Annotated in this window: 188 protein-coding genes, 1 tRNA gene, 2 pseudogenes and 1 riboswitch (1 of these 192 cut by a window edge); of the genes and pseudogenes, 102 read left to right on the forward strand and 89 right to left on the reverse strand. The window is 71.1% G+C overall.

The features are described 5' to 3' along the window. The 16 genes from ACFW48_RS20575 to ACFW48_RS20650 all read left to right on the forward strand — a co-directional run. Window positions 1-11,003 carry the 3' portion of an amino acid adenylation domain-containing protein gene (locus tag ACFW48_RS20575; RefSeq protein ID WP_386316560.1) on the forward strand. The gene continues 1,105 nt to the left of window position 1, outside the view, so only the last 11,003 of its 12,108 coding nucleotides appear in the window; its start codon lies beyond the left edge, outside the window; the stop codon is at window positions 11,001-11,003. A gap of 95 nt (window positions 11,004-11,098) precedes the next feature. Continuing rightward, complete coding sequence (locus ACFW48_RS20580; protein WP_386316562.1) at window positions 11,099-12,406, forward strand: hypothetical protein; 1,308 nt, start codon at window positions 11,099-11,101, stop codon at window positions 12,404-12,406. Window positions 12,407-12,418: 12 nt separating this feature from the next. Beyond that, complete coding sequence (locus ACFW48_RS20585) at window positions 12,419-13,843, forward strand: MFS transporter (RefSeq protein ID WP_386316564.1); 1,425 nt, start codon at window positions 12,419-12,421, stop codon at window positions 13,841-13,843. A 52-nt stretch (window positions 13,844-13,895) separates the two neighbouring features. Further along, window positions 13,896-15,104, forward strand: coding sequence for an acetyl-CoA C-acetyltransferase (locus ACFW48_RS20590; protein WP_386316566.1), 1,209 nt, complete (start codon window positions 13,896-13,898; stop codon window positions 15,102-15,104). Next, complete coding sequence (locus tag ACFW48_RS20595; RefSeq protein WP_386316568.1) at window positions 15,101-15,952, forward strand: hypothetical protein; 852 nt, start codon at window positions 15,101-15,103, stop codon at window positions 15,950-15,952. The genes ACFW48_RS20590 and ACFW48_RS20595 overlap by 4 nt, the downstream gene beginning before the upstream one ends. A 385-nt stretch (window positions 15,953-16,337) precedes the next feature. Further along, window positions 16,338-16,475: a hypothetical protein gene (locus tag ACFW48_RS20600; RefSeq protein ID WP_386316570.1), complete on the forward strand. Its 138-nt coding sequence runs from the start codon at window positions 16,338-16,340 to the stop codon at window positions 16,473-16,475. A 157-nt stretch (window positions 16,476-16,632) separates the two neighbouring features. Continuing rightward, a complete protein-coding gene (locus tag ACFW48_RS20605) occupies window positions 16,633-17,448 on the forward strand; it encodes an SOS response-associated peptidase (RefSeq protein ID WP_386316572.1) in 816 nt (271 codons plus the stop codon). A gap of 70 nt (window positions 17,449-17,518) precedes the next feature. Then, window positions 17,519-18,145, forward strand: a complete 627-nt coding sequence (locus tag ACFW48_RS20610; RefSeq protein WP_386316853.1) for an alpha/beta family hydrolase — start codon at window positions 17,519-17,521, stop codon at window positions 18,143-18,145. A 257-nt stretch (window positions 18,146-18,402) separates the two neighbouring features. Further along, on the forward strand, window positions 18,403-19,086 hold the full coding sequence (gene sigR / locus ACFW48_RS20615) for an RNA polymerase sigma factor SigR (RefSeq protein ID WP_003973756.1): 684 nt from the start codon (window positions 18,403-18,405) through the stop codon (window positions 19,084-19,086). Next, window positions 19,083-19,394: a mycothiol system anti-sigma-R factor gene (gene rsrA / locus ACFW48_RS20620; RefSeq protein ID WP_386316574.1), complete on the forward strand. Its 312-nt coding sequence runs from the start codon at window positions 19,083-19,085 to the stop codon at window positions 19,392-19,394. Before sigR ends, rsrA begins: the two co-directional genes overlap by 4 nt. 139 nt (window positions 19,395-19,533) lie before the next feature. Continuing rightward, the gene (locus ACFW48_RS20625; RefSeq protein WP_386316576.1) at window positions 19,534-20,859 is read left to right on the forward strand and encodes an HD-GYP domain-containing protein; all 1,326 of its coding nucleotides are present in this window, start codon (window positions 19,534-19,536) and stop codon (window positions 20,857-20,859) included. Window positions 20,860-21,213: 354 nt separating this feature from the next. Next, window positions 21,214-22,440 (forward strand): HD-GYP domain-containing protein, encoded by a 1,227-nt coding sequence (locus tag ACFW48_RS20630; protein ID WP_386316578.1) that lies wholly within the window; start codon window positions 21,214-21,216, stop codon window positions 22,438-22,440. 114 nt (window positions 22,441-22,554) lie between these two features. Further along, entirely contained in the window at window positions 22,555-23,535 is a 981-nt protein-coding gene (locus ACFW48_RS20635) for a hypothetical protein (RefSeq protein WP_055417933.1), read from the forward strand. Window positions 23,536-23,639: 104 nt separating this feature from the next. Next, complete coding sequence (gene def / locus ACFW48_RS20640; RefSeq protein ID WP_386316580.1) at window positions 23,640-24,290, forward strand: peptide deformylase; 651 nt, start codon at window positions 23,640-23,642, stop codon at window positions 24,288-24,290. Between the two features lie 249 nt (window positions 24,291-24,539). Continuing rightward, window positions 24,540-25,631 carry an epi-isozizaene synthase gene (gene cyc1 / locus ACFW48_RS20645; protein WP_386316582.1) on the forward strand — a complete coding sequence of 364 codons (1,092 nt, stop codon included), beginning with the start codon at window positions 24,540-24,542 and terminating at the stop codon, window positions 25,629-25,631. Beyond that, on the forward strand, window positions 25,628-27,004 hold the full coding sequence (locus ACFW48_RS20650) for a cytochrome P450 (RefSeq protein ID WP_386316584.1): 1,377 nt from the start codon (window positions 25,628-25,630) through the stop codon (window positions 27,002-27,004). Before cyc1 ends, ACFW48_RS20650 begins: the two co-directional genes overlap by 4 nt. Before the next feature lie 27 nt (window positions 27,005-27,031). On the opposite strand, the gene ACFW48_RS20655 is transcribed toward ACFW48_RS20650, so the two are convergent. After that, complete coding sequence (locus ACFW48_RS20655; protein ID WP_386316586.1) at window positions 27,032-28,000, reverse strand: GlxA family transcriptional regulator; 969 nt, start codon at window positions 27,998-28,000, stop codon at window positions 27,032-27,034. 92 nt (window positions 28,001-28,092) lie between these two features. Here ACFW48_RS20655 and ACFW48_RS20660 point away from each other — a divergent pair, with 92 nt between their 5' ends. Beyond that, complete coding sequence (locus tag ACFW48_RS20660; RefSeq protein WP_386316587.1) at window positions 28,093-28,347, forward strand: hypothetical protein; 255 nt, start codon at window positions 28,093-28,095, stop codon at window positions 28,345-28,347. On the opposite strand, the gene ACFW48_RS20665 is transcribed toward ACFW48_RS20660, so the two are convergent. The 6 genes and pseudogenes from ACFW48_RS20665 to ACFW48_RS20690 all read right to left on the reverse strand — a co-directional run bounded on the left by ACFW48_RS20665 (window position 28,260) and on the right by ACFW48_RS20690 (window position 35,562). After that, a complete protein-coding gene (locus ACFW48_RS20665; protein ID WP_386316589.1) occupies window positions 28,260-29,279 on the reverse strand; it encodes a ribonucleotide-diphosphate reductase subunit beta in 1,020 nt (339 codons plus the stop codon). The two genes, ACFW48_RS20660 and ACFW48_RS20665, sit on opposite strands and share 88 nt — an antisense overlap. Further along, on the reverse strand, window positions 29,279-31,666 hold the full coding sequence (locus tag ACFW48_RS20670) for a ribonucleoside-diphosphate reductase subunit alpha (RefSeq protein ID WP_386316591.1): 2,388 nt from the start codon (window positions 31,664-31,666) through the stop codon (window positions 29,279-29,281). The genes ACFW48_RS20665 and ACFW48_RS20670 overlap by 1 nt, the downstream gene beginning before the upstream one ends. 125 nt (window positions 31,667-31,791) lie before the next feature. Further along, window positions 31,792-31,953, reverse strand: a riboswitch (cobalamin riboswitch). Window positions 31,954-32,010: 57 nt separating this feature from the next. Next, window positions 32,011-32,445 (reverse strand): annotated as a pseudogene (locus ACFW48_RS20675) (GNAT family N-acetyltransferase); the annotation flags it as partial. A 329-nt stretch (window positions 32,446-32,774) separates the two neighbouring features. Further along, a complete protein-coding gene (gene mctP, locus ACFW48_RS20680; protein ID WP_386316593.1) occupies window positions 32,775-34,385 on the reverse strand; it encodes a monocarboxylate uptake permease MctP in 1,611 nt (536 codons plus the stop codon). Beyond that, the gene (locus ACFW48_RS20685; RefSeq protein ID WP_310871293.1) at window positions 34,382-34,639 is read right to left on the reverse strand and encodes a DUF3311 domain-containing protein; all 258 of its coding nucleotides are present in this window, start codon (window positions 34,637-34,639) and stop codon (window positions 34,382-34,384) included. The genes mctP and ACFW48_RS20685 overlap by 4 nt, the downstream gene beginning before the upstream one ends. 158 nt (window positions 34,640-34,797) lie before the next feature. Beyond that, window positions 34,798-35,562 (reverse strand): GntR family transcriptional regulator, encoded by a 765-nt coding sequence (locus tag ACFW48_RS20690; RefSeq protein WP_053136900.1) that lies wholly within the window; start codon window positions 35,560-35,562, stop codon window positions 34,798-34,800. Window positions 35,563-36,015: 453 nt separating this feature from the next. Between ACFW48_RS20690 and ACFW48_RS20695 the strand changes: the two genes are divergently transcribed. The 4 genes from ACFW48_RS20695 (at window position 36,016) to ACFW48_RS20710 (ending at window position 40,714) form a co-directional block, all read left to right on the forward strand. After that, a complete protein-coding gene (locus ACFW48_RS20695; RefSeq protein ID WP_386316596.1) occupies window positions 36,016-37,293 on the forward strand; it encodes an extracellular solute-binding protein in 1,278 nt (425 codons plus the stop codon). Between the two features lie 108 nt (window positions 37,294-37,401). Continuing rightward, window positions 37,402-38,388, forward strand: coding sequence for a carbohydrate ABC transporter permease (locus ACFW48_RS20700; RefSeq protein WP_386316598.1), 987 nt, complete (start codon window positions 37,402-37,404; stop codon window positions 38,386-38,388). Beyond that, entirely contained in the window at window positions 38,385-39,215 is an 831-nt protein-coding gene (locus ACFW48_RS20705) for a carbohydrate ABC transporter permease (protein ID WP_386316600.1), read from the forward strand. Before ACFW48_RS20700 ends, ACFW48_RS20705 begins: the two co-directional genes overlap by 4 nt. Window positions 39,216-39,223: 8 nt before the next feature. Further along, window positions 39,224-40,714 carry a glycoside hydrolase family 3 protein gene (locus tag ACFW48_RS20710; RefSeq protein WP_386316602.1) on the forward strand — a complete coding sequence of 497 codons (1,491 nt, stop codon included), beginning with the start codon at window positions 39,224-39,226 and terminating at the stop codon, window positions 40,712-40,714. Between the two features lie 284 nt (window positions 40,715-40,998). Here the strand turns inward: ACFW48_RS20710 and nagB are convergent, their stop codons facing one another. Both nagB and ACFW48_RS20720 read right to left on the reverse strand, forming a co-directional pair. Next, on the reverse strand, window positions 40,999-41,784 hold the full coding sequence (gene nagB, locus ACFW48_RS20715; protein WP_310871288.1) for a glucosamine-6-phosphate deaminase: 786 nt from the start codon (window positions 41,782-41,784) through the stop codon (window positions 40,999-41,001). A 132-nt stretch (window positions 41,785-41,916) separates the two neighbouring features. Beyond that, window positions 41,917-42,678 carry an SDR family oxidoreductase gene (locus ACFW48_RS20720; protein ID WP_386316604.1) on the reverse strand — a complete coding sequence of 254 codons (762 nt, stop codon included), beginning with the start codon at window positions 42,676-42,678 and terminating at the stop codon, window positions 41,917-41,919. Between the two features lie 97 nt (window positions 42,679-42,775). Here ACFW48_RS20720 and ACFW48_RS20725 point away from each other — a divergent pair, with 97 nt between their 5' ends. Further along, window positions 42,776-43,423 carry a TetR/AcrR family transcriptional regulator gene (locus ACFW48_RS20725; RefSeq protein ID WP_386316606.1) on the forward strand — a complete coding sequence of 216 codons (648 nt, stop codon included), beginning with the start codon at window positions 42,776-42,778 and terminating at the stop codon, window positions 43,421-43,423. A gap of 428 nt (window positions 43,424-43,851) precedes the next feature. Next, window positions 43,852-45,327, forward strand: a complete 1,476-nt coding sequence (locus ACFW48_RS20730; RefSeq protein ID WP_375921683.1) for a sensor histidine kinase — start codon at window positions 43,852-43,854, stop codon at window positions 45,325-45,327. 208 nt (window positions 45,328-45,535) lie between these two features. Here ACFW48_RS20730 and ACFW48_RS20735 read toward each other — a convergent pair whose 3' ends face one another. Then, window positions 45,536-45,793: a WhiB family transcriptional regulator gene (locus tag ACFW48_RS20735; protein WP_003973730.1), complete on the reverse strand. Its 258-nt coding sequence runs from the start codon at window positions 45,791-45,793 to the stop codon at window positions 45,536-45,538. Between the two features lie 321 nt (window positions 45,794-46,114). Then, entirely contained in the window at window positions 46,115-47,083 is a 969-nt protein-coding gene (locus tag ACFW48_RS20740) for a diacylglycerol/lipid kinase family protein (RefSeq protein WP_386316608.1), read from the reverse strand. Window positions 47,084-47,211: 128 nt separating this feature from the next. Between ACFW48_RS20740 and ACFW48_RS20745 the strand changes: the two genes are divergently transcribed. After that, on the forward strand, window positions 47,212-47,658 hold the full coding sequence (locus ACFW48_RS20745; protein ID WP_386316610.1) for a hypothetical protein: 447 nt from the start codon (window positions 47,212-47,214) through the stop codon (window positions 47,656-47,658). Window positions 47,659-47,730: 72 nt separating this feature from the next. Here ACFW48_RS20745 and ACFW48_RS20750 read toward each other — a convergent pair whose 3' ends face one another. The 3 genes from ACFW48_RS20750 to ACFW48_RS20760 all read right to left on the reverse strand — a co-directional run bounded on the left by ACFW48_RS20750 (window position 47,731) and on the right by ACFW48_RS20760 (window position 49,737). Continuing rightward, the gene (locus ACFW48_RS20750) at window positions 47,731-48,816 is read right to left on the reverse strand and encodes an RNA polymerase sigma factor SigF (RefSeq protein WP_386316611.1); all 1,086 of its coding nucleotides are present in this window, start codon (window positions 48,814-48,816) and stop codon (window positions 47,731-47,733) included. Then, window positions 48,813-49,226 carry an anti-sigma regulatory factor gene (locus ACFW48_RS20755; protein WP_003973726.1) on the reverse strand — a complete coding sequence of 138 codons (414 nt, stop codon included), beginning with the start codon at window positions 49,224-49,226 and terminating at the stop codon, window positions 48,813-48,815. The genes ACFW48_RS20750 and ACFW48_RS20755 overlap by 4 nt, the downstream gene beginning before the upstream one ends. Window positions 49,227-49,476: 250 nt before the next feature. Next, a complete protein-coding gene (locus tag ACFW48_RS20760) occupies window positions 49,477-49,737 on the reverse strand; it encodes a UBP-type zinc finger domain-containing protein (protein WP_210960524.1) in 261 nt (86 codons plus the stop codon). A 61-nt stretch (window positions 49,738-49,798) separates the two neighbouring features. Between ACFW48_RS20760 and ACFW48_RS20765 the strand changes: the two genes are divergently transcribed. Continuing rightward, window positions 49,799-51,391 carry a Na+/H+ antiporter gene (locus tag ACFW48_RS20765; protein ID WP_386316614.1) on the forward strand — a complete coding sequence of 531 codons (1,593 nt, stop codon included), beginning with the start codon at window positions 49,799-49,801 and terminating at the stop codon, window positions 51,389-51,391. A gap of 256 nt (window positions 51,392-51,647) precedes the next feature. Here ACFW48_RS20765 and ACFW48_RS20770 read toward each other — a convergent pair whose 3' ends face one another. Both ACFW48_RS20770 and ACFW48_RS20775 read right to left on the reverse strand, forming a co-directional pair. Continuing rightward, window positions 51,648-52,556, reverse strand: coding sequence for a 1-aminocyclopropane-1-carboxylate deaminase/D-cysteine desulfhydrase (locus tag ACFW48_RS20770; protein WP_386316615.1), 909 nt, complete (start codon window positions 52,554-52,556; stop codon window positions 51,648-51,650). Window positions 52,557-52,590: 34 nt separating this feature from the next. After that, window positions 52,591-53,169 carry an N-acetylmuramoyl-L-alanine amidase gene (locus ACFW48_RS20775; RefSeq protein ID WP_386316855.1) on the reverse strand — a complete coding sequence of 193 codons (579 nt, stop codon included), beginning with the start codon at window positions 53,167-53,169 and terminating at the stop codon, window positions 52,591-52,593. A gap of 327 nt (window positions 53,170-53,496) precedes the next feature. On the opposite strand from ACFW48_RS20775, the gene ACFW48_RS20780 reads away from it, so the two are divergent. The 4 genes from ACFW48_RS20780 to ACFW48_RS20795 all read left to right on the forward strand — a co-directional run bounded on the left by ACFW48_RS20780 (window position 53,497) and on the right by ACFW48_RS20795 (window position 57,774). Continuing rightward, window positions 53,497-54,903 (forward strand): family 2B encapsulin nanocompartment shell protein, encoded by a 1,407-nt coding sequence (locus tag ACFW48_RS20780; RefSeq protein ID WP_386316617.1) that lies wholly within the window; start codon window positions 53,497-53,499, stop codon window positions 54,901-54,903. 87 nt (window positions 54,904-54,990) lie between these two features. Further along, window positions 54,991-56,151 (forward strand): family 2 encapsulin nanocompartment cargo protein polyprenyl transferase, encoded by a 1,161-nt coding sequence (locus ACFW48_RS20785; protein WP_386316619.1) that lies wholly within the window; start codon window positions 54,991-54,993, stop codon window positions 56,149-56,151. A gap of 311 nt (window positions 56,152-56,462) precedes the next feature. Continuing rightward, a complete protein-coding gene (locus ACFW48_RS20790) occupies window positions 56,463-57,098 on the forward strand; it encodes a GNAT family N-acetyltransferase (RefSeq protein ID WP_386316622.1) in 636 nt (211 codons plus the stop codon). A 91-nt stretch (window positions 57,099-57,189) separates the two neighbouring features. Further along, window positions 57,190-57,774: a dihydrofolate reductase family protein gene (locus ACFW48_RS20795; protein ID WP_386316623.1), complete on the forward strand. Its 585-nt coding sequence runs from the start codon at window positions 57,190-57,192 to the stop codon at window positions 57,772-57,774. Between the two features lie 182 nt (window positions 57,775-57,956). Here the strand turns inward: ACFW48_RS20795 and sodN are convergent, their stop codons facing one another. Then, window positions 57,957-58,352, reverse strand: a complete 396-nt coding sequence (sodN, locus tag ACFW48_RS20800; RefSeq protein WP_064729779.1) for a superoxide dismutase, Ni — start codon at window positions 58,350-58,352, stop codon at window positions 57,957-57,959. Window positions 58,353-58,497: 145 nt separating this feature from the next. Here sodN and sodX point away from each other — a divergent pair, with 145 nt between their 5' ends. Beyond that, a complete protein-coding gene (sodX, locus tag ACFW48_RS20805; RefSeq protein ID WP_386316625.1) occupies window positions 58,498-58,935 on the forward strand; it encodes a nickel-type superoxide dismutase maturation protease in 438 nt (145 codons plus the stop codon). Here the strand turns inward: sodX and ACFW48_RS20810 are convergent. Then, complete coding sequence (locus ACFW48_RS20810) at window positions 58,839-59,468, reverse strand: CGNR zinc finger domain-containing protein (RefSeq protein ID WP_386316627.1); 630 nt, start codon at window positions 59,466-59,468, stop codon at window positions 58,839-58,841. The two genes, sodX and ACFW48_RS20810, sit on opposite strands and share 97 nt — an antisense overlap. A 99-nt stretch (window positions 59,469-59,567) precedes the next feature. Between ACFW48_RS20810 and ACFW48_RS20815 the strand changes: the two genes are divergently transcribed. Continuing rightward, entirely contained in the window at window positions 59,568-60,347 is a 780-nt protein-coding gene (locus ACFW48_RS20815; RefSeq protein ID WP_386316629.1) for a class I SAM-dependent methyltransferase, read from the forward strand. Between the two features lie 73 nt (window positions 60,348-60,420). Here the strand turns inward: ACFW48_RS20815 and ACFW48_RS20820 are convergent, their stop codons facing one another. From ACFW48_RS20820 to ACFW48_RS20830, 3 genes are read right to left on the reverse strand one after another with little or no spacing between them, the layout of a single operon-like run. Beyond that, entirely contained in the window at window positions 60,421-61,182 is a 762-nt protein-coding gene (locus ACFW48_RS20820) for an amino acid ABC transporter ATP-binding protein (RefSeq protein WP_386316630.1), read from the reverse strand. Further along, the gene (locus tag ACFW48_RS20825) at window positions 61,179-62,129 is read right to left on the reverse strand and encodes an amino acid ABC transporter permease (RefSeq protein ID WP_386316631.1); all 951 of its coding nucleotides are present in this window, start codon (window positions 62,127-62,129) and stop codon (window positions 61,179-61,181) included. Before ACFW48_RS20825 ends, ACFW48_RS20820 begins: the two co-directional genes overlap by 4 nt. A gap of 30 nt (window positions 62,130-62,159) precedes the next feature. Next, window positions 62,160-63,290, reverse strand: a complete 1,131-nt coding sequence (locus ACFW48_RS20830; RefSeq protein WP_386316632.1) for an ABC transporter substrate-binding protein — start codon at window positions 63,288-63,290, stop codon at window positions 62,160-62,162. A 473-nt stretch (window positions 63,291-63,763) separates the two neighbouring features. On the opposite strand from ACFW48_RS20830, the gene ACFW48_RS20835 reads away from it, so the two are divergent. The 4 genes from ACFW48_RS20835 to ACFW48_RS20850 all read left to right on the forward strand — a co-directional run bounded on the left by ACFW48_RS20835 (window position 63,764) and on the right by ACFW48_RS20850 (window position 67,068). Further along, entirely contained in the window at window positions 63,764-64,993 is a 1,230-nt protein-coding gene (locus ACFW48_RS20835) for an NADP-dependent malic enzyme (protein WP_386316634.1), read from the forward strand. Between the two features lie 253 nt (window positions 64,994-65,246). Then, window positions 65,247-66,212 carry a zinc-binding dehydrogenase gene (locus ACFW48_RS20840; protein WP_310871270.1) on the forward strand — a complete coding sequence of 322 codons (966 nt, stop codon included), beginning with the start codon at window positions 65,247-65,249 and terminating at the stop codon, window positions 66,210-66,212. 80 nt (window positions 66,213-66,292) lie between these two features. After that, window positions 66,293-66,502, forward strand: a complete 210-nt coding sequence (locus tag ACFW48_RS20845) for a helix-turn-helix domain-containing protein (protein WP_077796561.1) — start codon at window positions 66,293-66,295, stop codon at window positions 66,500-66,502. Continuing rightward, entirely contained in the window at window positions 66,502-67,068 is a 567-nt protein-coding gene (locus ACFW48_RS20850; protein WP_386316636.1) for a Clp protease N-terminal domain-containing protein, read from the forward strand. Before ACFW48_RS20845 ends, ACFW48_RS20850 begins: the two co-directional genes overlap by 1 nt. Window positions 67,069-67,131: 63 nt before the next feature. Here ACFW48_RS20850 and ACFW48_RS20855 read toward each other — a convergent pair whose 3' ends face one another. Then, window positions 67,132-68,199, reverse strand: a complete 1,068-nt coding sequence (locus ACFW48_RS20855) for a helix-turn-helix transcriptional regulator (RefSeq protein ID WP_386316638.1) — start codon at window positions 68,197-68,199, stop codon at window positions 67,132-67,134. 1 nt (window position 68,200) lies between these two features. After that, the gene (locus ACFW48_RS20860) at window positions 68,201-69,151 is read right to left on the reverse strand and encodes a DUF4097 domain-containing protein (RefSeq protein WP_386316640.1); all 951 of its coding nucleotides are present in this window, start codon (window positions 69,149-69,151) and stop codon (window positions 68,201-68,203) included. A 136-nt stretch (window positions 69,152-69,287) separates the two neighbouring features. Between ACFW48_RS20860 and ACFW48_RS20865 the strand changes: the two genes are divergently transcribed. After that, window positions 69,288-70,097 carry a hypothetical protein gene (locus tag ACFW48_RS20865; protein WP_386316642.1) on the forward strand — a complete coding sequence of 270 codons (810 nt, stop codon included), beginning with the start codon at window positions 69,288-69,290 and terminating at the stop codon, window positions 70,095-70,097. A 36-nt stretch (window positions 70,098-70,133) separates the two neighbouring features. Here the strand turns inward: ACFW48_RS20865 and ACFW48_RS20870 are convergent, their stop codons facing one another. The 5 genes from ACFW48_RS20870 to ACFW48_RS20890 all read right to left on the reverse strand — a co-directional run bounded on the left by ACFW48_RS20870 (window position 70,134) and on the right by ACFW48_RS20890 (window position 77,293). Further along, window positions 70,134-70,319: a DUF6104 family protein gene (locus ACFW48_RS20870; RefSeq protein ID WP_010061466.1), complete on the reverse strand. Its 186-nt coding sequence runs from the start codon at window positions 70,317-70,319 to the stop codon at window positions 70,134-70,136. A 165-nt stretch (window positions 70,320-70,484) separates the two neighbouring features. Next, a complete protein-coding gene (locus tag ACFW48_RS20875; RefSeq protein ID WP_386316644.1) occupies window positions 70,485-74,327 on the reverse strand; it encodes a multifunctional oxoglutarate decarboxylase/oxoglutarate dehydrogenase thiamine pyrophosphate-binding subunit/dihydrolipoyllysine-residue succinyltransferase subunit in 3,843 nt (1,280 codons plus the stop codon). A 292-nt stretch (window positions 74,328-74,619) separates the two neighbouring features. After that, window positions 74,620-75,744: an ATP-binding protein gene (locus ACFW48_RS20880; protein ID WP_337303921.1), complete on the reverse strand. Its 1,125-nt coding sequence runs from the start codon at window positions 75,742-75,744 to the stop codon at window positions 74,620-74,622. Further along, entirely contained in the window at window positions 75,741-76,481 is a 741-nt protein-coding gene (locus ACFW48_RS20885) for a response regulator transcription factor (RefSeq protein WP_386316645.1), read from the reverse strand. Before ACFW48_RS20885 ends, ACFW48_RS20880 begins: the two co-directional genes overlap by 4 nt. Before the next feature lie 113 nt (window positions 76,482-76,594). Continuing rightward, complete coding sequence (locus tag ACFW48_RS20890; protein WP_386316647.1) at window positions 76,595-77,293, reverse strand: spermidine synthase; 699 nt, start codon at window positions 77,291-77,293, stop codon at window positions 76,595-76,597. 189 nt (window positions 77,294-77,482) lie between these two features. On the opposite strand from ACFW48_RS20890, the gene lon reads away from it, so the two are divergent. Next, entirely contained in the window at window positions 77,483-79,909 is a 2,427-nt protein-coding gene (gene lon / locus ACFW48_RS20895) for an endopeptidase La (RefSeq protein ID WP_386316648.1), read from the forward strand. A gap of 68 nt (window positions 79,910-79,977) precedes the next feature. Here lon and ACFW48_RS20900 read toward each other — a convergent pair whose 3' ends face one another. Continuing rightward, window positions 79,978-80,805, reverse strand: coding sequence for a lysozyme (locus tag ACFW48_RS20900; RefSeq protein WP_386316650.1), 828 nt, complete (start codon window positions 80,803-80,805; stop codon window positions 79,978-79,980). A gap of 239 nt (window positions 80,806-81,044) precedes the next feature. On the opposite strand from ACFW48_RS20900, the gene ACFW48_RS20905 reads away from it, so the two are divergent. Continuing rightward, window positions 81,045-81,539 (forward strand): MarR family winged helix-turn-helix transcriptional regulator, encoded by a 495-nt coding sequence (locus ACFW48_RS20905; protein ID WP_386316652.1) that lies wholly within the window; start codon window positions 81,045-81,047, stop codon window positions 81,537-81,539. Window positions 81,540-81,557: 18 nt separating this feature from the next. Here the strand turns inward: ACFW48_RS20905 and ACFW48_RS20910 are convergent, their stop codons facing one another. Next, window positions 81,558-82,349, reverse strand: coding sequence for a protein phosphatase 2C domain-containing protein (locus ACFW48_RS20910; RefSeq protein ID WP_386316654.1), 792 nt, complete (start codon window positions 82,347-82,349; stop codon window positions 81,558-81,560). Window positions 82,350-82,789: 440 nt separating this feature from the next. On the opposite strand from ACFW48_RS20910, the gene ACFW48_RS20915 reads away from it, so the two are divergent. From ACFW48_RS20915 to ACFW48_RS20935, 5 genes are read left to right on the forward strand one after another with little or no spacing between them, the layout of a single operon-like run. Next, window positions 82,790-85,798: a nitrate- and nitrite sensing domain-containing protein gene (locus ACFW48_RS20915; RefSeq protein WP_386316656.1), complete on the forward strand. Its 3,009-nt coding sequence runs from the start codon at window positions 82,790-82,792 to the stop codon at window positions 85,796-85,798. After that, on the forward strand, window positions 85,795-86,304 hold the full coding sequence (locus tag ACFW48_RS20920; protein ID WP_386316658.1) for a roadblock/LC7 domain-containing protein: 510 nt from the start codon (window positions 85,795-85,797) through the stop codon (window positions 86,302-86,304). Before ACFW48_RS20915 ends, ACFW48_RS20920 begins: the two co-directional genes overlap by 4 nt. Next, window positions 86,301-86,741 (forward strand): DUF742 domain-containing protein, encoded by a 441-nt coding sequence (locus ACFW48_RS20925; protein WP_121749177.1) that lies wholly within the window; start codon window positions 86,301-86,303, stop codon window positions 86,739-86,741. The genes ACFW48_RS20920 and ACFW48_RS20925 overlap by 4 nt, the downstream gene beginning before the upstream one ends. Beyond that, the gene (locus ACFW48_RS20930) at window positions 86,722-87,363 is read left to right on the forward strand and encodes an ATP/GTP-binding protein (RefSeq protein WP_386316660.1); all 642 of its coding nucleotides are present in this window, start codon (window positions 86,722-86,724) and stop codon (window positions 87,361-87,363) included. Before ACFW48_RS20925 ends, ACFW48_RS20930 begins: the two co-directional genes overlap by 20 nt. A 15-nt stretch (window positions 87,364-87,378) precedes the next feature. Continuing rightward, the gene (locus ACFW48_RS20935; protein WP_386316662.1) at window positions 87,379-88,641 is read left to right on the forward strand and encodes a styrene monooxygenase/indole monooxygenase family protein; all 1,263 of its coding nucleotides are present in this window, start codon (window positions 87,379-87,381) and stop codon (window positions 88,639-88,641) included. Here the strand turns inward: ACFW48_RS20935 and ACFW48_RS20940 are convergent. The 4 genes from ACFW48_RS20940 to ACFW48_RS20955 form a co-directional block, all read right to left on the reverse strand. After that, window positions 88,605-89,762, reverse strand: coding sequence for an NlpC/P60 family protein (locus ACFW48_RS20940; RefSeq protein ID WP_386316663.1), 1,158 nt, complete (start codon window positions 89,760-89,762; stop codon window positions 88,605-88,607). The two genes, ACFW48_RS20935 and ACFW48_RS20940, sit on opposite strands and share 37 nt — an antisense overlap. 103 nt (window positions 89,763-89,865) lie before the next feature. Next, window positions 89,866-90,189: a hypothetical protein gene (locus ACFW48_RS20945; protein ID WP_386316665.1), complete on the reverse strand. Its 324-nt coding sequence runs from the start codon at window positions 90,187-90,189 to the stop codon at window positions 89,866-89,868. A gap of 31 nt (window positions 90,190-90,220) precedes the next feature. Continuing rightward, window positions 90,221-90,874: a TetR/AcrR family transcriptional regulator gene (locus ACFW48_RS20950; RefSeq protein WP_386316667.1), complete on the reverse strand. Its 654-nt coding sequence runs from the start codon at window positions 90,872-90,874 to the stop codon at window positions 90,221-90,223. A 62-nt stretch (window positions 90,875-90,936) separates the two neighbouring features. Next, complete coding sequence (locus ACFW48_RS20955; protein WP_386316669.1) at window positions 90,937-91,875, reverse strand: diiron oxygenase; 939 nt, start codon at window positions 91,873-91,875, stop codon at window positions 90,937-90,939. 236 nt (window positions 91,876-92,111) lie between these two features. Here ACFW48_RS20955 and ACFW48_RS20960 point away from each other — a divergent pair, with 236 nt between their 5' ends. Then, the gene (locus ACFW48_RS20960; protein ID WP_386316856.1) at window positions 92,112-92,741 is read left to right on the forward strand and encodes a Uma2 family endonuclease; all 630 of its coding nucleotides are present in this window, start codon (window positions 92,112-92,114) and stop codon (window positions 92,739-92,741) included. Here ACFW48_RS20960 and ACFW48_RS20965 read toward each other — a convergent pair. The 7 genes from ACFW48_RS20965 to ACFW48_RS20995 all read right to left on the reverse strand — a co-directional run bounded on the left by ACFW48_RS20965 (window position 92,695) and on the right by ACFW48_RS20995 (window position 99,384). Next, entirely contained in the window at window positions 92,695-93,210 is a 516-nt protein-coding gene (locus tag ACFW48_RS20965; RefSeq protein ID WP_386316670.1) for a DUF3291 domain-containing protein, read from the reverse strand. The two genes, ACFW48_RS20960 and ACFW48_RS20965, sit on opposite strands and share 47 nt — an antisense overlap. A gap of 45 nt (window positions 93,211-93,255) precedes the next feature. Next, the gene (locus tag ACFW48_RS20970; RefSeq protein WP_386316672.1) at window positions 93,256-94,713 is read right to left on the reverse strand and encodes a penicillin-binding transpeptidase domain-containing protein; all 1,458 of its coding nucleotides are present in this window, start codon (window positions 94,711-94,713) and stop codon (window positions 93,256-93,258) included. Window positions 94,714-94,729: 16 nt separating this feature from the next. Further along, on the reverse strand, window positions 94,730-96,121 hold the full coding sequence (locus tag ACFW48_RS20975; protein ID WP_386316674.1) for an FtsW/RodA/SpoVE family cell cycle protein: 1,392 nt from the start codon (window positions 96,119-96,121) through the stop codon (window positions 94,730-94,732). A 43-nt stretch (window positions 96,122-96,164) separates the two neighbouring features. Next, window positions 96,165-96,632 carry an SH3 domain-containing protein gene (locus ACFW48_RS20980; RefSeq protein WP_386316676.1) on the reverse strand — a complete coding sequence of 156 codons (468 nt, stop codon included), beginning with the start codon at window positions 96,630-96,632 and terminating at the stop codon, window positions 96,165-96,167. A gap of 119 nt (window positions 96,633-96,751) precedes the next feature. Beyond that, the gene (locus ACFW48_RS20985) at window positions 96,752-97,996 is read right to left on the reverse strand and encodes an ATP-binding protein (protein ID WP_386316678.1); all 1,245 of its coding nucleotides are present in this window, start codon (window positions 97,994-97,996) and stop codon (window positions 96,752-96,754) included. Continuing rightward, on the reverse strand, window positions 97,993-98,769 hold the full coding sequence (locus ACFW48_RS20990) for a hypothetical protein (protein WP_386316680.1): 777 nt from the start codon (window positions 98,767-98,769) through the stop codon (window positions 97,993-97,995). The genes ACFW48_RS20985 and ACFW48_RS20990 overlap by 4 nt, the downstream gene beginning before the upstream one ends. A 108-nt stretch (window positions 98,770-98,877) precedes the next feature. Then, a complete protein-coding gene (locus ACFW48_RS20995; protein ID WP_386316681.1) occupies window positions 98,878-99,384 on the reverse strand; it encodes a dual specificity protein phosphatase family protein in 507 nt (168 codons plus the stop codon). A 108-nt stretch (window positions 99,385-99,492) separates the two neighbouring features. On the opposite strand from ACFW48_RS20995, the gene ACFW48_RS21000 reads away from it, so the two are divergent. After that, entirely contained in the window at window positions 99,493-100,296 is an 804-nt protein-coding gene (locus ACFW48_RS21000) for a nuclease-related domain-containing protein (protein ID WP_386316683.1), read from the forward strand. Between the two features lie 34 nt (window positions 100,297-100,330). Here the strand turns inward: ACFW48_RS21000 and ligD are convergent, their stop codons facing one another. Beyond that, window positions 100,331-101,212: a non-homologous end-joining DNA ligase gene (ligD, locus tag ACFW48_RS21005; RefSeq protein WP_386316685.1), complete on the reverse strand. Its 882-nt coding sequence runs from the start codon at window positions 101,210-101,212 to the stop codon at window positions 100,331-100,333. Window positions 101,213-101,306: 94 nt separating this feature from the next. Between ligD and ACFW48_RS21010 the strand changes: the two genes are divergently transcribed. Next, window positions 101,307-102,428 (forward strand): Ku protein, encoded by a 1,122-nt coding sequence (locus tag ACFW48_RS21010; protein WP_386316687.1) that lies wholly within the window; start codon window positions 101,307-101,309, stop codon window positions 102,426-102,428. Window positions 102,429-102,461: 33 nt separating this feature from the next. Here the strand turns inward: ACFW48_RS21010 and ACFW48_RS21015 are convergent, their stop codons facing one another. Together ACFW48_RS21015 and ACFW48_RS21020 are read right to left on the reverse strand one after the other, a co-directional pair. Continuing rightward, complete coding sequence (locus tag ACFW48_RS21015; RefSeq protein ID WP_386316689.1) at window positions 102,462-103,025, reverse strand: hypothetical protein; 564 nt, start codon at window positions 103,023-103,025, stop codon at window positions 102,462-102,464. Between the two features lie 244 nt (window positions 103,026-103,269). Further along, window positions 103,270-103,806, reverse strand: a complete 537-nt coding sequence (locus ACFW48_RS21020) for a nitroreductase family deazaflavin-dependent oxidoreductase (RefSeq protein WP_386316691.1) — start codon at window positions 103,804-103,806, stop codon at window positions 103,270-103,272. 183 nt (window positions 103,807-103,989) lie between these two features. On the opposite strand from ACFW48_RS21020, the gene ACFW48_RS21025 reads away from it, so the two are divergent. Further along, window positions 103,990-104,526, forward strand: coding sequence for a MarR family winged helix-turn-helix transcriptional regulator (locus ACFW48_RS21025; RefSeq protein WP_386316693.1), 537 nt, complete (start codon window positions 103,990-103,992; stop codon window positions 104,524-104,526). Window positions 104,527-104,538: 12 nt separating this feature from the next. On the opposite strand, the gene ACFW48_RS21030 is transcribed toward ACFW48_RS21025, so the two are convergent. The 10 genes from ACFW48_RS21030 to ACFW48_RS21075 form a co-directional block, all read right to left on the reverse strand. Further along, the gene (locus ACFW48_RS21030; protein WP_386316695.1) at window positions 104,539-105,285 is read right to left on the reverse strand and encodes a DUF4142 domain-containing protein; all 747 of its coding nucleotides are present in this window, start codon (window positions 105,283-105,285) and stop codon (window positions 104,539-104,541) included. A 136-nt stretch (window positions 105,286-105,421) separates the two neighbouring features. Beyond that, window positions 105,422-105,856: a PPOX class F420-dependent oxidoreductase gene (locus ACFW48_RS21035; RefSeq protein WP_386316697.1), complete on the reverse strand. Its 435-nt coding sequence runs from the start codon at window positions 105,854-105,856 to the stop codon at window positions 105,422-105,424. 125 nt (window positions 105,857-105,981) lie between these two features. Beyond that, the gene (locus ACFW48_RS21040; protein WP_386316699.1) at window positions 105,982-106,914 is read right to left on the reverse strand and encodes a DUF3152 domain-containing protein; all 933 of its coding nucleotides are present in this window, start codon (window positions 106,912-106,914) and stop codon (window positions 105,982-105,984) included. A gap of 265 nt (window positions 106,915-107,179) precedes the next feature. Further along, entirely contained in the window at window positions 107,180-107,515 is a 336-nt protein-coding gene (locus tag ACFW48_RS21045; RefSeq protein ID WP_386316701.1) for a TcmI family type II polyketide cyclase, read from the reverse strand. Between the two features lie 88 nt (window positions 107,516-107,603). Next, complete coding sequence (locus ACFW48_RS21050; RefSeq protein WP_386316702.1) at window positions 107,604-108,083, reverse strand: SRPBCC family protein; 480 nt, start codon at window positions 108,081-108,083, stop codon at window positions 107,604-107,606. A gap of 1 nt (window position 108,084) precedes the next feature. Continuing rightward, window positions 108,085-108,354 carry an acyl carrier protein gene (locus ACFW48_RS21055; RefSeq protein WP_386316704.1) on the reverse strand — a complete coding sequence of 90 codons (270 nt, stop codon included), beginning with the start codon at window positions 108,352-108,354 and terminating at the stop codon, window positions 108,085-108,087. A gap of 74 nt (window positions 108,355-108,428) precedes the next feature. Then, complete coding sequence (locus ACFW48_RS21060; RefSeq protein WP_386316706.1) at window positions 108,429-109,712, reverse strand: ketosynthase chain-length factor; 1,284 nt, start codon at window positions 109,710-109,712, stop codon at window positions 108,429-108,431. Continuing rightward, a complete protein-coding gene (locus ACFW48_RS21065) occupies window positions 109,709-110,980 on the reverse strand; it encodes a beta-ketoacyl-[acyl-carrier-protein] synthase family protein (RefSeq protein ID WP_386316708.1) in 1,272 nt (423 codons plus the stop codon). Before ACFW48_RS21065 ends, ACFW48_RS21060 begins: the two co-directional genes overlap by 4 nt. Continuing rightward, window positions 110,977-111,444, reverse strand: coding sequence for a cupin domain-containing protein (locus tag ACFW48_RS21070; protein WP_386316710.1), 468 nt, complete (start codon window positions 111,442-111,444; stop codon window positions 110,977-110,979). Before ACFW48_RS21070 ends, ACFW48_RS21065 begins: the two co-directional genes overlap by 4 nt. Before the next feature lie 141 nt (window positions 111,445-111,585). Next, entirely contained in the window at window positions 111,586-112,827 is a 1,242-nt protein-coding gene (locus ACFW48_RS21075) for a SchA/CurD-like domain-containing protein (RefSeq protein ID WP_386316712.1), read from the reverse strand. Between the two features lie 265 nt (window positions 112,828-113,092). Between ACFW48_RS21075 and ACFW48_RS21080 the strand changes: the two genes are divergently transcribed. Together ACFW48_RS21080 and ACFW48_RS21085 are read left to right on the forward strand one after the other, a co-directional pair. Next, complete coding sequence (locus ACFW48_RS21080; protein WP_386316714.1) at window positions 113,093-114,988, forward strand: FAD-dependent oxidoreductase; 1,896 nt, start codon at window positions 113,093-113,095, stop codon at window positions 114,986-114,988. A gap of 123 nt (window positions 114,989-115,111) precedes the next feature. Further along, window positions 115,112-115,951, forward strand: coding sequence for a patatin-like phospholipase family protein (locus tag ACFW48_RS21085; RefSeq protein WP_386316716.1), 840 nt, complete (start codon window positions 115,112-115,114; stop codon window positions 115,949-115,951). Window positions 115,952-116,068: 117 nt separating this feature from the next. Here the strand turns inward: ACFW48_RS21085 and ACFW48_RS21090 are convergent. Continuing rightward, window positions 116,069-116,140, reverse strand: a tRNA-Arg gene (locus tag ACFW48_RS21090). Window positions 116,141-116,283: 143 nt separating this feature from the next. On the opposite strand from ACFW48_RS21090, the gene ACFW48_RS21095 reads away from it, so the two are divergent. The 26 genes from ACFW48_RS21095 to ACFW48_RS21220 all read left to right on the forward strand — a co-directional run bounded on the left by ACFW48_RS21095 (window position 116,284) and on the right by ACFW48_RS21220 (window position 144,507). Then, entirely contained in the window at window positions 116,284-116,811 is a 528-nt protein-coding gene (locus tag ACFW48_RS21095; RefSeq protein WP_386316717.1) for a response regulator, read from the forward strand. A gap of 151 nt (window positions 116,812-116,962) precedes the next feature. Then, window positions 116,963-118,036 carry an ArgS-related anticodon-binding protein NrtL gene (nrtL, locus tag ACFW48_RS21100; RefSeq protein ID WP_386316718.1) on the forward strand — a complete coding sequence of 358 codons (1,074 nt, stop codon included), beginning with the start codon at window positions 116,963-116,965 and terminating at the stop codon, window positions 118,034-118,036. An 18-nt stretch (window positions 118,037-118,054) separates the two neighbouring features. Beyond that, complete coding sequence (lysA, locus tag ACFW48_RS21105) at window positions 118,055-119,446, forward strand: diaminopimelate decarboxylase (protein WP_386316720.1); 1,392 nt, start codon at window positions 118,055-118,057, stop codon at window positions 119,444-119,446. Window positions 119,447-119,616: 170 nt separating this feature from the next. After that, window positions 119,617-120,906, forward strand: coding sequence for a homoserine dehydrogenase (locus ACFW48_RS21110; RefSeq protein WP_386316858.1), 1,290 nt, complete (start codon window positions 119,617-119,619; stop codon window positions 120,904-120,906). Between the two features lie 6 nt (window positions 120,907-120,912). After that, window positions 120,913-121,971, forward strand: coding sequence for a threonine synthase (gene thrC, locus ACFW48_RS21115; RefSeq protein ID WP_121749205.1), 1,059 nt, complete (start codon window positions 120,913-120,915; stop codon window positions 121,969-121,971). Between the two features lie 282 nt (window positions 121,972-122,253). Then, window positions 122,254-123,183, forward strand: a complete 930-nt coding sequence (gene thrB, locus ACFW48_RS21120) for a homoserine kinase (RefSeq protein ID WP_210960461.1) — start codon at window positions 122,254-122,256, stop codon at window positions 123,181-123,183. 419 nt (window positions 123,184-123,602) lie between these two features. Beyond that, entirely contained in the window at window positions 123,603-125,711 is a 2,109-nt protein-coding gene (gene rho / locus ACFW48_RS21125; protein WP_386316723.1) for a transcription termination factor Rho, read from the forward strand. A 207-nt stretch (window positions 125,712-125,918) separates the two neighbouring features. Beyond that, a complete protein-coding gene (locus ACFW48_RS21130; RefSeq protein ID WP_386316725.1) occupies window positions 125,919-127,703 on the forward strand; it encodes a trypsin-like serine protease in 1,785 nt (594 codons plus the stop codon). A gap of 343 nt (window positions 127,704-128,046) precedes the next feature. Beyond that, on the forward strand, window positions 128,047-129,195 hold the full coding sequence (locus tag ACFW48_RS21135; RefSeq protein WP_386316727.1) for an LCP family protein: 1,149 nt from the start codon (window positions 128,047-128,049) through the stop codon (window positions 129,193-129,195). 124 nt (window positions 129,196-129,319) lie between these two features. Then, window positions 129,320-129,544 carry a 50S ribosomal protein L31 gene (gene rpmE, locus ACFW48_RS21140; protein WP_003973638.1) on the forward strand — a complete coding sequence of 75 codons (225 nt, stop codon included), beginning with the start codon at window positions 129,320-129,322 and terminating at the stop codon, window positions 129,542-129,544. A gap of 108 nt (window positions 129,545-129,652) precedes the next feature. Further along, the gene (gene prfA / locus ACFW48_RS21145; RefSeq protein WP_386316729.1) at window positions 129,653-130,729 is read left to right on the forward strand and encodes a peptide chain release factor 1; all 1,077 of its coding nucleotides are present in this window, start codon (window positions 129,653-129,655) and stop codon (window positions 130,727-130,729) included. Between the two features lie 102 nt (window positions 130,730-130,831). Continuing rightward, window positions 130,832-131,671, forward strand: coding sequence for a peptide chain release factor N(5)-glutamine methyltransferase (prmC, locus tag ACFW48_RS21150; protein WP_386316731.1), 840 nt, complete (start codon window positions 130,832-130,834; stop codon window positions 131,669-131,671). A gap of 49 nt (window positions 131,672-131,720) precedes the next feature. Next, complete coding sequence (locus ACFW48_RS21155; RefSeq protein WP_386316733.1) at window positions 131,721-132,368, forward strand: L-threonylcarbamoyladenylate synthase; 648 nt, start codon at window positions 131,721-131,723, stop codon at window positions 132,366-132,368. Then, window positions 132,365-133,045, forward strand: coding sequence for a protein-tyrosine-phosphatase (locus ACFW48_RS21160; protein WP_210960457.1), 681 nt, complete (start codon window positions 132,365-132,367; stop codon window positions 133,043-133,045). Before ACFW48_RS21155 ends, ACFW48_RS21160 begins: the two co-directional genes overlap by 4 nt. Before the next feature lie 81 nt (window positions 133,046-133,126). Beyond that, window positions 133,127-134,383: a serine hydroxymethyltransferase gene (gene glyA / locus ACFW48_RS21165; protein WP_386316735.1), complete on the forward strand. Its 1,257-nt coding sequence runs from the start codon at window positions 133,127-133,129 to the stop codon at window positions 134,381-134,383. Window positions 134,384-134,513: 130 nt separating this feature from the next. Continuing rightward, complete coding sequence (locus ACFW48_RS21170; RefSeq protein ID WP_386316737.1) at window positions 134,514-135,812, forward strand: MraY family glycosyltransferase; 1,299 nt, start codon at window positions 134,514-134,516, stop codon at window positions 135,810-135,812. A gap of 290 nt (window positions 135,813-136,102) precedes the next feature. Further along, entirely contained in the window at window positions 136,103-136,537 is a 435-nt protein-coding gene (locus ACFW48_RS21175; protein WP_386316739.1) for a hypothetical protein, read from the forward strand. A gap of 210 nt (window positions 136,538-136,747) precedes the next feature. Then, on the forward strand, window positions 136,748-137,587 hold the full coding sequence (gene atpB / locus ACFW48_RS21180) for a F0F1 ATP synthase subunit A (RefSeq protein ID WP_375914501.1): 840 nt from the start codon (window positions 136,748-136,750) through the stop codon (window positions 137,585-137,587). A 75-nt stretch (window positions 137,588-137,662) separates the two neighbouring features. Further along, a complete protein-coding gene (gene atpE, locus ACFW48_RS21185) occupies window positions 137,663-137,887 on the forward strand; it encodes an ATP synthase F0 subunit C (protein WP_030545783.1) in 225 nt (74 codons plus the stop codon). A 42-nt stretch (window positions 137,888-137,929) separates the two neighbouring features. Further along, window positions 137,930-138,490 carry a F0F1 ATP synthase subunit B gene (locus tag ACFW48_RS21190; RefSeq protein ID WP_375914505.1) on the forward strand — a complete coding sequence of 187 codons (561 nt, stop codon included), beginning with the start codon at window positions 137,930-137,932 and terminating at the stop codon, window positions 138,488-138,490. Further along, the gene (locus ACFW48_RS21195) at window positions 138,487-139,302 is read left to right on the forward strand and encodes a F0F1 ATP synthase subunit delta (protein WP_386316742.1); all 816 of its coding nucleotides are present in this window, start codon (window positions 138,487-138,489) and stop codon (window positions 139,300-139,302) included. The genes ACFW48_RS21190 and ACFW48_RS21195 overlap by 4 nt, the downstream gene beginning before the upstream one ends. Before the next feature lie 159 nt (window positions 139,303-139,461). Next, a complete protein-coding gene (gene atpA / locus ACFW48_RS21200; protein ID WP_310871213.1) occupies window positions 139,462-141,051 on the forward strand; it encodes a F0F1 ATP synthase subunit alpha in 1,590 nt (529 codons plus the stop codon). 21 nt (window positions 141,052-141,072) lie between these two features. Continuing rightward, the gene (locus tag ACFW48_RS21205; protein ID WP_386316744.1) at window positions 141,073-141,990 is read left to right on the forward strand and encodes a F0F1 ATP synthase subunit gamma; all 918 of its coding nucleotides are present in this window, start codon (window positions 141,073-141,075) and stop codon (window positions 141,988-141,990) included. Beyond that, on the forward strand, window positions 141,990-143,426 hold the full coding sequence (gene atpD / locus ACFW48_RS21210; RefSeq protein WP_345629843.1) for a F0F1 ATP synthase subunit beta: 1,437 nt from the start codon (window positions 141,990-141,992) through the stop codon (window positions 143,424-143,426). Before ACFW48_RS21205 ends, atpD begins: the two co-directional genes overlap by 1 nt. 130 nt (window positions 143,427-143,556) lie before the next feature. Next, complete coding sequence (locus ACFW48_RS21215; protein WP_064729863.1) at window positions 143,557-143,931, forward strand: F0F1 ATP synthase subunit epsilon; 375 nt, start codon at window positions 143,557-143,559, stop codon at window positions 143,929-143,931. Between the two features lie 129 nt (window positions 143,932-144,060). After that, window positions 144,061-144,507: a DUF2550 domain-containing protein gene (locus ACFW48_RS21220; protein WP_386316747.1), complete on the forward strand. Its 447-nt coding sequence runs from the start codon at window positions 144,061-144,063 to the stop codon at window positions 144,505-144,507. Window positions 144,508-144,525: 18 nt separating this feature from the next. On the opposite strand, the gene ACFW48_RS21225 is transcribed toward ACFW48_RS21220, so the two are convergent. From ACFW48_RS21225 to ACFW48_RS21235, 3 genes are all read right to left on the reverse strand, one after another. Further along, window positions 144,526-146,352, reverse strand: a complete 1,827-nt coding sequence (locus ACFW48_RS21225; RefSeq protein ID WP_386316749.1) for a glycosyl hydrolase family 18 protein — start codon at window positions 146,350-146,352, stop codon at window positions 144,526-144,528. A gap of 134 nt (window positions 146,353-146,486) precedes the next feature. After that, a complete protein-coding gene (locus ACFW48_RS21230; protein ID WP_386316750.1) occupies window positions 146,487-147,128 on the reverse strand; it encodes a response regulator in 642 nt (213 codons plus the stop codon). Then, complete coding sequence (locus ACFW48_RS21235) at window positions 147,125-148,321, reverse strand: sensor histidine kinase (protein WP_386316752.1); 1,197 nt, start codon at window positions 148,319-148,321, stop codon at window positions 147,125-147,127. The genes ACFW48_RS21230 and ACFW48_RS21235 overlap by 4 nt, the downstream gene beginning before the upstream one ends. Window positions 148,322-148,473: 152 nt before the next feature. Between ACFW48_RS21235 and ACFW48_RS21240 the strand changes: the two genes are divergently transcribed. Further along, window positions 148,474-149,064 (forward strand): hypothetical protein, encoded by a 591-nt coding sequence (locus ACFW48_RS21240; protein WP_386316754.1) that lies wholly within the window; start codon window positions 148,474-148,476, stop codon window positions 149,062-149,064. Continuing rightward, window positions 149,061-149,258 carry a DUF5708 family protein gene (locus ACFW48_RS21245; protein WP_386316756.1) on the forward strand — a complete coding sequence of 66 codons (198 nt, stop codon included), beginning with the start codon at window positions 149,061-149,063 and terminating at the stop codon, window positions 149,256-149,258. Before ACFW48_RS21240 ends, ACFW48_RS21245 begins: the two co-directional genes overlap by 4 nt. On the opposite strand, the gene ACFW48_RS21250 is transcribed toward ACFW48_RS21245, so the two are convergent. The 3 genes from ACFW48_RS21250 to ACFW48_RS21260 are packed head-to-tail and all read right to left on the reverse strand — an operon-like array spanning window position 149,255 to window position 151,401. After that, window positions 149,255-149,827, reverse strand: a complete 573-nt coding sequence (locus ACFW48_RS21250) for a cob(I)yrinic acid a,c-diamide adenosyltransferase (RefSeq protein ID WP_386316758.1) — start codon at window positions 149,825-149,827, stop codon at window positions 149,255-149,257. The two genes, ACFW48_RS21245 and ACFW48_RS21250, sit on opposite strands and share 4 nt — an antisense overlap. Window positions 149,828-149,840: 13 nt before the next feature. Further along, complete coding sequence (locus ACFW48_RS21255; protein WP_386316760.1) at window positions 149,841-150,590, reverse strand: ABC transporter permease; 750 nt, start codon at window positions 150,588-150,590, stop codon at window positions 149,841-149,843. A 28-nt stretch (window positions 150,591-150,618) separates the two neighbouring features. After that, window positions 150,619-151,401 (reverse strand): ABC transporter ATP-binding protein, encoded by a 783-nt coding sequence (locus ACFW48_RS21260; RefSeq protein WP_386316762.1) that lies wholly within the window; start codon window positions 151,399-151,401, stop codon window positions 150,619-150,621. A gap of 94 nt (window positions 151,402-151,495) precedes the next feature. Between ACFW48_RS21260 and ACFW48_RS21265 the strand changes: the two genes are divergently transcribed. From ACFW48_RS21265 to ACFW48_RS21280, 4 genes are all read left to right on the forward strand, one after another. Continuing rightward, window positions 151,496-152,137, forward strand: a complete 642-nt coding sequence (locus ACFW48_RS21265; RefSeq protein ID WP_386316764.1) for a TetR/AcrR family transcriptional regulator — start codon at window positions 151,496-151,498, stop codon at window positions 152,135-152,137. Window positions 152,138-152,273: 136 nt separating this feature from the next. Continuing rightward, window positions 152,274-153,122, forward strand: coding sequence for a 3-hydroxyacyl-CoA dehydrogenase family protein (locus tag ACFW48_RS21270; RefSeq protein WP_386316766.1), 849 nt, complete (start codon window positions 152,274-152,276; stop codon window positions 153,120-153,122). A gap of 174 nt (window positions 153,123-153,296) precedes the next feature. Further along, window positions 153,297-153,620 (forward strand): STAS domain-containing protein, encoded by a 324-nt coding sequence (locus tag ACFW48_RS21275; RefSeq protein ID WP_003973611.1) that lies wholly within the window; start codon window positions 153,297-153,299, stop codon window positions 153,618-153,620. Window positions 153,621-153,899: 279 nt separating this feature from the next. Continuing rightward, the gene (locus ACFW48_RS21280; protein WP_386316768.1) at window positions 153,900-156,545 is read left to right on the forward strand and encodes an ATP-binding protein; all 2,646 of its coding nucleotides are present in this window, start codon (window positions 153,900-153,902) and stop codon (window positions 156,543-156,545) included. A 101-nt stretch (window positions 156,546-156,646) separates the two neighbouring features. Here ACFW48_RS21280 and nucS read toward each other — a convergent pair whose 3' ends face one another. Continuing rightward, complete coding sequence (gene nucS / locus ACFW48_RS21285; protein WP_332430688.1) at window positions 156,647-157,318, reverse strand: endonuclease NucS; 672 nt, start codon at window positions 157,316-157,318, stop codon at window positions 156,647-156,649. Between the two features lie 279 nt (window positions 157,319-157,597). Between nucS and ACFW48_RS21290 the strand changes: the two genes are divergently transcribed. Next, window positions 157,598-157,990: an SCO5389 family protein gene (locus tag ACFW48_RS21290; protein ID WP_055421911.1), complete on the forward strand. Its 393-nt coding sequence runs from the start codon at window positions 157,598-157,600 to the stop codon at window positions 157,988-157,990. A gap of 79 nt (window positions 157,991-158,069) precedes the next feature. On the opposite strand, the gene ACFW48_RS21295 is transcribed toward ACFW48_RS21290, so the two are convergent. After that, window positions 158,070-159,098, reverse strand: coding sequence for an LLM class flavin-dependent oxidoreductase (locus ACFW48_RS21295; protein WP_386316771.1), 1,029 nt, complete (start codon window positions 159,096-159,098; stop codon window positions 158,070-158,072). A 267-nt stretch (window positions 159,099-159,365) separates the two neighbouring features. Here ACFW48_RS21295 and ACFW48_RS21300 point away from each other — a divergent pair, with 267 nt between their 5' ends. Continuing rightward, entirely contained in the window at window positions 159,366-159,698 is a 333-nt protein-coding gene (locus tag ACFW48_RS21300) for an ATP/GTP-binding protein (RefSeq protein ID WP_386316773.1), read from the forward strand. A 9-nt stretch (window positions 159,699-159,707) separates the two neighbouring features. On the opposite strand, the gene ACFW48_RS21305 is transcribed toward ACFW48_RS21300, so the two are convergent. The 7 genes from ACFW48_RS21305 to mce all read right to left on the reverse strand — a co-directional run bounded on the left by ACFW48_RS21305 (window position 159,708) and on the right by mce (window position 169,632). Beyond that, window positions 159,708-160,577, reverse strand: coding sequence for an ABC transporter permease (locus ACFW48_RS21305; protein ID WP_386316775.1), 870 nt, complete (start codon window positions 160,575-160,577; stop codon window positions 159,708-159,710). After that, the gene (locus tag ACFW48_RS21310) at window positions 160,574-161,821 is read right to left on the reverse strand and encodes an ATP-binding cassette domain-containing protein (RefSeq protein WP_386316777.1); all 1,248 of its coding nucleotides are present in this window, start codon (window positions 161,819-161,821) and stop codon (window positions 160,574-160,576) included. Before ACFW48_RS21310 ends, ACFW48_RS21305 begins: the two co-directional genes overlap by 4 nt. Before the next feature lie 144 nt (window positions 161,822-161,965). Beyond that, entirely contained in the window at window positions 161,966-162,742 is a 777-nt protein-coding gene (locus ACFW48_RS21315; RefSeq protein WP_386316779.1) for an ABC transporter permease, read from the reverse strand. Then, a complete protein-coding gene (locus ACFW48_RS21320; protein WP_386316781.1) occupies window positions 162,739-163,734 on the reverse strand; it encodes an ABC transporter ATP-binding protein in 996 nt (331 codons plus the stop codon). Before ACFW48_RS21320 ends, ACFW48_RS21315 begins: the two co-directional genes overlap by 4 nt. 96 nt (window positions 163,735-163,830) lie before the next feature. Further along, window positions 163,831-164,766, reverse strand: coding sequence for a cellulose-binding protein (locus ACFW48_RS21325; RefSeq protein WP_121749238.1), 936 nt, complete (start codon window positions 164,764-164,766; stop codon window positions 163,831-163,833). Window positions 164,767-164,974: 208 nt separating this feature from the next. Next, window positions 164,975-168,958 (reverse strand): polarized growth protein Scy, encoded by a 3,984-nt coding sequence (gene scy / locus ACFW48_RS21330; RefSeq protein WP_386316784.1) that lies wholly within the window; start codon window positions 168,956-168,958, stop codon window positions 164,975-164,977. 233 nt (window positions 168,959-169,191) lie between these two features. Further along, window positions 169,192-169,632 (reverse strand): methylmalonyl-CoA epimerase, encoded by a 441-nt coding sequence (gene mce, locus ACFW48_RS21335; protein ID WP_100048260.1) that lies wholly within the window; start codon window positions 169,630-169,632, stop codon window positions 169,192-169,194. Window positions 169,633-169,781: 149 nt separating this feature from the next. Here mce and ACFW48_RS21340 point away from each other — a divergent pair, with 149 nt between their 5' ends. The 3 genes from ACFW48_RS21340 (at window position 169,782) to ACFW48_RS21350 (ending at window position 173,480) form a co-directional block, all read left to right on the forward strand. Continuing rightward, window positions 169,782-171,005 carry an acetyl-CoA C-acetyltransferase gene (locus tag ACFW48_RS21340; RefSeq protein WP_386316786.1) on the forward strand — a complete coding sequence of 408 codons (1,224 nt, stop codon included), beginning with the start codon at window positions 169,782-169,784 and terminating at the stop codon, window positions 171,003-171,005. A gap of 69 nt (window positions 171,006-171,074) precedes the next feature. Next, entirely contained in the window at window positions 171,075-172,031 is a 957-nt protein-coding gene (gene meaB, locus ACFW48_RS21345; RefSeq protein WP_386316788.1) for a methylmalonyl Co-A mutase-associated GTPase MeaB, read from the forward strand. A gap of 159 nt (window positions 172,032-172,190) precedes the next feature. Then, window positions 172,191-173,480 (forward strand): MFS transporter, encoded by a 1,290-nt coding sequence (locus ACFW48_RS21350; protein ID WP_386316789.1) that lies wholly within the window; start codon window positions 172,191-172,193, stop codon window positions 173,478-173,480. Here ACFW48_RS21350 and ACFW48_RS21355 read toward each other — a convergent pair. Beyond that, window positions 173,419-174,105 carry a PepSY domain-containing protein gene (locus ACFW48_RS21355; protein ID WP_386316790.1) on the reverse strand — a complete coding sequence of 229 codons (687 nt, stop codon included), beginning with the start codon at window positions 174,103-174,105 and terminating at the stop codon, window positions 173,419-173,421. The two genes, ACFW48_RS21350 and ACFW48_RS21355, sit on opposite strands and share 62 nt — an antisense overlap. 133 nt (window positions 174,106-174,238) lie before the next feature. Here ACFW48_RS21355 and ACFW48_RS21360 point away from each other — a divergent pair, with 133 nt between their 5' ends. Together ACFW48_RS21360 and ACFW48_RS21365 are read left to right on the forward strand one after the other, a co-directional pair. Next, window positions 174,239-174,961 carry a response regulator transcription factor gene (locus ACFW48_RS21360; RefSeq protein WP_386316792.1) on the forward strand — a complete coding sequence of 241 codons (723 nt, stop codon included), beginning with the start codon at window positions 174,239-174,241 and terminating at the stop codon, window positions 174,959-174,961. After that, window positions 174,958-176,397, forward strand: a complete 1,440-nt coding sequence (locus tag ACFW48_RS21365; RefSeq protein WP_386316793.1) for a sensor histidine kinase — start codon at window positions 174,958-174,960, stop codon at window positions 176,395-176,397. Before ACFW48_RS21360 ends, ACFW48_RS21365 begins: the two co-directional genes overlap by 4 nt. A 25-nt stretch (window positions 176,398-176,422) precedes the next feature. Here ACFW48_RS21365 and ACFW48_RS21370 read toward each other — a convergent pair whose 3' ends face one another. The 4 genes from ACFW48_RS21370 to ACFW48_RS21385 form a co-directional block, all read right to left on the reverse strand. Further along, the gene (locus ACFW48_RS21370; RefSeq protein WP_386316795.1) at window positions 176,423-176,899 is read right to left on the reverse strand and encodes a MarR family winged helix-turn-helix transcriptional regulator; all 477 of its coding nucleotides are present in this window, start codon (window positions 176,897-176,899) and stop codon (window positions 176,423-176,425) included. Between the two features lie 101 nt (window positions 176,900-177,000). Beyond that, on the reverse strand, window positions 177,001-177,777 hold the full coding sequence (locus ACFW48_RS21375; protein WP_386316797.1) for an AIM24 family protein: 777 nt from the start codon (window positions 177,775-177,777) through the stop codon (window positions 177,001-177,003). Then, window positions 177,774-178,424 (reverse strand): AIM24 family protein, encoded by a 651-nt coding sequence (locus ACFW48_RS21380; RefSeq protein ID WP_386316799.1) that lies wholly within the window; start codon window positions 178,422-178,424, stop codon window positions 177,774-177,776. Before ACFW48_RS21380 ends, ACFW48_RS21375 begins: the two co-directional genes overlap by 4 nt. A gap of 1 nt (window position 178,425) precedes the next feature. Then, on the reverse strand, window positions 178,426-179,058 hold the full coding sequence (locus ACFW48_RS21385) for an AIM24 family protein (RefSeq protein ID WP_279561783.1): 633 nt from the start codon (window positions 179,056-179,058) through the stop codon (window positions 178,426-178,428). 183 nt (window positions 179,059-179,241) lie between these two features. On the opposite strand from ACFW48_RS21385, the gene ACFW48_RS21390 reads away from it, so the two are divergent. The 5 genes from ACFW48_RS21390 to ACFW48_RS21410 all read left to right on the forward strand — a co-directional run bounded on the left by ACFW48_RS21390 (window position 179,242) and on the right by ACFW48_RS21410 (window position 182,767). Beyond that, on the forward strand, window positions 179,242-179,586 hold the full coding sequence (locus ACFW48_RS21390; RefSeq protein ID WP_055421893.1) for a DUF3817 domain-containing protein: 345 nt from the start codon (window positions 179,242-179,244) through the stop codon (window positions 179,584-179,586). Further along, the gene (locus ACFW48_RS21395; RefSeq protein ID WP_386316802.1) at window positions 179,583-179,876 is read left to right on the forward strand and encodes an MTH1187 family thiamine-binding protein; all 294 of its coding nucleotides are present in this window, start codon (window positions 179,583-179,585) and stop codon (window positions 179,874-179,876) included. The genes ACFW48_RS21390 and ACFW48_RS21395 overlap by 4 nt, the downstream gene beginning before the upstream one ends. Before the next feature lie 77 nt (window positions 179,877-179,953). Next, a complete protein-coding gene (locus tag ACFW48_RS21400) occupies window positions 179,954-180,463 on the forward strand; it encodes a MarR family winged helix-turn-helix transcriptional regulator (protein ID WP_386316804.1) in 510 nt (169 codons plus the stop codon). 168 nt (window positions 180,464-180,631) lie between these two features. Further along, window positions 180,632-180,973, forward strand: a complete 342-nt coding sequence (locus tag ACFW48_RS21405) for a DUF3817 domain-containing protein (protein ID WP_386316806.1) — start codon at window positions 180,632-180,634, stop codon at window positions 180,971-180,973. Window positions 180,974-181,066: 93 nt separating this feature from the next. Continuing rightward, window positions 181,067-182,767: a methylmalonyl-CoA mutase gene (locus tag ACFW48_RS21410; RefSeq protein ID WP_386316807.1), complete on the forward strand. Its 1,701-nt coding sequence runs from the start codon at window positions 181,067-181,069 to the stop codon at window positions 182,765-182,767. A 55-nt stretch (window positions 182,768-182,822) separates the two neighbouring features. Here the strand turns inward: ACFW48_RS21410 and ACFW48_RS21415 are convergent, their stop codons facing one another. After that, the gene (locus ACFW48_RS21415; protein ID WP_386316809.1) at window positions 182,823-183,464 is read right to left on the reverse strand and encodes a TetR/AcrR family transcriptional regulator; all 642 of its coding nucleotides are present in this window, start codon (window positions 183,462-183,464) and stop codon (window positions 182,823-182,825) included. A gap of 236 nt (window positions 183,465-183,700) precedes the next feature. On the opposite strand from ACFW48_RS21415, the gene ACFW48_RS21420 reads away from it, so the two are divergent. The 4 genes from ACFW48_RS21420 (at window position 183,701) to ACFW48_RS21435 (ending at window position 188,164) form a co-directional block, all read left to right on the forward strand. Beyond that, a complete protein-coding gene (locus ACFW48_RS21420) occupies window positions 183,701-184,678 on the forward strand; it encodes a tetratricopeptide repeat protein (protein ID WP_386316811.1) in 978 nt (325 codons plus the stop codon). Between the two features lie 653 nt (window positions 184,679-185,331). Next, window positions 185,332-185,964 carry a DUF6230 family protein gene (locus ACFW48_RS21425; protein ID WP_345629773.1) on the forward strand — a complete coding sequence of 211 codons (633 nt, stop codon included), beginning with the start codon at window positions 185,332-185,334 and terminating at the stop codon, window positions 185,962-185,964. A 120-nt stretch (window positions 185,965-186,084) separates the two neighbouring features. Beyond that, window positions 186,085-186,723 carry a DUF6114 domain-containing protein gene (locus ACFW48_RS21430; RefSeq protein ID WP_386316813.1) on the forward strand — a complete coding sequence of 213 codons (639 nt, stop codon included), beginning with the start codon at window positions 186,085-186,087 and terminating at the stop codon, window positions 186,721-186,723. After that, on the forward strand, window positions 186,713-188,164 hold the full coding sequence (locus ACFW48_RS21435) for a hypothetical protein (RefSeq protein WP_386316814.1): 1,452 nt from the start codon (window positions 186,713-186,715) through the stop codon (window positions 188,162-188,164). Before ACFW48_RS21430 ends, ACFW48_RS21435 begins: the two co-directional genes overlap by 11 nt. Before the next feature lie 115 nt (window positions 188,165-188,279). Here ACFW48_RS21435 and pyk read toward each other — a convergent pair whose 3' ends face one another. The 3 genes from pyk to pta form a co-directional block, all read right to left on the reverse strand. Continuing rightward, the gene (gene pyk, locus ACFW48_RS21440) at window positions 188,280-189,710 is read right to left on the reverse strand and encodes a pyruvate kinase (RefSeq protein WP_386316816.1); all 1,431 of its coding nucleotides are present in this window, start codon (window positions 189,708-189,710) and stop codon (window positions 188,280-188,282) included. Between the two features lie 108 nt (window positions 189,711-189,818). Continuing rightward, on the reverse strand, window positions 189,819-191,030 hold the full coding sequence (locus ACFW48_RS21445) for an acetate kinase (protein ID WP_386316817.1): 1,212 nt from the start codon (window positions 191,028-191,030) through the stop codon (window positions 189,819-189,821). Then, window positions 191,027-193,120, reverse strand: coding sequence for a phosphate acetyltransferase (gene pta / locus ACFW48_RS21450; protein ID WP_386316818.1), 2,094 nt, complete (start codon window positions 193,118-193,120; stop codon window positions 191,027-191,029). Before pta ends, ACFW48_RS21445 begins: the two co-directional genes overlap by 4 nt. A gap of 210 nt (window positions 193,121-193,330) precedes the next feature. Here pta and ACFW48_RS21455 point away from each other — a divergent pair, with 210 nt between their 5' ends. Further along, window positions 193,331-194,356 carry an ATP-dependent 6-phosphofructokinase gene (locus ACFW48_RS21455; RefSeq protein ID WP_386316820.1) on the forward strand — a complete coding sequence of 342 codons (1,026 nt, stop codon included), beginning with the start codon at window positions 193,331-193,333 and terminating at the stop codon, window positions 194,354-194,356. Between the two features lie 17 nt (window positions 194,357-194,373). On the opposite strand, the gene ACFW48_RS21460 is transcribed toward ACFW48_RS21455, so the two are convergent. The 6 genes from ACFW48_RS21460 to ACFW48_RS21485 all read right to left on the reverse strand — a co-directional run bounded on the left by ACFW48_RS21460 (window position 194,374) and on the right by ACFW48_RS21485 (window position 200,955). Beyond that, window positions 194,374-195,087 (reverse strand): helix-turn-helix domain-containing protein, encoded by a 714-nt coding sequence (locus tag ACFW48_RS21460; RefSeq protein ID WP_386316821.1) that lies wholly within the window; start codon window positions 195,085-195,087, stop codon window positions 194,374-194,376. A 132-nt stretch (window positions 195,088-195,219) separates the two neighbouring features. Beyond that, a complete protein-coding gene (locus ACFW48_RS21465; RefSeq protein ID WP_386316822.1) occupies window positions 195,220-196,077 on the reverse strand; it encodes a carbohydrate ABC transporter permease in 858 nt (285 codons plus the stop codon). A gap of 1 nt (window position 196,078) precedes the next feature. Further along, window positions 196,079-197,065, reverse strand: coding sequence for a carbohydrate ABC transporter permease (locus ACFW48_RS21470; RefSeq protein ID WP_386316823.1), 987 nt, complete (start codon window positions 197,063-197,065; stop codon window positions 196,079-196,081). Then, a complete protein-coding gene (locus ACFW48_RS21475) occupies window positions 197,062-198,432 on the reverse strand; it encodes an extracellular solute-binding protein (protein WP_386316825.1) in 1,371 nt (456 codons plus the stop codon). Before ACFW48_RS21475 ends, ACFW48_RS21470 begins: the two co-directional genes overlap by 4 nt. Before the next feature lie 106 nt (window positions 198,433-198,538). Next, window positions 198,539-199,240 carry a response regulator gene (locus tag ACFW48_RS21480; protein WP_386316827.1) on the reverse strand — a complete coding sequence of 234 codons (702 nt, stop codon included), beginning with the start codon at window positions 199,238-199,240 and terminating at the stop codon, window positions 198,539-198,541. Beyond that, on the reverse strand, window positions 199,237-200,955 hold the full coding sequence (locus tag ACFW48_RS21485) for an ATP-binding protein (RefSeq protein ID WP_386316828.1): 1,719 nt from the start codon (window positions 200,953-200,955) through the stop codon (window positions 199,237-199,239). The genes ACFW48_RS21480 and ACFW48_RS21485 overlap by 4 nt, the downstream gene beginning before the upstream one ends. Window positions 200,956-201,109: 154 nt before the next feature. Here ACFW48_RS21485 and ACFW48_RS21490 point away from each other — a divergent pair, with 154 nt between their 5' ends. The 4 genes from ACFW48_RS21490 (at window position 201,110) to ACFW48_RS21505 (ending at window position 205,758) form a co-directional block, all read left to right on the forward strand. Next, on the forward strand, window positions 201,110-202,504 hold the full coding sequence (locus ACFW48_RS21490) for a cation:dicarboxylate symporter family transporter (RefSeq protein WP_386316830.1): 1,395 nt from the start codon (window positions 201,110-201,112) through the stop codon (window positions 202,502-202,504). Between the two features lie 145 nt (window positions 202,505-202,649). Further along, window positions 202,650-203,048: a MerR family transcriptional regulator gene (locus ACFW48_RS21495; RefSeq protein WP_386316832.1), complete on the forward strand. Its 399-nt coding sequence runs from the start codon at window positions 202,650-202,652 to the stop codon at window positions 203,046-203,048. An 11-nt stretch (window positions 203,049-203,059) separates the two neighbouring features. Continuing rightward, entirely contained in the window at window positions 203,060-203,374 is a 315-nt protein-coding gene (locus ACFW48_RS21500; protein ID WP_386316859.1) for a thioredoxin family protein, read from the forward strand. Window positions 203,375-203,493: 119 nt separating this feature from the next. Then, entirely contained in the window at window positions 203,494-205,758 is a 2,265-nt protein-coding gene (locus ACFW48_RS21505) for a HelD family protein (protein ID WP_386316861.1), read from the forward strand. Window positions 205,759-205,854: 96 nt separating this feature from the next. Here the strand turns inward: ACFW48_RS21505 and glgB are convergent, their stop codons facing one another. The 4 genes and pseudogenes from glgB to ACFW48_RS21525 form a co-directional block, all read right to left on the reverse strand. Then, window positions 205,855-208,329 carry a 1,4-alpha-glucan branching enzyme gene (gene glgB / locus ACFW48_RS21510; RefSeq protein WP_386316834.1) on the reverse strand — a complete coding sequence of 825 codons (2,475 nt, stop codon included), beginning with the start codon at window positions 208,327-208,329 and terminating at the stop codon, window positions 205,855-205,857. 40 nt (window positions 208,330-208,369) lie between these two features. Beyond that, the gene (locus ACFW48_RS21515; protein ID WP_386316836.1) at window positions 208,370-209,764 is read right to left on the reverse strand and encodes a maltokinase; all 1,395 of its coding nucleotides are present in this window, start codon (window positions 209,762-209,764) and stop codon (window positions 208,370-208,372) included. Between the two features lie 98 nt (window positions 209,765-209,862). Beyond that, window positions 209,863-211,563, reverse strand: coding sequence for a maltose alpha-D-glucosyltransferase (gene treS / locus ACFW48_RS21520; protein WP_386316837.1), 1,701 nt, complete (start codon window positions 211,561-211,563; stop codon window positions 209,863-209,865). Then, window positions 211,560-211,988, reverse strand: a pseudogene (locus ACFW48_RS21525) (alpha-1,4-glucan--maltose-1-phosphate maltosyltransferase); the annotation flags it as partial. The gene treS and the pseudogene ACFW48_RS21525, both read right to left, overlap by 4 nt.

Raw genomic sequence — 211,988 nt, forward strand, 5'->3', positions numbered from 1 at the left:
CGGCACCCGGCGGAGTGTCCGCCCTGGCCGGCATGGTGAGCACGTACCTGAGCCGGGCGGCCGCGACGAACGACGTCACTCTCGCCGTCGCCGCGCCCCGCGACGGGATCGACCCCGGCTACCGGGACCTGTTCGCCGCCTGGCTGCCGCTGCGCGCCACGGTCGACCCCGGCCGGACGATCGCCGACAACCTCCGGGCGGTCGCCGAGGAGTTCCGTCTCGGGCAGGAGAAGGGATGGCTGCGCCGGGACCAGATCGGACGGGACGAGACGCTGCGCCGGCTGTGGGACGCCGGCGATCTGACACCCGACGTGATGATCTCGTGGGCCGATGCGACGGAGCCCGCGGACGCCCGGCGCCCGGCGCTGAACCTGGTCGTCAGACCCGACGGCGAGACGGTCGAGTTCCACTTCGACGCCCAGCGTCTGGCCCGCGGCGACGTCGCCCGCCTCGCCGCGCAGATCGGCGACTGGTGCGACCGCATACCCGGGCTGGCCGACGAGACCCTGGCGTCCGTCGACATCCTCTCCGCGGCGGAGCGCGCGTCGTTGACCGACGCCTTCAACGCCACCGACGACGACACCGTCCTCGGCCACCGCCTGCACACGCTCTTCGAGCAGGCCGCCGAGCGCCACGCCGACAACGTCGCACTGATCTGCGGCGACATGCGGCTGACCTACGGCGAGCTGAACAGCCGGGCGAACCGTGCCGCGCACACGTTGATCGAGCGTGGCATCGGCCGCGGCGACCTGGTCGGCATAGGGCTGGACCGCTCGCCCGACGTCGTCGTGGCCGTGCTGGCGGTGCTGAAGACGGGTGCCGCCTATGTGCCGGTCGACCCGGCTTTCCCGGCGGAACGTATCCGCCAGATGATCGACGACGCCGACCCCCGGATCGTCCTCACCCCGACCGCGGTGCCTGCCAACCTCGCCGAGTGGTCGCAGCGCTGCCTGAGCATCACGGACGCCGCCGGCGAGCGTGCCGACGGCGACGCCGCCAACCCGGGCGTCGAGGTCCAGGCCGACGACTTCGCCTACGTCATCTACACCTCGGGCACGTCCGGCACGCCCAAGGGCGTGGAGATCAGCCATGGCGCGCTGTGCAACCTGCTGGAGTCCATGCGCCGGGAGCCTGGCTGCGCCGAGACCGACCGGCTGCTGGCGGTCACCACCATCTCCTTCGACATCGCGGTCCTGGAACTGTTCCTGCCGCTGCTCAGCGGGGCCGCCACGGTCATCGCCCAGGCCCACGAGACGGCCGACGCGAACGCGCTGATCGGCCTGATGGAGCGTCACGGGATCACGATGATGCAGGGCACGCCGGCGACCTGGCAGCTGCTGCTGGACGCGGGCTGGGAGGGCGAGCCGCGGCTGGGCAAGATCCTGTGCGGGGGTGAGGCCCTGCCGCGCGCACTGGCCGACCGCCTGCTCGGCTGCGGCGACGCCGTCTGGAACATGTACGGGCCCACCGAGACCACCGTCTGGTCCAGCATCTGGCGGGTGGAGCCGGAGGGCGATGTCGTCATCGGCCGGCCGGTGGCCAACACCCAGCTCTACGTCCTGGACGAGAATCTCGCGCCGGTGCCGCCCGGCTTCTCCGGAGAACTGTGCATCGGCGGCGCCGGCGTGGCACATGGCTACCACGCCGCCCCCGAGCGGACCCAGGCCCGCTTCGTCCCCGACCCGTTCCGCGCCGGCCACAGGCTGTACCGCACCGGCGACATGGCCCGGTTCGTCGCACCCGGCGCGCTGCGCGTGCTCGGCCGCAACGACAGCCAGTTGAAGCTCCGCGGCCACCGCATCGAGCTGGGCGACATCGAGGCCACGCTGACCGCTCACGACGACATCGCCCGCGCGGTCGTCGTCGGCCGCGACGAGCAACTGGTCGCCTACTGCGTCCGCGAGACCGCCGCGTCCACCGAGTCCGCCGGCGATGAGGAGGCACAGCGCACCGCGCTGGCCGAGTGGGCCGGCGCCTGGGACCGCGCCTACGAGTCCGACGCCGATGACGACACCTTCAACCTGGCCGGCTGGCGCAACAGCTACGACGGTCTGCCGTTCTCCGTGGCTGAGATGCGTGACTGGCAGCGCGGTTCGGTCGACCGCATCCTGTCCTACGCGCCCCAGCGCGTGTTCGAGGTCGGCTTCGGCACCGGGCTGATGATGTTCGCCGTCGCGCCGCACTCCACCGCGTACCACGCGGTGGACGCCTCGGCCCAGGCCGTCGAGGTCACCCGGCACCACCTGCACTCGCTGCCGCATGTCACGTGCGAGCACCGCCCGGCGCACGACCTGCCGGCCGTGGCCGCCGGCTCCTTCGACACCGTGATCGTCAACTCGGTGGCCCAGTACTTCCCGAGCGTCGAATACCTGAACTCGGTGCTGGAGTGGGCGACCACCGCGGTGACGGAGGGGCGGGTGTTCCTCGGTGACATCCGCGACCTGTCGCTGCTGCGCATGTTCCATGCCGACGTGATCCAGTTCCGCCACGACGGCCTCACGCCCGAGGAGGTGGCCCGCCGCGTCGAACGCGAGGTGCGGGCCGAACGCGAACTGGTCGTCGCACCGGACTACTTCGCCGACCTCCCCTCTCTCTTCCCGCAGATCACCCGCGTCGACGTCATGCTGCGCAACGGCCAGTACGTCAACGAGATGACTCGCTACCGCTACGACGTGACGCTCCACATCGGCGGCGGCCCCAAGGCGCACGCCGCCGACACCGAGCACGACTGGCGGACCGAGTCGCTCGAGATCGCCGCCGTGCCCGCGCTGCTCGCCGGCCTCGACGGCGGGCCGCTGCGCCTGACCGACGTGCCCAACGGCCGGCTGGCTGCGGTGCCCGATCGCATCGGGGCCCTCGGCGAGGCGACGGAACCGTACGCCCTCCCGGTGGATCCCCGTGACCTCACCGAGATCGCTCAGGAGACCGGACTGGAATGCGCGCTGCTCCCCAGCCGCTCCGGTGACAAGCGGACGTTCGACGCGGTGTTCTGGCGCCCGGGCCTGACGCCGGACCTGAGCCTGCGCCCGGCCGCCGCCACCGACCGCGCCACGCTGGCCCAGTATGCGAACGTGCCCGCGGCGGGCGAGCCGGCCAAGGAGCCGATGGGTCGCCTCCTTCGCCCCTGGCTGGCCGAGAGGCTGCCCGCGTACATGGTGCCGGCGTTCTTCGTCGAGCTCGACGACTTCCCGCTCACCCCCAACGGCAAGATCGACCGCAACGCCTTGCCGGGCCCGGTCACCGACGCCGGAGCCATGGCCAAGCCTGCCAACGAGCTGGAGCGGGACATCCTCGCGATCTGGGCGGAGGTACTGGGCCACGACCGCATCGGCGTCAACCAGAACTTCTTCGAGATCGGCGGGGACTCCCTGCGCGTGGTCCGTGTCCAGACCCGGCTGGAGAAGGTGCTGGGCCGGCCGATCTCCTCGGCCAAGCTCTTCGAGCATTTCACCGTCAAGGCCCTGGCGGCGCACCTCACCGGGGCCCGGACCGGCCCGACGCAGATCCCGCCGAGCCGCCGGGCGGAGGAGGAGCCCATCGCCATCGTCGGCATGGCCTGCCGGCTTCCCGGCGACGTGAGCAGCCCGGAGGAGTTGTGGGACCTGCTGGAGCGCGGGGCCGACGGTATCAGCGAGGTCCCCGCCGACCGATGGGACGCCGACGCGATCTACGACCCCGACCCGGATGTGCGCGGCAAGTCGGTGACACGCCGCGGGGGCTTCCTCGCCACGCCGATCGACATGTTCGACGCGTCGTTCTTCGGTATCGCGCCGCGGGAGGCGCATGCGATGGATCCGCTCCAGCGGCTGATGCTGGAGACGACGTGGGAGGCGTTCGAACGCGCGGGCTACACACTCGACCAGCTGCGCGGAAGCCAGACTGCCACGTACATCGGCGTCGGCAAGAACTCCTCGTACCACGAGTACGGCATCACCACCGGCGGTTCCATAGCCGACCTGGACGGGTACGTGGGTACGGGCTCCGCGCTCGCGACCGCGTCCGGCCGACTCTCCCACGTGTTCGGCCTCGAAGGCCCGACCATCACGATCGACACGGCCTGTTCGTCGTCCCTGGTGACCACTCACCTCGCCGCCAACGCGCTGCGTGACGGGGAGTGCGACCTGGCCATTTCCGGCGGCGCGACCATCCTGCTCACCTCCAACATGAACGTCGAGTTCAGCCGGCTGCGCGGGATGTCGCCCGACGGGCTGTGCCGGTCGTTCTCCGCCGACAACGACGGAACCGGATGGAGTGAGGGTGTCGCCGTCGTCATCCTGAAACGGCTCTCCGACGCGCAGCGCGACGGCGACACCATCCATGCCGTCCTGCGCGGCACCGCCGTCAACCACGACGGCCACGCGGCGAGCCTGACCACGCCCAGCGGACCCGCTCAGCAGAAGGTCATCCGCGCGGCCCTCGGCGCGTCCGGGCTGCAGCCGAAGGACATCGACTATCTGGAGGCCCACGGCACCGGCACCCGCCTCGGCGACCCCATCGAGGGCACCGCCGCCAGTGAGGTCTTCGGCGGCAGCCACCCCGATGAACCGCTGTGGGTCGGCTCGGTCAAGTCGAACCTCAGCCACACCCAGGCGGCCGCCGGCCTGGCCGGTGTGATGAAGGTCGTCCTGTCCATGCGGCACAACATGATTCCGCGCACCCTGCACGTCTCCGAAGCCACCCCGGACGTGGACTGGTCAGGCGCGAACATGGCCCTGACCCTGGACCCGCAGCCGTGGCTGCCGAAGGACCGGCCGCGCCGCGCCGGGGTGAGCTCGTTCGGCATCGGCGGCACCAACGCACACGTCATCGTGGAGGAACCGCCGGCGCCCCTCCCGTCGGACAGGCCCGCGGCGCAGCCGCCTTCGATGCTGCCGTTCGTGGTGTCCGGGTTCACCGACGCTGCCCTGCGCGCGCAGGCCGAGGCGCTCCACCAGTACGTGGGCATGAACATCCAGGACCGGCTTCTCGACCTGGCACATTCGCTGGCCACCACCCGCAGCCACTTCCGCAAGCGGCTCGTGGTGATGGCGAAGGACAGGTCCGAACTGCTGGACAAACTCGGTTCCTTCGCCCGCAGCGGGGAGACCCCGCCCGGCGCCGCGCGGACCGGTGACAGTGCAGAGGAACAGCGCCTGGCCCTGCTGTTCACCGGACAGGGCAGTCAACTGGTCGGCATGGGCAGGGATCTGTACGAGACCCATGAGGCGTTCCGTGACGCGCTCGACGAGATCGTCGCCCACTTCACCGAACTGGACCGTCCGCTGCTCGATGTCATGTGGGCCGAGGAGGGGACCGACGACGCCGCGCTGCTCGACCGGACCGACTTCACCCAACCGGCCCTCTTTGCGCTGGAGGTGGCGCTGTGGCGGCTGTGGGAGAGCTGGGGCGTGCAGCCGCAACTGCTCCTGGGCCACAGCATCGGTGAACTCGCCGCCGCGCACGTCGCCGGCGTCTTCGACCTGGCCGACGCGTCCCGTCTGGTGGCCGCCAGGGGACGCCTGATGCAGGCGCTGCCCAGCCGCGGCGCGATGGCTTCGATCGAGGCCGGCGCCGCCGAGGTCGAGGCCGCGGTGCGGGAGCTGGACCTGACCGGCAAGATCGATCTGGCCGGCCTCAACACCCCGACACAGACCGTCGTCTCCGGCGATGCCGACGCCCTGCGGGCCCTGGTGGCGCACTTCGCCGGTCAGGAACGCCGGGTCAAGGAACTGACGGTGTCGCACGCGTTCCACTCCCACCACATGGACGCCATGCTGGCCGGCTTCCAGGCGGTCGCCGAGACCGTGACGTACCGCCCCCCGACGATCCCGCTGGTCAGTAGTCTCACCGGAGCTCTCGCCGCGCCGGGCGAGCTCGAGCAGGCCGGCTACTGGGTGCGCCAGGTGCGCCAGGCGGTGCGCTTCAGCGACGGCATCGCGACCCTGCACCGCGAGGGCGTCACCACCTTCCTGGAGCTCGGTCCGCAGCCGGTGCTCTCCGGTATGGGCGTGGCGTGTCTGGCCGACGAGACCGACATCGCGTGGCTGCCGTCGCTGGCCGCGGGCAAGGACGGCGTCGCCGTGGTCCAGCGCAGCCTTGCCGACCTGCACGTGAGGGGCGTGCCGGTCGACTGGCGGGGCTGGTTCGGTCCCTTCGGCGGTGAACGGGTCGCCCTGCCCACCTACGCCTTCCAGCGTGAGCGCTTCTGGTTCGAGCCGTCGACGCCACGCACGGTCGGCGCCGGTCTGGACGACACCGACCACCCGCTGCTGGGCGGCGCCGTGCGGATCGCCGGCACCGAGACGGCGGTGTTCACGACCGTGGTGGCGCCCGAGGAGCCGGCGTGGGTGCAGGACCACCAGATCACGGGCACCGTCCTGATGCCGGGCACCGCGTACATCGAGGCGATGCGCTCGGCTGCCGACGCCGCCGCACCCGGCGAATGGGACGTGGCCGACGTCGACTTCCTGTATCCGATGGTGTTCGCCGGCGGTGCACCCGCCCGCCTGCAGGTCGTCGTGGGGGAGGAGTCCGAGGGCGCCCGGCCGGTCCAGGTGTACAGCGCACCGGACCGTAGGGACGGCGAGTGGCTGCTGCATGCGCAGGGCCGGATCGTGCCCGCGAAGCCCGTCACGGCAGACGCCGTGGTGCTGCCGCCGCCCGGTGCCGAGCGTCTCGACGTCTCTGCGCTCTACGCCGAACTGGACACCATCGGCTACGAGTTCGGTCCGGTGTTCCGGGGCATACAGGAGGCGTGGCAGGCCGACGGGGTGGTGTGGGCCCGGGCGGCCCTGCCCGAGGACGCCGCGCACACCGCCGGCAGCTACGTCCTGCACCCCGCTCTGCTGGACTCGGCGATGCAGTCGCAGCTCTTCAGCATGCGGATGCACAACACGAACCCCGAGGACGTGCTCGTGCCGTTCGAGGCGGAACGCCTGTCGATCCGGGAGAAGGGCCTGGCGGAAGTGTGGGTCCGGGTCGCCGAGTTCGAGATGGGCGACGGCGAGTTCCACGCGTCCCTGGACCTCTTCGACTCCGCTGGTGGGAACATCGGCCGGCTGGAGCAGTTGCACGCCCGGCGGGTCGACCGCGCGGTGCTGCGAAGGCTGGCCGCGGAGGGAGTGGACCGGCTCCGGTTCGAGGTGAACTGGCGGCCGGCCGACACCGAGAAGGTGGAGGTCGGCGGTTCCTGGGGCCTGCTGTCGCCGGGCGGTGACGTGCCTTGGGCGGCTGAGGTGAAGAGGGCGCTGAGCCGGGCCGGTGTCCAGGCGTTCAAGGTGCGCGACCTGGAGGAAGCCGAGGAGCTCGACGGCGTCATCTGCCTGTGGGACGCCGGCCAGGACACCTTGGCCGGGGCGCACACGCTGTCCGCCGCGGCACTCGGCCAGCTCCACACCGCGGCCGAGACCGGGTTCGTGCCGCCGTTGGTGTGGCTGACCCGCCGCGCGGTGGGCGTCAACGCCGACGACATGGCCTCCGGGCTCGGCGCGGGTCCGCTGTGGGGCCTGATGCGCACCGCCCGCAGCGAGCACCCCGACCTCGCGTTGCGCCTGCTCGACCTCGGTGACGAGGACGCCGATCTGGCCGCTCTCGCCCCGGCGCTGATGATCTCCGATGAACCGGAGTGCGTACTGCGGCACGGCGAGGTACTCGTCCCGCATCTCGAGCGGGTCGGCGCCTCGGGCGAGCTGACCCTGCCCCCGGAGGGTCGCTGGCAGCTGGAAATCGCCGCCAAGGGCCGTCTGGACCAGCCGCTGTCGGTGCGCCGGGTGACCCCGAAGCCGCTGGCGGCGGGCATGATCAGGGCTGACGTGAAGGCCGCCGGGGTGAACTTCCTGGACGTGCTCAACGCGCTCGGCATGGTCGAACTCCCCGTGTTCGGCATGGAGTTCTCCGGCGTGGTCACTGAGGTCGGGGCCGGTGTCAAGGACGTCGAGGTGGGCGACCGGGTACTGGGCCTCGGCCAGGGCTCGTTCGCCGCGGAGGTCGTCACCGACGCGCGCTGGGTGGTCCGCGTCCCGGAGAACCTCACGTTCGAGGAGGCCGCGACCATCCCGATGACGTTCCTGTCGGCGTGGTTCGGCCTGCACGACCTGGGCGCGCTGAAGCCGGGCGAGCGGGTGCTGGTCCACGCCGCGGCGGGCGGCGTCGGCATGGCAGCCGTCCAGCTGGCGCGACTGCACGGCGCCGAGGTGTACGGCACTGCCAGCGAGCCGAAGTGGGCGACGCTGCGCGAGATGGGGCTGGCCGACGACCACATCGCGTCCTCCCGCGATCTGGGCTTCGTCGAGTCGTTCGGCCGCACCGCGCCCGGACGCGGCTTCGACGTCGTACTGAACTCGCTCGCCGACGAGTTCATCGACGCGAGCCTCGGCATGCTGGGCGAGGGCGGACGCTTCCTGGAACTCGGCAAGATCGACCTGCGGGAGCAGTCGTGGGTGGACGAGAACCACCCCGGCGTGAAGTACCGGGTCTACCACCTGCTCGAGGCCAGTCCGGACCGGATGCACGAGATGTTGGTGTCGCTGGCCGAACTGTTCGCGGCGGGCAAGCTCACGCCGCTGCCGCTGCGCACCTTCCCGATCACGGCCACGTCCGACGCGCTCCGCTTCATGGCCCAGGCACGGCACGTGGGCAAGGTGGTGCTGACACCCACTGAGCACAAGGAATTCGTCCAGCCGGGCGGATCGGTGCTGATCACCGGTGGCGTCGGGGGCCTGGGCGGGCAGGTCGCCACCTGGCTGGCGGACGCCCATGGGGTGCGCGACTTCGTGCTCACCTCGCGGCGCGGCCCGGACACCCCTGGCGCGGACGCGCTGGTGGCCGGCCTGGAAAAGCTCGGTGCCACCGCCACGGTGGTGGCCGCCGACTCCGCCGACGCGGACAGCATGGCCTCGGTGCTGGCACTGTTCGACGCGGAACGTCCTCTGCGCGGTGTGGTCCACGCGGCCGGTGTGCTCGACGACGGCGCTCTGTCGGCGCTGACGCCCGAACGGCTGGACACCGTCTTCTCGCCGAAGGTGGACGGGGCCTGGCACCTGCACCGGCTGACGAGCGATCTCGACCTGGACTTCTTCCTGCTCTTCTCCTCGATCTCCGACATCCTGGGGGCGCCGGGCCAGGGCAACTACGCGGCGGCCAACGCCTTCCTGGACTCGCTTGCGTACCTGCGCCGGGCCCAGGGCCTGCCGGCCACCTCGGTGGCCTGGGGACCATGGGACGGCGAGGGCATGGCCGCGACGCTCAGCGAACGGGACCGGGCCCGGATCAGCCGCACCGGCATGGACGCGCTCTCTCCGCAGGACGGCCTGGAACTGCTGGAGGAGACGGTGCGCAGCGGCCGCCCGCTGACCGTGGCGGCCGCACTGGACCTCACCGGGATCCAGAGCTACTACGAGGGCCAGGGCGGCGTACCCCCGCTGCTGCGCTCGCTGCTGAGCGCCCACGGTGGCGGCGGCTCCCGCGCCAAGGGCGACGGCGGTGCGGGTCTGCGCAAGCTGCTCGGCCAGACCGCTCCGGCTGAGCAGGAGTCGGTCGTGCTGGACATGGTCCGCGAGGGCGTGGCCAGGACGCTGGGCTTCCACTCGATGAGCGACGTGGACCCCGGCCTGCCGCTGCAGGACCTCGGCATCGACTCGCTGACCGCCGTCCTGATGCGCAACCAGCTCGCGGACATGACCGGCATCGCGTTGCCGGCGAAGGTCGCGTTCGATCGTCCGAACCTGAAGTCGCTGGCTCAGTTCCTGCTGGAGAAACTGCTGGAGCGTGGCCTGGACGAACCGTCGGAGGCGGCCGTCTCCACCGGTGAGGACACCGCCGGTGCGGCGGACACGGACAACGCGGCCGGTCTCGACATGGCGCTGGTACGCAAGGGCTACCTGGACCCGGCGCTGCGGTTCGACAACTGCCGAGGCGACCTGGGGCGTCCGGAATCGGTGTTCCTCACCGGTGCCACGGGCTTCGTCGGCGCCTTCCTCCTGCGCGAACTGCTGGCCGCCGGCGTCGCCACACACTGCCTGGTGCGGGCCGACGACCAGGAGACCGCCACGCGGCGGCTGACCGGTGTGCTGTCGAGCTACGGCATGTGGCAGGACGACTTCGCGTCGCTGCTGCATCCGGTCGTGGGCGACCTGTCCCAGCCCCTGTTCGGGCTGACGGGCGAGGCGTTCGACCGGCTCGCCGACGAGGTCGACGCGGTGTGCCACTCCGGCGCCCTCGTGGACTGGATGCGGCCCCTGAGCGAGTACATCGGCCCGAACGTGGTCGGTGTGCACGAGTCCCTGCGGCTGGCGTCGACGGGCCGCGGCAAGACGGTGCACGTCATGTCGACCTTCGGGACCCTGCCGCGCTACCTCGGGTACGAGGTCACGCCGGACGAGATGGAGTACGGCTACGTCACCTCCAAGTGGATGGCGGAGCAGATGGTGAACGCGGCACGTTGGCGCGGCGCCAAGGCCTCGGTGTACCGGCTGCCGTTCGTGGGGCCGTCCGCCGCGACGGGCCACTTCCGGCTCGACCGCGGCGACTTCCTGCACAACCTGGTCGCCGGCAGCATGGCCCTGGGGTGCTTCCCGAGCACGGGCGCCAGCCTCACGGCTGTCCTGCCGGTCGACCATCTGTCCCGGACCATCACCGCGATCATGCTTGAGGAGCGGGACCGCATCGGCCGGGACTACGACTTCGTCAACGCCGGGGCGCCGAGCTTCAACCGCTTCTTCGAGATGGTCGCTTCGGCGACGGGCGCCGGCGAACTGGTGCCGTTCGACGAGTGGAAGCAGCGGGCCCTGGCCTTCGCGGCCACGGACTCCACGAGTGCGCTGGCCCGGATCGCCGCACTCGTGGACGGACTGACGCCGGACAACCTGACGCTCACGTTCGGGGCCGGCCTCGCCGGCGAGTACGTGCTGGGCGGCGACGACCACCCCGCGGCGCCGTTCGACGAGCAGTTCGTCGAGAGGTATGTCCACCGCGTCATCGCCTCCGACGAGGCGGCCGCCAGGCCGCACGGCCCCGTCGGGGCGTAACGACACCAGGCACGGGTGGAGCCGGACCGACGGGCGGCTCCACCGGCTCCACCAGCCCCTGACCGACACCCGGATACACAGGAGAGTGGGACGGCATGAGCGCACCATCCGACCAGGAGCCCGCCGTGACGGGTACCTACCAGCCCAGCGGCACGTACCTGCACACGTCCGCCGGCGCGCACGCCGAGAAGTTGATGCCGGTTCTGGACAAGTACCCGGTCGACGCCGGGGAGGTGGAGTCGCGGCTGCCGCCGAAACGCAGCCTCAACCCCAGCTGCTTCTATCCGGACACGACCCCCACCGTGGTCGAGCAGATGAACCTCGACGACGGCCTCGCCGACAACCTGGCCAGACAGCTGCGGTGCCAGGCCGTCATCCAGGAGAGTTTCGCCGAGGCGTCGATCGGCAGCTACTTCCCGCTGTCGACGATGTTCGAGAACTGTGTGCTGTTCATACCGTCGGCCAAACGCTTCTACGACCTGAACCAGGAGATCGTTCACAAGCACTTCCCCGAGGTTGAGACCGCGGTGGTCAATGCCTTCGTGGTCACTGCGGGCAAGCGCTCCTACGGCACCCACTCGGCCAGCGGCATCGCGCTGCAGATCCCCTCGCTGGTGAAGAAGCGGCTCGGCTTCCCGACCGAGTACCGCAGCTTCCACACTGCGGTGACGCCGACCCCGCTCGACCGGCAGCCCTTCGTGATCTTCGAGGAGGCCGAGGTCGAGGCGCCGAATTTGCAGTTCGTGTACGAGAAGATCATGGAACACGGTGTGGATAAGGAGGAGAAGGCCGCCGTCGACAAGGCCCTCTACCTGTTCCTGGAGGGCAAGCTCTCCGAGATCGACCTGCCGACCGTGCGCGACTTCCTGATGGCCAAGTACTGGGAGAAGCGGTACGCCGACACGCCGTCTCCCGGCTACTACTGCGACTCGCGGGTCGGTGACGCGCTGGTCTTCGACAACTACCGGGCCCACGGCGACGGCACGCTGCCCGGTTCGCCGAAGGACCGGCTGACGATCGACTTCCGCTGCTTCAACAAGGTGCACTACCCGCAGGGCATGTCCAGCGGCCTCGACTTCATCGTCGACCCGGACGAACGCGACTACCAGATCAGCCGCAAACGGGACTCCATCGACTTCCTGCTGTCCACGCTGGGTTACGAGGGCATCGACGAGTTCCTGTACCTCGTGTTCGGCACCCGGAACACCGAACACATCAACCCGTTCGGTCTGATGACCGACCTTCAGTTCGGCGTGTACAACAAGTCCGAGTACCACCTGCTGGACCAGAACCTCGACGCTCACTACGAGCGCGTGGAGCGGCTGTACGACAAAATCGAACGAGACGGCGAGTACGTCCTGCCCGAGGGCGCGAAGCAGCGCCTCCAAGCGCTCGCGCAGTAGGGGGGACGCGGCATGCCGAACAACACGGTGGTCGCGCGTGCCGGGACCTCGTCGCGCGGACTGCTCGGCGTTCTGCTGACCGGGGTGTTCATCGCGATCCTCGACGTCGCCATCGCCAACGTGGCGGCGCCGAGTATCGGCACCGACCTGCACGCCAGCGGCGCCGAGCTGCAGCTCGTCGTCGGCGGCTACATCATCAGCTACGCCGTGCTGCTGATCACCGGAGCGCGGCTCGGCGACCTCGCCGGCCGCAGAAGGATGTTTCTCGTCGGTGCCGCCGTCTTCACGGCGGCGTCGCTCGCCTGCGGCTTGGCATGGACGCCTGTGGCACTGATCGTCTTCCGGCTGGTGCAGGGTGCCGGGGCCGCGTTGATGGTGCCGCAGGTGCTCAGCCTCATCCAGCTGAATTTCGCGGGCACCGCTCGGGCCAAGGCGCTCAGCGCCTACGCCACGGTGATCGCCGGCGGCGCGATCGTCGGCCAGATCGCCGGTGGTGTTCTGGTCAGTGCCGACATCTTCGGCAGCGGATGGCGGCCGGTGTTCCTGGTCAACGTGCCCGTCGGTCTGGTGATGCTGATCGTCGGAGCGCGCACGCTGCCCAAGGACCCCGGCAATCCGTCCCGCAAGCTCGACCTGCCTGGCCTGGCCATGCTGTCCCTCGCCGTGATCGCGCTGGTACTGCCGCTGGTCCTCGGGCCCGAGCTGGGCTGGCCCGCGTGGACGTGGGTGAGTCTGGTGTTGTGCGTGCTCTTCACGCTGGCCTTTGTCCTGGTCGAAGGCCGGTCGAGCCGGACCGGCGGTTCACCGCTGGTCCCCGGCGAGCTGCTGCGCGCGCCCGGCTTGGCCGCAGGCGCGCTGGCTCTGCTCGCCGCGACAGCGAACTACGGCGGCATCCTCTTCCTGACCGCGCTCTTCGTGCAGCGTGGCCTGGGCCATGGCGCGCTGGTCGCAGGGCTGGTGTTCCTGCCCGCTGCGTGCGCCTTCGGCTTCGCCAGCCTGAACTGGGGCAAGCTGCCCGCGAGATGGCATCGTCTGCTGCCCTCGGCAGGTCTGTTGCTCACCATGCCGGCGCTGATCGGTCTCGCCTTCGCCATGGACGCCGGTCGCCTCTCCGTCTGGATGGAGATCTGCCTCCTGCTCTTCGGCCTCGGCATGGGGACGGCGTTCAGCCCGCTGTTCGCCATCGCGCTCCGGAAAGTCCCACCGGCCAATGCGGCGGACGCCAGCGGCGTGATGTCCACGGTGATGCAGCTCGGCCAGGTCATCGGCGTCGGGGTCTTCGGCTCGGTGCTCCTGAACCTCATGCACACGCCGTCCGACGCGCCGCACGCCGGCTTCGTCACCGCACTCGTGATGGCCGCCACAGGGGTGCTCGGAGCCCTGATCGCGCTGGGCCTGCCCCACGCGAACGACACCCCCAAGGGGTCGACCAGCTGATCGCCAGGTCCGAGAATCAGAAGACATCAGTCGTCGTTGAGGTGGGAGAAACATGTCAGGCTCTGTCATCGTCGGTGGAGTGCGTACGCCGATGGGCCGACTACTGGGCTCGCTGAAGGACTTCTCCGGGGTTGACCTCGGAGGCCTGGCGATCAAGGCGGCGCTCGATCGCGTGGGCCTCGCGCCGGAGGCCGTGCAGTACGTGATCATGGGGCAGGCGCTGCAGGCCGGTCAGGGGCAGATTCCATCGCGCCAGTCCGCGGTCCAGGCCGGCATCCCGATGAGTGTGCCGTCCCTGACCGTCAACAAGGTGTGTCTGTCGAGTCTGGACGCGATCGCCCTGGCCGACCAGCAGATCCGCCTGGGCGAGTTCGACATCGTGGTCGCGGGCGGCATGGAGTCGATGACCAATGCCCCGCACGTTCTGCCCGGCTCCCGCTCCGGCACCAAGTACGGGCCGATCGAGATGGTGGACGTCACGGCGCACGACGGTCTCACCGACCCCTTTGACCAGGTCCTCATGGGTGCCCTGACCGACCTGCACAGCGCGAAGGCCGGCATCTCCCGCGAGGACCAGGACGCGTTCTCGGCGCGCTCGCACCGGCGCGCCGCCGCCGCGATCAGCAGCGGCCGCTTCGCCGAGGAGATCGTGCCGGTCGAGGTCCCGCAGCGCAAGGGCGATCCGGTCGTGGTCGGCACCGACGAGGGCGTGCGGCCGGACACCACGGCCGAGGGACTGGCGAAGCTCCGTCCCGCGTTCGGCGCGGACGGCACCATCACCGCCGCTTCCGCCTCGCAGATCTCCGACGGCGCATGCGCGGTTGTCGTGATGAGCAAGGCCAAGGCCGAGGAGCTCGGCCTCGAGTGGCTGGCCGAGATCGGCGCCCACGGCAACGTGGCCGGTCCGGACAACTCCCTGCTGTCGCAGCCGTCCAACGCGATCAGGCATGCGCTGGGCAAGGAGAACCTGTCGGTCGACGACCTGGACCTCATCGAGATCAACGAGGCGTTCGCGGCGGTCGGCCTGCACTCCGCGCGTGAACTCGGGCTCAGTGACGAGGACATCGAGGCGAGGGTCAACGTCAACGGCGGCGCCATCGCGCTGGGGCACCCGCTCGGCATGTCCGGTGCCCGCCTGGTGCTCACGCTCGCGCTCGAGCTCAGGCGCCGCGGTGGCGGCGTCGGTGCCGCGGCGCTGTGCGGTGGCGGCGGCCAGGGTTCCGGCCTGATCATCCGCGTCCCGGAAGCGGTGGACGCATGAGCGCGCACCCGGCACGGCGGCTCTGGCACAGCCTGGAGACGCTCTACCAGCCGGCGCTGTCGGTGGAGCGCACCCGGGCAGCCGGGAAGGAACTCGGCCTCCGGGGATTCTGGATGACCATGCTCGCCTTCCGCTCGGCTCCGCTCGGCGCGGTGGAGGCCGCGACGGTGGTCGCCACGTTCGGCGGCTTCGCGCCGGAGATGGTGGGCAAGTCCATCCCCGCCGCGTGGGCGCTGGTACCGCCGGCGACGTGCGTCGAGCGCCGGAACGCCCTTGCGGGCGAGCTGCTCCGGGAGGCCGGCGTCACCGGCGAGATCGCCGGGCCACTGGTCGCGCGGCTGGCCGGACTGCCGTCGGCGCTCGAGACGACCGGACGCCCGCTCGGTGCCGCCAATGCCGCTCTCCCGCTCCCGGACGACCCGGTCGCGGCACTGTGGCAGCTCGCCAGCACGGTACGGGAACATCGCGGCGACGGGCATCTGGCCGCCTGGGTCGCCGCCGGCGTCACCGGGCTCCAGGCCCATCACATGCTCGTCGCCGACCTCGGTCAGCACGAGATGATGCGCGAGCTGCGGGGCTGGACACCGGAGGAGTGGTCCGAGGCGGCCGAGGCGCTGGTCGCCCGTGGCCTGCTGGACGCCGATTCCGGTGCCCTCACCACCGCGGGCCGGGAACTGCGCGACAAGGTGGAGCAACAGACGGACGAGCTGTCCTGGTCAGGGGGCCTGTCCGTGCTGGGCGAGGAGGGCGTGGACAAGATCTGTGCGGAACTCGCCCCTCTGGCGAGTTCGGTCCGCGGCTCCGGCCTGGCGCCACTCTTCACCCTGCTCGCGGGCAGCGAGGCCTGATGCGCCGTTCTGGCCACGCCGTCCGCTCGCGCCGGTGGGGCGGGTGAGGCCGCCGCCGCGGTACTCGAAACGTGGATCGATCGCGGCGCGGGGACGATCCCGGTCAGAACGCCTTCATGACGTGACGTGTCCATGATGGTGAGGAGATCGGGTTGTCCTTCGTCCGATCGTTCGCGCGCATACGGTCGCGTCATCGCGGACGGACGGCGGCCACGAGAGCCCGCCGCACCGGGGCCGTCGTGGTCGCGGCGGCCGGTGACCAGCATCTCGCCGTACCCGCGCACTTCAGCCCCTCGAGCACGGCAGGCACCGGCTTCTGGACGCGGATCCACCAGGCCGGGTCCAAGGCCGGCATCGCCGCGTGGACCGCGCAGATCAACGCCCCGTGGCCAACTGGTACGCCTGGTGCGGCTCCTCGGGCCTGGCGGGCATCTTCTTCGACGACGCCCTGGGCGACTGCGGCAGGCCCACCGCTCACCGGGGTCCTGGTGGCCACCTCGGACTACTCGTCTCCCTTCCGTAAGGTGAGGAGAAGGCGGACACCTACGGGCACCTCACCCCGGACGCCACGGGACGGGCAGTGAAGGTGATGGAGCTGGCGCTCACCCGGCACCGTGCTGACTGGTGCTGACTAAGGCGGCGTGAATCGGCGTTTTCGCTGTTCGGAGGGGTGGTTACATATGTGCGGACGGTATGCGGCGAGTCGTCGACCCGAGGATCTCGCGGGAATCTTTGAGATCGAGAAGTGGGAGCCGGAGGAGACTCTGGAGCCCGACTACAACGTGGCTCCCACGAAGGAGGTCTACGCCGTCCTGGACCGTCCCCTGAAAGACGTCGAGGACCCGAAGCCGGTCCGCCAGCTGCGCAAGCTCAAGTGGGGGCTCGTCCCCTCCTGGTCCAAGACGCCCGAGGGCGGCGCCCGGATGATCAACGCGCGCGCGGAGACCGTCCACGAGAAGCCGTCCTTCCGGCGTGCGTTCACCACCCGGCGCTGCATCCTGCCCGCCGACGGCTACTACGAGTGGGTCACCGGCAAGCAGGAACGCGACCTGGAGGTCGAGGGGCGCAAGAAGCGGCCCCGCAAGCAGCCGTACTTCGTGACCCCTGCCGACGGGTCCGTGTTCGCCATGGCGGGGCTGTACGAGTTCTGGCGGGACAAGACACTGCCGGACGACCACCCGCGGTCCTGGTGGGTCACGTGCTCGGTGATCACCACGGAGGCGGAGACCACGCCTCTCGCCGTCGCCCCGGCCGACGGTCCGCACGCCCTGGCCGACATCCACCCGCGGATGCCGCTGATGCTGACACCGGACCGCTGGGACGACTGGCTCGACCCGGCGCGCACCGACCCCGACGAGCTGACCTCGCTGCTGGCGCCGCCGCCCGCCGGACTGATGCGGGCGTTCCCCGTCTCCACGGCCGTGAGCAGCGTCCGCAACAACGGACCGGAGCTGCTGAAGGAGCTGGACGGACCGGAAGAGGGCACACTCTTCTGATGTGACGGATGCGACAACGGATGCGACAACGGATGCGACAACAGATGCGACAACGGGCGTGACAGAGGTCGTGACAGAGGTCGTCGAGACGGAAGCGGGCCCCGCCCGCGTCACCTGGCACCCGGCGAAGAAGCCCCGCTTCGTCCTCGCCGTGAGCCACGGTGCCGGCGGCGGCATCGAGGCCCGCGACCTGCGGGCGCTGGCGGCCGCACTGCCCGCCCACGGTGTGAGCGTCGCCCTCGTCGAGCAGCCGTGGCGGGTGGCCGGCAAGAAGCTGGCGCCCGCGCCGAAGACGCTGGACGTCGGCTGGCGGGGCATCTGGCCCGCGCTCGCCGCGCCGGGGCTGCCGGTGATCTCGGGCGGCCGGAGCGCCGGTGCCCGGGTCGCCTGCCGCACCGCCGGCGAACTGGGCGCCCACGCCGTCCTCGCCCTCGGCTTCCCGCTGCACCCACCCGGCAAGCCGGAGAAGTCCCGTGCCGACGAGTTGCTCGGGGCCGGCGTGCCCACCCTCGTCGTACAGGGCGGCAACGACCCGTTCGGCAGGCCCCAGGAGTTCCCCGAAGGGACGTACGACCTGATCGAGGTCCCGCACGGCGACCACGGCTTCGCCGTGCCCAAGCGGGCGCAGACCACGCAGGAACAGGCCCTGGACCTGATCACCGAAGGTGTCGTGAAGTGGGTCGGCTCACTCGGGTGAACGCCCGGGAATGACCGGCGTGCGCCCACTGTTGTGGCGGACATACGTTGCTGAGAATCAGCACCGACGCCGTAGGAGAGGAAGTCCGCCGCATGGGTTCAGCCTTCTGCCCGAGTCGCAGCAGCCGCGCCGACCTGGACTGGACGGTGCTGCACGCGGCGAAGACCGCCCCTATTCGGGCGGCGGGCGGACCGGATCGTCGTCTATCCTCCGATTCGAGTGGGGCCGGTCTCGGTCTCACGACAACACTGGAGGAGGTGGGTCCGGTCACTGGGACCGACGCAGGGACCGAACACGGCCAGGCGGAGCAGCCCGAGGGCCGGGGCACGGGCGCGGAGTCGACCGCGGAGCGCAGCGCGCGCTTCGAGCGGGACGCGCTCGAGTTCCTCGACCAGATGTACTCGGCCGCGCTGCGCATGACGCGTAATCCGGCCGATGCCGAGGACCTGGTGCAGGAGACCTACGCCAAGGCGTACGCGTCCTTCCACCAGTTCCGTGAGGGCACCAACCTCAAGGCGTGGCTGTACCGCATCCTCACCAACACCTTCATCAACTCGTACCGCAAGAAGCAGCGCGAACCCCAGCGCAGCGCGGCCGAGGAGATCGAGGACTGGCAGCTGGCGCGCGCCGAGTCGCACATGTCGACGGGTCTGCGCTCCGCGGAGTCGCAGGCGCTCGACCACCTGCCCGACTCGGACGTGAAGCAGGCGCTCCAGGCGATCCCCGAGGAGTTCCGCATCGCCGTGTATCTGGCCGATGTAGAGGGCTTTGCCTACAAGGAGATCGCCGACATCATGGGGACACCCATCGGTACGGTGATGTCCCGGCTGCACCGTGGACGCCGTCAGCTGCGCGGCATGCTGGAGGACTACGCCCGCGACCGCGGCCTGGTCCCGGCCGGCGCCGGAGAGTCGAACGAAGCGAAAGGCTCGGGCTCATGAGCTGCGGAGAGCCGCACGAGACGGATTGCAGCGAAATCCTCGATCATCTCTACGAGTTCCTCGACAAGGAGATGCCGGACTCGGACTGCGTGAAGTTCGAGCACCACTTCGAGGAGTGCTCGCCCTGCCTGGAGAAGTACGGGCTGGAGCAGGCCGTCAAGAAGCTGGTCAAGCGGTGCTGCGGACAGGACGACGTGCCGGGAGACCTGCGTTCCAAGGTCATGGGCCGGATCGACCTGATCCGCTCCGGGCAGTCCGTGCCCGAGCACGACGTCACGGCCGCGCCGCCGACTCCGCAGGAGTCCTGACGCGACTCCGCAGGAGTCCTGGACTCCGCACGAGTCCTGACGTCACCCGTACGTGCTAATCCGCGGGTTATCTGCCCGCGTTCCCCCTGCCGCCGTCCTAGGCTCCGGAGCCTGACAGGCATGGCCGGGGGAGGGGCACATGGACGCGGTACCGGCGCGGGCACACGCGTACGTCGCCGGTGTCGTCCTCGCCGCCCTGGTCTGCCTGGGCCCCCTGCCCCAGGTGCGTACGCCATGGTGGGCCGTGCTGCTCCTCGCCGGGCTGTACGCGGGCTCCGAACTGGTCGCCCGCTCCCGCTTCGTCGGGACCTGCTATCCCGTACTGCTCGCCGGGGCCTTCCTGCTGCCGCCGCCCGCCGCCGCGCTCGTGGCGCTGCCCGGGGCCCTGCTGTCCCCGGTGGCGCAGCGGCCCTTCGCCCTGCGGCGCGTCTGGCGGGCCGCGCAGCTGACGCTCGCCGTGTGGGCCGCCGCGCGGGTCCACTGGGGGTGCGGCGGGCGGGACGCGGTCGTCGCGTCCGACTTCCCGTACGCGCTCGTGCCGGCGGGGGCCGCGGTACTGGCCTTCTGCCTGGTACTGACCCTGCTGGACGGCGGCATCCTGGCGCTCGCCGACCGCGTGCCGGCCGGACGGGCGTGGCGGGGGCTGTTCTCCGGATCGCTCGCGCCGATCGCCGTGCACGGGCTCGCCGGGCTGATGATGGCCGTCCTGTGGCGCAGCCCGTACGGTCCCGTCGCCGCGCTGCTCGTGCTGCTGCCGATGTGCGTGGCGTGGTGGGCGTTCGCCCAGTACCACCGGGAGCGGGCCGCGCACCAGGCGACCATCCGCGCGCTGGTCCAGGCCGTCGACATCAAGGACGGCTACACGCGCGGGCACAGCGAGCGGGTGGGCCAGGCCTCGATGATGATCGCCCGCGAGCTGGGCATGGACGACGAGCGCGTGGAGACCCTCCGCTTCGCCGGCATCCTGCACGACGTCGGCAAGCTCGGGGTGCCCACCCGGCTGCTGCGCAAGGACGGGCCGCTGACGCCCGAGGAGCGCCGGGTGATCGAACTGCACCCCGAGTACGGGCACGAGATGGTGCGCGGCATCCGCTTCCTGGGCGAGGCCCGGGCCGCCGTCCTCCACCACCACGAACGGCTGGACGGCAGCGGCTACCCCTACGGGCTGGTCGGCGACCGGATCCCGGAGTCGGCCCGGGTGGTGGCCGTCGCCGACGCCTTCGACGCGATGACGTCCACGCGGTCCTACAGCAGGGCCCGTCCCGTCGCGGCGGCGGTGGAGGAGCTCCAGCGGTGCGCCGGGACGCAGTTCGACCCACGGATGGTCCGAGCGCTGGTCCGCTCCCTGGGACGCCACGGCTGGCGTCCGGCGGTGACGGCGGACGCCACGCCGGTCGTTCCCGCCGGCGTGGCCCCGGGCCGGGGCGAGGGCGCGTGGGACAGCGCCGGAAGGGGAGCGTCATGACGGGGTGGGCGCAGTCGGGGGACGGCGCCTGCGCCCGGAGCGCCGTCGGCGGTCGGGGGCGGTGGCCGACGGAATGCCGACCGTGACCGGGCCAGGTGCCGTCGTTCCCGCAGGCGCGGGCACGGGCAAGGGCCACGACCGGCGGAGGCCGGCGCCGAGGGCCGGCCGCGGCGAGGTACCGCGTGACCACGACGGCGGGGGAGCACCATGACGTCCTACCAGTCCCAGTCCCAGCCCCAGCCCCAGCCCCGGCCCGAGTCCCCGTCCCAGCCCCAGTACCAATCTCGGCCCCGATACCAGCCCCAGCCCTGGCTCCTTCTCCAGGCCGGGCCACGGTCCACGTCCCGGTCCCCGGTGGCCCTTCTCCTGATCCCCGTCGGCGCGGGGCTCCTCGCGCTCGTCTGTCTCGCCGCCGTGTTGTGGTCGGGGTTGACCGAGCGGCCCGTCGCGCTCGCCTTCGGCGTCCTCGTCGCCCTCGGTGAGGTCATCCGGCGGGCCGGGGCCGAAGCCCGGGAGGCCGCGCCGCTCGGGGCCGCCGGGGCGCTGGCCTACGCGCTGCTCGGGGACGTCGCCGGGCAGCCCACGCAGCACGGCGTCGCCCAGACCGTCACCGTCGTGCTCGCCGCCTCGCTGCTCGGCAGCGTGCCGTACATCGCGCGCGGCGGCGGGCCCGTGCTGGACCATCTGGCGCGGCGCGTGCTCACCGTCGCCTTCGCCGCCGTGTGCTTCCAGCCGCTGTCCAACCAGGGCGTCTTTCGCGACTGGAGCGGCCCCGCCTACGCGCTGCTGCTGATCGCGCTGCTCGCCCTGACCGCGCTGTGCGACGCCGTGCTCGCCGCGGCACCCGCGCACGCCCGCACCGGGTGGCCCTTCGGTCCACTGCTGCGCGAGGAACTGCGCGGCATGGTCGGGATCACGTCCGCGGTGTGCGCGACCGGGGCGGTGATGGCGCTCGCGGTGGCCGTCGCGGGACTGTGGGCGCTCCCCGTGTTCTGCGTGCCGCTGCTGCTCACCCAGCTTTCCTACCGGCGGTACGCGGCCGTCCGGGCCACCTACCGGCAGACCATCGCCTCCCTGGCCCGCGCGACCGAGATCGCCGGGTACACCCCGGCCGGGCACGCCCGCCGCGTCGCCGAACTCAGCGGTGCCGTCGGGAGGGAGCTGGGGCTGTCCGGGGCCGAGCTGACCGTGCTGGAGTACGCGGCCCTCATGCACGACATCGGCCAGCTGAGCCTGGTCGACCCGGTCCCGGCCGGGGCCACCGCCGGTCTGCCCGCCGCCGAGCAACGGCGGATCGCGCTGCTCGGCGGGGCCGTCGTCCGCCAGACCGGGGTCGACGCGGCCGTCGCGGTGGTGGTGGAGCGGCAGGCCGACCCCTGCCGGGAGCAGCCGGTCGCCGCGCGGATCGTACGGGCCGTGAACGCCTACGAGGAGAAGGCCAGGGACGCCGGGCCCGGCGGCGGCCTCACGGCACTGGAGGAGCTGCGCCTGGCCACCGCGGGCGACTACGCTCCCGACGTCGTGGAAGCACTGGCCCGGGTGCTTTCACGCGGCAGCCTTACCTCGCCCGCGGCTGGGTAACCCATGGGTAATGAGCGCCCTTCCAGCCGTACGTGGTTGGATGCGAAGGAGAAGGTGTCCGGGGGCGCGGGAAGGCACAGCCAGCCCACAGAACGGAACTGGCAGGCGGGAATCGTGAGGATCTTCGGCAAGGGACGGCACCGGCCCTCCGCCTCCTGGCGGCAGGCCACCGACCGCGCGTTCACGCTGATCGGCGACGGTCGCTACGAGGACGCGGGCGCGCTGCTGACGCGCGCCGCCGACCTGGAACCCTGGCTGTCGGAGTCGTGGTTCAACCTCGCCCTGCTGCACAAGTTCCGGCATGACTGGGAGCAGGCCAGGGCGGCGGGGCTGAGGGCGGTGGCGCTGCTCGACCGGGACATCGGCGCACCCGACTGGTGGAACGTCGGCATCGCCGCGACCGCCCTCCAGGACTGGCCGCTGGCCCGCCGGGCCTGGCAGGCCTACGGACTGCGCACCCCGGGGGACGCGACGGACGCCGGTGAGCCGCTCGGCATGGACCTCGGCAGCGCGGCCGTACGGCTGTCCCCGGAGGGGGAGGCCGAGGTCGTGTGGGGGCGGCGGCTGGACCCCGCCCGCATCGAGGTGCTGTCCATCCCGCTGCCGTCCTCCGGCCGCCGCTGGGGCGAGGTCGTCCTGCACGACGGGGTGCCGCACGGGGAGAGGACCACCACCGCAGGGCACGCCTATCCCGTCTTCGACGAGATCGAGCTGTGGGCGCCGTCGCCCGTACCCACCTGGGTGGTCCTCCTGGAGGCCGCCACCGAGTCCGACCGGGACGCCCTGGAGCAGCTCGCCGCGGACGCCGGGTTCGCCGCCGAGGACTGGTCGTCGTCGGTCCGGCTGCTGTGCCGGATGTGCTCGGAGTCACGGATGCCGTCCGACGAGGGCGAGGGCGAGCACCTCGACCCGCACGACCACAGCGAACCCGGACACCCAGGGCCACTCGGCCACCGCACCGACGGTCAGCTGTGGGTGCCGGAGCGGGAGTGCGGGGTGGCCGCGCCGGCCGCGCTGGTGAAGGGGCTGCTGGACGGGTGGGTCGCCGACAGTCCCGACTCCCGGGACTGGCGGGACCTGGAAGAGGTCTGCTGAGCGGCCCCGTAGTCTTTACCGGGGCCTCCGCGGCAGCGGTCGCCATCAGCGTCACCCCTTAAGTCGCATCACCCTTAGTTGTTCGAGGAAGGCATACGTCGGTCATGGCCCAGCAGGACACCGATCAGCAGCACGTGGGCGTGCTCCCCGTGGACGACGAGGGGTTCGTCGTCGACACCGAGGACTGCGAGGAGCGCGAGGCGGCCTGGCGTGCGCGCGGCACCTCGCGTCCGATCACGGTGGTCGGCAACCCGGTGCTGCACAAGGAGTGCGAGGACGTCACCGACTTCGGCGCGGAGTTCCAGCAGCTGGTCGCGGACATGTTCGCCAGCCAGCGCACCGCCGAGGGTGTGGGCCTGGCCGCCAACCAGATCGGCGTCGGCAAGAAGGTCTTCGTCTACGACTGCCCCGACGACGAGGGCGTCCGCCACGTCGGCGTGGTCTGCAACCCGGTCCTCGTCGAACTGCCCGCCGACCGGCGCAGCCTGGACGACAGCAACGAGGGCTGCCTGTCCGTACCGACCGCGTACGCGCCGCTCGCCCGCCCCGACTACGCCGAGGTGACCGGGCAGGACGAGAAGGGCAATCCGATCAAGGTGCGCGGCACCGGGTACTTCGCACGGTGTTTGCAGCACGAGACGGACCACCTGTACGGGTACCTCTACATCGACCGGCTCTCCAAGCGCGAACGCAAGGACGCGCTGCGGCAGATGGCCGAGAACGAGCCGCGCTACCCCGTGGTCGCGAACGACTGACACCGCATCACCTGTCACCCATCCTCCGTGCGCACGGCGCCCGTTCGGGTCTCACCCGAGCGGGCGCCGTTCGTCTGCCGGAACCTGTCACACAACAGGAGAATTCCGGCACTGTGGGGTAGTGAATGGAGCAAATCCATTCCCAGAACGGTCAGTTGTAGTGCTGAATGGGAAGTGCGGGGATACGCAACGGCGCACGCCTCGCTCAGCGAGAGGGGTGCGCCACCGGCGGCTGAGAGGGGTTTGTTCGTGCATGCTTTCTCACATGGCACCACAGCGACACCGACCGCGATCGCAGTACCGCCATCGCTGCGCCTTCCGGTGATCGAGGCGGCATTTCCCCGCCAACTGCACCCGTATTGGCCGAAGCTCCAGGAGAAGACCCGTGCCTGGCTGCTCGAAAAACGGCTCATGCCGGCGGACAAGGTCGAGGAATATGCCGACGGCCTGTGCTACACGGACCTCATGGCGGGCTACTACCTGGGCGCGCCCGACGAGGTCATGCAGGCGATAGCGGACTACAGCGCGTGGTTCTTCGTCTGGGACGACCGGCACGACCGGGACATCGTCCACGGCCGTCCGACCGCGTGGCGGCGACTGCGGAACCAGCTGCACGCGGCACTCGACTCACCCTGGGACCATCTGCACCACGAGGACACGCTGGTCGCCGGGTTCGCCGACAGTGTGCGCCGGCTGTACGCCTTCCTGCCGCCGCCGGCGACGTGGAACGCCCGGTTCGCCCGGCACTTCCACGCGGTGATCGAGGCCTACGACCGGGAATTCCACAACCGCACCCACGGCATCGTGCCCGGCGTCGAGGAGTACCTCGAACTGCGCCGGCTCACCTTCGCGCACTGGATCTGGACCGACCTGCTGGAGCCGAGCGCGGGGTACGAACTGCCGGACGCCGTTCGGAAGCACCCGGCATATCGCCGGGCGGCACTGCTGAGCCAGGAATTCGCCGCCTGGTACAACGACCTGTGCTCACTGCCCAAGGAAATAGCGGGCGACGAGGTCCACAATCTCGGAATCAGTCTCATCACACATCATGGGCTGACCCTGGAAGAAGCCATCGGAGAAGTAAGGAGACGCGTCGAGGAATGCATCACCGATTTCCTCGCCGTGGAACAGGACGCGTTACGGTTCGCCGACGAACTGGACAACGGCACCGTACGCGGAAAGGAACTGAGCGGCGCCGTACGGGCCAACGTCGGCAATATGCGGAACTGGTTCAGTTCCGTCTACTGGTTCCACCACGAGTCCGGCCGGTACATGGTCGACAGCTGGGACGACCGGTCCACGCCCCCGTACGTCAACAACGAAGCGGCAGGTGAGAAATGACCGTCGAGTCCGTCAACCCCGAAACCCGGACCGAAGCGACAGCGGAGCTGCGCGAGCCGCCCGTCGCGGGTGGCGGTGTCCCGCTCCTCGGCCACGGCTGGAGGCTGGCCCGCGACCCGCTGGCCTTCATGTCCCAGCTGCGCGACCACGGTGACATCGTTCGCATCAAGCTCGGCCCGAAGACCGTCTACGCGGTCACCGCCCCGGAGCTCACCGGTGCCCTGGCCCTGAGCCCCGACTACCACATAGCCGGTCCGCTGTGGGAGTCACTGGAGGGCCTGCTCGGCAAGGAGGGCGTGGCGACCGCCAACGGCCCGCTCCACCGCCGTCAGCGGCGCACCATCCAGCCGGCGTTCAAGCTCGACGCGATCCCCGCCTACGGGCCGATCATGGAGGAGGAGGCGCATGCGCTCACCGAGCGCTGGCAGCCGGGGCGGACCGTGGACGCCACCTCCGAGTCCTTCCGCGTCGCCGTGCGCGTCGCGGCCCGCTGTCTGCTGCGCGGCCAGTACATGGACGAGCGGGCCGAGCGGCTGTGCGTCGCGCTCGCCACCGTCTTCCGGGGCATGTACCGGCGCATGGTGGTCCCGCTCGGACCGCTCTACCGGCTGCCGCTCCCGGCAAACCGCGAATTCAACAACGCGCTGGCCGATCTGCATCTCCTGGTCGACGAGATCATCGCCGAGCGCCGCGCATCCGGTCAAAAGCCGGACGATTTGCTGACGGCATTGCTGGAGGCGAAGGACGACAATGGCGATCCCATCGGGGAACAGGAGATCCACGACCAGGTCGTCGCGATACTCACCCCCGGCAGTGAAACCATCGCCTCCACGATCATGTGGTTGCTGCAGGCACTTGCCGAACACCCGGAACATGCCGACCGCATACGCGACGAAGTCGAAGCGGTCACCGGCGGACGCCCCGTGGCATTCGAGGATGTCCGGGGGCTCACGCACACCGGCAATGTCATCGTGGAGGCCATGCGTTTGCGCCCTGCCGTGTGGGTTTTGACGCGGCGCGCGGTGGTCGAGACCGAACTCGGTGGCTACCGCATTCCGGCCGGGTCGGACATCATCTACAGTCCGTACGCAATCCAACGCGATCCGAAGTCGTACGCGGGCAACCTGGAGTTCGACCCGGACCGTTGGCTTCCGGAGCGGGCGACGGATGTGCCGAAATACGCCATGAAGCCGTTCAGTGTGGGCAATCGAAAGTGCCCCAGCGACCACTTCTCCATGGCGCAGCTGACGCTGATCACGGCCGCGCTCGCCACGAAGTACCGCTTCGAGCAGGTGGCGGGCTCGAACGACGCGGTCCGAGTGGGCATCACCCTGCGGCCGCACGACCTGCTGGTCAGGCCCGTCGCACGGTGAGCGGCGCGGTGACGTGGCTGTGGCGGCTCAGGCGACGGCCTCCGGGCCCCGGAAGGCGCGCCGGTAGGCGTGCGGGGTGGTGTCCAGGGCCCTGACGAACTGGTGCCGCAGCGCCGCCGCCGTACCGAAGCCGGTGCGCCACGCGATCGCGTCCATCGTCTCGTCCGTCGCCTCCAGCAGCCGCTGGGCCAGCAGCACACGCTGGCGCAGGATCCAGCGGTAGGGAGTCGTACCTGTCTCCTGCTGGAAGCGGCGGGCGAAGGTGCGCGGGGACATGTGCGCCCGGGCCGCGAGCTGCTCGACGGTGACCTCCTCGTCGAGGTGCTGTTCCATCCAGGCCAGCACCTCGCCGACGGTGTCGCAGGAGGAGCGCGGCAGCGGACGTTCGATGTACTGGGCCTGACCGCCGTCCCGGTGCGGCGGTACGACCATGCGCCGGGCGATCCTGTTGGCGACCTCCGGTCCCTGTTCCTTGCGGACGATGTGCAGACAGGCGTCGATGCCGGCGGCGGTGCCGGCGCTCGTGATCACGGGGTCCTCGTCCACGTAGAGCACGTCGGGGGCGACGGCGACCCGCGGGTACTGCCGGGCGAGCTCGGCCGCGTGATGCCAGTGCACCGCGCACCGCCGCCCGTCCAGCAGCCCGGCGGCGCCCAGCACGAAGACCCCGGAGCACACGCTCAGCACCCGCGCGCCCCGGTCCACCGCCCGCCGCAGGGCGTCCAGCAGCTCGGGCGGATACTCCCGGCGGGCGTAGTCGCTCCCCGCCGGCACGGCGATCAGGTCGGCCTCCTCCAGCCGGTCCAGCCCGTACGGCGTGGAGACGGAGAGCCCGCCGACATGGGTACTCAGCTCCGGGCCCTCCGCGGAGACCACCGCGAAGTCGTACCCGGGCAGGCCCTCGTCGCTCCGGTCGATGCCGAAGACCTCGCAGACCACACCGAGTTCGAAGGGATGCGCGCCGTCCAGCAGGACGGCGGCCACGTTCTGCAGCATGCCGCCAGTGTGCCTCGGAAGTGGCAGGAAATCGAGGTCCTACGGCAGTCCTGCCACTCCCGGTAAGGAGCATCCGGCGCGACAGTGGTGTCATGACCGGAAACCAGATGGAAGCCCTGATCGGAATGCTCGTGACCTTCGGACTCCTGGTCCTCATGGTCCTCCCCTCGGTGATCGGCATCGTGCGCGACAGGCGCATCGACCGTCAGCTCAGGGAGGCCCGGGAGGCCCGGGAGGACGAGGGTGCGGGGAAGGAGACTCAGAAGTCCTCGGACAGGTCGACGGTGCCCTCCACCGCCACCTGGTACGCCGAGGGACGCCGCTCGAAGAAGTTGGTCAGCTCCTGAACGCCCTGCAGCTCCATGAAGGAGAAGGGGTTCTCGGAGCCGTACACCGGGGCGAAGCCGAGACGCGTCAGGCGCTGATCGGCGACGCACTCCAGGTACTGCCGCATCGAGTCGGTGTTCATCCCCGGGAGGCCGTCACCGCACAGGTCGCGCGCGAACTGCAGCTCGGCCTCGACGGCCTCCCGCAGCATGTCGGTGACCTCCTGCCGGAGCGCGTCGTCGAACAGCTCCGGCTCCTCCTTGCGCACGGTGTCGACGACGTCGAAGGCGAAGGACATGTGCATCGTCTCGTCCCGGAACACCCAGTTGGTGCCGGTGGCCAGGCCGTGCAGCAGGCCCCGGCTGCGGAACCAGTAGACGTAGGCGAAGGCGCCGTAGAAGAACAGGCCCTCGATGCACGCGGCGAAGCAGATGAGGTTGAGCAGGAAGCGGCGGCGGTCGGCCTTGGTCTCCAGGCGGTCGATCGACTCGACCGAGTCCATCCATTTGAAGCAGAACCCGGCCTTCTCGCGGATGGAGGGGATGTTCTCCACGGCCGCGAAGGCGGCGGCGCGGTCGTCCGGGTCGGGCAGGTAGGTGTCCAGCAGCGTCAGATAGAACTGGACGTGGACGGCCTCCTCGAAGAGCTGGCGGGACAGGTAGAGCCGCGCCTCGGGCGAGTTGATGTGCTTGTAGAGCGTCAGCACCAGGTTGTTCGCCACGATCGAGTCACCGGTGGCGAAGAAGGCCACCAGCCGGCCGATCAGGTGCTGCTCCATGGGGCTGAGCTTCGCGAGGTCGGCGACGTCCGAGTGGAGGTCGACCTCCTCCACGTGCCAGGTGTTCTTGATGGCGTCCCGGTAGCGCTCGTAGAAGTCCGGGTAGCGCATGGGGCGCAGGGTCAGCTCGAAGCCCGGGTCGAGCAGGTTCTTGGTGGTGGTCTCGGTGGTCATTACTGGCAGGCCTCGCAGGACTCGGGGTTTTCCAGGGAGCAGGCGACCGCTTCGGGATCCGGGGCGGCCTGCACGGGGACGGTGGCCCGGGCGGCGGCGCGGGCGATGCGGGTCGCCGGGCGGGAGCGCAGGTAGTACGTGGTCTTCAGGCCCTGCTTCCAGGCGTACGCGTACATCGAGGAGAGCTTCCCGATGGTCGGCGTCTCCAGGAACAGGTTCAGCGACTGGGCCTGGTCGAGGTACGGGGTGCGGGCGGCGGCCATGTCGATCAGGCCGCGCTGCGGGATCTCCCAGGCGGTGCGGTACAGCGCGCGGACGTCCTCGGGGATCCAGGTGAAGCCCTGCACCGAGCCGCCCGCCTCGCGCAGCGCCTCGCGGGTACGGGCGTCCCAGACGCCGAGCCGCTTGAGGTCGTTCACGAGGTACGAGTTGACCTGGAGGAACTCACCGGAGAGCGTCTCGCGCTTGAAGAGGTTGGACACCTGCGGCTCGATGCACTCGTAGACGCCCGCGATGGAGGCGATGGTGGCGGTCGGCGCGATGGCGAGGAGCAGGGAGTTGCGCAGGCCGGTCGTGGCCATGCGCTCGCGCAGCGCCGCCCAACGCGCCGGCCAGGCGGGCTCGACGCCGTAGTGGTCGGGGTGCAGCACGCCCCGGGCGGTACGGGTCTTCACCCAGGCAGGCAGCGGGCCGTTGCGCTCCGCCAGGTCGGCGGAGGTCTCGTACGCGGCGAGCATGATCCGCTCGGCGATGCGGGTGGAGAGGACCTTCGCCTCGGGCGAGTCGAAGGGCAGGCGCAGCTGGAAGAAGACGTCCTGGAGGCCCATCGCGCCGAGGCCGACCGGGCGCCAGCGGGCGTTGGAGCGGCCCGCCTGCCCGGTCGGGTAGAAGTTGATGTCGACGACCCGGTCGAGGAAGGTGACGGCGGTGCGGACGGTGGCGTCCAGGCGCTCCCAGTCGATGCCCCGGGAAGCCGGGTCCACGAAGGCGCCCAGGTTGACCGAGCCCAGGTTGCAGACCGCCGTCTCCCCGTCGTCCGTGACCTCCAGGATCTCCGTGCAGAGGTTGGAGGAGTGGACGACGTGGCCGGGCTCGGCGGTCTGGTTGGCGGTGCGGTTGGCGGTGTCCTTGAAGGTCATCCAGCCGTTGCCGGTCTGCGCGAGGGTGCGCATCATGCGGCCGTACAGCTCACGGGCGGGGAGGGTCTTGCGGGCCAGCCCCGCGGCCTCGGCCCTGCGGTACGCCGCGTCGAACTCCTCGCCCCACAGGTCGACCAGCTCGGGCACGTCGGCGGGCGAGAACAGCGACCACTGTCCGTCGGCGTCCACCCGGCGCATGAACTCGTCCGGCACCCAGTGGGCAAGGTTCAGGTTGTGCGTGCGGCGGGCGTCCTCACCGGTGTTGTCCCGCAGCTCCAGGAACTCCTCGATGTCCGCGTGCCAGGTCTCCAGGTAGACCGCCGCCGCGCCCTTGCGCCGGCCGCCCTGGTTCACGGCGGCGACCGAGGCGTCCAGCGTCTTCAGGAACGGGACGATGCCGTTGGAGTGCCCGTTGGTGCCGCGGATCAGCGAACCCCGGGCGCGGACGCGGGAGTAGGCGATGCCGATGCCGCCGGCGTGCTTGGAGAGGTTGGCGACCTGGTGGTAGCGGTCGTAGATGGAGTCCAGCTCGTCCTTGGGGGAGTCCAGGAGGTAGCAGGACGACATCTGGGCGTGCCGGGTGCCGGAGTTGAACAGGGTGGGGGAGGAGGGCAGGTAGTCGAGGCGGCTCATCAGCCCGTACAGCGCGGCCACCTCGTCGAGCGAGCGCGTGGTGTCGTCCTCGGCGAGTCCGGCGGCCACCCGCAGCATGAAGTACTGGGGCGTCTCGACGACCTTGCGGGTGATCGGGTGCCGGAGCAGGTAGCGGCTGTACACGGTACGCAGGCCGAAGTAGCCGAAGCGGTCGTCGGCGGCCGGGTCGACCAGCGCGTCCAGGCGGTCCGCGTGCAGCCGGACGAACTCGGCGGTGCGGTCGGCGATCAGGCCCTCGCGGTGTCCGGTGGCGACCGACCCGGTGAACGAGGTGACGCCCTGCGAGGCGGCCTCGGCACGGATGCCGATGGTCAGCAGTCGGGCGGCCAGCCTGGAGTAGACCGGGTCCTCCGAGATGAGCCCGGCCGCCGCCTCCGTGGCCAGCTCCCGCAGCTCGGACTCGTCCGCACGGGCGGACCGGCCGCGCAGTGCGGCGGCGGCGACCCGGCCCGGGTCGGCGTCGGGGAGGTCGGCGGTCAGCTCGGTCAGGGTCCGCAGCAACGCGGCGCCGGGGCCGTCGGGCTCCTCGGTCACCGGGGTCGCTGAAGTCGTCGCCGGGGTCGCTGAAACCGGGTCGGCTGGCGCGATGGTCACGTGGGGCACTCCCTCGCTCGGCACGGGGCCTGGGGGAGGAGGGCAGGGGCAGCTCACGAGCGCACGCGGCGTCGCGTCCACCGGCCCACTCCACGAGGCCCGGACGTCAGGCACCCGGACCGGGACGGTACGGGCGCACTGTCGGCAGGTCCTCGGACTGGACATGCGTGTGCACACGTGCGGAGACGCGCGGATACACACAAGTACACCGTTGCGGGACAGTTCCGGATTCGCACCGGATTCCCCTGCGGCGACAGCGAGCACGAGCATACATCTTGTGCCGGGTTCGGCGAGCACCCCCAGATGTTGTGTCGCGGAGGGGTCGTCGAGGGGTGGCGCTGGTGTCAGAGCGTCAGTTCGTAGGTGAGGAGCGTGATGTCGTCGAGCTCCGGCAGCGGGTTCCAGTCGCGGTCGGGCGTGCGGGTGAAGCCCATCCGTTCGTAGAGGCGGTGGGCGGTGCGCATGGCGCGCTGGGTGGACAGTACGACGCGCGCGCAGCCCTCGACGGCGCGGGACCGGTCGACGCAGGTCCGCACGAGGGCCTCGCCCACCCCGCGTCCGCGTGCCTCGCGGGCGACGGCGAGCATCCGTATCTCGGCCTCGCCGGGCCGGGCGATGTCGGCCATGGGGCCGCCGGACGGCACGAAGGTCACGCCGCCGAGCACCCGGCCGTCCGCCGCGGCGACCAGCACCTCGGCGGCCGCCGCACGCTTGGCGACGTTCATCAGCTCGCCGAGGTACGCGTCGCTCTCCCCGAAGTCGAGGAGGCCGTCGCGCAGCTAGGGGGTGTCGTTTGGATCCTGCCGGGGTCGCGGGGTCTGGCACGCACATCTGCGGCGTTGTCGTCGGTTGCCAGGGCTCCGCCCTGTCGCCCTCCTCCGCCTTGCAGCTGCACGCACCAGACCCCGCTCGGCTCCGCTGCAAGGCACCGTTGCCTGGAGTCGGCCTGATCCAAACGACACCCCCTGGGCCTGCGCGGCGATCTCACCAAGGGCGTCGTACTCGTCCGTCGCCGCCTGCCGGGTCACGAAGTCCATGCAGCCGAGTGTGCCCGACGGGTACGACAACGGGCCGCCGGATTCTCCGACGGCCCGCCGCGTTGTCGGGGTCAGTGCGAGGTGCCCGCCGTGGCCGGCGGCAGCTCCACCTCGACGCCGGGGTCGCCCGCGTCCGCCGTGTAGTCGGCGGGCTTGGTCTCGTCGACGCCGTCGGGGGCCTTGAGGGCCCTCATGACGAAGGTCAGGACCACGGTGACCAGGACGTTCAGCACGAAGGCGGTGAGGCCGATGTAGCCGATCTCGCCGATGCCCGGGATCTCCTTGGAGGAGCCGCCGAAGTGCTTCTGCGTCGGCGAGGCGACACCGTACGCGGCGACCGTGCCGTAGACCATGCCGACCGCCCAGCCGCCGAGCAGCGCCCAGCGGTGGAACCAGCGGGTGAACAGGCCGCCGACCAGGGCCGGGAAGGTCTGCAGGATCCAGATGCCGCCGAGCAGCTGGAAGTTGATCGCGACCGTCTTGTCCATGCCCAGGACGAAGACCAGCGCGCCCACCTTCACCATGAGGGACACCAGCTTGGAGACCTTGGTCTCCTGGGCCGGGGTGGCGTCCGGCTTGATGAAGTCCTTGTAGATGTTGCGGGTGAAGAGGTTCGCGGCCGCGATCGACATGATCGCCGCCGGGACCAGGGCGCCGATGCCGATCGCCGCGAAGGCCACGCCGGCGAACCAGTCCGGGAACATGTTCTCGAACAGCTGCGGGATCGCCAGCTGCCCGTTCTCCACCTTCACCCCCGCCGCGATCGCCATGAAGCCCAGCAGCGCGAGCAGGCCGAGCATCAGCGAGTACAGCGGCAGGATCGTGGTGTTGCGCCGGATCACCTCACGGCTGCGCGAGGAAAGCGTCGCGGTGATCGAGTGCGGGTACATGAAGAGCGCGAGCGCCGAGCCGAGCGCCAGGGTGGCGTACGTCCACTGGCCGCCGTGGTCCGGCACCAGTCCGCCCTTGCCCGACTCGCTGAACTTGTCGCCCGCCGCGGCGAAGATGTCGTCGAAGCCGCCGAGCTTGATCGGGATGTAGATGATCGCCACCGCGATCACGATGTAGATCAGCGTGTCCTTCACGAACGCGATCAGTGCGGGCGCGCGCAGCCCCGACGAGTAGGTGTACGCCGCCAGCACGCCGAAGGCGATCAGCAGAGGCAGGTCCTTGATGAACCAGTTGGTGTCCTCGCCGCCGCCGACGCCCATCACGTCCAGCACGGCCTGGATGCCGACCAGTTGGAGCGCGATGTACGGCATCGTGGCGAGGATGCCTGTCACGGCGACGGCGAGCGACAGCCCCTTGGAGCCGAAGCGGCCGCGTACGAAGTCCGAGGTCGTCACGTACCCGTGCTTGTGGGAGACCGACCACAGCCGCGGCAGGAAGGTGAAGATCAGCGGGTAGACCAGGATCGTGTAGGGCACCGCGAAGAAGCCGGCCGCGCCCGCCGCGTAGATCGCCGCCGGGACGGCGACGAAGGTGTACGCGGTGTACAGGTCGCCGCCCAGCAGGAACCAGGTGACCCAGGTGCCGAACGAGCGGCCGCCGAGGCCCCACTCGTCGAGGCTCTGGTCGTTCGCGGCCCGGCGCCAGCGGGCGGCCAGGAAGCCCATGGCGGTGACGAGGACGAAGAAGAAGATGAAGACGGCGAGTGCGACGCCGTTCACGCCGTCGTTCACTTGGCCCCGCCTTCCCGGCGGGCGCGCTGGTCACGCTGCCACAGCTTGTAGGCGATCACCGTGAGCACCGTGGAGACGATCACCCACGCCATCTGGTACCAGTAGAAGAACGGGATGCCGATGAAGGCCGGGTCCGTCTTCGCGTACGAGCCGACCCACAGCATGGCGACGAACGGCGCGACAAGGCAGAGGCCGATGACGACGCGCACCGGCGTCACCGTCGGCCCTCTGCTCACTTCTGGGGCTTGTGACATGCGGTGGCTCCGTCCCCTCGCTGATCACCTCGTGCAGTGCGCACGAAATGTAGGTGACGGTGTCGAGACAGCGGAAGACCTCGTCCGTATATCGGTCCTCAACTGCAACTTCATGGTCACGCGTGCGGGGATTTGCCTGAAACGCCCTGCGGCCGGCGTCAGTCCTGGGGCCGCTTCAGCCGGGCCACGAACTTGTAGCGGTCGCCCCGGTACACCGAGCGCACCCACTCCACCGGCTGGCCCGTCCGGTCCTGCGAGTGCCGGGAGAGCATCAGCATGGGCAGGCCGACGTCGGTGCCGAGCAGGCCGGCCTCGCGCGGGGTGGCCAGGGAGGTCTCGATGGTCTCCTCGGCCTCGGCGAGATGGACGTCGTACACCTCGGCGAGCGCGGTGTAGAGGGACGTGTACTTCACCAGGGAGCGGCGCAGCGCCGGGAAGCGCTTGGCGCTGAGGTGGGTGGTCTCGATGGCCATCGGCTCGCCGTTGGCCATGCGCAGCCGCTCGATGCGCAGCACCCGCCCGCCGGCCGTGATGTCCAGCAGCCCGGCGAGCCGGTCGTCGGCGGTGATGTAGCCGATGTCCAGCAGCTGAGAGGTGGGTTCGAGACCCTGTGCCCGCATGTCCTCGGTGTACGAGGTGAGTTGCAGCGCCTGCGACACCTTGGGCTTGGCGACGAAGGTGCCCTTGCCCTGGATGCGCTCCAGGCGGCCCTCGACGACCAGCTCCTGCAGGGCCTGGCGCACGGTCGTGCGCGAGGTGTCGAACTCCGCGGCCAGCGTGCGCTCCGGCGGGACCGGGGTACCCGGCGCCTGGGTCCGGGTCATGTCGAGCAGATGCTTCTTCAGACGGTAGTACTTGGGCACGCGCGCGGTACGGACGGTCGCCCCACCCTCGTTCTCCGCACTGCTGACGTCGGTGCTCATGCTCTGCCTTCCGGCTCCGGGTGCCGAAGCGACCGCTATCCCTGTCGGCCACGGCTCACATCGTGGCACGGCTTCGTGCCGGGTTGGACCCGCACGCTCCGTGATCCCTTCTGTATACCTCCGGGGCCCTCGTTGGTCTAGTCCACAGCGCCGACCGGCGTCGCTGGTACGCGCGTTCGGAACGGTACCGGCACGTCATTCGGTGGGCGGTGGTACACCCGGCCCCGGTCCGTCCGATCTGTCGCTTGCGCAATGAAAGGTCCCTGCATATCTCGGTCGCATCACGGACGCGAGGAGCCCGGTTGAACACCCTTGACAGCCCTATTGGTCTGGGCCAAGCTCCCCGTACTGGTCTACACCATTGGTCCAGGTCCCGGCCCCATGGGCGGTCCGCGTCGACGAGCAACCGCGGGGAGGCAGGGGGGTTGTGTGGCATCCCTGAGGAGGGTTGGCGTGAAGCGCAAGCTGATAGCCGCGATCGGTATCGCGGGCATGATGGTCTCGATCGCGGCGTGCGGGGGCGACAGCGGCGACGACGGCAAGAAGGCCGGGGCGGACGGTTACGCCGGCGAGACGCTCACCGTGTGGGTGATGGACGGTTCCTCGCCCGACGACTGGCAGGCGGAGCTCGCCAAGGAGTTCGAGGCGAAGACCAAGGCCAAGGTCAAGTTCGAGATCCAGACGTGGAACGGTATTCAGCAGAAGCTGACCACCGCGCTCTCCGAGGAGAACCCCCCCGACGTCTTCGAGGTCGGCAACACCCACACCCCGGCGTACGCCAAGACCGGCGGCCTCGCGGACCTCAGCGACCTCAAGGCCGAGATCGGCAAGGACTGGACCGAGTCCATCAACGAGTCCTCCGTCTTCGAGGGCAAGCAGTACGCGGCGCCGTGGTTCGTGGTCAACCGCGTGGTCGTCTACAACAAGAAGGTGTGGGCGGACGCGGGCATCAAGGAAACGCCCAAGACCCGCGACGAGTTCTACAACGCCCTCAAGACGATCGGTGAGAAGACCGACGCCGAGCCGATCTACCTGCCGGGCCAGAACTGGTACCACTTCGTCGGCCTGGCGATCGGCGAGGGCGCCGAACTGGTCAAGAAGGACGGCGACAAGTACGTCTCCAACCTCGAAGACCCGAAGATCGCCGCCGCGATGGATACCTACAAGAAGTTCCAGTCCCTGTCCAAGGCGCCCCAGGACAAGGACGAGGCCACCCCGCAGCAGGGCGAGGTCTTCGCCAAGGGCAACGTCGGCTCCTTCATCGGCATGGGCTGGGAAGCCGCCACCGCGATCAAGGCCAACCCGAAGATCGAGAAGGACATCGGCTACTTCACCATCCCGGGTGAGACCGCCGCCAAGCCCGAGGGCGTCTTCCTCGGCGGCTCCAACCTCGCCGTCGCCGCGGGCAGCAAGAAGCAGGAGCTCGCCAAGGAGTTCCTGAAGATCGCGCTGTCCGACAAGTTCGAGGGCCAGCTGGCCAAGGCCAACGGTGTCACCCCGAACAAGGAGTCGCTGGTCAGCAACCTGGAGGGCAACCCCGCCGCCGAGGCCGGCTCGCCGGCCGTCGCCTCCGGTGGCACCACGCCGCTGATCCCGGAGTGGGCCGCGGTCGAGAACGCGCCCAACCCGATCAAGACCTACATGACCGCCGTGCTGAAGGGGAAGTCCCCGGCCGAGGCGGCCAAGCAGGTCGAGGAAGAGTTCAACAAGCGCCTGTCGCAGCAGCAGTAGCACCGGGTGGGCCGGGGCGGGGTGGCCGGAGACGGCTCCCGCCCCGGCGACCGTACGCGAGTCGACGTACGCAGGCCCTCTCGTAGGCCGAGAAGAGAGATCGCGAGCATGACCGTGCAGACCGAACGGCCGCCCTCCGGCCCGGCGGACGTCCGCAAGGCGGACGACGAGGGCAGCGGCGGGCCGAAGCAGAGAGCCGCGTCGCGCGTCGGCGCGCTCGCCCCGTACCTGTTGCTGCTGCCCGCCTGCGCGGCCACCGTGCTGCTGCTCGGCTGGCCGCTGCTGAAGGACCTCCTGCTGTCCTTCCAGAACCTCAACATGACGCAGCTGATCCAGCACGTCACCGAGTGGAACGGCGTCGACAACTACAAGGAGACCCTCACCAGCGAGCACTTCTGGCGGGTCACCCTCCGCTCGATCCTGTTCGCGGCGGTCAACGTCGCCCTGATCATGATCCTGGGCACCCTGGTCGGCCTGCTGCTCGCGCGCCTCGGCAAGCGGATGAGGTTCACCCTGCTGCTCGGTCTGGTGCTGGCCTGGGCCATGCCGATCGTGGCCGCCACCACCGTCTACAAGTGGCTGTTCGCCCAGCGCTTCGGTGTCGTCAACTGGGTCCTGGACAAGCTCGGCTGGCACTCCATGGCCGACTACAGCTGGACCAGCAGCCAGATGTCGACGTTCTTCGTCGTCACCCTGCTGATCGTCTGGGGATCCATTCCGTTCGTCGCGATCAACCTCTACGCGGCGACGACCACCATCCCGAAGGAACTCTACGAGGCGGCGTCCCTCGACGGCGCCGGCGCCTGGCGGAGCTTCACCACGGTCACCATGCCGTTCCTGCGGCCGTTCCTCTACGCCACGACGTTCCTGGAGATCATCTGGGTCTTCAAGGCGTTCGTGCAGGTCTACACCTTCAACCAGGGCGGACCCGACCGGCTCACCGAGATCCTGCCCGTCTACGCCTACGTCGAGGGTGTCGGCAACCAGCACTACGGCATGGGTGCGGCGATCGCCGTGCTGACCATCCTGATCATGCTCGGTCTGACCGCCTACTACCTCCGGATCGTGCTCAAGCAAGGGGAGGACGAGCTGTGAAGCGCTCGCTCTTCGGCCGCCTGTGGCCCAACGCCACGGCCGTCGTCCTGTTCATCGGCTTCGTCTTCCCCGTGTACTGGATGTTCTCCACGGCCTTGAAGCCGACCGGCGACATCATCACGGAGGACCCGGTCTGGTTCCCGACCGACGTCACCTTCGAGCACTTCAAGACGGCGACCAACGCCGACCACTTCTGGACGTTCGTCACCAACTCGCTGACCGTCACCGTCCTCGCCGTCGTCTTCTCGCTGATCATCGCGCTGGCCGGCTCCTTCGCCCTGGCGCGGATGCGGTTCAAGGGACGGCGCGGCTTCGTCGTGGGCTTCATGCTGGCCCAGATGGCGCCCTGGGAAGTCATGATCATCGCGATGTACATGATCGTGCGCGACGCGTCGATGCTGAACAGCCTCGTGCCGCTCACGCTCTTCTACATGATGATGATCCTGCCCTTCACCATCCTGACGCTGCGCGGCTTCGTCGCCGCCGTGCCCAAGGAGCTGGAGGAGTCGGCGATGGTCGACGGCTGCACCCGCAGCCAGGCGTTCCGCCGGGTCATCCTGCCGCTGCTCGCGCCGGGCCTGATGTCCACCTCGCTGTTCGGCTTCATCACCGCCTGGAACGAGTTCGCCCTGGTCCTGGTCCTGAACAAGGACGCCGAGGCCCAGACGCTGCCGCTGTGGCTGACCAGCTTCCAGACCGTCTTCGGCGACGACTGGGGTGCGACCATGGCCGCCTCCTCCCTCTTCGCCATCCCGATCCTGATCCTCTTCGTCTACCTCCAGCGCAAGGCCGTCAGCGGCCTGACCGCCGGCGCCGTGAAGGGATAACGCCACCGATGACGACCATCGCCAGGGCCACCGACACGCTCACGCGGGACGCGCTCACCGTCCTCCAGCCCGGGTTCACCGGCACCACCGCCCCCGACTGGCTGCTGCGCCGCCTCGGCGAGGGCCTGGCCTCCGTCGGCCTGTTCGGGCGCAACATCGCCTCGGCCGAGCAGGTGGCCGCGCTGACCGCGCAACTGCGCGCCGAGCGCGAGGACGTCCTCGTCGCCATCGACGAGGAGAGCGGCGACGTCACCCGGCTGGAGGTACGCACCGGTTCCTCCTTCCCCGGCAACCTCGCCCTCGGCGCGGTGGACGACGTCGGGCTCACCCGGGAAGTGGCCGCGGAACTCGGCCGCCGGCTCGCCGCCTGCGGCGTCAACCTCAACTGGGCCCCGTCCGCCGACGTCAACTCCAACCCCGACAACCCGGTCATCGGCGTGCGCTCCTTCGGGGCCGGCACCGACCTGGTCGCCCGGCACACCGCCGCCTATGTCACCGGCATGCAGTCGGCGGGCGTCGCCGCCTGCACCAAGCACTTCCCGGGCCACGGCGACACCGGCGTCGACTCCCACCACGCCATGCCGCGCATCGACGTGGGCGCCGATGTGCTGGCCGAGCGTGACCTGGTCCCGTTCCGCGCGGCCATCGCCGCCGGCAGCCGCGCGGTGATGAGCGCACACATCCTGGTCCCGGCCCTGGACCCGGAGTACCCGGCAACGCTGTCCCGCCGCATCCTGACCGACGTCCTCCGCGGCGAACTGGGCTACGACGGCCTGATCGTCACCGACGGCATGGAGATGCGGGCCATCGCGGGCACGTACGGCATCGAACGCGGCAGCGTCCTGGCCATCGCGGCCGGCGCCGACGCGATCTGCGTGGGCGGCGGGCTGTCCGACGAGGGCACCGTGCGGCGGCTGTGCGACGCCCTGGTCGAGGCCGTCCGCTCGGGCGAACTGCCCGAGGACCGCCTGGCCGACGCGGCGGAACGCGCCCGCGCCCTGGCCCGCTGGACCGCGGCGCACCGGGCCGACGCCGGGGCGGGGGAGCCCGTGGACGGCGACGTGGGGCTGCGCGCGGCCCGCCGCGCCCTGCGCGTCACCGTGGCCGACGACTTCGCCGCCCTCACCGAACCGCCGTACGTCGCCGCCCTCACCCCCGTCGCGAACATCGCGGTCGGCGACGAGACCCCCTGGGGCATCGCCGCCGAGCTCTTCCGCCTGCTTCCCGGCACGGAGACCGGCAGCTTCACCGGCCCGGACACCGGGAAGGACGTGCTGGTCGCGGCCGGCCCGCGCCGCATCGTGGCCGTCGTCCGCGACGAGCACCGCCACCCCTGGATGGCGGCGGCCCTCGACACCCTGCTGGCGGCGCGTCCCGACACGATCGTGGTCGAGATGGGCGTCCCCCGCGCCGAGCCCCGGGGCGCCCTCCACCTGGCCACCCACGGCGCTGCCCGGGTCTGCGGCCGGGCGGCGGCGGAGGCGATCGCGGGCGTGTAGCGGCCACGCCGCTTCGCCGGGCTCCAGACGGTACGACGAAGGCGCCGGTCCTCCTGGTGGGGGACCGGCGCCTCTCGTTCGCGTCGTTCGCGGTGGCGCACGTGACGGGGCCGCCCGGGCGGGCCCGTCCGGCGATGCGCGTGGGAGTCGTGAGGACACCGCGCTCCGCTCGCCGGTACGGAGAAGGCGCCGAACCCCGTGGAGGGTGTCGGCGCCCTTCGCCTGCGGCGGCTGTCCGTGTCCGTGTCCGGCCGGTCAGGGCTGGGGCGGACTCGGATTAGGGCTCAGATTCCCTGCCAGTCGGGCTTGTGGGCGTAGGTGTGCCGGAAGTAGTCGGCGAGCTTCAGCTTGGAGGCGGCGGCCTCGTCGACGACCACCGTGGCGTGCGGGTGCAGTTGGAGTGCGGAGGCCGGGCACACGGCCGCGACCGGGCCCTCGACGCTCGCGGCGACCGCGTCCGCCTTGCCCTCGCCGGTGGCGAGGAGCACCACGTGCCGGGCCTCCAGGATGGTGCCGATTCCCTGCGTGATCACGTGGTGCGGCACCTGCTCGATGTCACCGTCGAAGAAGCGCGCGTTGTCGACGCGGGTCTGCTCGGTGAGCGTCTTGATCCGGGTCCGCGAGGCGAGCGAGGAGCACGGCTCGTTGAAGCCGATGTGCCCGTCGGTGCCGATGCCCAGCAGCTGGAGGTCGACCCCGCCGGTCCCGCCCAGCGCCTTGTCGTACGCCTCGCACGCCCCCTGCACGTCCGCGGCCGTGCCGTCGGGGCCCATGAACGCGTCCATGCCGATCCCCAGCGGTTCGAGCACCTCACGTCGCAGCACCGAGCGGTACGACTCCGGATGCTCGGCGGGGAGTCCCACGTACTCGTCGAGCTGGGCGATCCGCGCCCGCGCGGTGTCCACGACGCCCGAGCGCACCTTGGCCGCCAGTGCCTCGTACACGGGCAGCGGCGTCGAGCCGGTGGCCACCCCGAGCAGGGCGTCGGGCTTGCGTCGGAGCAGCTGCGCCATGGCTTCGGCTATCAGCTCGCCGCCTGCCTTGGCGTCCGGAACGATGACAACTTCCACGCTTGCCTGCCGTTTCGAAGAGAGGACTCACCCGGGGTCCGGGACTGGCTGTGTGGGGCCCTATGTGGTTTAGACCAATCTAACAGAGCTGGGCCCGGCGAGCGCGTCGAAACGGTCAGGTGGGTGGCGGTGTCAGGTCAGCGAACCTCCCGTCGCGTCCACCCAGCTTCCCGTGACCCACCGGCCCCCGTGCGAGGCGAGGAACGCGACCACGTCGGCCACCTCGGCCGGGGCCCCCACCCCGCCGAGTGCGGAGAGCGCCGCCGCCCGGTCCCAGCCGTCCGGGCTCCCGTGCAGCAGCCCGGCCGTGTTGTCCGTTTCGATGATGCCGGGTGCCACCGAGTTCACCGTGATGCCGCGGGTGCCCAGCACCTTGGAGAGGTCACGCGAGAACACGTCCAGCGCGCCCTTCGTCATCGAGTACGCCATGTTGTCCGGCATCACCGCGGTGCGGGACAGCCCCGACGAGATGTTGATGACCCGGCCGCCGTCGCGCAGGCGGCCCATGCCGTGCTTGAGGATGAAGAACGGTGCCTTCACGTTGACGGTGAAGACCGCGTCGTACTCCGCCTCCTCTATCTCCCCGATGGGGCGCGTGCTGCCGATTCCGGCGTTGTTCACCAGGATGTCCACGCCGTCGGCGTGCCGGTCGAACTCCTCCCACAGGGCCTCGGCGGCTCCGGCGACACTCAGGTCGGCGCTGATCGCGAACGCCGAGCCGCCCGCCGCCTCGATCGCGGCGACCGTCTCCTTCGCCGCCGCCTCGTTCCTGCCGTAGTGCACCGCGATCCGTGCGCCGTCGTGGCCCAGCCGCTCCGCGATTCCTCGCCCGATGCCCCTGCTCGCCCCCGTGACGAGAGCCGTCCTGCCCGCAAGCACTCCCTGCACGCCCATGTCGGCGCCCCCTTCGCATTTCCCTATCGGTCGCTACAGAAAAGACCGTACAGCATCCCGGCGACATTTCTCTAGTGCCCGCTATAAAATGCACTCCATGGTGAGCAGCGAGAAGAGCGGACAAGCGGAGGCGCCGACTTCGAAGGCCGCGGTCAGAGGGCGGCGGGGCCGCCCCCGTTCCTTCGACCGGGCGACGGCCCTGGAGAAGGCGCTGATGGCCTTCTGGGAGCACGGTTACGAGGCCACGTCGGTCTCCGATCTCACGCGGGTCATGGATATCGGCGCCCCGAGCCTGTACGCCGCCTTCGGTGACAAGCGCTCGCTCTTCGAGGAGGTCGTCCAGGAGTACGGCGTGCGGTACGGCTCGTTCGGCGGCCGCGCCCTCGCCGAGGAGCCGACCGCCCGCGCGGGGGTGGAGCGGATGCTGCGCGAGGCCGCCGTCGAGTACACGGTTCCCGGCCGGCCGCACGGCTGCCTCGTCATCCACGCGGCCGCCAACTGTTCGACCGCCGAGGTCGAGGAGTCCCTGCGGGAGCGGCGCAACGGCAACATCGCCGCGATCGAGGACCGGATCGGCGCCGACGTGGTCGCGGGCGTGCTGCCGCCGGACACCGACGCGGCCGCCCTCGCCCGGCACACCGGAGCCATGATCCAGGGCATGTCGCAGCAGGCGCGCGACGGCGCGAGCCGGGCGGAGCTGGAGGCACTCGCGGAAATTGCCCTGGCCGTCTGGCCCCGTGTGTGAGTCAACGGGGTTAGGCTTTGGCCGGGCGCTCGGATGTCCGAGTAGTCGACGGAACGCGACAACTGCGAACACCGTCCGCCGCATGGACACGGCGAGTGGTCTAGTCCACAATGGCGACTGAAACACTTGCCGTGACACTCACGCAAGGTGATCGTCAGGCTTCCGCCTTCCCCGCACAGGAGGGCGGACCGAGGAACCGGTGCTCTCTGCCCTGACTGCTCCGGGTCCTCATCCTTCGGCCGACCGGGACCGCACACCCCACGGCCGTTGTTGCTCCGGGCTGCGGTGCCGGGAGGGTTGAGGGTCCCTCTCAGGCGCCGCGGCCCGCGGGTGTTTCCAGGGCCGGTCCAGGGCGGGATCCGGGAGCGGGGACGGTGGAATCCGGCTGGTTTCGATCGCTGTCCGAACCGCCAGGTACGCTCGGCCACGTGCCCTCCATGAACGAACTCGTACGCCAGCACACAGCGCTCGACGACTCCGACCTCGAGTGGCTCCACCTGCTGGTCTCGGAGTGGCAGCTCCTCTCCGACCTCTCCTTCGCCGACCTGGTCCTGTGGGTGCCCACCCGCGACGGCGCCCGTTACGTCTCCGTCGCCCAGATGCGGCCCAACACCGGACCCACCTCGTATCAGGACGACATGGTCGGCCATCTGGTCCCGCGCGGCCGGCGCCCCATGCTGGACGTCGCCCTGGACGAGGGTCGGATCGTGCGCGAGGGCGACCCGGAGTGGCGTGAGGAGGTCCCGGTCCGCGTCGAGTCCATCCCCGTACGCCGCCAGGGGCGCGTCCTGGGCGTCATCGCCCGCAACACCAACCTGCTCACCGTGCGCACCCCGAGCCGCCTGGAGCTCACGTATCTGCAGAGCGCCTCGGACCTCGCGCAGATGATCGCGGCCGGCGCCTTCCCGTTCGAGAACCAGCAGGTCGACATGGACGCCTCGCCCCGCGTCGGCGACGGCCTGATCCGGCTCGACGCGGACGGCATCGTCCAGTACGCGTCCCCGAACGCGCTGTCGGCCTACCACCACATGGGCCTCGCCGCCGACCTGGTCGGCCATCACCTCGGACGGACCACCGCGGAACTCGCCCCGTCCCGCGGCCCGGTGGACGAGGCACTCGCCAAGGTGGCCAGTGGCTGGGCGCCGCGCGAGTTCGAGATCGAGGCGCACGACGGGGTGATCCAGTTCCGCGCCATCCCGCTCAAGCCGAAGGGCACGCGCATCGGTTCGCTGGTGCTCCTGCGCGACGTCACGGAGCTGCGCCGTCGCGAGCGCGAATTGATCACCAAGGACGCCACGATCCGGGAGATCCACCACCGGGTGAAGAACAACCTCCAGACGGTGGCTGCCCTGCTGCGCCTCCAGGCCCGGCGCATCGAGTCCGACCGGGGACGCGAGGCGCTGGAGGAGGCCGTGCGCCGGGTCGGTTCGATCGCGATCGTCCACGAGACGCTCTCCCAGAACCTGGACGAGCGCGTGGAGTTCGACGAGATCGCCGACCGCGTGCTGGCGATGGTGGCGGAGATCTCGCCGGGCAAGGTCACCGGCCGGCGCACCGGTCGCTTCGGCATTCTGGACGCCGAGGTCGCGACCCCCTTGTCGATGGTGCTGACCGAGGTGCTGCAGAACGCGCTGGAGCACGGCTTCCGCGACGGCGACACCGGCACGGTCGAGGTCTCCGCGGTCCGCGGCGGTACGACGAAGGAGGCCCGGCTCCTGGTCACCGTCCAGGACGACGGCGTCGGTCTGCCCGAGGACTTCGACCCGCACCGCTCCGGCAATCTCGGCCTGCAGATCGTCCGCACCCTGGTGGAGGGCGAGTTGGGCGGGGCCTTCGACATGGTGCCGGCCCCGGAGCGCGGCACCCGGGTGATCCTGGACATCCCGGTGCCGACGGACAAGTAGAGGGCGGGGGCGGGGAAGGGCACGGGGCCGGGGAAGGGCACGGGGCCGGGCAAGCAAAAAGCCCCGGACCCGTGAGGGTCCGAGGCCAGTGCTCGTGCGATCCATCGTCCGATGCGCATCGGGGGTACTGCGCGCTGCGGCTCGGGAGCGGGGGTTGCGTACTCGCTGTACGCGCCGCCAAGCTCAGGCTGTCAGCAGGGGTGGATGGTCAGGCGGAGGCCTGACGAGCCCGGTTGCGGGCGGCACGGCGCTTCATTGCGCGGCGCTCGTCCTCGCTGAGACCACCCCAGACGCCGGAGTCCTGGCCGGACTCGAGCGCCCACTGCAGGCACTGCTCCATGACAGGGCAGCGACGGCAGACGGCCTTGGCTTCCTCGATCTGCAGCAGCGCGGGACCGGTGTTGCCGATGGGGAAGAAGAGCTCGGGGTCTTCCTCGCGGCAAACGGCGCGGTGACGCCAGTCCATGGCTGCTACCTCTCCTTGGTATTACATGCTGGGATGCTTGTGAATGTGAACGCTTTCACGAATCCCTCAACAAGGGAAGGGCCTACCGTCAGGTTGCCCTGGCGCGGTCCTGTGGTTTGAAGAGGGGTTCTGGTGATCTGTGAAGGCCGGTGTTGCGGGCCGTTCCGATCGCCAAGAAGAGACTCGCAAACCTCGACGGCGGATACAACCCCTTCCGGAAAGTTTTTTTTGATTCTTCGGTGTCGACTAGGTCACAGCCGTACTTCTATGGGGTGGACCCTGGCCTAAACGTTCGAGTGAAAGGACTTTCGCCCCTTCTGCTCACACAATCACACGCAGTGCACGGCGAACGCCTGTGAACGCCACGCTGGTCCGCAGCCCCAGGTGGTCACCGTCCATCTGAAGGGGGAGCGGCACCTTCGAATGCAAGGTGAACTCCGTCATGTCGTGCAGGGAGACGGCATGCCGGCCCCGGGGACCGCGCTCGGGGGACGAAGTGAGCAACTGGGTGCCATACCGGGCAACCGCGGCCGTCGACAGGCGGCTGAGGCCGAAGACGTCGAGCCCGGTATCGAACGAGGCTTTAGGTGACGCGTAGATCGGGCGATTGCCGAGAAACGTCCAGGGGCACGTGTTCGAGACTATGGACAGCACCAGATCGGTGACCGGGTCCTCACCCGCCCGCTCCAGAGTGATCGTCCCGTTGCGGCGGTGCGGCTCGCCGATGAGCGCGCGCATCACCTGGCGGACGTAGAGGGCGTGCGTCGACTTCTTGCCGCGCTCCCGGTGCTGCTCGACCCGGCCGACCACGCCGGCGTCGAAACCCAGTCCGGCGTTGAAGGTGAACCAGCGGGCCGGGACCGCCTCGTCCTCCGTGCCCGGCGCACCCGAGGCCAGGCCCAGTCCGACGGTCCGCTCACTGCCCTCGCGCAATGCGTCCAGCAGGGCGCCGGTGGCCTCCACCGCGTGGTTGGGCAGGCCGAGGGCGCGGGCGAAGACGTTGGTGGAACCGCCGGGGACCACCGCGAGGCCGGGCAGGTGCTCCGGGTCGGGGCCGGCGTGCAGCAGACCGTTGACGACCTCGTTCACCGTGCCGTCGCCGCCGAGGGCCACCACCAGCTCGATGTCGTCGCTCTGTGCCGCCTGCCGACCGAGGTCGCGCGCGTGGCCGCGGTACTCGGTGGTGACCGCCTCCAGCTTCATCTCGCTGGCGAGCGCGTGGATCAGCACGTCGCGCGTACGCGCACTTGTGGTGGTAGCCGCCGGATTGACCACGAGAAGTGCACGCATGGTTTGCAGGGTACCTACTCAGTGGTACCCGGCCCAGACCGAGGTGGAGATCGCCGGGGGGCGCTCGGAGCGCACGGACCGCCGGACGCGCCCATGGGGCACGGTACGCCGAGGGCTACCCTTCAGGGGTGAGCAGTGAGCAGACCCCCACCCCCGAAGCCGCCGAAGAGGCGGGCCCCCGTCCCGGCCGGCTGACCGCCGCGGCCGCGCTGGCCGCACTGGAGGGGCTGGCGCTCGTCGTCGGCGGCGCCTGGATGCTCGTGGGGGGTCTCACCGGCCATCCCGACGACCGGACCTCGGCCATCACCGGCGGCGTCACCCTGATCGTCCTCGCCCTGCTGCCGCTCCTCGCCGCCCGCGGGCTGATCGGCCGACGGGGCTGGAGCCGGGGGCCCGCCGTCATCACGCAGATCATGGCGCTGCCGGTGGCCTACAACCTGCTGCAGGCCGACAGCGTGGCCATCCCGGCGGGCATCGTGCTCGGCGTCGTGGCCGTCACGGCACTGGTGCTGCTCGTGAACCCCACGACCACCCAGGCCCTCGGCATCCGGGGACCGGGCAGCGCCGAGAAGTAGCCGAGAAGCAGCCGTCGCCCGGAGCCGTCGCCCGGAGCTCTCCGATGACGGCCACCGACCGGTGCCCGGCCGCTACTCCTCGACCAGCAGCTTCTCCCGCAGCTGCGCCAGTGTGCGGGCCAGCAGCCGCGACACGTGCATCTGCGAGATCCCGACCTCCTGCGCGATCTGCGACTGGGTCATGTTGCCGAAGAAGCGCAGCAGCAGGATCCGCTTCTCCCGCGGCGGCAGGTCCTCCAGCAGCGGCTTGAGCGACTCCCGGTACTCGACGCCCTCCAGGGCCTCGTCCTCGGCACCCAGGGTGTCCGCGACCGCGGGGGACTCGTCGTCGGTGTCCGGGACGTCCAGGGACAGCGTGGAGTACGCGTTGGCCGACTCCAGGCCCTCCAGGACCTCCTCCTCCGAGATCGCCAGCTTCTCGGCGAGCTCGTGGACCGTGGGGGAGCGCCCGTGCAACTGCGAGAGTTCCGCCGTGGCCGTCGTCAGGGCCAGCCGAAGCTCCTGCAGGCGCCGCGGGACGCGCACCGCCCAGCCCTTGTCCCGGAAGTGCCGCTTGATCTCGCCGACGACCGTCGGGGTCGCGTACGTGGAGAACTCCACCCCGCGGTCCGGGTCGAAGCGGTCGACCGACTTGATCAGTCCGATGGTGGCGACCTGGGTGAGGTCGTCCAGGGGCTCGCCGCGGTTGCGGAAGCGGCGCGCGAGGTGCTCGACGAGCGGCAGGTGCATGCGGACCAGCCGATTGCGCAGTTCCGCGTAGGCCGGGCTGTCCTTCTCCAGCGTGCGCAGCTCGGCGAACAGGAGACGTGCCCCACTGCGGTCCTGCGGGTCGTGCCGCGTGCCCTGCGTGCCCCGTGCACCCGGCGCGCCGTCCTCGGAGTGTCGCTCGTGCTCGCTCATCGTCCCGCCCGTTGCCCTTTCCCGAGCCCTTGCCTCCGCTCGGACGGGCCGGACGGGGGTCTCCCCGGTCCGCTGTCCGTCGTCCGGGACGACGGCCTCGGGGGAGGCCTCGTCCTCCGGATGCGGCCGGGCCTGCTCGGGGATGCCGTCGATGCCGTCCGCCGTGCGCCGGGCCTCGTTCTCAGAACGTGTGCCCTCGGCCGGCAGCTCCCGTGTGCCGCGCTCTTCGTCCCGCACCGGCCCGTCCCCGTTCCTCACGTCGGCCCGGGTCCCGCGCCGCGCTGTTTGTAGAGGCTGATCGAAACGGTTTTGTCCTCGTCCACGGCGGAGGAGACCTTGCCCGCGAGGGCGGACAGCACGGTCCAGGCGAAGGTGTCCCGCGAGGGGGCGTGGCCGTCCGTGGTCGGCGCCGAGACGGTGACCTCGAGCGAGTCGTCGACGAGGCGGAAGACACAACTGAGCACCGAGCCGGGCACGGCCTGCTGAAGCAGGATCGCGCAGGCCTCGTCGACTGCGATGCGCAGGTCCTCGATCTCGTCGAGGGTGAAGTCCAAACGGGCTGCGAGGCCGGCCGTCGCCGTACGCAGCACCGACAGGTAGGCACCCGCGGCCGGCAGCCGGACTTCGACGAAGTCCTGGGTCGCGGGCTCGCCTGCGATCTGGGACACCCTCACCTCCAAGGTGGTACAAGCGTTACAGGGTCGAGGGCCGCCCCTCGGGGTAACGCGCTACGTGGTTCAGCGGTGACGTTATCGCGCTCCAGAGTTTCCTGTCCCCGAGACCCCAACCCCTTGCTGTCACTCATAGTAAACACATGAACACGCACAGTGGCTAGGGGTTCGGCGGGCCCAAATCGGAAGAGCGCGCGCCGGGTTGACGTACCCAGGCGTCAGAGGGTCGAACCGTCCCTGGGACAGGTCACACGAGTACGTGATCGACGAAGCACCAGCGCCAGCTCTCACCCGGCTCGAAGGTTCGCATCACCGGGTGGCCGGTCGCCTCGTGGTGGGCCGTCGCGTGCCGCCTCGGCGAGGAGTCGCAGCAGCCGACGTGACCGCAGACGAGGCACAGCCTCAACTGCACCGGGTCCGTGCCCTCGGCCAGGCACTCCGGGCAGGTCTCGCCGCGCGGCTCCGGTTCCGGGTGGGGCAGCGCGTCGGCGTGCGTGCACTGTTTCATGATTGCCAGGTTACGACGGGTGTGCGGATGACCGCGTGGGAAAAGAGGGCGGGCGAGGACCATGGACGTGATGCCGCTGCTGTTGCTGGTGGCGGGCAGCGCCGCGATCGCCGCGGCGGGGCGGCGCGTGCCGGTGCCGGCCCCGCTGCTGCTGGTCGCGGTGGGTCTGGCGGTGAGTTACATCCCCGGAGTGCCGGACTACACCCTCGACCCGCACATCGTCCTGCCCCTGTTGCTGCCCCCGCTGCTCCACACGGCGGCCACCGACAGCTCCTACCTCGACCTGCGGGCACAGATGCGGCCCGTGGCGCTGCTGTCCGTGGGCTACGTCCTCTTCGCCACCTTCGTCGTCGGCTGCGCCGCGTACCTGATCGTGCCCGGCCTGCCGCTGACCGCGGCCCTGGTGCTCGGCGCGGTGGTGGCGCCGCCGGACGCGGTCGCGGCCACGGCGGTGGCGCGCCGCGTGGGGTTGCCCTCCCGGATCACCACGATCCTCCAGGGCGAGTCCCTGGTGAACGATGCCACCGCGATCACCGCCTTCAGGGTGGCGCTCGCGGCGGCGGTCGGCGAGGGTGCCACGTGGGCCGGCGGGATCGCGGAGTTCCTGATCGCGGCCATCGGTGGCGTCGGCGTCGGGCTGGTGCTGATGGTGCCGCTCCACTGGCTGCGCACGCACGTGAAGGAGGCGCTCCTCAAGAACACGCTCTCCCTCCTGATCCCGTTCGTGGCCTACGCCGCCGCCGAGCAGGTGCACGCTTCCGGGGTGCTGGCGGTGGTGGTCGTCGCCCTCTATCTCGGCCACCGCGCGTGGGAGGTCGATTTCGCCACCCGTCTCCAGGAGGAGGCGGTGTGGAAGATGGTCGCCTTCGTCCTGGAGTCGGCCGTGTTCGCCCTGATCGGACTCCAACTGCCCGTCGTCCTCAAGGGCCTCGGGGAGTACGAGGGTGCCGACGCCGCCTGGTACGCGGTCGCCGTCTTCCTGGTGGTCGCCGTGGCGAGGTTCGTGTGGGTGTATCCGGCGACCTTCCTGCCGCGGCTGTCGGCACGCGTACGCGCGCGTGAGGGCGACCTCTCCTGGAAGGGACCGTTCGTGATCGGCTGGGCCGGGATGCGAGGTGTGGTCTCGCTCGCGATCGCCTTCTCCATCCCGCTCACCGTGCACGGCGGCGACCCCTTCCCCGAGCGCAACCTCATCCTGTTCCTCACCTTCACCACGGTCATCGGCACGCTGGTCGTCCAGGGCGTCACCCTGCCGCCGCTGATCCGCCTGCTGAAGTTCCCCGCGCACGACGTACAGGCCGAGACGCTCGCGGAGGCCAACGCCCAGGCACAGGCCTCCCGGGCCGCGGAGCGGCGCCTGGACGACCTCCTCGCCGACGAGCGCAACGCCTTGCCGGCCCCGCTCGCCGACCGCCTCCGCACGGTCCTGGAACGGCGCCGCAACGCCGTCTGGGAACGGCTCGGACAGGTCAACACCGTCACCGGGGAGACCGTCGACGACACCTACCGGCGGCTGTCCAGGGAGATGATCAGCGCGGAGCGCGAGGTCTTCGTCCGGCTCCGGGACGGCCGCTACATCGACGACGAGATGCTCCGGACGCTGCTGCGCCGGCTGGACCTGGAGGAGGCGGCGGCATACCGGGAGACGGCGTAACGGCGTCAGGCGCGCGCGTGCGGGCCGGACACGGGGGCGCGGGGGCAGGGGGGCACGGGGGCACAGGACCGTCCGACGTGTTCGGGTGAGACCTACCGTGGGTGAGGCCTACCGGCCTCCGGCCGTACCGGTCGTGTGCTCGCGGCCATCGGCCGGGCGTCCCCGGCCGGGCGTCGGCGTGGCCCGTTCACCGGCCTGCCGTACCCGGGCGCCAGGGGCGGGGTCGTGCGGCGCCCGTGACGTCCGGCGGGGTCCGTCAGGGAAAGGGGCGGCCGGTGATGACCGCCGTCAGGGTCGTGCCCCGCGGGAAGCTGCCCTCCTCGGCGAGGGTGAGCAGGGCGTGGAGCATCTTGGCGACGTAGACGCGTTCCACGGGGAGGCCGTGGCGGTGTTCGAAGTCCGCGGCGAAGGAGTCGAGCTCGGGGGTGGTGCGGGCGTAGCCGCCGCAGTGGAAGCGGTCGTCGAGGCTCCAGGCGCCGCGGAGCCCGCCGAAGGCGCGGATCTGGAGCCGCCGTATGTCGTCGGTCAGGAAGCCGCCCTTGAGGACGGGTATCCCGAGCGACCGGCGGCCCGGCGGGAGGCCGGCGGCCAGCCCGGCGAGCGTGCCGCCGGTGCCGCAGGCGAGCGCGACCACGTCGGCGTGCTCGCCCAGTTCCTCGCCGAGGGCCCGGCAGCCGCGCACGGCCTCCGCGTTGCTGCCGCCCTCGGGGACGACGACCGCGTCCTCGGCGTCCACCGCGCTCAGCAGGGCCGCCAGGGTCTCCGGCTCGGTCTTGCGGCGGTACGTCGAGCGGTCGACGAAGTGCAGCCGCATGCCGTCGGCCGCGCACCGGGCCAGCGAGGCGTTGAGCGGCCGGCCGGCCAGTTCCTGACCGCGCACCACGCCCACCGTGGGCAGTCCGAGCAGCCGGCCGGCGGCGGCGGTGGCGCGCAGGTGGTTGGAGTAGGCGCCGCCGAACGTGACGACGGTGCGACCGTCCGCCGTGGCGAGGTTCGGCGCGAGTTTGCGCCATTTGTTGCCGACCAGCTCGGGGTGGATGAGATCGTCCCGCTTCAGCAGCAAGCGGAGACCACGACGCTCGAACCGTTCGTCGGCGACCTCCCGCAGGGGAGAGGGCAGGCGGGGGCCCAGGGTGGCGAGGTCGCGGGTGTCGGTGCCGGTCACCCCGCCATTGTCACGCCGCCGCGCGGCGCACACATCACTTCAGCCGGTCCCGGATCCGTCCACGCATCGACGCCATGGTGAACCCCCGCGGGTCCGCCTTCCCCGGCTGCCATTCGAGGTGGCCGATGACGGAGCGTTCGCTCCACCCGTGGTGCCGGCAGACCGCGGCGGCGGCCCGCTCGATCGCCTCCAGCTGCGCCGCCGGCCAGGGATCGTCGCCGTCGCCCAGGTTCTCGCACTCGAAGCCGTAGAAGTGCCGGTTGCCGTCCGTGTTCGACTCGTTGTCCCGGGGCAGTCCCTTCTCCGCGATCACCGCGCGCAGGACGTCGTCGTCGCCGAGCCCGGCGTGGTTGGCCCGGCCGTACCCGACCAGGTGGACCTTGCCGTCCTTGGTGATGACCCCGTGGCACAGCGGTCCCGGCAGGCCTTCGTAACCCTTGCGGCAGATCTCCACGGTCCGCGCGCTGCCCTTGGTGACCGTGTGGTGGATCATCACGCCGTGCACCGGCCCCCAGGGGCCCTTGTGGTTGCGGTTGTGATCCCGCCAGTCGCCGACCTGGACCACGGTGAGGCCCTCCGCCTTCAGCGCCTTGAGAAAACTGCTCGCGGACATGGGTGAGGCCACGGCCGGCTCCTTCACGCTGCGCGACGACCGCCCGACGCGGCCGCCTCGTACGGTGTTGTACCGAAACGGAGCGTTCCCTAGTATTTGTTCGGTCCGTGTGCGATCCGATCCGGACAATCTTGTCCCGGCCAACAGTGCTGATCAGGGCGGGACAAGGCGCCGAGAAGCTGAAGAAGCACCCATGTGTGCCCCGGCCGCCGGTGATCCATTCCCGCTCTTTCGGGTAATAGCACCGGCGTGCTGCGTGAGGAAGGCTGGTCCCCGCACATCGATGCCGGGCGTAGCCGTCCGGCATGACCGGGAGGGCAATTCCTTATGTCGGTAGGCGAAGAGGTCCGCACCGAGCAGACCAGGCCGCAGCAGAGCCTCGGCACGGCGGCCGCGCGGAACCTGGCCACCACGACCAAGTCCGTTCCCCAGATGCAGGAGATCAGCTCCCGCTGGCTGCTGCGCACGCTCCCATGGGTGGACATCCAGGGCGGCACGTACCGGGTGAACCGGCGCATGACCTTCGCCGTCGGCGACGGCCGGGTGACGTTCGTGAAGACCGGCGACCGGGTCGAGGTCATCCCCGCCGAACTGGGTGAGCTGCCGGCCCTGCGGTCGTACGAGGACGAGGAGGTGCTCGCGGAACTCGCGCAGCGCTGTGAGCAGCGCGAATTCGGCCCCGGCGAGGTGATCGCCTCGTTCGGCGGCCAGGCCGACGAGGTCTACCTGCTGGCGCACGGCAAGGTGGAGAAGGTCGGCACCGGACCCTACGGCGACGACGCGGTGCTCGGCGTCCTGGCCGACGGCTCCTACTTCGGCGACCAGGCGCTGCTCGACGGGGACGCCATCTGGGAGTACACCGCCCGTACGGTCACCGCCTGCACGGTGCTCGTGCTGCCCCGCCAGGAGGTGGAGCAGGTCGCGGAGCGCGCGGAATCCCTGCGCACGCACCTCGAGGAGCAGCGCTCGATCCCCGAGCAGCGCACCAACAGGTCCGGCGAGAAGGCGATCGACCTGTCCGCCGGCCACAGCGGCGAGCCGGACATCCCGCACACGTTCGTCGACTACGAGGCCCGGCCCCGTGAGTACGAACTGAGCGTCGCCCAGACCGTGCTGCGCATCCACTCGCGCGTGGCCGACCTCTACAACCAGCCGATGAACCAGACCGAGCAGCAGCTCCGGCTGACCGTCGAGGCGTTGAAAGAGCGTCAGGAGCACGAGCTCGTCAACAACCGTGAGTTCGGCCTGCTGCACAACTGCGAGTACGACCAGCGGATCCAGCCGCACGACGGTGTGCCCGGCCCGGACGACCTGGACGAGCTGCTCAGCCGCCGGCGCGGCACCAAGCTGCTCCTCGCCCACCCGCGTGCGATCGCCGCGATCGGACGCGAGCTCAACAAGCGCGGACTCGTCCCCGAGACGATCGACATCGCGGGCAACCGCATCCCGACCTGGCGGGGTGTGCCGATCTACCCGTGCAACAAGATCCCGGTCACCGAGGCCCGCACGTCCTCGATCATCGCGATGCGTACCGGCGAGCAGGACCAGGGCGTCATCGGCCTGCGCGCCACCGGCATTCCGGACGAGATCGAGCCGAGTCTGTCGGCGCGCTTCATGGGGATCAACGAGCAGGCCATCATCAAGTACCTGGTCACGGCCTACTACTCGGCCGCCGTCCTCGTACCGGACGCGCTCGGAGTCCTGGAGAACGTCGAGATCGGCCGCTGGCAGTGACGCCAGTCTCCCGAACGCCGTGTTCCCGCCCTCCCGGGCGGGTACACCCCCGGGGTACGGAGGTGGGCGTATGGGGGAGGTGAGTCCATGACAGAGGCTCGGCACGGCGCCGCCGAGACGCGTCGCCCCACCGGAACGCTGGAAAGGCACGGGCCCATCGGCACGCAGCGGGAGAAGGAGCCGGGGACGTCGCCCGACGGGCAGGGACCGGCGGGGTCCGACGGACACGAGGCGGCGGTGCTCCTGCGTGAGTCCCGGGCGTCGGTCGACCCCGAACTGCGGTCCGCCATCGCGTCACTGCCCGCCTCGATGCGCCGGATCGCGCTCTACCACTTCGGCTGGCAGCACGCGGACGGTACGCCCGCGGCGGGCAACGCGGGCAAAGCGATCCGCCCGGCGCTCGTCCTCACCTCGGCCGCCGCGCTAGGCGGACCCGGGGCCCGGACGGCGGCGGCGCGGGCAGCGGCGGCGGTGGAACTGGTACACAATTTCACGTTGCTGCACGACGACGTGATGGACCGTGACGCCACCCGGCGCCACCGGCCGACCGCGTGGACCGTGTTCGGCGACGCCGACGCGATCCTCGCGGGGGACGCCCTGCAGGCGCTCGCCCTGCGGCTGCTCGCCGCCGACCCGCACCCGGCGTCCGCGGCGGCGGCCGCCCGGCTCGCCGACTGCGTCGTCGAACTGTGCGAGGGGCAGCACGCGGACACGGCGATGGAGCGGCGCGCCCCGGGCGAGGTCACCCTCGACGAGACGCTCGCCATGGCCGAGGCCAAGACGGGCGCCCTGCTGGGATGCGCCTGTGCCCTCGGCGCGCTGTACGCGGGGGCCGCCGCCGAGGACGTCGAGGCACTGGACGCCTTCGGCCGCGAGGCGGGCCTCGCCTTCCAGCTCATCGACGACATCATCGGCATATGGGGCGACCCACGCCGTACCGGCAAGCCGGCCGGCGCGGACCTGGCCGCCCGTAAGAAGTCGCTGCCCGTGGTCGCCGCCCTCGGCTCCGGCACCCCGGCCGCCGCCGAGATCGCCGAGTTGTACGCGGCGCCGTACGACGAGGGCAAGGAGGATCTGGAGCGCACCGCGCTGGCCGTGGAACGGGCGGGCGGCCGGGACTGGGCGCAGGCCCAGGCGGCCGACCGGATGGCGAGGGCCATGCAGGAACTGGCCCGCGCCGTGCCCGACCCGGAGGCGGCGGGCGGCCTCCTCGCGCTGGCCGAGTTCGTGACCCGGCGCAGCACCTGACGGTCACCCGGGCCGCCTCGGCCACCGCGCGGCGACCGGCCACCGCTCAGCGGCCGGCGACCGCTCAGTGACCGGCGGTCGCTAAGCAAGACCCCGGAGCCCGTGCCGGGCCGTACGGCACCTGACCGACGTACGGCCGCACCGCCGAGGGCTCCGGTCCGGCGGGTCCCGCACTTCCCCACGGTGTGCGGGGCCCGCCCCCTTTTCCGGCGCACGGCCGGGAGCACCGCCCATCAGCCGCGGAGGTCAGCGGCCGCTAGGCTCAACCGCCGTATACACGGACGGTGTTGAGTCGAAAGGGCGGGCGGGACATGGGTGTGGTGATCCGGACGGCGGGGGGCGGCGACCGGGAGCTGGTCGTGCGGCTGCTGGACGAGGCCTTCCAGGACGACCCGGTGAGCAGCTGGGTGTTTCCCGATGAGGAGTACCGCCGCCGGACCCACCACCGGCTCATGGCGGCCTTCACCGACGCCGTGCTCGCCGACGGGCGTATCGATCTCACCGAGGACGGCGCGGCCTGCGCGCTGTGGCTGCCCGTGCCGGCGGACGGGCACACCGGCGACGACTCCGGCGACGACCACTGCGAGAGCGCCGACGACGGCCCCGTCCAGGTGCGGGAGGCCGTCGACCCGGGGAACGAGCGCGTCGAACTGATAGCCCGGCTGACGGACGGCATCCACCCCTCCGGCCGGGCCCACGAGTACCTGTGGATGATCGGCGTCACCCCCGGACGGCAGGGCGAGGGCCTGGGCACCGCGCTCATCGAGTCGGTACTCGACCGCTGCGACCGCGAGGGCCTGCCCGCCTATCTGGAGGCCAGTAGCGCTCGTGGCCGGGTGCTGTACGAACGCCTCGGCTTCGAGTTCACCGGCCGAGCCCTGGATCTGCCGGACGGCCCGCGGATGTGGCCGATGTGGCGCGAGCCGCGGACACCGGCGACCGCCTGACCGCCGCACGCTGTTCCGAGAATCGAAAACCTACTTGAACCACTACGAGTGGAGTACTATAACTGAAGTGGTCAAAACGAAGGAGACCGGTTTGCGCAAGCTCACGTACTTCATCGCCTGCTCGATCGACGGCTTCATCGGCGGCCCGGACGGCGACGCGTCCTTCATGGTGCCGTTCGTCGACGAGGAGTTCTTCGAGTTCCTGGCGTCGGAGTATCCGGAGACGCTGCCGACCCACGGCCGCCGGCACTTCGGGATCGACGACCTGCCGAACAAGCGGTTCGACACGATCATCCAGGGCAGGGGCAGCTACGACCTGGCCCTGAAGGAGGGCGTCACCAGCCCCTACGCCCATCTGCGTGAGTACGTGGCCTCGCGCACGCTCACGGAGTCACCCGACCCGAACGTCGAGATCATCTCGTCGGGCCTGGTCGGCCGGGTCCGCGAACTGAAGGCGGAGGACAGCGCCTTCGGCATCTACCTGTGCGGCGGTTCGGTCGTCGCCGGCGAGCTGGTCGACGAGATCGACGAGCTGGTCATCAAGACCTACCCGGTGGTGCTGGGCACGGGCATGCCGATGTTCGGCTCGGGATTCCAGGTCTCGGAGTTCGTTCAGGAGACGGTGCGGGCCTTCGGCAACGGCGTCGTGGTCCGGACGTACAGCAGGAAGCGCTGAGCCGTCACCCGCACCGGGCGGCCGGTGCGCACGAGGCGGACCGGTGCGGTACTGCCAGCCCCGGCCCGGCGGCCACGGGAACACCGAAGGGGCCCGGCCGGGATGTCGGCCGGGCCCCTTCGGGCTGTTCCGTGGGCCTGCGATGGTGCACCGATCGCCGGCTTCCGAATGCTGACTTGGCGTCAGGCCTTCTTGGTCTCCCAGAAGATCTTGTCGATCTGGGCGATGTAGTCCAGGGCCTTCTGGCCGGTCGCCGGGTCGGTCGAGCCCTTGGCGGCCGACAGGGCCTTCAGGGTGTCGTTGACCAGCTGGTGCAGCTCCGGGTACTTCTCGAAGTGCGGGGGCTTGAAGTAGTCGCTCCACAGCACGGACACGTGGTGCTTCGCGAGCTCGGCGCGCTGCTCCTTGATGACCGTGGCGCGGGCCTGGAAGTGCGGGTCGTCGTTGCCGGCCATCTTTTCCTGGACGGCCTTCACCGACTCCGCCTCGATGCGGGCCTGGGCCGGGTCGTACACGCCGCAGGGCAGGTCGCAGTGGGCGCTGACCGTGACCTTGGGGGCAAACAGGCGGGAAAGCATGGAGCGTTCCTTCCTCGTGATCGTCTTCTCAGGGGGGACATTACTCCCTGGGAGGCCCGATTTCGCGAGTGCCCCCGTGGGCTTAGGACAAAAGTCCGGGGTGAGACTGAGACTGGTGGAGGAAAGACCGGGGAGGTGCCGGGTCATGCCGGAGCAGTTGTCGCAGGAGACCGAACGCGCGAGAGGGGCGTTGCCCTTCGGGCCGGCCGAGGTGACCGGGCCGTCGATGGTGCCCACGCTGCACCACGGGGACATACTCCTGGTGCACTGGGGGGCCAGGGTCAGGCCCGGTGACGTGGTCGTTCTGCGGCACCCCTTCCAGCAGGACCTGCTCGTGGTCAAGCGGGCCGTCGAGCGGCGCGGGCCCGGCTGGTGGGTGCTCGGGGACAACGCGTTCGCCGGCGGGGACAGCACCGACTACGGAGCCGTCCCCCAGGAGTTCGTGCTCGGCAGGGCGCGGCTGCGGTACCGGCCGCTCCGGCCGGGTCAGCGCTCGCCGTTCGCCGTGGTCCGCTGGGCGCTGTCGGCGCTCAGGCCGGTGCTGACCGACCGGTCCGCCTCCAGGCGCTTGCGGGCGCGGTAGGCCGCCACGTTCGCGCGGGTGGCGCAGCGGTCCGAGCAGTAGCGGCGGGAGCGGTTGGTGGAGGTGTCCAGGTAGGCGTTGCGGCAGGGGGCCGCCTCGCACAGACCCAGACGGTCCACGCCGTACTCGGTGAGGTGGAAGGCCAGCCCCATCGCCGCGATGGCGGCGAAACCGGCGGTCGCGTTGGACGGGTGGTCCGCCAGGTGCATGTGCCACAGCGGGCTGCCGTCGTCGTCGCGGTGGTCGTGGCCTGAGATCTGCGGGCTCACCGGGAACTCCAGCAGGAGCGAGTTCAGGAGGTCCACGGCGAGGGTCTCGTCCCCGCCGTCGGCGGCCTCGAAGACCGCGCGCAGCCGTCCCCGGACCGAGCGGAACCGGGTCACGTCCGCGTCCGTGGCGCGCCGGGCCGCCGACTGGTTGGCGCCGAAGAGCTCGCGGACGGCCTCGACCGAGGTCAGGGAGTCCTGTCCCCGGGCCGGTTCCTCGGTGTTGACGAGACGTACGGCGTAATCCGAGTAATAGGCCAGTTCCACTTGTAGTCCTTACGAAGGGGCTCTATGGTCGTGCCTGCGATCAGGTAACAGCTGATCGCGGTACCAGGGTATTACGTACGCATGCGATGGAGGGGCTCGATGACGGACGCGGAGACCACCACTACCACCACGCCCGCCGCCGACTGGCACGCCTGGCAGGTCAGCTGGGACCGGCAGCAGGAGTGGTACATGCCGGACCGCGAGGAACGCTTCCGGACCATGCTGGACATGGTCGAGGCCCTGGTCGGTCCCGCACCGCGCGTGCTCGACCTCGCCTGCGGCACCGGCACCATCACGGCCCGGCTGCTCGAACGGTTCCCGGAGGCCACCAGCACCGGCGTGGACCTCGACCCGGCGCTCCTCGCCATCGCCGAGGGCACCTTCGCGGGCGACGAACGGGTCTCCCTGGTCACCGCCGACCTCAAGGACCCCGAGTGGACGGCGCGGCTGCCGTACGACTCCTACGACGCCGTCCTGACCGCCACGGCCCTGCACTGGTTCCACGCCGAACCCCTCGCGGCCCTCTACGGTCGGGTCGCGGATCTGGTCCGCGACGGTGGTGTCTTCATGAACGCGGACCACATGATCGACGAGACGACGCCCCGGATCAACGCGGCAGAGCGCGCCCGGCGGCACGCGCAGATGGAGACCGCCAAGCGCGACGGCGCGCTCGACTGGGCCGAATGGTGGCAGCTCGCCGCCAAGGACCCGGTCCTCGCCGGGCCCACGGCCCGCCGTTTCGAGATCTACGGCGAGCACGCCGACGGCGACATGCCCTCGGCGGCGTGGCACGCGCGCGTGCTGCGCGAGAAGGGCTTCGGCGAGGTACGGCCGGTGTGGTGCTCGCCGTCGGACACGCTGCTGCTGGCGCTGAAGTAGCCCGGGAGCAACCCGAAGGGGGCGGTACGGAGATCTCCGTACCGCCCCCTTCGTTCCGTCGCCGTGCGGGCGTTCAGAGAACCTTGGACAGGAACGCCTTCGTCCGCTCGTGCTGCGGGTCGGTCAGGACGTCGCGCGGGTTGCCCGACTCGACCACCACGCCGTCGTCCATGAAGACCAGGCTGTCGCCGACCTCGCGGGCGAAGCCCATCTCGTGGGTGACGACGACCATCGTCATGCCGGACTCGGCGAGGTCGCGCATGACGTCGAGGACGTCGCCGACCAGCTCGGGGTCGAGCGCCGAGGTCGGCTCGTCGAACAGCATCAGCTTCGGGTCCATGGCGAGGGCCCGGGCGATGGCGACGCGCTGCTGCTGGCCGCCGGAGAGCTGCGAGGGGTAGTTGCCGGCCTTGTCGCCCAGGCCCACGCGCTCCAGGAGCTGGCGTGCGCGGTCCCTGGCCTGGGCCTTGCTCACGCCCTTGACCTGGATCGGCGCCTCCATGACGTTCTCCAGGGCCGTCATGTGCGGGAACAGGTTGAAGCGCTGGAAGACCATACCGATGTCCCGGCGCTTGACCGCGACCTCGCTGTCCTTCAGCTCGTAGAGCTTGTCGCCCTTCTGGCGGTAGCCGACCAGCTGGCCGTCGACGTACAGCCGTCCGGCGTTGATCTTCTCCAGGTGGTTGATGCAGCGCAGGAAGGTCGACTTCCCCGAGCCCGAGGGGCCGATGAGGCAGAACACCTCGCCCTGCTTCACCTCCAGGTCGATGCCCTTGAGGACCTCGACGGCGCCGAAGGACTTGTGGACGCCCTCGGCCTTCACCATGGCGGTCATGCCGCACCTCCCGTCGTGCTGGAGCGGTTCGACAGGGACAGCAGGTTCGCCCTGATCTTCTGCATCGGGGTCGCCGGCAGGCTGCGGCTGGAGCCGCGCGCGTAGTAGCGCTCCAGGTAGTACTGGCCGACGCTGAAGACCGAGGTCAGCAGCAGGTACCAGGCCGCGGCCAGGAAGAGCATCTCGGCCGGGGCGCCGGAGGTCTGGCCGATGTCCTGGGCGACCCTGAACAACTCGGCGTACTGGACGACCGACACCAGTGAGGTCGTCTTCAGCATGTTGATGACCTCGTTGCCGGTCGGCGGCACGATCACGCGCATCGCCTGCGGCACCACGATCCGGCGCAGCGTCTTGGTGTGGCTCATGCCGAGCGCGTGCGCCGCCTCGGTCTGGCCCTCGTCGACCGCGAGCAGACCGGCGCGGCAGATCTCCGCCATGTACGCGGCCTCGTTCAGACCGAGGCCGAGCAGCGCCGTCAGGAACGGCGTCATGAAGTCCGACCACTCGTCGCGGTAGAACGGGCCGAGGTTGATGTACTCGAAGACCAGGCCGAGGTTGAACCAGACGACCAGCTGCACCAGGACCGGCGTGCCGCGGAAGAACCAGATGTAGAACCACGCGATGGACGAGGTCACCGGGTTCTTCGACAGCCGCATCACGGCGAGCAGGATGCCGCCGAAGACGCCGATCAGCATCGCCAGGACGGTGATCAGGAGCGTCTTGCCCATACCCGTCAGGATGCGGTCGTCGAAGAAGTAGTCCGGGATCGCACCCCAGTTGATCTGGCCCTGGGAGAACGCGTAGACGACCGCGGCCAGCAGCGCGATCGCGACGACCGCGGAGACGTACCGCCCGTAGTGCCGGACCGGGATGGCCTTGATGGCCTCCGGTCCGGCCGGCGGGGTGTCGGCCGGACCGCCCGCCGTCTTGTCGATGTCAACAGTCACGGATGTTGCCTTTCAGCGCCCGGCGCGTGGTCACTTGCCGCCGTTGACGGTGGCCTCGGTGACGGCGCCTTCCGCCACGCCCCACTTGTCGAGGACCTTCTTGTACTCGCCGTTGGCGATCACCGCGTCCAGCGCCGCCTTCAGGGCGTCCCGCAGCTGCGTGTTGTCCTTGGCGACCGCGATGCCGTACGGCGCGGCCTCGACCTGCTCGCCGACGAGCTGGAAGTCCTTGCCGCCGCCGGAGGTCTTCACCGCGTACGCGGCGACCGGGAAGTCGGAGGAACCGGCGTCGGCGCCGCCCGCGCGCAGGCGGGTCTGGGCCTGCTGGTCGTTGTCGAAGGCCTCCATGGCGATCTTCTTGCCGGCCGGGCACTTCTCGTTCTCGGCCTTGGCGAGATCCTCGGAGACCGTGCCGCGCTGGAGGACCAGCTTCTTGCCGCACAGGTCGGACCAGGTCTTGATGCCCTGGTCGTCGCCCTTCTTGGTGTAGATCGAGACACCGGCGGTGAAGTAGTCCACGAAGTCGACGCCCTGGCCGACCTTCTTGCCGGTGTCGGAGTCGACGCCCTCCTGGCGGTCCTTGGTGTCGGTCATCGCGGACATGGCGATGTCGTACCGCTTGGAGCGCAGACCGGTGATCAGGGTGTCGAAGGTGCCGTTCTCGAACTCGAACTTCACGCCGAGCTGCTTGCCCATGGCGTCCGCGAGGTCGGGGTCGATGCCCACCGTCTCGCCGGACTTGTCCTTGAACTCGACCGGGGCGTAGGCGATGTCGGAGCCGACCTTGATGACGCCCTTGTCGCGGATGGACTGGGGCAGCTTGTCGGCCAGCGGGGCGCCCGCCGCTGACTGGTTGTCGCCGCTGCCGGAGTCGCTGTTCTCGGTCTGGTCGCCGCATCCGGTGAGCAGCAGGGCGCCTGCGACCGCGATCGCACCGACCGCTGCTAGCCGGGAGTGCGCGGCGGTCGTACGACGGGTGGAGCGTGCGGTCATGGTGGTTCCTCCGGCGGATGAAAGGAGATGCCGATGGGGACGGTGGAGTTCCGGTGGGACGGGACGCCGGCCGGGTGACCGACAGGCGCCGTGGGTCGACGAGAGCACACGCCTTCGAGTGTCGCGACCTCGTGTGATTACGGCATCTTGCCATTCGGACTCGGCCATTCAGGGGGGACGCCATGTCAAAATCGGATAACGGGTGACCCCCCGAACCGCACCAGGTCGGTACATCACGACCGAACCTTTACGGGAATCTGCTCTTCCGGCCGAAAGATCTTCGGTATTTCTCGATATCCAGGCACGGTTCACCGGCGCGCGCGGCTGCTGGAGGTCTGCTCTCCAGGCCTGTCAAGAGGTACCGAGAAGTTGTCCGGATCTCTGGGTATGAGCCATGTCACCGGCATGCGGCGTCCGAGGTCCGACATGTGAGCTTGCCCTTATCGGACTCGTCGCGGTGGGTGTCCGTCGGGTAAGAAGGTTCTTTACACCCCTCATCAGGGGCTCAGGGCGCGTGTGCGGCGCGCCCGTCGCGCAGGGCCCACGTGGTCCCAACGGCCATCATCCTGCGCGGTGCCCGCCCATTCCTCACCAGGAGTGGACAAACCCTCAAACCATGAACTCTTAAGGGGTAAGACAAAGTGGCAGCGGAGATCGTCAATCCTCGCAGCGACAGCGACGCCAGTACGGAGCAGGAGGCGGGCGCCGAGCCCCTCGACTCCTTCGACCCCGCGTTCGCGCTGCACCGCGGCGGCAAGATGGCCGTGCAGGCCACCGTGCCGGTCCGTGACAAGGACGACCTGTCCCTGGCGTACACGCCCGGCGTCGCGAAAGTGTGCAGCGCGATCGCCGAGCAGCCCGACCTCGTCCACGACTACACCTGGAAGTCGTCGGTCGTGGCGGTCGTGACGGACGGTACGGCCGTTCTGGGGCTCGGGGACATCGGGCCCGAAGCCTCCCTTCCGGTGATGGAAGGGAAGGCGATCCTGTTCAAGCAGTTCGGCGGTGTGGACGCGGTCCCGATCGCGCTCGACTGCACGGACGCCGACGAGATCGTCGAGACGGTGGTGCGGCTCGCGCCCTCCTTCGGCGGCGTGAACCTGGAGGACATCTCGGCGCCGCGGTGCTTCGAGATCGAGCGCAAGCTCCAGGAGCGCCTCGACATCCCGGTCTTCCACGACGACCAGCACGGCACGGCGGTCGTGACGCTGGCGGCCCTGCGGAACGCCGCGCGGCTGAGCGGGCGGACGCTGGGTGAGCTGCGGGCGGTGATCTCGGGCGCGGGCGCGGCCGGTGTCGCCATCGCCAAGATGCTGGTGGAGGCCGGCATCGGGGACGTCGCGGTCGCCGACCGCAAGGGCGTCGTCTCGGCCGACCGGGACGACCTGACCCCGGTCAAGCGCGAAGTGGCCTCGTTCACCAACAAGGCGGGCCTGTCCGGCTCGCTCGAGGCGGCCCTGTCCGGCGCCGACGTCTTCATCGGCGTCTCCGGAGGTACGGTGCCGGAGCCGGCGGTCGCCTCGATGGCCGAGGGCGCGTTCGTCTTCGCGATGGCCAACCCGAACCCCGAGGTGCACCCGGAGGTCGCCCACAAGTACGCGGCGGTCGTCGCGACGGGGCGCTCGGACTTCCCGAACCAGATCAACAACGTGCTGGCGTTCCCGGGCATCTTCGCGGGCGCGCTGCAGGTGCGGGCGTCCCGGATCACCGAGGGCATGAAGCTCGCGGCGGCGGAGACGCTGGCCTCCGTGGTGGGGGACGACCTCGCCGCGGACTACGTCATCCCGTCTCCGTTCGACGAGCGGGTCGCGCCGGCGGTTACGGCGGCGGTGGCGGCGGCGGCTCGGGCGGAGGGGGTTGCGCGCCGGTGACGGTGTGATGCGGTGTGTGGTGTACGGCCTCGTCCCTGGCGGACGGGGCCGTTCGCTTTTGGGCGGGGCGGGGGCGGCTGGGCGGGGGCGGGGTGCCGCTGCGCCCACCCGTGCCGCCCCTGGGGGTACCTCCCAGGCCGTTCAGGCTCTGGGGGAGGCACGACTGCCCGCAGCGGCCGGGGTGGTGCAAGAGGGCGTGTGTCACAGGGCGTCGTGGTTCCGGTTGGCGGGTCGGGAACCTATCGTCAAGTTCATGTTCGCTGTCTACGCCGCCCGAATCGACCGCGACCAGCCGCTGACCGGCCTGGAGTTGGGAGAGCGTCCCGCTCCCGAGGCCCGTCCCGGCTGGAGTGTCGTCGATGTCAGGGCCGCCTCCCTCAACCACCACGACCTGTGGTCCCTGCGCGGCGTCGGCCTCCCGGAGGACCGGCTGCCGATGATCCTCGGCTGTGACGCCGCCGGTGTCGACGAGGACGGCAACGAGGTCGTCCTGCACTCCGTGATCGGTCAGACCGGTCACGGCGTCGGCCCGAAGGAGCCCCGCTCGATCCTCACGGAGCGCTACCAGGGGACGTTCGCCGAGCAGGTCGCCGTGCCGACCTGGAACATCCTGCCCAAGCCGAAGGAGCTCTCCTTCGAGGAGGCGGCCTGTCTGCCGACCGCCTGGCTGACGGCGTACCGGATGCTGTTCACCAACGCCGGGGTGCGGCCCGGTGACTCGGTGCTCGTACAGGGCGCCGGCGGCGGGGTCGCCACCGCCGCGATCGTGCTCGGCAAGGCGGCGGGACTGCGGGTCTTCGCCACCAGCCGGGACGAGGCCAAGCGGAAGCGCGCCCTGGAGCTGGGCGCCGTGGAGGCCGTCGAGCCGGGCGCGCGGCTGCCGCAGCGGGTCGACGCCGTCATCGAGACCGTGGGCGCCGCGACCTGGTCCCACTCGGTGAAGTCGCTGCGTCCGGGGGGCACGCTCGTCATCTCCGGCGCCACCAGTGGCGACCGCCCCTCCCACGCCGAGCTGACCCGGGTCTTCTTCCTGGAGCTCAAGATCGTCGGCTCCACGATGGGCACCAAGGACGAGTTGGAGGACCTGCTGTCCTTCTGTGCCGCGACCGGTGTGCGTCCCGTCATCGACGAGGTGCTTCCGATGGACCGGGCCCGTGAGGGCTTCGAGCGGATGGCCTCCGGAGGGCAGTTCGGCAAGATCGTGCTCAGTGGTTCCTGACGCGTTCTCCGCGCCTCCGACACCCCGGAGTGTGTCAACTACTGTTGACGCATTCCGGGGTGTCAACCTATGTTGACATCATGAGTGAAGCAACCGATCTCGCCGCGCGTGCCGGTGATCGCGACCCCCGGGTCGGGCTGCGGGCCGTCGCCGCACTGCGGAGGCTGCTGGAGCAGCTGGAGGCGGTGCAGGTGCGCAGCGCGCGTCATCAGGGGTGGTCGTGGCAGGAGATCGCCACGGAACTCGGGGTCAGCAGGCAGGCCGTGCACAAGAAGTACGGGAGGCATTGATGTTCGAGCGATTCACGAAGGATGCCCGGGCCGTGGTGGAGGGGGCGGTCGAGCATGCCGAAGGGGCGCGGGCGCAGACCGTCGACGCCGAGCACTTGTTGCTCGCCCTGCTGGATCGTGAGGGTGGTCGCGCCTCCTTCGCGCTGTCGGCGCTCGGGGCCGGCGAACGCAAGGACGCGGTACGGCAGGCCCTGGCGGAGGCGCGGCGCCGGGCCGGGCTGACGCGGGCCGAGACGGACGCCCTCGCCGGGCTGGGGATCGACGTCTCCGAGATCGTCGCCCGGGTCGAGGAGGCCCATGGCGTCGGCGCGATGTCCGGCGACCGGAAGGGCAAGCGTTGGTGGTCCGGGCAGCATCGCAGCTTCAGCAAGGGCGCCAAAGCGGTGCTGGAGCAGGCTCTGCGGGTAGCCGTCGCCCGGCACGACCGGAGTATCGGGGACGAGCACATCCTGCTCGCCCTGACCGTCCGCCCCGGTGTGCCCGCCGAGGTGCTCGCCGACCACGGGGTGACCCACGAGTCGTTGACCAGGGTGCTGGGTGGCGGCATCGGTGAGGCCTGCGCCTGACGTGCGCGGCCTCCCCCGGCCAGGCGTTTTCGGCGGTGGGCCGGGGGTGTCGCGTCCGAGGGCTCAGGCCTTCGGGGCCCGCAGTACCGCCCCGATGTGCGCCGCCGCGGTCGACAGGTGGAGGCGGGCGTCGCGGAGCTGGTCGGCGGTGACGCCGTGGTCCCGGGCCGCGTCGCGGATGTCGTCCCGGAAGCGGTCGAGCAGCCGGTCCAGGTCCCGGGCCGGATCGCCGGTGGCCTCCGCCGCGTCCTCGTGGGCCCAAGCCGGAGCGTAACCGGCCGGAAAGTCCTCGGGGGCGGCGGAGTACTCGGGCCGGTGGGCGGACTTGTCGGCGTCGGTGCGGCCGAAGCCCCAGTCCTTGCCGAACTCCTTTCCGAAGTCCTTCCCGAAGTCGCCGACCTCCTTGGCCAGTTCGCTCAGGCCCTCGCGCAGACCCGTCGGCCAGTCGCCCCGTGCGAAGTGGTCCTGCACCTGTTCCTGGACCCGCTGGGCGATGCGCTGCACTTCCTCCTGCGCCTGCACCCGGGCCCGCTCCTGCGCCTCCTTGGCCTGGCGCCGGGCCCGCTGGGCCTCCTCGCGGGCGCGGCGGCTCTCGTCCTTGGCGCGGCGGGCCTGCTCCTTCCACTCCTGCTTGACGCGCCGCATCTCCTCCTTGGCGGCGCGCCAGGCCTCCTTGTCGTCGGTGTCGGCGCTGCCGGTGGCGGAGCCGCCGTCCTCGTCGTGGGCTCCCGCGCCGGTGCCCCGATGGACCGCGCTGGCCGCGGCCCGCATCTCCCGGCGCAGATCGCCCGCGGCGCCGCGCACGTCGGCCCGGATCTCGGCGGCGAGTTCGGCCACCGACTCCCGGATCTCCAGCTCCAGGTCGGCCAGTTCACCACTGCGGTCGGACAGCTCGGCGCGGCCGGCGTCCGTGATGGCGTACACCTTGCGGCCGCCTTCGGTGGTGTGGGTGACCAGGCCCTCGGCCTCCAGCTTGGCCAGGCGCGGGTACACCGTGCCTGCCGACGGCGCGTACAGGCCCTGGAAGCGCTCTTCGAGGAGCCGGATCACCTCGTAGCCGTGGCGCGGGGCCTCGTCCAGGAGCTTGAGGAGGTAGAGGCGGAGGCGGCCGTGGGCGAAGACGGGGGACATGTCAGAGCACCTTCTTGTCGGTCGTGCCGTCGGCCGGGGCGCCGGCGGCGCCGTGGTCCCGGCCGGAAGCGGAATTGTCCCCCGAGTCGTCCTGAGCGTCGTCCGCCGGGCCGGTGCCCCGCGGCTCCCGCTCCCACGGTGTGTCCTCCGCCGCCGGACGGCGCAGCAGGGCGATCGAGCCGGAGACCGTCGTGGCCTTCAGGCGGCCGTTGCCCGCGCCGAGTCGGCCGGTGATCCGCTTGGCGCCCCACTGGCCGCCCACCCGGAGGTCCTCGAAGGCGCTGGAGACGGTGCCGCTGGCCGTGTTCGCCTCCACCTCCGCGTCGGCAGGCTGGGGCAACCGGATGGCGATCTCGCCCGAGACGCTGGTCAGGCTGATATCGGTGGGGCCGCCGGCGGTGTCCAGGTCGACGATCATCGAACCGCTCACCGAGTCGGCCCGGACGGAGGAGCCCGCCTCGACCACCGTCAGGTCGCCGGAGACGGAGTTGAAGCGCAGGTCTCCGGTGAGGGCCTGCGCCTCCACGTTCCCGGAGACGGTGTCGGCGCGGACCGGGCCCGCGAGGCTCACCAGTGTGGTGTCGCCGGAGACGCCCTTCACCTCGGCGCGCCCGTCGAGCCCGGAGACCACGGCCGCGGCGCTGACCACGCCCACCTCCACGCGGGTGCCGGTCGGCACGGCCAGGGAGACCACCGCGCTGCGGCGCCAGCCCTTGCGGTCGAGCCACTTGAGGAAGCCCTTCCAGGGCAGGTCCTCATAGGCCACCGTGAGCACGCCGTCCTGGTGGGACACGACCAGGGGTGGTCCCTCGATCTCGGAGACTTCGAGGCGGGCGGAACCCTCGTCCGTGCCCACGACGTTCACCGTTCCATTGACGATGCGTACGTGGAGCTCGCTCACGGACTCGTCGAAGGTGAGTTTCCTGGGCTCCGCGACGGACCACTCGGACATGGTGAGACCTCCTCGACCGAACGCGCCATATCGCGTCCTCCGTGATTCACGATATATCGCGGGCCCGGAAAGTCAAGACACCCGTTCTGGTGATCTAGGATCGGCTGAAAGTGCTGAATTGCCCTAGCTTGAGAGCATGTCGACGGAAGAGTCCGTGTCCGATCCCGCTACCGGTGCCCTGCTGCTGTGCCGCGCGGAGCCGGACTCCGTCGCCGCCGTCGCCCCGCTGCTGGGCGAACGCATGCCGCTGATCCGGGCGGGCGAGAAGTGGAGCGTGCTCGTTCCGCAGGGCACGCCCTGGCGGCACGGCGACGAGCCGGTCGACCGCGTGCTCACCGGCTGGGCCGCGGCCCTCGCCGTCGGCGCCCCGTGGCCCGTACTCGCCCTGTGGTGGGACGCCGACCGGGCCGGCTACACCCTCGCGTCCGGATTCCGCCGCCCCGTCGGCTACGTGTGGCTCGCGGGCGGCACCCCGGTCGGCGAGGACGAGGCCATGCGGACCTTCGCCGCCCGTCTCGGCCTGGACCCCGTCCTGGACGTCCAGTCGCTGGACCTGCTGACGAAGCCGGACCCCGGGGCCGACGCCCGTACCAGGCTGCGCGGACTGCTCGCGGTCCTCACGCGCGTGGGAGTCGCGCTCCCCGACGGACTCGACCCCGGCGAACCCGCCGACCGCCTCGGCGAGGCCGCCCGCGCCCTGCCCGGCGCCCGGCGGACCGAGGCGGCCGCACGCCACCCCACCGCCGACGAGAGCCGCCTCGCCCCCTGGATGCCCTGGGTGGGCGGCCCCGGCGCCCGTGCCCTGGCCGTGGCCCAGGTGGCGGCCGGCCTGTCGCTCACCGCCTGGGGCCTGCGGCGCCGCGCCGGCGGCTGGACCACGGCGGGGGCGCTGCTGGTCGCGCACGGCGCGCTGGGGGTGGCGTACGGGCTGGCACGGCGTCCGTGACCGCCCCTGGGCCGCGGCGGCGCGCCCCCGGTGGAACTACTCGTCCTCGTCGTCCTCGTCGTCCAGCCGCGCCAGCCACGTCGCCAGCCGCTCCACCGGTACCTCGAAGTCCGGGTTCAGGTCGACGAAGGTCCGCAGCTGCTCGGCGAGCCACTCGAAGGTGACCTCCTCCTCGCCGCGCCGCTTCTCCAGTTCCTCGATGCCGCGGTCGGTGAAGTACAACGTGCTCTCCGTCGGATGGTCGGTCGGGCCGGGTGGGCCGGACAGGGTCGGATTCTGCGGAAACCGCTGGTCCCAGGATAGGCAGGCCCAGCACGCCGAGGGCCCGTCCCCCGGTCTCCCGGGGGACGGGCCCTCGAACGTCGGGCCGTCAGGCCGTTCGGAGGCTCAGGCCTCGAACACCTCACGCACCAGCTGCTCCTGCTCTGCCTGGTGCCGCTTGGCGGAGCCGACGGCTGGGGACGAGCCGTGCGGACGCGAGATGCGACGCAGGCGCTCGCCGTGCGGGACGTCGGCGCCGACCGCCAGGTCCAGGTGGTCGATCAGGTTGAGCGCGATGAACGGCCAGGCACCCTGGTTCGCCGGCTCCTCCTGGGTCCACAGGTACTTCTCGGCGTTCGGGTACTTGGCGATCTCCGCCTGGAGCTCGGCACCCGGCAGCGGGTACAGGCGCTCGATGCGGATGATGGCCGTGTCCGTGATGCCGCGCTTCTTCCGCTCGGCGTCGAGGTCGTAGTAGACCTTGCCGGCGCAGAAGACGACCTTCTTGACCGCGGCCGCGTCGACCGAGTCGTCGCCGATGACCGGGCGGAACTGGCCCGTCGTGAACTCCTCCGCCTTCGACGCCGCGGCCTTGAGGCGCAGCATCGACTTCGGGGTGAAGACGACCAGCGGCTTGTGGTGCGGGTTGTGCACCTGCCACCGCAGGAGGTGGAAGTAGTTCGACGGCAGGGTCGGCATCGCGACCGTCATGTTGTTCTGCGCGCAGAGCTGCAGGAAGCGCTCCGGGCGGGCCGAGGAGTGGTCCGGGCCCTGGCCCTCGTAGCCGTGCGGGAGCAGGAGCGTCACGCCGCTCGTCTGGTTCCACTTCTGCTCGGCCGACGAGATGAACTCGTCCACCACCGTCTGCGCGCCGTTGACGAAGTCGCCGAACTGCGCCTCCCACATCACCAGCGCGTCGGGGCGGGCCAGCGAGTAGCCGTACTCGAAGCCCATCACCGCGTACTCGGAGAGCAGGGAGTTGTAGACGTTGTACCGGGCCTGGTCCTCGGACAGGTACAGCAGCGGCGTGAACTCGTCGCCGGTCTCGCGGTTGATGAGCACCGCGTGCCGCTGGCCGAAGGTGCCGCGCTGCGAGTCCTGGCCGGACAGCCGGACCGGGACGCCCTCCAGCAGCAGCGAGCCGACGGCGAGGGTCTCGCCCATGCCCCAGTCGATCGTGCCGTCCTCGACCATCGCCGCCCGGCGCTGGAGCTGCGGCAGCAGCCGCGGGTGCACGGTGACGTGGTCGGGGATGTTGACCTGGGACTCGGCGATCCGCTTGACGGTCTCGGCGGTGACCGCGGTGTTCACGGAGACCGGGAACTCGGCCTGCGGGTCCGAGGGCTCCGCGGCGGACGGCTGGGAAGCGGCCTCGCGGACCTCGGTGAAGACCTTCTCCAGCTGGCCCTGGTAGTCCTGGAGCGCCTGCTCGGCCTCTTCCAGGGTGATGTCGCCGCGACCGATGAGGGACTCGGTGTACAGCTTGCGCACCGAGCGCTTCTTGTCGATCAGGTCGTACATCAGCGGCTGGGTGAAGGCCGGGTTGTCGGTCTCGTTGTGACCGCGGCGGCGGTAGCAGATGAGGTCGATCACCACGTCCTTGTTGAACGCCTGGCGGAACTCGAAGGCCAGCCGCGCCACGCGGACGCAGGCCTCCGGGTCGTCGCCGTTCACGTGGAAGATCGGGGCCTCGATCATGCGGGCCACGTCCGTCGCGTACATCGAGGATCGCGACGACTCCGGGGCGGCGGTGAAGCCGACCTGGTTGTTGATGACGACGTGGACCGTGCCGCCGGTGCGGTAACCGCGCAGCTGCGACATGTTCAGGGTCTCGGCCACCACGCCCTGGCCCGCGAAGGCCGCGTCGCCGTGGATCGCCACCGGCAGGACGGTGAAGTCCGTGCCGCCCTTGTTGATGATGTCCTGCTTGGCGCGGGCGACGCCCTCGACGATCGGGTCGACCGCCTCCAGGTGCGAGGGGTTCGCCACCAGCGAGACCTTGATCTGCTCGCCGTCCAGGCCGGTGAAGGTGCCCTCGGCGCCCAGGTGGTACTTCACGTCACCGGAGCCGTGCATCGACTTCGGGTCGAGGTTGCCCTCGAACTCGCGGAAGATCTGCGCGTAGGACTTGCCGACGACGTTGGCCAGCACGTTCAGCCGGCCGCGGTGGGCCATGCCGACGACGACCTCGTCCAGGCGGGACTCGGCCGCCGAGTCGATGACCGCGTCCAGCAGCGGGATGACGGACTCGCCGCCCTCCAGGGAGAAGCGCTTCTGGCCGACGTACTTGGTCTGGAGGAACGTCTCGAACGCCTCGGCGGCGTTCAGGCGGCGCAGGATGCGCAGCTGCTCCTCGCGCTCCGGCTTGGTGTGCGAGCGCTCGATGCGGTCCTGGATCCACTTGCGCTGCTTCGGGTCCTGGATGTGCATGAACTCGACGCCGGTGGTGCGGCAGTACGAGTCGCGCAGCACGCCGAGGATGTCGCGCAGCTTCATCAGGGACTTGCCGGCGAAGCCGCCGACCGCGAACTCGCGCTCCAGGTCCCACAGGGTGAGCCCGTGCTCGGTGATGTCCAGGTCGGGGTGCTTGCGCTGCTGGTACTCCAGCGGGTCGGTGTCGGCCATGACGTGGCCGCGGACCCGGTAGGAGTGGATCAGCTCGAAGACGCGGGCGGCCTTGGTGACGTCGTCGTCGTGCGAGGCGTCGATGTCCTTGAGCCAGCGGACCGGCTCGTAGGGGATGCGCAGCGCCTCGAAGATCTCGTCGTAGAAGCCGTTCTCGCCGAGGAGGAGGTTGGCGACCTGGCGCAGGAACTCGCCGGAGGCGGCGCCCTGGATGACCCGGTGGTCGTAGGTCGACGTGAGCGTCATGACCTTCGAGATGCCGAGCTTGTTCAGCGTGTCCTGGCTGGTGCCCTGGAACTCCGCCGGGTAGTCCATGGAGCCGACGCCCATGATGACGGCCTGGCCGGGCATCAGGCGGGGCACCGAGTGGACGGTGCCGAGGCCGCCGGGGTTGGTCAGGGAGACCGTGACGCCGGAGAAGTCGTCCATCGTCAGCTTGCCGTCGCGGGCGCGGCGGACGATGTCCTCGTAGGCCTGCCAGAACTCGAAGAAGTTCAGCGTCTCGGCCTTCTTGATCGCCGCGACGACCAGCTGGCGGTCGCCGTTGGGCTTGACCAGGTCGATGGCGAGGCCGAGGTTGACGTGCGCCGGCTTGATGAGCGTCGGCTTGCCGTCCTTCTCGCCGAACGCGTAGTTCATCGACGGCATGGCCTTGATGGCCTGCACCATCGCGTAGCCGATCAGGTGCGTGAAGGAGATCTTCCCGCCCCGGGCGCGCTTGAGGTGGTTGTTGATGACGATGCGGTTGTCGAACAGCAGCTTCACCGGGACCGCGCGCACGGACGTGGCCGTGGGCAGCTCCAGCGAGGCGTTCATGTTCTTCGCGACCGCGGCGGCGGGGCCGCGCAGCGTCACCATCTCGGGGCCCGCGGGGCCCTCGGTGGCGGTGGCGTCCTTGGCGGGCGCGGCGGCCTTCGCCTGCGGCTCGGCGGCGGGCTTGGCCGGGGCCGGCTTCGCGGCCGGAGCCGCCGGTGCGGCAGCGGCGGGCTGCGCGGCCGGCTTCGCGGGCGCGGCGGCCTGCTGGGGAGCCGCCGGGGCCTGGGCCTGCGGCTGGGCCGGGGCGGGAGCCTGCGCCTGCGGCGCGGGGGCGGCCTGGGGCGCGCTCCCGGAGTCCGTGCTCGCGGCGCCGGAGGCGGACTGGGCCGCGGCCGCCCCTGGCTTGTAGTCGGCGAAGAAGTCCCACCAGGCTCGGTCCACGGAGTTCGGATCCTGGAGGTACTGCTGATAGATCTCGTCGACGAGCCACTCGTTGGCACCGAAGGCGGCCGCGGGGTTCTTGCCCGCGTTGGCCGCTTGGTCGGTGTCGGTCGAGATGCTCGAGTTACTGGGGGACTGTGGCGACACGGCGAGAACCGCCCTCTTCCGCTTCACAAGATGGTGGACAGCGGGAATCAAGGCTACGCCTCCCGGGCCCGGAAGGTCAGACCGGCCCCGTTCATCGTCGCGTAAGTCACATCGCGGACCGCGTTTCGGCGCTGGAAATGGCGGGAAACAAGCGAGGTTCTGCTGCGTGTGGGATCGGGAGACCGGGACCCGGCGCCGAGAAAACGCGGGTCTGTGCCTGGTCTGCGCCCGATCACGCGTGTCCGCCAGCGCGGACATCAGTGGATCTTGACGCTCCGCTTCGAACCCTACGTCAACTCGACGCCGACGGCAGGCCCGGAAGAGTGATGAGGATCCGGCAGCCCCGCTCGGATTCGGCCACACCGATCCGGCCGCCGTGCAGATCCACCGCCCAGCGTGCGATCGCCAGGCCGAGCCCGGTGCCGCCGTCGCTGCCCGGACCGTGCGGCCGGGACACCGAACCCCGGTTGAACCGCTCGAACACCCGGCGCCACTCCGAGCGCGGAATGCCGGGGCCCTCGTCGAGAACCTCCAGCTCCAGCGACTCCGGCAGCTCCCCGCGCCGCGCCCTGACCGTCACCCGGCCGTGCGGCGGGCTGTGCTTGACCGCGTTGTCGATGAGGTTGGCGACGACCTGGTGGATGCGCTCGGGGTCGGCGTGCGCGGTCAGCTCCGGCGGGAAGACGTCGAGGGCCAGATGCACGTCGGTGCGGGTGTGGCTGCCGGAGCCGGACGCGAGGCCCGCGCGTGCCGAAGCGACCATGTTGGCCTCCTTCAGCACGCCGGACAGGTACGGCCACACCTCGAAGCGCCGCTTGCGCAGCGGTATGACGCCGTTGTCCAGACGGGACAGGTCCAGCAGCGTCTCCACCAGCCGGCCGAGCCGCTCCGTCTGCCCGAGCGCCGTGCGCATGGTCTCCGGATCGGCCTCGGTGACCCCGTCGACGATGTTCTCCAGCACCGCGCGCAGGCCCGCGATGGGGGTGCGCAGTTCGTGCGAGACGTTCGCCACCAGTTCCTTGCGCTGGAGGTCCTGGGCCTCCAGGTCGTCGGCCATGCGGTTGATGGTGACGGCCAGGTCGCCCAGCTCGTCGCGGCGGTTCTCGCGCACCCGGCGCGTGTAGTCGCCGTGCGAGATGGACCGGGCCACCGCGTTCATCTCGTCCAGCGGCGCGGTCAGCCCGTGCGCGACGAACTGCGTGATCAGCAGCGTGGCGATCATCGAGAAGACCGTGATGAAGCGCAGCTCCGTCTTGGTGTGCACCGCTATCACCGAGAGACCGGTGGTGATCAGCACCGACGTGACGACCAGCGCGCCCAGCTTGGTCTTGATCGAGAACGGGCGTACGCCGCCCCAGGGTTCCCCGGTGCTCCGGGGGCCGGGGCTCCTCCGTGCGGCCTCCCGCCCTCGGCTCATGGCGCCGGCGTCTCCAGCGCGTAGCCCACGCCGTGCACCGTGCGGATGCGCTCGGCGCCGATCTTGCGGCGCAGCGCCTTGATGTGGCTGTCGACGGTCCGGGTGCCGGAGGCGTCCGCCCAGTCCCACACCTCGGCCAGCAGCTGCTCACGGGAGAGCACCGCGCGCGGGGTGTTCGCCAGGCAGACCAGCAGGTCGAACTCGGTGGGGGTGAGGTGCACGTCCTCGCTGCGCACCCGCACCCGGCGCTGCGCGTGGTCGATCTCCAGTTCGCCGAGGCGGAGGATGCCGCTGCGCGGCGTGGAGGCGGCCACCACGGCCCGTTCCACCCGGCGCAGCAGCACGTGCACGCGGGCGGCCAGCTCGCGCATCGAGAACGGCTTGGTCATGTAGTCGTCGGCGCCCACGCCGAGCCCGACCAGCATGTCCGTCTCGTCGTCGCGCGCCGTGAGCATCAGCACCGGCACCGGCCGCTGGGCCTGCACGCGCCGGCAGACCTCCAGACCGTCGAAGCCGGGCAGCATGATGTCGAGGATCAGCAGGTCGGGCTGCCATGCCTCGGCCGTGTCGACCGCGGACGGACCGTCACCCGCCGTCTGCACCAGGAACCCCTCGGCGCGCAGGCGGGTCGCGATGGCGTCCACGATCGTCTGGTCGTCCTCGACCACCAGCACCCGTCGCTGCGCGCCCGGAGTAGCCGTCGCCGTGCCGTTGTGGGAGGTCTGTGTCTGCTCCATCGCCCGCCCCTGAGGTGTGCTTTCCGGAATCCGTGGGGTGATCCCATGGCTGCGCTTGACGCTTGAATGATCCGCGTCAGAGCAGCAGCGTACGGGGAGTCGCCGCGCCTTTGCTATCCAGGCCCGACGCCGAGGTGGACGACGTCCGGAACGCCCCGGGCAACGGGGATCTCTTCGGTACGCACCTGCTGGAACCCGGCATTACGCAAGGTTTCTTCGAATTCCGGAGAGGGCTGCGCGGACCATACGGCGAGCACCCCGCCGGGCCTCAACAGCCTTGCGCAGCCCGCCAGTCCGGCCGGCGCGTACAGCCCGTCGTTGCCCTCGGTGACGGTCCAGCCGGGGCCGTTGTCGATGTCGAGGCAGAGCGCGTCGTACGTGTCGGATGTCTCATTGACGTACTGCACGAGATCCGCTTCCAGGATCTTCGTGCGTGGATCGGCCAGCGCTCCGGCGGACAGCGCGGCCAGCGGTCCGCCCCGGTGCCAGTCGATGATGGCGCGCTCGCGCTCGACGACCGCGATCCGGCCCCAGCGGGGGTCGGCGGCCGCGTGTGCGAGCGAGAAGCCGACGCCGAGTCCGCCGATGAGGAGGTGTGGCGCACTCCGTCCGCCGGAGGCGGTGAGCGCGTCGGCCGCCGCGTCGACCAGCCGCCGCTCCGAACGCCCGTCGGAGGTGTCCATCAGGAAGCAGCCGTTCGCGATGATCTGCAGCAACGCCCCGTGCCGGCGCAGGACGACCTCGCCGTGCGGGCCCTCGCGACGGTCCAGTACTTCGGGGATGTCGTGGGAGTCGTGGGAAGAGGTGGGCATCGGCCCATCCTGGCAGGGGAATGCCGGAGCCTTCCGTCGTGCTCCCGTGTACGGGGACCGCAGGCCTCCGCCCCAGGTCTCGAAAGGCTCCCGCCCTTGATCGCTCAGAGCGAACAGGCTTCGGGGAACAATCAAGGACTCCCTTTCATTGAGTCGATGTAACTCAACTTGACTGCCGAAGGGGAGATCATGGCTGCTGAGTCCGACGCCTTCACACCGCTCACCCTGCCCGTGCTGCCGCTCGACGACGAAGTGGTCCTGCCCGGAATGGTCGTCCCCCTGGACCTGAGCGACGCCGAGGTGCGGGCCGCGGTGGAGGCCGCCCAGGCCGCCGCCAGGTCCGAGCCCGGCAAGCCCCGGGTCCTCCTCGTCCCGCGCGTCGACGGCACCTACGCCAGGACCGGCGTCCTCGGCACGGTCGAGCAGGTCGGCAGGCTGGCCGACGGCGACCCGGGTGCCCTGATCCGCGGTCTGGGCCGCGTACGGATCGGTGCCGGGACCACCGGCCCCGGCGCCGCGCTGTGGGTCGAGGGCACCCGCGCCGAGGAGACCGTGCCCGAGCCGCTGCCCGGACAGGTCGCCGAGCTGGTGAAGGAGTACAAGGCGCTGGCCACCGCCTGGCTGCGCAAGCGTGGCGCCTGGCAGGTCGTCGACCGCGTCCAGGCCATCGACGACGTCTCCGCGCTCGCCGACAACTCCGGCTACTCGCCCTTCCTCACCACCGAGCAGAAGGTCGAGCTGCTGGAGACCGCCGATCCGGTCGCCCGCCTCAAGCTCGCCACCCAGCAGCTGCGCGACCACCTCGCCGAGCAGGACGTCGCCGAGACCATCGCCAAGGACGTCCAGGAGGGCGTCGACAAGCAGCAGCGCGAGTTCCTGCTGCGCCGCCAGCTCGAAGCCGTGCGCAAGGAGCTGCGCGAGATCAACGGCGAACAGGAGGGCGAGGAGTCCGACGACTACCGTGCCCGCGTCGAGGCCGCCGACCTGCCCGGGAAGGTCCGAGAGGCCGCCCTCAAGGAGGTCGACAAGCTGGAGCGGTCCTCCGACCAGTCGCCCGAGGGCTCCTGGATCCGCACCTGGCTCGACACCGTCCTCGAACTGCCGTGGAACGTCCGCACCGAGGACGCGTACGACATCCAGGGCGCCCAGGCCGTCCTCGACGACGAACACGCGGGTCTGGAGGACGTCAAGGAGCGGATCACCGAGTACCTGGCGGTGCGCAAGCGGCGCGGCGACCGGGGACTCGGGGTCGTCGGAGGCCGGCGCGGCGGTGCCGTACTGGCCCTGGTGGGTCCGCCCGGCGTCGGCAAGACCAGCCTCGGCGAGTCCGTCGCCCACGCGATGGGCCGGAAGTTCGTCCGCGTCGCCCTCGGCGGCGTCCGCGACGAGGCCGAGATCCGCGGCCACCGGCGTACGTACGTCGGCGCGCTGCCCGGCCGGATCGTGCGGGCGATCAAGGAGGCCGGGTCCATGAACCCGGTCGTGCTCCTCGACGAGATCGACAAGGTCGGCTCCGACTTCCGGGGCGACCCGGCCGCCGCACTGCTCGAAGTCCTCGACCCGGCGCAGAACCACACCTTTCGGGACCACTACCTGGAGGTCGAGCTCGACCTGTCCGACGTCGTGTTCCTCGCGACGGCCAATGTCCTGGAAGCCATCCCGGAGGCCCTGCTCGACCGCATGGAGCTGGTCCGCCTCGACGGCTACACCGAGGACGAGAAGATCGTCATCGCCCGGGACCACCTGCTCCCGCGCCAGCTGGAGCGGGCCGGCCTGGGCCCGGACGAGGTCACGGTCGACGAGGGCGCGCTGCGCAAGCTGGCCGGCGAGTACACCCGCGAGGCGGGCGTGCGCACCCTGGAGCGGTCGATCGCCCGGCTGCTGCGCAAGGTGGCGGCCCAGCACGAACTGGGCGAGCGGAAGCTGCCCTTCACCGTCACCGACGGCGACCTGCGTGCCCTGATCGGCCGGCCGCACCACGTGCCCGAGTCGGCCCAGGACCCGGCAGAGCGCCGCACCTCGGTGCCCGGCGTGGCCACGGGCCTCGCGGTCACCGGCGCCGGCGGCGACGTCCTGTACGTCGAGGCGTCGCTGGCCGACCCGGAGACGGGCGCGGCGGGACTGACCCTGACCGGTCAGCTGGGCGACGTGATGAAGGAGTCGGCGCGGATCGCGCTGAGCTTCCTGCGCAGTCGCGGCGCCGAGCTGGAGCTGCCGGTGGCCGACCTGAAGGACCGGGGCGTGCACATCCACTTCCCGGCGGGTGCGGTCCCCAAGGACGGCCCGAGCGCCGGCATCACGATGACCACGGCGCTGGCCTCCCTGCTCTCCGGGCGGCTGGTCCGCACCGACGTGGCGATGACCGGCGAGGTCTCGCTGACCGGCCGCGTGCTGCCGATCGGCGGGGTCAAGCAGAAGCTGCTCGCGGCGCACCGGGCGGGCGTCACCACGGTGATCATCCCCAAGCGCAACGAGCCCGACCTGGACGACGTCCCGGCGGAGGTGCTGGACAAGCTCGACGTCCACGCCGTCACCGACGTCCGCCAGGTACTGGAACTGGCGCTCGCACCGGCGACGCACGGTGTGGGGTCGAAGGAGGTACCGGTCGCGGCGTGACGGGCGTGACCGGATGAGGTGAAGACCCGGCCCCGTGAGGGGGCCGGGTCTTCGCCGTACGTCGGGTGTCAGCCGTTCGCGAGCGCCCGGACGCGGTCCAGGGCCCCGTTGAACTTGTTGTGGTCCCCGACCGTCGGCCCGGACGAGGTGTACTGCCACATCGTGTAGTACGGCCAGCCCGCCGGCAGCGTGCCCACGGTCGACGCGTACCGGGCGATCCACAGCGGGTTGTTCGCCGCGAAGCCGCCGTAGTTGCCGGTGCACTGGGTCCACCAGCTGGTGGCCGTGTAGATCACGGCGTCGCGGCCGGTGCGCGCCTTGTAGGTGTTCAGGAAGTCGCGGATCCAGGTGACCATCTGGCTCTGCGTCTTGCCGTAGCAGGTGGCCCCGTACGGGTTCCATTCGATGTCCAGCGCGCCCGGCAGAGTCTTGCCGTCGCGGGACCAGCCGCCGCCGTGGTCGACGAAGTAGTTGGCCTGCGCGGCGCCGCTCGTCGTGTCCGGGGTGGCGAAGTGGTAGGCGCCGCGGATCATGCCGACGTTGTATGAGCCGTTGTACTGCTGGGCGAAGTAGGGATTGGTGTAGTACGTCCCCTCGGTGGCCTTGACGTAGGCCCACTTGACCCCGCTGTTCCACAGGGTCGACCAGGCGACGTTGCCCTGGTGGCTGGAGACGTCGACGCCCTCCGTCTGGGTGGCGTCGCCCGGGACGGGGGTGCCGTGGCGCCCGTCGTGCTCGAGGACGCCCATACCCATGTGGGCGGAGCCGCGCGGTGGGATGTCGGCGGCCGACGACGCGTGGGCGGGGAGGGTGGCTGCCAGGGAGAACGCGGCGAGCAGGATCCCGGTGACGGCGAAGCGCCGCCCGCGGGCCGATCCGGATCTGTGCACGAGCATGACGTGCCTCCGATGGCTCGGTGGTGCCCGGTGGGGGATGCGCGAGTGGGGAGAACCCGTGGCTGGCGTGGGCATGCCATCCAGGGGTTCGGTGAAGACGCTACGCACGTAGAACGGGGGGTGGGAAGAGGGGCCGGAAGCTGCCGTTGGTCTAAGCCTGCGAAATACTTGCCAAGCTGCGGTGATGACGGCCCGTGGCGGAAACTTTCAGGACCGGGAAAATCGAGGCAGGGGCTGACGTGCGCGAAGACGGGAACTGCGGCGGTCGCGGAGGCGAATTCGACGCGTCCGGCAGTGGTGTGAACCAACCGGAGTTCCTGGCGCTGGAGCGGGAGTTGACGGTCCTGCTCCGGCGGGCGCGGGCGAACCAGGGCGAGATGGCCCGCGAGGTCCACCCCGACCTGGAGTCGTCCGCGTACGGCCTGCTCGTCCGGCTCGGCGAGTGCGGCGGACAGCGGGCCACGGAGCTGGCCGCCTACATCGGCGTCGGCAAGGCGACGATGTCCCGTCAGCTGCGCGCGCTGGAAGAACTCGGTCTCGTCGCCCGGCAACCCGACCCCGCCGACGGCCGCGCCTGGCTGATCACCCTGACCCCGGAGGGCCAGTCGCGCGTCAGCCGGGTGCGGGAGGCGCGCCGCGCACGGTACGCCGGCCGGCTCGCCGACTGGGACCGGCGCGAGGTCACGGAACTGGCCCGGCTGCTGCGGCAACTGAACCGGGGGATGGAGAAGTAGGGGCGCGACGACCGGCGTTCAGAGCTCCGCGTACACCACCGTCGCGTCGTCGTGCGCCTTGCCGCGCCCCAGGAAGGCCCGGGCCCCCGCCGCGTCCGCCCGTTCCAGCTCCCGCACCCGGTCCACCAACGCCTGGGCGCCCTGCTTCCGTACCAGCGCGAGGCAGTCCGCCCAGTCGCCCTCCCGGAACTTCTCCACCCAGCGCCCGGCTCCGTCCGTCAGCGCCGCCAGTGTGCGCACCTCGCCGCGCGGCAGTACGCCCGTCACCGCCCGCGCCGCCACCGCCGGGTCGGCCGCGGCCGTGAAGAAGCCGCCCTCCTTGTTGCGGAGGTTGGCGTCGACCAGCGCGTCCGTGGCGAGGGCCGAGCGGGGCAGCCGGGCCAGCCGGTCGTCCAGGACCGCCGTGACCGTGCCGTCGGGGGCCTCCACCAGCAGCGCCGAGTCGGACAGGACCAGGTACTCGACGGCGGTGGGGGTCCAGCGGGCCAGCACCACGGTTGCCTGTGGGGTGCGCGGGTGAGAAAGGTCACAGGTTTCCGCGTGTGCCGCCGAGGTACGAGCGATGGCGCGGGACAGGGCTTCGGCGAGGGGAACATCCGGCAGTGAAACGGTCAGTTCGGTCAGGGCGCCGCCGAGGTGCGCGGTGAACCAGGGCACGGAATGCAGACACCCCGACGCGGTCCGCGGCGGTGTCACGCCGTCCAGCACGACGAGTGAACCACCCTGTCCCGAGGCCGGTAGTCCGACACTCGCGAAGTCCTCGTTGGGGTGGTCGGTGAGGCCGGGTTCCGAGACGAGTTCCGTGCGCATCCAGCCAGTCTGCACGACCTCTTCACGGCATCCGCAAAAGGCTGGCAACTTCCCCAGGACCGACGCAGGGGCGCAGGTCAGGCGCCTGATTTGGGGTGGAATTCGGCACTCCGGCAACGCGTGGCGGCACATAGTGCCACCGCCCGTCGCAGACGTCCAACCGGCGCGCCGCGCAGGCCCGTCGCACGAGCCGGGAGAACTTGCTCCCCAACTCCCGTCCGGGGTTCACTCCTTCGGGTGGCGGGTCGGATGATGCGCGCCCACCACCCACCGGCACTGGGAGGGTCGGGATCCGGTGGGGTGCCTGCCCTGCTCACGCGGTCTCCCCGTCCGTTGCGCAGTCGGCGGCCGAGGAGCAGCCCAGAGCGTGGCGGAGGGTGCACGCGCCGACCGGCCAGTTGACGGAGCGCCACCCGGGCCCACGGGTACACGAGTCAGGAATGCGAGCACCGGTGCAGAAGACGCGGCCTCGTCGCACAGGCAAGCAGACGGCCCCCGTGGGGAGCGCGGAGCGCACCCCCGGCACCTCCACCCCGGCGCCGCCGGAGGCCCCCGTCGGCAAGGGCCGTCCGACCCACGTACGCAACCGCCTCATCGCCGCCGTGGCGGTCGTGGCCGCCGCCGTCGCCGGGGCCGGAGCCCCGTCGGTGGTGGCCGCCTCCGGGCAGCTGCACGACTCCCAGGAACTGGTGACGCTCGCCGAGCAGACCCAGGGCGCGCTGACCCTCGCCCACTCCCTCGCCGACGAGCGGGACGAGGTCACCCCCTACATCGCCGCCGGCCGCCCCGAGTCCAAGGCACCCTCCGAGCAGCGCAGCGCCCGCGTCGACCGGCAGGTCGAGGAGCTGCGCGCCGACACCGACACGCCCGCCTCCCTGCGCGAGGACCTCGACGCCGTCGCGGCGCTGCGCCGGGCGGCGCTCACCGGCAAGAGCACCGCTCTCCAGGCGCACGAGGCGTACTCGGAGGCGATCACCGAACTCCACGCCCTCGCCGAGGAGCTGGCCGAGCGGATGCCGCCCCGCGCGGGCGCCGGCGCGTACGCCCTGGCCGAGCTGGACACCGCCGTCCAGCAGGCCGCCGCCACCCGCGGCCTGCTGCTCGCGGCCCTGAACGTGCCGAGCAGCACCGAGACCGTCATCGACCCGATCACGGGCCTGCCGACCGAGACGACCACGTCCTCGGACGCCGACGCGAAGCAGCGCGACGAACTCGCCGCCGCCGCGCAGCAGGCCCGGGTGCGCTCGGACGCCGCCCTCGCCGACTTCCGCGAGGGCGCGCCCAAGGAGGCACGGGGCAGCTTCGACGCCACGGTCGCCGGCCCCGAGGTCAACTCCGCCGACAAGTACCTCGCCGGTCTCACGGACGAGCCGACGCTCTCCGACGACGACCTCGGCACCAGCACCAAGAGGCTGGACGCCGCGCTCTCCGCCCGCGTCGACGCCATGCGGGGCGCCGAGTCCGCCCTCTACGAGAAGCGCACCACGGCCCTGGAGCAGCTGCGCGACGACGACGTCACCGCGCTGGAGATCCGGATCGCCGCCCTCGGCGCCCTGATCCTGCTCGCCGTCGGCATCGCCACCGCCATGGCCCGCACCCTCACCCGCCCCCTCTCGGTGCTGCGCCGCGGCTCGGCCCGGCTGGCCGGCGCGGAGAACCCGACGGCCGAGGAGCCCATCGCCTTCACCGGCCGCAACGACGAGTTCGCCCAGGTCGTCCGCTCCGTCAACACCCTGCACACGCACGCCGCCACGCTCGCCGAGCGCGTCAACACGCTGGAGGCCGACCGCAAGCACCTCGTCGGCCAGCGGCAGAAGATGGCCGACGCCCGCGAGGGACTGCGCGCCGAACTCGCCGAGTCCGCCGCCCAGCTGGAGGTGGTGCGCAAGAGCATCGGCTCCACCTTCGTCAACCTCGCGCTGCGCACCCTCGGCCTGGTCGAGCGGCAACTCGCGGTCATCGAGAGCCTGGAGGAGCGCGAGCAGGACCCGGACCGCCTCTCCACCCTGTTCAAGCTCGACCACTTCGCCACGGTCATGCGCCGGCACAGCGAGAACCTCCTGGTCCTCGCCGGGACCGAGCACGTCCAGCACAGCGCCGGACCGGTGCCGCTGGTCGACGTGGTCCGGGCCGCGGTCAGTGAGATCGAGCGGTACGAGCGCGTCCGCATCGCCGCGCTGCCGCCGCACGCGCACGTGGCCGGGTTCGCCGCCGACGACCTCTCCCACCTGCTCGCGGAGCTGATGGAGAACGCCACCTCCTTCTCGCCGCCGGACCTGCCCGTCGAGGTCTCCGGCTGGCTGCTGGAGAACGGTGAGGTGATGCTCTCCGTCCAGGACGAGGGCATCGGCATGGCCACCGAGCGGCTCCAGCGGCTCAACGCCCGCCTCACCGACTTCGACCCGGAGGCGCCCTACGACCAGGAGGGCGAGGACGGTCTCGGGCTCGGCCTGTACGTCGTGGCCCGGCTCGCCCACCGGCACGGGGCGCGCGTGCGGCTGCGGGAGCAGAAGCAGGGCGGTGTCGCGGCCGTCGTGGTCCTCCCGAACGCCCTGCTCGCGGCGGCCCCGCCGGCCGCACTCGCCCCGACCGTGCCCACGCAGGACGGCACGGGATCCTTCTCCCTGCCGGGCGCCGACGCGGAGGCCAACTCCAACGTCCTGCACGGCCGCGCGGAGAAGGGCACGCGAGAGGGCGTGGACCCGCTGGTCGCCTCCGCGGAACAGGCCGTACGGCGCGCGGAGGCCGACGAGGTGGGGGGCGAGGAGAAGACCCCGGAAGCGGAATCGGCCTTGGCACCCGCACCCGCGCCGACACCGGCGCCGGAGACGGAGCAGGCACGGGAAGACGGCCTGGAATCGGACCCGCAGTCCGCCCCGGAGACGGAGACCACCGAGTCGTCCCTCCCGGGCCGCGACCTCCCCGACGACACCACGATGGCCCTCCTGCTGCCGACACAGGCGCAGGCGCAGGCACCGGCACCGGCACCGGAGGAGTCCACGCCGGAGTCGGCCCCGCAGGGGCCCACCGCGCCCGAGTTCCCCGGACAGCGCTCCGCCGACCCCTACGCCATCGGCCCCGACATCCACGACCGCGCCCCGGACGAGGGCACCGCGCGGGCCGTGGACGCCGGGAACACCGAGGTCGCCGAGACCACCGAGATCACCGAGCCGGCCGAGACCACCGAGCCCGTCACCGAAAAGGGGCTGCCCAAGCGGACCCCGAAGCTCAGCACACCCGCGGCGGCCCCACGGCCGCGCACGGCGGGTTCCGTCGACGCCGACGCGCTCCGCCGCCGCCTGGGAGGATTTCGCCGGGGGGCGGAGGCCGGTCGCCGCGACGTCGAGGCGGAGATCGCCGACCGGACCGGTCAGCACGAGGCGCCGGCCGCCGCAGCAGGGACCACCGAAGAAGCCACGGGGGGCACTGTCGAGGAGGCAAGTAGTTGACCGCGCCCAGTACCTTCGGACTCAGCAGTGAAGCCCGCAATCTGCACTGGCTGCTGACCAACCTGGTCGAGGAGGTGCCCGGCATCCTCTCGGTCGCGGTGGTCTCCTCCGACGGCCTGCTGCTGCTCTCCTCCGACCAGGACCGCAACGACGCGGCCCGCGAGGCCCAGGCCGTGCGCCGCACCGGCCCGCGCGGTTCCGCCGCCGACCTCGCCACCGTCGTCTCCGGCGTCGGCAGCCTCACCATCGGCGCCGCCCGGCTGATGGACTTCGGCCCCGTGAAGCACACGATGGTCGCCATGGACGAGGGCAGCCTGTTCGTGATGTCGATCAGCGACGGCTCGCTGCTCGGTGTGCACGGCTCCGCGGACGCCGACATGAGCGTCATCGCGTACCACATGGCGCTGTTCGTCGGCCGCGCCGGCCACGTCCTGACCCCCGAACTCCGCAGCGAGCTGCGGAAATCCCTGGAGTCCGAGTCGACCTCTACGGGGAGTACCCGATGAGCAGCAGCCCCAGGAAAGCCCCGAAGAACCTCCCCGTACGCGGCGCCGACCGCAAACCCGCCCGCGTACGCCCCTACTCGCTCACCGGTGGCCGCACCCGCTTCGGCCACGTCCTGCTCGTCGAGACGTTCGTCGGCGCCACGGCCGGCACCGCCGCGCTCGAAGCCGCCGAGGAGCGCAAGGAACTGACGAACGGCAGCCTCACCTCCCGCGTGATGCCGGAGATGCGGGCCATCGTCGAACTGTGCCGCCGTATGCGTACGGTGGCCGAGATCGCCGCGCTGCTGAAGATGCCGCTCGGCGTGGTCCGCGTGCTCCTCAGCGACCTCGCGGACCAGGGAAAGATCCGTGTGTACGGCACCGGGACCGGCCACGGCACGGGCCGCCCGGACCGCGCTCTGCTCGAAAGGGTGCTCAGTGGACTCCGTCGTCTCTGACGCCGCCGCCTACGGCGTCTCCCCACTCGTCGACCCCGACGAGCCCATGCGGCCCTGGCAGACGGACCGCACGCGCGCGCCCATAGCCACGAAGATCGTGGTGGCCGGCGGGTTCGGTGTCGGCAAGACCACCCTGGTCACCGCCGTCTCGGAGATCACGCCCCTGCAGACCGAGGCGCTGATGACCGAGGCGAGCGAGGAGACCGACGACCTCACCGCCACCCCGGGCAAGCTCACCACCACCGTGGCCATGGACTTCGGCCGCATCACGCTCGACGACGACCTGGTGCTCTACCTGTTCGGCACGCCGGGCCAGCAGCGGTTCTGGTTCATGTGGGACGACCTGGTGCGCGGCGCGATCGGTGCCGTCGTACTGGCCGACACCCGCCGCCTGAAGGACTGCTTCCCGGCGCTGGACTACTTCGAGAGCTGCGGACTGCCGTACGTCGTCGCGGTGAACCACTTCGACGGCAGCGAGCTGTACGAGGCCGAGGACGTGCGGGAGGCGTTGACGATCCCCGCGCACATACCTGTAATGATCATGGATGCGCGCCGCCGGATCTCGGCCATCGAGACCCTGTTGTCCCTCGTGGGCCACGCGCTCGACGAAACCCCCGAGTAGGAGACGGAACACCGCATGCGGAAGATACTCGTCGTCGGAGCCGGCCAGTCCGGACTCCAGCTCGCCCTCGGCCTCCAGTCGCACGGCTACGAGGTCACCCTGATGTCCAACCGGACCGCGGACGAGATCCGCACCGGCCGGGTCATGTCGACGCAGTGCATGTTCCACACGGCACTCCAGCACGAGCGCGATCTCCAGCTGAACTTCTGGGAGTCCCAGGCCCCGAAGATCGAGGGACTCGGCGTCTCGGTGGCGGCCCCCGGCTCCTTCGACCCGGGCCCCTCGCAGCGCGCGATCGACTGGGTGGGGCACCTCGACGGCATCGCGCAGTCGGTCGACCAGCGGGTGAAGATGGCCGGCTGGATGGAGACCTTCGCGCAGCGCGGCGGCCAGCTGGTCATCCACGGCGCGGCCGTCGGCGACCTGGATTACTTCTCCCGCGCCTACGACCTCGTCCTCGTCTCGGCGGGCAAGGGCGAGCTGGTGCAGATGTTCGGCCGCGACGCGTCCCGCTCCCCGTACAGCGAGCCGCAGCGCGCGCTCGCGGTGGCGTACGTGCACGGGATGGGCCCGCGCCCGGAGCACCCGGACATGGAGGCGGTCCGCTGCAACCTGGTCCCCGGCGTCGGCGAGATGTTCATCATGCCGACGTTCACGACCTCGGGCCGCGCCGACATCCTGTTCTGGGAGGGCATACCCGGCGGCCCGCTGGACGCCTTCAAGGACGTCAAGGACCCGGCGGAGCACCTCTCCCTGACCCTGGAACTCATGGAGAAGTTCCTCCCCTGGGAGTACGCGCGGGCCACCAAGGTCGAACTGACCGACGCCGGCGGCACCCTCGCCGGCCGCTACGCTCCGACCGTCCGCAACCCGATCGGCCGGCTCCCCGGCGGCGGGCTGGTCCTCGGCGTCGCCGACGTGGTCGTCGCCAACGACCCGATCACCGGCCAGGGCTCCAACTCCGCCTCCAAGTGCGCGGCCTCCTACCTCGCCTCCATCCTGGAGCAGGGGGAGAAGGAGTTCGACGAGGCCTGGATGCGGCAGACCTTCGACCGCTACTGGGACACCGCCCAGCACGTCACCAAGTGGACCAACGCCATGCTCGCCCCGCCGCCGGAGCACGTCCTGAACCTGATCGGCGCCGCCGGCCAGCTCCAGCCGGTCGCCGACCGCTTCGCCAACGGCTTCAATGACCCGGCCGACTTCGAGAACTTCTTCTACGACCCGGCGAAGACCGAGGGCTACCTGATGGAGGTCTCGGGCGCGTCGGGCGCGTAGGCGGCGGCGTACCCCTCGTCGGACCCGCCCGTCGCCCCCTCGGGGAGCCTCGGCGGCGTGTACCGCCGCAGCGGCTCCCCGCCGGGGTCCGGCCGTACGGCGCCCAGGACCGGGTTGGCCGCGATCGGCGACACCTTGACCTCGGCGCCGGGGCGCGGTGCCTGGACGACCATGCCGTCGCCGAGGTACATCGCCACATGGGTGGCCTCGGGGAAGTACACGACCAGGTCACCGGGGCGCAGCTCGCCCAGCGGCACGCGGTCCAGCCGCGCCCACTGCTCCTGGCTGGTCCTCGGGATCGGTGTTCCGGCCCGGTCCCAGGCCACGGAGGTCAGGCCCGAGCAGTCGTACGACGCGGGGCCCTCCGCGCCCCACTCGTACGGCTTCCCGAGCTGCTCCACCGCGAAGCGCACCGCGCGGTCGCCCTCGGCGGAGGGCTTGCCGTCGTCGCCGAGCGTGCCGGACGCCATGAACCGCTCCTGCTCCTCGGCGATCCCGCTCTTCTCGAATTCCGCCAGCGCGGCCAGTTCCTCGGGGGTGAGCGAGGCGAGGAGTTCCTCGACGGCGTGCAGCCGGTCGCGCACGTCGTTCCGCTCCTCCTCCTGCCGCTTCGCGAGGGCGACCTGCTCGTCCAGGGCCTGGCGCGCCCGCCCCGCCAGCTCGTCGGCCCTCTTCTCGTCACCGGCCAGGCGGCCCACCGTATCGGCCCGCTCCCGGGCCAGCTGCCCGAGCACGTGCCCCTGGTCGAGGGCGTGCCGCGGGTCGCTCGCCAGCAGCAGCCGCAGATAGGGGGAGAGGTCGCCGCTGTTCCGGTACTGCTGCCGGGCCAGCCGTCCGGCCGCGCCGCGGCTGTCGCGCAGGGACAGCCGGGTCCGGGCCAGCTCGGCGTCCAGCCGCTTCACCTCGGCACGCTGCTCCTTCAGCCGCTCCTCGGTGCCGTTGTAGGTCTCGGTGGCCTTCTCCGCCTCCTGGTACAGCCGCTGAAGGTCCGTCAGCAGCTCGGCCACGGTCCGTTCACCGCCGGCGCCGGGTTCGGGTTCGGCCGCGGCGGGCACGGGCGCGAGGACGATCCCGGCCGCCACCGCCGCCGTACACACCAGACGCAGAAGCCTTCCTGACACGTCATCACCTCCCGAGCGGGGCGGCGGGTCCGCTCCGCACGGTGAGCATGTGACGTGTCCTCGGGCTCCGCGCGCCGAGTGTGCGCGGTTCGGCGCAACGGGGTCACCCGTGGGCGTCGTCCGGCTTGCCACCCGGCGTGGCGTCTGGATCGGTGTCCGGTTTGGCGTCCGGTTTGGACCAGGGCCACTTCCGGCCGGGGCGCTTCCCGCCCTCGGGGGCGTACGCGTACTTCCAGCGGGCGAACCGCAGCCCGCCCCGGGAGTCCCGGGGCTCCCGCCGGTACACGAGCACGGTGGGCGGGCCGCCGTCCGGGTCCGGTACGGGGATGCGGTACGTCTTCGGCGGGTGCCCGGTCATGCCGACCAGCACGGGCAGCACCCGCCCGTCCATCGGGCCGCCCTCGAAGGGGGTGTCTTCGCTCTTCACGGCACCAGTGTCAGTGATCCGCGCACCGGTGTCAGATGTCCGCCGCCAGCGCCTCGACCAGCGCCGCGGTCTGCGGGTCGCGGCGGGCGGTGACGGTCAGCACGGCGAGGAACTGCTCCACGAGCCAGTCCCGCAGCTCGTCGACGGGCGGCTGCTTGCCCTCGTCCAGCCAGATCAGCGAGGCCGCCTCCACCGCGGTGATCCACATCCGGACGGTCATCCGCAGCCGCGGGCCGGGCTCGGCGACGTCCAGGTGGCTCATGATGTGGTCGGCGGCGGCCCGGCGCACGCCGTCCACGATGGAGGAGGTCCGGGAGGTCTCCGCCACGCTGCCGCCGCGCAGCAGGGCGCTGAAGCCGGTGTCGTGCTGGTCGACGAAGGTGAGATAGCGGTCCAGGGCGCGGGAGAGCCGGGCCAGCAGCGGGCCCTCGCGGGGCTCGTCGAAGCAGAGCCGCAGCTCGTCGGCGGCCGACCTGAGCGCGGCCTCGTACAGCTGCTGCTTGCCGCCGGGGAAGTACCGGTACACCAGCGGCCGCGAGACCCCGGCCTGCTCCGCCACGTCGTCCAGGGAGACCTCCTGCGGCGGCCGGTGCGCGAAGAGGGCGAGCGCCGCGCCGAGCAACTGGACGCGGCGCTCCTCGACGCTGAGCCGGCGGTAGGCGGGGGTGGAGGCCTGCGGGGTCATGAACCGCAGCGTAACCCGCACACCCCCGCGACCCCCTACGTGAGCGGACCGGACCGGCCCGACTACGCCAGCAGCCCCGACGACCTCCACAGCTTCCGTCCGACCCCGCGCAGTACCCCGATGTCGTCCAGGAAGTCGGTGAGGCGCTTCGCGCCGGTCTGCATGATCTCCCTGCGGTGGCCGCTGGCCTTCACCTGCGCCAGGGCCTCGCGCTTGTCCAGGCCGACGTTCGTGTACACCTCGGGGTTGACGAAGGCGATGGAGAAGACGCGGGCGAACTCGCCGGAGGTGATCCGGGTGAACTCCTGCGACCACTTCGGCGCCGTCACCATCTGGCGGCGCAGCTCCTCACGGGCGTAGCGCACGTGGCGGGCCTCCTCCACGACGTGGATGCGCGTGACGCCCCGGATCAGCGGCTGGACCCGCTCGTCGGGGAAGGTCAGCCGTTGCATCCAGTCCAGTACCTCCTCGCCGAGCAGCGTGGCGGTGAAGGAACCGGGCGTGGTGGAGATCGTCTTGAAGAGGCGCCCCAGGTGCTGGTGGACCGGGCTCACCGGGTACCACGGCGTCTCGCCGCGGGATATCAGCCGGGCGAACATCTTCGAGTGCCGGCACTCGTCCTCGATCTCGGTCAGCGCGTAGCGCACGTGCGCGCTCGTCGCCGCCTTGTCGTAGATGTGCCGCACCAGCAGCTGCATGAGGATCAACTCGAACCAGATGCCGAGGGAGGCGAGCGCGGCGGCCTCGTGCTGGGAGAGCACGATGCGCTGCTCCTCGCTCATCCGCTTCCACATCGGGGTGTCGTACAGCGACACCAGCTCCGGCGGCCAGAACCACTTGCCGTCCTCGAAGGGCGCGTCCCAGTCCAGCTCCTTGTCCGGGTCGAAGGAGTGCTTGGCGGAAGAGTCGAGCAGCCGTTCGGCCACCTGCTCCCGGTCCTTGAGCAGCCCGAGCGCGTCGCGCAGGCCCTCGAGCGCGTCGGCTTCCGTCAGGGTCGTCATGGCTGTCCCACCTCGTCGTACGGTTCGGGTTACCCGCGGTTACTCTCATTCGCTTCGTCTTATGAGACTGCGTGTCAGCAAGCTCGTCAATCCCTTGGGCGGGACTTGTTGACCGCGAGTAAAGGTGGGACCGGGTGTCAACGGGGCGGTGGGGGATCGCCCGATGGGGCGCAGCGTCGGCGTTCGTCCTGGGTACGCTGGCAGGGCCAGGCAGACTCCAGCACATGGGAGCGATCATGAGCGCCGCACGTGACTACGGGCTGGACGACGACTACGAGTGGCCCCGTCCGCCGGAGGGCGGCTGGACGGCGGACGACTTGGACCGGCTCCCGAACCTGCCTCCGCATACGGAGCTGATTGACGGGAGTCTCGTCCTCGTGAGTCCGCAGACCCGCTTTCACCTGCGCACGATCCGGCTACTGGAGTACGCCCTGCTCAGTCAGGCGCCCGATGCGTACGACGTCGACCGCGAGTTCAGTGTCAAGCTCGACCGGCGAAACCGGCCGGAACCCGACGTGCTGGTGTACCGGGCGGACGCCGACACCGGGCCGCGACAGACCTGGCATCACTCGGACGTCGTCATCCTCGCGATTGAGGTCGAGTCCGAGGACTCTGTGGAACGTGACCGGGACGTGAAGCCTCGTAAGTACGCGGCGGCGGGCATTCCGTACTACTGGCGGGTGGAGGAGAGCGCCGGGCTGCCCGTGGTTTACACCTACGAGCTTGATCGCGCCACGGGCGCCTACAGCATCACTGGCATCCACCACGACCGGCTGAAACTGGGCGTCCCGTTTCCGCTCACGATTGACCTCACTGCTATTAACCGCCGACCGCCGGTTGCGCCCCCTTCTGAACCGCCGCAGTAGCAGAGTTGGTCGCCGTCTCACCCGCCGGGAACGAGGTCCGCAGCGTGAAGGCGTACGGCGTAGGCCCGTGCGTCCGCAGGTGCAGCAGCCGCGACTCCGCCTCCGCGACCGTCGGCCGGTGCCCCGCCGGGACCCACCACAGGGTGGTGACCGCCTCCGCGAGCCGTTCGAACCACTCCCTGCGCCGCGCCAGCATCTCCCGGTGCCGCCCCTGGTACATGAAGGCCGTCAGGGCGTCCGTGTCCCGCCACACCGACATGTTGATGATCAGCCAGGAGTCCCCGAAGACGGGGATGTCGGTCGCGTCCCCCGCCTCGCTCTGCAGCCGCCACACGAACCCCTCGGCGGCGTCCGCCGCGGCGTTCACCGGGTCCAGCGCGTCCACGAAGTCCTTCAACTGCGGGGAGTCCAGCGGGGCCTTGAGGCGGGCGATGTTGACCTGGGCTAGTTCGTGCGCGGCGTCAGTCATGTACCGAACGTTAGGTCGGGCCGTCGGCGCCGTGGTACCCCCGTCTCAGGAATTGAGCACCGCCTCCATCACCGCCCGCGCGATCGGCGCCGCCATGCCGCCCCCGCTGATGTCCTCGCGGTCCGCCGCCGAGCCCTCCACCACCACCGCGACCGCGACCTTCGGCTCCAGGTCGCCGTCGCCCTGCGCCCAGGAGACGAACCACGCGTACGGCGTGCCCGAGTTGCCGACGCCGTGCTGGGCGGTGCCGGTCTTGCCGCCGACGGTGGCGCCACGGATCGCGGCGTTCGCGCCGGTGCCCTTCGCCACCACGCCGGTCATCAGCTCCTTGAGCCGCGCCGCCGTCGAGGGGCGCATCGCCTCCCGGGTGGGCCGCGAACCGGCGGTCGCCACCAGGCTGCCGCCCGCCCGCATCGTCCGTTCCACCAGGTACGGCGAGCGCACCTGGCCGCCGTTGGCCACCGCCGCCGCCACCATCGCCATCTGCAGCGGAGTCGCCCGCGTGTTGTACTGCCCGATCGATGACAGCCCGAGCTGTGCCCGGTCCACCGAGGTGTCGAAGGTGCTGCGCGAGACGGCGAAGGGGATGCGCAGCCCGGCGTCGTTGAAGCCGAAGGCCTCCGCCGTGGCGGCCATGTCACGCACGCCCACGTCCACGCCGAGTTTGGCGAACACGGTGTTGCAGGACCACTCGAACGCCTCCCGCAGCGAGGCGTCCCGGCAGCCCTCGGCCTCGTTCGTCAGCCGGGTCCGGGTGCCGGGGAGGGTGTACGGGTCGGGCGAGCGGGTCGGCGCGTCGAGGTCCCGGATCACGCCCGCGTCCAGTGCCGCCGCCGTGGTGACCACCTTGAAGGTGGAACCCGGCGGGTAGGTCCGGCGCACGGCCCGGTTCAGCATCGGCTTGTCCGGATCGCCGTTCAGCCGGTCCCACGTCCGGGTGGCGGCCGTGCTGTTCCCGGAGAGCAGCTGGGGGTCGTACGACGGCGTGGAGACCAGTGCCAGGATCCGGCCGGTCGACGGTTCGACGGCCGCCACCGCCCCTTTGCGACGGCCGAGCCCCTCGAACGCCGCCCGCTGCGCGTCCCCGTTGATCGTCGTCACCACGTCCCCGCCGGGGTTCTGGGCCCCCGTGACGTCGTTCCAGAGGGGAAGCGGCGCGAGCATCGGGTCCGCGCCGGACAGCAGTCCGTCCTCGGCGTGCTCCAGCAGGGTCGTCCCGTACGCCTGCGAGGCGAAGCCGGTGATCGGCGCGTACAAGGCGCCTTCCTGATACGTCCGTTCGAAACGCAGATGCTCGCCGGTGTCACGGGAGCCGGTGACCGGCTCGCCGCCGACCAGGATGTCCCCGCGCGGCTGCTGGTAGCGGGCGATGTCCGGGCGGCGGTTGGCCGGGTTGTCGTCGTACTCCGGGGCCTGGACGATCTGCACCCGGGCGGCGTTCACCAGCAGGGCGACCAGCAGCAGGGCGCAGAAGGCGGCGGCGTGCCGGATGTGCCGGGTCACCGGAGCTGCTCGGCTCTCACGGCGCCACCCGCCCGTCGGCCGGACCGGCCTGTCCGGCCTGGCTGCGGGCCGCGTGGCTGACCCGGATCAGCAGCGCGACGATGGCCCAGTTGGTGACGACCGAGGAGCCGCCCTGGGCCAGGAACGGCATCGCCATGCCGGTCAGCGGAATCAGTCCGGTCACCCCGCCCGCGATGACGAACACCTGGAGCGCCACGATCGAGGAGAGGCCGACCGCGAGCAGCCGGCCGAAGGGATCGCGCGCGGCGAGGCCCGCCCGGTAGCCGCGCTCCACCAGCAGCGCGTACAGCAGGAAGATCGCGGTCAGACCGAGGAAGCCCAGCTCCTCGCCCGCGGTCGCCAGGATGAAGTCGGACTTGACGGCGAACCCGATCAGGATGGAGTGGCCGAGGCCCAGGCCCGTGCCGGTCACCCCGCCCGCCGCGAAGGCGAACAGCGACTGGGCCAGCTGGTTGGGCCCCTGACCCGCCTCGATCGACGCGAAGGGGTGCAGCCAGTCCTCCACCCTGCTGTGCACGTGCGGCTCCAGCCAGCCGACGGCGACCGCGCCCAGCGAGGCCAGCAGCAGGCCGACGGCGATCCAGCCGGTGCGGCCGGTGGCGACGTAGAGCAGGACCACGAACAGACCGAAGAACAGCAGCGAGGTGCCGAGGTCGCGCTCCAGGACCAGGACGCCGACGCTGACCAGCCACACCGCCACGATCGGGCCGAGGACGCGGCCGGTGGGGAGCTGGAGGCGCCACACGCGGCGGCCCGCGTACGCCAGCGCGCTGCGGTTGGCGGCCAGGTAGGCGGCGAAGAACACGGCGAGGAGGACCTTGGCGAACTCGCCGGGCTGGATGGAGAAGCCCTCGATCCGGATCCAGATGCGGGCGCCGTTCACGGCCGGGAAGAAGATCGGCACGGTGAGCAGGACAAGCGCGGCGGCGACGCAGACGTAGGCGTAGCGCTGGAGCACGCGGTGGTCGCGCAGGAGTAGGACGACCACGATGAACAGTCCTACGCCCAGCGTCGACCACACCAGCTGGGTGGGGGCCGCCCGGTCGCCCGGCGTCTCCAGGTCGAGCCGGTAGATCAGGACCAGGCCGAGGCCGTTGAGCAGCACCCCGATGGGCAGCAGGAGCGGGTCGGCCCAGGGGGCGCGCAGCCGTACCGCCAGATGGGCGAGGAGCGCGAGCACGCCGAGCCCGGCGCCGTAACCGGCGGCGCCGGGAGGGAGGGTGCCGTGCTGGGCGAGACCGACGTTGCAGTAGCCGAACACCGACAGCAGGACGGCCATGAGGATCAGCGTGAGTTCGACGCCACGGCGCCGGGGGAGGCGGGGGACGGGGGCGGGCGCGTCCGCCTGTGCCACGGTGATTCCGGTTCCGGTTCCGGCCTTGGTCATGTCCGGAACTTACCTAAATAGTGTGGTGTGTGAGTCGTCCGCATCAGCACCAGCGCGGCGCGGGGCCGATGTTGTCGATGTAACGGGCCGGGCCCCAGGCCCAGGTGCCGTCCGTGAGGAGGTACCAGAGGGGGTTGCCCTTCACCTTGTCGCCGGGGGTCTTGCAGTAGATGCGGACGGTCTCGCCCCGGTGGGCGTACCGGATGACCTCTCCGCCGCGCGTCGGCGAGGTGCGCAGGGCGAGCCGGTCGGCCGTGACGACACCCCGGTAGCTGCCCTGCTCCTGGCGGCCGTCGTTCCCGCCGCCCCACTGGTCGCCGCCGTTCCCGCCGCCGTTGCCTCCGGAGGGGCCGGCGGTGGCGCTGCCGGAACCGGAGTCCCCGCCACCCCATTCGTCGTTCGCGACGGCGGGCGTGACGGCGACGGCCGTGGCGAGCGCGCCGGCGGCGACGGCGGTGGCGAGGCCGCGCAGGAGTGGTGAGCGCGAGGAGTGTGCGGACAGCAGGGACATGGGAGTTCCTCCCGGGAGCGAACGGGTCTTCAGGTGACTAACCGCCACATTAGGAGCGCCCGGTACGGACCGCCCGCCGCACTGAGCCATCGGGGAACCGGCCGGTCCGCCGGGCACCGTCAGGGCTGCTGAGGCAGGGTCAGGGTCGCCAGCGCCCCGCCGTCCGGCGGGTTCGTGAACTCCAGCCGCGCGCCGAGCACCTCCGCCTGCCCCAGGGCGATCGTCAGCCCGAGGCCGTGCCCCTTCGTGCCGCCCTCGGTGCGGAACCGCTGCGGCCCGTGGGCGAGGAGGTACTCCGGATAGCCGTCCCCGTGGTCCCGCACGGTGATCACCGGCCCGTCGACGGTCAGCACCACCGGCGCCCGCCCGTGCCGGTGCGCGTTCGCGACCAGGTTGCCGAGCACCCGCTCCAGTCGCCGCCGGTCGGTCTCCACCCGCGTGTCCCTCACGAGGTCGACACGCGTGTCGGTGCCGGAGCCCCGGACGACCCGCCCGGCCAGCGCGCCCAGCGCCTCCGGGTCCACCTCCAGCCGCTCCCGTCCGCTCTCCAGCCGGGAGATCTCCAGCAGGTCCTCGGTGAGCGTGCGCAGGGCGGCCACCCGGTCCCGCACCAGCTCGGTCGGGCGGCCCGGCGGCAGCAGCTCCGCCGCCGCGTGCAGGCCGGTGAGGGGGGTGCGCAGCTCGTGCGCCACGTCCGCGGTGAACCGCTGCTCGGCGAGCAGCTTGCCCTGCAGCGACGAGGCCATGGAGTCCAGCGCGGCGGCGACCGAGGCCACCTCGTCCTGCGGACGCGTCGGGTCCTGCGCACGGGGATCGCCGACGCGCGCGTCCAGGTCACCCGCGCTGATCCGCCGTGCCACCCGCGCCGTGGTGTGCAGCCGCCTTGTCACCCGTGTCACGGCGAACGCGCCGACCAGCAGCGTCGCCCCGATCGCCAGCGCCGACGACCACACGATGGCGCCGTCCAGGCCGTCGATGGTGCGCTCGCCCTGGGAGTGGTCGACCCGCACCGCGAGCGCCCGGCCGCCGTCGGCGGGGCCCGCCGCCCACATCGTGGGGCGCCCGTCGTGCTCGGCGACCATGGTGCCGCGCCGGCCCGAGGCGGCCAGCTCCCGCAGCCGCTCCGGCAGCCCCGGCGGATCGACGCCGGCGCCCCGCCGCAGCGGGTCCCCGGCCTCGTACGCCTCCGTCGCCTCCCCAAGCCGGGACAGGGCGACGTCGCGGGCCTGGCCCACGGTCTGGTTGGTGACCGAGACGTGCACCAGGACCCCGAGCAGCGCGGCGAGCGCGCAGCACATCACGGTGATGAAGACGGCGGCCCTCACCGCGAGCGGGCCGGTCCACCGGGGGAGGGCGAGTCTCACCGGGCGCTCGCTGACGGGGACGCGGACGGGGACGTGGACGGGGAGGCGGACGGACGCTTCGTGTGCTTTCCGCCGTCGTCCGTGCGCAGCATCTCGTCGCTCGTGAGGAGCATGGCCCGCTGGTCGGGGTCCCACGTCCACTGGAGCCGGTACTCGTAGCCCGCGACCTCCGAGGGCGACCGGACGATCACCGTCCGCCCGGCCAGCTCGACCGCGCTCACCGCGTCGTCGTAGGACATGACCCGCACGAGCCGGTCCTTCTCGACCGTGTAGACGCGCACGGCGGTCAGCTTCTCGGGCAGCAGACGGAAGCCCAGGGCCATCTCGGGGCGGCCGTCGCCGGTCAGGTCGCGGTAGTACGGCCTGAGCACCGGGCACCGGCCGCGCTCACCGTCGACGCCGGCCGGGCCGCAGTCCGCCATCCGGCGGGCCGTCTCGCGGTACGGCGCCTTGCCGCCCTCGTAGTCGTCCGGGTGCGCGGTGATCTCGGCCCGCACGGCGGCCACCGGGTCGGCCTCGCGGATGTCGCCGCCGGGCACGGCGACGCCCTTGACGACCTCGTTGTCCACCTCGCCGATGTCGTAGGCCGGACTCGACGCCGGCGTCAGGTCGGGCCAGAGCCGGGCCGGGCTCTGCGCGGCAGGCGTCACGCCCGCGCTCCGCAGCCCGCCCGAGTCACCGCAGGCGGTCAGCGCCCCGGCCGCCGCGGCCGCCAGGAGCAGCGCGAGGACGGCGGGGACGCGGGCGGGGTGCCCGCGGCGGCTCGGGAGCACTGCACTCCTGGGGTTCGTTCATCTGGTGTCATCAGGTGATCGGCATCGGTGATCCGGTACACCTTATTCGGACGGAAGTCCATTTTGTGTGCGTGGAGGTGTGCCGGGCTACTCGGCCAGCTCCTCCAGCAGCCGCGCGGTGACCAGGCCGGCCCGCAGGTACTCCACGAACAGGTCGTTGTGCAGCGCCCACGGCGAGCGCCGGGACCGGATCAGCCGGACCGCCTCCTCGGCGGTGCCGCCCCGGCGCATCAGCGTGTGGGCCACGACGAGACCAGAGCGGTTGTACCCGTGGTAACAGCGGACGAGGACCTTGCGGCCCGCGTCCAGCGCCTCGCCCGCGGCCTCCGCCAGCCGGATCACCCCCGCGAGCTGCGTCCCGTCGAGGGGGCCGTCGGGGATCGGCCACACATGGTGCTCGACGCCATCGTCCGGCCCGTGTCCGGGCAGCCGCAGCAGAGTCTGCACCAGATCGAACTCGTTCCGGACGACGACGGACTCCCGCCTGCCGACCGGCCCCTGGAACTCGTGCCCGCCCATCCACAGGCCCGGCGCGATCTCGTCCCACGGCCTGCCCGGAGCCGGGACGTCCGCTCCCTTCCCACGGGTACGCAACGGTGCCTCCCCATCCCGCCCGAGGGCCTGCCCAACTCCTCCCAAAGGTAACCGGGTTCTTGCCCCCGCAGCACCCCGCCTGTTCCCATGGTCGTGGGGTGATGGTGCATGAACGGACTGCGCGTCATACCGACCTGGCGGCACGGTCAGGAACGGCTGTACGTCTGCCTCCCGGACGGCGGGAACGTCGCCTGGTACGACCGTGAGGCGTCCCGGGTGAACCTGCTGAGCGACGACCGCGAGGACGAGGTCCTCGAAGCGCTGGGTCCCTTCCTCACCGGCCCGGTCACGGTCGGCCCGCCCCCGGTCCCGACCCCCGCCGAGCTGGCCCGGCTCTCCCTCCACCCGGACGACGACCTCGCCCCCAACCGGCCCGGCGAGGCGCTCCTGGTCGCCCTGGAACGCGACCCCGGTCCGGCGCACCGGCTGCGGCCCGACCCACGTCGCCGGGCGCTGGCGGCCGAGCAGACGACGGGGGCGGCCCTCGACCGCCTCGACGGCGCCGGCTGGCAGACCCTGCACTCCGTCCCGCTGCCCGGCGGCGACCGCGTCCACCACCTGGTGATCGGCCCCGGCGGTCTCTTCGCCCTCCACGTGCTGTCCGCCCGCAGGCAGCGGGTGCACATCACCGACCCCCTGGTCGCGCTGGGCCGCCGCGAACCGTTTCCCTTGCTGCGCCGGGTCCGCGCCGACGCCGACCGGGCCTCCTACGCCCTGACGGCCGAGGTGCACCCCGTCCTCGTCCTCGTCGATCCGGCGAACGTGACCGTCACCGCCCCGCCCCGCTCGGTCCGCGTGCTCGCGGACGCGGAGCTGCCGGACCTGGCCCGCCTGGGCGGGATGCTGAAACCGGCGGACGTGGAAGCCCTGCACGCCATGGCCCGGGACCGCGCCACCTGGACGCGCGTCTGAGGGCCGTCGCGCGTCATCTGAGAGCCGTCGCGCGTCAGGGGAGGGCCGCCGCCCGCCGCCGCTCGAACAGCGGCGCCAGCAGGTCGCCGTGGTCCCGCACCCGCGGACCGACGTCCTCCGCCCGGAAGACGAACTGCTCCGCCCGCCGGCACCCGGCCACCTCGTCCCAGGTCACCGGCGTGGAGACCGCCGGTACGGACCGGGCCCGCATCGTGTACGGAGCGGCCGTGGTCTTGCGGGCCGCGTTCTGGCTCCAGTCGACGAACACCTTCCCCGGCCGCAGACTGCGCGTCATCTGGTACACCACCAGCCGCGGCAGGGCCCGCTCCGCCTCCGTCGCCAGCGTCTTCGCGTACTCCGACACCCGCTCCGACGACGCTCCCCGCACTCCCGCCAGCAGGTGGAGCCCCTTCGCTCCGGACGTCTTGGCGTACGCCTCGATCCCGTCCGCCGCCAGCCGCTCCCGCAACCACAGCGCGACCTCGCAGCAGTGCACGACGGTCGCGGGCGGTCCGGGGTCGAGGTCGAACACCAGCCGGTCGGCCTCGTCGGGATCGTCCGCGGTCCACTGGTGCGTGTGGAACTCGGTCACCAGGTTCGCCGCCCACATCAGGGACGCCAGGTCCTGTACCAGCACCATCCGCGCCGGCCCCTCCGAGCGGGGCACCTCGGCGGTGGTGACCCAGTCGGGCGTACCCGGCGGCACGTTCTTGGTGAAGAACACCTGGCCGTCCGGACCGTCCGGGTACCGCAGGAAGGACACCGGCCGGTCCCGCAGGTGCGGCAGCAGCACCTCGGCGGTCGTCGCGTAGTAGTGCAGCAGCTCGCCCTTGGTGAGGCCGGTCGCGGGATACAGCACCTTGTCCAGGTTGCTGAGGGCGACCCGTCGCCCCTCCACCTCTGTGATAGGCGCCATACCATGAGAATCTCACGAAACAGAGAAACAGGGATGAACCGCCCCGTCGTCCTCCGGCAGTCGACCGACTGGAAAGCTGGAAAGGGTGCTGCACGTGCGATCCATCTGGAACGGCGCCATCTCCTTCGGCCTGGTCAGCATCCCCGTCAAGCTGGTGAACGCGACCGAGAGCCACTCGGTCTCCTTCCGCCAGATCCACACGGAGGACGGCGGCCGCATCCGCTACCGCAAGGTCTGCGAGCTGGAGGACCGCGAGGTCGGCCAGGACGAGATCGGCAAGGCCTACGAGGACGCCGACGGCTCGATGATCCCGATCACCGACGAGGACCTGTCCCACCTGCCGATCCCGACCGCACGGACGATCGAGATCGTGGCCTTCGTGCCCGAGGAGCGCATCGACCCGCTCCAGATGGGCTCCGCGTACTACCTCGCGGCGAGCGGCGCGCCCGCCGCCAAGCCGTACACACTGCTGCGCGAGGCGCTGGGGCGCAGCAACCGGGTCGCCATCGCCAAGTTCGCCCTGCGGGGCCGTGAGCGCCTCGGCATGCTCCGGGTCGTCGGCGACGCCATCGCGATGCACGGCCTGCTGTGGCCGGACGAGGTGCGGGCCCCCGAGGGCGTCGCCCCGGACGCCGGTGTCACCGTCCGCGACCAGGAGCTGGACCTCGCGGACGCCCTGATGGACACGCTCGGCGAGATCGACCTGGACGACCTGCACGACGAGTACCGCGAGGCGCTGGAGCAGGTCATCGCCGCGAAGGCCGCCGGCGAGACGCCCCCGGAGACCCGCGAGGAGGCCGCGCCCGGGAAGGTGCTGGACCTGATGGCCGCGCTGGAGAGCAGCGTGCGGGCAGCACGGGAGACACGGGGCGGGCAAGGCGCCGGGCCGGCCGAGGAGGCCGAGGTCAGGACCCTGCCGCAGCGCACGCCGTCCCGGCGGACCCCCAAGGAGGCCGGCGGCAAGAAGTCGACCTCGACGGCGACGAAGACAGCGGCGAGGAGGACAGCGGCGACGAAGACGGAGGCGAAGAAGACGGAGGCGAAGAAGACGGAGGCGAAGAAGACGACGGCCTCCGCCGCCGGCAAGTCGACGGCGAAGTCCGCGCGGCCGGGGAAGGAGACGGCGGCCAGGAGCACCGCCAAGAAGACGACCGGCAAGAGCGCGCCCGCCAAGAGCACCGCCAAGAAGACGCCGCCGCGCAAGCGCAGCGCCTGACGCCGCCCGGCACGAGCGGAGCACGCGTACGCGTCAGTTGACGGCCCAGGAGGAGGACGCCCGGGGAACGGCGGACGGTGCGGGCTCGAAGACCGCGGGGCTCGCGTCGCCCGAGGCCGTCGGTGCCGAAGAGGCGGCGGTGGGCAGGACGGGGCTCTCCTCCAGGTGCTGCCCGATCGTCTCGGCCGGTCCGCCGCCCGGGGTGCCGGGGCCGGTGGACAGCTGCGACCACGCGGTCAGGGCGAGGGCGACCGCGGCGGCCGTGCCGATCACCCGGCCGACCCGCCGGATCCGGGCACGGCCGTCCAGCGCACGCCAGGCCGGTCCGGTCCATGGATCCTCCGGGTGCCACAACTCGCCGACCACGCCGGACGGACGGCCCGCGGGTGCGTCCGTGTCCGTGCCGTCCGGGGGCGGCGGGCGCCAACCGGGTGTCCGGTCCCGTGCGGCGGGTTCCCTGATGAGGGCGGAGGCGCGGATGGCGCGCTCGTCGTCCTCCAGGAACTGCCGCCAGACGTACTCAGGCACGGACGGCGTACCGCCGGGCTGGTCCGGCTGGTCCGGCGTCGCGCCGCTGTCCGGCCCGGAAGCGGTCATGATCCCGCTCTTCCTCTCTTCTTCGGCCCGTACGGCGGCCGGGCGGGAGTGGGTGCGGGAGGGGAGCCCGCCGACGGTCGGTGTGCCGTCCTGTGCCGCAGCACCGTTTCGGTGTCACTCCTGGGCGCCGTACGGCAGGCGGCCGCAGACCGGCCCCCCGCTGGATCATTGCACAGTGCAAAATGAGATCGCCAGGGGCTCCGGCCGTCCTTTCCCGCCCGCCGCCGATCCCGTGGCCCGGTGGTCATGGTCGGCGGTCTCCGTCCGCCGCGACCAGCCGCACGAACGGGATGGCCCGTCCGGCCTCACGGAACGACGCCTCGCCGCCGTCCACCGCCAATCCCATGAACGCGCAAAGGCGCCGGGCGGTTCCCGGGTGCCGCCGGGCGTACTCCGCCATGATCCCGGCGCCCTCCTCGGCGGGCAGGAAGTGGGCGGTGACGGCGTGGTGGCGGTTGCCGAACTGGATGACCGTCTTGGGCTGCTGCCGGAGGTTCCGGTACCAGTCCGCCTCCGGGCCGAAGCCGGAGGCGACCGTCCAACTCCGTCCGTGCGGCCCACCGGAGTCATCGGAGCCGTGGGAGTCGTCGTAGGAGACCACTTCGAGGACGACCCGGCGGTCACGGCCGCTGATCCGGCCGGTGTGGTGCAGCAGAAGCAGCCGCTTGCCGAGAAGGGGGCCGAGCCCCCCGCGGAAGAGGAGGATCGGCAGCCGCGCTGCGGCGCGCCGCAGGCCGGCGGGCGGCCGGGGCCGGCGGGGTGTCGTGTCCGTGCGTGCCATTCCCGCCCTCCTGACTCGGGACTCCGCCTCCACCTTTGCACAGGGAAAAGGTGGACGGGCAGTGCTCGCTGCTCCTTTTGCGCCGGTCCGGTCGCCGTGCGGCCCCTCCGGCCCCCCCGTTCCGCCCGTTCCGCCTTCTGATCAGGTGAGTGAGCAGGGACTTCGGCGCGGTAGAAAGGACACATGCCGGAGCGTGAGATGCCCGTCGGGGGCCTGGACGATGTCGACGCGGTCACCAAGGCCGTGCTGGCCGCGTCGCGACTGCTGGTGGCCGTCTCCGCGCGGTCGCTCGCCGAAGTGGAGGAAGGGGTGACGCTGCCCCAGTTCCGGATGCTGATGGTGCTCTCCACGAGAGGCGCGACCAAGCTCGTCGCGCTCGCCGACCACCTCCAGGTCGCCCCGTCGACGGCGATGCGCATGGTCGACCGGCTGATCTCGGCCGGGCTCGCCGACCGGCAGACCAACCCCGACAACCGGCGCGAGACCCTTCTCCGGCTCACCGAAGAGGGCCGGCGCACCGTCGCGAACGTCAGCGCCCGGCGCCGCGCCGAGGTCGCCGCGATCGTCGAACGGCTCGCGCCGGGCCAGCGGGCGGCGCTGGTCGAGGCGCTCACCGCCTTCAGCGAGGCGGGCGGCGAGCCCCTCGCCCCGGCACCGGACGACCCTCAGCCGCATCCGCTCGGCTGGGCCGCGGACGTCACCGCGGCCCGGGACGCCTGACACGTTCAGCGGTCACGGGGCCGCCGGTGAGGGGGTGGGCGTCGGGGAGGCCGTGTTCACGTTCAGGTCGGGCCGCGGCTTGAGCACCAGCACCCGCTCGCCCGGCTGCGGCGGGGGCGGGGTGACCTTCTCCCTCGGCAGCTTCGCCGGTCCGGTCTGCTGGAAGGTGACCTGGTCGTACTCGACCAGCCCGGTCTTCTCCAGCACCGTGATGTGGTCCAGCACGGTGTCGTTGGCCAGGTCGGCCAGCTGGCGCACCAGCGTGTTCTTGGTGGTGGCCCGGATCTTGGCGATCGCCGGGAAGATCTGACCGTGGGTCACCCGCATGATGTTGACCGCCGACGAGTCGAACTCCTCGCCGCTCTTGGACTTCACCGTCGCCACGAAGTCCTCCTGTTGCGGGGAGGCCCGGTTGGGCAGCGTGATGCCCAGCTCGGGAGAGATCTCGCGGCACATCGCGTCAAGACCGGCGTGGCCGACGACCAGGTGCTCGCCGGCCGTCTTCATCGCCTTCGACGTACCGCGCTCCATCACGATCTCGCCCAGCGGGTACTCCCACAGCCCGGCGGCCCGGACCTTGACCACGAAGTCACGGTCGGCCTCGGTGAGCGGCCCGAACCTGGTGCCGGCGATGACCCGGTCCTGGTTGCCGTCGGCCTTGTCCAGACCGAGCATGGCCGGGAAGGCCAGCGCGGTGAGGGTCAGGGTCATCGCACCGAACAGGACGACGACTCCGATCCTGCTGCGGGACAGGCGCATGATGCCTCCAGGGGCGACGCGAGCGACTCGCACTCGACGTACTCGACTCGTACTCGTTCGCCAGGAGGTACGGAAACGGCGGGCGGATCTATCACCGCCGGGGCACAAATCTTCCGGCCAGCCGACCCGCGCCGGTTCAGCCGATGTCGGCCCCGTACACGCGCTCCACCGTCATCGTGAGCAGCACCCGGCGGTCGGACACCATCGTCATCCGGTACTCGTCCCAGTCAGGGTGCTCCCCGGCGGCGGCGCGGTAGTACTCCACCAGCGCCTCCACCTCCGGTCCGTGCGGGTCGACGCCCGGCCCGGTGAGGGTCGCGACGCCCTCGGCCGTGGCCCAGGACCTGCCGTCCGGGGCGGTCACCTCCAGAGTGGCCCGCGGGTCCCGGCGCAGGTTCGCCGTCTTGGCCAGTCCCTCGCGGGTCGAGACGCGGATGACGCCGGCCTCCGGGTCGTAGGCGGGCATGACGGGGGAGAGCTGCGGGCGGCCGTCCGACTTGATCGTCGCGAGCACGCCGAGCCGGCTCTCCGCCAGCAGGGCGCGGGGGTCGAAACGCGGAGTGGTGGTCATGGGCCGATCATCACCCCTCGCCCCACCGGCTGTCCCGCGAACCGTCCGCCGAACGCTCCCGCCGGGCGCTCGACCGAGTGCCCTGGAGACCTCCACCGAGTGCTCAGGAGCCCTCGGCCGAGTGCTCAGGAGACCGAGGGCCCGCCCAGGTACTCGCCGTCGCGGTCGTAGGGCCAGGCGTTGGCGACGCACCCCTTGAGGCCCTTGATCTGCTGCATCATCGCCGGGGCCGGCAGCCCGGGACCGGGGCAGGTCTCGTGGCCGTGGCCGATGCGGTGACCCACCTCGTGGTTGATGATCAGCGCCCGGTAGTCGCCGATCGGGCCGTCGAACTGCGGCGAGCCCAGTACCCAGCGCTTGAGGTTCACCACGACGTCCGTGCCGACCGCGCAGTTCACCTCGCCCCGGGTGAGCAGGCCGTAGGCGCCGCAGATCTCGTCGACGGTGCCCGGCGTGGCGATCTTCACCACGAAGTCGTACGAGCCCGAGCTGACCAGCCGGAAGGAGTTGGTCCCGTCCGTGGTCCAGCCGCGGCGGTCGGCGAGCACGTCGGATATCTCGGCCGCGGCGGCGCCCGGCCGGATGTCGATGCCCTCCTCGACCAGGACCTTGTACCGGCGCACGCGGCTGCCGGTGCCCACGGTCGTGCCGTCGGCCTCGGCGGTGACGAAGGTGCCGGGGCCGGTGGCGGGAATGGCGATGGTGGAGGGGGAGGGGGATGGCGAGGACGAAGGCGAGGGGGAGGCCTTCGCCGACGGCGACACGGAGGGGCTCGGCGACACGGACGGCGTCCCGCCGGTGGTGTCCGGGGCGGCCGTGCGCTCGGCGGCGTCCAGGGCGTCGGCGACATCGGCCACCTGGTCGTCCGTCACCGGGGGCCGGGTGTCCCGCCAGTACGCGACGGCGGCGCCCGCCGCGAGCAGTACGGCCCCGAAGGTCAGGCCGGCCAGGACGACGCGGGCGGGGCCGCGGCGTTTCCGTCTCCGGGCGCGGGACCTGCGCCCGGCACCGTTCGACACGGCTCTCCGGCTGGACCGGCGGGCTGTGGATCGGCCCACGGTGTGCGTCCTCTCTGCTGGTCGGCGGGGTGCGCACAGTGGACTCCTGTGTGCTTTTGTGCCCCCAAGATCAAAGCGGAAGGACGTGCGAAAACGTCACAGGACCCCGGGTGGGGCTTCTCACACGAGTGTTCGGTTCCGGTGGTACAACCCTTCGGTGTCCCGGAAGGTCCGCGAGCGATCGTTCCGTCGTACGCGCACACGTGCGTCGGGGCCGCCCACGGAAGCTGGGCGACCCCGACGCGGTGGGGGAGACGACGGGCCGTCAGCCGACGGCGGTCCGCTCCCAGCGGTAGAAGCAGCGCGCCATCGCGTCCTTCGGACCGCGCCAGGTCGCCGGGTCGTACGCCGAGACGTACGGTTCGAGCCGCTCGCTGACCTGGCGGAACTCCGGATGCGTGGTCAGCCTGCCGATGGTGGGGGCCGGATCCTCGTCGCTCTCGATGAGGTGCAGGTACACGCCGTCACCGAACTCGAAGAGACTGCGCCGGTTGACGCCCACCAGGTGCGGCAGCTCGCCGCTGTCGGACTCGGCGAACACCTTCGCGATGTCCGGCGCCGCGCCCGGTGCCATCCGGGCGACGATCAGGGTGTGGTGCATGGGGAGATGCCCTCCGTCGGTGTCGTTCGGTTCGGCGGGGCCGTTCGCCGGTGTTGTCCGGTTCGCCGGCGCCGTTCGGTTCGCGGTGTCAGTCGGCGAGCACCGAGGCGGTCCGCCGCTCGCCCGCGGCCTGCTCGATCCGGTCCCGGATCAGGGCCATCTGCGTACGCGAGTTGCGGTTGATGTTGTCCGTCATCCAGGCGTCGTCCACGGGCGCGTCCGGCTTCATCGCGAAGTCCTGGATCCAGCGCATCCGCGTGCCGTCGGCGGTCTCGGTGTACTCCCAGACGATGTTCATGTACTGGAAGGGGCCGGTCTCCACCCGGTGGGCGCGGACGGTGCGGGTCGTCGGGTCGGCGACGCGCTCGGAGACCCAGCTCCACACCTTGCCGTCCGCGTCCGGGTGCATCGTGAGCCGGAACGTGACGCGGTCGCCGTCGCGGTCGAGTACGTCCACGGAGGCGTACTCGCTGAACAGCCGGGGCCAGTCGTCGATGTCGTTGGTCATGTCCCAGACCAGCTCCATCGGGGCGGCGATGGTGATCTCGTTGTCGGTGTGGCCTGCCATGTCACACTCCCGTCTTCAGGGTGCCGTTGATCAGCGCGAGGAAATCCGCGGGCGTCTTGCAGCGCTCGGCCTGCTCCGGCAGGCCCAGCCCGTACCGCTTCTCCAGCTCGGCCACGATGCCCAGCAGGCCGAGGGAGTCCAGGCCGAACGTGTCGAAACCGGCGTCCGCCTGCTGCTGGAGGGTGACCGGGTCGACGTGCACGCCGGCGGTGCGCTTCATCAGCGCGGCCAGCTCCTCGACGGTCACCTGGTAGTCCAGTTGGTCGGTCATGGGTGTCCTCCTTGACTCGGGTCGGCGCTCGCCCGGAAGCGGCGCTCGGTCGGGGTCGGCGTTGGTCGGGTCGGTCATCGGTCCGCGGACGGCGCGGCGTCGCCCTGCCGCAGGACGAGCGCCGAGTTGGAGCCCATGAGCCCGCGGCCGAGGATCAGGGCCGTGCGCGGCTCGGCGGGGCGGGCCCGGCCGGCCACCACGTCCAGGTCGTGGCACACGTCGAACACGTGCGGGGTGGGCGGGACCAGCCCGTGCTCCATGGCCAGCACCGCCGTCGCCACATCCAGCACCGGTGCCGCGCAGTACGCCCGTCCGGTGCCGGTCTTGGGCGCGGTGACCGGCACGCGCCGCGCGTGCGGGCCGAGCGCGTCGGCGAGGGCCAGGGCCTCGGCCCGGTCGGCCTCCGGGACACCGAGGGCGTCCGCGAACACCACGTCGACCTCCTCGGGCCGGCAACCCGCCTCGGCCAGCGCGCCCTCGATCGCGTGGGCCAGCCCCTGCCGGGACTCCGCCCAGCGGGACGGGCCGGTGAAGGTCGCCGCGTGCCCGGCCACCGTCGCCCGCACCTCCGCGCCGCGGTCCCGGGCCGCCCCCGCCTCCTCCACCACGAGTACGGCACCGCCCTCGGCCGGCGCGAACCCGCAGGCCGCGCCGGTGAACGGGCGGTAGGCACGGTCGGCTTCGGTGGCCCGGCTCAGCTCCGGGTAGCCCAGCTGGCAGACGATCGAGTACGGGGCGAGCGGCGCCTCCGTCGCGCCGCAGACCACCGTGTCGGTGCCGTTCCGTACGGCCAGCGCGGCATGCGCCAAGGCGTCCAGACCGCCCGCCTCGTCGGCGGCCACGACCCCGCAGGGGCCCTTGAAGTCGTTGCGGATGGAGATCTGGCCGGTGCTGGCCGCGTAGAACCAGGCGATCGACTGGTAGGGGCCGACATGCCTGGACCCCTGGCCCCACAGGTTCTGCAGCTCCCGCTGCCCGAACTCGCCGCCGCCCGACCCCGCGGCGGTGACCACGCCGACCGAAAACGGCGACTCGACGTCGGCACGGCCGAAACGCGCGTCGTCCAGGGCCAGTTGGGTGGCGGACAGGGCGAAGTGCGTGAACCGGTCGGTCTGGACGAGGTAACGCCCCTCGACCGTCTCGGCCGCGTCGAAGCCGCGTACCTCGCCCGCGACCCGCAAGGGCAGGTGCTCGCAGCCCTCCCGGGTGACGGGCCCGAGGCTGCTGGTGCCGTCCGCGACCGCCTTCCAGAACGCCTCGACCCCGATGCCGTGCGGGGACACCACGCCCAGTCCGGTGACGACCGCACGCCTGCTTCCGTCCTGCTGATGGCGCCTGGCCCGTTGTGGTCCGCTCATCGCAGCCCTCCTTCGGAACCGCTCAGTACGACGGCGGACTGGAAGCCGCCGAAGCCGCTGCCCACCGACAGCACGTGCCGCAGCGTCCGCTCCCGTGCCTCGCGCGGCACGTAGTCCAGGTCGCACTCGGGGTCGGGGGTCGTGTAGTTGGCCGTGGGCGGCACCACCTGGTGGGCCATCGCCAGCACGCACGCGGCCAGCTCGATCGAGCCGATCGCACCGAGCGAGTGGCCGACCATGGACTTGATCGAGCTCATCGGTGTCGCGTAGGCGTGCTCGCCCAGCGAGCGTTTGACGGCCGCGGTCTCGTGCCGGTCGTTCTGCTGGGTGCCGGAGCCGTGGGCGTTCACGTAGTCGATGGCGGACCCGTCCAGCTCCGCCATGTCGAGCGCGGTGTCGATGGCCCGCGCCATCTCCAGGCCCTCCTTGGTGAGCCCGGTCATGTGGTAGGCGTTGCCGAAGGTGGCGTAGCCGGAGATCTCGCAGTACACGTTCGCGCCACGGCCCCGGGCGTGCTCCAGGTCCTCCAGGACCAGCACCGCGGCGCCCTCGCCCATGACGAAGCCGTTGCGGTCGGCGTCGAAGGGGCGGGAGGCGTGCGCGGGGTCGTCGTTGTTGGGCGAGGTCGCCTTGATCGCGTCGAAGCAGGCCATGGTGATCGGCGATATCGGCGAGTCCGCCGCGCCCGCCAGGCACACGTCGACGCGTCCCTCGGCGACTGCGTGATAGGCGTACCCCACCGCGTCCAGGCCGGACGTGCACCCGGTGGACACCGTCTGCACCGGCCCGTGCACGCCGAACTCCTCGGCCACGGCCGACGACAGCGTCGCCGGGGTGAAGGCGCGCTCCAGGTGCGGCTCGGCCCGCCGGTCGTCCACGTCCCACCGCGAGCCGCGCTCGCTGACGAGGACGTAGTCGTGCTCCAGCCGGGTGGTGCCGCCGACCGCCGTGCCGAGCGTGGCGCCGGCCCGCCAGGGGTCCTCCCGCGCCATGTCGAGGTTCGCGTCCCGCACCGCCTCGGTGGCGGCGACGAGCGCGAACTGCACGTACCGGTCGCACCGCTGGACCGTGGCGAGGTCCAGCCCGTGCTCGGACGGTTCGAAGTCGCACTCGGCGGCGATCTGCGAACGCAGCCCGGCCGGGTCGAACAGGGAGATGCGGCGCGTCGCCGTACGGCCGTCGGACAGCAGGCCCCAGAACTGGGGCACGCCGATCCCGCCCGGGGCGACGACGCCTATGCCCGTGACGGCCACCCGACGCCGGGTCATGACACCGCCTCGGCCGCGGTGGCGGGACGCTCGTGCCCGGCGCGTCCCGCGTGGTCACCCTGGGGGAGGGCGTTGCCCGCCGCGTCCTCGGTGTCGACGTGGCCGAGCTCCGGCCGCGGGGCCAGCGGCCCCAGGTGGAAGACGAGGCGCGCCTCGACGTCACCGACGTTGCGGAAGCGGTGGCGCATGTCCTGCGGGATCAGCAGCCCCTGCCCGGTGGCGAGGGAGTGCGGCACCCCGTCCAGGTCCACCTCCAGCCCGCCCTCGGTGACGTACACGAACTCCTCGGAGTACGGGTGGTAGTGCTCGGCGATGCGGTCGCCGGGCTGCACGATGGCCACGCCCATGAAGCCACTGGTCGACCCGGCGGTGGTGGGCGTGAGAAGGGCGCGGAGGTCTCCGCCGCGGCGGCGGTTCGGCGCGATGTCGCCGAGAGAGACGATGCGTACCTGCTGGTCTGTCATGTCGTTCACTCCGAGGTGACGGGAGGCGGTGGGCGCGGTCGGGAAGACCCGCGCGGCCCGGCGGGCACGGCGTCGGGCACGGCGTCGGGCCCGGCCGGCCGCTTGGTTCGGCCGCGTGGTTCGGGTGGGTGGTCGCGTGGTTCAGGAGGCGGGCGAGCGCCGGTCGGTCAGGGGCGTCATACGGGCCCGCGCGAGCAGCTGCGCCAGCGTGCGGGCCTCCGTCAGAGGCCCGTCGACGCCGAGGGCGGCGGTGTCCAGCAGCCGCTCGGCCACGGCGACCCCGGCGGTTCCGGAGGCGTCGGCGGACACCTGCAGGCCCAGGACGAACGCCGGTGCGTCGTCCGGGTCACCGGCCACGTCGACGAGCCGTACGACGAGGTCGTCGCGGTGGAAGACGGTGGCGGCGAGGACCGGACTGTCCGGGGCGTGCGTGGCGGACGCGTCCTGGCGGGCCAGCAGCCGGGCCAGTTCCGGACCGGCGCCGGCCCGCACCGGGTAGAGCAGCGCGAGCCGCCGCGTGCGCGCGTCGGTCCGGCCGCGGGACGCCACGTGGTGGACGGCGGGCATGGCGGCCCGGGTGAAGAACCGACGGGCGGACTGCGGGTCCCGAAGGTCCCGGTCCTGCTCCAGATGCGGGTTCAGGGCCTCCTCGACGGCCCGCACCCCGGGCTGCCGGGCGACATGACGCAGCGCGGCCTGCAGGTCCCCCCGCACCTCGACGGCCCGTACGACCCGGTTGCCGTGCAGGAAGAGCGAGGTGCGCAACAGCCGCGTGGAGTCGTCGACACGGGCCTCGGGCGACGCGTAGTCGGACAGCAGCCGGGCGACCTCGGCCTCGCTGCCGGGCCGTACGGTGAAGGTCAGGGCGTGGCGTACGACGTTGCCCCCGATCCGGGGAGCGGACCGCAGCGGCTCGCCGGCCGCTGCGGGCGAGGCGGACGAGGCCGGTTCGCCGACGGTCTCCCGAAGAACGCTGTAGCGCAGGGAGCGGGTGTCGCGGACGCAGTCCTGGAGGGGTTCGACGGTGTCCAGGTGCTCGTCGCTGTTGACCCAGGCCAGAAAGGGCGCCGCGCTTTCCCACTCGCTCGTGAGGAGCCACTGGGTGGGGTTCTCCAGGGACTGGCACAGCTGGTCGCTGACGTGTCCCGGTACGGCGGCGACCCGGTCGCGGATGCGCTCGTAGGCGTCCAGGAACTCCTGCTGCATTCCGTCGTGGATGTCCAGCATCAGGACGACCCGCACACGGGATCCGTCGAACGCGGATATCGACACGCCGCCCGCGTCCGTGGACACGGCGGCCGGTGCCGCCGTGGTGTCCGTCGCGTCCGTGGCCAGGGCATCCGCCGACACGGCATCCGTCGCTACGACGGGAGAGACCGTCATCCGGCCCACCTCTTCTCCGGGGATCTTCCTCGTGGACTGGGGGGCGATCGTCGCGGCGCGCGCCAGGCCGGCGGGGTTGCGACGGTCGCGTAAGCACGATCGTGTGCCGTGCCCGCGGGGACCGCGAACCAGGAGGGTTAAGCGGGTGAAGCCTGAGCCGCCGCGGGCCTCGGCGGGCCGTACGGGGCATGCATGAGGCCCCGGCGCACACCTGCCGCGGGGCGAGTCACGCGACGCCGGCCCGACATACGGAGGACGAACGACAATGAACGAAAGAGCCGACCGGTCCGGCGCAGCCGCCCCCGGGGGCGGGACCCACCGCGTCCCGGTCCTCATCGTCGGCGGATCCCTGGTGGGCCTGTCCACCTCGGTGTTCCTGGGGCGGCTGGGCGTCCGGCACACCCTGGTGGAGCGTCACGCCGGCACCTCCATCCACCCCCGCGGGCGCGGCAACAACGTCCGCACGATGGAGATCTTCCGGGTGGCCGGCACCGAGCCGGACATCCGGAAGGCCGCCGCCACCCTGGCCGACAACCACGGCATCCTGCAGACGCCCACACTGGTCGGCGACGCGGGGGAGTGGCTGTTCAAGCAGATCGACGCGGGAGGCGGGCCGGCCCGCCTCAGCCCCAGCTCCTGGTGCCTGTGCAGCCAGAACGACCTGGAACCGGAACTCCTCACCCACGCCACGAACCTCGGCGGCGACCTGCGCTTCGGCACGGAACTGCTGTCCTTCGAGGCCGACACCGACGGCGTCACGGCGATCGTGAAGAGCCGGGAGACCGGCGAGCACACCACCATCCGCGCGGACTACCTGGTCGCCGCCGACGGCCCCCGCAGCCCCGTCCGCGAGCAGCTCGGCATCGGTCAGAGCGGCCCCGGCGACCTCTTCCACAACATCAGCATCACCTTCCGCTCCCGCCGCCTCGCCGACGTCGTCGGCGACCGCCGCTTCATCGTCTGCTACCTGACCAGCGAGGACGCGGACGGCGCCCTGCTCCCGGTCGACAACCGCGAGAACTGGGTCTTCCACGCCCCCTGGCACCCCGAACAGGGCGAAACGGTCGAGGACTTCACCGACGACCGCTGCGCGGCCCACATCCGCCGTGCCGTCGGCGACCCGGACCTCGACATCGAGATCACCGGCCGGGCCCCCTGGCACGCCGCCCAGCGCGTCGCCCGCAGCTACCGCTCCGGCCGCGTCCTCCTGGCCGGCGACTCGGCCCACGAGATGTCCCCCACCGGCGCCTTCGGCTCCAACACCGGCATCCAGGACGCCCACAACCTCGCCTGGAAACTCGCCGCGGTCCTGGAGGGCTGGGCGGGCGACGGCCTCCTGGACACCTACGACGCGGAACGCCGCCCGGTCGCGGAGGCCACCAGCGCCCGCGCCGCGGCCCGCTCGGTGGAACACAGCCACCCGGGCTTCGCGCCACCGCCGGGGCTTGGCGGCGGCGGGGTCGGTGGGCTCGGGGGTGGTCTGGGCGGCGGTCCGGGCGGGGGGTCGGGCGGCGGCCCTGCTGGCGGCCCCGGTAGCGGCCCTGCTGGCGGCCCCGGTGGCGGCCGGGGCGGCGGCCCTGATGGTGCCCCCGGTAGCGGCCGCGGCGGCGACACGGGTGGTGGCGGCCCGCGCGGAGGCCGCGGTGAAGGCGGCCCCGCCGGCGGCGGCCCGCAGCGCGGCATCCTCAACGTCGCCCTCGGCTACCGCTACCCCCAGGGCGCGGTCGTCGGCGCCGACCCGGGAGCGCCGGTGGTCCCCGAGAGCCTGGACCTCACCGGCGCCCCCGGCAGCCGAGCCCCTCACCTCTGGCTCCGCCGGACCGGCGACGACGCCGCCCGCGCCGTCTCCACCCTCGACCTCTACGAGGACTCCCTGGTCCTGCTCAGCGACGCGGCGCAGCCCACCGGTTGGCACGAGGCGGCGACGCACCTGGCGGCCGCCATGCGGGTCCCGCTGAAGTCGTACCGCGTGGGCGGAACACCGGAGGCCGACCTGACCCCGGACGACGACACCGACTGGGCGAAGGCCCACGGAGTGACCCGCGGCGGCGCGGTCCTCGTCCGCCCCGACGGCTTCGTGGCGTGGCGCTCCCCGGGCCCGGCCCCGGACCCGGAGTCGATGCTGCGCCAAGTCGTGAGGACGGTCCTGGCACGGACGTGACATGACGGCGGCCCTGCCCGGCCCACCACCAAGCGTGGACCACTCCCCGGTTACCTGCTAGCGTCTCGCTGGAAGACTAACCGGGGAGTACTCCCCGTTACTTGGTGTTCGGGAGGGGCGGGCATGGCGGACACGGCACTGGTGCTGGGCGGAGGAGGTCTGACCGCCTACGCGTGGCAGATCGGCGTACTGGCGGGACTGGCCGACGCCGGGGTGGACCTCGCGGGCGCCGACGTCCTCGCCGGCACGTCGGCAGGCTCACTGCTGGCGCTGGACCTGGCGGGCGGATCGGCCCCGGCCGACCTGTACGCGGAGCAGGTCGAGCGCAAACGGGCCATGCTGGACGTGGACTTCACCTTCGCGATGACGGTCAAGTACCTGTGGGCCGCGCTGGGTTCACGCGACCCGAAGACGGTGATCAAACGCATCGGCCGACTGGCCCTCACCGTGCGCGACGTCCCGGAGGCCGAGGTCTTCGAAGCCATCGGCCCTCAACTCCCGACCCGCACCTGGCCGCAGAAGCCCATACGTCTCTTCGCCGTCGACGCCCTCACCGGCGAGCCGACGGCCTTCACCGCCGACAGCGACGTCGACCTCCTGCACGCGATGTCGGCCACCTGCGCACTGCCACCCCTCTTCCCGCCGATCACCATCGGCACGGGCCGCTGGATGGACGGCGGCATACGTTCCACGACCAACGCCGACCTGGTCGACGACTGCGCGCGGGTCGTCGTACTGGCACCCATCCCCAAGGCGGCGGGAGCGAGCCCGAGCGTGGTGACCCAGGTGCGGACCCTCGTCTCGAACGGCACCCGAGCCACCCTCGTGACCCCCGACCGCCAAGCCCGCCGCGCCTTCGGCCGCAACCCCCTGGACGCCGCCCGCACCCCGGGCGCGGCCCGGGAGGGGCGACGGCAGGGCACGGCGCAGGCGGACCACATCAGGACGCTCTGGCACGACTGAAACGCCCCGATCGACGAGCTGCAGCCCGTACTGGGCAGGCACACGCCTGCACATACGCGAAGACCCCGGCCTCAGCGTTTCCGCTGGTGACGGGGTCTTGGGCACACTTACACAGTGTGCCCCCGGCAGGATTCGAACCTGCGCACACGGCTCCGGAGGCCGTTGCTCTATCCCCTGAGCTACGGGGGCGTGTCGGTCGCGTTCGGTGTTGCTCGCGGCGACGGGTAGAACACTACCAGCTCCCCCGGAGTGGTCATGAACGGGTTTTCGCGGGTCGTGCCGCCTCCCGGGGCGTCAGCCGAGGGGGCGTTGTCCCCCCGCACGGGGTGGAAGTGGGGAAAACCCGGACGCGGTGGCCGGTCCGGACCTACTCTCGAGTTGTGCCTAGGGCGTCTGGCCGGGTTCTTGTTGTGGACGACAACAAGGTCATCCGGCAGCTGATCAGGGTCAATCTCGAGCTGGAGGGCTTCGAGGTCGTGACCGCGGCCGATGGTGCCGAGTGTCTTGATGTCGTCCATCAGGTGCGGCCCGACGTCGTCACGCTGGACGTGGTCATGCCCCGGCTGGACGGGCTCAGGACCGCCGCCCGGCTGCGTGCCGATCCGCGTACGCGGGACCTTCCGCTCGCCATCGTCAGTGCCTGTACGCAGTACGAGGTCGAGGCCGGGTTCGATGCCGGGGTTGACGCCTTCCTCTCCAAGCCCTTCGAGCCCGCCGAGCTGGTCGGGCTCGTACGGCAGTTGGTCGAGCGGAGGGGCGGTGGAGTCGGTGCGGGGAGTGAGGGGGCGGGGGCGTCCCCGGCTTCTCGTCCCAGCGTTCTCGGCTTCGCCGGGGAGAGTGAAACGCCTGCTCAGGCCTAGTCGGGCGGGTGGTCGGTACGAGATCGGTGCGAGGCGCGCCTTCGTGAGTGGTCCGCTTCGTGGGCCCGCGCCCGCGCGGTTTCCGTCCACATCCCGGGACTGCCACAAACCAGTTCGCCTACCCACCCCCCTCCTCCCATACGCTTGACCCGTGACCCCCGTAGAGCTCTCCCGCACCGTGCTGCACGCGGTGCGTCGCGCTGTCGACGCGGGTGAGCTGAACGTGACCGTTCCGGCGCGGGCCGTGGTCGCTCCGCCGGGGCCCGGAGGGTGCGGGGACTACGCCACCAGCATCGCCCTCCAGCTCGCCCGGCCGGCCGGGCAGCCGCCCCGCCGGGTCGCCGAGGTGCTGCGGCCGTATCTCGTGGACGCCGACGGCATCACGGACGTCGTCCTCACCGGGCCGGGGTTCCTCAACATCAGCCTCCACGGCACCGCGCCCGCCGACCTCGTCGCGGAGATCCTGCGGCACGGGCCCCGGTACGGGCACGGGCGCGCCGACGGCACCGGCGGGGAAAGCGGCGGCGTCGTGCGGCTGCACTGCCCCCACGATCTCCGTGCCGTCGTCGTCGCCGAGGCCGCCGCCCGCATCCTGCGCTCCCAGGGCGCCCTCGTCCGCACCAGCTGCACCGCCCCGCCCGAGCCCGAGTGGACCGCCATCCTCGGCGTGCGCGTCGACGTGGTCGGTCCGGCGCCCGTGGCTCCGCCGGCCGACGTGCGGCCCGTCCCGGCCCCCGCCGACCCGCTCCGCCTCGGTCGTGACGCCGGTCGCTGGGCCCTGCTCCACCCCGCCGCCCACGACCGGCCCCGGATCGGCGACGAGCACCTCGTCCAGCGTGCGGGCAATCCGCTCTTCCGCGTGCGGTACGCCCACGCCCGCACCCGCGCCCTCTCCCGCAATGCCGCCGATCTCGGCTTCGCCGCCGAACCCGGTCCGGTGTCCGGCACGGCGCAGGACGGCACGGCGCAAGATCTCCTCGTCGCCCTCGCCGACCACCCGCGCGTCCTCGCCGCCGCGGCGGAGCACCGCGCCCCCGACCGGCTCGCCCGGCACCTCGTCACCGTCGGCGACGCCGCGCTGCCCTTCCTGCCCACCGTGCTGCCGCGTGGTGGGGAGAAACCCACGGCCGCCCACCGTGCCCGGCTGGCCCTCGCCGAAGCCGTCGGGGCGGTGCTGGCCGGCGGCCTGTCCCTCCTCGGTATCGACGCACCCGACCACCTCTGAGAGAGCACAGAAGACGCCATGAGCCGTTCCGCACACCCCGCCGGGCCCCGTCACGCCGACGTTCTCCCCGAGGGGCACTATTCCGCCCCGCCCGCCGACCTCAACGCCCTCGACCCCAAGGTCTGGGCCCAGACCGTCGAGCGGGACGCCGACGGAGTCGTCACCGTCGGCGGGATGACCGTCACGCGGCTCGCCGAGGAGTACGGCACCCCCGCGTACGTACTCGACGAGGCCGACTTCCGGGCCCGGGCGCGGGCCTGGCGTACCGCCTTCGGGGCCGATGCCGACGTCTTCTACGCGGGCAAGGCCTTCCTGTCGCGGGCCGTCGTGCGGTGGCTGGACGAGGAGGGGCTGAATCTGGATGTGTGCTCCGGTGGGGAGCTCGCGACCGCGCTCTCCGCCGGGATGCCCGTCGACCGCATCGCCTTCCACGGCAACAACAAGTCGCCGGAGGAGATCGAGCGGGCCGTGCGCGCCGGGGTCGGGCGGATCGTGCTCGACTCGTTCCAGGAGATCGTGCGGGTCGCCCACATCGCCCAGTCCCTCGGGGTCCGGCAGCGGGTGCAGATCCGGATCACCGTGGGCGTCGAGGCGCACACGCACGAGTTCATCGCCACGGCTCACGAGGACCAGAAGTTCGGGATTCCGCTGGCCGGCGGGCAGGCGGCGGAAGCCGTGCGGCGGGCGCTCCAGTTGGATGGGCTCGAGGTGATCGGGATCCACTCGCACATCGGGTCGCAGATCTTCGACATGTCGGGCTTCGAGGTCGCCGCCCACCGGGTGGTCGGGCTGCTCAAGGACATTCGCGACGAGCACGGCATCGAGCTGCCCGAGATCGACCTCGGCGGCGGGCTCGGCATCGCGTACACGAGTGACGACGACCCCCGTGAGCCGCACGAGATCGCCAAGGCGCTGACCGAGATCGTGACGCGGGAGTGCGAGGGCGCGCGGCTGCGAACGCCTCGTATCTCCGTCGAGCCCGGGCGCGCCATCGTCGGGCCCACCGCCTTCACGCTCTACGAGGTGGGCACCGTCAAGCCCCTCGACGGGCTGCGTACGTACGTCTCCGTCGACGGCGGCATGTCCGACAACATCCGCACCGCGCTGTACGACGCCGAGTACAGCGTCGCCCTCGTCTCCCGCGCCTCCGACGCCGAGTCCATGCTCGTGCGCGTCGTCGGCAAGCACTGCGAGAGCGGGGACATCGTGGTCAAGGACGCCTTCCTGCCGGGCGACCTGGCGCCCGGTGACCTCATCGCCGTACCGGCGACCGGGGCGTACTGCCGTTCCATGGCCAGCAACTACAACCACGTGCTGCGCCCGCCCGTCGTCGCCGTACGGGACGGCGAGGCGCGGGTCGTCGTGCGGCGGGAGACCGAGGAGGACCTGCTGCGTCTCGACGTCGGATGAGCACGCGGTCGGGGCCCGGAGGCGGCCCGCCGCGGGGACGCAAGATCTTTCGTCTTCCGCCCCTGCGAAAATGAAATAAACGTCTCACGATCCGGACGAAAGGCAGAAAATCCCGTCCGGTGCGTGAGACTGGTCCAACCGTAGACGGTATGAGGAAACGAGGTCGGATGATGCGTACGCGTCCGCTGAAGGTGGCGCTGCTGGGCTGTGGAGTGGTCGGCTCAGAGGTGGCGCGCATCATGACGACGCACGCCGACGACCTCGCCGCCCGGATCGGGGCCCCGGTGGAGCTCGCGGGCGTGGCCGTACGGCGGCCCGACAGGGTGCGGGCGGGGATCGATCCCGACCTCGTCACCACCGACGCCACCGCCCTGGTCAAACGCGGGGACATCGACGTCGTGGTCGAGGTCATCGGCGGGATCGAGCCCGCCCGGACCCTCATCACCACCGCCTTCGAGCACGGCGCCTCCGTCGTCTCCGCCAACAAGGCCCTCCTCGCCCAGGACGGCGCCGCGCTGCACGCCGCGGCGGACGCCCATGGCAAGGACCTGTACTACGAGGCCGCCGTCGCCGGCGCCATCCCGCTGATCCGGCCGCTGCGCGAGTCCCTCGCCGGCGACAAGGTCAACCGGGTGCTCGGCATCGTCAACGGGACGACCAACTTCATCCTCGACGCCATGGACACCACCGGCGCCGGATACCAGGAGGCGCTCGACGAGGCCACCGCCCTCGGGTACGCGGAGGCCGACCCGACCGCCGACGTCGAAGGGTTCGACGCCGCCGCCAAGGCCGCCATCCTCGCGGGGATCGCCTTCCACACGCGCGTGCGCCTCGACGACGTCTACCGCGAGGGCATGACCGAGGTCACCGCCGCCGACTTCGCCTCCGCCAAGGAGATGGGCTGCACCATCAAGCTCCTCGCCATCTGCGAGCGGGCCGCGGACGGGGCGTCGGTCACCGCGCGCGTGCATCCGGCGATGATCCCGCTCAGCCACCCGCTGGCGAACGTGCGCGGGGCCTACAACGCCGTCTTCGTCGAGTCCGACGCCGCCGGGCAGCTCATGTTCTACGGGCCCGGCGCCGGCGGTTCGCCGACCGCGTCCGCCGTGCTCGGCGACCTCGTCGCCGTCTGCCGCAACCGGATCGGCGGCGCGACCGGACCCGGCGAGTCCGCGTACGCGGCGCTTCCCGTCTCGCCGATGGGCGACGTCGTCACGCGCTACCACATCAGCCTCGACGTGGCCGACAAACCGGGCGTGCTCGCCCAGGTCGCGACCGTGTTCGCGGAGCACGGTGTCTCCATCGACACCGTGCGGCAGTCCGGCAAGGACGGCGAGGCCTCCCTCGTCGTCGTCACCCACCGTGCGTCCGACGCCGCCCTCGGCGGTACGGTCGAGGCGCTGCGCAAGCTCGACACCGTGCGGGGTGTCGCCAGCATCATGCGGGTTGAAGGAGAGTAACCAGCAATGACCCACCAGTGGCGCGGAATCATCGAGGAGTACCGGGACAGGCTGCCCGTCTCCGACAGCACGCCCGTCGTGACGCTCCGCGAGGGCGGCACGCCGCTCGTGCCCGCGCAGGTGCTCTCCGAGCGCACGGGCTGCGAGGTCCACCTCAAGGTGGAGGGTGCGAACCCGACCGGGTCCTTCAAGGACCGCGGCATGACCATGGCCATCAGCAAGGCCAAGGAGGAGGGTGCGCAGGCCGTCATCTGCGCGTCCACCGGCAACACCTCCGCCTCCGCCGCCGCGTACGGCGTGCGGGCCGGGATGGTCTCGGCCGTCCTCGTTCCGCAGGGCAAGATCGCGCTCGGCAAGATGGGCCAGGCCCTCGTGCACGGCGCGAAGATCCTCCAGGTCGACGGCAACTTCGACGACTGCCTCACGCTCGCCCGCGCACTGAGCGACAACTACCCCGTGGCGCTGGTCAATTCGGTCAACCCGGTGCGTATCGAGGGGCAGAAGACGGCCGCCTTCGAGATCGTGGACATGCTCGGCGACGCTCCCGACATCCACGTCCTGCCGGTGGGCAACGCGGGCAACATCACCGCGTACTGGAAGGGCTACCGGGAGTACGCCGCCGACGGGGTCAGCACGAAGGCGCCGCGCATGTGGGGGTTCCAGGCCTCCGGCAGCGCCCCGATCGTGCGCGGCGAGGTCGTCAAGGACCCGTCGACCATCGCGACCGCCATCCGCATCGGCAACCCCGCCTCGTGGGACTTCGCGCTCGCCGCGCGGGACGAGTCCGGCGGCGCCATCGACGAGGTGACGGACCGTGAGATCCTGCGCGCCTACCGGCTGTTGGCCTCCCAGGAGGGCGTCTTCGTGGAGCCCGCGTCCGCCGCGTCGGTGGCCGGCCTGCTGAAGGCCGCCGAGCAGGGCAAGGTCGACCCGGGGCAGCGGATCGTGTGCACCGTCACCGGCAACGGACTGAAGGACCCGGACTGGGCCGTCGCCGGTGCCCCGCAGCCGGTCACCGTCCCGGTCGACGCGGCGACGGCGGCCGAGCGGCTCGGACTGATCTGAGTCCGCGACACTCCCACCGGCGTACGAGGGCGTAAGCGACGTCCAGCCGGAAAAGTCGCTTATGGGGGGTGCACAGGGGGCTTACGACACGCATCGTGCGCCTCCTGTGCGCCCTATGTCGCCACTGAACCTTCCTTCGATAGGCTGTACCCGAACCCGCCTGCCGCATATGCCGCTCAGCCGCGCCGGCAGCGGCGGCCACCGAGGGTTCCGTACGTCATCGAATGTCAGTCATCGAATGTCATTCGACAACCCACGCAGCTCAAGGAGAGTCATCAAGCGATGGCCGGTCCAGCGTTCCGCGCCGCCGCCGTCCGGGTGCGCGTCCCCGCCACCAGCGCCAACCTCGGTCCGGGCTTCGACGCCCTCGGGCTCGCGCTGGGTTTGTACGACGACGTGGTCGTCCGGGTGGCCGACTCAGGGCTGCACATCGACATCGCGGGTGAGGGCAGCGAGACGCTGCCGCGCGACGAGAAGCACCTCCTCGTCCGCTCCCTGCGCACCGCCTTCGACCTCCTGGGCGGACAGCCCCGAGGCCTGGAGATCGTCTGCGCCAACCGCATCCCGCACGGCCGCGGCCTCGGCTCCTCCTCCGCCGCCATCTGCGCCGGCATCGTGGCCGCGCGCGCGGTGACCATAGGCGGCGAGGCCCGCCTCGACGACGCCGCGCTGCTCGACCTCGCCACCGAGATCGAGGGCCACCCCGACAACGTGGCGGCCTGTCTGCTGGGCGGTTTCACCCTGTCCTGGATGGATTCCGGCGCCGCCCGGGCGATCAGGATGGAGCCCGCCGATTCCATCGTTCCGGTGGTTTTCGTGCCCGGAAAGCCGGTGCTGACGGAGACCGCGCGGGGGCTGCTCCCGCGCAGTGTCCCGCACGTCGACGCCGCCACCAACGCCGGCCGCGCCGCGCTGCTCGTCGAGGCGCTCACCAGGCGCCCCGAGCTGCTGCTGCCGGCCACCGAGGACCGCCTGCACCAGGAGTACCGAGCCCCGGCCATGCCGGAGAGCGCCGCACTGGTGGAACGGCTGCGCGGCGACGGCATCCCCGCGGTGATCTCGGGTGCCGGACCCACGGTGATGGCACTGGCCGACGCCGACACGGCCGACAAGGTCGAGGCGCTGGCCGGGACGGAATGGGCGGCCAACCGGCTCAGCCTGGACCAGCAGGGCGCGAGCGTCCTGCCCCTGGCAACCTCCAGCGACATTTAGACGCGTGCGGTTGCCGGATTTCGAGAGGGGGAATGTTTGTTGGATCCGGTAGTGTTAACCTCAAGTCTGCACCCGACCCCACCATGGCGAGGTGCCTCGTGTCCCCGTCCGGGACAGACATTCTTCCGGGAGCCCCCCAAGCCGCATTGTGTGGTGGATGTCGTACGTGATCAGTAGATCAGTACGGCCGACACGGACACTGAGCGGCCCGCCGGGCACGTTTCGGAACCGGTGCGACCACGCCGTATGACACAGACACTGGGTGCCACGGCTAGGGGAAGCGCCATCACCAGATATCTCTTCCGCCGTTCAGGCGGACCACCGCCCCGGCACGGTTCGCACAGCAAGGACCGATGCCGGACAGCACAACCGGTCGCCGAGCCAGACAGGCCGACGTCCGCTCCAGGGAAGGACCCTTCGTGAGCGACACCACCGATCTGATGGGCGCACGTGTCGAGGAGACCGCTGCCGCGCCCTCCACGGACGCCTCCGCGCCTGCCACCGGTGCCGGCTCCCGGCGGCGCCGCGGTACCGGCCTCGAGGGCATGGTGCTGGCCGAGCTGCAGCAGGTCGCATCCGGCCTCGGCATCAGGGGCACCGCGCGTATGCGCAAGAGCCAGCTGATCGAGGTCATCAAGGAGGCGCAGGCCGCGGGCGGAGCCCCCGCCAAGGCCGCGCCCGCCGCGGACGCCGCCGGCGAGACCAAGCCGAAGCGCCGCAGCACCTCCCGGTCCCGTACGGGCGACGAGGCCCCCGCCGAGAAGGCGGAGAAGGCCGGCAAGGCCGAGAAGAAGGCGGAGAAGGCGGTCGCCGACAAGAGCGACGCCCAGCAGCAGATCGACATCCCCGGCCAGCCGTCGCCCAAGGTCGCGCCCTCGGCCGACCAGGCCGGCGCCCCCGCCGACGAGGCCCCCTCCGAGCGCCGTCGTCGCCGGGCCACCGCCGACGCGGGCAGCCCGTCCGCCGCCACCGAGACGGTGGCCGTCGAGTCGCGGAGCGAGCCGAAGGCCGATTCCTCCGCCCAGCAGCAGTCGCAGGGCCACCAGCAGGGCCAGGGCGACGCCCGCTCCGACGGTGAGGGCGGCGAGGGCCGCCGCCGCGACCGCCGGGACCGCGGCGACCGCGACCGTGACCGTGGGGACCGCGACCGCGGTGACCGCGGACGTGACCGTGGTGACCGCGACCGCCGCAACAAGGGCGACGACCAGCAGAACCAGGGCGGCCAGCGTCAGCAGCAGGGCGGCGGACGCCAGGACCGTCAGCAGCGGGCCGACGAGGACGGGGACGATTTCGAGGGCGGCCGTCGCGGCCGTCGCGGCCGCTACCGGGACCGCCGTGGCCGCCGTGGGCGCGACGACATCCAGCAGGAGCCGCAGATCAACGAGGACGACGTCCTCATCCCGGTCGCCGGCATCCTCGACATCCTCGACAACTACGCGTTCATCCGGACCTCCGGCTACCTGCCCGGCCCGAACGACGTGTACGTCTCCCTCGCCCAGGTCCGCAAGAACGGCCTGCGCAAGGGCGACCACCTCACCGGTGCCGTGCGCCAGCCCAAGGAGGGCGAGCGCCGCGAGAAGTTCAACGCCCTGGTGCGCCTGGACTCCGTCAACGGCATGGCGCCCGAACACGGCCGCGGGCGGCCGGAGTTCAACAAGCTGACGCCGCTGTACCCGCAGGACCGCCTCCGCCTGGAGACGGACCCCGGCGTCCTCACCACCCGCATCATCGACCTCGTCGCGCCCATCGGTAAGGGGCAGCGCGGTCTGATCGTGGCCCCGCCGAAGACCGGCAAGACCATGATCATGCAGGCGATCGCCAACGCGATCACGCACAACAACCCCGAGTGCCACCTGATGGTCGTCCTGGTCGACGAGCGTCCGGAAGAGGTCACCGACATGCAGCGGTCGGTGAAGGGCGAGGTCATCTCCTCGACCTTCGACCGTCCGGCCGAGGACCACACCACGGTCGCCGAGCTGGCCATCGAGCGCGCCAAGCGCCTGGTGGAGCTGGGGCACGACGTGGTCGTCCTGCTCGACTCGATCACGCGTCTGGGCCGTGCGTACAACCTCGCCGCCCCGGCCTCCGGCCGCATCCTGTCCGGTGGTGTCGACTCGACGGCCCTGTACCCGCCGAAGCGCTTCTTCGGTGCGGCCCGCAACATCGAGGACGGCGGCTCGCTGACCATCATGGCCACCGCGCTGGTCGACACCGGCTCGCGCATGGACGAGGTGATCTTCGAGGAGTTCAAGGGCACCGGCAACCTCGAGCTCAAGCTGGACCGCAAGCTCTCCGACAAGCGGATCTTCCCGGCGGTGGACGTCGACTCGTCCAGCACCCGCAAGGAAGAGATCCTGCTGGGCAGCGACGAGCTCGCCATCACCTGGAAGCTGCGCCGGGTGCTGCACGCGCTCGACCAGCAGCAGGCGATCGAGCTGCTCCTCGACAAGATGAAGCAGACCAAGTCGAACGCGGAGTTCCTGCTGCAGATCCAGAAGACGACGCCGACGCCCGGCAACGGCGACTGAGTCGCAGCCGCCCCACTCCGGCGCGGTCCGAAGTCCCGCCCCGTCACACAGGTGACGGGGCGGGACTTCTGCCTTGTAGGATCAGCGCACTGCAGTGGGGGGGAACGTGTTTTCGGATACGCCCACGGGCGATTCGTGCTGCCTTCACGGGCCTGCGCCTGCCGGGCTCTTCTCTCCTGCGAGCATCCACATCGACAGGAGACCTGAGTGACATCTACTCCTCGAAGAGCCCGCCTGGCTCTTCCCGCGGCCACCGCCGCGCTCGCCCTGTCGGGCGCGGTCCTCGCGGCCGCCCCCGCCCAGGCGTCGGGCACGACCCCGGTCCCGCCCCAGCCGACGGTCACCGAGCAGCCGGCCGCCTCCCAGGCGGAGCTGCTGCGGCGCGTCGAGGGCTCCGGGGCCGCGCTCAAGGGCGACACCGTCACCGCTCCCGGGCAGCCGAAGCCCACGCCGAGCGCCGAGGCCCCGTCCACCACCGTCGACCCGAAGATCATCGGCGGCAAGGACGCGACCATCTCGGAGGCGCCGTGGATGGTGCAGCTGCACTACTACGACGACAAGGGCACCGCGGGCACCGCCGACGACGAGGGCTACTTCTGCGGCGGCACCCTGGTGGCCCCGGCGAAGGTCCTGACCGCCGCGCACTGCGTGTACGGCCTGGACTGGTCGGCGAACGGGGCAGTCCTCGCCGGCACGGCCAAGCTGCCCGAGGGCGACGACCTGCACGGCGGCCGGGTCGCCGGCGTGTGGCGCCAGTGGGTCAACCCCACGTACCGGCCGAGCACCATCGCGGGCGGTGACCTCGCGGTGCTGACCCTGACCGACGCGCTGCCGTACAAGACGCTCCAGCCGACGTCGAGCAGCGACACCGCCTCCTACGCCAACGGCACCCCGGCGACGGTGTACGGCTGGGGGCGCACCAGCTCCACCAGCGACGACATCTCGCCGACGTTGAAGAAGGCGACCGTGCCGATGCGGTCGGACGCCGCCTGCACCTCGTACTGGGGCTCCGACTTCGTGGCAGGCCAGATGGCCTGCGCCGGCAACCCGGCCTCCGGTCAGGACGCCGGCACCGTTTCCCCGTGCAACGGCGACTCCGGCGGCCCGCTCGTGGTCAACGGCCGGATCGCCGGTGTCGTGTCCTGGGGCGTCACGGACTGCGTCGCGTCGGGTGCCTACGGCGTCTACGCCAAGACCCGTACCTACGCCGGCGAGGTCAACGCCCGCGTCGACGACACCGACCTCGACTTCGACGGCCTGGCGGACCTCTTCGTCCGCACGCCCGGCGGCAAGGCCTACGAGTACTACTCGCTCGGCAACCGGTGGCCCTACCTGGGCGACCGCGTCGAGCTGGGCGACTGGAGCGGGCTGAGCCTGGTCCGCCAGGCCGACCTGAACCGCGACTTCCGCCAGGACTACCTGTACCGCACCCCGGACGGTGTGCTGTACACCTTCGCGTTCAACGGCTCCGACCGCTACGAGTCGATCCGTGTCGGCGGCGGCTGGAACGTGATGAAGGACATCCGCGTCCCGGGCGACCTGTCCGGTGACGCCCTGCCCGACCTGGTCGCCAAGGACAAGTACGGCGTCCTGTGGCTCTACCCCGGCAAGGGCAACGGGCTGTTCGGCACCCGCGTCCGGATCGGCGGCGGCTGGGCCAAGTACACGATCACCGGCAAGGGCGACTACAACCGCGACGGCAAGTCCGACCTGCTGGCGCGGGACGGCTCCGGCGTTCTGTGGCTGTACCCGGGCACCGGCAAGGCCTCCCCGGCGCTCGGCACCCGGAGCAGGGTCGGCGGCGGCTGGTCCGTGTACAACGCCTTCGCCACCGCCGGTGACGTCACCGGCGACGGCAGGCCCGACCTGCTGGCCCGGGACACCTCCGGGGTGCTGTGGCTGTACAAGGGCACCGGTGGCACCGGTTCGGCGACGTTCAAGACCCGCAGCAGGGTCGGCGGCGGCTGGGGGGCGTTCAACCTCTTCGGCTGATCCCGCCGGGACCGCCCGAAGCCGTGCCAGGGGCCGCCTCCGTTCAGGGGGCGGCCCCGCACGTTGCGATCTCCACCACACGAGCCGGTGCCGCCACCGTCCGCGGGTACCCGGAGGAGCGCCCGCGGATCCCCAGGTCAGCGCCGCGAGTGTGCCCACGCCGAGTACGGTCCGTAACCATTTCCCCACCCGGCCGCCACAGACCGTTGTGCAACCCTGTCCCGAGTTCCGCCGTCTCAGCTACGGAGGGACGATGGTGAGGTACCGGCGGACACCCGCCGGAGCCGACCGACCCGACCCTGAGCGCAGGGGGTAACCGACCGGACGAACACCCGAGGAGCACATGTCCGCCGAGAGCACGCCGGATCCCGCGATACCCGGCCCCGGGGAGTCCCGCACCGCCGACTCCCGCCGCCGGGGCAAGGGCCGCCGCCGCAGGCCCCGCGCCAAGCGGCGCAAGGCACTGCTCGTCGCGGCCTGGAGCGCCGCGGGCGTCCTCGTCCTGGGCGGCACCGGAGCCGGGGTCCTGTTCTTCAAGCTCAACGGCAACCTCACGAGCATCGACATCGACCAGGCCCTCGGCACCGACCGGCCGGAGAAGGCCGACAACGGCTCCGAGAACATCCTCGTCCTGGGCTCGGACACCCGCTCCGGCGGCAACAAGAAGCTCGGCGGCGGCGCCGACGACGGCACCGCACGCTCCGACACGGCGATGGTCGTGCACGTCCACAAGGGCCACACGAAGGCCAGCGTGGTCTCCATCCCGCGCGACACCCTCATCGACCGCCCCGAGTGCACCGACACCGACGGCGGCGAGCACCCCGCCGCCGACGACGTCATGTTCAACTCCGCCTACTCCACCGGCGGCGCCGCCTGCGCCGTGAAGACCGTCGAGTCGATCAGCGGCCTGCGCATGGACCACTACCTGGAGGTCGACTTCAGCGGCTTCCAGAAGCTCATCGACGACCTCGGCGGCGTCGACGTCACCACCACCGAGGCGATCAAGGACCCCGACAGCCACCTCGACCTGCCGGCCGGCACCCACACGCTCGACGGCGAGCAGGCCCTCGGCCTGGTCCGCACCCGGCACGGCGTCGGCGACGGCTCCGACCTCGGCCGCATCCAGCTCCAGCAGGCCTTCGTCAAGGCCCTGGCCGACCAGGTCAAGGACATCGGCCTGCTCGGCAACCCCAAGAAGCTGTACGACGTCGCCGACACCGCCACCAAGACCGTCACCACCGACTCCGACCTGGGTTCGGTGAACTCCCTGATGTCCTTCGCGAGCGGCCTCAAGGGCATCAGCCCGGCCAACATGAACATGGTCACCATGCCGGTCGTGTACGACCCGGCGGACCCGAACCGGGTGCTGCTGGAGGAGGCCAAGGCGGATCAGGTCTGGAAGGCTCTGAAGAACGACAAGCCGATCCCGCGGAGCGCCACCGAGGGAACGGCGACCGGCGGGGCCAAGGGTGTCGTGAACGCCGCGGAATAGATGACGGCGGCCCCCGGTTTGGGGAGTAGACCCCAGTCCTGGCAGACTGGTACGTCGGCTCCGGTTCACGCTCCCGCATCCCGCGGCAGCGACCCGGCGCCCTCCCGGAACAGTAGGAGACACCTTGAAGCGCGACATCCACCCCGAGTACGTCGAGACGCAGGTCAGCTGCACCTGTGGCGCGTCGTTCACCACCCGCAGCACCATCGAGTCCGGCACCATCCGGGCCGAGGTCTGCTCCGAGTGCCACCCGTTCTACACGGGCAAGCAGAAGATCCTCGACACCGGTGGCCGCGTGGCCCGCTTCGAGGCCCGCTTCGGCAAGGCTTCCGCCGGCTCCAAGAAGTAGCGAGCCCCCAACCGCCGGTCCACGGCCGCATCCCCTCCCCGGGGAGCGCCGGGACCGGCGTTTTTGGTCGCCCGCCTTCCCCTTCCCAAGCAGTAGCAGGAGCCCAAGATGTTCGAGGCCGTCGAGGAACTCGTCGCCGAGCACGCCGACCTGGAGAAGAAGCTCGCCGACCCGTCGGTCCACTCCGACCAGGCCAACGCGCGCAAGCTGAACAAGCGTTACGCCGAGCTCACCCCGATCGTCGCCACGTACCGCTCCTGGAAGCAGACGGGCGACGACATGGAGACCGCGCGCGAGCTGGCCGCCGACGACCCGGACTTCGCCGCCGAGGTCAAGGAACTGGACAAGCAGCGCGACGAGCTCACCGAGAAGCTCCGCCTCCTGCTCGTCCCGCGCGACCCCAGCGACGACAAGGACGTCATCCTGGAGGTCAAGGCGGGCGCGGGCGGCGACGAGTCGGCGCTCTTCGCCGGGGACCTGCTGCGCATGTACCTGCGCTACGCCGAGCGGGTCGGCTGGAAAACCGAGATCATCGACTCCACCGAGTCCGAGCTGGGCGGCTACAAGGACGTCCAGGTCGCCGTGAAGACCAAGGGCGGCCAGGGCGCCACCGAGCCCGGCCAGGGCGTCTGGGCGCGGCTGAAGTACGAGGGCGGGGTGCACCGCGTGCAGCGGGTGCCCGCGACCGAGTCCCAGGGCCGTATCCACACCTCCGCGGCGGGCGTGCTCGTCACGCCCGAGGCCGAGGAGATCGACGTCGAGATCAACCCCAACGACCTGCGCATCGACGTCTACCGGTCCTCCGGCCCCGGCGGCCAGTCCGTCAACACCACCGACTCCGCGGTGCGCATCACGCACATTCCCACCGGAGTCGTCGCCTCCTGCCAGAACGAGAAGAGCCAGCTGCAGAACAAGGAGCAGGCGATGCGTATCCTGCGCTCCAGGCTGCTCGCGGCGGCACAGGAGGAGGCGGAGAAGGAGGCCGCGGACGCCCGGCGCAGCCAGGTCCGCACCGTCGACCGCTCCGAGAAGATCCGTACGTACAACTACCCGGAGAACCGCATCTCGGACCACCGCGTCGGCTTCAAGGCGTACAACCTGGACCAGGTCCTGGACGGCGACCTCGACCCGGTGATCCAGGCCTGCGTCGACGCCGACTCGGCGGCCAAGCTCGCCGCCGCCTAGGCCTCGTAGCCGCACCCGTACGCCCATACCGGACGAACAGCTCAGCCCCGGAGGACCAGCGTGGCGCAACCTCACGGGGGGCGACCCCCGAACCCCCGCAGTGTGCTGCTCGCGGAGGTGGCCCAGGCCACCCAGCGGCTGGCCGACGCCGGCGTGCCCTCGCCGCGCACCGACGCGGAGGAACTCGCCGCGTATCTGCACGGCGTCAAGCGGGGCGAGCTGCACACCGTGCCGGACGCGGACTTCGACGCCCGGTACTGGGAGGTCGTCGCCCGCCGTGAGGCGCGCGAGCCGCTCCAGCACATCACCGGCCGCGCCTACTTCCGCTACCTGGAGCTCCAGGTCGGCCCCGGTGTCTTCGTGCCCCGCCCCGAGACCGAGTCGGTCGTCGGCTGGGCCATAGACGCCGTGCGCGCCATGGACGTCGTCGAGCCCTGCATCGTCGACCTGTGCACCGGCTCGGGCGCCATCGCGCTCGCGCTCGCCCAGGAGGTGCCGCGCTCGCGCGTGTACGCCGTGGAGCTGTCCGAGGACGCCCTCAAGTGGACGCGCAAGAACATGGAGGGGTCCAGGGTCGAGCTGCGCCAGGGCGACGCCCTGACCGCGTTCCCGGACCTCGACGGCCAGGTCGACCTGGTCGTCTCCAACCCGCCGTACATCCCGCTCACCGAGTGGGAGTACGTCGCTCCCGAGGCCCGCGACCACGATCCCCAGCTGGCCCTGTTCTCCGGCGAGGACGGCCTCGACCTGATCCGCGGCCTGGAACGCACCGCGCACCGCCTGCTGCGCCCCGGCGGCGTGGTCGTCGTCGAGCACGCCGACACCCAGGGCGGCCAGGTGCCGTGGATCTTCACCGAGGAGCGGGGCTGGGCCGACGCGGCCGACCACCCCGACCTCAACAACCGCCCCCGCTTCGCGACGGCCCGCAAGGCGCTGCCGTGAGCACCGCCCTGACTTCAACCCCGCAGTACGTGTACGAGGAGGCCCGCTAATGGCACGGCGATACGACACCAACGACGCGACCGACCGTGTGACCGGTCTGCGCGAGGCCGCGTCCGCCGTCCGCCGTGGCGAGCTCGTGGTGCTGCCGACGGACACCGTGTACGGCATCGGCGCCGACGCGTTCACCGGGGAGGCCGTCGCCGACCTGCTGGACGCCAAGGGCCGGGGCCGCAACATGCCCACGCCCGTCCTCATCGGCTCGCCGAACACCCTGCACGGCCTGGTCACCGACTTCTCCGAGCTGGCCTGGGAGCTGGTCGACGCCTTCTGGCCGGGCGCGCTGACGCTGGTCGCCAAGCACCAGCCGTCCCTCCAGTGGGACCTCGGCGACACCCGCGGCACGGTCGCCGTCCGCATGCCGCTGCACCCCGTCGCCATCGAGCTGCTCACCGAGGTCGGCCCCATGGCCGTCTCCTCCGCCAACCTCACCGGCCACCCGGCGCCGGAGGACTGCGACGCCGCCCAGCAGATGCTCGGCGACTCCGTCTCCGTCTATCTCGACGGCGGCCCCACCCCCGGCAACGTCCCGTCGTCCATCGTCGACGTGACCCGCGAGGTGCCCCTGCTGCTGCGCGCGGGCGCGTTGTCGGCCGAGGAGCTGCGCAAGGTGGTACCCGACCTCGAGGTGGCGAATTGACGGCCCCTGGGACGGGGCGTGGCATAGGCAACGGGGAACGCGCCGCGGAGATCACCACGACGTTCGTCGGCCTTCCGCGCGACAGCTTCCGCATCCTCCACGTCAGCACCGGCAACGTCTGCCGCTCGCCCATCACCGAGCGGCTGACCCGGCATTTCGTGACGGAGCGGCTCGGCGTGCTGGGCGGCGGCCTCATCGTGGAGAGCGCGGGCACCTGGGGCCACGAGGGCGCGCCCATGGAGACCAACGCGGAGACGGTCCTCGCGGACTTCGGCGCGGACGCGGCCGGCTTCACCGGGCGTGAGCTGCTGGACGAGCACGTGATCCGCGCGGACCTGGTGCTGACGGCGACGCGTGACCACCGCGCCCAGGTCATCTCCATGGGGCACTCGGCGGGGCTGCGCACCTTCACCCTCAAGGAGTTCACCCGCCTGGTGAACGCCATCGACCCGGCCACGCTGCCCTCCCTGGACGAGGGCGTGGTCGCGCGTGCGCGTGCCCTGGTGCGGGCCGCGGCGGCTCTACGCGGGTGGCTGCTGGCGCCGACGGCGGAGGCGGACGAGGTGTACGACCCGTACGGGGCGCCGCTGCCCTTCTTCCGGTCGATCGGGGACGAGATACACCAGGCGCTGGATCCCGTGGTGACGGCGCTCACGGGGGTACCCACGAGGACGTGAAGGGCGCGACGGCCGAGCGCACCGACGGTGCCGGGCCTACATTGGTCGTACGTCACCGTCGACGCACGCCCGGAGCGCATCATGTCGGTCACCCACGACATCCTTGAGGCCGATGACAGCACGCTCGGGGTCCTGCTGCGCCAGGACCCCCAGCTGGGCGAGATCCTGCTCGCCGAACGCCGCCGGCAGTCGACGACCCTCCAGCTGATCGCCGCCGAGAACTTCACGTCCCCCGCTGTGCTGGCCGCCCTCGGCTCCCCGCTGGCCAACAAGTACGCCGAGGGCTACCCGGGCGCCCGGCACCACGGGGGCTGCGAGATCGTCGACATGGCCGAGCGGCTCGCCGTGGAGCGGGCCCAGGACCTGTTCGGCGCCGAGCACGCCAACGTGCAGTCCCACTCCGGCTCCTCCGCCGTGCTGGCCGCCTACGCCGCGCTGCTGCGCCCCGGCGACACCGTCCTCGCGCTGGGCCTGCCGTACGGCGGCCACCTCACGCACGGCTCGCCCGCGAACTTCTCCGGCCGCTGGTTCGACTTCGTCGGCTACGGAGTGGACGCGGAGACCGGCCTGATCGACTACGACCAGGTGCGCACCCTGGCCCGCACCCACCGCCCCAAGGCGATCGTGTGCGGCTCGATCGCCTACCCCCGCAACCTCGACTACGCGACCTTCCGCGACATCGCCGACGAGGTCGGCGCCTACCTCGTCGCGGACGCCGCCCATCCGATCGGTCTGGCCGCCGGGGGAGCGGCGCCCAGCCCGGTGCCGTACGCCGACGTCGTGTGCGCCACCACGCACAAGGTGTTGCGCGGGCCGCGCGGCGGCATGATCCTGTGCGGGAGCGAACTGGCCGAGCGGGTCGACCGGGCCGTGTTCCCGTTCACCCAGGGCGGCGCGCAGATGCACACCATCGCCGCCAAGGCGGTCGCGTTCGGCGAGGCGGCAACCCCGGCCTTCGCCGCGTACGCCCATCAGGTGATCGCCAACGCCCGCACCCTCGCGGCCCACCTGGCCGCGGAGGGACTGGTCGTCACCACCGGCGGCACCGACACCCACCTGATCACCGCCGACCCCGCCCCGCTGGGCGTCGACGGGAGGACCGCGCGGGGCCGGCTCGCGGCGGCCGGGATCGTCCTGGACTGCTGTGCGCTGCCGCACGGCGACGCCCGCGGGCTGCGCCTGGGCACGGCGGCCCTCACCACGCAGGGCATGGGGGAGCGGGAGATGCGGGCGGTGGCCACCCTGCTCGCCGAGGTGCTCCGGGGTGGCACGGACGCCGCCGCGGCGCGGGACGACGTACGGGATCTGGTCACGGAATTTCCGCCGTATCCGGACTGAGGCGGGGTAGGCGCACACGCGAGCACAGCCACACGTGCAACCATCGTCGCTACCCGGAAGTCCCCGACCATATGCGCGCATCGCTAGGCTGTGGGGCTGGGAATGGCCAGCGAGACCTGTGGGGAAGCCCGTGCGTGAATACCTGCTGACGCTCTGCGTCACGGCCGCGGTGACGTATCTGCTGACAGGGCCGGTACGTAAGTTCGCGATCGTGGCGGGAGCGATGCCGGAGATCCGGGCACGTGACGTGCACCGGGAGCCCACTCCGCGCCTCGGCGGGATCGCGATGTTCTTCGGACTGTGCGCGGGCCTGCTGGTCGCCGACCACCTCACCAACCTCAGCGAGGTCTTCGAGAAGTCCAACGAGCCGCGGGCCCTGCTCTCCGGAGCCGCCCTGATCTGGCTGATCGGCGTCCTGGACGACAAGTTCGAGATCGACGCCCTGATCAAGCTGGGCGGGCAGATGATCGCCGCCGGCGTGATGGTGGTGCAGGGTCTGACGATCCTGTGGATCCCCGTCCCGGGCGTCGGCAACGTGGCGCTCACCCAGTGGCAGGGCACCCTGCTGACGGTGGCGCTGGTCGTCATCACCATCAACGCGGTCAACTTCGTGGACGGCCTCGACGGTCTCGCGGCCGGCATGGTCTGCATCGCGGCGGCGGCGTTCTTCATGTACGCCTACCGGATCTGGTACTCGTACGGCATCGAGGCGGCGGCGCCCGCCTCGCTGTTCGCGGCCATCCTGATGGGCATGTGCCTGGGCTTCCTGCCGCACAACATGCACCCCGCCCGGATCTTCATGGGCGACTCGGGGTCGATGCTGATCGGCCTGGTGCTGGCGGCGGGCGCGATCTCGGTGACGGGGCAGGTGGACCCGGACGCGATGCGGCTGTTCTCCGGGTCCGAGCGCAACACCGTGCACCAGATGGTGCCCGTCTACATCCCGCTGCTGATGCCACTGACCATCATCGCCATCCCGGCCGCCGACCTGATCCTGGCGATCGTCCGGCGCACCTGGCGCGGCCAGTCGCCGTTCGCCGCGGACCGGGGGCACCTGCACCACCGGCTGCTGGAGATCGGCCACTCGCACAGCCGCGCGGTGCTGATCATGTACTTCTTCTCGGCGCTGATCGCCTTCGGAGCGCTCGCCTACTCCGTGAACGCCGCGTCCATGTGGATCGTGCTGAGCGTCGTCTTCCTCAGCGCGATCGGCCTTGTCCTTCTCCTGCTGCCGCGCTTCACGCCCCGCGCCCCGCGCTGGGCCGAGCGCTTCGTGCCGCCCCGCTACCGCCGCCGCGGGACCACGGCGGCCGCCGAGTCCGAGCCCGCCGTGGTCGCGGACGAGACGGACGAGCGCGTCCCGGTCGCCGCGGGTGTCTCGGGCGTCAACGGGGCTACCGCCGTCGGCCCCCGTTCGCGCGCAAGGTAAGAATCTGACTAGAGCATTGCCAACTCGTGGGGGAGCGAAGTACCCCATTACCAGACAAGTGGGTGCAGTAATTGCTCAGGCGCGCACTGTCACTCTCATGTGTGACAGTAAGCACACCCATAGGTAAAGACCTCATCAAATAGTTTGTGATACGGTTCACGAGAACCCCCGGGTAGAGCCTTAAGGACCGTAGTGCGACGGTCTCTTGGGCGTGAGGACACCGTTCGGCCCGGGATTACGCTCGTCCATGACGACACCTGCCCCCTGTGTGTGAAAGCGGAGTTGCCGCCATGCCGTCCAATGACGTCCGGATCCTGCTTCAGGCTGCCGTGCCCACGGCTGCCGTCGGCGCTGTAGCCGCCGTCGTCAGCGCCGTGGTCGCCGGCGGCAAGGGGGCGGTCGGAGCCGTCGTCGCGACGGCGGTGGCCATGCTCTTCATGGGGATCGGTCTCTACGTCCTGCAGCGCACCGCCAAATCGCTTCCGCACCTTTTCCAGGCGATGGGCCTGATGCTCTACGCGGCACAGATCCTGCTGCTGTTCGTCTTCCTCGCCGCGTTCAAGAACACGACGCTGTTCAACCCCCGGTCCTTCGCGATCACTTTGGTCGCCGTCACGCTCGCGTGGATCGCCGCGCAGACGCGCGCCCACATGAAGGCCAAGATTCTCTACGTCGAACCCGACTCGTCGAGCGAAAAGCCCGAAAAGACGGGCCACTCGTCGTGAGGGGTAGGGCCGGGATAAAGAGGCATGTGAAGTCCTGCTATCGTCCGGTGCCAACTGCGGCATCGCGGGCGCGGGCATCCCAGCTGACGCCTGTTGAATCGCGAGGCGAGATGCCCCACAGCCGCCCCCACACCCGTAACACCAGTCCCGTGCCGAACTGCGGCCCCGCGCCGCGCCGACACAACGAGGTTGCCGTACCCATGCGCCACGATGAAGGAGCCCGCGGTGAGTGCTGACCCGACGCAGGTGCTCGCCTTCGAGACCGACTGCCACATTTTCGACGGATGTGGCTTCCCGGCTCCCGGCCTGCACTCGTTCCTCTTCGAGCCGCTCTGGGGCAACGCAGACGGCAACGGCATGTACTTCAACAAGCCGATGCTCCTGGCCCTGCTCGGCTCGATCATCATCGTGGGCTTCTTCTGGGCCGCGTTCGGCAAGCCGAAGGTTGTCCCGGGCAAGCTCCAGATGGTCGCCGAGGCCGGCTACGACTTCATCCGTCGTGGCGTCGTCTACGAGACCATCGGCAAGAAGGAAGGAGAGAAGTACGTTCCGCTGATCGTCACTCTCTTCTTCTTCGTCTGGATGATGAACCTCTGGTCGATCATCCCGGTCGCCCAGTTCCCGGTGACCTCGATCATCGCCTACCCGATGGTCCTGGCCCTGATCGTCTACGTCCTGTGGGTGTCGCTCACCTTCAAGCGCCACGGATTCGTCGGCTTCTTCAAGAACGTCACCGGCTACGACAAGTCGCTCGGCGCGGTGCTGCCGCTGTCGATGACCATCGAGTTCTTCTCGAACCTGCTGGTCCGCCCCTTCACGCACGCCGTCCGGCTCTTCGCGAACATGTTCGCGGGCCACACGCTGCTGCTCCTCTTCACGATCGCCAGCTGGTACCTGCTGAATGGCATCGGCATCGCCTACGCGGGCGTCTCGTTCGTGATGACGATCATCATGACGGCCTTCGAGCTCTTCATCCAGGCCGTGCAGGCGTACGTGTTCGTGCTGCTGACCTGCACCTACATCCAGGGCGCGCTCGCCGAGCACCACTGAGCCCGTCCCGCCTCGTACCCCCCAGCCGTCCGGTGGCCAACCCCCACCGGTCCGTAAAGAAAAGGAAGAACTGGCATGTCCCAGACCCTTGCTGCCGTCGAAGGTTCGCTCAGCTCCGTCGGTTACGGCCTGGCCGCCATTGGCCCCGGCGTCGGCGTCGGCATCATCTTCGGTAACGGCACCCAGGCCCTCGCCCGTCAGCCCGAGGCTGCCGGCCTCATCCGCGCCAACCAGATCCTGGGCTTCGCCTTCTGTGAGGCGCTCGCCCTGATCGGTCTCGTCATGCCGTTCGTCTACTAAGACGAGCACTGACGACCGACCCTTTCGACGAAAGGCACTGATGTGAACTCCGCCCTGGTTTTCCTGGCGGCTGAGGGTGAGAAGGAGAATCCCCTCATTCCGCCGTGGCCGGAAGTTGTCATCGGCCTCATCGCTTTCGTCATCGTCTTCGGCTTCCTCGCCAAGAAGCTGCTCCCGAACATCAACAAGGTTCTGGAAGAGCGTCGCGAGGCCATCGAGGGCGGTATCGAGAAGGCCGAGGCCGCGCAGACCGAGGCCCAGAGCGTCCTTGAGCAGTACAAGGCCCAGCTCGCCGAGGCCCGGCACGAGGCCGCGCGCCTGCGCCAGGAGGCGCAGGAGCAGGGCGCCACGCTCATCGCCGAGATGCGCGCGGAAGGCCAGCGGCAGCGTGAGGAGATCATCGCCGCCGGTCACGCCCAGATCCAGGCCGACCGCAAGGCCGCCGCGTCCGCGCTGCGCCAGGACGTCGGACAGCTGGCCACTCAGCTGGCCGGCAAGCTCGTCGGCGAGTCCCTCGAGGACCACGCCCGGCAGAGCCGCGTCATCGACCGCTTCCTGGACGAGCTGGACGACAAGGCGACGAAGGCAGAGGCAACCCGATGAACGGAGCGAGCCGCGAGGCCCTGGCTGCCGCACGTGAGCGTCTCGACGCGCTGACGGACTCCACGTCCGTGAACGCCGGCTCGCTCGCCGACGAGCTGGCCGCCGTCACCGCGCTGCTCCACCGCGAGGTGTCGCTGCGTCGGGTCCTCACCGACCCGGCGCAGGCCGGCGAGGCCAAGGCCGAGCTCGCCCAGCGCCTCCTCGGCACCCAGGTCAGCGGTCCCACCGCCGACCTGGTGACCGGCATGGTGCGCTCCCGCTGGTCGCAGTCGCGCGACCTGGTGGACGCGCTGGAGGAGCTGGCGGACACCGCCGACCTCACCGCCGCGCAGAAGGCGGGCCGGCTCGACAACGTCGAGGACGAGCTGTTCCGGTTCGGCCGGATCGTCGCCTCGAACACCGAGCTGCGCGCCGCGCTGACCAACCGCTCGGCCACCACCTCGGCCAAGGGCGAGCTGCTGCGCAGCCTGCTCGGCGGCCGGGCGGACGTGACCACCGAGCGTCTGGTGACGCGCCTTGTCACCGTGCCGCGGGGACGTAGCCTGGAGTCGGGACTCGAATCCCTGTCCAAGCTCGCCGCCGACCGGCGGGACCGGATGGTCGCCGTCGTCACCTCGGCGGTGCCGCTGAGCGACACGCAGAAGCAGCGCCTCGGCGCGGCCCTCGCGAAGGTCTACGGCCGCCCGATGCACCTCAACCTCGACGTGGACCCCGAGGTCCTCGGCGGGATGCGGGTGCAGGTCGGTGACGAGGTCATCAACGGCTCCATCGCGGACCGCCTGGAGGACGCCGGCCGCCGGATGGCGAGCTGACACCTTCGCGCCACAACAGCACAGCAAGCAGCAGTACGTACTTACGACGGCCCTGGTTGGGCCGTGCAGAGGATTCACCTCTTTTTGGGGGGAGTCCCCGACTCGTGGAATACCCCCCAAGTGAAACTTCGGGCCCAACAAGGAGAGCAGGGAACTCAGATGGCGGAGCTCACGATCCGGCCGGAGGAGATCCGGGACGCGCTGGAGAACTTCGTCCAGTCGTACAAGCCGGACGCGGCCTCGCGCGAGGAGGTCGGTACGGTCACCCTTGCCGGCGACGGCATCGCGAAGGTCGAGGGTCTTCCCTCGGCCATGGCCAACGAACTGCTGAAGTTCGAGGACGGCACCCTCGGCCTCGCCCTCAACCTCGAGGAGCGCGAGATCGGTTGCGTCGTCCTCGGTGAGTTCAGCGGTATCGAGGAGGGCCAGCCGGTCACCCGCACCGGCGAGGTCCTGTCGGTCGCCGTGGGCGAGGGCTACCTCGGCCGCGTGGTCGACCCCCTCGGCAACCCGATCGACGGCCTCGGCGAGATCGAGACCGAGGGCCGCCGCGCCCTCGAGCTGCAGGCCCCCACCGTCATGCAGCGCAAGTCGGTGCACGAGCCGATGGAGACGGGCTACAAGGCCGTCGACGCCATGACCCCGATCGGCCGTGGTCAGCGTCAGCTGGTCATCGGCGACCGCCAGACCGGCAAGACCGCGCTGGCCGTCGACACGATCATCAACCAGCGTGACAACTGGCGCACCGGCGACCCGAGCAAGCAGGTCCGCTGCATCTACGTCGCCATCGGCCAGAAGGGCTCGACGATCGCGTCGGTCCGCGGCGCGCTGGAGGAGAACGGCGCGCTGGAGTACACGACCATCGTGGCCGCCCCGGCGTCCGACCCGGCCGGCTTCAAGTACCTGGCGCCGTACACCGGCTCGGCCATCGGCCAGCAGTGGATGTACGAGGGCAAGCACGTCCTGATCATCTTCGACGACCTGTCGAAGCAGGCCGACGCCTACCGCGCCGTGTCGCTGCTGCTGCGCCGCCCGCCGGGCCGCGAGGCCTACCCCGGTGACGTCTTCTACCTGCACTCCCGTCTGCTGGAGCGCTGCGCGAAGCTCTCCGACGCCGAGGGCGCCGGTTCGATGACGGGTCTGCCGATCGTCGAGACCAAGGCCAACGACGTGTCGGCGTTCATCCCGACCAACGTCATCTCCATCACCGACGGCCAGTGCTTCCTGGAGTCCGACCTGTTCAACGCCGGTCAGCGTCCGGCCCTGAACGTCGGTATCTCGGTCTCCCGCGTCGGTGGATCCGCCCAGCACAAGGCCCTGCGGCAGGTCTCCGGCCGACTGCGCGTGGACCTCGCCCAGTTCCGTGAGATGGAGGCGTTCGCCGCCTTCGGTTCCGACCTGGACGCCGCGTCGAAGGCGCAGTTGGAGCGCGGTCAGCGCATGGTCGAGCTGCTGAAGCAGGACCAGTACCAGCCGATGTCCACCGAGGACCAGGTCGTCTCCGTCTGGGCCGGCACCACCGGCAAGATGGACGAGGTGCCGGTCGCCGACATCCGCCGCTTCGAGAAGGAGCTCCTCGAGTACCTGCACCGCCAGGAGCAGGGCCTCATGACCTCCATCCGCGAGGGCGCCAAGATGTCCGACGACACCCTGCAGGCCATCGCCGAGGCGATCGCGGCATTCAAGAAGCAGTTCGAGACCTCGGACGGCAGGCTGCTCGGCGAGGACGCCCCGTCCGCCGCCAAGTGACGTAAGGAAGGGACCTGACTCATGGGAGCCCAGCTCCGGGTCTACAAGCGTCGCATCCGATCCGTCACCGCGACCAAGAAGATCACCAAGGCGATGGAGATGATCGCCGCCTCGCGCGTCGTCAAGGCGCAGCGCAAGGTGGCGGCCTCCACGCCGTACGCGCAGGAACTGACCCGCGCGGTCACGGCGGTCGGTACCGGTTCGAACACCAAGCACCCGCTGACCACGGAGGCGGACAACCCGACCCGCGCCGCGGTCCTGCTCCTCACGAGCGACCGCGGTCTGGCCGGCGCCTTCAACTCCAACGCCATCAAGGCGGCGGAGCAGCTGACCGAGCGCCTCGAGCGCGAGGGCAGGCAGGTCGACACGTACATCGTCGGCCGGCGCGGCGTCGCCCACTACAACTTCCGTGACCGCAAGGTCGCGGAGTCGTTCACGGGCTTCACCGACGAGCCCTCGTACGCGGACGCCAAGAAGGTCGCGGCGCCGCTGATCGAGGCCATCGAGAAGGAGACGGCGGACGGCGGCGTGGACGAGCTCCACATCGTCTACACCGAGTTCGTCTCGATGATGACGCAGACGGCGGTCGATTCCCGGCTGCTGCCGCTGAGCCTCGACGAGGTCGCGAAGGAGTCGACGACGAAGGACGAGATCCTTCCGCTGTACGACTTCGAGCCGTCGGCGGAGGACGTCCTCGACGCCCTGCTGCCGCGCTACGTCGAGAGCCGCGTCTACAACGCGCTGCTGCAGTCGGCCGCTTCCAAGCACGCCGCCACGCGGCGCGCGATGAAGTCGGCCACCGACAACGCGGGCGAGCTGATCAACACGCTCTCCCGTCTTGCCAACGCGGCCCGCCAGGCCGAAATCACCCAGGAAATCAGCGAGATCGTCGGTGGCGCCAGTGCCCTGGCCGACGCGAACGCGGGGAGTGACAACTAATGACCACCACTGTTGAGACCGCGACGGCCACGGGCCGCGTCGCCCGGGTCATCGGCCCGGTCGTCGACGTGGAGTTCCCCGTCGACGCGATGCCGGAGATCTACAACGCCCTCCACGTCGAGGTCGCCGACCCGGCGCAGGCGGGCGAGCTGAAGAAGCTGACCCTGGAGGTCGCCCAGCACCTGGGTGACGGCCTGGTCCGCACCATCTCCATGCAGCCCACCGACGGCCTGGTCCGCCAGGCCGCGGTGACCGACACGGGCTCCGCCATCTCGGTGCCCGTCGGCGACTTCACCAAGGGCAAGGTGTTCAACACCCTCGGTGAGGTGCTGAACGTCGACGAGCAGTACACCGGTGAGCGCTGGCCGATCCACCGCAAGGCGCCGAACTTCGACGAGCTCGAGTCGAAGACCGAGATGTTCGAGACCGGCGTCAAGGTCATCGACCTGCTGACCCCGTACGTCAAGGGCGGCAAGATCGGTCTGTTCGGCGGCGCCGGCGTCGGCAAGACGGTGCTCATCCAGGAGATGATCTACCGCGTCGCCAACAACCACGACGGTGTCTCCGTGTTCGCCGGTGTCGGTGAGCGCACCCGTGAGGGCAACGACCTCATCGACGAGATGAGCGAGTCCGGCGTCATCGACAAGACCGCGCTGGTCTTCGGTCAGATGGACGAGCCGCCGGGCACCCGTCTGCGCGTCGCGCTGGCCGGCCTGACCATGGCCGAGTACTTCCGTGACGTCCAGAAGCAGGACGTGCTGTTCTTCATCGACAACATCTTCCGCTTCACCCAGGCGGGCTCCGAGGTGTCGACCCTGCTCGGCCGCATGCCCTCCGCGGTGGGCTACCAGCCGAACCTGGCCGACGAGATGGGTCTCCTCCAGGAGCGCATCACCTCGACCCGTGGTCACTCGATCACCTCGATGCAGGCGATCTACGTCCCCGCGGACGACCTGACCGACCCGGCCCCGGCCACCACCTTCGCCCACCTCGACGCGACGACGGTGCTCTCCCGTCCGATCTCCGAGAAGGGCATCTACCCGGCCGTGGACCCGCTGGACTCCACGTCCCGCATCCTCGACCCGCGGTACATCGCGGCGGACCACTACCAGGCCGCGATGCGCGTGAAGAGCATCCTGCAGAAGTACAAGGACCTGCAGGACATCATCGCGATCCTCGGTATCGACGAGCTCGGCGAGGAGGACAAGCTCGTCGTCCACCGTGCCCGTCGCGTGGAGCGCTTCCTGTCCCAGAACACCCACGTCGCCAAGCAGTTCACCGGCGTGGACGGTTCGGACGTGCCGCTGGACGAGTCGATCGCCGCGTTCAACTCGATCTGCGACGGTGAGTACGACCACTTCCCGGAGCAGGCGTTCTTCATGTGCGGTGGCATCGAGGACCTGAAGAAGAACGCGAAGGAGCTCGGCGTCTCCTGAGCCTCGTGCTCATCGTGAGCCCCAGGGCTCACACCGGAGGGGGCGGGTACGTCCCGTCCCCTCCGTCACGCCTATTAGACTTGTAACCAACACCCGGCTCTCCGGCCGGGTGGTGACCCGAGGAGCCACCTTGGCTGCTGATCTGCACGTCGCGCTGGTCGCGGCCGACCGAGAGGTCTGGTCCGGCGAGGCCACCCTGGTCGTCGCGCGCACCACGTCCGGCGACATCGGCGTCATGCCCGGTCACCAGCCGCTGCTCGGTGTGCTGGAGTCGGGCCCGGTGACCATTCGTACGAGTGACGGTGGGACGGTCGTCGCCGCGGTGCACGGCGGTTTCATTTCGTTCGCGGACAACAAGCTGTCGCTGCTGGCCGAGATCGCCGAGCTGTCGGACGAGATCGACGTCCAGCGCGCGGAGCGGGAGCTCGAGCGCGCGAAGGCGGAGGGTGACGCCCACGCCGAGCGTCGCGCGGACGTCCGACTGCGCGCGGCGGCGGGGCGCTGATCCACGGCGCTGTGCTATGACGTCACTCAGCCGCGGCTGGGACCGGAGCCATCCGGACCCGGCCGCGGCTGAGGCAGATCCGGGTGTTTTTTCCGTTCCGTTACCTAGGAGACGAGGAGGTCGGTGTCGATGGTCCTCGCTCTGACTGTGTGCGGAATTGTCGTCGCCCTGGTGGTGATCGGGCTCTTCGTCTTCGGTCTGCGCCGCCGGCTGATCCAGCGATCGGGCGGCACCTTCGACTGCTCCCTGCGCTGGGACGCCCCCAAGGAGGGCGACGGAGCCGGCAAGGGCTGGTCCTACGGAGTGGCCCGCTACAACGGCGACCGGGTCGAGTGGTACCGCGTCTTCTCGTACTCCCCCCGCCCGCGCCGCGTCCTGGAACGCTCCGCGATCGAGGTGGCCGGCCGCCGCGTCCCCGACGGCGAGGAGGAGCTGGCGCTGCTCTCCGACGCCATCGTCCTGGCCTGTCTCCATCGGGGCACGCGGCTCGAACTGGCGATGAGCGAAGACGCGCTGACCGGATTTCTCGCGTGGCTTGAGGCAGCCCCGCCCGGTCAGCGCGTCAATGTCGCTTAGCGTTCCTACGAGCTGTTCCTACTTGAGACCGCTGTCGATGGCGCTCACCAGCTCGCCGTTCGCGGTGTCGCCGCTGAACTCCCAGAAGAAGGCGCCGCCCAGCTTCTGCTGCTCGGCCCAGTCCATCTTGGACTTGACGGTGGCCGGGGTGTCGTAGGACCACCAGTTGCTGCCGCAGTGCGCGTACGCGGTGCCGGCGACGGTGCCGGTCGCCGGGCAGCTGTTCTTGAGGACCTTGTAGTCCTCGATGCCCGCCTCGTACGTGCCGGCCGCCGGGCCGGTCGCCGTGCCGCCGGGCGCGGACTGGGTGACGCCGGTCCAGCCGCGGCCGTAGAAGCCGATGCCGAGCAGCAGCTTGTCGGCCGGGACGCCCGCCGCCTTGAACTTGGCGATCGCCTCGGCGGAGTTGAAGCCCTGCTGCGGGATGCCGTCGTACGAGGTCAGCGGCGAGTGCGGAGCGGTCGGGCCGTTCTTCGCCCAGGCGCCGAAGAAGTCGTACGTCATCACGTTGTACCAGTCGATGTACTGAGCGGCGGCGCCGTAGTCGGCGGCCTCGATCTTGCCGCCGTCGGAGGCGTCGGCGGTGACGGCCGCGGTGACCAGGTCGTTGCCGAACTCGGCGCGCATGGCCTTCATCATGGTGCTGAAGGCGTTCGGTGCGCTGGTCGTGTCGCAGCTGAGTCCGCAGGCGTTCGGGTACTCCCAGTCCAGGTCGATGCCGTCGAAGACGTCGGCCCAGCGCGGGTCCTCGACCAGGTCGTGGCAGGACTTCGCGAAGGCGGCCGGGTTCTTCACCGCGTCGGGGAAGCCGCCGGACCAGGTCCAGCCGCCGAAGGAGAACAGCACCTTGATGTGCGGGTACTGGGCCTTCAGCTTGCGCAGCTGGTTGAAGTTGCCGCGCAGCGGCTGGTCCCAGGTGTCGGCGACGCCGTCGACGGACTGGTCGGCGGTGTACGCCTTGTCGTAGTCGGCGTAGGCGTCACCGATGGTGCACTTGCCGCCCTGGACGTTGCCGAAGGCGTAGTTGATGTGCGTGATCTTCTCGGCGGAGCCGGAGGTGACCAGGTTCTTCACGTGGTAGTTGCGTCCGTAGACGCCCCAGTTGGTGAAGTAGCCGAGCTTGACCTCTTCGCCCGGCTGCGGGTCGGGGCCGCCGCCGCCACCGGTGGTGGTGACCTTCACCGCGCCGCTGACCGGGCCGGTCTGGTCGGCGGTGTCACGGGCCTGGACGGTGTAGGAGTAGTCGGTGCCGGCGGTCAGGCCGGTGTTGGTGTAAGTGGTGCCGGTGACCGTGGCGACCTTGGCACCGTCGCGCAGGACGTCGTAGTTCTTGATGCCCTTGTCGTCGGTCGCCGCGGACCAGGACAGCTTCACCGAGGTGTCGGTGATGCCCGAGGCGGTGGGTGTCCCGGGCGCCGAGGGTGCCTTGTCGCCGGGGACGGAGGTGCCGTCGCAGCTGCCGCCGTTGAGCTTGCAGTTGGACGGGGAGCCGGGGCCGCTGCCGTTGAAGCCGAAGGAGACCGACGCCCCGGGGGCGAGGGTGCCGTTCCAGCCGACGTTCTTGGCGGTCCAGTGGTCACCGGAGTTGGTGACCGTGGCGTCCCAGGCGGAGGTGACCTTGGTGCCGGAGGGGAAGTCCCACTCGACGTTCCAGGAGTTGATGGTCGTGGTGCCGGTGTTCTTCACGGTCCACTTGCCGCCGAAGCCGGTGCCCCAGTCCGAGGTCTTGGCGAAGGTGGCCGTCGCGCTGGTGGCCGCCTGGGCGGGACTCGCGAGGCCGACCATTCCGGCGAGGGGAAGCGCCAGGGTCGCGACGAGCGCCGCGGCTTTGTGTCTGAAGCGCATGCTGCGCCTCCTTATGTGGGGTTGTGTCGTGGGCATGACTGAGCCTCATGCTCGCAGTGCCGCGAGAATAGAAAGGTCTGGACCATAGGTCAATAGGTCTGGACCAGTGCTACGCCCTGTAGTTGAGAAGGGAACTAGATCCCCAACTCCTGCGCGAGCACCGCCGCTTGCACCCGGCTACGCAGTGCCAGCTTCCCCAGCAGGCGGCTGACGTGCGTCTTCACCGTGGCCTCGGCCATGTCCAGCCGCTCGGCGATGGCCGCGTTGGACAGCCCCTCGCCGAGACAGGACAGCACCTCGCGCTCGCGCCGGGTGAGGTCCCCCAGCACCGACGGATCAGCGGTCGGCTCCCGGACCGGCTTCGCGGCGAACTCGGCGATCAGCCGCCGGGTGACGGCCGGGGCGACGATCCCCTCGCCGCCCGCCACCGTGCGCACGGCCGCGAGGAGGTCCTTCGCCTCCGTGTTCTTCAGCAGGAACCCGGCGGCCCCCGCCCGCAGCGCCCCGAAGACGTACTCGTCCAGGTCGAAGGTGGTCAGTACGAGCACGTCGGCGAGTTGCTCGGCGACCACCCGCCGGGTCGCCGACACCCCGTCCAGCCGGGGCATCTGAACGTCCATCAGCACCACGTCCGGCCGCAGCTCCCGGGCCAGCGCCACCGCCTGCTCGCCGTCCGCCGCCTCCCCGACCACCTCGATGTCCGGGGCGCTGCCCAGGATCAGCACCAGTCCGGCGCGGACGGCGGACTGGTCCTCGGCGACGAGGACGCGGATCATGCGAGGTCTCCTTCGGTCAGGGGCAGGGTGGCGCGTACGGTCCAGATCTTGCCGCCCGTCGAGTCGGGGTCCGCCACCGGCCCGGCCTCGAACGTGCCGTGCAGCAGCGCCGCCCGCTCCCGCATGCCGACGAGACCGGCGCCCGAGCCGGGGGCACGCGGGGTGTCCCGGTCGCCGTACGGGCTGGTCACCCGGACGTGCAGGGTGTCGTCGTGCCGGGTGAGTGCGAGGCGTACCGTCCCCGGTGCCGCGTGCTTGAGGGCGTTGGTGAGGGACTCCTGCACGATCCGGTACGCGGCCAGCTCGACCGGCGCGGGCAGCCCTTCGCCGGGCGCCGCCTCCAGGGTGACGTCGAGGCCGCCTGCGCGGGCGCCGTCGACCAGGGCGCCGAGGCCGTCGAGGGTGGGCGCGGCGGCGGGTTCGGTGTCCCCGCCGTCGTCCCGCAGGATGCCGATCAGCCGTCGCATCTCGGCCAGTCCCTCGACGCTGTTCTCGCGGATGACGCCGAGCGCCTGCCGGGCGGTGGCCGGGTCGTCCAGGGAGAGCGCGGCCGTGGAGTGGATGGCGATCGCGGAGAGGTGGCCCGCGACCATGTCGTGCAGTTCGCGGGCCATCCGGGCACGCTCGGCGGTCACCGCCTGGACCCGGTCCATCTCGGCCAGCAGCGCGGTCTGCTCGGCACGCAGCAGCGCGGCGTCGGCGGCCTCGCGGTGGTTGCGCACGATCAGGCCGGTGGAGGCGGGCGCGAAGGACACGATGCCGACGGCGACACCGATGAGCAACGCCTCGGGCACCCGCCACACCGCGAACGGCACCAGGGTCGCGGCCACGGTCAGCAGTCCGGTGATCCACGGGATGCGGCGGGCCGCGGCGGGCGGGCCGTACAGCACGGCGGCGTACATCAGGTCGGTGTACATGATCACCGTGACCAGGCTGCCCTGCGTGAGCGTGTCCCCGATCAGCGCGGCCGTGCCGATCAGCAGACCGGTGCGCGGCGCGGCGCGGCGCAGCAGCTCGCAGCCCGCGATGACGGCGAGCGGGACCAGCAGCGGCCAGCGGCCGTCGAACAGCACGATCGGCTCGCCGGCGGGCCGCACGCCCAGGCCGATGCCCCACAGCAGCAGCCCGCCCAGCAGACCGGCCGACGCGGCGTACACGTCGAAGCGGCGCGGGCGGGGGAGTCGTACGGGCATGCCACCATCCAACACGGCCCGCGCCCCGCTCGCCTGATCCCGCGGAACGGTCCCGCACTGCATCTTTCGATGTACCGGAGGTTCGTCACCGCTGACGACGATCCGGCCGCCCCGGCGGGAGAGCCTGGAAGGGCGATCGAGAGGAGCGAACCGTGATCGTCACCCTGATCATCGTCTGCGAGATCGGCTTCTGGGTACTGCTGGCGGCGGGACTGTCCGTCCGCTATCTGCTGAAGATGCCGCGCGCGGGCATGGCGCTGCTGCTGTGCGAGCCGCTGCTGGAGGTCGTGCTGCTGGTCGTCACCGCGCTGGACCTGAAGAACGGCGCCGACCCGAGCTGGAAGCACGGCCTGGCGGCCCTGTACATCGGCTACACGGTGGGCCACGGCCACCGCACGGTGAAGTGGCTCGACGGCCACGCCGCCCACCGGTTGAGCGGAGCCCCGAAACCGGCCGGCCCGCCGCGTTACGGCATGGCCCGCGCCCGGCACGAGGGCAAGGTGTGGCTCGGCACGCTGCTCGCCGCCGCCGTGGCGACCGGCCTGCTCCAGATCGCCATGTGGTACGTCGACGATCCGAGCCGCACCGGCTCCCTGGAGAGCTGGCAGTACACGGCCTGGCGCACCGCCGGCATCCACGGGGTGATCGCGCTGACCTACGCGATCTGGCCGAGGAAGGCCCCGGCGGGGACGGCGACGGCCACGTCCGAGGCGGCGAAGGACCTGGAGGACGCACGCCGATGAGGTACCTGCCGGAGCGGAATCTGTGGGAGGGCGGCGGCACCTTCGTGGTCGGCCTCGCCCTCTGGCTGTTCGCGGGAGACGTGGACGTCCCCGTCGTCGACCTGCCGAAGGTCGGCATCGTGATGATGTGCGTCGGCGGCGCGCAGACCGTGTGGGGGCTGATCCGGTCGGCGCGTCGGCCGCCGGCTGGCTAGCGCTCCCCGCCCGGCACCCACAGCACGTCCCCGACCTCCTTGTTGGCCACGCGGGCCAGGATGAAGAGCAGGTCCGAGAGACGGTTCAGGTAGGTCGCGGTGAGCGGGTTCATCGTCTCGCCGTGGACCTCCAGCGCCGCCCACGTCGAGCGCTCGGCCCGCCGCACCACCGTGCAGGCCTGGTGCAGCAGGGCCGCGCCGGACGTGCCGCCGGGCAGGATGAAGGAGCGGAGCTTCTCCACCTCGGCCAGGAAGCGGTCGCAGTCCGCCTCCAGCTTGTCGACGTAGAACTGCTCGACCCGCAGCGGCGGGAACTCGGGGTTCTCCACCACCGGCGTCGACAGGTCCGCGCCCACGTCGAACAGGTCGTTCTGGACGCGGACGAGGACCTTGACGACCTCCTCGTGCAGGCCGCCGAGGGCGATCGCCGTGCCGATCACCGCGTTCGCCTCGTTGGCGTCGGCGTACGCGGAGATGCGGAGGTCGGTCTTGGGGACCCGGCTCATGTCACCGAGGGCGGTGGTGCCCTGGTCGCCGGTCCGGGTGTAGATGCGCGTCAGGTTGACCATGGGGTCAGCGTAGTTACGACCCGGCGGTACGGAAGACACGTGTGCCCACCGTCACGGCCAGCGCGGTGAGGGCGACGGCGACCAGGACGCCGTACAGCATGTGCGCCGTCGCGTAGCTGCCGATGTACGCGTCCCGTACCGCGTCGACCAGATAGCGGAACGGCATCAGGTGCGAGAGCACGTCCAGCCACGCCGGCCCCAGCGTCATCGGGAGCATCAGGCCGGACAGCAGCATCGCGGGCATGGTGAGCGCGTTGATGGTGGGGCCGAACTCCTGCGGCGTCCGTACCTTCATCGCGAGCGCGTACGACAGCGACGCCAGCGAGACCGTGAGCAGGGCGACGAACGCGAAGCCGATGAGCACGCCGGGCAGCGGCGCGCGCAGGCCCATCACCACCGCCGCCAGCACCAGCAGCACCGCCTGGAAGGCGAAGACGGTGGCGTCCCGCAGCACCCGGCCCAGCAGCAGGGCCAGGCGGCTGACGGGCGTGACGCGCATGCGCTCGACCACCCCCTGGCCGTTCTCGATGATGATCGAGAAGCCCGCGAAGGAGGCCCCGAACAGACCGAGTTGGAGCAGCAGGCCGGGGACGAGCACCTGCCAGGAGCTGCCCTGGCCGCCGAGCGGCAGGTCGGTCAGCAGCGGGCCGAAGAAGAGCAGGTACAGCAGTGGCATCAGCACGCCGAAGAGCAGCGCGAAGCGGGAACGCAGGGACTGGCGCAGATAGCGGCCGTAGATGAGAGCGGTGTCGTGGAGCAGCATCGGGGGCGGTCCTCGGTTCGTCGGGGTGCTATACGGCTACGGGGGCCGCGTCCGCGGGGGCGGCGTCGCGGCCGGTGATGGCGAGGAAGGTGTCCTGGAGCGGGGCGTCGAGCGAGCCGCCGTACTCCAGCTTCAGCGCGCCGGGAGTGCCCTCGGCCGCCACCACGCCCCGGTCCACGACCACCAGGCGGTCGGCGAGGGCGTCGGCCTCGTCGAGGTAGTGGGTGGTCAGGAAGACCGTGGTGCCGTACTCGTCGCGCAGCCGGCGGACCAGGTCCCACAGGTCGGCGCGGCTGCCCGGGTCCAGGCCGGTGGTCGGCTCGTCCAGGAAGAGCACCTTCGGGCGGTGCGTGAGCGCCATCGCGATGTCCAGCCGGCGCCGCTGGCCGCCGGAGAGCGCGCCGCACTTGCGGTCGAGCAGCTCGGCGAGGCCCAGGTCGCGGGCCAGCTCCCCGGCGCGCTCGACGGCCCGCGCCTTTGACAGGCGGTACAGGCGGCCCTGGGTGACCAGTTCCTCCCGCACGGTGATCTGCGTGTCCACTCCGCCCGACTGCGCCACGTACCCGCACGCCGCGCGCACCCCGGCCGGGTCGGTCGCCAGGTCGTGGCCGGCGACGGTGGCCGCGCCGCCGGTGGGGGCGAGCAGCGTCGTGAGCATCCGGAGGGTGGTGGTCTTGCCGGCGCCGTTGGGGCCCAGGAAGCCGAGGATCTCGCCTTCGCGGACGGTCAGATCGATGCCGCGCACCGCCTCGACCGGGCCGCGCTTCGTCTCGAAGGTACGGGCCAGACCGGCCGTACTGATGATTGCCATGCGATCCAGAAAAACAGAATCACTGAAATTTTGCAACGACCCCAAATTTTCAGCGGTACCAGCAGATGGAGTCGGCGCAGCTAGGATGCGAGGCATGGCCGAGGGACTCAGGGAACGGAAGAAGCGGCAGACCCGGCAGTACATCTCGGATGTCGCCACGGGCCTGTTCCTGGAACGCGGCTTCGAGGCCGTGACGGTGGCGGAGGTCGCGGACGCCGCGAACGTCTCCGTCAACACCGTCTACAACTACTTCCCGGCCAAGGAGGACCTCTTCCTCGACCGCTCCAAGGGCGTCATCGACCGGCTCTCCCGCTGGGTGCGCGGGCGGCGGGACGGGGAGTCGGCGGCGCGGGCGGTGCTGCGCGAGCTGCGCGAGGAGGTCGAGACGGTCTCGCCCCGCGTCGGCCTGATGGACGGCTATGCGCAGTTCATGACGGTCATCCAGGAATCGCCCGCCCTGCGTTCACGGATGTGGGCGACCGGCCAGGAGGTGCTCCTCAACCTGGAGCAGACCCTGCGCGAGGAGACCGGCAGTGCGGCGGACGACGCGACGCCCGCCCTGATGGCGGGCCAGATCAACTGGCTGCACGGAACGGTCATGGCGGCCATCGGCCAGCGCATGGTCGCCGGAGGAAGGCCGTCCCAGGTGTCCCGCGACATCCTCGTGCTGCTGGACGAGATGGAGGAGCTGTTGAGTGAGAAGGTGCTCAACTACGCCGTACGGGGCGCGGGCTGACACCCGAATGGCACCCCTCGGTGTGATGTCCGTCATCTGAGACGTGACGCGCGTTACTAACCGGTCACACAGCCCCTCACGCCCGATAATCTCCGGCCGAGAGACGAGAATCAGCGCGTATCAGGGGAGTCGCACAGTGGCACGGAAGCTCGCCGTCATCGGAGCCGGTCTCATGGGGTCCGGAATCGCCCAGGTCTCCGCCCAGGCGGGCTGGGACGTCGTCCTGCGCGACGTCACCGACGAGGCGCTCCGGCGCGGCACCGACGGCATCAGGGCCTCGTACGACAAGTTCGTCGCCAAGGGGAAGCTCGCCGCCGACGACGCCGAGGCCGCCCTCGCGCGCATCACCGCCACCACCGACATGGACGCCGTCGCCGACGCGGACGTCGTGGTCGAGGCCGTCTTCGAGAAGTTGGAAGTCAAGCACGAGATCTTCCGCGCCCTCGACAAGCTGGTGAAGGACGAGGCGATCCTCGCGTCCAACACCTCCGCCATCCCGATCACCAAGATCGCGGCCGTGACGGAGCGCCCCGAGCGGGTCGTCGGCACCCACTTCTTCTCGCCGGTCCCGATGATGCAGCTGTGCGAGCTGGTGCGCGGCTACAAGACCAGCGACGAAACGCTCGCCACCGCGCGGGAGTTCGCCGAGTCCACCGGCAAGACCTGCATCGTCGTCAACCGCGACGTCGCCGGTTTCGTCACCACCCGCCTCATCTCCGCCCTCGTCGTCGAGGCCGCGAAGCTGTACGAGTCGGGCGTCGCCACCGCCGAGGACATCGACCTCGCCTGCAAGCTGGGCTTCGGCCACGCCATGGGACCGCTGGCCACCGCCGACCTGACGGGCGTCGACATCCTGCTGCACGCCACCGGCAACATCTACACCGAGTCCCAGGACGAGAAGTTCGCCCCGCCGGAGCTGATGCGCCGGATGGTGGACGCCGGTGACATCGGCCGCAAGAGCGGGCAGGGCTTCTACAAGCACTGAGGTCGCATCGACCCCGGGAAACGTCACACGCCGGGGTGAATTCGGTATCGGTTCGCTTACAGGCGGCAACCTCCGATCGTTTCGGCCAGTCAGAGGTTGCGACACCTGATATCGCCGAAAGATCACGCAGAAGAATCGACGAGACGAAACAAAGACCCACGCCGGGGAGCGCATATGCACATCAGGGGCGACCACGTCGAGCTGGTCGTCGGGGGCCGCCTCGACGTCCGCAGCGCGGCGGACGCCCGTACGGTCCTGCACTCGGCCGTCGACGACGGAGTCGGCGACCTGGTGCTGGACCTGTCCGAACTGGACTCCTGGGACGCCACCGGACTCGGCGTGATCATGGGGGCCCACCGGCGGGCCGGCCGCTGCGGCCGGCGGCTGGTGCTGCGCGGCGTGCCGCCGCAGATGCAGCGCCTGCTGGTGGCCACCCGGCTGCACCGGATCCTGGCCATCGAGGGCGGCATCGGCGTGGAGACCCTGCCCAGGGTGTGATGCCACGGGCCGGTGTGGCCCGGTGGATCGGGGGGACCCGGACACCGCTCGGCGAAACGCCCGTCGCGCGCAATCCTCACGAGACTGTGACGTCTCGGACGGGTCGGTACCCCGGACTGTCGGAGATACTGAGCGAAGGTTTAGGGTCTGGCTGCCCGCCCTCTTGCGAACCCATCTGGCGGGCCCGGACCAGAAGCGACAGCGCGGTGTGCGGCAAGGCCGGGAGAGGGTGGTCCCGACCGGGGCCCTGCACACGACGCTTTTGGGGGGCTTGAACCTATGGACCCGAACAACCGGGGACCCGAGGAGCACGGCCAAGACGGCGACCACCAGACGCCGCGCCCACGCCCGCCCAGGGACCCCCTCACGACCGACTTCGGACAGCACGCGCCCGCGCTGGCCCGCACGGTGCAGCTGGTGTCCGGCGACTTCCTGCTCACCGTCAATCCCGTCGACGGCAGCGAGATCGAGGTCTGCCCGCCCGCGGAGCGGCCCGCCCGGCCCGAGAAGCTCACCGCGGCCGAACGCGCCGAGGCGGAGCGCGCCGCGAGGCCGCCCGTCCCGCCGGGACCGGTCCGGACCGTGCTCGGCCTGCTGGCCCGCGAGGACGAACGCGAACGCCTGGTGCGACTGCTCGCCCGCGGCCGTTCCGTCCGCCTCACCGGCCCCGCCGGCTCCGGCCGCACCAGCCTCCTCGAGGTCGTCGCCGAGGACTGCGCGGGCCTCGCACCCGACGGCGTCGTCCGGCTCAGCGGCTTCCGCCGCACGGCCGACGACCTCCTGTACGACCTCTTCTACGCCGTCCACCGCGCGCCCCTGCACCGCCCGGACCGGGAGGAACTGCTCGGCCACCTGAGAGAGGTCGGCGCGGTCGTCGTCCTGGACGACGTCGAGTTCGGCGGCACCGCCCTCGACGAGCTGCTGGACGCCACCCCCGAGTGCGCCTTCCTCATCGGCGCGACCCCGGACGTGCCCGCGCCCTTGGCCGACTCGGCCGTCGAGGAGGTCTTCCTCACCGGTCTGGACCGCTCGGACGGCGTCGAGCTGCTGGAGCGCGCCGCCGGCCGGACCCTCACCGAGGAGGAGGCCAACTGGGCCGGCGACCTCTGGTTCGAGTCCGAGGGACTGCCGCTGCGCTTCGTCCAGGCCGGTGCCCTGCTGCGCCGGCGCGACCGGCAGCGGGCAGGTGCCGACGCCGTCGACGAGTTCGGTGTCTTCGTCGACGCCCGTCCGGCCGACGACACGCCCTACGACGCCGCAGAGGCCGACGACGTACCCCTGCCGTCCCTCGGTGAGGCCGCCGCGCCCGCGCCACTGCTCGCCTCCCGGCTCAGCGCCTCGGCCCGCACCACCCTGGAGTACGCCGTCGCGCTCGGCGGCGAGGTGCCGCACCAGGCGCATCTGCCCGCCCTGGTCGGCGACACCCACGCGGACGCCGCCCTCGGCGAGCTGACCGACTGCGGACTGGTCTCGCCGGTCGGCTCCCGTTACCGGCTCGCCGCCGGGGTGCTCACCCAGCTGGAGAGCGCCGGATACGCCGACGACGTACGGGAACGGGCGCTGGCCGCCGCCCAGCACTACGCCTGGTGGGCCGGGCACCCCTCGGTCACCCCGGAGCGGGTCTGTGCCGAGGCCGACGCCGTGCTGACCGCCCTGGCGGTGCTGGTGCCGGCGACGACCCCGCCCGCGGGCGACGAGGAGAGCCCCGCCGTACAGCTGGCGCGCACCGCGGCACCGGCGTTCGCCGCCGGGCTGCACTGGAGCGCCTGGGAGCGGGCGCTGCGCTCCGGCACCGAGGCCTCCCGGCTCGCCGGTGACGTCGCGGAACAGGCCTACTTCCACCACGAACTCGGCGTCCTCGCACTGTGCGAGGGTCACCTCGACCGGGCCCGCGCCGAGCTGGAGGCCTCCATCGGGCTGCGCGGCGCGCTCTCCGACAAGCGCGGCGCCGTCGCGGGCCGCCGTGCCCTCGCACTGGTCGCCGACCGGAGCGGGGACACACCCGGGCTCGGCGCCGGCGCGGGTGGGTTCGGCGGAGCGGGGGCCGCTGCCGGATTCGGTGTCGTCGGCCTCGGCCCGACCGCGGGGGAGGAGGTGCCCGACGCCCGGAACGAGGAGTCGGCGTCGCCGCCCGCGGGCGTACCCGCGCCCTTCCCGCCGCTCCAGCCGCCCACGCAGGCGCCGACCCTGGTCACCAGCCGGGAGGCGTCCACCGGGCCGTCCCGCAAGGCGGGCGTCGGCATCAAGGGCTTCGCGCGGCGCAACCTCGTCGCCGCCGGAGCGGGCGCGCTGCTCGTCGCCGTGCTCGGCACGGTGGTGACCCTCGGCGCCACGTCGGAGAACGACGCCGGCGATCCCTCGGACCAGGTCGGTGTCAACCCGTCGGCCAGCCAGGGTGTCGACGACGGCGGCCTGGGCGCGGAACGGCCGTCCGACGACGGCGCGAACCCGGGAGACCCCGGCCGGCCCACCGACCCCGGCCCGGACGGCACCGTCGGCACGTCGGACGACCCGACGCCGAGCGAGTCGGCGAGCCCGTCGGACAGCCCGAGCAGCCCGGGCAGCACCGATGAACCCGGCGGCAGCGAGACCCCGGACGACCCGGGTTCGCCGGACGAGTCGAGCGAGCCGCCGACCTCGCCCTCGACGAAGCCGACGACACCGAAGCCCACGGACACCGAGCCGACCGACTCAGGTACGCCGACCGAGACCGAGGAGCCCACCACACCCGCGCCCACCGACACGGAGACGCCCCCGCCGTCGACCCCGGAGACGTCCGACACGGCCAGCGGCCCCGGCGCGCCCTCCACCACCGCCGGCTCCCCCGTGGGCACCGCGACCGCCTCGCAGAGCAGCACCGCGACCAGCGGCACGGGCCCGGGGACGCCGAGCGGCTCGGGACCGGCGACGGGCCGGATCATCTGACGCGCCCGGGACGGCCGTTCCGGAACAGCACGGGACAGCGCAGGAGGGCCGGGTCCGCCGACACGGACCCGGCCCTCTCGTACGTCGTGTGTGACGCCCGCTCAGAACAACCGCAGCTTGTCGTCCTCGATGCCCCGCATGGCGTTGTAGTCCAGCACCTGGCAGCCGATGCCGCGGTCCGTGGCGAGCACGCGGGCCTGCGGCTTGATCTCCTGGGCGGCGAAGACGCCGCGCACCGGGGCGAGGTGGGGGTCGCGGTTCAACAGCTCCAGATAGCGCGTGAGTTGCTCCACGCCGTCGATCTCGCCGCGCCGCTTGATCTCGACCGCGACGGTCCGGCCCTCGGCGTCCCGGCACAGGATGTCGACGGGGCCGATGGCGGTCATGTACTCGCGGCGGATGAGCGTGTAGCCCTCGCCCAGCGTCTCGATACGGTCGGCGAGCAGCTCCTGGAGGTGCGCTTCCACGCCGTCCTTGATCAGGCCCGGGTCGACGCCCAGTTCGTGCGAGGAGTCGTGGAGGATCTCCTCCATCGTGATGATGAGCTTCTCGCCCGCCTTGTTGACGACGGTCCAGACGCCCTCCTCGTCGCCCGTGCCCTCCTTCAGGGCGCAGGGCGGCGACATCCAGTTGAGGGGCTTGTAGGCCCGGTCGTCGGCGTGGATCGAGACGCTGCCGTCAGCCTTGACCAGGATCAGCCGGGGGGCCGAGGGCAGGTGGGCGGTGAGCCGCCCGGCGTAGTCGACGGAGCAGCGGGCAATGACGAGACGCATGGTCGGCAACGCTACTCGACGTGCCCGGCCCGGCGCGATTCGCCCGTGCCCGGGCGGCCCCGGGCGCTGTCCCACTTCTCCCATTGGCCCCGTCTTGCGCACTGGCCGATTGTGCGCCTACCTGATGGTGCCCATATGGGCATTCTCCTGGTGCGGTCACGATCGGTTGCTTACGGTATTGAACGGGAGGTCGCGAGGTGTGTACTCAGCGTGTTCGAAATCGCCCTCCCTCTAACTGTCCGGCAACCCCTGCCAGTCGGGGGTGCGAGAGGAGAACCCATGTCGCTCGACGTCTCACCGGCCCTACTCGAACAGGCCGAGCGAGGCGAGGTCGACGAAGCAGCCTTCGTCGACTGCGTCCGGACTTCCCTGCCTTACGCATGGGAGATGGTCAGCTCCCTGGTGGCACAGCTGAAGGTCGACGGCGGAGCGTTCGCCGACAACCAGACGCCCCCGCCGGACGAGCAGGCGCGCGGCCAGCTGCTGCGTGCGCTCGCGAGTGACGCCATACGCGGTGCACTGCAGCGGCACTTCGGGGTGCGGCTGGCCTTCCAGAACTGCCACCGGGTGGCGGTGTTCCCGTTGGACTCCTCTGTCGACGAGAAGCTGACCCGTTTCACCTCGGTCCGCAGCCAGGTGCTGAACCAGTCGCCCGAGTTCCGCGACTGCTGACGCCACGATCGTCCGCTTGCCGTTCCGTACGCGGGAGGTGCAGTTCTGTACCGGAGCGGCAAGCTCCCCGCCCACTTCCTCAGCGGAGCTGGGGGAGGACCTCGGCCCCGAGCCGCCGTACGTTCTCCTCGGTCGCCGCGAGGTCTCCGGACCCCTCGACGAGCAGGGCGAAGCGGTTGATGCCGGTCCGCTCGCCGGTCGCCGCGAGCCGGTCCGCGCACAGCCGGGGCGGGCCCACCGGGTGCAGGCCGCAGAGCAGTTCGGTGTAGGCGTGCGGGTCGCGCATCTGCCGGGCGCGGCCGTCCACCGTGACATGAGCGCCCAGGCCCTGACGCAGCCAGCCGGGCATCGCCTTGAGCAGGGTCTCCGCCGCGTCGACGCGCCGGTCCGCGATCTGGCAGACGCCGGCCGAGACATGGGCCGCGCCGTGGATCTCCGCCGCCGGGCGCCTGGCCGCACGGGCGTGCTGCCGCCACAGGGCGACCATCTCCGCCTTCTCCTCGTCCCCGACGTGCATCCCGAGCAGCATCGGCAGCCCTCGCTCGGCCGCCATGCGCACGCTCGCCGGTGACGTGCAGGCGACGACGACCTCGGGGCCCGGGCCTTCCGTGAGTGACTCCGACGGGCGCGGGACGACGGGCACCTCGCGGAATCGGAAGCGCTCGCCCGAGGCGCCGACGGCCGGTTCGCGCAGCCAGCGGACCAGCAGATCGAGTGACTCCGGAAAGCCCTTCTCGTACGCCTCCAGGCCCGCGCCGAACACCTCCAGGTCCACCCACGGGCCGCCCCGGCCCACGCCCAGCGAGAACCGGCCGCCGCTCGTGACGTGGAGCAGCGCGGCCTGCTCGCCGAGGGCCACGGGGTGGGCGGTGGGCAGCACGCTGACGGCGGTGCCGACCCGGATGCGACGGGTACGGCCCAGCAGCAGCGCGGCCAGTGTCACGGCCGACGGACAGGTGCCGTACGGCACGAAGTGGTGCTCGGCCAGCCAGACCGTGTCGAGCCCCGCCTCCTCGGCGACCTCGGCCGAGCGGACCGCGCGGTGCAGCGCCTCCCCCTGGCCCTGGCCCGGGAACTGGGCGCCCAACACGAAACTTCCTACGCGCATTGCTCTTCCTGCTTCCTCGGCTCCGACCCGGAGCTCCCCCACAGGGCATAACCGTCTGACACGTGCCGAGGACACGGCCGGGCGGAGAGATTTGCGGATTGTCTGCAGAATCCGGCCGTTGTGGACGGCCTTCGACGGTCCTCGACGGCCCCCGCGGGCAGCTCCGCACGGGGGAGTTGCCGCGGTCGGCGGCGTACGCGTACCCCTGTCCGTGCCGCGTAGGCTGGTCGCCGCCCGTATTCCCTGTATAGCTCCGTGAGGTGTCCTGTGTCCCCGCGTCGCAACCGACCCAAGGGTGCCGGTTCGTCCGGCCGGAGCGCCGAGGACGACGGCTCCGGTCGCTACGGCGGCTGGCAGTCGTCGGAGAGCTGGCGGGGCGAGGACTGGAGCGTACGGCACGTGGCGGGCGCGAGCGCCCAGGGAAAGGCGTACCGCTGTCCGGGCTGCGACCAGCTGATCCCGGACGGTGTCCCGCACGTGGTGGCGTGGCCGGCGCACTCGGGCGTCGACGACCGCCGGCACTGGCACAAGTCCTGCTGGAACGCGAAGGACCGCCGCACCACGCGGGTGCAGCGGTCCCGTAACGCGCCGAGGTTCTGACCGCGGGGGTCAGACGTCCCGCTTCTCCAGCAGCGCGAACGCGCCGGCGAACGCGGCGGCCGTCACGCCGAGCATGATCCACAGCGGGTCCCAGCCGGACGGGCCGGAGTCGCTGAGCGAGTTGGCGTAGAAGATGCTCATCTGATTGGGGATCGAGTACTCGAACAGCGCCTGCTGCACGTCCTTCAGCGACTCCGAGAACATGAACAGCGCGATCACCAGTGGGGCGAGCAGGAGCCCGATCATGATCGTGATGGCGCCCGCCGAGTGGCGGATGATCGAGCCGATGGCCAGCGAGAGCAGCCCGAGCAGCGCCACGTACAGAGAGACGCCGACGGTTCCCTTGAGCCACTCCGCGCCAGTGGGGTCCGAGGTGCCGTTGCCCTCCAGCATGGCCACGTGCAGCAGGCCGATGAGGGAGACGGACACCAGTGTCACCGCGAAGGCCACCAGGAAGAACACGATCCCCTTGGCGGCGAGGACGCGGCCGCGGCTGGGGCAGGCGGTCATCGTGGTCCGCACCATGCCGGTGCCGTACTCCGACGCGGTGGTCAGCACGCCGAGGGTGATGAGGCAGATGCAGCCGAGCAGCAGGCCGAAGAAGCCGAGGCCGAGCGCGGGCTCGCCGGCCAGGTCGGACGAGGAACTCGCCACCACCAGGCCGGTCAGCAGGCCGATGCCGACGACCAGCAGGACGAACACGCCCAGCGTCCACATCGTCGAGCGCACCGACTTGATCTTGGTCCACTCGGAGGCCAGCGCGTGCCCGAGGTGCGTGCGCACCACCGGGATCGGCGACGTGTACGTGGGGTACGGCGACCCGGGCGCCGCGTGCCAGTCGGGTGCGGCCTGCTGCATCGGGGGCTGGGGCGTGCTCATCGGGCGTCCTCGGGCTTGGTCGGGTCGGTGACGGGCGCGGGGGCGGGAGTGGACGAGGGGGCGGCGCCGGGCGGTGCGGGCGCCTGCGGGGCCTGCTGTGCCGCGTACGGGCTGGCGGGCTGCCCGCCCGGCACCGCACCGGGCGCGGCCGGGGCGCCGTACGGTCCGGCCGGGGCCTGGCCCGGCGCGCCCTGGGGCGCGGGGAAGGGCTGACCGCCCTGCTGAGGCGGCGGCGGGGCGTACCAGCCGGGCTGGCCCTGTCCGGGCACCGGCATCGGCGGCTGCGCGCCGGGCGGCAGCGGCTGCTGGAGCCCGGCCTTCTGGTCGGCGGTCGACCGGTAGTCGACGGCGCCCTGCGTCATCCGCATGTAGGCCTCCTCCAGCGAGGCCTGGTGCGGCGACAGCTCCCACAGCCGTACGTCGCTGCCGTGCGCGATGTCGCTGATCCGGGGGAGGGCCAGCCCGGTCACCCGCAGCGCGCCGTCCTGCTCGGACATCACGTGCCCGCCCGCCTCGGTCAGCGCGGACGTCAGCTTCTCGCGCAGCTGCGGTTCGCTGTCCGGTGTCCGCACGCGCGCGAAGTCCGCCGAGTTGGCCGAGATGAAGTCCTTCACGCTCATGTCGGAGAGCAGCTGGCCGCGCCCGATGACGATCAGGTGGTCGGCGGTCAGCGCCATCTCGCTCATCAGGTGCGAGGAGACGAAGACGGTACGGCCCTCCGCGGCGAGCGCCTTCATCAGGTTGCGCACCCAGTGGATGCCCTCGGGGTCGAGGCCGTTGACCGGCTCGTCGAACAGCAGCACCTGCGGGTCGCCGAGCAGCGCGGCGGCGATGCCGAGCCGCTGGCCCATGCCGAGGGAGAAGCCCTTGGAACGCCGCCTGGCCACGTCCTGGAGGCCGACCACGCCGAGCACCTCGTCCACGCGCCGGGCCGGGATGCCCGACAGCTGGGCCAGGCTCAGCAGGTGGTTGCGGGCGGAGCGGCCGCCGTGCACCGCCTTGGCGTCGAGGAGCGCGCCGACCTGGCGGGCGGCGTTGGGCAGCTTGCGGTAGGGGTGGCCACCGATGGTCACGTGTCCGGCGGTGGGGTTGTCCAGGCCGAGGATCATGCGCATCGTCGTCGACTTGCCCGAGCCGTTGGGCCCGAGGAAGCCGGTGACGGCCCCGGGCCGCACCTGGAAGGAGAGGTTGTACACAGCGGTCTTGTCGCCGTAGCGCTTGGTCAGGCCGACAGCCTCGATCATGCTCCGCACCCATCGGAAGGTTCAGGACAGCAGGGCACACGCCCCCGTAAGGGTTAGGAGGATATCGAGGCGCTGACGGTTCCGTTCAAGCCCGGGCAAAATCCGGGCACGGACGGAACCCTTCCAGCGTCTGCCCGATCCTCATCAGGCGTCCCGCCTCTTCAGCACAACGTACCCGCCGACGAGGGCCGCGATCACCCACAGGGCCATGATCCCGAGGCCGCCCCACGGGCCGTAGGGGACGTCGTCGTCGATCGGCGAGACCACCTGCATGATCTTGCTGCCGGCCTGGTCGGGCAGGAACCGGCCGACCTTCTCCGTCGCCGGGACGTTGCCCAGGATGTTGGAGATCAGGAAGAAGAAGGGCATCAGGATGCCCAGCGACAGCATCGGCGACCGCAGCATCGCGGCGACGCCCATCGAGAACATCGCGATGAGCGTCATGTACAGGCCGCCGCCGATGACCGCGCGCAGTACGCCCGGATCGCCGATCGACGCCTTGAGGTCGCCGAGCATCGCCTGGCCGAGGAAGAAGGTGGCGAAGCTGGTGATCATGCTCACGATGAGGGCGAGAGCGGTGGCCACCGCGATCTTGCTGAACAGGAAGGTGCCGCGCCTCGGCACGGCGGCCAGCGAGGTGCGGATCATGCCGGAGCTGTACTCGTTCGCCACCACCAGCACCCCGAACACGATCATCGCCAGCTGGCCGAGGCTCGTTCCGGCGAAGCTGATGAAGGTCGGGTCGAAGGTGAGCTGGTCCCGCTCGCTCATGTTGCCGAACTCGCTCTTCGACAGCGCCGAGATCAGCATGCCGAGGGCGATGGTGACGACCACGGCGAGGCCCAGCGTCCACACGGTGGACGCGACCGACCGGATCTTGGTCCACTCGGACCGTACGACCTGTGTCGCCGCCATGCTCATCCCTTCCTCCAGTCGCTGCCCCACTGCTGCTGCCCCTGCTGCTGTCCCTGTTGCTGCTGGTGCGGCGGCACCGGACCGGGCGGCTGCCCGCCGTGCGCGTGGTACTCCACGGACTCCGCGGTCAGCTGCATGAACGCCTCCTCCAGCGAGGCCCGCTGCGGGCTCAGCTCGTGCAGCACGATCTGGTGCCGTGCCGCCAGCTCCCCGATCGCCTCCGACTTGTCGCCGTCCACCTCCAGGACCTCGGACCCGGTCTCCACGACCGTGATGCCGTCCCCGTGCAGTACGTCGAGCAGCCGCTCGCGCTGCGGAGTGCGGATCCGGACGTAGCTGCGCGAGTTCTCCGCGATGAACTCGGCCATCGAGGTGTCCGCCAGCAGCCTGCCCTGGCCGATGACCACCAGATGATCCGCCGTCAGCGCCATCTCGCTCATCAGGTGGGAGGAGACGAAGACCGTACGGCCCTGGGAGGCCAGGGTCTTCATCAGGTTGCGGATCCAGTGGATGCCCTCGGGGTCGAGGCCGTTGACCGGCTCGTCGAACATCAGGATCCGCGGGTCGCCGAGCAGCGCGCCGGCGATGCCGAGCCGCTGGCCCATGCCGAGGGAGAAACCCTTGGTCTTCTTCCGGGCGACCGCCGAGAGCCCGACCGTGTCCAGCACCTCGCGCACCCGGCTCGCCGGAATGCCGTTGCTCTGCGCGAGGCACAGCAGGTGGTTGTAGGCGCTGCGCCCCCCGTGCCAGGCCTTGGCCTCCAGCAGCGCGCCGATGTACGTCAGCGGGTCCTTGAGCTGGTCGTAGTGCTTGCCGTCGATCCGGACGTCCCCGGCGGTGGGACGGTCCAGGCCCAGCACCATCCGCATGGTGGTCGACTTGCCCGCGCCGTTCGGTCCCAGGAAGCCCGTGATGATGCCGGGTCTGACGGTGAAGGAGAGATTGTTGACCGCCACCTTCTCGCCGTACCGCTTGGTCAGCCCCTCGAGCTCGATCATGGCGCCCACGCTAAAACGTGACGAAGCCCTCTGCCACCCCAGTGACAGAAGGCTTCGTACTTGTTACGCCCTTGTTCGGCCGGCGTACGCCCCGGGTCAGCGGGACTGCTGGGCCGGCACCCCGCGGGAGACGGGCTCGTCCTCGGCCGGCGTACCGGCGGCGGCCACCGCGGCGCCCGTGAGGGTCGCCAGCATCTCGCGCACGTTGGTCAGCTGCGCGTTGATGGAGTCGCGGCGGTTGGTGAGGGCCGCCAGCTCGCGCTCCGACTCCGAACGGATCCGGTCCGCCTTGGCGTTGGCGTCGGCCACGATGTCCTCGGCCTGGCGCTGCGCCGTCTCGACGGTCTGGCGGGCGCGGCGCTCGGCGTCCGTGCGCAGCTTCTCCGCCTCCAGGCGAAGCTGCTCCGCGCGGTGCTCGATCTCCGCGAGGCGCTTCTCGGCCTTGGCCTGACGGGAGGCCAGGTCGCGCTCGGACTGCTCGCGGCGCTTGGCGAGGTTCGTCTCGAAGTCGGCGGCGGCCTGCGCGGCCTTGGCGCGGGTCTCCTCGAAGAGGGCGTCCGCCTCCTCGCGCTTGGACTGCGCGTCCTTCTGCGCTTCGGAACGCAGCTGCGAGGCGTCGCTCTTGGCCTTCTCGACGATCCGGACGCCCTCGTCCTCGGACTTGGCCTTGCGCTCGGCGGCGTACGACTCCGCGTCGTTGCGCACCTGCTGGGCCGCCGACTCGGCGAGCTCGCGGTGCTGCTCGGCCGCGCGCCGGGCCTCCTCGCGCAGGTCCTTCGCCTCTTCCTCGGCGAGACGCAGGATCTTCTCGACCCGGGCGCCGAGACCGGCGTACGACGGCTCGGCGTCGTTCACCTGGGCCTGGGCGTTCTGGGTTTCGAGGTGGAGCTCCTCGATGCGCTTTTCCAGAGCGGTGATGCGGGCGAGAGCGCTGTCACGGTCGGAGACGAGCTTGGAGATACGTTCGTCCACCTGAGCGCGGTCGTACCCACGCCGCACAAGCTCGAAGCCGTAGGGGGAAGTGTCGCTCATGGGGTTCCTGTCGAAAGAGACCGGTGAGGTGATAGAGGGAATCCTAGGCGCCAATGCGGTGTGTCATCGAGCGGATGCACGTTTGATACGGAGAATGACACCTCTTTTGGGTGGCAGGCCCACGGATGGCTTGCCAAAGTTCAGGTCCGGGGTCCGGTCAGGACTCCGGCCAAAGGTCTCCAGCAGATCATCGAATCCGCCCCGGGCGCTAGCCGTCTGACGACTTGCCACCCGAACGTGGTGCCCCCACCGTGGCCCCGGCCTTGACCCCGTTGTCCTTGCCGCCGCTCGTCGGCGCCTCGAAGGACTCCAGTGCCTCCAGCACGTCCTGCACCCGGGAGATCTCGGCGTTGATGTCCTCGCGGCGCCGCACCAGGATCTCCAGCTCGCGCTTGCCCTCCTCGACCGTCTGCCGGGCCTCCCGGACCGCCTCGGCCTTGAGCTCCTCGGCCTCCCGGACCAGGGACACCTTCTTCTGCTCGGCCTCCTTGAGCAGCCCCTCCGCCTTCTTGACGGCGGCGATGCGCACCTTGCCGGCCTCGGAGTTGGCCTCCGACACCAGCTCCTTGGCCTTCGCCTCCGCCTTGGCGAGCTGCTCCTCGGCGGCCTTGACGAGCGCGTCGCAGCGGTCGCCGGCCGACTTCATCGTCTCGGCGGCCTCGCGGCGGGCCCGCTCGTGCAACTCCTCGATCTCGGAGGTGAGGCGCTCGCGCAGCTCCTCCGCGCGCTCTCTTATGGCGGTCGCGTCCCGGCGGGCGCCGACCAGCAGCTCGTCCGCGTCCGTACGGGCCTTCTCCACCCGGGTGTTGCCCTCGATCGTCGCCTGCGCGACGATCCGGTCGGCCTCCGTGCGGGCCGCGCCGACCATCGTGTCGGCCTGCGACTCGGCTTCCGCGGTGGCCTTCTGGGCCTGCTGCTGGGCCTCGGTGAGCAGCTTGTCGGCCTCGGCCGTGGTCTCCGTGATGAGCGTGTCGACCTGCTCGGCCGCCTCCGAGCGCCGCTTGTTGGCGTCCTTGCGGGCCTCGTCGAGGGTGCGCTCGGCCTCCTCACGGGCGGCCGCGGTGACGCGCTCGGCCTCCGCCGCCGTCTCGGCCTGGACGCGCTCCGCCTCGGCGCGGACGCGCTCGGCGTGCTGCTGCGCGGAGCCGACCGTCTCGGCGGCCTCGGCCCGCAGCCGCTCGGCCTCGCCGGTGGCGTCCGAGACCAGCTGCTCGGCCCGGGCACTGGCCTCGGCCCTGATCCGGTCGGCCTCGGCGACCGTCTCGGTCCGCAGCCGCTCCGCCTCGTCGGCCGCCTCCGTCCGGACCCGCGCGGCCTCGTTCGCCGCCTCGGTGCGGACGCGCTCCGCCTCCGCGACCGTCTCCGTCCGGATCCGGTCGGTCTCGGCCGCCGTCTCCGTGGTGAGCCGCTCCGCCTCGGAGCGCGCCTCGGTGATCAGGGTGTCCGCCTGCGTCGCCGCGTCGGACCGGATGCGGTTGGCGTCCTCGCGGGCGTCCGCCCGGGTACGCGACGCGGACTGCTCGGCCTCGGCGATGGCGTCGGAGGCCTCCGTGCGCACCCGCTGGGCGTGCTCGGAGACGTCCGTACGGATCCGGTCGGCCTCCGCGATGGCCTCGGACACCGTCCGCTCGGCCAGTGCCTTGGCGGCCTCCGTCTCCTCCTGCGCCTCGCGCCGCAGCCGCCCGGAGTCCTCGCTCGCCCGCTCCCGCTCCGCGTAGGCGTCGGCGCGGACCCGGTCCGCCTCCTCCTCGGCCTCGCGCCGGGTGCGCTCCGCCGCGTGCTCGGCGGCGCTGCGCAGTCCGGTGATCTCCTCCTGGGCCTGCTCGTGCAGCCCGGCGACCGAGTCCCGTACCTGCTGCGCGTGCTGCTCGGCGGCCGACACCATCTCGGTCGCGCGCCGGTCGGCCTCCTCGACCAGCCGGGTCGCCTCGGCCTGCGCCTCCTCCACGCGGGTGCGGGCCGAGGACAGCAGCTCCTCGCTCTGCTCGCGGGCCCGCTCGCGCTCCTGGTCCGCCTCCTGCCGGGCGTCGCCGAGCAGTTCCTCGGCCTCGCGGCGCCGCCGGGCGGCCTCCTCCTGGGCGGCGGCCAGCGCCTCGGACGCCTCGGCGGCGATGCGCTCGGCGGCGGTCTGCGCCTCCGCCCGCACCCGGTCGGCGCTCTCCTGTGCCTCCGACTTCAGCCGCTCCGCCTCGTTGGCGGCCTCCGACCGCAGGCGTACGGCGACGTTCTCGCCCTCCGCGCGGGAGGCGGAGGCGTCCGCGGCGGCCTCGGTGCGCAGCCGCTCGGCCTCCGTCTCGGCCTGCTGCTGGAGCGTACGGACCCGCTCCGCCGCCTCGGTGCGCAGCCGCTCGCTCTCCTCGGCCGCCTCGCGGCGGATCCGCTCGCCCTCCTCACGGGCCTCGGTCAGCGCCTCCTCGGCGGCGGTGCGGCGCTCCTCCGCCTCGGTGTGCAGCCGCGTCAGCTCCTCGGCGGCCTCCACCTGCCGGGCCTCGACGGCGCGCTCGGTCTCCTCGCGCAGCTCGCGAGCGGCCCGTTCGGCGTCCGCCTGGAGCTCCTCGGCGCGCTCGGCGGCCTCCGTGCGGTGCCGCTCGGCCTCCGCGCGGGTGCGCTCCAGGGTCTCCTCGGCCTGCCGGCGCAGGGTCGTCGCCCGCTCGATGGCCTCGGCGCGGACCTTCTCGCCGTCCGCCGTCGCGGTCTGCCGCAGTTCGTCGGCGTCCGCCTTGGCCTTGGCGAGCAGCTCCTCGGCGGTCTTCGCCGCCTCCTCGATCTGCGCCACGGCCTCCTTGCGGGCCTCGGCGCGGATCTTCTCGCCCTCGGCGACGGCGTCGGCGCGCAGCTGCTCGGCCTCGCCACGCAGCCGGCGCGCCTCCTCCTGCAGCTCGACGGTCTTGGCGCGGTACTCCTTGGTGTCGTCCTTCGCCGCGCCCTTGAGCTCGGCGGCGATGTCGTGCGCCTCGGCGCGCAGCCGGTCCGCCTCGGCCTCGGCCTCGGTGCGGATCCGCTCGGCCTCCTCGGTGGCGGCCTTCGTGGTCCGCTTGGCGTCCTCCGAGGCCTTGTTCAACACGTCCTCGGCGGTCTTGGCCGCCTTGGACAGCTGGGTGGCCGACTCCTCGGCGGTGAGCGCACGGGCCTTCTCGGCCGCCTCGGCGACGATCTTCTCGGCCTCGGCGCGGGCGTCCGCGACCAGCTGCTCGGCCTCGCTCCTGGTGGACTCGGCGTCCTTCGTGGCCTCGCCGACCAGCCGGGCGACCTGCTCCTTGGCGGTGCGGGTGCGCTGCTCGTTGGTCTGCTCGGCGCTCGCGAGCGCCTTGGCCGCGGACTCCTTGGCCTCGGCGACCACCTTCTCGGCCTCGGCCTGCGCCTTGCGCAGCGCCTCCTCGGCCTCGGACATCCGCTGCTCGGCGGCCCGGCTCAGCTCCTGGACCTGGCGGCGGGTCGACTCGGACTCGCTGGCGGTGGAGCTGCGCAGCTGCTCGGCGTGGTCGGTGGCCTCCTGCGCCTGCGTGGAGGCGGCGTTCAGCAGCCGCTCGGCGTCGGTGCGGGCGCGGCGCAGGATCTGCTCGGCCTCGCCGCGGGCGCTCTCGGCGTCGTCCCGCAGCCGCTGCCGGGCCTCGGACGTCAGCCGCTCCGCCTCCGCGCGGGCCGCGGCCAGGGACTGCTCGGCCTCGGCACGGGACTCGTCGAGCAGTCGGCGGGCCTGCTGTTCGGTGCGGGCGCGCAGCTGCTCGGCCCAGGCCACGTTCTCGTTGACGTGCGACTCGACGGTCTGCCGGCGCTCGGCCAGCTCCTGGTCCAGCTGCTGGCGACGGGTCACCGCCTCCTGGTGCAGCTCGGCCTGGAGCCTGGCGGCCTGCTCGGCGTGCTCCTGGAGGATGCGCTGCGTCTGCGCGCGGGCCTGGCTCAGCTCCCGCTCGGCGTCCGCGCGCAGCTGGTCGGCCTGCGTCTGCGCGTTGCGCAGCAACTGCTCGGCCTGGTACCCGATGTCGCCGCCGTCGAAGGCGGGCCGGGACATGATGGTGCGCCGCGCCTCGTGCAACTTGGCGCGCAGCACCTCGACCTGGTAGCCGAGGTCCTCGGCGTGCTGGATCGCCTTTTCCCGCTCGGTCTTCAGCCGCTTCATCTCGGCCTCGAACCGAGAGAGGTGGTCGACGTCAGCCGCCGGCTCTCGCTCCTGGCTCTCGTAGCCCCGCACTGCGCGGTCCCATCCGTCCCCTGGTCGCAAATCTTCCCGAACGAGCTCCGTCCGTCCACCGGACGGGGCCCCCGGGGAATGGTGTCAGATCAACGGCGGAGCATGCGCTTCTGCCCCGGCGTTCGCCCCCCGAAACACGACCCCGGCGGTCCCGCCACCACTGACGGCAGGACCGGGTCACCCTGGACTGAGCGGCGACCGCACCCAACCCTACCGGCCCATATGTACGAGAGTCAGTGCTCAGGTGACTCAACGGCCGCCGAAGTGACCAGTTCTGTCAGTACGCCATGGCAGTCCTTGGGGTGCAGGAAGGTGATCCGCGACCCCATGGAGCCGCGCCGGGGCTCGTCGTACAGAACGCGTACGCCCTTGCCCCGGATGTCCGCGGCGTCCGCGTCCACGTCCGCCGTACCGAACGCGATGTGGTGGACGCCCTCGCCGTTCTTGGCGAGCCACTTCCCGACCGCGGAGTCCTCCCGGGTCGGCTCCAGCAACTGGAGGTACGAGGCCCCGCCGTCCGACGTATCGTTGATCTTGAGCATGGCCTCGCGCACGCCCTGCTCCTCGTTGACCTCGGTGTGGAACACCTCGAAGCCATAAGTGGCACGGTAGAACTCGACGGTCGTGTCGAGGTCGTGGCAGGCGATTCCGATGTGGTCGATTCGCGTCAGCATGGATTCAGTGCAGCGCTCCGGAGGTGGTTACGCAACGTGCGCGCGATCACACCGACCGCCGGGTGACGGGCGGGATACCGCTCAGTACATTCGAGTAAACCCTCGTTCACTCCTCGGCCTGTGCGGGCCGGAAAAGGGGATCGCAGCTCATGTCTTCTGGAACGTCCGAAACCTCTGGAACGAACGGCACGACCTCCGTCATCGTCGCGGGTGCCCGCACCCCGATGGGGCGGCTCCTCGGCTCGCTGAAGTCCTTCTCCGGGGCCGACCTCGGCGGCTTCGCCATCAAGGCCGCCCTCGACCGGGCGGGGATCGGCGGCGACCAGGTCGAGTACGTGATCATGGGCCAGGTGCTCCAGGCCGGCGCCGGGCAGATCCCGGCCCGCCAGGCCGCCGTCAAGGCCGGCATCCCCATGAACGTCCCGGCGCTCACGATCAACAAGGTCTGCCTCTCCGGTCTCGACGCCATCGCGCTCGCCGACCAGCTCATTCGCGCCGGTGAATTCGAGGTGGTCGTGGCCGGCGGCCAGGAGTCCATGACCAACGCCCCGCACCTGCTGCCGAAGTCCCGCGAGGGCTACAAGTACGGCGCGGTCCAGATGATCGACGCCATGGCGTACGACGGTCTGACCGACTCCTTCGAGGGCGTCGCCATGGGCGAGTCCACCGAGAAGCACAACACCCGCCTCGGCATCGAGCGCGGCGTCCAGGACGAGATCGCCGCCCTCTCCCACCAGCGCGCCGCCGCCGCCCAGAAGAACGGCGTCTACGAGGCCGAGATCACCCCGGTCGAGGTCCCGCAGCGCAAGGGCGACCCGGTGCTGTTCAGCAAGGACGAGGGCATCCGCGGCGACACCACCGCCGAGTCGCTGGGCAGGCTGCGCCCGGCCTTCTCGAAGGACGGCACGATCACCGCGGGCTCCGCCTCGCAGATCTCCGACGGCGCGGCGGCCGTGGTCGTCATGAGCAAGGCCAAGGCGCAGGAACTGGGCCTGGAGTGGATCGCGGAGATCGGCGCGCACGGCAACGTCGCCGGGCCGGACAACTCTTTGCAGTCGCAGCCGTCCAACGCCATCCGGCACGCCCTGAAGAAGGAGGGCCTTCAGGTCGCGGACCTCGACCTGATCGAGATCAACGAGGCTTTCGCGGCCGTCACCCTGCAGTCAATGAAGGACCTCGGCGTCTCCACCGAAAAGGTGAACGTCAACGGCGGTGCCATTGCCCTGGGCCACCCCATCGGCATGTCCGGCGCCCGGCTCGTGCTGCACCTGGCGCTGGAACTGAAGCGGCGCGGCGGCGGGGTCGGCGCGGCGGCGCTGTGCGGCGGCGGCGGCCAGGGTGACGCGCTGATCGTGCGGGTACCCAAGGCCTGAGTGCGCGGTACGCCTTATCGCCTTCCCGCCTTCCCGCCTTCTCACCGAACGAAGCTGAACGGAGCTGTGATGCAGGACGTCTCCTCGCTGGTCGCCCAGGCCAGGGAAGGCCGGCCGCGGGCCGTGGCCCGGCTGATCTCCCTGGTGGAGGGGGCGTCCCCGCAGCTCAGGGAGGTCATGGCGGCCCTCGCGCCGCTGACCGGCGGGGCGTACGTGGTCGGACTGACCGGCTCGCCGGGCGTCGGCAAGTCCACCTCCACCTCGGCGCTGGTGACGGCGTACCGCAAGCAGGGCAAGCGGGTCGGCGTGCTCGCCGTCGACCCGTCCTCCCCCTTCTCCGGCGGCGCCCTGCTCGGCGACCGCGTCCGGATGTCGGAGCACGCGTCCGACCCGGGCGTCTACATCCGCTCGATGGCGACCCGCGGCCACCTCGGCGGCCTCGCCTGGGCCGCGCCGCAGGCGATCCGCGTCCTCGACGCGGCGGGCTGCGACGTGATCCTGGTCGAGACGGTGGGCGTGGGCCAGTCGGAGGTCGAGATCGCCTCCCAGGCCGACACCTCCGTCGTCCTCCTCGCCCCGGGCATGGGCGACGGCATCCAGGCGGCCAAGGCCGGAATCCTGGAGATCGGCGACGTCTACGTCGTCAACAAGGCCGACCGCGACGGCGCGGACGCGACCGCCCGCGAGCTGAACCACATGCTGGGCCTCGGCGAGGCCCGCGGTCCCGGCGACTGGCGCCCGCCCATCGTCAAGACCGTCGCCGCGCGCGGCGAGGGCGTCGACGAGGTCGTCGAGGCCCTGGAGAAGCACCGCGCGTGGATGGAGGAACGGAACGTCCTGGCCGAACGCCGCCGCACCCGCGCCGCCCGCGAGGTCGAGACGATCGCCGTCACCACCCTGCGCGAACGCATCGGCGACCTCCACGGCGACCGCCGCCTGGGCGCCCTGGCGGAACGCATCGTGGCGGGCGAACTGGACCCGTACCGCGCGGCCGACGAACTGGTGGCCGGGCTGACGAGCGGCTGACGCCGGAACCCGAAAAACCCGGTGCGGCCGCGGCGCCGCCCGGTATGTTGACCCGCATGTTCCTCCTCTTGGCCTAGGGCCCGCCCCGCACGCGACCGCCGCTACCCGGCCGTCGCGTGCTTCGGCGCCCCCTCGTTGCCTTCCTCTGAGGAACCTTCCGTGTCCACGCATGCTCCGCGGCCCTCGTATGCCGCCGTCCTCCGTGTCCCCCACGCCCGCCGTACCTTCGCCGCCGCTCTTGTCGGCCGGCTGTCGTACGGCACGGTCTCCCTCGCCCTGATGCTCTCCCTGACCCGGTCCACCGGGTCGTACGCCGTGGCCGGCACGGTACTGGCGATCTTCGGCGCCACGGGCGTCTTCCTTTCCCCCTACCGCGCGGCCCTCGTCGACCGGCACGGCCCGCGCCGGGCCCTGCTCCCCATGGCCCTGCTGTACGCCGCCCTGCTGTGCGCGCTCGCGGCGGTCTGCCGGCAGCCGGGCACGCCCGCGGCCGTCCTCGCGGTGACCGCCGCGTTCGCGGGCGCCTGCACGCCCCCGCTCGGGCCCACGATGCGCGCGGTGTGGGCCGAACTGCTGCCCGACCGGGCCATGCTGCAGCGCGCCTACAGCCTGGACGGCGTCGCCGAGGAGCTGCTCTTCGTCTCCGGCCCGCTCCTGGTCGGCGTGGTGATCGGCGTCGCCCCGCCGACCGTCGGCATCGTGCTCAGCGCGCTGCTGGTGGCGGTGGGCACCCTCGCCTTCGTCACGTCACCGGCGGCGGGCGTGCTGCGTCCGGCGGAGCGTGCGCAGGACGTCTCCGCGCCGTCCGGCCGAGGGGGAGCGGGGCAGGGGCGTGCCCTGCTGCAGCCCGTCGCCGTCGCCGCGGGCGTCGGCATCTCGGTGAGCGCCGTCGACCTCCTCGTCGTCGCCTTCGCGGGCCAGCGCGGCCTCGGCGGCTCCACCGTCGCCTGGGTGCTCGCGGCGCTGTCGGCGGGCAGTGCGGTCGGCGGGCTCCTGAACGGCGCCATCACCTGGAGCTCGTCCGCCCGTGCCCGGCTCCCGTTCCTCACGGCCGGCCTCGGTGTCTGCCTGGTCGCCGCGGGCCTCGCGTCCGGCGTCGGCACGCTCGTCGTGGCGGTCGCCTGCGCGGGCCTGTTCGTGGCACCGGCGCTCACGACGGCCTACCTGATCGCCGACGAGAGCGCGGCGCCCGGTTTCCGGATCCGGGCGGGAGCCTGGTGCAACACGGCCGTGAACGCCGGCGGTTCCGCCGGCGCCGCGGCGGTGGGCCTGCTGGTGGAACGGCTGCCGCTGCCGGTCTGCTTCGCGGTGTCCGGCGCGGTCGCCGTGGCGGCGGCGCTGGTGCCGGGGCGCCGCCACGGCCGGTCCGTGGAGCAACCGGGACTGCTCAGTCGTCGTCCGAGTCGGAGTCCGGGTGCGAGTGCGAGTCGTCCGAGCGGTCGGCCGTGACCTTGCCGGTCTTCAGGTCCACCCGCCAGTCCTGCTCGGCCTTGCCGGAGGACCGCGTCTCGACCTCCCAGGCCGCCTTGCCGTCGCCGTAGTGGCCGTCGTCGTCCAGCTCCACGGAGGTCACGGTGCCGTGGCCGGCCGCCGCCTTCGCGGCCTCGGCGGCGTCCACGGAGGAGCCCTTCAGAGCGGCCCGCACCTCGTCGGTGTCGTCCTCGTCGTCCGTCTCCGAGCCGAGGACCTTGCCGCCTGCCGGGTCGATCCGGACGCTGTGCCAGGTGCCGTCACCGGCGAGGACGTCGACCTCCCAGGCCGTGCGCTCACCGTCGTCGCCGTCCTCGTCGTCCAGTTCGGCGGAGACGGCGGTGCCCGGCACCTTCTTCAGGGCGGAGGCGATGGCGTCGGCCGCCGTCACCTTCGCGGAGGACACGCGGGCGTCGTCGTCATCGCGGTCGCGGGAGTCGTCCCGGTCGCCGGCGTCGTCGTTCGCGTCGTCGTCCGAGGCCCGGACGTCCGCCTGCCGCGTCGTACCCGGCTCGTCGTCCCCGGTGGTCGCCAGAGCCGTCGCCGTACCGCCTCCGATCAGTGCGGCGGCGGTGACGGCGGCGATCACGATGTCGCGCTTCATGCGGTTCCTCCCGAGTCGTACAAGGTCGTTCGAGTCGATGTGATTTCGACGCCTTCACTGTCGCGGACCGACGCTGAGGCCAACCTGAAGCCGCCTGAAGGGATCTTCAGCTTCGCTTTGCGACTCTTTACGCATGCGCCCGCCCGTCGCCCACCACCATCCTGCCCGAGGCGCTTCGCGCCGCCCCTCTCGAATCTTGATCGTGGAGGACGAGAAGCGCCTCGCCGTGTCGCTCGCCAAGGGCCTCACCGCGGAGGGCTACGCCGTGGACGTCGTCCACGACGGCCTGGAGGGCCTGCACCGGGCCGGCGAGGGTACGTACGACCTCGTCATCCTCGACATCATGCTGCCCGGCCTCAACGGCTACCGGGTCTGCGCCGCCCTGCGCGCCGCCGGGCACGACGTGCCGATCCTCATGCTCACCGCCAAGGACGGCGAGTACGACGAGGCCGAGGGCCTGGACACGGGCGCGGACGACTACCTCACCAAGCCCTTCTCGTACGTCGTCCTCGTCGCCCGCGTGAAGGCCCTGCTGCGGCGCCGGGCACAGGGCGCCGGGGCGTCGCCCGTGCACGTCCACGGCGACCTGAAGGTCGACACCGCCGCCCGCCGGGTCTTCCTGGGCGAACGCGAAGTCACCCTCACCGCGAAGGAGTTCGCCGTCCTGGAGCAGCTCGTGGTGCGGGCCGGACAGGTCGTGTCCAAGGCGGAGATCCTGGAGCACGTCTGGGACTTCGCCTACGAGGGCGACCCCAACATCGTCGAGGTGTACGTCAGCGCCCTGCGGCGCAAGCTGCGCGCCGGTCTCATCCGCACCGTGCGCGGCGCCGGTTACCGGCTGGAGGGCGAGCGGTGAGCCGGCTCCTCGGGTCGGTCCGGGCCCGGGCCACGCTCGGCGCCACCCTGGTGGTCGCCGTCGCCCTCGTCGCGGCCGGCACCGCCGTCCTGCTGTCCCTGCGCTCCAACCTGCTCGGTGAGGCCGGCACCCAGGCGGAGCGCTCCGCACGGGAGGTCGCCACCGAGCTGGCCGTCGGGACGCCGTACACCGAGCTGTCGCTGGACGTGGACGACCGCCCGGTGCAGGTCGTCGACGAGGACGGCGGGCTGGTGGCCGCCAGCGAGGACCTGGAGCGGATCAGCGGCACCGGTGTCGACGCCGTGAAGCCGCAGCCCATCCCCGCCTCCACCGGCGACGACGACGGCGACGGCGACGGTGACTCGGACGACGACGACTCCGGCGAGTCGCTGGAGCCCGGTGAGATCGGCGAGCGGACCACCGTCAGCGACGGTTCCGCGACGATCGACGGCGACACGGAGGACTACCGCTTCGCCGCCGTACCCGTGCAGAACCGGGCCGGGGACGATCTCACCGTCTACGCCGGTGCCCCGCTGTCCGCCGAACACGGCGCCGTGAACACCGCGCTGACCGTCATGCTGATCGGCTTCCCGCTGCTGCTCGCGGTCGTCGGGTGGGTGACCTGGCTGGTCACCGGGCGCGCGCTGCGCCCCGTGGCGGGCATCCGCCGGGAGATGGCCGCGATCACCGCCAGCGAGGACCTCGCGCGCCGCGTCCCGGTGCCGGACACCCACGACGAGGTCGCCCGGCTCGCCTCGACCACCAACCAGACGCTGGCCGCCCTGGAGTCGTCGGTGGAGCGGCAGCGGCGCTTCGTCGCCGACGCCTCGCACGAGCTGCGCAGTCCGATCGCCTCGCTGCGCACCCAGCTGGAGGTGGCCGCCGCCCACCCGGAGCTGCTCGACCTCGACGGCGCCGTGGAGGACACCGTACGGCTGCAGCGGCTCGCCGCCGATCTGTTGCTGCTGGCCAGGCTGGACGCGGGGGAGCGGCCCGCCGACGCGCGCGTCGACCTCGCGGTGCTCGCGCGGGAGGAGGCCGGGGGCCGGAGCGGGGTGAGCGTGCGGGCCGAGGGCGACGCTGCGGGCGAGGTGACGGTGGCCGGGTCGCGGGGGCAGCTGGGGCGGGTGCTGGCCAATCTGCTCGACAACGCGCAGCGGCACGCCCGCTCGGCGGTGGAGGTCTCCGTCCGGCGGGACGGCGACACGGCCGTGGTCGCGGTGTCCGACGACGGGGAGGGCGTGCCGGCGGCCGACCGGGAGCGGATCTTCGAGAGGTTCGTACGGCTCGACGCCGCCCGCAGCCGCGACGACGGCGGGGCGGGGCTGGGGCTGGCCATCGCCCGCGACGTCGCCGTGCGGCACGGGGGCACGCTCACCGTCCACGAAGCACCGGCAGGCGGCGCCCTGTTCGAGCTCCGCCTGCCGGGTGCCTAGGCCCGCACGGTCCGGGCGGACGTGATCAGGAGCGTCCTCGCTGCCCGCGCAGGTGCTCAGCGATCGGCTTGAGCGCCTTGTCGAGCTCGGTCAGGGCCTCGGGGTCCAGCAGGTCGATGAAGTGCCTGCGAACGGACGCCACGTGGTGCGGCGCGACCTTCCGCATCGTCTCCAGGCCGTGCTCGGTGAGGACGGCGTAGAGCCCGCGGCGGTCGGACTCGCAGTTCTCCCGCCGGACCAGGTCCGCGTTCTCCATGCGGGTGATCTGGTGGGAGAGGCGGCTCTTGGACTGCATCGTGGCGGTGGCCAGGTCGCTCATCCGCATTCTGTCGCCCTCCGACTCGGAGAGGTTCACCAGGATTTCGTAGTCGTTCATTGTCAGGCCGAACGGCTGCAGGTCCTTCTCGAGCTGGTGCGTCAACAGCCTGTTGACCTCCAGGTGGGTGCGCCAAGCACACTGCTCCGTATCGGTCAGCCAGCGGGTGGCCGTCTCGGTCTCCATGAATGAAGTCTACCTAAAAGGTTGAAAGGTGAACTAATGAGGGGCTTTCCGTGACGATGACGGTGCGCACGCGTTCGATGTCACACTCCGCAGATTACCGCTCACAGCCCGAAGCGGCGCTGGAGGTCCCCCAGCTGTCCGGGAAGACCCGGTACCCCGGACCGGCCTCCCGGCGCTCCGGACGCGCCGCCGCCGGGCACCCCCGCCTGCTGCGGAGTGGCCCCCGTGGCCTGCTCCGCCATCAGCGCCTCGCTCGACTGCAGCAGCACCGTCCCCGCCCCCACGAACTCGAACTGGTGCTCCTCCCCGGAGGCCCCGCCGAGTCCCGTCATCGCACGTAGACCGCCCATCAGACCGGTCATGTACCCGTGGTCGTAGTGATGGCACGGGGACGGGCAGTCGGCCCAGCCGACCAGGGCCTGGGGGTCGACCCGGATCGGGGGTTCCATGAACACCACCGGACCGTTCGACGCGGCCACGAACTTTCCGGTTCCGATCAGTGTCAGGAAACCCGGCACGATCGACTGCTTGAGCGCGAGACTTGGCTGAAAAGCAAGCAAGTTGCCAGAGCGAATGGTCAGATTGCCATCTTCAAGGTCATATGAATTCACGTCGAAGGCCCGGTCGGCGAGGAGCATCTTGCCCGAACCCTCGGCCACGACCCAGTCGCTCGCGTGCAGAGGCGAATGGAAGGACGTGCGCATCAGACGGTCCAGCCGGCCGTGCCCGATCCCGTTGAACTCGATCGTCCCGTAGTAGGCGATCATCTTCCCCTTCTGCAGGAACCACTGGCTCCCCTTCAGCTCCACGCAGAAGGTGTACGCGTTGACGTTGTCGTCGGCCGGCAGCGTCGCCGGGTCGTGGTGGACCGTGCTCACAGCTTCTCCTCGGACGCCTGGACGAACACCGTGCCGCTGCCGCTCAGCTCCAGCTGGAACGCCTCGCCGGAGCCGCGCCCCACCATGTCCCGCCAGCCCATCGCCGTGGACAGCTTGTTGCGTACGTCGCCGTGGTGGGCGACGTAGGCCTGCGGATCGACGCGCACCGGGCGCTGCGGGGTGATGGGGATCTCGAAGACGCCCCCGTGGGCCATCACCGCCACGGAGCCGTGTCCCTTCAGGGTGGTCGTGAACAGCCCCTGACCGCTGACCTGGCCGCGCACCATGCCCATGACCCCGCCCTGCGAGCCCAGGAACACCGTGCCCTGCTCCAGGGTGCCCTCGAAGGCGAGGAGGCGGTCCGCCTCGACGTACAGGGTGTCGCCGGCGAGGCCGATCACCTGCACGTGGTGGCCGCCGTGCCCGAAGAGCACCGTGCCGCTGCCCTCGACGGTCATCAGCGGCGTGTCCTCGTCGGCCACCCGGCGGCCGATCATCGACATGACGCCGCCCTGGCCACCGGACATGTTCGGAGTGAAGGACACCTCGCCCTGGTAGGCGAGCATCGCGCCGCGCTGACTGAACAGCCGCTGCCCGGGCGCCATGGTCGCCTGCACCATCTTGGAGTTGATCTCCTGGAAGGCCATCTCACACATCCCCCGCGATCGTGTTCCGCTCGCTCGGCTGCACGTACACCAGGCCGTCGCCCTCGAAGCGGATCTGGAAGGCCTCCCCGCCGCCCTCCCCGAACAGCGTGCGGAACGTCACACCCGACTGGAAGGACTGCCGCAGGTTCCCCTGGTGCGCGACGTACGCCCCCGGGTCGACCGTCAGCGGGTACTGGGCGCTGACCCGCAGCACCACCGCCGGCCCGTCCGACATGATCGCCACCTGTCCGTGGCCCTCCACGGTCGTGGTGAACAACCCGTTGCCCTGGGAGGCGCCGCGCGTCCCCGTGAAGCTGGTGCCCGTGCGCAGCCCGGCGTCGGCCGCCAGGAAGTTGCTGGACTCGACGTAGAGCGTGTCGCCCTGGAGACCCACGAGGCTGATCTCCGACGCCCGGTCCGCGAACCAGCAGGTCCCGTGCCCCTTCACCTCCATCACCGTCATCTGCTCGCCGGTGATCCGCCGGGTCACCATCCCCCGGATCCCCTCACCGCCGCCGCTCAGCTTCTTGAAGGCCATCTCACCGTCGTACGCGACCATCGAGCCGTTCTTCGCCTTCACGGCGTCCCCGGTCATGTCGACGGCGAGTACCTTGCTGTCTTGAAGTCGGAACATCGCCACAAATGTGAAGGTAGCCCGCCGGGCGGGCCCGCCGACAGGTTCCCGCCCCCCTCGCCCGGGCGCGTCGGCGGTTTGCCACAATGGACGCGCGCTTGTGCGCACGTTCACAAACCGCCTGTCCGGCGGTGCCCGACGTATCGACCCCTCTCCCGATCCCTCTCCCACCGAAGGTGACCCGTGGACCTCAAGACCGCCTCCGCCCTCCGCCGCCTCCGCCTGGTCTCCGGCCCCGAGGCGATCTCGTTCCTCCTGCTGCTGGTCTGCTCCGTCCTGAAGCGGACCACGGACTTCAACGCGGTGCCCGTGATGGGCATGGTCCACGGCGTTCTCTTCGTCCTGTACGTGATCTTCTGGGCGGACGCCTGGAACCGCGCCAAGTGGTCCTTCGGCACCGCCGCCTTCTACTTCGTCATGTCGGTCCTGCCGACCGGCGGCTTCTTCGCCGAGCGCAGGCTCAAGCGTGAGGCCGAGAGCGCGGTCATCGCCTCCCGCGCCCGCCAGGAAGGGGTCGTGGGCGCGTGATCGTCGCCTTCTCCGTGACGCCGCTCGGCGTCGGCGAGGACGTGGGGGAGTACGTCGCCGACGCCGTACGGGTGGTTCGCGAGTCGGGCCTGCCCCATCGCACCGACGCGATGTTCACGTCCGTCGAGGGCGAGTGGGACGAGGTCATGGACGTCGTCAGGCGGGCCGTCGCCGCCGTCGAGGCGCGGGCACCGCGCGTCTCCCTGGTCCTCAAGGCGGACATCCGCCCCGGCGTGACGGACGGCCTCACGTCGAAGGTCGACACGGTGGAGCGGCATCTCGCCGGGTAGCCGTGCGCGGCGGGCGGTGGTATCGAAAGGCGAGACGGGGCTGACCGGCATGTGACCGGCCGGTATGGTCTGTTGCCGTGCCGAAGCCCCTCAGTCTCTCCTTCGATCCCATCGCCCGTGCCGACGAACTCTGGAAGCAGCGCTGGGGTGGCGTGCCCTCCATGTCCGCCATCACCTCGATCATGCGGGCGCACCAGATCCTGCTGGGCGAGGTCGACGCCGTGGTCAAGCCGTACGGACTGACCTTCGCGCGCTACGAGGCGCTGGTGCTGCTCACCTTCTCCAAGTCGGGCGAACTGCCGATGTCCAAGATCGGTGAGCGCCTCATGGTGCACCCCACCTCCGTGACGAACACCGTCGACCGGCTGGTGAGGTCGGGCCTGGTGGACAAGCGCCCCAACCCCAACGACGGCCGCGGCACGCTCGCCACCATCACCGACAAGGGCCGTGAGGTGGTCGAGGCGGCCACCCGCGACCTCATGGCGATGGACTTCGGCCTGGGCGCGTACGACGCCGAGGAGTGCGGCGAGATCTTCGCGATGCTCAGGCCGCTGCGGGTCGCCGCGGGGGACTTCGAGGAGGCCTAGGGCCTGTCTGACAATTCCCGTCTGCCTCGCGACGCCATGCACGCACTCTCGCCGCACCTGACGCCGCGAGGCCGCCCTCCGGGCGACGACGGGAATTGTCAGACAGGCCCTAGCGAGTCGCCGGGCCCGCCCGAAGATCGCGCGAATCGGACGGTTACGCTCGTACGCATGAAAAAGAGCGTGCTGACCCGCTACCGGGTCATGGCGTACGTCACCGGTGTGCTGCTGATCCTGCTCTGCCTCGGCATGATCGCCAAGTACGTGCTGGACATGGACGGTGCCGCCGACTTCACCCGCATCGTCAGCATCGCGCACGGCTGGCTGTACGTCGTCTACCTCGTCTTCGCCTTCGACCTGGGTGCCAAGGCGAAGTGGAAGGTCAGCAAGCAGCTGTGGGTGCTGCTGGCCGGGACCATCCCGACCGCCGCGTTCTTCGTGGAGCGCAAGGTCAGCCAGGAGCTGGAGGCCAAGGTCGCCGCGGCCGAGGCGCCCGCGGTCGCCGGGGCGTAGACAGTCCCTGTCAAGCCCTCTCACCGCCGTACGGGCACCCGTGCGGCGGTACCCCATCGACATTTACTTGGACGTCCTAGTAAATTCGAGGGTATGGACGCTCACGCCATAGAGGAGGGCCGCCTTCGCTGGCAGGCCCGGTACGACGCGGCGCGCAAGCGCGACGCGGACTTCACCACGCTCTCCGGCGATCTCGTGGAGCCGGTGTACGGACCCCGGCCCGGGGACGAGTACGAGGGCTTCGAGCGGATCGGCTGGCCGGGGGAGTACCCCTTCACCCGCGGCCTGCATCCGACCGGATACCGAGGGCGGACGTGGACCATCCGGCAGTTCGCCGGGTTCGGCAACGCCGAGCAGACCAACGAGCGCTACAAGATGATCCTCCGCAACGGCGGAGGCGGGCTCTCGGTCGCCTTCGACATGCCGACGCTGATGGGCCGCGACTCCGACGACCCCCGCTCCCTGGGCGAGGTCGGGCACTGCGGCGTGGCCATCGACTCGGCCGCCGACATGGAGGTGCTGTTCGACGACATCCCGCTCGGGGACGTGACGACCTCCATGACGATCAGCGGGCCCGCCGTCCCCGTGTTCTGCATGTACCTCGTCGCCGCGGAACGGCAGGGCGTGGACGCCTCCGTGCTCAACGGCACGCTCCAGACCGACATCTTCAAGGAGTACATCGCCCAGAAGGAGTGGCTCTTCCAGCCCGAGCCGCACCTGCGCCTGATCGGCGACCTGATGGAGTACTGCGCGGCCGGCATCCCCGACTACAAGCCGCTCTCCGTCTCCGGCTACCACATCCGCGAGGCCGGCTCGACGGCCGCGCAGGAACTGGCGTACACGCTGGCGGACGGCTTCGGGTACGTGGAGCTGGGCCTGTCCCGCGGGCTGGACGTCGACGTCTTCGCCCCCGGCCTCTCCTTCTTCTTCGACGCGCACCTCGACTTCTTCGAGGAGATCGCCAAGTTCCGCGCGGCGCGGCGCATCTGGGCCCGCTGGATGCGGGACGTGTACGGCGCGAAGTCCGACAAGGCACAGTGGCTGCGTTTCCACACGCAGACCGCCGGCGTCTCGCTCACCGCCCAGCAGCCCTACAACAACGTGGTGCGTACGGCGGTGGAGGCGCTCGCGGCGGTCCTCGGCGGCACCAACTCCCTGCACACCAACGCCCTGGACGAGACCCTCGCCCTGCCCAGCGAGCAGGCCGCCGAGATCGCCCTGCGCACCCAGCAGGTGCTGATGGAGGAGACCGGCGTCGCAAACGTCGCCGACCCGCTGGGCGGTTCCTGGTTCGTCGAGCAGCTGACGGACCGGATCGAGGCGGACGCGGAGAAGATCTTCGAGCAGATCAAGGAGCGGGGGCTCAGGGCCCATCCCGACGGGCAGCACCCCATCGGGCCGATCACCTCCGGCATCCTGCGCGGCATAGAGGACGGCTGGTTCACCGGCGAGATCGCCGAGTCCGCCTTCCGCTACCAGCAGTCCCTGGAGAAGGACGACAAGAAGGTCGTCGGCGTCAACGTCCACACGGGTTCCGTCACCGGTGACCTGGAGATCCTGCGGGTCAGCCACGAGGTGGAGCGCGAGCAGGTGCGGGCGCTGGGCGAGCGCAAGGCCGCTCGCGACGAGGCGGCCGTGCGGAGCGCTCTGGACGGCATGCTGGCCGCGGCGCGCTCCGGGGCCAACATGATCGGGCCGATGCTGGACGCGGCGCGTGCGGAGGCGACGCTGGGGGAGATCTGTGGCGTGCTGCGGGACGAGTGGGGGGTGTACACGGAGCCGGCGGGGTTCTAGGTGCACGGTGCCGGTGCGGGCGTAGTCCAGGGGGCTCCGCCCCTGGACCCCCGGCCTATGCCCACCCACCACCCGACTCGGTCGGCTGGGAGGCCAGCCCCCACAGCAGCACCTGCGTCAGACCCCGCACCCACTCCCCGTCCGCCGGCTCCGCGCTGACCAGGGTGCGGTGGACCACCGCACCCGCCACCACGTCGAAGATGAGGTCCGCGGTGCGGGCGGCCTCGGCCGGGTCGGTCTCGGGGGGCAGCTCGCCGCGTGCCTGGGCGCGCGCCCTGCCCTCCAGGACCAGGCGTTTCTGGCGTTCCACGATCGACGTGCGGATGCGCTCGCGCAGCGCGTCGTCCCGCGTGGACTCGGCGACCACCGCCATCAGGCCGCTCTTGGCCTCCGGGCGGGCCAGGATCGCCGCGAACTGGAGCACCACGCCCTCGATGTCGGCGGCCAGGGAGCCGCGGTCGGGGAGCCGCAGCTCGTCGAACAGTTCGGCGACCGCGTCGACCACCAGCTCGTTCTTGCCCGCCCAGCGGCGATAGAGCGTGGTCTTGGCAACCCCGGCCCGCGTCGCCACGTCTCCCAGGGTGAGCTTCGACCAGCCCAGGTCCACCAGGGCCGCCCGCGTCGCGGCCAGGATCGCGGTGTCCGCCGCGGCGCTGCGAGGGCGCCCGGTACGGCCGGCGGAGGTACTGCTCTGCATTCCCCGACCTTAACCGGGGGGTAACCCGCGAGTGACCGTGAGGGAGATCACGGGGGCGGGGTGTTCCCGCGGTCCGTCGGGGCATTACGCTACGGGTCGTAGCGAAAGCACGGGTCCGCCCGTGCCCCAGCGACGACCACGGGCGTGGGGTGGGGACCCGGCGCCGACAGAACACTTCAGGGCGGGCTTTCGACCCGCTTTTCACGCACGCGCGGAGTACGGGGGAGGATAGACCCATGCAGCCACGGAACATGTCCATGAGCGGGGTCGTCGACCTCGCCGCGGTGAAGCAGGCCCAGGAGGCCAAGGCGAAGGCGGAGCAGGCGCGCGCCGAGGCGGCCCGGCACGGCGGGACGGGTGCCGTCTCGCCGGCCGACCTCGTCATCGACGTCGACGAGGCCGGCTTCGAGAGTGAAGTCCTGCAGCGGTCCACCGAGGTCCCGGTCGTCATCGACTTCTGGGCCGAGTGGTGCGAGCCCTGCAAGCAGTTGAGCCCGGTGCTCGAACGCCTCGCCGTCGAGTACAGCGGCCGTTTCGTCCTCGCCAAGATCGACGTCGACGCCAACCAGATGCTGATGCAGCAGTTCGGTGTCCAGGGCATCCCGGCCGTGTTCGCGGTCGTGGCCGGACAGGCGCTGCCGCTCTTCCAGGGTGCCGCCAGTGAGGCGCAGATCCGCCAGACCCTGGACCAGCTGGTGCAGGTCGCCGAGGAGCGCTTCGGCCTGACCGGTCTCGCCGTCGACCCCGAGGCGGAGCCGGGCGCGCAGCCCGCCGCCGCCCCCGAGCGTCCGGCCGGTCCGCACGACGCGGCCTTGGAGGCCGCCGTGCAGGCGCTGGACGCCGGCGACCTGGCCGGAGCCGTCCAGGCATACAAGAACGTGCTCGGCGAGGACCCGGGCAACACGGAGGCCAAACTGGGCCTGGCCCAGGCCGAGTTGCTCCAGCGCGTGCAGAGCGCCGACCCGCAGCGGGTCCGTCAGGACGCGGCCGACAAGCCGGGTGACGCCCAGGCGCAGATCGCCGCCGCCGACCTGGATCTGGTGGGCGGTCACGTGGAGGACGCCTTCGGGCGCCTCATCGACACGGTGCGCGTCACGGCCGGGGACGACCGGGACGCCGTACGGCTGCGGCTGCTGGAGCTGTTCGAGGTGGTCGGCGCCGACGATCCGCGGGTTGCCGTGGCGCGCAGGGCGCTGGCCCGCGCCCTGTACTAGAGGGCGCTCCGGGCCCCTTTCGCCGACCGGTCACCGACCGTTCGTCCGGGTGGTGCCCGAGTGAAAGAGCTGTCGACGGGACGCCAGTGCGGCCGCGCTTTGCCAAATCTTGGCAATCGCGGCCGCTGTTACTGCCAGTAAGTCAGTGGCGCCGATCTGTCGGATTCTGTCCATCGATCAATTGTTTTGTTCCGCCCCCATGGCGCACCCAGCGTCGCCGTGCGGGGCCGGTGTGTCGTCCCGCGGTTATCCGGCCGTTACTAGTGAGTAACGAACCCCCTTGTGTCGACGGCGAGAATGCACCACGATCGGCGACGCTCGGTCCATTCCCGTACCCCGAAAGCCAGTCGGGTCACGGGGGTTCCTGGGTCCCCACCGAGCAGAGCCGGCGGCAGTGGAGCCGGCTCTTGGACAGGGGGGTCTTCGTCCACCCGGCGAAGCCTGTCCAGCAGGGTTGTGCGTGATGCGTGTCAGGCGCGACCAGTGGTTGTCGCTCGGGGGTGATCGCCGGTGATTCGGGCGCGTTGTACGTGCCGCCGAGTGCGGGCGCTCTCCTTCCCGAGGACGTAGCACTTCTCCCATCCCTGCCAGACCGCGCCGCCGAACCGGCGGCCGGCCGAGGCCAGGAGATGTACGTCCGAGAAGGAGGAAATATGGAGTCCCAGGTGCGTGGCGGGACCAGATGGAAGCGGTTCGCTGTGGTGATGGTGCCCAGCGTGGCCGCCACGGCTGCGATAGGCGTCGCGCTCGCGCAGGGCGCTCTCGCCGCGTCGTTCAGCGTTTCCGGCCAGTCGTTCAAGGTGACGGCGGACCGGCTCGACGGCACGGGCTTCTCCCAGTACGGGGCGATCGACTCGGGTTACACGCTGAAGGGCGAGAAGACGGCTCACCCCGTCGCGGTCTCGGCGTTCAAGTCCGCGTCGATCAAGAACATGTGCCAGTCCGTGGTCACCCCGGACATCCCGTTGATCGGCTCCGTCAGCCTCATGCTGAAGGCCGGCGGCGGAGACACCGCGGTCGAGGCCGAGAACCTGTACATCGATGTCGAGAACCTCGAGGCCGATGCAACGTTCCGTGGTATCGACATCGGTGTCGCCGCCAAGGACGCCAACAAGGGTCCCGGCATCAAGAAGGGCGACACTGCGAACCCCAACGGATTCGCTCAGCAGGCCGATTCGGCAACGCTGAAGAACGTGAAGCAGACGGCGTGGGCGACCACCGCCGGAACCTTCAAGCTCAGCGGACTGAAGATGTCGCTGTCCAAGGGTGTCAAGGAGTGCTACTAAGCACCCCTTGACGGGCGGGGGAGCCATGGCGCCCCCGCCCGTCCACTCTCCCTCCGGCCGTGCCGTCGCGCGCGGCCCGCATCTCCACCACAGCAAAGCCGTACCAGGGAGCTGTTTTCCATGAGCGCCGAGACTCCTGCCGCAGCCGGCCAGTTCACCCGCCGGAGGTTGCAGTTCCGTGCCTGGCGAGGCGGGCGGCCGTTCTGGGCCGGCCTGTTCATCGCGCTCGGCGGACTCCCCATCGCCTACTTCCCGTACGCGAACCTCCAGATCGGTCACCTGACCCTCGCGATGGCCACCACCGCGGGCTCCGGGTCACTGATCATCGGTGTGCTGCTGGTCGTCCTGGGCGTCAGCCTGTGGTTCCAGAAGCACGTCCGTGTCTTCGCGGGTGTGGCGGCGATCCTGCTGGCGCTGGTCTCCATCCCCGTGTCCAACCTCGGCGGCTTCCTCATCGGCTTCCTGCTCGCGCTGGTCGGCGGAGCGATGGCCGTGTCGTGGGTGCCGGGCGAACCGCCGCAGAACGAGCCGCCGGTGGAGGGCAAGGGCGCGGGTGACGCGCCCGAGGGCGTGGTCCCCGGCACCGGGCTCCCCGGCATCCCAGCCCCCGGCAGCACGGCGTCCGACGCCGCGGTGCCGAGGCCGCGCGAGGGGATGGAGGGCGGGGGGCCCACCCAGACCTTCGAGGCACTGGGGGCGAACGATCTGTCAGGAACGAGCCCGGCCAACGGGGCGAACGGGAGGCACAGTGCCGGCTGACGAGGTGACCCGCGGGACTGACGTGGAGTCGTCCCGTGTGAGAACCGGGCCGCGCCACGCGGCACCCAAGAAGCCGTTGTTCACCAGGTTCCACATGCCGGCCGGGAAGGCGATAGCCCTGGCGGCGATGCCCACGGCCGTCCTCATGGGAATGGGGTTCACGCCGACGCTGGCCCTCGCCGACGGCAACGACTCCGCGAAGCCGACCTCGAACAGCCTGACGGCCGACGAGTACAAGGACTGCGTGGCGGCCCTGGAGGACGCCGAGAAGGGCACGTCCGAGTCGCCCACACCGTCGCCCTCGGCGACCGACGGGGCCGACGACGACAAGGGCGACGAGACGGAGCCCGGCCCCTCGGAATCCGGCAAGGGCGCGGGCACCGGTGAGTCCTCTTCGTCGGATTCAGGTTCCGACGACAAGGACGCCACGGGCGCCACGGGCGACACGGGCGACACGGGTGACCAGGGTGATACGGGCGACGAGACTGACCCCGCCCCGAGCCCTTCCGCGTCCCAGGAGTCGCAGAACAAGGAGTCGCAGAGCGAGGAGTCGGCCGGCGCGGGCGCCGCGGAGCCGTCCCCGTCCGAGTCCGGCGGCGGTCTGCTGGAGGGCGTCGGCGACGCCATCGAGGGCATCTTCACCGGCGGCGAGAAGGCCGAGGAGAGCCCGAGCCCCACGCCGACCCCCTCGGCCTCGGCGTCGGACGGCGCCGGCGACGACGCGTCCGACCCCGCGAAGGACACCACGGGCAAGGACGCGGGCGAGGACACCGACAAGGCCGCCGACAAGGTCACCGACACGGCGAGGGATGCCGTCGAGGACACGACCGACGCGGCGTCCGGGACTGCCGAGGACACCGAGGAGTCGGTGGACGAGGCGGCCGAGGAGGCGAAGGAAGCGGCAGGTGAGGCCACCGCCTCGCCCAGCCCCACCCCCAGCGCCTCCGAGAGCGCCGGCACGGACGTGGACGACTGCCCGGTCGCCACGGACGAGGAGGGCGGCGTCGACAACGCGGTGCCGCTGCCCGACGACCCCTGGCAGCTCAACGCCAGCTCGCTGCTGCTGAAGGGCGCCTCCTACAAGGGCGTCGTCGAGGTGAAGACGGCCAACGGCACCACCAAGAAGGTGCTGAAGTACGTCATATCCAACGGCACCGACATCGGCGACCTGCACCAGACGGTGAAGGACGAGCAGGCCGGCAAGACGTACCACGTGCAGGCGGCCAAGGGCTCCACGTCCACGATCCGCGACGGCGACACGGTGATGTACACCGAGAGCATCTCGGGCAACCTGCTCGGGCTGATCCCGATCACCTTCGACCCGGAGCACCCGCCGCCGCTGGACATCCCGCTCATCTACTTCACGAAGGTGACGGTCGTCCAGGCCGGCCAGTTCGGCGGCACGCTCCACATCCCGGGGCTGCACCAGTACACGACCTGACCGACCGCGTCCGCGAGCCCGTCCGGGAGCCGCGACAAGTCCGAGGGCGCCCCCTGTGCGCAGGGGGCGCCCTCAGCGCCGTACAGAAGCCGGCGGAAGCCGGGTGCGGGGACCGTCAGGCGCGGCGGGTCTCGCCCAGGTGGTGCACGCGGACCATGTTGGTGGTGCCGGGCACGCCGGGGGGCGAACCGGCGGTGATCACGACGATGTCGCCGTCGTTGAAGCGGCCGAGGCGCATCGTCTCCTGGTCCACCAGGTCGACCATCTCGTCGGTGCTGTTCACGAACGGCACCACGTGCGGCTCCACGCCCCAGCTGAGCGCCAGCTGGTTGCGGGTCGACTCGTCGGTGGTGAAGGCGAGGATCGGCTGGGTCGCGCGGTAGCGGGACAGCCGGCGGGCGGTGTCACCGGACTGGGTGAAGGCCACCAGGCCCTTGCCGCCCAGGAAGTCGGCGATCTCGGCGGCGGCGCGGGCCACCGAACCGCCCTGCGTGCGCGGCTTCTTGCCCGGCACCAGCGGCTGCAGGCCCTTGGAGAGCAGCTCCTGCTCGGCGGCGGTGACGATCTTCGACATCGTCTTGACCGTCTCGATCGGGTACGCGCCCACCGACGACTCCGCCGACAGCATGACCGCGTCCGCGCCGTCCAGGATCGCGTTGGCGACGTCGGAGGCCTCGGCGCGGGTCGGACGGGAGTTGGTGATCATCGACTCCATCATCTGGGTCGCCACGATCACCGGCTTGGCGTTGCGCCGGCACAGCTCGATCAGGCGCTTCTGCACCATGGGGACCTTCTCGAGCGGGTACTCGACGGCCAGGTCGCCACGGGCGACCATGACGGCGTCGAAGGCCGCGACGACGCCCTCCATGTTCTCCACCGCCTGCGGCTTCTCCACCTTGGCGATGACGGGGACCCGGCGGCCCTCCTCGTCCATCACGCGGTGCACGTCGGCGACGTCCTTGGCGTCCCGGACGAAGGAGAGGGCGACCAGGTCGCAGCCCATCCGCAGCGCGAACCGGAGGTCCTCGATGTCCTTCTCGCTCAGCGCGGGCACGTTCACGGCCGCGCCGGGCAGGTTGATGCCCTTGTGGTCGGAGATGACGCCGCCCTCGATGACGATCGTCTTCACCCGGGGGCCCTCGACCTCGGTGACCTTCAGCTCGACGTTGCCGTCGTTGATGAGCACCTGGTCGCCCTTGGTGACGTCACCGGGCAGGCCCTTGTACGTCGTGCCGCAGATCGTCCGGTCGCCCGGCACGTCCTCGGTGGTGATGGTGAACTCGTCACCGCGCACCAGCTCGACGGGACCCTCCGCGAAGGTCTCCAGGCGGATCTTCGGACCCTGGAGGTCGGCGAGGACACCGATGGCCCTGCCGGTCTCCTTGGCGGCGGCCCGGACACGGTCGTAACGCCCCTGGTGCTCCGCATGGGTGCCGTGGCTGAAGTTGAAGCGGGCCACGTTCATGCCGGCCTCGATCAGCGCAACGAGCTGCTCGTGGGAGTCGACCGCGGGGCCGAGAGTACAGACGATTTTCGAACGGCGCATGGGGCGATCCTATCGGTTTGTTTCGCTGCGGAATATTCCGTCTGGCGGAAGATACAAATGGGCGCCTCGGTGCTCACAAGAGAATTATTCAGCTGTCCTCGGGTGCCCTCACCTTTCCTTTTCGACCAGAGCGTAGGCCTGTGTCGCGATCTCCATTTCCTCGTCGGTCGGCACCACGGCCACCGCCACCCGCGCGTCCGCGGGCGAGATCAGCCGCGCCCCGTCCCCGCGTACGGCGTTCAGCTCGCCGTCGACCGCCAGGCCGAGCCCCTCCAGGCCCGCCACCGCCGCCTCCCGCACCGGCGCCGCGTTCTCCCCGACCCCGGCCGTGAAGGCCACGGCGTCCACCCGTCCGAGAACGGCGTAATAGGCGCCGATGTACTTCTTCAGCCGGTGAATGTAGATGTCGAAGGCCAGCCGCGCCCGCTCGTCGCCGGCGTCCACACGGCGGCGGATCTCCCGCATGTCGTTGTCGCCGCAGAGACCGATCAGACCGCTCCTCTTGTTGAGAAGAGTGTCGATCTCGTCGGCGGACATTCCACCAACACGCATCAAATGGAAGATGACGGCCGGATCCATGTCACCCGAGCGCGTACCCATCACGAGTCCCTCCAAAGGCGTCAGCCCCATGGAGGTGTCCACGCAGCGACCGCCCCGCACCGCCGAGGCGGACGCCCCGTTGCCCAGGTGCAGCACGATGACGTTCACCTCTTCGGGGGCCCGGCCCAGCAGCCTCGCGGTCTCCCGCGAGACGTACGCGTGCGAGGTGCCGTGGAAGCCGTAGCGCCTCACGCGGTGCGCGTCGGCGGTCTCGACGTCGATCGCGTAGCGGGCCGCGGACTCCGGCATGGTGGTGTGGAAGGCGGTGTCGAAGACGGCGACCTGCGGCAGGTCCGGGCGCAGCGCCTGCGCGGTGCGGATGCCGGCGAGGCCCGCCGGGTTGTGCAGCGGGGCGACCGGGATCAGCCGCTCGATCTCGGCGAGCACCGCGTCGTCCACGACGGTCGGCTCGGTGAAGTGCTTCCCGCCGTGCACCACCCGGTGCCCTATCGCGGCCAGCTCGGGCGAGTCCAGGCCGAGGCCGTCCTTGGCCAGCTCCGCCGCCACGGCCTTCAGCGCCGCGTCGTGGTCGGGAACGGACCCGCTCCACTCCCGGCTCTCGCCGCCCGCCGGGGTGTGCTTGAGCCGTGAGCTCTCCTCGCCGATCCGCTCGACGAGGCCCACCGCCAGCCGGTCGCTGCCGCGCATGTCGAGCAGCTGGTACTTCACCGACGACGAGCCGGAGTTGAGGACGAGGACGCGGGACGGGGTCGGGCTCACAGGTCGGACGCCTTCTCACTGGGGGACTGCTGGGCCTGGATCGCCGTGATGGCGACGGTGTTGACGATGTCCTGGACGAGCGCGCCCCGGGACAGGTCGTTGACCGGCTTGCGCAGACCCTGGAGCACCGGGCCCACCGCGATGGCGCCGGCCGAGCGCTGCACGGCCTTGTACGTGTTGTTGCCGGTGTTCAGGTCCGGGAAGATCAGCACGCTGGCCTGCCCGGCGACCTCCGAGCCGGGCAGCTTCGTCGCGGCCACCGACGGCTCGACGGCGGCGTCGTACTGGATCGGCCCCTCGATCCTGAGATCCGGGCGGCGCGAGCGGACCAGCTCCGTCGCCTCGCGCACCTTGTCGACGTCCGCGCCCGAACCGGACGTGCCCGTCGAGTACGACAGCATCGCGATCCGCGGATCCACCCCGAACCGCGCCGCCGTGGACGCCGACTGGGTCGCGATGTCGGCGAGCTGCTCGGCGTTCGGGTCGGGGTTGACCGCGCAGTCGCCGTAGACCAGGACCTTGTCGGCCAGGCACATGAAGAAGACCGACGAGACGATCGACGCCTCCGGCTTCGTCTTGATGATCTCGAACGCCGGACGGATCGTCGCCGCCGTCGAGTGCACCGACCCCGACACCATGCCGTCGGCGAGGCCCTCCTGCACCATCAGCGTGCCGAAGTAGTTCACGTCGGAGACCACGTCGTACGCCAGCTCCACGGTGACGCCCTTGTGGGCGCGCAGGGCGGCGTACTTCTCGGCGAAGGAGTCGCGCAGCTCGGACACCGCGGGGTCGATCAGCTGCGCGCTCTCCAGGTCGATGCCGAGGTCGGCGGCCTTCTTGCGGATCTGCTCGACGGGGCCGAGCAGCGTCAGCTCGCACACGCCCCGGCGCAGCAGCACCTCGGCCGCGTGCAGCACCCGTTCCTCGGTGCCCTCCGGCAGGACGACCCGGCGCAGGTCGGAACGGGCCTGCTCCAGCAGCTTGTGCTCGAACATCATCGGCGTGACGCGGTCGCTGCTCGGGGCGGAGACCCGCTTGTTGAGGTCGGCGGTGTCGACGTACCGCTCGAAGAGGCCGAGGGCGGTCTCCGCCTTGCGCGGGGTGGCCGCGTTGAGCTTGCCCTCCAGGGAGAACAGCTGCTCGGCGGTGGGGAAGCTGTTGCCGGTCACCGAGAGCACCGGCGTACCGGGGGCCAGGCGGGCGGCGAGGGTGAGGATGCCGTCGCCGGGCACCTCGTTCAGGGTCAGCAGGACGCCGGCTATCGGTGGGGTGCCGGCGCTGTGCGCGGCGAGCGTGCCGATCACCAGGTCGGCGCGGTCGCCGGGGGTGATGACCAGGCAGCCGGGGGTCAGGGCGCTCAGCAGGTTGGGCAGCATGGCCCCGCCGAAGACGAAGTCCAGCGCGTCGCGGGCGAGCCCGGAGTCGTCGCCGAGGACCACCTCGGCACCGAGGGCGTGCGCGATCTGCGAGACGGTCGGCGCCGACAGGGCGGGCTCGTCGGGCACGACCCAGCACGGCACCGGCAGCCGGTTCGCGAGCCGCTCGGCGATGTGGTCCCGGTCCTCGCGGGCGACCCGGTTGGTCACCATGGCCAGGACGTCGCAGCCCAGCCCGTCGTAGGCGCGGAAGGCGTTGACGGTCTCGGCGAGCACGGCCTCCGCGGTCTGCTTGCGGCCGCCCACGACCGGCAGCACCGAGGCGCCGAACTCGTTGGCGAGCCGCGCGTTCAGCGACAGCTCGTCCGGGAACTGGGTGTCGGCGAAGTCGGTGCCGAGGACGAGGACCACGTCGTAGTCCCGGGCCACCAGGTGGAACCGGTCGACCAGCGCGGACACCAGTTCGTCCGTGCCCTGCTCGGCCTGGAGCGCGGACGCCTCCTGGTAGTCCATGCCGTACACGGTCGCGGGGTCCTGGGCGAGCCGGTAGCGGGCGCGCAGCAGCTCGAAGAGCCGGTCGGGCCCGTCGTGGACCAGGGGACGGAAGACGCCGACCCGGTCGACCTGCCGGGTCAGGAGCTCCATGACCCCCAGTTCGACGACCTGGCGGCCGTCGCCGCGGTCGATACCGGTCACGTACACGCTGCGCGTCACGCGTGCTCTCCGTTTCGTCTGATGGTTTCGTCCGGCGGCGGCTGTCCCGCGCACACAAAATCGCCCACCGGGGTGAGCGGAACCCTCTTGACAATACCTCCGGTGATGGATAAGGCGCCCGTCAGTGTCCGCCGGTGCCCGCCGGTGCCCGGGCCGTGAAACAATTGGATCGGCTCCCCGGTATCAACAGTGAGCAGGAGACACAGCACGATGCGTATCGGAGTTCTCACCGCAGGCGGCGACTGCCCCGGCCTGAACGCAGTGATCCGGTCGGTCGTGCACCGAGCGGTCGACAACTACGGCGACGAGGTCATCGGCTTCGAGGACGGCTACGCGGGCCTGCTGGACGGCCGTTACCGCAGCCTCGACCTGAACGCGGTCAGCGGCATCCTCGCTCGCGGCGGCACGATCCTCGGCTCCTCCAGGCTGGAACGCGACCGGCTCCGCGAGGCCTGCGAGAACGCCGGCGACATGATCCAGAGCTTCGGCATCGACGCGCTCATCCCGATCGGCGGCGAGGGCACGCTGACGGCCGCCCGGATGCTGTCGGACGCCGGCCTCCCGGTGGTCGGCGTGCCGAAGACCATCGACAACGACATCTCCTCCACCGACCGCACCTTCGGCTTCGACACCGCGGTCGGTGTCGCGACCGAGGCGATGGACCGCCTCAAGACCACCGCCGAGTCCCACCAGCGCGTGATGGTCGTCGAGGTCATGGGCCGGCACGCCGGCTGGATCGCCCTGGAGTCCGGCATGGCGGCCGGCGCCCACGGCATCTGCCTGCCCGAGCGCCCCTTCGACCCCGCCGACCTGGTCAAGATGGTCGAGGAGCGCTTCTCCCGCGGCAAGAAGTTCGCCGTCGTCTGCGTCGCCGAGGGCGCCCACCCCGCCGAGGGCTCCATGGACTACGGCAAGGGCGCGATCGACAAGTTCGGCCACGAGCGCTTCCAGGGCATCGGCACGGCACTCGCCTACGAGCTGGAGCGCAGGCTCGGCAAGGAGGCCAAGCCGGTCATCCTCGGCCACGTCCAGCGCGGCGGCGTGCCCACCGCGTACGACAGGGTGCTCGCCACCCGCTTCGGCTGGCACGCGGTGGAGGCGGCGCACCGGGGCGACTTCGGCCGGATGACCGCGCTGCGCGGCACGGACGTCGTCATGGTGCCGCTGGCGGAGGCCGTGACCGAGCTGAAGACGGTGCCCAAGGACCGGATGGACGAGGCGGAGTCGGTCTTCTAGCCACCGGGCGCCACCGTTCACGGGTGCTTCTCGACCGCCGCCCAGAAGTGCTCCACGATCCGGTCGAGGAAGTCGCGGCCCGCCTCGTGGGAGTCACCTCTGCCGCCGCCCCAGCTGAGGGTGGCGGTCATGTGCCCCTGGTAGTCCTGGTGCAGTACCTGGAGGACGTTCTCCAGGACCCGCCGGTCCAGCGGCGCCACCTTGGCGACCGGGCGCACATAGCCCTGCCAGCGCGTCGTCACGGCACTCGTCAGCAGGTCGGCGAGCTTCTCCTCGCGTCCCGTGACGGTCACGAAGTCGGGCAGCGCGAGGCCGAGCACGTCGGCGAGGGCGGCCGACTGGCGGTCGGTGCCGCGCCAGCCGTCCGTCTCCTCCATCCGCAGGTACGCCGGCAGCGCGATCCCGACGGCACGGGCCACGTCCTCCGGCGCCAGGGAACGGGCGATGCGGTGCTCGCGCAGGGTCTGCGGCCGGCCGATCAGATCACCGGGCGAACACCACAGCACTCCCGCGAGCGCGGTCAGCTCGGGGTTCTGGGGGGAGGCGACGCCCCGCTCCCAGGCGATGACGAGATCCGGGGTGACGTACGGCAGGCCGTACGAGACCCGCATGCCGTGGGCGACGTGCTCGGGCCCCATGTTGAGGGCGGCGCGGAGCCGGCGGGCGGCGAGGGCGTTGAACGGGGGACCCGACTGGTTCGGGTGAGGTGAGGGTCGGCGCACGGGCCACACCGTAGGGGGCCGGTGCGGCGCTGACTACGGTCTGTTCAGCCAGCGATACGGATTGTATGAACCTACGGGCGTATGACGGGCGTATTGCGGGCGCAAGCGGACCCGCCCCGCTCACCCCTTTCACCGCCCCGCTCACCCCTTCACCGCCCCGCCCAGCGCGAACCCCCCGCCCAGCCGCCGGGAGATCAGCACGTACAGCAGGATGACCGGCGTCGAGTAGACGATCGAGAACGCCGCCAGCTGCCCGTACGCCACCATGCCCCGGTTGCCGAAGAAGTCGTTGATGCTCACCGAGGCGGGCATCTGGTCCGGGGAGAGCAGCAGCATGAAGGGGACGAAGAAGTTCCCCCACATCATCACGAACGAGAACACCGTCACCACCGCCACTCCCGGCCCCATCAGCGGCAGCACGATCCGCAGCAGTGACTGGAACGACGACGCCCCGTCCGTCCAGGCCGCCTCCTCCAGCTCCTTGGGCACGCCGTCCATGAAGTTCTTCATCAGCCAGATGGCGAAGGGCAGCTGGGAGGCGGCGAAGAAGAAGATCGTCCCGTGCATGGTGTCGATCATGTTCACCCGCACGAAGAGGGCGTAGACCGGCACCATGATCGCGGTGATCGGCAGGCTGGTCGCGAACAGGATGGTCAGCAGGAACGGCCGGTTCAGCCGCGACCGGAAACGGGAGAGCGGATACGCCGCGAGCGCCGCGCACACCACCGTCAGCAGGGTCGCGCCGCCGCACAGGACGAGGCTGTTGAGCAGCGGGGTGAAGGTGATCTCCGGGGTGAGGATCGCGTCGAAGTTCTCCAGCGTCAGCCCGTCGGGGACCTTCACCCGCAGGCTCGCGCGCGGGTCCAGGGCGGACAGCACCACCCAGGCCAGCGGCAGCACGAACGCGGCGGCGGCCACCAGCAGCCCGGCGTCGGCGGCCAGCCGGCGCCGGTTGCGCCGGGAGGCGGGGGCGCGGCGGGACGCGAAGGCGGATGCCATGTCAGACCTCCGTCCGCAGCAGGCGCAGGTACACGACCGAGAACAGCGAACCGATCAGCAACAGCAGCAGTGCCACCGCCGTGCCGTAGCCGATCAGGCTGTTCTGGAAGGCCTGCTCGTACATGAACAGCGGCAGCGTCTGGCTCTTGCCGCTCGGGCCGCCCCGCGTCATCACCCAGATCAGGCCGAAGACCGACAGGGTCTGCAGGGTGTTCAGCATGAGGTTGGTGCCGATGGAGCGCCGGATCATCGGCAGCGTGATGTGCCACATCCGGCGCCAGCCGCTCGCCCCGTCCACCTCGGCGGCCTCGGTGACCTCTTTCGGGATCTCGTTCAGGGCGGCCGAGTACACCAGCATCGAGAACGCCGTCCCCCGCCACACGTTGGCGAAGGACACCGCCAGGATCGGCAGCGTGAACAGCCAGTTCTGGGACGGCAGATGGAGCCAGTCCAGGATGGCGTTGAGGGTGCCCTCGCGGCGGAAGAAGGCGTAGAGCAGGAAGCCCGCCACCACCTCCGGCAGCACCCACGCCGTGACGACGATGCCGCCGGTGAGCGTACGGACCGGCTTCGAGGCCCGCTGCATCAGCGAGGCCAGCGCGAGCCCCAGGGTGTTCTGCCCGATCAGCGACGACAGCACCGTGAACACCAGGGTCAGCCACACGGCGTTGAGGAACGCCTCGTCCTGGAACGCCCGCCGGAAGTTCTCGAAGCCGACGAAGGACTCCTCGGCCTGCCCGGTGAGCTGGAGGTCGGTGAAGGCGATGACGACGCAGTACGCGATCGGGCTGGCGAGGAAGAGCAGCAGCAGGACGACGGCGGGGGAGACGGGCAGGGCGCGGAAGAGGGCGCGGCGAGTGGTGGCGGGCCTCGCGCGACGGGCCGGGTCCGGGACGGGCGGGCCCGGCGGCGTCTTACGGACTTCCGGACCTGGACCCGGACCCGGCCCCGGACCCGGCCCCGTGTGCTGCGGCGTGGCCGCGGTCACTTGCGGACCACCTTGTTGTCGGTGGCCTCCTTGAGCGCCTCGTCGTAGCCGCGGGCCGCCTCCTCGACCGACTTGTCGCCGGTCGTCACGCCCTCCATCGCCTCCTGGATGGCGACGGAGACCTTCGGGTACGCCGGGTAGGCGGGCCGGTAGTGCGTGCTCTCGACGAGGTCGGTGAAGAACTTGATGCCGGGCTGGGCGTCGACGTACGCGGGGTCGTTCGCGACGTCCTCGCGGACCGCGATGCCCGAGTTGGCGATGTACCACTTCTGGGCGTTGGCCTTGGTCTGCATCGTCTTGATGAACTCGAAGGCCAGGTCCGGGTTGCCCGCCTTGGCCGGGATCGACCACGTCCAGCCGCCGGACATGCTCACCTTGCCCGGAGCCTGGCCGTTCTGCGTCGGCATGGCCGCGAGCCCCAGCTCCTTCGACCACTCGGGCCACTCGTGCCCGCTGCCCTCCAGCCAGTCCTGCGGCAGCCAGGAGCCGTCCAGGGCGATGCCGAGCTTGCCCTGCGGGAGGAGTTCGCCGCGGACCTTGGTGCCGAAGTTGGGGTCGAGCGCGTCGGAGACCTCCGGGCCGAGCTTCTCCTTGTACACGGTCTCGACGAACGCGAGCGAGTCCTCGAAGCCCTGCCCGGCCGCGATCCACTTCTTGCTGCCCTTGTCGTACAGCGGGTCGGTGGTGCCGTCGTTCGTGCCGTACAGCAGCATCTCGAAGCCCTGCATGGTGGCCGCCTCACCGGCCGGCTTGCCCGTGTACACGTTGAGGGGGACGACGCCCGGCACCTTCTCCTTGATGGCGCGGGCCGCGGACAGCACGTCGCCCCAGGTCTTCGGCTGCCAGTCGGCGGGCAGGCCGGCCTCGGCGAAGACGTCCTTGCTGAACCACAGGCCCCGGGTGTCCGTCCCGTCCGGGACGCCGTACGTCTTGCCGTCCTCGCCCTTGGCCGCCGCCTTCGCGGTGTCGATGAACTGGTCCCAGTCCTTCCACTTCGCCAGGTACTCGTCGAGGGGCTTCAAGTATCCGCTCGTGATGTCGGAGTTGATGAGGAACGTGTCCTCGTAGACCAGGTCCGGCGCGGTCTTGGGGGAGCGGAGCATCTGCTGGAGCTTGGTGTAGTACTCCGAGTCCGGGGCCTTGATGGGGACGAGTTCGACCTTCTTGCCCGGGTTGGCCTTCTCGAACTGCTTCTTGATGCCGGCGAGATAGGTGTCCATCACCTTGATGGAGTTGTCCGTCGACTGCTTGAAGGAGACCTTCACCGTGTCCGGGTCGCTGCCGGAGCCGCTTCCGCAGGCGGCGAGGGTGGTGGAGGCGAGCGCGGTGAGGGTGAACAGAGCGGTGAACCGGACGGTGGGACGCACGGGCACGACCTCCTACGGGCACGACGCTGTGGCCGGGACGGCTGCCCGGCGAACGTAAGAGGACTGGTCTAGTCAGGTCAATGCGTGTGCGGTGGACAACCTGTGTTCATCGGCCCCGCTCGGCCTCGCGCACCCACCGGTACACCAACTCCGGCCGCCCCACCTGCCCGTACAGCGGGCTCCGTCCCGCCCGCCCCGCGTCCACCAGATGCTCCAGGTAACGCCGGGCCGTGATCCGCGAGATGCCCACGGCCTCGGCCACCCCGGCCGCCGTGAGCCCTTCCTCGGTGCCGCGCAGCGCGCCCGTCACCCGCTCCAGCGTCGGCCCGCTCAGCCCCTTCGGCAGGGCGGCCGGGCCCGGAGCCCGCAGTGTGGCCAGCGCCCGGTCCACCTCGTCCTGGCCGCTCGCCTCCCCGGCGGTGCCCCGGAACTCCGCGTACCGCACCAGACGGTCCCGCAGGGTGGCGAAGGTGAACGGCTTCAGCACGTACTGCACGACGCCCAGCGACACCCCCTCCCGCACGACCGCCAGGTCCCGCGCCGACGTCACCGCTATCACATCGGTGTGATGCCCCGCCGCCCGCAGCGAACGGGCCAGCTGCAGCCCGTGCACGTCCGGCAGGTGCAGGTCGAGCAGGAGCAGATCCACCGGCGTACGGTCCAGCACGCGCCGGGCCTCCGCTCCCGTGTGCGCCTTACCGACGGCCGTGAACCCCGGCACCCGGCCGACGTACATCACGTGCGCGTCGGCGGCGACGGGGTCGTCCTCGACGACCAGGACCCGGATCGGCTGCGGGGTGGTGCTCATACGGCGCCCCCGGACCCATGTCTGCTCGCCAGGGCGTCCGGGGCCGGCACGTGGCCCCCGGGGTCGTCCAGCGGCAGCCGGGCCTCGAAACGGGCGCCGCCGCCCTCGGCCTCCGTCACGGTCAGGGTGCCGCCGTGCCGCTGCACTGCCTGACTGGCCAGCGCCAGCCCCAGGCCACGGCCGCCCTCACCGGCCGGCTTCGTCGAGAAACCCCGCTGGAAGACCAGGTCGGCATGGGCGGGATCGACCCCGGCACCCGTGTCCGACACCCTCAGCACCAGCTCGGAGCCACCTGCCGCCGAGTCCGCGCCGGAGACGTCCTCGCCCCCGGCCGTCCGCCGTCCGCCGGTTGCCTCGGTGTACGCCGCCACCGTCACCCGCGAGGGCACCTCGCCCTGGGCCGCGTCCACCGCGTTGTCGACCAGGTTCCCCAGGATCGTCACCAGGTCCCGGGCGGGCAGGGACGGCGGCAGCAGCCCGTCGTCCAGTCGGCTGTCCTGCGACACCACCAGCTCCACTCCCCGCTCGTTGGCCTGCGCCGTCTTGCCCAGCAGCAGCGCGGCCAGGACGGGCTCGCCGACCGCCGCCACCACCTGGTCGGTGAGCGCCTGCGCCAGCTCCAGTTCCGCCGTCGCGAAGTCCACGGCCTCCTCGGTGCGCCCCAGTTCGATCAGCGAGACGACCGTGTGCAGCCGGTTGGCCGCCTCGTGCGCCTGCGATCGCAACGCCTGGGTGAAGCCGCGCTCGGAGTCCAGCTCGCCCGTCAGCGACTGCAGTTCGGTCACGTCGCGCAGGGTCACCACCGTGCCCCGGCGCTCGCCGCCGGAGACCGGCGAGGTGTTCACCACCAGCACCCGCTCCGCCGTCGGATGCACCTCGTCCACCCGCGGTTCCGAGGCCAGCAGCGCCCCCGTCAGCTGCGCCGGCAGCCCCAGGTCGGCGACGGAGGTGCCCACCACGTCACCGGTCACACCGAGCAGCTCCCGTCCGCCGTCGTTGATCAGCGCGACACGGTACTGCCCGTCCAGCATCAGCAGACCCTCCCGTACCGCGTGCAGCGCCGCCTGATGGTAGTCGTGCATCCGGCTCAGCTCGTCCGCGTTCATACCGTGCGTGTGCCGGCGCAGCCGCGCGTTGATCACGTACGTGCCGACCGCACCGAGCAGCAGCGCCCCGGCCGCCACCCCGAGCAGGGCCGTCAGCTGCTCCTGCGCCCGCTTGCTGATCTCCTCGACCTTGATCCCGGCGCTGACCAGGCCGACCACCCGCCCGGCGTTCTCCACGGGCGTCACCGCCCGCACCGACGGCCCCAGCGTGCCCGTGTAGGTCTCGGTGAACGTCTCGCCCCGCTGCGCGCGCTCGATGTGCCCGCGGAAGAGATGGCCGATTTGCTTCGGGTCCGGGTGGGTCCAGCGGATGCCCTCCGGATTCATGATCGTCACGAAGTCCACGTCGGTGTCCCGCATGACCCGCACCGCGTACGGCTGGAGCCGCGCCGTCGGGTCGGGCGTGCGGATCGCCTCCAGCACGGACGGCGAGTCGGCGATCGCCAGCGACACCGACCTGGCCTGGCGCCCGGCCGCCTCCTCCGCCTGCTGCCGGTCGCTGACGTAGGTGAACAGCGCGTACCCGGCGACCACGACCGCTATCAGCACGGCCTGCATGGCGAAGAGCTGACCGGCCAGGCTACGGGGACGGGGGACGCGGAGGTGCATGCCGTCAGTCTCCCTCCTGGCTTGATTGTGAACTAAATGAACGCAAGGGTGACCGCGCTCACAACGCGGGAGATAGTCGCCGCATCCCCGAAACAAACCCCCGGACGTGAGCCGCACGCCGGTGATGCCGACGACGTCGTCAAGGAGGGCCGCCGTGACCAGCAAAGCCGCTACGGCACCTGCCGCACCCAAAGCCAAGCGGGATCGCACGCACTATCTCTACATCGCGGTGATCATCGCGGTCGCCCTCGGTATCACCGTCGGTCTCGCCGCCCCCGACTTCGCGACCGAGCTGAAGCCGCTGGGCACCGGCTTCGTGAACCTGATCAAGATGATGATCTCGCCGATCATCTTCTGCACGATCGTGCTGGGCATCGGCTCGGTGCGCAAGGCCGCCAAGGTCGGCGCGGTCGGCGGTATCGCCCTGGTCTACTTCCTGGTCATGTCGCTGGTGGCCCTCGCCATCGGCCTGATCGTCGGCAACATCCTGGACCCGGGCACGGGCCTCGCGGTCACCGACGCCGTCAAGGAGACCGGTCAGGCGCAGGTCGACGCGGAGGCCAAGGGCACCACCGAGTTCCTGATGGGCATCATCCCGACCACGATCGTCTCCGCGTTCACCTCGGGCGAGGTCCTGCAGACCCTGCTGATCGCCCTGCTCTGCGGCTTCGCCCTGCAGGCCATGGGCTCCGCCGGACAGCCCGTCCTGCGCGGCATCGAGCACATCCAGCGGCTGGTCTTCCGCGTCCTGGCCATGATCATGTGGGCCGCCCCGATCGGTGCCTTCGGCGCCATCGCCGCCGTCACCGGCTCGGCCGGCGTCGACGCGCTCAAGAGCCTGGCCGTACTGATGCTCGGCTTCTACGTCACCTGCTTCCTCTTCGTCTTCCTGGTGCTGGGCGCGCTGCTGCGCTTCGTCGCCGGCGTCAACGTCCTCTCGCTCTTCAAGTACCTGGGCCGCGAGTTCCTGCTGATCCTGTCCACCTCCTCGTCGGAGTCGGCGCTGCCGCGCCTCATCGCGAAGATGGAGCACCTGGGCGTCAGCAAGCCGGTGGTCGGCATCACCGTCCCGACCGGCTACTCGTTCAACCTCGACGGCACCATGATCTACATGACCATGGCCTCGCTGTTCATCGCCGACGCCATGGGTACGCCGATGTCGGTCGGTGAGCAGATCCCGCTGCTGCTCTTCCTGCTGGTGGCCTCGAAGGGCGCGGCCGGTGTCTCCGGTGCCGGTCTCGCCACGCTGGCCGGCGGTCTCTCCTCGCACAAGCCCGCCCTGGTGGACGGCATCGGCCTCATCGTCGGCATCGACCGCTTCATGAGCGAGGCCCGCGCCCTCACCAACTTCGCCGGCAACGCCATCGCCACGGTCCTGATCGGCACCTGGACCAAGGAGATCGACAAGGGCCGGGTGGACGAGGTGCTCGCCGGACACGCCCCGTTCGACGAGAAGACCCTCCTGGACGACCACCACGGCGCCGACGACGCGGACGGCACGCCGGAGGTGCCCGAGCAGGGCGGCGAGAAGGAGCTGGCCCGGGCCTGAGACAGGCCGGCGCGACGCCCGCACACGCCGGGCGGCTGAGGTGCTCCCCCCGTCGCTCAGCCGCCCGGTCCTCCCGAGAAGCCCCGCGCCGGAAGGCGCGGGGCTTCTTGCCTTGACGTCCGCGTCAAGGCTTACGTTCGTCCCCATGCGAATCGGCGAGCTGGCCGCACGGGCCGGGACCACGACGCGGACGCTGCGGTACTACGAGTCGCGGGGTCTGCTGCCCGCCCGGCGCACCGGCAACGGGTACCGGGCGTACGACGAGGAAGACCTGAAGCTGCTGCGGCAGATCAGGACGCTCCAGGACTTCGGGTTCGACCTGGAGGAGACCCGCCCGTTCGTGGAGTGTCTGCGCGCCGGGCACCCCGAGGGCGACTCGTGCCCGGCCTCCCTCGTGGTCTACCGGCGCAAGCTGGCGGAGCTGGACGAGCTGATCGAGCAGCTCACGTCGGTGCGGGCGCAGGTCGGTGCGCAGCTGGCGCGAGCCGAGGCGGCGGTTCCGGGGGGCCCGGAGCCCAAGTGCGAACTGGGAGGACACGCATGACGAACAACGGGGTGCCCGAGGTGACGGACGCCGGGTTCGCCGCGGAGGTGCTGGGCAGTGAGCTGCCGGTGCTGGTGGAGTTCACCGCGGACTGGTGCCCGCCGTGCCGGCAGATGGCTCCGGTGCTCGGCGCCCTGGCCGCGGAAGAGGGTGACCGGCTCCGGGTGGTGCAGCTGAACGTCGACCGGAATCCGGCGACCACGAACGCGTACAAGGTGCTGTCGATGCCGACGTTCATGGTGTTCCGCGACGGTGAGCCGGTGAGGTCGATGGTGGGCGCCCGGCCCAAGCGGCGGCTGCTGGAGGAGCTGTCCGACGTGCTGTAGGCGGCGGGCGGCAACAAGAAATCCCCCGAGCGATTGCGCTCGGGGGATTTCTTTGCGTATATTCGTTGATTCGCGACTTCACCACAATGGAGACACGAAGAAGTTCATGAGCACAGTATATCCGGGCGGGAGTGGAATTGTCAAACACCGAATTTCCGGACGATGAATTGCGGCACGAGCAGGAATTCATCGACGGACTGTACGCACGCGTGGACGCGCTGCGCGGCGACACCGAGGTCTCGGTGACCCAGGCGCTCGCGCAGGGCAACACCCCCCAGCAGGCCCGGCTGGAGCGGGACATCCTGGTCGCCGAGCGCTCCGGGCTGCTCGCCGCGCTCAACGCGGTGGACGGTTCCCTCTGCTTCGGCCGGATCGACCTCACCTCCGGTGCCGGGCACCACATCGGCCGCATCGGCCTGCGCGCCGACGACGCCGAGCGCACCCCGGTCCTGATCGACTGGCGGGCCGACGTCGCCCGCCCCTTCTACCTGGCCACCGGCCACACCCCGATGGGCCTGCGCCGCCGCCGGCACATCGCGAGCGAGGGCCGCACGGTCACCGCCCTGCACGACGAGATCCTCGACCTCGGCGACGAGACGCGCACCGGCCACGAGGACCCGTCCGGCGACGCCGTGCTGCTCGCCGCGCTGAACTCCGCGCGCACCGGCCGCATGGGCGACATCGTGCAGACCATCCAGGCCGACCAGGACCGCATCATCCGCGCCCCGCACCGCGGCGTCCTGGTCGTCGAGGGCGGGCCCGGCACCGGCAAGACCGCCGTCGCCCTGCACCGCGCCGCCTACCTCCTCTACGAGCACCGCGAGCTGCTCGCCAAGCGTGCCGTCCTGATCGTCGGCCCCAACCCGGCCTTCCTCGGCTACATCGGCGAGGTGCTGCCCTCCCTGGGCGAGACCGGCGTGCTCCTCGCCACGGTCGGCGAGTTGTTCCCCGGCGTGAAGGCCACGGCGACGGACACGCCGGAGGCGGCGGCGGTGAAGGGCCGTGCCGACATGGCCGACGTCCTCGCCGAGGTGGTCCGCGACCGCCAGGGGCTGCCCGACCCGGTGATCGCGATCGAGCACGACCGCGAGATCCTCATGCTCGACGACGACCTGGTCAACGTCGCCCGCGAGCGCACCCGCGCCGCCAAGCTGCCGCACAACGCGTCCCGCGAGCACTTCGAGGGCCACATCCTCAACACCCTCACCGACATGGTCGCCGAACGCATCGGCACCGACCCCTACGACGGCACCAACCTCCTCGACCCCAGCGACATCACCCAGATCCGCGACGAACTCGCCGAGAACCCCGAGGTCTGGTCGGCCATCGACCAGCTCTGGCCCCGGGTGACTCCCCAGCGCCTCGTCGCCGACTTCCTCGCCGCCCCCGAGGCCTTCCTCCCCGCCGAGGACGCCGCCGCCGTCCGCCGCCCGGTCACCCGGCGCTGGACCGTCGCCGACGTGCCCCTCCTCGACGAGGCGGCCGAGCTGCTCGGCGAGGACGACCGCATCGCCCGCTCCCGCGCCGAACGCGAACGGCAGCAGCAGATCTCCTACGCGCAGGGCGTGCTGGACGTGTCGTACGCGTCCCGGACCTACGAGTTCGAGGACAAGGACGAGGAGGACGCGGAGGTGCTGTCGGCGCACGACATCATCGACGCCGAGCGCTTCGCCGAACGCCAGGAGGAGGACGACCACCGCAGCGCCGCCGAACGGGCCGCGGCCGACCGCACCTGGGCGTTCGGGCACATCATCGTGGACGAGGCGCAGGAGCTGTCCCCGATGGCGTGGCGGCTGCTGATGCGCCGTTGCCCGACCCGTTCGATGACCCTGGTCGGCGATCCGGCGCAGACCGCGGAGGCGGCCGGTGTCGGCTCCTGGTCGAAGATCCTCGCGCCGTACGTCGAGGACCGCTGGGAGCACACCCGCCTGGGCGTCAACTACCGCACCCCGGCCGAGATCATGGACGTGGCGGCGGCCGTGGTCCGCGCCGACGACCCCGCCTTCGCCCCGCCGAGTTCGGTGCGCTCCACGGGCGTACGGCCCTGGATCCGCGCCACCGGCGACCTCCCGGCCGCCGTCGCCGAGGCCGCCCGGGAGCTGACCCCCGAGGAGGGCCGCCTCGCCGTCATCGCCCCGCGCGAGCTGCACCAGGCGCTCGCCGCCCGGCTGGACGGCGTGACGGCGGGCGCCGAGCCGGACCTCACCCGGAGCGTCGTCCTGCTCGACCCGCGCCAGTCCAAGGGCCTGGAGTTCGACTCCGTCCTGGTCGTCGAGCCCGGCCGCTACGGCACGAGCGACCTGTACGTGGCCCTCACCCGGGCCACCCAGCGGCTCGGCGTACTGCACACGGGGCCGCTGCCGAAGGGGCTGGTGGACGCGTAGCCCACTTGGGGCCTGTCGTTCGGATCATGCCGGCGTCGCGGGGCGCGAGGCGCAGTCTCTCTCAGCCGACCTGATCCGAACGACAGGCCCTGGCTCCTACGCCGGACGCAGCCACACCGTCGACAGGGGCGGCAGGGTCAGCCGGACGCTCGCCGGCCGGCCGTGCCACCCCTGCGGCTCCGGCTTGACCGGGTCGGGGTTGCCCACGTCGCCGCCGCCGTACCGCGCGGCGTCGGTGTTGAGCACCTCGTGCCAGGCGGGGACGTCGTCGGGGACACCGAGGCGGTAGTCGGGGCGGACGACCGGCGCGAAGTTCGACACCGCGAGCAGCGGGGTGCCGTCGGCGTCCAGCCGCAGGAACGCGAGGACGTTGTCCTCGGCGGCGTCCCCGACCACCCAGGCGAAACCCGAGGGGTGGGTGTCGCGCTGCCACAGCGCGGGCGTGACCCGGTAGACGGTGTTCAGGTCCCGCACCAGATCGCGCATGCCCCGGTGGTCCGCCGCCGCCCCGTACTCCGGGTCCAGCAGCCACCAGTCGGGACCGTGCGCCTCGGACCACTCCGCGCCCTGCGCGAACTCCTGCCCCATGAAGAGCAGCTGCTTGCCGGGGTGGGCCCACATGAAGCCCAGGTACGCCCGCTCGTTCGCGCGCTGCTGCCACCAGTCGCCGGGCATCTTCGACACCAGCGACTTCTTGCCGTGCACCACCTCGTCGTGGGATATCGGCAGCACGTAGTTCTCGCTGTACGCGTACACCATCGAGAAGGTCATCTCGCCGTGGTGGTACTTGCGGTGCACCGGCTCGTGGCTCATGTACTGGAGCGAGTCGTGCATCCAGCCCATGTTCCACTTCAGCCCGAACCCGAGCCCGCCGAACCCGCTCGGCCCCTTGTGGTGCGTGGCCCGCGTGACCCCGTCCCACGCCGTCGACTCCTCCGCGACGGTCACCACCCCCGGCACCCGCCGGTACACCGTCGCGTTCATCTCCTGGAGGAACGCCACCGCGTCCAGGTTCTCCCGGCCGCCGTGCTCGTTCGGCGTCCACTGGCCCGGCTCGCGCGAGTAGTCCAGGTAGAGCATCGAGGCGACCGCGTCGACGCGCAGCCCGTCGATGTGGAACTCCTCGCACCAGTACACGGCGTTGGCGACGAGGAAGTTGCGCACCTCCCGGCGCCCGAAGTCGAACTCCAGCGTGCCCCAGTCCGGGTGCGCGGCCCGCAGTGGGTCGGAGTGCTCGTACAGCGGACGCCCGTCGAACTCGGCCAGCGCCCAGTCGTCGCGCGGGAAGTGCGCCGGCACCCAGTCCATCAGGACGCCGATGCCGGCCTGGTGCAGCCGGTCGACCAGGTACTTGAAGTCGTCGGGGTCGCCGAGGCGGGCCGTGGGCGCGTAGAAGCCGGTGACCTGGTAGCCCCAGGAGCCCCCGAAGGGATGCTCGGCGACCGGCATCAGCTCGACGTGGGTGAAACCCAGGTCCGCGACGTACGCGGGGAGCTGCTCGGCCAGCTCGCGGTACGTCAACCCCGGCCGCCAGGAAGCCAGGTGGACCTCGTACACCGACAGCGGAGCCTCGTGCGCGGGTGCCTGCGCGCGCCGGGCCAGCCACTCCTCGTCGCCCCAGGTGTAGTCCGAGGTGTGCACGACGGAGGAGGTGGCGGGCGGGACCTCCGTACGGCGGGCCAGCGGGTCCGCGCGGAACGTGCGCGAGCCGTCGGGCCGGGTGATCTCGAACTTGTACAGCTCGCCCGCGCCGATACCGGGCAGGAACAGCTCCCACACGCCGGTGCCGCCCAGCGACCGCATCGGGTGACCGGTGCCGTCCCAGAAGTTGAAGCCGCCGGCCACCCGGACCCCGCGCGCGTTCGGCGCCCACACCGTGAAGCGGGTGCCCGCGACCCCCTCATGGGTCGTCGGATGCGCGCCGAGCGCCTGCCACAGCTGCTCGTGCCGTCCCTCGCCGATCAGGTGCAGGTCCAGGTCCCCCAGCGTGGGCAGGAAGCGGTACGGGTCGTCGACCTCCTGGGCCGTCCCCTCGTACGTCACCAGGAGCCGGTGGACGGGGACCTCCTGGATCGGCACCAGCCCGGAGAAGAACCCGTCCCCGTCGTCGTGCAGCTCGACCCGCAGCTCCCCGGACAGGACGGTCACCGCCAGGGCGTACGGCCTGAAGGCCCGGAAGGCGACCCCGCCGGGCACGGAGTGGGCGCCGAGCACGGAGTGGGGGTCGTGGTGCGTACCGGCGAGCAGCCGCTCCCGGTCGACGGCGTCCAGGGTGGGGGAGACGGCGACCTCGGCCGGTACCGCCTTCTTCACGGCCTTCTTGGCGGCCGGCTTCCCCGCGGGCGTCTTCTTCGCGACGGCCTTCTTCCCGACCGCCTTCTTGGCCACGGTCTTCTTCGCGGCCGCCGTCTTGGTGGCGGACTTCGTCGGGGTCGCCTTCTTCGCGGCCGTCTTCTTCGAGGTCGTCTTCTTGGCCACCGCCTTCTGAGGCGGCGCCGCCTTCTTCGCGGCGCTCTCCTCCTCGGCCGTCTTCTTCGGGTCGGGACCGCTGGACGAGGGGCGGGGGGTCACGGGGGGAGCCTCCTGGACGAGGTGGGATCGGGAGGGGGTGTCATGCCGGTTCGGGCATGGACAGGCGGCGCACCGCGGACAGGGGCACCGTCAGCCAGTCGGGACGGTGCCGGGCCTCGTACAGGACCTCGTACACCGCCTTGTCCGTCTCGTGGGCGCGGAGCATCACCGGGTCGGTGCGTGGGTCGCTGCCGGCGACCTCCGCGTACCCGGTGCAGTACGCGGCCCGGCAGGACTCGGCCCAGCCCGGCACCGCGGCGTCGGACGAGTGCGCGGCGTAGTCGAAGGAGCGCAGCATCCCGGCGATGTCCCGCACCGGCGGCTGCGGCATCCGCCGCTCGGCCAGGGGCTTGGCCGGCTCCCCCTCGAAGTCGATCAGCGACCACCGACCGGAGGGCGAGCGCAGGCACTGGCCGAGGTGCAGGTCGCCGTGGACGCGCTGGGCGGTCCAGGTGCTGCCCTCGGCGGCCAGGTCGCCCAGCGCCGTGAACGCCGTGCGCAGCGCGGGCACGTACGGCCGGAGCAGGGGCACCGCGTGGGCGGCCTCCTCCAGCCGCTCGATCATGCCGTCGGCGAGCCGCCGCATCTGACCGTGGCCGAGAGTGACGGTCGGCAGCGCGCGGGCCAGCGCGGTGTGCACCTCGGCCGTGGCCCGTCCGAGCGCCCGGGCCTCGGCGGCGAAGTCCTCCCCCTTGGCCAGCTCGCGCAGGGCCAGCTCCCAGCCGTCGGTCGCGCCCTGCACATAGGGCTGGAGCACGCCCAGTACCCAGGACCGGCCGGCCAGGTCGGCCACCATCCACCCGGCCGGAGCCGGTACCCGCGGGCAGCCCTCGCGGGCCAGCGCCAGCGGCAGCTCCAGGTCGGGATTGATGCCGGGCACGATACGGCGCAGCAGCTTGAGAATGAACGTATCTCCATACACGACCGACGAGTTCGACTGCTCGGCGGTCATCAGCCGCGGCACCAGGCCCGGGCGTATCTCCTGGTCCGGTTCCCGCTCGAAACGAAGCCCGCCGATGCGGGCCCTGGTGCGCAGCGCCTCCAGGAGCACCTCGGCGGGCCGGGTGTCGTACAGGGCGTCGTAGGCGGTGCGGCCGGCCAGCGGGCCCTCGGTCACGTGTCCGATGAGCGCGGGCGCCAGCCGGGGCGGTAGCGCCTCGCGGGCGCCTATGAGGAGCTGGTAGCAGTCGCCGGGCTCCTCGGCCGCGCCCGGTACCGGAGCGAGCTGGTGGTGGGCGCGGACCAGCACGTGGTAAAGGCCGAGACGGGCGTCGGAGGGGAGTAGCTCGGTGGCCGCGACCAGCGAGAATCCGGTGACCGGACGGCCCTTGCCCGCGAACCAGCGTTGCCGCGGCAGCCAGTCCCGCAGCAGTGGATCAAGTGACGCTAGGAGGCCTGGCGGGCTCGTGACGGTGCGTGTGACGGCTTCCGACATGGCGTCGCGTCCTTTCCCCGGGTCGTCGGGGTGTTACTGATGCGTGCCCCGGGCGGGGAGGCAGAAACCGCCCGCCCGGGGATCGGGCCGGTCCGGCCCTAGAGAGCGTCGTCGCGCAGCCGGAACCAGTAGAAGCCGTGCCCCCCGAGGGTCAGCAGGTACGGCAGTTCGCCGACCGCCGGGAAGCGGACTCCGCCGAACAGCTCGACCGGATGGCGGCCCCCGAAGGCGCTCAGATCGAGTTCGGTGGGCTGCGCGAACCGGGAGAAGTTGTGGACGCACAGCACCAGGTCGTCCTCGTACTCCCGCAGGAAGGCGAGCACAGCGGGGTTGGAGGAGGGCAGTTCGGTGTAGGTGCCGAGGCCGAAGGCGGGGTTCTGCTTGCGGATCTCGATCATGCGGCGGGTCCAGTGCAGCAGGGACGAGGGCGAGGCCATGGACGCCTCGACGTTCGTCACCTGGTAGCCGTAGACCGGGTCCATGATCGTCGGCAGGAACAGCCGTCCGGGGTCGGACGACGAGAAGCCGGCGTTGCGGTCCGGGGTCCACTGCATCGGCGTGCGCACCGCGTCGCGGTCGCCGAGCCAGATGTTGTCGCCCATGCCGATCTCGTCGCCGTAGTACAGGATCGGCGAGCCGGGCAGGGAGAGCAGCAGGGCGGTGAACAGCTCGATCTGGTTGCGGTCGTTGTCGAGGAGCGGGGCGAGCCGGCGCCGGATGCCGATGTTGGCGCGCATGCGCGGGTCCTTGGCGTACTCCGCGTACATGTAGTCGCGTTCCTCGTCGGTGACCATCTCCAGGGTCAGCTCGTCGTGGTTGCGCAGGAAGATGCCCCACTGGCAGCCGGACGGGATGGCCGGGGTCTTGGCGAGGATCTCGGAGACCGGGTAACGGGACTCGCGGCGTACGGCCATGAAGATGCGCGGCATGACCGGGAAGTGGAACGCCATGTGGCACTCGTCGCCGCCCGCGGCGTAGTCGCCGAAGTAGTCGACGACGTCCTCCGGCCACTGGTTGGCCTCCGCCAGCACCACCGTGTCCGGATACTGCGCGTCGATCTCCTTGCGCACCCGTTTCAGGAAGGTGTGCGTGGCCGGGAGGTTCTCGCAGTTGGTGCCCTCCTCCTGGTAGAGGTACGGCACCGCGTCCAGCCGGAACCCGTCGATGCCCAGGTCCAGCCAGAACTTCAGGGCGGAGATCATCTCCTCCTGCACGGCCGGGTTCTCGTAGTTGAGGTCGGGCTGGTGGGAGAAGAAGCGGTGCCAGTAGTACTGCTTGCGCACCGGGTCGTAGGTCCAGTTGGACGCCTCGGTGTCGACGAAGATGATCCGCGCGTCCTGGAACTGCTTGTCGTCGTCCGCCCAGACGTAGTAGTCGCCGTACGGGCCGTCGGGGTCCCGGCGCGACTCCTGGAACCACGGGTGCTGGTCGCTGGTGTGGTTCATGACGAAGTCGATGATCACGCGCATGCCGCGCTGGTGGGCGGCGTCCGCGAACTCGACGAAGTCGGCCAGGTCGCCGAACTCGGGCAGCACGGCGGTGTAGTCGGAGACGTCGTAACCGCCGTCGCGCAGCGGCGACTTGAAGAAGGGCGGGAGCCAGAGGCAGTCCACGCCCAGCCATTGCAGGTAGTCCAGCTTGGCGGTGAGGCCCTTGAGGTCACCGACGCCGTCGCCGTTGCTGTCCTGGAAGGAGCGGACGAGTACCTCGTAGAAGACGGCTCGTTTGAACCAGTCCGGGTCACGGTCCTTGGCCGGGGTGTCCTCGAAGGTGTCCGGCACGGGCTCGTTGAAGATCATGTGGTGGGTGACCCTCCGATCTGCGGGTGGGACGGTCGCAGAACCGTGCAGACGTGCGCGGGCGTGACGCCCGGCTCCAGGCGCACGTAGTTGGCCCTGCCCCAGTGGTAGGTCTCGCCGGTGAGCTCGTCGCGCACCGGCACCGACTCGTGCCAGTCCAGGCCGAGTTGCGGCATGTCCAACGAGACCGTCGCCTCCTGGGTGTGGTGGGGGTCGAGGTTGGCGACCACCAGAACCGTGTTCGACCCTTGCCGCTTCGAGTAGGCGATCACCTCCTCCTTGTCCGTGGGATGGAAGTGCAGATCGCGCAGTTGGCGGAGGGCCGGGTTCTCGCGCCGGATGGTGTTGAGCTTGGTGACGAGGGGGGCGATGGTGGTGCCCTCGCGGGCGGCGGTGGCCCAGTCGCGGGGTTTGAGCTGGTATTT

Source organism: Streptomyces sp. NPDC058812 (assembly GCF_042744565.1).
Classification (GTDB): Bacteria; Actinomycetota; Actinomycetes; order Streptomycetales; family Streptomycetaceae; genus Streptomyces; species Streptomyces thinghirensis.

What these genes read in the sequence shown, in the direction of transcription:
- ACFW48_RS21320 (WP_386316781.1), bottom strand. Translation starts at nt 163,734, where the DNA reads ATGATCGAGCTCGAGGGGCTGACCAAGCGGTACGGCGAGAAGGTGGCG.
- def (WP_386316580.1), top strand. Translation starts at nt 23,640, where the DNA reads ATGGCCCAGCAGGACACCGATCAGCAGCACGTGGGCGTGCTCCCCGTG.
- ACFW48_RS20760 (WP_210960524.1), bottom strand. Translation starts at nt 49,737, where the DNA reads ATGAAACAGTGCACGCACGCCGACGCGCTGCCCCACCCGGAACCGGAG.
- prfA (WP_386316729.1), top strand. Translation starts at nt 129,653, where the DNA reads ATGTTCGAGGCCGTCGAGGAACTCGTCGCCGAGCACGCCGACCTGGAG.
- ACFW48_RS20720 (WP_386316604.1), bottom strand. Translation starts at nt 42,678, where the DNA reads ATGGGCGTGCAGGGAGTGCTTGCGGGCAGGACGGCTCTCGTCACGGGG.
- ACFW48_RS20980 (WP_386316676.1), bottom strand. Translation starts at nt 96,632, where the DNA reads ATGTCCCTGCTGTCCGCACACTCCTCGCGCTCACCACTCCTGCGCGGC.
- ACFW48_RS20845 (WP_077796561.1), top strand. Translation starts at nt 66,293, where the DNA reads ATGAGTGAAGCAACCGATCTCGCCGCGCGTGCCGGTGATCGCGACCCC.
- ACFW48_RS20660 (WP_386316587.1), top strand. Translation starts at nt 28,093, where the DNA reads ATGACCGGAAACCAGATGGAAGCCCTGATCGGAATGCTCGTGACCTTC.
- ACFW48_RS20915 (WP_386316656.1), top strand. Translation starts at nt 82,790, where the DNA reads ATGCGAGCACCGGTGCAGAAGACGCGGCCTCGTCGCACAGGCAAGCAG.
- ACFW48_RS21000 (WP_386316683.1), top strand. Translation starts at nt 99,493, where the DNA reads ATGAACGGACTGCGCGTCATACCGACCTGGCGGCACGGTCAGGAACGG.
- ACFW48_RS20685 (WP_310871293.1), bottom strand. Translation starts at nt 34,639, where the DNA reads ATGTCACAAGCCCCAGAAGTGAGCAGAGGGCCGACGGTGACGCCGGTG.
- ACFW48_RS20975 (WP_386316674.1), bottom strand. Translation starts at nt 96,121, where the DNA reads ATGACCAAGGCCGGAACCGGAACCGGAATCACCGTGGCACAGGCGGAC.
- ACFW48_RS21280 (WP_386316768.1), top strand. Translation starts at nt 153,900, where the DNA reads ATGGACCCGAACAACCGGGGACCCGAGGAGCACGGCCAAGACGGCGAC.
- ACFW48_RS21410 (WP_386316807.1), top strand. Translation starts at nt 181,067, where the DNA reads ATGGACGCTCACGCCATAGAGGAGGGCCGCCTTCGCTGGCAGGCCCGG.
- nucS (WP_332430688.1), bottom strand. Translation starts at nt 157,318, where the DNA reads ATGCGTCTCGTCATTGCCCGCTGCTCCGTCGACTACGCCGGGCGGCTC.
- ACFW48_RS21220 (WP_386316747.1), top strand. Translation starts at nt 144,061, where the DNA reads ATGGTCCTCGCTCTGACTGTGTGCGGAATTGTCGTCGCCCTGGTGGTG.
- ACFW48_RS20910 (WP_386316654.1), bottom strand. Translation starts at nt 82,349, where the DNA reads ATGCGCACGGAACTCGTCTCGGAACCCGGCCTCACCGACCACCCCAAC.
- ACFW48_RS21405 (WP_386316806.1), top strand. Translation starts at nt 180,632, where the DNA reads ATGAAAAAGAGCGTGCTGACCCGCTACCGGGTCATGGCGTACGTCACC.
- ACFW48_RS20710 (WP_386316602.1), top strand. Translation starts at nt 39,224, where the DNA reads ATGACGACCATCGCCAGGGCCACCGACACGCTCACGCGGGACGCGCTC.
- ACFW48_RS20890 (WP_386316647.1), bottom strand. Translation starts at nt 77,293, where the DNA reads ATGCCCACCTCTTCCCACGACTCCCACGACATCCCCGAAGTACTGGAC.
- ACFW48_RS20790 (WP_386316622.1), top strand. Translation starts at nt 56,463, where the DNA reads ATGGGTGTGGTGATCCGGACGGCGGGGGGCGGCGACCGGGAGCTGGTC.
- ACFW48_RS20935 (WP_386316662.1), top strand. Translation starts at nt 87,379, where the DNA reads ATGCGGAAGATACTCGTCGTCGGAGCCGGCCAGTCCGGACTCCAGCTC.
- ACFW48_RS21235 (WP_386316752.1), bottom strand. Translation starts at nt 148,321, where the DNA reads ATGCCCGTACGACTCCCCCGCCCGCGCCGCTTCGACGTGTACGCCGCG.
- ACFW48_RS20865 (WP_386316642.1), top strand. Translation starts at nt 69,288, where the DNA reads ATGTCGACGGAAGAGTCCGTGTCCGATCCCGCTACCGGTGCCCTGCTG.
- ACFW48_RS21110 (WP_386316858.1), top strand. Translation starts at nt 119,617, where the DNA reads ATGCGTACGCGTCCGCTGAAGGTGGCGCTGCTGGGCTGTGGAGTGGTC.
- ACFW48_RS20885 (WP_386316645.1), bottom strand. Translation starts at nt 76,481, where the DNA reads ATGGAGCAGACACAGACCTCCCACAACGGCACGGCGACGGCTACTCCG.
- sodN (WP_064729779.1), bottom strand. Translation starts at nt 58,352, where the DNA reads ATGCTTTCCCGCCTGTTTGCCCCCAAGGTCACGGTCAGCGCCCACTGC.
- ACFW48_RS21485 (WP_386316828.1), bottom strand. Translation starts at nt 200,955, where the DNA reads ATGCACCTCCGCGTCCCCCGTCCCCGTAGCCTGGCCGGTCAGCTCTTC.
- ACFW48_RS20965 (WP_386316670.1), bottom strand. Translation starts at nt 93,210, where the DNA reads ATGACTGACGCCGCGCACGAACTAGCCCAGGTCAACATCGCCCGCCTC.
- ACFW48_RS21515 (WP_386316836.1), bottom strand. Translation starts at nt 209,764, where the DNA reads ATGTCGGAAGCCGTCACACGCACCGTCACGAGCCCGCCAGGCCTCCTA.
- atpD (WP_345629843.1), top strand. Translation starts at nt 141,990, where the DNA reads ATGACCACCACTGTTGAGACCGCGACGGCCACGGGCCGCGTCGCCCGG.
- ACFW48_RS21325 (WP_121749238.1), bottom strand. Translation starts at nt 164,766, where the DNA reads ATGAGCGACACTTCCCCCTACGGCTTCGAGCTTGTGCGGCGTGGGTAC.
- ACFW48_RS21070 (WP_386316710.1), bottom strand. Translation starts at nt 111,444, where the DNA reads ATGACAGACCAGCAGGTACGCATCGTCTCTCTCGGCGACATCGCGCCG.
- ACFW48_RS21420 (WP_386316811.1), top strand. Translation starts at nt 183,701, where the DNA reads ATGCAGCCACGGAACATGTCCATGAGCGGGGTCGTCGACCTCGCCGCG.
- ACFW48_RS21465 (WP_386316822.1), bottom strand. Translation starts at nt 196,077, where the DNA reads ATGGCATCCGCCTTCGCGTCCCGCCGCGCCCCCGCCTCCCGGCGCAAC.
- ACFW48_RS21430 (WP_386316813.1), top strand. Translation starts at nt 186,085, where the DNA reads ATGAGCGCCGAGACTCCTGCCGCAGCCGGCCAGTTCACCCGCCGGAGG.
- ACFW48_RS21045 (WP_386316701.1), bottom strand. Translation starts at nt 107,515, where the DNA reads ATGCACCACACCCTGATCGTCGCCCGGATGGCACCGGGCGCGGCGCCG.
- ACFW48_RS20880 (WP_337303921.1), bottom strand. Translation starts at nt 75,744, where the DNA reads ATGAGCCGAGGGCGGGAGGCCGCACGGAGGAGCCCCGGCCCCCGGAGC.
- ACFW48_RS20595 (WP_386316568.1), top strand. Translation starts at nt 15,101, where the DNA reads ATGAGCGCGCACCCGGCACGGCGGCTCTGGCACAGCCTGGAGACGCTC.
- ACFW48_RS20785 (WP_386316619.1), top strand. Translation starts at nt 54,991, where the DNA reads ATGACAGAGGCTCGGCACGGCGCCGCCGAGACGCGTCGCCCCACCGGA.
- ACFW48_RS21080 (WP_386316714.1), top strand. Translation starts at nt 113,093, where the DNA reads ATGAACGAAAGAGCCGACCGGTCCGGCGCAGCCGCCCCCGGGGGCGGG.
- ACFW48_RS21455 (WP_386316820.1), top strand. Translation starts at nt 193,331, where the DNA reads ATGCGTATCGGAGTTCTCACCGCAGGCGGCGACTGCCCCGGCCTGAAC.
- ACFW48_RS21310 (WP_386316777.1), bottom strand. Translation starts at nt 161,821, where the DNA reads ATGATCGAGGCTGTCGGCCTGACCAAGCGCTACGGCGACAAGACCGCT.
- ACFW48_RS20820 (WP_386316630.1), bottom strand. Translation starts at nt 61,182, where the DNA reads ATGACCGCCATGGTGAAGGCCGAGGGCGTCCACAAGTCCTTCGGCGCC.
- ACFW48_RS20605 (WP_386316572.1), top strand. Translation starts at nt 16,633, where the DNA reads ATGTGCGGACGGTATGCGGCGAGTCGTCGACCCGAGGATCTCGCGGGA.
- ACFW48_RS20925 (WP_121749177.1), top strand. Translation starts at nt 86,301, where the DNA reads ATGAGCAGCAGCCCCAGGAAAGCCCCGAAGAACCTCCCCGTACGCGGC.
- ACFW48_RS20960 (WP_386316856.1), top strand. Translation starts at nt 92,112, where the DNA reads ATGAGCGCCGCACGTGACTACGGGCTGGACGACGACTACGAGTGGCCC.
- ACFW48_RS21265 (WP_386316764.1), top strand. Translation starts at nt 151,496, where the DNA reads ATGGCCGAGGGACTCAGGGAACGGAAGAAGCGGCAGACCCGGCAGTAC.
- ACFW48_RS21020 (WP_386316691.1), bottom strand. Translation starts at nt 103,806, where the DNA reads ATGGCACGCACGGACACGACACCCCGCCGGCCCCGGCCGCCCGCCGGC.
- ACFW48_RS21425 (WP_345629773.1), top strand. Translation starts at nt 185,332, where the DNA reads ATGGAGTCCCAGGTGCGTGGCGGGACCAGATGGAAGCGGTTCGCTGTG.
- atpA (WP_310871213.1), top strand. Translation starts at nt 139,462, where the DNA reads ATGGCGGAGCTCACGATCCGGCCGGAGGAGATCCGGGACGCGCTGGAG.
- meaB (WP_386316788.1), top strand. Translation starts at nt 171,075, where the DNA reads ATGCAGGACGTCTCCTCGCTGGTCGCCCAGGCCAGGGAAGGCCGGCCG.
- ACFW48_RS21275 (WP_003973611.1), top strand. Translation starts at nt 153,297, where the DNA reads ATGCACATCAGGGGCGACCACGTCGAGCTGGTCGTCGGGGGCCGCCTC.
- ACFW48_RS20725 (WP_386316606.1), top strand. Translation starts at nt 42,776, where the DNA reads ATGGTGAGCAGCGAGAAGAGCGGACAAGCGGAGGCGCCGACTTCGAAG.
- ACFW48_RS21075 (WP_386316712.1), bottom strand. Translation starts at nt 112,827, where the DNA reads ATGACGGTCTCTCCCGTCGTAGCGACGGATGCCGTGTCGGCGGATGCC.
- ACFW48_RS21315 (WP_386316779.1), bottom strand. Translation starts at nt 162,742, where the DNA reads ATGAGCATGGCGGCGACACAGGTCGTACGGTCCGAGTGGACCAAGATC.
- ACFW48_RS21370 (WP_386316795.1), bottom strand. Translation starts at nt 176,899, where the DNA reads ATGGAGACCGAGACGGCCACCCGCTGGCTGACCGATACGGAGCAGTGT.
- ACFW48_RS20590 (WP_386316566.1), top strand. Translation starts at nt 13,896, where the DNA reads ATGTCAGGCTCTGTCATCGTCGGTGGAGTGCGTACGCCGATGGGCCGA.
- sodX (WP_386316625.1), top strand. Translation starts at nt 58,498, where the DNA reads ATGCCGGAGCAGTTGTCGCAGGAGACCGAACGCGCGAGAGGGGCGTTG.
- ACFW48_RS20850 (WP_386316636.1), top strand. Translation starts at nt 66,502, where the DNA reads ATGTTCGAGCGATTCACGAAGGATGCCCGGGCCGTGGTGGAGGGGGCG.
- ACFW48_RS21415 (WP_386316809.1), bottom strand. Translation starts at nt 183,464, where the DNA reads ATGCAGAGCAGTACCTCCGCCGGCCGTACCGGGCGCCCTCGCAGCGCC.
- ACFW48_RS21290 (WP_055421911.1), top strand. Translation starts at nt 157,598, where the DNA reads ATGTCGCTCGACGTCTCACCGGCCCTACTCGAACAGGCCGAGCGAGGC.
- treS (WP_386316837.1), bottom strand. Translation starts at nt 211,563, where the DNA reads ATGATCTTCAACGAGCCCGTGCCGGACACCTTCGAGGACACCCCGGCC.
- thrC (WP_121749205.1), top strand. Translation starts at nt 120,913, where the DNA reads ATGACCCACCAGTGGCGCGGAATCATCGAGGAGTACCGGGACAGGCTG.
- ACFW48_RS20650 (WP_386316584.1), top strand. Translation starts at nt 25,628, where the DNA reads ATGACCGTCGAGTCCGTCAACCCCGAAACCCGGACCGAAGCGACAGCG.
- ligD (WP_386316685.1), bottom strand. Translation starts at nt 101,212, where the DNA reads ATGGCGCCTATCACAGAGGTGGAGGGGCGACGGGTCGCCCTCAGCAAC.
- ACFW48_RS21035 (WP_386316697.1), bottom strand. Translation starts at nt 105,856, where the DNA reads ATGACCACCACTCCGCGTTTCGACCCCCGCGCCCTGCTGGCGGAGAGC.
- ACFW48_RS21495 (WP_386316832.1), top strand. Translation starts at nt 202,650, where the DNA reads ATGCGAATCGGCGAGCTGGCCGCACGGGCCGGGACCACGACGCGGACG.
- ACFW48_RS21305 (WP_386316775.1), bottom strand. Translation starts at nt 160,577, where the DNA reads ATGAGCACGCCCCAGCCCCCGATGCAGCAGGCCGCACCCGACTGGCAC.
- ACFW48_RS21025 (WP_386316693.1), top strand. Translation starts at nt 103,990, where the DNA reads ATGCCGGAGCGTGAGATGCCCGTCGGGGGCCTGGACGATGTCGACGCG.
- ACFW48_RS21175 (WP_386316739.1), top strand. Translation starts at nt 136,103, where the DNA reads ATGCCGTCCAATGACGTCCGGATCCTGCTTCAGGCTGCCGTGCCCACG.
- thrB (WP_210960461.1), top strand. Translation starts at nt 122,254, where the DNA reads ATGGCCGGTCCAGCGTTCCGCGCCGCCGCCGTCCGGGTGCGCGTCCCC.
- ACFW48_RS21085 (WP_386316716.1), top strand. Translation starts at nt 115,112, where the DNA reads ATGGCGGACACGGCACTGGTGCTGGGCGGAGGAGGTCTGACCGCCTAC.
- ACFW48_RS21065 (WP_386316708.1), bottom strand. Translation starts at nt 110,980, where the DNA reads ATGACCCGGCGTCGGGTGGCCGTCACGGGCATAGGCGTCGTCGCCCCG.
- ACFW48_RS20740 (WP_386316608.1), bottom strand. Translation starts at nt 47,083, where the DNA reads ATGCGTGCACTTCTCGTGGTCAATCCGGCGGCTACCACCACAAGTGCG.
- lon (WP_386316648.1), top strand. Translation starts at nt 77,483, where the DNA reads ATGGCTGCTGAGTCCGACGCCTTCACACCGCTCACCCTGCCCGTGCTG.
- ACFW48_RS21030 (WP_386316695.1), bottom strand. Translation starts at nt 105,285, where the DNA reads ATGCGCCTGTCCCGCAGCAGGATCGGAGTCGTCGTCCTGTTCGGTGCG.
- ACFW48_RS20765 (WP_386316614.1), top strand. Translation starts at nt 49,799, where the DNA reads ATGGACGTGATGCCGCTGCTGTTGCTGGTGGCGGGCAGCGCCGCGATC.
- ACFW48_RS21050 (WP_386316702.1), bottom strand. Translation starts at nt 108,083, where the DNA reads ATGGCAGGCCACACCGACAACGAGATCACCATCGCCGCCCCGATGGAG.
- ACFW48_RS21385 (WP_279561783.1), bottom strand. Translation starts at nt 179,058, where the DNA reads ATGTTCCGACTTCAAGACAGCAAGGTACTCGCCGTCGACATGACCGGG.
- ACFW48_RS20950 (WP_386316667.1), bottom strand. Translation starts at nt 90,874, where the DNA reads ATGACCCCGCAGGCCTCCACCCCCGCCTACCGCCGGCTCAGCGTCGAG.
- ACFW48_RS21295 (WP_386316771.1), bottom strand. Translation starts at nt 159,098, where the DNA reads ATGCGCGTAGGAAGTTTCGTGTTGGGCGCCCAGTTCCCGGGCCAGGGC.
- ACFW48_RS20830 (WP_386316632.1), bottom strand. Translation starts at nt 63,290, where the DNA reads ATGGCCGAGTCCGAATGGCAAGATGCCGTAATCACACGAGGTCGCGAC.
- ACFW48_RS21055 (WP_386316704.1), bottom strand. Translation starts at nt 108,354, where the DNA reads ATGACCGACCAACTGGACTACCAGGTGACCGTCGAGGAGCTGGCCGCG.
- ACFW48_RS20860 (WP_386316640.1), bottom strand. Translation starts at nt 69,151, where the DNA reads ATGTCCGAGTGGTCCGTCGCGGAGCCCAGGAAACTCACCTTCGACGAG.
- ACFW48_RS21250 (WP_386316758.1), bottom strand. Translation starts at nt 149,827, where the DNA reads ATGGTCAACCTGACGCGCATCTACACCCGGACCGGCGACCAGGGCACC.
- ACFW48_RS20655 (WP_386316586.1), bottom strand. Translation starts at nt 28,000, where the DNA reads ATGCTGCAGAACGTGGCCGCCGTCCTGCTGGACGGCGCGCATCCCTTC.
- ACFW48_RS21060 (WP_386316706.1), bottom strand. Translation starts at nt 109,712, where the DNA reads ATGAGCGGACCACAACGGGCCAGGCGCCATCAGCAGGACGGAAGCAGG.
- ACFW48_RS20955 (WP_386316669.1), bottom strand. Translation starts at nt 91,875, where the DNA reads ATGACGACCCTGACGGAAGCCGACGCGCTCGAGGGCCTGCGCGACGCG.
- pyk (WP_386316816.1), bottom strand. Translation starts at nt 189,710, where the DNA reads ATGCGCCGTTCGAAAATCGTCTGTACTCTCGGCCCCGCGGTCGACTCC.
- ACFW48_RS20690 (WP_053136900.1), bottom strand. Translation starts at nt 35,562, where the DNA reads ATGAGCACCGACGTCAGCAGTGCGGAGAACGAGGGTGGGGCGACCGTC.
- ACFW48_RS20700 (WP_386316598.1), top strand. Translation starts at nt 37,402, where the DNA reads ATGACCGTGCAGACCGAACGGCCGCCCTCCGGCCCGGCGGACGTCCGC.
- ACFW48_RS20735 (WP_003973730.1), bottom strand. Translation starts at nt 45,793, where the DNA reads ATGGACTGGCGTCACCGCGCCGTTTGCCGCGAGGAAGACCCCGAGCTC.
- ACFW48_RS21480 (WP_386316827.1), bottom strand. Translation starts at nt 199,240, where the DNA reads ATGAGCACCACCCCGCAGCCGATCCGGGTCCTGGTCGTCGAGGACGAC.
- ACFW48_RS20815 (WP_386316629.1), top strand. Translation starts at nt 59,568, where the DNA reads ATGACGGACGCGGAGACCACCACTACCACCACGCCCGCCGCCGACTGG.
- ACFW48_RS21360 (WP_386316792.1), top strand. Translation starts at nt 174,239, where the DNA reads ATGCGCCCGCCCGTCGCCCACCACCATCCTGCCCGAGGCGCTTCGCGC.
- ACFW48_RS20585 (WP_386316564.1), top strand. Translation starts at nt 12,419, where the DNA reads ATGCCGAACAACACGGTGGTCGCGCGTGCCGGGACCTCGTCGCGCGGA.
- ACFW48_RS21155 (WP_386316733.1), top strand. Translation starts at nt 131,721, where the DNA reads ATGGCACGGCGATACGACACCAACGACGCGACCGACCGTGTGACCGGT.
- ACFW48_RS21015 (WP_386316689.1), bottom strand. Translation starts at nt 103,025, where the DNA reads ATGACCGCTTCCGGGCCGGACAGCGGCGCGACGCCGGACCAGCCGGAC.
- ACFW48_RS21195 (WP_386316742.1), top strand. Translation starts at nt 138,487, where the DNA reads ATGAACGGAGCGAGCCGCGAGGCCCTGGCTGCCGCACGTGAGCGTCTC.
- ACFW48_RS20840 (WP_310871270.1), top strand. Translation starts at nt 65,247, where the DNA reads ATGTTCGCTGTCTACGCCGCCCGAATCGACCGCGACCAGCCGCTGACC.
- ACFW48_RS21380 (WP_386316799.1), bottom strand. Translation starts at nt 178,424, where the DNA reads ATGGCCTTCCAGGAGATCAACTCCAAGATGGTGCAGGCGACCATGGCG.
- ACFW48_RS21205 (WP_386316744.1), top strand. Translation starts at nt 141,073, where the DNA reads ATGGGAGCCCAGCTCCGGGTCTACAAGCGTCGCATCCGATCCGTCACC.
- rsrA (WP_386316574.1), top strand. Translation starts at nt 19,083, where the DNA reads ATGAGCTGCGGAGAGCCGCACGAGACGGATTGCAGCGAAATCCTCGAT.
- ACFW48_RS20775 (WP_386316855.1), bottom strand. Translation starts at nt 53,169, where the DNA reads ATGTCCGCGAGCAGTTTTCTCAAGGCGCTGAAGGCGGAGGGCCTCACC.
- ACFW48_RS21245 (WP_386316756.1), top strand. Translation starts at nt 149,061, where the DNA reads ATGAGGTACCTGCCGGAGCGGAATCTGTGGGAGGGCGGCGGCACCTTC.
- ACFW48_RS21255 (WP_386316760.1), bottom strand. Translation starts at nt 150,590, where the DNA reads ATGCTGCTCCACGACACCGCTCTCATCTACGGCCGCTATCTGCGCCAG.
- lysA (WP_386316720.1), top strand. Translation starts at nt 118,055, where the DNA reads ATGAGCCGTTCCGCACACCCCGCCGGGCCCCGTCACGCCGACGTTCTC.
- ACFW48_RS21260 (WP_386316762.1), bottom strand. Translation starts at nt 151,401, where the DNA reads ATGGCAATCATCAGTACGGCCGGTCTGGCCCGTACCTTCGAGACGAAG.
- ACFW48_RS21225 (WP_386316749.1), bottom strand. Translation starts at nt 146,352, where the DNA reads ATGCGCTTCAGACACAAAGCCGCGGCGCTCGTCGCGACCCTGGCGCTT.
- ACFW48_RS21340 (WP_386316786.1), top strand. Translation starts at nt 169,782, where the DNA reads ATGTCTTCTGGAACGTCCGAAACCTCTGGAACGAACGGCACGACCTCC.
- ACFW48_RS20665 (WP_386316589.1), bottom strand. Translation starts at nt 29,279, where the DNA reads ATGACCACCGAGACCACCACCAAGAACCTGCTCGACCCGGGCTTCGAG.
- ACFW48_RS20855 (WP_386316638.1), bottom strand. Translation starts at nt 68,199, where the DNA reads ATGTCCCCCGTCTTCGCCCACGGCCGCCTCCGCCTCTACCTCCTCAAG.
- ACFW48_RS21230 (WP_386316750.1), bottom strand. Translation starts at nt 147,128, where the DNA reads ATGATCCGCGTCCTCGTCGCCGAGGACCAGTCCGCCGTCCGCGCCGGA.
- ACFW48_RS20780 (WP_386316617.1), top strand. Translation starts at nt 53,497, where the DNA reads ATGTCGGTAGGCGAAGAGGTCCGCACCGAGCAGACCAGGCCGCAGCAG.
- atpB (WP_375914501.1), top strand. Translation starts at nt 136,748, where the DNA reads ATGAAGGAGCCCGCGGTGAGTGCTGACCCGACGCAGGTGCTCGCCTTC.
- glyA (WP_386316735.1), top strand. Translation starts at nt 133,127, where the DNA reads ATGTCGGTCACCCACGACATCCTTGAGGCCGATGACAGCACGCTCGGG.
- ACFW48_RS21135 (WP_386316727.1), top strand. Translation starts at nt 128,047, where the DNA reads ATGTCCGCCGAGAGCACGCCGGATCCCGCGATACCCGGCCCCGGGGAG.
- mce (WP_100048260.1), bottom strand. Translation starts at nt 169,632, where the DNA reads ATGCTGACGCGAATCGACCACATCGGAATCGCCTGCCACGACCTCGAC.
- ACFW48_RS20580 (WP_386316562.1), top strand. Translation starts at nt 11,099, where the DNA reads ATGAGCGCACCATCCGACCAGGAGCCCGCCGTGACGGGTACCTACCAG.
- ACFW48_RS21355 (WP_386316790.1), bottom strand. Translation starts at nt 174,105, where the DNA reads ATGAAGCGCGACATCGTGATCGCCGCCGTCACCGCCGCCGCACTGATC.
- ACFW48_RS20625 (WP_386316576.1), top strand. Translation starts at nt 19,534, where the DNA reads ATGGACGCGGTACCGGCGCGGGCACACGCGTACGTCGCCGGTGTCGTC.
- ACFW48_RS20900 (WP_386316650.1), bottom strand. Translation starts at nt 80,805, where the DNA reads ATGCTCGTGCACAGATCCGGATCGGCCCGCGGGCGGCGCTTCGCCGTC.
- atpE (WP_030545783.1), top strand. Translation starts at nt 137,663, where the DNA reads ATGTCCCAGACCCTTGCTGCCGTCGAAGGTTCGCTCAGCTCCGTCGGT.